The sequence below is a fragment of the Paenibacillus sp. FSL R5-0887 genome, from assembly GCF_038002305.1.
Taxonomy (GTDB): domain Bacteria; phylum Bacillota; class Bacilli; order Paenibacillales; family Paenibacillaceae; genus Paenibacillus_AQ; species Paenibacillus_AQ odorifer.
This window is the reverse complement of the sequence record NZ_JBBOCE010000001.1, coordinates 2882098-3112783: the sequence shown is the minus strand read 5'-3', so window position 1 is coordinate 3112783 and position 230686 is coordinate 2882098. Positions and strand designations below refer to the sequence as shown.

Below are 230686 nucleotides of genomic sequence, written 5' to 3'. Positions count from 1 at the left end.
GAGTAGACTAAACCTTTACTAACCAAGGTATTCCATACGTAAACGTGATAGACTACGTTAGATGAAAAACTAAGGTTGTCATTATCGATATTAATGAGCACGTTGGATGCTGGGGTAGTCCCTGTGTTCGTAATGATGCCTGTTGTTGTTGCCATGAGCTTCACCTCTTTATTAGTTTGCTATATATATATGAATTGAGATTCATTGTGTTTGGACAAGGGAATCAGAAAAATCGCGGAAATGAATACTGAGAGGTCTAATTAGGTGGGGAAATACAAATAAATTTTCAGAAATCTGAAGATAACCTGATTATAAGTTGAACAGCAATTGACGATTTTTACGACTTCTCTGCCACTGCTGATCTTGTAAGGCGCATGCAGGTAACTATTCGCTATCAGGAGGAGAATTTTAAGAATTTTAAATAGAAGGTCTGACATTCATTTTAAATAAATGTTATAATTATAATATCAGTGTGTAGAGATATTGGTCTTTTTTATTGGGCCAAAAATATATGTCTCATGATACGTCTGCCATCTGAAATATTATTCACGGAGATGACAAACATGCATGGAGACACAAGACTGCCCAGAAACGGAAAAGAAGGTATACTATTTTTACTCATTATTTCAATCATTTCAGTTAACACTATTGCCCCTATTATTGTGGGTTTGGAACGCGGCTTCAGTAAGGAAGTGTATATAGATACACTAAAGGTTATTCCGTTTATGTGGATGATCGTAGTTTTATCCGTAAGATTAGTTGCAGGACCGATTGTTGGAAAAGTGATGCCGAAATTCATGGGACAAACCGATGGATTTAATGCAAGGATTCTGTTGAATACTTTATTGAATGTCACAGTGTTATCTATTTTACTATCAATTATCGGCACATGGGTTGGGACGAAACAAATAAGCCTGGATCCACTTAAAAACTTCCTTCACATCTGGCCGAGAAACTTTGGAATAGCATTTTGGATTGAACTGTTGGTTGCGCAGCCGATCGCAAGATTTGCAATGAAAACATTACACGCAAGACAGGATCGTAAAACGGAAAGTGTAAATGCGTAACTAGCTAGAATTTTGTAGACGAATAAGAAAAAAAGGAGCGTCCATGTTGGGCGTTCCTTTTTTGTAGCAATCGGAAGTGGAGAGAGACCCTGTGTTCTTTTGAAATTTGATTCGATAACAATTACGTGAACGATGCTTCTCCTGTCGGACACAGCTGACCCTTAAAGCGGTTTTTTCCACATTTGCAATTCTAACGGACTCCATAGTCGCTATGGGCATAAAAAGTACCGCATGTGAGCCTCTTTCTAGGCATTAGCGTCCATGGAGTCCGAAACCATGCTCTTAAGGCTGAAAATCAGCAAATAGCGACATCTGGGTCCGATAGCTCGAGGTGGAGGAGGTTAGTTCGTTAATTCGTTAGCTCGTTAGTGCCGTGCTCCTCACAGATTTAGTTGCAGAAATTACAATGAGAAGCAGCTTTTAAAGGAACAATCAGTAGTCTCACCTCTACAACCAGCATATCTAGTATGCGAGTTCATAAACCATTCAGTAAAGCACAAAACGGCACTGCTCCAAACCATGAAATGGTTTTGAAGCAGCGCCGTTTTTGTTAGCAGCCAGCTAAATTGTCCAATGGAGAGCAGGGTGACCGAAACGTTGTCCTTAATTGCTTCCGATCGCAGTCCCGATCGCAGTCCAACCGCAGTCTCGATCACAGTCCCGATCACAGTCCCGATCACAGTCCCGATCGCAGTCCCGATCACAGTCCCGATCGCAGTCCCGATCGCAGTCCCGATCGCAGTCCCGATCGCAGTTCCGATCGCAGTCCCGATCGCAGTCCCGATCGCAGTCCCGATCGCAGTTCTGATTACAGTCCCGATCGCAGTTCTGATTACAGTCCCGATCGCAGTCCCAACCGCTATCCCTGGGTTTCCACCAGCATTCCTAAAGTTTCATGCTGTTCCACAGCTGCTGGAATGCCCCGGATTCGACCTCGAAGAATACCGGTGCTTGACCGTAGCGAACAAGTCCTTGACCGAACAGCGTCAGCTCTACTCGGGCGTTGTCTTCCAGCTGTAAATAGATGATCTTACGGTCTTCGCTGTCGTAGATGCCTTGCTCGATCAGCGGCTCTGCTGCCAGTGGTTTAGCCGCTTGGAGGGCTGTCAGGAAGCTATCAAGCGCCTCGCCATTGGCGAGTGGCGCCTGCTGCTGGAGGCCGTTGTTCCAACTGTTGAAGCTTTCCCATTGAGCTGAAGTAACTCGGCCTTCAAGATTCAGCTTGCCGAACAGGTCGGCGCCGCTGTTTATGGTGATGCCGTTGGTGTGCTCATACAGTTCGGCGAATACCTCGCCGTTGATTACCGAATAGGACATAATCAGAAAGCTGGGGTCATAGCCCTTCACGGAATAGAGATCCGTTTCGCCGATGTTCGAGGCTAACTCAATATATTCGTCGTTACCGCTCCATTCGTTGATGCCGCCTGTAGTGCGTCCCAACTTATCACCGCGTAGAGCAGCAGCATCGGCAGCGTCAATGCGAGTCGCTGACTGTGTATAAATATTATTTTTATACACGACCAAGGCGATCATATCTGCCTTCACGCCAGACTCCTTATCTGGCAGTTTCAGCTTGGGAATGACAATGCTGCCGGATGTAGCTGTGCCTGAATTGGCAGCATTACTTGCTTCCGGAGTTACCTGGGCAACCTGCCCTGGGGAGCTCTGACTGTTCAACTGCTGCCATATACTTGGCCCAGCCAGACCTATTCCTGCGGCGAGCACGACACTTGCCGCGATATAAACGGTTTTGCGCGGACGCTTCCGCTCCTGCCGCTGCTCTATTTTATCGAAAAGTTCTCTTTTCATCTCTTCACCTGGTTTCATCGAATCCACCGCTTTCTTATATGATGTTCGAAACTGATCTTCCTTCACTGTGGTTCCGCTCCTTCCAGCTCCAGTTTTAACAGTTGCCGTCCCCGCTGAAGTCTCATCTTCACGGCAGACTGACTAATCTGCAGAATCTTGCTGATCTCCTGGATGGGATAGTCCTCGTAATAATAAAGATGGATTACGGTTTTATACTTCATGGGCATCGCCATAACTAACTGCAGCAGAGCCCAATCCTCGGGGCTGTCTGCCGCAATTGGCTCAGCGCTCTCCAGCTTAACCTCGCGCTTGCGCCAGCCTCTGCCCAGTAGTGTTTTACAATGGTTGGTGATTACCCGGATCAGCCATGCCTTCTGATGTTCGGCATCTTTGAACTCCGGCGCTTTTTCTATTAGCTTGATGAAGGTATCCTGAGTGGCTTCTTCGGCATCTTGCCGGCTGCCTAGATGGACCAAAGCGATCCGGAACAGCATATCTGCGTAGATTTCGTAACTCTTCATCACATGATTTCCCGGCCGGGTCATGGATCGCTGCATGATACTGTGCCCCCCTTTACCTATAACACCATTTAGGACGGCATTAGGTCACATTTTGTTCCTGAGAAAATTCCTTTGTGTTTGAGCGTAAAGAATACCTATTCATAAATTATCTCCAGAGGCTTACGGACTCAGAAGTCGTTATTTGCATATTTATAGGCTTTTGAGCAGGTTCGCGGACTCCAGTGACGCTATTCCTTAAAAAGGAGGTCTTATATGGTGTTTTTCATGCCAATAAAGGCTATGGGGTCCGCTACACTTTGAAATGGAGTGTTATACCGCGCATAAGATCAACTGTGTCCGATAGCTGCTAAGAACCACGCCAATGTTATCTGTAGTCAGTGGACCTAATGTATAAAAAGGGGCTTCGTTACAAGTTTCAAGTTGCTTATCCATACTCTCTTTAGTCAAGTGCATCGGCACATGTTCTGGACCCTCTACCATCACCTGTCTACGCAAACGATGTTTACCTATTTAGAGCAGGGAAGATCAAAAAAACGCGTTTGCCCAAGCAGCAAAGTGCTGACTGCTGGACAAACGCGTCTTTTTTATAGGGCAACTCCTTCACGGGAGATTCTCCTCGATATGTTTATATGTATAGCTAGGATCATTACCTTTAACAGGAGCCCTGCTGTATTGAAAGATCCTTCCATTTTCTTTTCGATAAAAGTATCTTGCGTAGGGTTCGTCTGCAAAAATCACCGTGGTACTTACGAGGGGAGCTTTGGCAATCTGGGTGTATACTTTATCAAAATCTTCTTTCTTATAATTTCTCGTCTCTACTAGATAATGAATGACTTCTCTGTTCATATGATTTTGGAAGGAGTGGAGGGCTAAGGATGTTATTCCATCGATTAAAAGGATTAGAACGATGAAGATTAGTTTTGTTTTTTTCTTCATTAATTCCCTCCATATAAATAATTTGTATATAGTATAAGATAATATACTGAGACTGGTATGTCATTCATAGATATATGACGCAGGAGGAAGAGAAAATACTGGAGCTGGAGCAGCAAATTAAGATGCTGGAGGACCAGGCAAGTCCGAGGCTGCCGGGGGTGAAAATCTTATAGTTTTAAAATATGGGGTTTTGTCGGTGTATTTGTTATTCTAATTCTTATTGGTGTGATACAGTTTGTATTTGCATAACAGATTATACAAAAAGGCAGCAAATACTGATAGTAATCCAGGCGTAAGCGAAAGAAGAATTGCCGGGACATACTATATTTGCTGCCTTTTAACTTATGAAGAATAATGATTCTCTTTTAGTCCTCTTTGGGTTCTTGCAATAAAATGGAGAAGGTCCCCGTTTCGTGATCCACCTCAATCGTCTCAATGCCCACGAAATCCGGGATTTCGGGGTGTACTGCATCTACATTATAATCCGGATGAGTCAGTAATAATTCAATTACTTTAATGGCTTCCATGTCGTTCCCCCTCACGAGAAATTCCACCATAAATGAATATGCAGAGCACTATTGCAACTAAGCTTATTATCTCCGTGATCCGTTGCGAATATGTGTCAGTCGTTCTTCGTTTCTTCCCATCACGGCCAATAATTGCCCTTGGAACACACGTCTTTGGATCTGATCAATCCGCTGTAAGGCCAGCTCGGCAGGAACTTGAAATTCTGCTGCGAGATAGGAGATGGCATCCTCCCGTTGCTCAGGCAATGTCATGCGGGAGATCATGGAGTAAGGCATCGCCGCATACAAGATAAAACGCTCGGATTCATCCTCCTGTGCCCGCGTGAAATGCTCTGGCATCAAGGTCTGATTATCACTGCCATGGCGAAGGAGGTGACACAGTTCATGAAGAAACTCTAGCCGTTGAAGATTGGCTGGAAGGCGGTTGTCGATAAACAGGCTGTACATCCCTGCAGACGCTTCAATGCTCTTGCTTCTCACATCCAAATAATGAACCCAGATATTAAGCCGCTCTGCAATATACGATATTGAAATTTGTGAAGGCTGATGAAGATTTAATCGCTTGTATAAATCCTCCGTCCATTTCTCAAGCACAGTCATTTGATAATATGATTTCATGTTCTCCAACTTATTCACCTCGTTTAAAATCACTAATAAATCACTAATGGGACCGTATGTTCGCATAAATGCGCAAAAGAAAAGCCCGAAGGGCTATGTAGAGTAAAAAAATGCTAAGGATACACAGGAACATTCGTTCTCATGTTCCTTAGCATAAAGCAATTACACACTAATATCAAGTGTTTTTCCCAAATTAGGAGCAACGCTTTTGCCCAGCATTTCCACCATGGTTTGGCTCTGGGTTTCAGCCTGATTCTTGGCAATATTCATGACCTGTATCCCAACATTTTGAGCTAAGGATGCTTGGCTCATTGCCATTGATAATGCAGCTATATCCATATTGCACCTCCTTTGTGTATATCCTGTTTATCGACTGTCCACCTTCAATTCATTAGGTGATTGGCATTTGTTTGCCAATTCGCCCAAACGGCTTATCTCCTTTTTACATATCTTGTGCTGTAGTCATTAATCATTAGGAGGAATTGAAAATGGGAATGGAACATGGTTGTGGTTGTAACGTAGGTCCGGTAGTAAGTCCAGCATCAGTAGGTCCGGTGTGTAGTCCTTGGACTTCAACAGGAGCAATTCTGGTACTTTTCATCTTGCTGGTTATCATCACTAAAGCTTGCTTATTCTAAGTTAGCTGATGTGCAGTGTAGCCCCATCTGGCGAATGCCAGGTGGGGCTATTCTGTTGCCTGGGGATGGTCAGACAGACCGTTATTTAAACATAAATTCTACCCGGGTTCCGTCTGCATAATCCTCCAGCTGATTGCCAACCCAGCTTCCTGCCCCGCGGTTATCGCTTGGCGTTATGTATTCAATGTCGGCACCAACGCCGCCTTCCTTACACATAGCCATTGGCCATTCATCCCGGTCATACCCCTTTTTAGTGGGGATCCCTTTTAAGGACTCTTTACGGTTCTCTTCAGCCTGCTCTCGGTTAATCGTACATGTGGCGGATTCACCTTTCGCAATGGCATCCTGAATATGCTTGGCGGTCTCAGGATAGCGGTCTGATGGGAAGGTTAGCTGAACAACACTCGAATCGGATGGAGACGAGGGGTCTGTAGGCTCTCCGTTTTGTTCAAACCAGTAACTAGCCAAAGCAAGTAATGCAACAATGATGAGACTGGAGATCCATTTTTTCACTTTCAATTCTGCTCCTCCTTTTTTGGCACTTAAAATAGTATATCTTATATCATAATTCAGTGCGATTTAATATAATTAGGTAAAATAAAGGAGGACGTAACTGGATATGGAGTACATAATTACCATTGAGGATCAGACGCTTATTACGGCTGCCGAAGATATAATTACCAGACGTTATGAATGGGGGCGTCATCATGTGGGTGCAGCGCTTCGTACTAAAACAGGAGAGATTTTTACAGCGGTATATGTGGAAGCCAGTATGGGGAGGATTACAGTCTGTGCAGAAGCGATGGTGATTGGCAAAGCGATATCCGAAGGTTATAAGGAATTTGATACGATTGTTGCGGTAAGGCATTCTGATCCAGACAGCGAGGAAAAAGAGATTAAAGTAGTCTCTCCCTGCGGCATGTGCCGAGAGTTAATTGCGGATTATGGAATAGACTGCAAGATAATTGTATCGGAGGATGACCGATTAGCTAAATATGAAATCGCTGAGCTATTGCCTTTAAGGTACACGAGATAAGAAAAAAAGTAATGAGGAGCCGCGGAGCTCCTTTTTTTTGTTGAGCCGTGAATTTATTCAGCAGTTCCTTATATCGTCCCAACTTATTTTACAACTTCATGTCCATTCGCTGAGTTCATGTCATTATTGTCCCCATACTATAACTTAAAAAGATTTAAAAGGATGGTGAGAATAGATGGAGCAGCGGATTATTCGTCAGATGGTTGATTCAGCATCAAGGTTCGTGGGCGATGTGCAGTGGCAGATGGCTTTTCGCAGATTACAAATGGCTCCGGCGGATTCGGGGCTGTCGTCCTCGGCTCAGCTATTGCTGAATACCCTCTATTACTTGCAGGGAAAGGGTGTGATAAGCGGCCAACATGATTATTTGGAAAGTGCAGATGAGCTCATGGAGAAGCTTAAAAATAGCAGCGGGCAATATGCTGCGCTGCATGGCTACGAGCTGGGCGCAATCAATAATCAGTCACAGGCTCTAATTGACAATCAACGGAATTGGGTCGTCAGCAGTGCGATACGCTGGTCTAGGGCCGGCGGGATCGTAACGATGTGTTATCACGCTGCATTACCGGGGACAGCGCCAACTTGGGGGAATGTAAATACGAGCCTAAGCAATGCTGATTTTGATAAATATATAACCCCAGGTACCACCCAGTATAATGCTCTGTTAGCTGATCTGGATAAGATAGCCCTGTCGCTGAAAAAGCTTAATGACGCAGGGGTTCCTGTACTTTGGCGGCCGTATCATGAAATGAATGGTGGATGGTTTTGGTGGGGGCAAAAGAGCAATTACGCTGCATTGTGGAACCTTATGTTCGATCGTTTTACCAATTATCATAAGCTGCATAATTTATTGTGGGTTTGGAGTCCAAATGCAAAAAATCAGTGGTGTGATGAGCCGGCAGAATACTATCCGGGCAGTGATAAGGTAGATGTGCTGGCGCTCGACATTTATGACGCGGATTTCAAGATTAGTCATTATGATAATTTATGGGATCTGGGTCGTGGCAAGCTGATTGCGATTGGTGAGAATGGAGAGCTTCCGTCTGCTGAACTGTTGTCCAAAACACAGCCCAAATGGTCTTATCAGCTGACCTGGGGGAAACTCCTCTATGAGAAGAATACCGATGCTGTGATAAAAGCTTTTATGAACGATAAAATGGTATTCACACGAGAGGAGTATGCTGCTGAGGCCGCCGCTTTCGCTGCTATCGGGGATAGTGTGCTGGAGAGTGGACTCTGTGGGCAATATTACAATAACATGACGCTTAGCGGCACGCCTGCACTGTTGCGTACGGATGCCAATATTAACTTTTCATGGAGACAAGGTTCGCCTGATCCTGCCATTCGTGTAGATGCGTTCTCTGTGCGGTGGAGTGGGAAGCTGACGGCTGCTTTTAGCGAGGTGTATACCATTTATTCCTACTCTGATGATGGGATACGGGTATGGATTGATGGCGGGCTAGTCATTGATAGTTGGGTGAATCAGAGCGGCCAGGAACGAAAAGGGAGCATAAACCTGATTGCAGGTAAGCCGTATGAAATAAAGGTGGAGTATTATGAGAATGCGGGCGACGCCAGGGTTGTTTTGCAGTGGGAGAGTCCGAGCCAGATCAAGGGGGTTATCCCAGCGGGGGCATTTTATCTTCCTTAAAAAAGAGTACTTCAAGTGTGCAAGCGCAAGCAAAAAGCCCCGGTTTTCCGGGGCCTTTTTACGTATGAACGTCTTAAATTTGCTCGCGGTAGCTAATGTTGTTGGCGATCTTCTCGTCACGAACGGCTTTGCGCAGAACATCTTTGACGGTTTGGGCATCATGGATTTTTCGAAAAAGAAGCTGAGGCGCTGAGGCATCATCAGAAAATACAGTTAATGATCCAATGCCAAGCATCCGGTCCATGATAGACTGTTTTACGGATAAATCGCGTACGCGCAGCAATTCGATTTCTTCAACATTTTTACCGATAAGTCCGGTCTTTACCATAATACGCTGACTTGTAATGGTATATGAAGTTGTGTTAAGTCCTACGATTCCTTTGAGTCGATCCGAGATGCCGGCAGGTTTGCCTTTCCAGAGCACGACTTCTTGAATGACATGATTATTATCTACTGTGGGTCGATGAGCGGTTACTGGAGCGGTACCGTCAAGGCTGGTTCCACATTCTCCACAAAATTTAGCGCCCTGCTTGTATTCCGCTCCACAGGTGGTGCAATAAGGCATAAATACTCTCCTTTCCTGATCACAATTAAAATAATTATAACATAACAGTCATTTTACATATATTTCATTTGCGCTTTACACAAACCGACATTATCCTGTTAAGTGGAGGGATAAATAATGAAAAAAGCTTTACTAATAGGAATGCTGATGATGACTGTCATCCTTAGCGCCTGCAGCAATAATTCAACTTCATCGGCACCTGCCACGGAGGAAGAAGTGCAGGAGACCGTGCAAAACTTCTACAATGAAATGTCTAAACTTGAAGAGTCAGGAAAAACTTCTTTAGCGGAGTTCAACGAAGCCATTGCTGGTTATTCAGCAGGAGAACTCACGGACAAGCAGTTGGAGAAGAAAATTAAGCAATTCCAGAGTACCGCAACTGATTTATCGAATCAAGCCGAGAAAGTAAAAATTTCCTCCAGCTTGCCGGAAGACATTCGTAAGTTGCTCGAAGAGTCTAAAGTTGCCTTTGAAAGTGCTTATTCTTTAAAAGAAGAGGCCTCTCAAGGTGCTGATTCCGCAAACGTTACGGCTGAGCAATTTAATGAATTGAATCAGAACGCTGATGTAGCGATGTTATTCGGTATTTCCAAGCTTAACGAGGCAAGAGAAGCAACAGGACTTATAGATTCCGAAGGTCAGGCTACCTCAGAGTCTGGGGACGTTGTTCAAGAATAAATCAAATCAGGCGCTGCGCAGTTTATCTGTCAGCGTCTTTTTGCTGCGAATTTTATCTTGAATAGATATACATTAATATACATCTTTTGAATAAAGAGTGACCCTTAAAAAGGTATCTTTTTCCTGATTATTGATTAATATGCGAAGATGCGGATATAATACAAACATACGTTCGTGTTCAGAGGAATAGATATATAATTAAGGAGGGGTTACCATGGGCAAAAAGCTGGAGAAAAACGGGCTGTGGGAAAGCAGCCGCATGATGCTGCCGGAGCATAAGATACGAATTATAAGAGATGAACGGGAAACGCTGCGCCGCATCAAGCCTATTCTGGATGAGCAGAAGCTGGAGGAGATTGAATGTACACTGGCTTTGTCGTTGCGGAGTCATGTACGAGTGACAGTTGTTCTTTTTGACCCTTTTGAAAATACGATGTTAAGTGGTTTTGTGACTTCCATTCACACCCACTCGCGTGAGTTTAAGCTGCAGTGGGCGGAGGAATGGAAGTGGATCGATGTGGATGATATTGTCGAGGTCTACATCGTTTAATGCTGAGAACCGTTGCCTTCGCTTTTTTCATAAGCGATTAAGGTAACGGTAGGATTACCGGTCAGATGTGCAATGGAAGCTTCAGCATTCCGAATAATTTCCAGTGCTTCTTCCTGTTCACTAAGGGCTGCAACTTTATAGCTATCGCTATGAATATCCATATGTCTCCCACCTTTCGTTAAATATTTTGTCCTTTTTTGTGGAAATCATCCTAAAGGGGACAGGGGTACAGGCAAATAGGGCAGCGGCATCATTGAATATACCAAAGGGGTGATTCTATGCTGACTTTGGAGCAATTGAGGGAAAAATCCGCGGCGCGTCTGGTCGGGCTTCATCCTGTCTTGGCGGCAGGTGCGAATGTTTTGATTCAGCAAAGCCATGCGAGAGGAGTCCCTATCGTTATTACTCAGGGTCTACGGACCATTGCTGAGCAAAATGCTTTGTATGCGCAGGGTAGAAGCAAACCAGGACCGATAGTTACCAACGCTAAAGGCGGTACCAGCTATCATAATTATGGTCTTGCGTTTGATTTTGCGCTTTTGCTGCCGAATGGCACTAGCCTTTCTTGGGATATCAATCGTGATGGTGATAAGGATAAGACAGCAGATTGGCAAGAGGTTGTACAGGAGGCTAAGCGGCTTGGTTTAGAATGGGGCGGGGACTGGACCTCTTTTAAAGATTATTCACATCTGCAAATGACTTTCGGTTTAACTATAGATCAACTTCGGGCAGGTAAACGTCCAACGACGGACCAAGCCAAAGAGGCTTTAAAAAAGATTACCGGAGGGGATGATCAGGTGAACAAAGACGTTACAGTGACCATTAACCTAAACGGCCGCAAGCTTACCGATGGCGTTCTCGATACCGGAACAACTTATGTACCCATACGTGCGCTGGCTGAGGCGCTTGGAGCAAAGGTTACTTATGATGCTGTGACAAAGACAGTTAATGTAGTAAAAGAGTAAAACCACCATGCATAGACAGTGCCGTCCAAGGGGAAATTATCAGTGATAACTAACCTTAAAGGGAGGCATAACACTGTGAACAAGCTGATAACAAGCCTTGCATGCGGTACTGTATTATCAATGAGTCTAATGGGAGCTAGCTATGCATCAAATGCCGTGGGATCAGCAGCATTGGGCGGTATCCCAGCCGCGAATACCGGGATGGATGGGACTGCGGAACACACTCGGATGATGAACACGGAAGGCAATCTAATGAACGGCACCACGGGAACGCTGAATCAGCATGAGAGCATTATGAAAGATAAGATCCGCATCGATGATAATTACAGACCTAACAACTACAACACCAATAACTACAATGACACCCGAAATAACTACAGAACCAACAGCACTGTCAACCCGGCAACCAACACCACACAGACCGGCAAATACCGTGCAACTAGTACAACAACGAATGCTGCAACTAACAAAGGATCTAACTGGGGCTGGCTCGGTCTGCTTGGACTTTTGGGTCTTGCCGGAATGAGAAGCAGAAGTGACGAGCGTAGATAATCCACGTCTATAATAACCCGTGTCGGTTCTGGCTGAACGGGTTATTTTTATTGTGAATAAATTTTTTTCGAAAAAGGATTGCGCGTTATCGATATTCATGATATTATATTTCTTGTCGCGTTATATGTGAACAACGTATGAAGCTTCAACACATAATATGCCGGGGTGGCGGAACAGGCAGACGCACAGGACTTAAAATCCTGCGGTACGTGAGTACCGTACGGGTTCGACCCCCGTCCTCGGCATCATAGTGAAAACCTTGAGAAATCAAGGTTTTTTAACTTATTGTCATCAAGTAATGTTTCTGTTGAAAGCCAAAGGTTCTGTGTGTCTAGAAATTGATATCCAACACACAGAACCCTGACGATAATACTCCTTTTCAGTGCTTGTCTAATCACAAGTTCTGGAGAGGGGTTTTTATTATGGTTAGAGTTACAAAAATTAAAAAGAATAAGGCAGTGGATTGGAAAGAAGCATTAAAGCAGTTTCTATTTTGGAAGAAAGCACAGGGAGTTAGCGAACAGACGCAAAAGGACTATGAGCAACATGTGAAGCTCTTCTTTAAGAGGTACAGCAACTCATTAGAGACTGTAGAATATCTAAAAAATAATCTGTTTGAATATCTTGGACAAGAAGGTATTAAACCATGTACTTACAACAATCGTCTAGTCTATTTACGGACTTTTCTGAATTGGTGTGTTGAACAGGAGTTGATTGACACTAATCCTGTGAAATCGCTCAAGAAGCGTAAAGACGAAGGACGAGTTGTGAATATAGATCAGGAGGTACTGATAAAGCTGTTGTCCCTTCCTAACAGGGATACTTTTGTGGGATTACGAGACTATGCGTTGATTCTTTTAACCCTAGACACAGGTATCAGACCTAAAGAAGCTTTGTCACTGATTATTCCAGACTTTAACGCTCATTCTCAAGAAATCTATATTACATCTGAGAAAGCAAAAACGAGAGTCTCCAGAACATTGCCAATCTCAATGCCAACCATCCGCTCCAATCTTCTGCACACTTGAGGGCAAAGCGCTGAACCGTCACACATGGGAGACAGAATGGAACGCTATAGCAAAGAATTGGGAGTGCATATACGTCCATACGATCTGAGGCACACGTTCGCTTTGGAGTATATTCGAAATGGTGTTAATGCTCTGATTTTGTAAAAAAAACATTGGGACATATTGATCTGACCATGACAAAACGTTATGTGGCGTTGACCAATAATGATTAAAAAAAAGAGCATAGCGTAGCTAGTCCGCTTCATAAATTGATGCTAGAAACAAAGAGGTTTAAGAAACTATAGATATATCTCACAAAATGACTCGGACAAATATGTGTCAGTACAAAGAGCACTGTCATCTACTGTCTGGAATGTTTACTGCAAGCTGAATCAGCACATTTAATAATGGTATAACAGACTATTTTTTTACTATATCAGCCATGAGACTCTGGTTCTAGTTTGAAATTATACATTAATCAATCTGAGATTTCTGCTGGAACATTTCAAGACTGATTATTTTGTACCGCACACCCAAATTTATCGGACGAGCTACTGCCTGTGGTCAGACTATATGAGACTTATATTATTAGAGCCATTCCTATACTGGGATGGCTTTTTGCTTTGTGTGAGATGTGTATTAGTCAAGTAAAAGCTATTTGTCCTTCACTGATGATTTTATGTAGTACTTGTAAATGTAGTGAGAGCATTTAGTCTAGTGCTATTAGACGTATATGTAATGAGTATGAAAATAGAAATGGAGTTGAAAATGGTATGGAGTATGCAATTGAAAAGACCTATAAAACAGCAGATGGTATGATCTTTTACACTGCAAAAGACAAGGTTCACCTTATGTCACCGTATGAATTTTTCTTCTTTACCTGTCATCACGAATGTAGGAGAACAAAAACTTAAGCAAATGATCAACTGGAACGTACACTTAAAATCTGAGTTCGGTATCGTTATTATGTCTGATAACACAAGAGTGAGGCTCTTTAAACTTAGTTATTGGAATTAGTTTAGAACATCCGTTTAACAACCTATGAATACAAGTTTTAATAGAATGGAAGTACCAAACAGCTAATCTCAGCCTGTGTGAGATCACTCTTAATCGATAAAACTTGTACAAAGATCTATTTTTTCATTACCATTTATTAGGGGGAGTGGTATATTTGTATCAAGCCTTATAGATCAACCAAGATCGATCCTATGCAGATAGAACGTTTTAGACAAAAGCCTACATAATCAAATATGAGTAACAGAAGGTATGATAAGAGTGGGCAACACTGTAAATCTTAAAACTTTAAAAACTCGATGAAGTAGTAAACCTCAATGAAAATGAACCAAGATTAGAGTAAAGGATAAGGTTAAATATTCACAAGATTATAAATGTTTGAAGTAAAGTTTTTTGTTTTAACTTGATGAAGTCTCTACAGCATGCAATATCGTATTCCGTTGTATCACTTTCGCTCTTGAGTTTCTCAGGGCTAGATCGAGGGGAGTGAATCAGTTAAACAATTCTTAAATACTAAAATCTATTAATAATGAGGGATATACATGCTAGCAAGAGAAAAAAAAGTAGTATATATTACACCCAATAAACCTAGTGAACTGTTGCCCCTATTAGGGGAAGCATTACTCCTTTATGATCAAGTTGCCCTAGATCTATCAACAAGAAGTAGCTTTAATGTTCTAGCAGCTAACATTGGTCCTAGGACATTAGAAACGTTACTTGACGAAAACATTATTATTCCTGTTTACGATTTATTTGCACCCGTTGTTGCAAAACAAACGAAGAAGACATTGAATAGTATTATGCTACTTGAGTACAAAAAGAATGGCATACCTCCAATTGACTTTGAATATATGAATGAAGTTTTTAAACCGGTATTTCCCAAGAGTATCATTGATTCAATTCAAGAAAAATCAATTGCTTGTAATGTTGATCATGAATTACTTCTTGAAAACATACAATTAGATTTTAAAAACGTAGATTTCATTACTAGTATCTTTGATTATGTGAAAGAGGAATTTAACTTACCGGAGTATAAGTTAGAAATAGAAGACGGTGGATGTTATATAATTCCTAATACTAAAAATAAAGAAGTAGCAAAACGAGTACTTAATGAGGCGACATATGGACTCCATTTATTAGCCGATATTAATTATAAATCAGCATTGCTCTCTCAATTTGATGAAATAATATGTGAAAGTGAGCTTGAAAATTTTTTCGTTAAAAAATTAAGACAGTCTTTTAGAACAGGACATTATAAACAGCAAAGTGAAAATCTACTTGAACTTTGCGAAATATATGACTTTCCAGATATAAAAGAGTTAGTAGCTTCAGGAATGCTCACATTAAAGGATATTTTGACGTTGAGGAAAAAAGAGGGGCAATTTTTAAGAGCTTGGTTAGATAGTGCTACAAGGGACTGTATAAAATCTAAGCAACCATTCTCTAGGGAATTTACCAAATTATTAATTAACTCAAACAAAGGAATGTCCCTTCCAACAAGAACGGTTATATTTGGTTTTTTACAAGTTATGTCCTTTATAAAACCAGTTGAAGCAGTCTTAATGTCTGCTGCAAATGAGTACTTGATGCCTCATGTTGTTAAGAAGTGGCAACCTAAATATTTTTTTGATAAGGCAAGAAAACTGCAAGTAAGCAATAAATTAATTAGAAATTAGAATTTAAAATTTAGGTTTCAGTATTTCGTCTAGCAATGCATTCACATACCGGGGTAGCTCCTTTTTTTCGGTAGATATTTATAGAAAGTAATTACTAAGACATAACTCCATCGAGTAATGAAAGACGATATATACCATATTTCTAAATTGCCCAGGAGATATTGGATGTACAAGCGGGAAAATCAAAAGTCATGGGATATTATAGATATCTCGATCAAGAGAAACACAGCTTATAACACCCCGTTCACCTGGGGACTTAACGGTCCTGGTCTGCCCGATATCACATGGGATAAATTGCGAACCTCCCACAGCTATTCGTATACATAATCTCTTCTGGTTCGTGAATGCAGGGATGGTATAATCAATGCTCATGAAAATAAGGAGATATAAAATGAAGAAAAGAAAAAATATTTCTGTAAACACTACAATTATTATCGTTTTCTTGATTACAACAATTATTATCCCAATCATTATCAATCGTGTGTTGTTCTTACCTTATCCAACAACTGCTAATGACTTGGGAAATAAAGATTGGCTTGCGTTCTGGGGGAGTTTCTTGGGTGGAAGTTTAGGCGGCGTTGCAACTCTATTTGCGGTGTATTACACTCTTAAACAAAATATCGAGCAAAATCAAAATAATCTTAATATTCAATATGAAAAGTCAAGGAAGGACATTATTCCGTATATTGATGTGAGATTATTTCTGGATAATTCTATGGGTAACCCAGCTTACTTTATGTTCAAGGGGTTGTTTGAGGAAGAAGATAAATCAAAAGAAGGACAAGGATCAGAAGAAAAGACAGTACAATTTCCATCAGGTTATATTTTATTTAAAAATGAGAATATAACTTATTCTAACAAGCTAGATAAGAAGTATAAAGCTATTCTTGAGCAAGGTGGGATTGAACAAAGACAAGAGGGTAATGTGATTTCTTTCTATGATTCAAAAATTCAAATGGCAGGAATAACATTGTGTAATATAGGTATGTCTTCTGCGATTGATGTTACTCTTGAATTAAACAGTAACTCTTTTAGTGATTATGCAATCATGCCTTCATTCAATTTGAGAGTAAGTGAATTGAATGTGCTGAGATTCGTATTTGATAGGGATTTTCCAGAGGGAGACCATATATTTATTATTAAGATAAATGATCTTCACGGAAATAGATATGTTCAAACATTTAAAGTGAAATTAAAAAGTGAAGGGAATTATTTAGAAAGAGTTACTCCCCCAAAATTAATTAGCACCGATAGTATATTTGATGAACAAAATTGATAAAAAAACCGTTTAGGAAGCTTTAATTTCCAACGAATAATATCAGTTACAATGGGGAAAACCTCATTAGGACAGTCTGTTTTTTCTCATAAATACCAATATCTCTATTACCTGTAGTAATTTCAGGAAGATAATCATCAAGACCTTCTAAAGAATAATTTATTTTTTCCTCATTGATAGCTGGTATATTCTCCACATTGGGTTATCATGGCTAAAATCAATATCAGTAATTCCATCCGATACCTTATCGACAGATCCATTAATGACCTCTTTCTTTGGCATAATAAAATCCTCTTCATTCCATTACCATAATTATACATTATTTCACTGTATCCTCCTTAAATGCCTTGGAGTTAACGGTGGTCATCAAATCCGCAGTGATTACGAATATTTCTAGTGATAAGCTCAATTTATAAGAAATCCTTTCCAATATTTTGGGGGCTTTTACTTTTGTCTGGAAGGAGGAACAGGGCTGATATTTATAAAAAACTTGAATTAGCACTTCTTCTGACGAGACAAGTTGAAGCGATTATAACAGTATAAGAATTTTACCCCGGGCCACAACTTGAGATATTGCAGCAAGTTGATCTTAGAGTCGGTGAAATATTAGCTGCGTTGCAACCAAAAGAAGATTCAAATTTAGAAGTGCTAGTTAATTCGGAAAAACAATAGAAAGGGGCGAATTATAATGACTAAATCACAAATCGCTACGTCAACAGTAGGTGCAGTTCTTATTCCGACATATGATTATTAATATGGGGAGGCGGACGAAGTCGTAACCATCATGGTCGCGCTTTTATTATCATGGATTGGTTATCAGGTATTAGAGCAGGCAAGAAAGACAACACCCATGCTAGTAAATACGGAATTGATGGAGTCTCCCGAACATTTTTTATGTTACTGCTTCCGGCTGATGGACATCTTTTGAACATGGTGTTTGGACTGCCTGAGGTTTGGAGCACTGTCCATCAGTAACCTATTTCATGTTTTACAAAGCATGAGTCCTAACTTAATTCGGACAGTGTGGGGAGATTCACTTCCATTACCTGTCTTGGATGTAGTGCTCAAGTGGGGAGGTAGTGAGTTGGATAAGAATGTTAAACGCGCTACCAGCAGAAAGGGAGGCGATGATTAATGTCTCTGACACTGGATCGAGTAAAGAGTAAATCATCTACGAGATTTATTGGTTTCCATCCCGTTATTTTAGCTATCACAGTTTTAATTGAACGCTGTTACACTCGGAATGCCTATCCGTTTCACTCAACTATTTCGAACTATTGCTGAGCAAGTCGCTCTAAATGCACTAGGAAGCATTAAACTCAGCTTTAGTGTTATCAATGCAAAGGGTGGAACTAGTTATTATAACTTTGGACTAGCTATCGACCTTGCAGTGTTACTACCCGATGGGAAACAAGTATCTTGGGATATAAAACGTGACGGTGACGGTGGTAAAGTGGCTGATTGGACGGAGGTAGTTCAAGAGGCAAAATCTTTTGGCTTCAACTGAGGCGATGTTTTTTTCCTTAATAAGGATGCACAGCATTTTCAAATGACTTCTGGACTGACAACCTCACAATTACGTGCGGGTACTAAGCCGACTGAAACGGAAATGGCTAAAGATTTGACTAATATAGAGAAGTACAAGGAAGCGGCGAGTTTCTTATGACAGTATTGGTTTAATTTATGGTATCTTAATGGTACCAAGATGGATTACGACGGAATCGTAGAGGGATATACACCAGACTCAATTAAGATTGCTCGTGCCCATTTCGTGCGAGTGCGATTTGAATTTTGAGCAGTGATAAGAACACCCCGCCAACCTTTATTGGTCGGCGAGGTGTTTTTATTTATTCAATTGTGTATTCACTAACTTCAAATGTAAGTATCTTATCGTGTACAACATATTCTGTACGTTTGCTGAAAGGGCCTTTGTTGTTCTCGTGCTTATCTATTCCATAACGTGCAGATTCCGAAGCACTGTCGTACCAATTTAGGAATGTAGTAACTTCTGACATTGGTAGATCAAATTCTTTTTCTAACCCAGTGGTTAGAGTCACTGTCAAAATTGCTCTGTTACCTGTTGGAACTTCCGGAGTAGCAGATGGAGTTGGTACTGGCGTGAAAGTTGGTTCTGGTGTTGGTGTGGTAGTTGGTTCTGGAGCAGGAGTGTAGTTCATTTTTATTTCGCCAATAGTAACAAAATAAGAGTATCCATTATTTTCTGATATATTTAATCTGTATTTTTTATACTCTTTTTCATTATTAAACGCGAATACTTTATCCGCTGATGTAGTCCAACCAGTAATGTTGTTTTGAGTGTCAAGAACAACCCAGTTTTCCCCATCCCATCCTTCGAAAGTCCAATTTTTAGGTGATTCTTTTGCTACATTCTCGTTTTTGCCACGACCTGTTAGAGAGTAAGAGTTAACAATTTGTGGACTTTCAAATTCATAAGCTATCCATCCATATGGCACACCTTCTTTAGAAGCCCACCCATAGTCGTTGTTGTTATTGTTAAATGCGTTGAATGCTTGATGGTCAATACCCCATTCGCTACTTGCACTTACCACTCCAGAAGGAGAAGTATTAGATGTCATTACCGGAATTAAACTTGATACTGTTGTGGTATTTGCTTTAGTAATAGAAACAAAACTAAATAGCAGAAGTAAGGAAAAAATGATAGGTACGTAAATTTTCTTTTTCATATGTATCTCCTTTAGTATGTTTATAGGAATCAAAGATACATAATGCAACAAAAACAGTCCAAACAAAATTTCTTAAATATGTAATAAAAAGTGTGTTATATTTATTAATTCATAATAATTACATTTAGTGATTGGATTTCCGTTGATTTCCGAACGCGAGTTTGGTTGTTATGCAAACGAAAGTTCTTATTTTGGGGAGGCTATCAACATGCAAATGTAGATTGGTCAAACCATTGAAATTGTTTACTTAGATAAGTTGGCAAAATCACTAAGCAAATTGAAGTGAAGGGCATAAAAGATGAAAAGAATCTTGCAACTTGTCTAAACACTGGAGCGCCAAGGCTGTTTCAAGCGATAAACATATTAACTTGGCAGCCAAGTGATAAATGAGCATTGTATAAAGCCATTAACTGATAAAGAAAAGAAGTACTCAGATCATTAATTAGGATGATCGAAATCAATCCCTACCCACTAACGTGAACTTGCCAAGGAGGTAGGGTTATCTTCTGTAGCGGTAATACATACGCACATGGAGCGCCTAGAGATTAAGAGGTACATACCCAGAGAGGTAAGAACATACCTCGTAAGGGAGTCGACGGATGGGCTTCTCTGCTTTTCTCGGTGGTACTGTCATGTCTACTTTTATTGTACAGGCAAAAGATCTATATTTTGAAGAGGAAAAGTATAGTCATTTTGATGAGAATTTTTACAGCGGTTTTGGAATAATTAAATATTTTTGTTGATTTACTGGAGTAACTGTGTGGTGATTTTTACTGAGGTTATAGTATCGAGACTGAGACAACTAATTTCTAGCTGACATTACGATACTATAATTCGCAATGAGTGAATTGGATTCAATTCCAGAGCGTTATATACATAAAAGCTGCTTTACTGTTCGAAGTGGGAGTAGTTCATGAGAATAGTTAGGAATTTATAATTAAAAGAATGAATAAATGATTTGTGATTCTGAAAACCTTGCTCTACTCAATGCCACCAACAATTTATAGTTTCTTTATATGGATGTTATTTTCTATATCTACTCAAAAACTAGACATTATTATGATGATTATATAAGAGAAAGTTTTGTGAAATGAAATAATATATAATTACTTAATTTGTAATTTGATGTAATATATCTCATGGGAGTTCTCATTTACAGGGGGTATTAACATGAGGTTAAAGAAATTTAGTGTGACGAATTACAAGGTCTTTTGTGAGAAGTTTTGTATTCAATTTTCTGAGAAAGATATTGTTATACTAACTGGGAAAAATAATACTGGGAAATCAACTTTTCTTGAAGCAATCAACCAATTTTATCTTCCGACAGTCGCCAAAACTAAAATACCGATAGAATGTTATTCAGCTCAAGACGAGAATAAAATTATTGAATTAGAAGCTGTGTTTGTAATAGATGGAGAAGAATTGACGATTATAAAGAAGTATGCAAATGACAATGGTAAATACTATGATACTGAAGGCAAAGAAATAAAGAGGGGACATGCAATAAAAACAATTCTAGATCAAATTCTGGAAAACTCTCCGTATTACATAACTCCTTATATGACAACCGATGAAGTGGACAAGCAAGTGAACGATATTTATTCTCAGATATTAACATCCGAATTAACAAGACTTGAGAATGATAATTCAGATGAATCGAAATCTAAACAAGAATATTTAGAAGTTAAAAAAGCTATTCCCAAATTACTTTCACAATTGAAAAGTAATACAGATCAAGCTCTAAGAGCAGTAAGTGAAAAAGTTTCTAAAAATCTACAAGGTTTATTTTCAAACAAAGATTTACAGCTTGCAGTAGCAGGTGGCGAAAGCAACGGCTTCTCGATAGCAGATATGGTCAAATCAACAAATTCTAGTGTCACTATTGATAATAAGTTGTATAGGGGAATGCCTTTGTCTACACAGGGTACAGGGATACAAAGGATGAGCCTGATCTATATATTTCAAAATATGATTGAACAAGGGTTACTAGGGACTAATAAAGATAAGATGTTATTGATTGACGAACCAGAAGCATTTTTGCATCCTGAAGCGGTTAGGGCATTAAGCCGTTCGTTATATGCGATTGGAAATGAAATGCCATTAATTATTTCAACTCATTCACCAGTTTTGATTGACTTATCAGAAAATCATACTTCAATTCAAGTTTTTCGTATTGGCACCAATAAGGCAATTGAGTTATTTCAATCCTCAAATTCAGTTTTTGACAATAACGATATTACTAACATGAAGATACTCAATTATGTGGATTCTTATGTGAATGAATTTTTCTTTGCCAAGAATATAGTTGTTGTGGAAGGAGACACGGAATACGTAGCCCTAAATCATTACATTAAAGATCGTGAACTTCCTATTCACGTTATCAGAGCAAGAGGAAAAGGAACAATTTGTTCTCTAATGAAAATACTCAATCAATTCAAAACACCTTATATCATCATGCATGATATGGATAATAATAAAAAATATGAACAGAAAACATTAAAAGCACAATTAACAAATTGTAAAAATATATTCAAATTAAAGACTGATGCAACCCAAATCTATTCATCTGTAGCGAATTTTGAACAGGCAATTGGAATTGGAGATGTAGCAGATAGAAAAAAGACAGCAACAATATTTCGAATCATGAATGAGGCAGATGGTTTGCCTATTAAAAATCGAATTTATACCTTTTTCGATACGATATTTAACATTGAAAAGTCTGATAAGATTGGTATAGATATAATTGAAATTACTCACGAGAGTATTTATGAGGAGTTCTTTTTACCACTTATTGATAATGACGAAGTGGCAGCAGAGATAGAGGATTATTTAGACTGATTGTTCTGTGATATAGGCTTTTTATGTGATACTTAAAATCCTGCTGTACGTGAGTACCGTACGGGTTCGACCCCCGTCCTCGGCATCACAGTGAAAACCTTGAGAAATCAAGGTTTTTTTTGTTTTTCTTGAGTAAAGCTTCCATCAAAAGCTAAGGTTCTGTATATCTGGGAATCACATTCAAACACACAGGACTCAGGGTAATAACACTCCTTTTCAGTGCTTGTCTAATCACAAGCTCTGGAGGGAGTTTTTTAATATGTAAGATTTCATGAACCGCCGTATATCAAACGGTACGCACAGTGGTATGAGAGATCCGAGCCCATTGATTACTGTCGAATAACATCTTAATTTGTTGTATTATTGATTAATCTAGTTTTCAAGAACCAAGGAGGGTTAAAGTTTGCTTACACTGAGAAGAGCCGACCCGGGTCAAAGTAAAAAGCTCAGTCTTACATCGCTGCTTACGGGCTTGGTTACGCTGGTGGTTCTACTAACCTCAAGCATCCTTCTGATTGGCTCTTACGAGTCCAAAAAACAGTCCTTGATGGAGACTACACTCCATCTGAATTACTACAACGCTGACCGAATGACCAAAACAATGGATTCCTTATTTCAGTCCATGCGCAGCAGTTTGGAATACAGTGCTGACACACTCTCCGATGACGAAACCTCAACGCCGAAGCAAGTGGATGATAATTTGGAACTGATGCGCAATAGTAGCAATTACTTCAATTCTATCGCCGTGCTCGATGCCGACGGGCTGATCCGCAATGTAGTACCGGCTAGTTTGGGGTCAGTAGGAAACCATATTACTTCTAAGGTCGGTTTGGAAGCTCTGGCGTTAAAAAAACCTTACATATCCTCCCCCTACATGACCCAAACCACCAATAGACTAATCGTTTTTATGAGTCAGCCGATTTTTAGCAAGAATGGTACATATCGCGGTATTTTGAGCGGCACATTTTATCTGCAGGAGAACAATATTTTGTCTATGATTTTTGGCGACAATAACGTGGACGATTCTGGCTCCTATTATTATATTGTGGATTCCAGCGGGCATCTGTTGTACCACCCGGATAAGCAGCTCATTGGGGAGGATGTCAGCAATAACAAGGTTGTGCAGAAACTCATGAATGGGGAGAGTGGGGAACAGCAAGTGCGTAACACCCGTGACGTTGAAATGCTTGCCGGATACTCCAGCGTTCCAGCCAACGGATGGGGAATTGTGGTCGTTTCGCCGATTAGTGTCATCCATCATCAACTGATGGGGCACCTTCGGACCATTCTCTGGTATTCGTTGTTTCCGTTCATTATCCTCCTGATGGGCGTCATTCTCGTAGCACGCAAGCTGGCCCGGCCTTTTGTGTACCTGGCAAATCTGGTGAGCAGGATGGGCAAGGAAAGGATTGAATTGCCAGAAGCGAAGCCGCAATGGAGCCGAGAGGCAGATCTGCTGACCAAGGCTGTGTTGCTTGCCGTGACGGATATTCAGAAGCAGACGGATCAACTGACCCAAGAGGCTACGACGGATGCTCTGACCGGTTTAATGAACCGGAGATCGTTAGAGTATACGATGAGTCAGTGGATTGACTCAGGACAACCGTTTTCGCTCATTGTACTGGATGTAGACAAATTCAAACTCGTGAACGACACTTACGGTCATCTCATCGGCGACGAAGTGCTGAAACTTGTAGCCAAAGTTATAGTTACCTCGGTTCGTCCAGACGATGTTTGCTACCGCTACGGCGGTGAAGAGTTCATCATCTTGCTAGCCCACACAAGACCTGAGGAAGCTTTCATCATAGCTGAAAGAGTCCGGCGGGCAATGGAACAAAGCAGGGGGCCAATCGAGACACAGGTTACAATCTCTCTAGGAATCGCCCATTATCCTTTTCATACATTGGAGCGGGAGGGGCTGCTGGAGAAGGCGGATCAGGCGTTATACTTGGCCAAGAGCAGGGGAAGAAACCAGACGATGGTCGCTGATGTTTGAAACAATGGCTACGCAGACCTGCCATATGTGGGCTGACCGAATGCTGCATATCAGCACGGGTGGCACGAAGTCAGCGGGCAGCAAAGGACGAAAGTGTAACCTTCTAAGCTGAACAAGGAAAATGTTATTCGCTATTATGAATGTTCGGAGCGGAAACAGTATTTCATCTTTGATGAAATACTGTTTTTTGTGCGGATGTTAATTATGTTCAACACGTTGCAATAATTCCTTTAAAGCCTTCATCTGCCGGCCTTGAAGTTCTCCCTCTACAATCGAATTCCGTATAGATTCTACATCCTGAGCCTTCACTTTACCCCCATGATGGAAACGATTGAATGCTTGATAATCTAGCGGCAGCATATCTTGTTCCATTTTGAGATGTATTTTTGCTGTCATGCGTGGCCCCATCACAAAACTCATAATCTTACCGATTAGACCATGCTTGGGCAGGGATGCTATTTCACCCTGAGCACGGCAAGCGAGCTGCCAAAGATCTTTATTTGCAATAACGGCTGAGAATTTAGGCCAACCTACGATATCACAAGCAGCGTATACAGGAAAACCTATACTAGAGTAAATATTGAACATCGCCGGACTTACTTGACCACAGCGTGAGACCCCAGAGTTATTGTAAAGTGCGCTAAATTGTTTGGCAGCTGATTTATTATTGTTCTCGACCTGGAAACCGACCTTGTTCGCCGGATGTTTGTAACAGACAATGGCTTGGTTAATGAGTTTGGGGTCTGTTGGTGCATGCACAGGCAAATCAGCCTTGGATTGATGACTTAACGTACCCAGTATTCCTCTTAACAGCTGGTCTTCCGGAAGTCTCATGTACTGAATGTAATGTTCACGAATCCCGCTTCCAAACGCACTCATAATCACCGTAGTTTTAGAATTACGAACGACATCTCCCAATTTGGATAACGTAGCTACGCCTTCTGGTGAACGGCTCACATTTCCGTCCAATGTAATAATAATAAATTGATACTGCTGAGGTTCTATTTCTTCTATATCTTCTATGACATTAAAGTTGCTAAAATCTTTCAATGTAGCATCGTCATAGCAATATAGTTTCTGAGGAGGAGCGAAGTCTGCTTTTCGTCCTTTTCGTACAAGAAAGGTAACATCGGTGCCTGATAAGTGTAGATGGTAACCTACAGAGAAACCTACTGCTCCTGCACCTACTATAAGAATGTTTGTTTTATCTGAAGTGATTGTCATTGTTAGTTCATCTCCTTGTATTATATAAAAATAGATTTTGGCTTATTAATTCCTCATTAAGTGGACATGTGTTGATTTAATGTCGTGTTGTCAGTATAATCTATACGTCTGAACAATCACAATAATCAATACCTTTGTAAATGTTATGAAGTAAACAGATTACATCTATTATGTTGAAAGGATAGAACAGGAGGAGCATATGGTTGGAACCAAGAATAACAGAAGAACTAAATATACGATTAATCTCATTAAAGAGAGCTTCCTGGTTTTATTAGAAACTAAAAAGTTACCTCAAATAACGGTCACTGAAATATGTAACTACGCTGATATCAACCGTGGCACCTTTTATTTGCACTACAAAGATCCTTTTGAATTATTTGAAGTGATGCAGAATGAATTTAATAAAGAATTGGTGGAAGCATTACAAGAAGGAGGCAGTCCTTGCACATCTGAAGAATCCATGGTCAAACTGTTAAACATTATTCAAGATAAGAAAACCATGTATCAGCTTCTAATTTCAGAGAGTGGAAAAAGTGAATTTTTAACACGAGTTTTACTTGAACAAAATTGGAACGAACCCTTTCTAAGGGACTATTCTTTCACTTACAAGGTTTATGGATCTATTGGTGTCATTAATCAGTGGCTCGAGTCAAACGGGGGAGAAAGTCCGCAAACCATTGCCAATATAATTTATTCTTTGGGTCATCAGAACAAATAGTTTGAAAAATACACACTAAGAGTGGCATTTTAGGAAGCTATATAATAATTACTGCAATAATGTACTATTTATCAACAACTTTAAGCTGTAATATTATCGTTACATTATCGGACCAGCATAAATCCTGTACAAAAAATGAGTATACGTAGAGGGGAATTATGTGATCTATAGGAGCGTGTTACTATTTCAAAATTCGTCGAAATTGGTTACCCAATTTATGAAGGAATGCCTATTTTTCCAGGATTACCAGAAGTGAAATTAGATCCTAGAGAGCGCTTGATTAAAGGAGATGAATGGAACGGAAGTGTGTTAAGCATTTATCTTCATGCTGGTACCCATGTCGATGCACCATGGCATCATTTGAATAACGGTAAGGGGATAGATGCTGTTCCTATAGAAGACTTCATCTACAGAAGCCCACTATTAATTGACTGCCCGCTTGGCCCAAACGGCTTTATCACAATCGACATGCTTGAGGAATATGAAGAACTTAATGAAGCGGATATTCTAATCTTCAACACGAGCTATTGGAAACACAGAGATACGGATTTCGAAAAATACGCCAATAATTTTCCTGCTGTCTCTTCGGAAGCTGCCGAATACATCCGGACGAAGCTCCCAAACTGCAAAGCAGTAGCTATTGATACCTTGAGCATTGAAAATTTGGCAGAAGCAAAAAGAAACGGCTATTTTGTCCATCATGCCTTTTTAGATCATGAGAAATATAAAGAGCCGACAATGCTCATTTATGAAGATATTAACCCAGCTCCATTAGTTGGCAAAAAACTCATTTCTGCCTTCGCAGCACCACTTCGTATTAAAGACCATGATGCTTCTATCATTAATGTAATCGTTGAAATAGAAGATTAAAGGCTATTCAGTAATAATTGTTTCGCCTGTGATTATATCTGCAACATCATCTCGGACTGTTCCTATACCGTAGGGGTTCTATCCCCGTCTTATCATCCTTGACCAGAAGATCGCATGACTCTCATGAAATATTGAGGTCATGCGATTTTTTTATTTTAAAAATCAGAGCATTACAGATCGTCGCTGCCGAAGATATTTTGGAGTTGAATTCTGAATAAATTAATAGTTGACAAGGAACCTATCATACCGTTCCTAAAATCAGTGAGCAAGGGGATTTGAGACAAGGATTTGCCCAAATTGCCAGTGCGCCGTTGGAGGGAATCATCAATGCTGCTGATGTCGTCGCCTTCGTCCTGATTGTAGGGGGAGCTTTTAGAATTATTCTGCAGACGGGGGCGATTGACCGGGCACTGATGGCTTTAGCCGGAAGACTCAAAAGTGATTCCGATAGCCATGGTGATTTTCAGCGGTATTCCAAAATGATATTCTAAACCGCCAACACTTCATCAACGAGAACGATGGGATAGAAGTAAGTTTCTCGAATCGGGATAAATTAATTATTGGCGGCTTCATCTTTACCTTGGGGCTTATTGTCTGGGGAATACTGAGCAAAGGCTGGTATATGACTGAGATCGGAGCGCTTTTCTTTGCACTTGGTATTTTTTCAGGGATTGTCACCCGGATGAGTCAAAAGGAAATTGCCGAGAATTTTGTTAAAGGTTGCGGAGAATTTATCTACGTGTGAGTTGTAATTCATCTTGTCAGCGTTTGTAACGATTTTTGGCACAAGTATCTTAGTCCTGATGGTCAAGAAACCCTTGATTTATCAGGGCTTTTTTAATGGTTTTCCTTGAGTATTATTAAAGATACTCTAAATGGCTAAAACTGATTTTAGGTTCAAAAGCTCGTGGATCAATTGTTGGCACAAATCGTAGTGTGGAGGCGGTTAAATGAACACTATTGGGGCAAATATTAAACAACTACGAAAAATACATAATCTTAATCAAACGGATTTTGCTAATAAAATCGGTGTTTCTCAAGGCAGCCTTAGTGATTTGGAATCTGGAAAAGGTAAGCCGGCAATAGAGACGGTTTTCTCAATTTGCTCTGAGTTCGGTTGTTCTTATGAATGGCTTTTAACCGGGAAGGAGCATTCAACTATTGGTGAATTAAGTGGAGTTATTGCAGACTGTTAAGGGGCTTAACCCTAGAGAACAACTAGAACTGTGACAGATCGCAAAAATTAAGCGTGATTTACTGTAAAGATGATCAAGCGGAAATAAAAACGTAAAATTGAAATTTTGACGTAGTTTTACATCTTCACATCCAGATGTCGAAGCAGCAAATGGAAGCAGTATATTGTTACCAGACCTATACATGGAATACCACATGAAGCAGACCAGATTGCCCGCCGCCATAATAAGTGAACACTGCGTTGCCGCCAGTATTCAGTTGGGGCAGGACTTCGCTCAACGTTCCCCCCATCTCTGTTTCATGCTTCATAGAATCGCCCTTGAAACCGTCAGTTTGGCTAATTGTATTATTTTTTACGTATGAGGCAACAAAATCAGTGAGCTCTGCTACTGTTGGATCGTTCAACATTTGCCGCAGAAAGGCATCAAACGGAATGGACTGACCGTCACAAGCATAATTACTCAATCGCGCAGCTTCCCGTCAACTTGAGCCATGATTAGTGAATCCGCACCATGTTATGCGGAGGGCCCCCTGCCTATTGATAATAAGGGACGGAATCCGCTAAATAATCATGCCCTGTCTTGACACCGGACTGGAGCAGCCATATGGTACAAGTGACAAGAACATACAAACATAGGGAGATACATGCTCAAGAAGGGGGAACTATGAATATATTCACAGCCTATGGCCGTAAGATCCGGCAGCAGATCGCCGGCAGGTATTACCGGATATCCATCAAACAGAGGATTCTGTTCTCGTTCATCGTGCTGATTACGCTGTCCATCGGTGCAATGGGCAGCTTCTCGTATTGGATTGCCGCGCAGGAGATCGAGGATAATGCCTACGCCGGCAGCCGGGAGACCGTAAGCAAGACGGCACAGCTGCTGGATTCCCGCCTGAATGATGTGGCGCTGTCTGTGCAGTCCCTGATGCTGAGCGATGCGTACCGCAAGATGATGCTCGATGTGTTCAGCCATGATGTGTCGAATTACTATGTCCATCTGTCGGATCTGCAATATGTGCTCTCCCAGGTAACGTTCAATCAGCCGATCATCGAAAACGTGCTGATCGTTACCCCGATTGGCGATTTCTATTCCACTACGCAGATCCGGGCGCAGGACAACTCGTTCTACGGCTCGGAATTATATGATCTGAGCAAGGAGCGGCCGGGCGGCTACTGGGCCAAAGGACATTATGACCGGTTGTTCACGGGCAGCCAGCGGGTGGTCTCCTTCGTAGTCCGGGGGATTTATGAATACCCTTACACGCCGATCAGCAATGTATTTATTGTGGTCAATATCAGGGAGAGCCGGATAGATGAGCTGCTGAATACAGGCGGAGAACAAGCAGGGAGAAATTATTATCTGGTGAGCGGGGAAGGAGAGGCGGTGGTGGAGTCCCGCTGGCCGTTCCGGGGCAGGTTCCCCTGGAAGCCGGTGCTTGCCGAAGCCGGGAAAGCGGCCGATCCGCAGGACCACTACTACAGCTATGGCGGCAAGGAGTATCTGGTTAATTATACAAGCTCAGCGGTATCACCCGACTGGATCATCTCCGGCATGCAGTCGCGGGACCAGCTGCTGGGCAAGCTGCAGCGGGTGCAGCGCATTACCCTCTATGTCATTGTTGTTTTCCTGCTGGCCACCTGGCTGATCTCCAACCAGCTGACATCTGTGCTGCTGAAGCCCCTGTTCAAGCTGCGGCGGCTGATGCGCAGAGTCGAAGAGAACCAGCTCAGCGTGGTGTATGAGAGCCGTTATGAGGACGAGGTTGCCCAGGTGGGCTTTCAGTTCAACCGGATGATGTCAGAGATTAAGACGCTGATCGCAGATGTGAAGACCAAGGAGGAGGACAAGCGGCATGCAGAGATCCGCGCGCTTACGGCCCAGATGGAGCCGCACTTTCTGTACAATACACTCAATACCATTTATTGCAAATCGGTCATGGGGGAGAATGACGATGTAAATGAGATGATCCTGTCGTTGTCGCAGATGTTCCAGATCGGGCTCAGCGGCGGCAAGGATCTGATTACCCTTGCGGATGAGCTGTCCCACGTGCGGCAGTATTTCGCTATTCAGCAGAAATGCTATGAAGGTCTGTTCGAATACACGGTGACGGTAGAGGATGAGGCACTGCTTAGCTGTCTGATGCCCAAGATTATCCTGCAGCCGGTAGTGGAGAACAGCATCCAGCATGGATTCAGCGACCGGACTATAGGAGGCAGGATAGACATCACGGTCAGCCGGGAGCAGGGGCTGCTGCATATTTGCATTACCGACAATGGACGGGGACTTGATGCTGTACGGGTCAAGCAGGGGATGGTCAGGGCTCCGCAGTCAAGGAAAGGTTATGCCCTGTTCAACATCAGGCACCGGCTGGCGCTGTATTACGGGGACGAAGCCCGTATGGATGTGGGCGGCGAACCAAGTAAGGGATCACGGACGGATCTGTGGATTCCCTCAGAAGAGGAGAGATGAAGGATGGACCGGAAGCTGGAGCTGGAAAAGTTCAAATTATGTGTAATCGACGATATTAAAAGTGTGGTGGAGATGGTCTCGAGCAAGCCGCCATGGCAGGAGCACGGTATTGAGGTAGTCGGTACAGCGCTGGACGGTGAAGCGGGGCTGCAGATTATCCGCGAGACCCGGCCGGACATTGTGCTGACTGATATCCGGATGCCAAGAATGGACGGTCTGCAGATGACCCGGGCGATTCTGGAGGAACTGCCGGACTGCAAGATTATTATCCTCAGCGCCTACTCGGAGTTTTCTTATGCCCAGGAAGCCATCCGACTAGGGGCGCTTGATTTCGTCAAGAAGCCCTTTTCCCTGGACGAGATTGTGCAGGCTGTGCTGAAGGCCAGGGAGTTGTGCCGGGAGGAGCGTCAGGAGACCACCAGACTTTCTGTGATGGAGGCCAAAATTAGAGAAAGTCTACCTATTCTCCGCCAGGAATATCTTATCTTCCTGCTGCACCACCAGACGACAGAATCGGATGCACGTTCTCGTTGGGCCTATCTCGATATCCCTCTGGACCAGCATGATTTCTTCGTATTTGTCGCCGAAATCGATCATTTCACGGAGAAGCTGAGCGGCCAGCCTGTGCAGGAGGTCGAGCTGCTGCGGTTCAGCCTGCATAATATTCTCGAAGAGACGATTTCCGCCTGGACCCGCGGCGTCATTATCCGGGAGGCGACAGACCGGTACGTCTGCATCATGAACGGCTCGGACCCGGATACGGCGGCGCTGGTTACGGAGACCTGCTGCACGAATGTAAGCCGATTCTCCAGGCATACGCTTTCCATTGGCGTGGGGCTGGGCGTAGCGGCGATCCAGGAGCTGGGTGTAGCGTACAGGCAGGCGATTAGCGCGCTGGGTTATCATTTCTACACCGGAGGAAACGGGGTCTACATTTACAGCAATATTGAGAATAAACCGCTCGCACTTCACAGCTACTCCGCCGCCGTTGAGCAGGAGTTACTGTTCGCCCTGCGTTCCGGCAATTCTGCCAAAAGCCTGCAGATGCTCGATCAACTATTCGCGGAGCTGCTGGACAGCGGGCTTTTGCCTGAGCCGCGTTATGTGGAAAGCGTCGGCTATGAGCTGGGCTACAGGATCTGCCGGGTCCTGCTGGAGCAGTTCCCCTACGGGCAGGTGGAGCCGCTGGAGCACAGGATTGCCGTCTTGAAGAACCGGGTGCATCCTTCCCTGCAGGATATCCGGGACCTGCTGTCCGGGCTGTGCCGGGAGGCCTGTGCGCTGGTTACGGAGGCCCGTTCCCTGGAGTCCACGCGGATTATCCGCCAGGCCGCCGCTTATATCGATAGCCATCTGGATACGGGGCTGTCGCTGGAGCAGGTGGCGAAGCAGATTAACCTCAGCCAGGGGTATTTCTCCAACCTGTTCAAGAAGGTGCAGGGGATTTCGTTTCAGCAGTATGTGATGCACGAGAAGATGGAGAAGGCTAAGGCGATGCTGATCAGCGGCCGGCAGGTTCAGGAGATCGCCCAGGATCTCGGGTATGAGCACAGGCGCTATTTCAGCGAGGTGTTCAAGAAATATACCGGAATGACCCCGTCCGAGTTCAAACTGCATTATCTTGGAAAAGAATAAAAATGCGCAGGGGAGGCATGTCCGCAGGGCGGAGGTGGCCTCCCTTCACTGTATAAAGCTCCTGCAGAAATCTGCCCTTAAAGTGGGCTTACCCGCCTTATCCGGATGCGCCAATCCGTCTATAATCAGGTTGTAAGCGAATACAACAGGGATATATAAGGGGGAACTACCAATGATGAAGCGTATGCTAATAACATCTCTGAGCCTGGTCCTGGCACTTGGCCTGACAGCCTGCGGCAACGGTAACGGTGGCAATGCTGCAGAAGGTAAGGGAGACGGGAAGACAGGCGGCTCGGGGGACAAGACCAAAATCAGCTACTGGACCGGCGACCGTCACGATGCGGATTTCGTGAAGGACAAGGTAGCCGAGTTCAACGCAACCAATACTGACGGGATTGAGGTGGAGCTGGTCGTCAAGGGCGACGACTTCGATACCGCACTCGATCTGTCCTTCCAGACCTCCGATGCGCCGGATGTAATCCGGGTGAAGGAGAATACCATCCAGACCTTCTACAAAAAAGGCTTTCTCGCTCCCATTGACGAGTTCCTCACCGATGAGCTGAAGACGAAATTCCCGGTCATGCCGGATCTGAATGAATTTGACGGCAAGCGTTACAGTCTGCCGAATTATGGAACAACCATGCGTCTAGTATACAACAAGGATCTGTTCGCCAAAGCAGGCGTTGAGCATCCGCCAGCTACCCTGCAGGAGCTGGTGGATACCGCCAAAAAATTGACGGAAGCCGGTAAAGCGGACGGCGCTTACGGCTTCGCCCAGAACTTCAAAAGCCCCGGAAGCGCGTTTGCGCGTTCGGCGCGGGTGATTGCGGAGATGAGCGGCTACGGCGGTTTCGGGTATGATTTCAAGACGGCCCGCTACGATTTCAGCGGCTTCGAGTCGATCATCAATGCTTTTAAGCAGATCCGGGACAACGGCAGCATGCTGCCGGGTGTGGAATCGCTGGATATTGATCCGCTGCGGGCGCAGTTTGCAGAGGGCAAAATCGGAATGTATATGTCCTACTCCTCGGAGCCGGGCGTCTACAAGAATCAGTTCCCGGCCAAGATTGACTGGGCAGCCGCTCCGGTTCCGACCATCGACGGCACCGTGAAGGGGGCTTCGGGCTTCCTCGGGGGCCAGTGGCTGGCGCTGAGCTCGAAGTCGGAGCACAAAGGAGCAGCCTGGAAGTTCATGGAGTTCATGTACGGCGATCAGGTGCTGACGGATTATCAGGAAAAAGGCTTTGGCATCTCCATGGTTCCATCCGTCAGCGCAGTAGCCAAGACACCGGATGTGAACGGCATTGAAGGCTTCCTGCCGAACAAGCACGATGGAGTGTGGCCGGTCTATCCGTCTGTAGCACCGGAAGGGATGAAATCGGATGACGCCTTCTTCAAGTATATGCTGAACGGCGGCGATCTGAAGGCAATTATCGCCGATCTGAACAAACGCTATAACACTGCACTGGACAGCGTGATTGCGAATGATGGCGTGAAGGCCGAGCCGGATGCCGGCTTTGACCCCGCCGCATTGGGCGGCAAGTTCGCCAAGTAGATGGAAGGTCAGGGATAGAGATATAGGCCAAAGCAGAGGGATGAGGAAGCAGCTTTCCCATCCCTCTGCTCTGGCCGCAAGGGAGAGGAGCCGGAAGAAACCAGATGAACAAAACAAAACAAGCCTTATTTTCATACAGCTTTATCTTTCCAAGTGCCTTGCTCACGTTGGTCCTCGGGATTTATCCGATTGCCTGGGCGTTCCGCTATATGTTCTATGATTACAAAGGGTTCGGAACGGCCCGGTTTACCGGGCTGGCCAATTTCAGCCGCATCCTGAAGGATACCCAGTTCTGGGATTCGGTGGTGAACACGTTTGTCTATGCAGGCGGCAAGCTGCTGATCACTATTCCGCTGGCTCTGCTGCTGGCCTCCATATTGAATCGGGGGCTGCGGGGCAGACAGCTGCTGCGGGGGATTTTCTTCATGCCGACCGTCATCAGTACCGCCGTAATGGCCGTAGTCTTCTTCACGATCTTTAACTCGTATAACGGGATTCTCAACCAGTTCCTGATCCGTTCGGGCCTTTCCGATTCCGGTGTGGACTGGCTGGGGCCGAAATATGCCATGCTCACCGTCATTTTGGTTGCGGCTTGGGGGGCGGTCGGCAATTACATGCTGCTCTTCCTCGCCGGTCTGCAGAATATCCCGGAGGATGTTTATGAAGCCTCTTCCCTGGACGGAGCAGGCAGACTCCAGCAGTTCCGCTATGTCACCCTGCCGATGCTCGGGCCTGTCATGCAGATGGTCATTATGCTGGCGATCATTACAGCTTTGAAGGGATACGAGAGCATTATGGTGCTGACCGAAGGCGGTCCTGTAGGCAAGACAGAGGTGATGTTCCTGTATTTGTACAAATTATTTTTCCCTGTCGGCGGAGGCAGCGCGGCGGTCCAGGTCCAAGAGTTCGGATACGGCAGTGCGGTCGCCTTCGTGTCTGCGGTCATCGTCGGGATCATATCGCTCATTTATTTCTACGCATCCAGACGTATGAATCAGACCGATTGAGGAGAGAGGCTATTATGAGAATAAGAACCATACTGGGCAATATCATCCTGTGGATTTTTTTGCTGGCATTTGCTTTTATCACCCTGATTCCGGTTGTTATCACCATTCTCGGCTCCTTCAAGACAAATGCCGAACTGACTGCGGGAGCCACCTTCCTGCCGGATAGCTGGCATTTCTCGAACTATGCCGAAGCCTGGGCACAGGCGAATTTCTCCAGATATACGCTGAACAGCCTGATTGTCTCTCTAGCGGCGGTGGTTGGCACGCTGCTGGTATCATCCATGGCGGCTTATGTGGTGGACCGGATGGATTTTGCAGGCAAGAAACTGTATATCGGCCTGCAATCCTTCACTATGTTCGTGGCAGTAGGGGCGGTCGTGCTGCGTCCGCAGTTTGATCTGATGGTCAAGCTTCATCTGCACAGCAGCCTGTGGGGGGTCATATTGATTCTGATCTCCGCCCATGCTTCGATCTTCTTCATTCTGTCCAGCTTCATGAAGGGGATTCCCCGTGAGCTGGATGAGGCGGCGCTGATGGACGGCAGCTCCCCCGGCCGCACCTTCTGGCGGATTATTCTGCCGCTGCTCGGACCCGGACTCGGCGTAGGTGCGCTGTTCACCTTCCGCGGCGCGTGGAATGAATATCTGCTGCCACTCGTGTTCACGATGACGAAGCCGGAGCTGCAGACGCTGACTGTCGGGCTGGCGAACCTGAAATACGGGATTTCGGCCGCTTCCCAGACCCACTATATGATGGCAGGCGCCTGCTTGTCCATTCTGCCGATTCTCGTAGCCTATCTGTTCGCCAACAAATCCTTCATGCAGATGACAGCCGGTTCCCTCAAAGGGTAGCGGTCCGGCCCTGCGCAACCCATATTCCATATTTGACATTCAAGGAGGTACACCCCATGACTCAACACGCTCCGGCAATTCTGCAATCTGCCCCGTTCATCCGGCGGTATCCGGGCAATCCTGTGCTGGATGCAACGAAGGTTCCTTACCCCACCGCACTGGTATTCAATGCCGGTGTAACGAAATTTAACGGCAAGTATGTGATGATCTTCCGTAATGATTACGGCTCACTGGTAGATCAGACGCTTGAGCCGCACCACACCACGGATCTCGGCATTGCTTACAGTGACGACGGGCTGAGCTGGACCGCCGGCCCGAAGCCAGTGTTCAAAATTCATGACGAGGAAATTATCCGCGCCTACGACCCGCGCCTGACCGTGATCGGCGGCCGTTGTTATATGTGTTTTGCCGTGGATACGCACCATGGCATCCGCGGCGGAATTGCCGTTACCGATGATCTGGAGCACTTCGAGGTGCTCAGCCTGTCTACACCGGACCTGCGCAATATGGTACTGTTTCCCGAGTTGATCGGCGGCAAGTATGTCCGGCTGGAGCGTCCCTTCACGGTATACAGCCGCGGCGGCCGGGACCGCTTCGATGCCTGGATCTCCGAGTCGCCGGACCTGAAGCATTGGGGCAACTCCAGCCTACTGCTCGCCGTCGAGCAGGTGCCGTTTGCCAATGACAAGGTTGGCCCGGCCGCACCTCCGGTCCGGACGGATAAGGGATGGCTGACCACCTTCCATGCGGTGGATGTGGACCCGGCCAGAGGCAAGCAAGGTTGGGAGGACACCTGGAAGAAGCGCTATACCGCCGGAATTATGCTGCTGGATCTGGAGGACCCCCGCAAGGTGATCGGCATGAGCAGGCAGCCGCTGCTGGCACCGGAGACAGACTATGAGATTGGCGGGGGCTTCCGCAATCATGTGATTTTTCCGGGAGGGATGATTGTGGAGGATGACGGCGAGGTCAAGATCTATTACGGCTCTGCGGATACGGTGGAATGTCTGGCAACGGCCCATGTGGACGATCTGCTCCGGCTCTGTCTGGAGCCGGAGCATAGATAAGATTGGAAGCAGGCTGAGGGCGGAAATGCGGAGTAACAGTAGGGCCATGTGCCATGATTGGAGCGGCTTACGCGGAGATTGTGCATGAAGTGCAACAATGCTAAATCAATAGCAGTGACCGTGGGGAGATTGTGCATAAAATGCAACAATACAGCTCAGTAGTAGCGACCAACGCAGAAATCCTGCACAAGGTGAACAAAACCGGGGCCGTATTTTAAAAGGAAACTTTGCTGATGCAGAAAAGGTTAGTATTACTCTGCCACTTCCGAAGCTGAACAGGAATATGACGACTTTATGAAAAGAGTAATAGAGCATCACTGGTGAAATCATTATTCACTGATGACAGAGTATTTTCTGAAGATATGAAAGAGGTGTTTATTTATGCTAAAAAGGTTAAAACTATTAAGTTTAATTGTTTGTATGCTCGCCAGTCTTTTAGCTGTCGTTCCTTTGACAGCAAGAGCGGCGGGCACAATTGTAAGCTATCCATTACCGTCGATCTATACCACGACCAGTCAATACACGGTAACAGCAGACTCTACAAATATACCGGTAATCGACACTTCGGCGGTATTTGTAAACTATAATTATTGTAATTTCTCTTTTTCAGGAACTACTACAATCACAATAACAGCAAGCGAGTCAATCAATACCTATAATATTTCTCCCAAAGCTTTGGGAATCACTGCAACAAAGAGCGGAAATACACTTACATTTACACTTTCATCACCAACATATCTTATAGTTAAAATCAACAACCTGAAAGATCTGGTTATTGCGGCAGATGCTCTTGAAACCAATGTTCCGGCTTCATCCGGTACAGGTATATACAATGTTAAAACTCAATACGGTGCCGACAGTACCGGTGCCGCTATGGCTACAACTGCAATACAAAACGCCATAAATGCGGCTAACGCAGCAGGTGGCGGTATAGTATACGTTCCAGCCGGTGTTTATAAGTGCGGAAACCTTGTTTTAAAAAGCAATGTTTCGGTTTATCTGGAGGGTGGTTCTGTTATAAGGGGTTCAGGAAATCCAAGCGATTACACTACCCATTTTCATAAGAATTCTCTGGGTAAGGATGGAACATGGTTTATTTATACTGAAACAAATGCAAACAATATTAAGATATACGGCAGGGGGACTATTGACGGCAATGGCCATTATATGAGAAATACAAACAATTATTTGAACAATATTCTAGTACCCTTGCAGTGCAGCAACTTCACGGTTGACGGCATAACAATAAGAGACAGCGGTGGCTGGGCTACAATAGTTACAAGATCTAATAACGTAACATTCCAGAATACAAAGCACTTCAACAACAATGAACTTGATTATGAAAATGATGCAATCGACATTCAAGAGAGCCAGAATGTACTCATAAAGCACACTGTAGCAGTATCGGAGGATGACACATACTCATTTAAGACATGGGATGTAGAAACTACGGATATAGCTGCAAACTGGCCTGGAAGTCCTGAAAGCCAGTCAAATGTAGTTGTGGATGATGCTTTGGCTTGGAGCAGATGTGGAGCATTTAAGGTTGGAGATGGAGTGAAACAGCTTCAGGATGGCATAGTTGTTAAAAACTCTTATGTATACCGGTGCTGGCGTGCTTTAGCAGTAGGTCATCTTTATGGAACTCCAGCAGCACAAAACATCATATTTGACAATATAGATGTAGAAGGCTTCTGGCCAAGATCCGGTGTTCACTCCAGATGGTTTGATCTTTCTGCGAAAACCGGTCCGATAAAAAATGTGGTCTATAATAATATAAATTTACGCGCTTTAGGTGAAGTTTCAATAATGAAGGGTTGGAGTGACACATCTACTGTCTCCGGAGTTACATTAAACAATGTTCGCGTCGGTGGAGTTGCGGCAACTACATTGGCAGAATTGAAAATAACAGATACTAACAGCTATGCTGCAGCTCCAAAATTCAACACATTGAAATTTGAAGCGGAAGGCTATAACCTTAGTTCAGGTGTTATTTCCTATGAGGCAAGCACTGATGGTGGGCTGGATGTTGGTGGAGGGAGTAATGGCGACTATATAGCATTTAAAAATGTAGATTTTGGTAGTACAGCTAAAACAAGTATTGATTTGAAGGTTGCATCCGCTAATTCCGGCGGAAGAATAGAATTCCACTTGGACAGTCCTACGGGCACTATGCTGGGTTATTGGACAGCAGAAAGCACAGGCGGATGGCAGACATGGTCAGTCAAGAATATCCCGCTTAATGCCGGGACTGCTGTAGGGACCCATACCGTATATGTAACTTTTGTTAAGTCAGATTCAACCACAGTTGCAAATTTAACCTGGTTCCAGTTCAAATAGAATGGAAACGGTTTGATTTAATTGCAATAAGATGGATAAAGGGGGATATCAAATGATATACCTCTTCATTCAGCTAAAGTTTTTTTCTACGACTGACCAACTAACACAAAAAAACAGCAAGTCTCCTAAGTGAAGTGAAATAGGGACTTGCTGTTTGAGGTTTTAATTAATTCATAAAGCTATGAATTGGAGCAGGGATTCGTCCGCCACGATTAACGGAGTTCGCGCAGTTGAAGCCGTTTACTGCTATAACTGGTGCATATCCGAGCAGGCCGCCAAATTTGGCCAAAGGTCATAGCTTCCAGCTTCTCTAGTGTAAGGGTACCCCGCTGAACCGCTTGAATCATGCCGTGATCTTCATTGACCGGAATAAGGCTCTACTATTAAGCCCACCTACAGAGGAGGCCATTACGCCACTTTTTTTAACATTGTCATTTAGGGCGTGTCTGAAAACTATCATTGAGTCAATTTAAAAATGGAAGCTATGTATAAAAACGCGAGGAATGACTTAGCCAACTTATCGTAACGAGTGGCCACAAGGCGAAAGTGTTTGATTTTATTGAAAAAGCATTCAACCAAGTGGCGTTCTTTGTACCGATACCAATCGACCTTCCATGGATGTTGACTATTCGTTTTAGGCGGAATGGTGTAAGTGGCCTGTTTAGTCGTAATCCAGTTCCGAATCGTTTCTGAGCCATAGGCTTTGTCGCCAAGAATGTGGCTTCCCGTAATATCCAACTCCTGAAGCAATTCGATCGCTGGAACAGAATCATAAACTTGACTACCCGTCAGTAGAAAAGCTAGAAGGTTGTCTAATCCATTGACTACGGCATGAGGTTTGGTCGTCTTGCCGCCAAGACTGACGCCGATGTGTTGGTTTACTTCGTGTCCATCTGCGTTTTTTTTTTGCACCGGCACTGTGTTGGTGGGTTTTGACCGATGTAGAATCGATGCTCAAGTTTTTAAAATCGGGTTCGATGTGAAGGGCTTGGAAGATGGCGATAAGGAGTCCGGTGTCTCTCCATTTGCAGAAACGACTGTAGGCCGTTTTCCATGAATTATAACGTTCCTATTAGTGGAACTGATTTCTTTATCTGATAAAGGTAAGATCTCTGAAGTGTTTGATTTTGTTAATAAAAATCTAATACTGGAGTATTCCAACAAGTTAAAGGATGCATTTAATAACGAATCTATAAAAGACTCATTTTATGAAGATCTTATGGAACTAGAATATATACAATTTAGATTCTTACATAAGACGGTCAAAGATACCTCTCCATTTTCCACAAACCATGGAACTAAAGGGGCAGAGTTTAACAATGTAGTATGTTTTATAGATGACAATGATTGGAATTCATATAGTCTAAATAAGTACTTAGAGGGACGTCCGGATATAGGAGCTATTAATACCAACAATTTTGATATACAGACAAGAACAAGAAACTTGTTTTATGTTATACGCTCTCGAGCAAAGCATAATCTAGCTATTGTTGTGGCAGAATCGCCGAATTGAGGCCTTTTTAATGCCAAGATGAAATATAACTCACACTACGCTGCTGTGATCATCGGTTTGGCCCGGGGGATCCTCGTCGTTGCAGAGAACGGGATGATTATCGATACCATTTTGAATGGCCTGGCTACTATGCTTAAGGGTTTGCCGAATTACTTGTTCACCACCATCATGCTGGTCGTGCATAATATTATTACGTTCTTGGTTCCTTCTTCATCAGGAGAGGCGGCCTTGACGATGCCTGTGCTTGCACCATTAGGCGATCTTGTGGGTGTTAACCGCGAAGCGGTAGTAACCGCATACCAATTTGGAAATGGATTAACGAATCTCATTTCGCCAACAGGCGGTGTGCTGCTGGCAGGTTTGGCCATCGCCCGGATCAATTTTGGACAATGGTTAAAGGTAATACTCAAGCTGTTTCCGATTCTTTGGCTGGTGGCGGCAATCTTTGCCGCAGTTTCCTCTGCTGTGGGCATGTAGTGGATAACATATTGCAAAGCCATGCGGGATTTCCCGCAGAAGATAATCAAAATCCCAAGGTCATACTGACCTTGGGATTTTTGACTCTACATATTGATCCTATTCCCCTCACATCACATCTGTAGAAGATGAATCAATCATTCTCCTAATCTATTATTGTTTATTTTAATAATTAATCGCAGTCTCCTCTTTGTTGTATATTTCCTCCTGATTTGTGGCCACAAATAATGTATGCTAAGAATTTAATCCGTTATTTACCTATCCGTCAGTTTCTGCCGTTCCAAACAGCAGAATACAAACTGTTCAGAAGATAACGCTTCCACGTATGATGTATTCATAACCAGCTGAGTGCTTCATCCGATACTAGTATCACAAATGAGGGAATTTAAGGTGAGAGAATATACGATTGTTAATATTTTATATACCCGCAAGAGTCCTGTGCGCATGAGTGAGCTGATTGCCGAAGTGGGGTTGTCCGAACGGACTCTCCGTGACGTGATCCGTGCACTCGACAAAACAGGAGAGGCGAATGGTTTCGGTATCCGTATGATCCGCGGCCAGGGTTATCTACTGGAGATTGGCGATGAAGCCAAATTCAGTAGCTACCAGGAAAAAGGAATGCTGCAGCTGGATCAGGTGGATCTCGATAATAAGCAATCACGCCAGCAGTATTTACTATTCTATCTCTTGCAGAACGATAACTATCAGTCTATGGATAACATGGCGGAAGAAATCGGCGTTAGCCGTTCTACTATTATTTCCGATCTGAAGGAAGTAGAGCAGCGACTTGCCGCTTTCCGGCTTAGCTTGAAACGTCGGGCTCATTATGGCATGAAAATCGAGGGGGAAGAGCAAGACTTCCGTAAAGCCTTTTCTTACTTTATCTTGCAATCGGGTCATACGCTGCAGCATACGGAGGATTTTCATGCTTTTAGTCAGGACTTTGATGCTGAGCAGCTTAAGGGATTTCTACTGCAAATCCTCAAGGAAAAAGAACTGAAGATCTCGGATGTGTTTCTGGATAATATCTTGACCCATCTGTTCATTCTTCTTTACCGGGTTTCCAAGCACAATTTCATTGTGGCTGGACAAGCCTTGCAGGGAACACCTGAGCCGCTGTATCAGGATATTGCCGGGAGTATTGCAGATTTCATCTCCTCTCAATACCAGATTAAGCTTCCGGCGGATGAGATTGATTATTTGGCGCTGCACATTTCTGGCAAGACCATTATGGAGCGGATGTCGGAAGAGACCAAATCGCATCTGCGGGAGGGAATCACGGCTATTCTGGAGCGCTTGGACCGCGAGTTCCTTACTGGATTCACTCAAGATCAAGAGCTGCGCGAAGCGCTTCTATTGCATATGTTCCCGCTGCTGAACCGGTTGTATTACAATCTTCAGCTCGGCAACCCATTGGTGGAGGATGTTTACAGCCAGTATGCCAATGTGTTCGTCATTTCCTTCCGCTTCGCTGAGATTGTAGAGGAGCAGTACGGGTTTCGGATGTCGCGGGATGAGGCAGGGTATGTCGCGTTGCATTTTGCCACTCATCTGGAACGGATGCAGCAGCGCAATCTGGAGAAGTTCAAGCGGATTGCCGTGATCTGCTCGACAGGAGGGGGCAGTGCCCAGTTAATCCGGCTGAAGCTGGAAGCGGTATTCCCCAAAGCGTCGGTGATCACAGCCTCCATCACGGAGGTGGGGGAGATCAGCAGCAAGCCTGTGGATCTGATTCTCTCTACTGTACCGCTGGCAACAGAGATTAAGGAAAAACCGGTGATCCATATCAAACAGCTGCTGGATGATCAAGAGATTCAGCGGATCAAAGAGATATTGTCTTTGCAGATTAATCGCACAGAACCATCCTACAAGCTGATGGATTTCAAGGATTTGTTCCGCAGGGAGCTGTTTCATCTGTCTGGTTCGGACGAAGATTACATGGAGCTGTTAAAGCAGCGCTGCCGGGAGATCGTGGGCAATCATTATGCAGCTGACGATTTTCCCGAACAAGTGCTGCTCAGAGAGCAGAAATTCACCACCATTTATAAAAATGGGGTGGCCGGCCCGCATCCGATGCGGATGAGCGCGATCCGCGACTGTATCAGTGTAACCGTGTTGAAGAAACCGCTGGTCTATGAGGGTAAGCCGGTCCAGTTGATTTTTCTGATCAATCTGGGTCCGGGGCAGTTGTTCCTGCACAAAGAGATCAGCAAGCTGCTACTGGTTCTAATGGAGAAGGAAGACAGCCGTAACCGGCTGCTAAACACGAATAGTTATGAGCAATTTATGAATGAGATAGAGAACCTACTATAAAAAAATGACGATACGGAGTGGAGAACCCATGGATTATGAACAAACGATTATGCAGATTATTGCCAGCAGCGGAGAGGCAAGAAGCCTTAGCCTAAAAGCGGTAAGAACCGCGCGCGCCGGAAACCTGGAAGAAGCGGGCGAGATGATTAAGAACGCCAAGACCAGCCTGACCAAAGCACATAAAGTGCAAACGGGGCTGATCCAGGCTGAAGGCCGGGGTGAAAAGACAGAAATTACGCTGCTGATGATTCACGCGCAGGATCATTTGATGAATGCCCTGACGGTTAGAGAACTGGCTGTGGAACTGATCGAAGAAATCAAAGAACGCAAAGCGCTCGAACTAGAATTGAAAGGATCGGTGAACTAAGATGAAAAAAATATTGCTCGCCTGTGCAGGCGGATTCTCGACAAGTATGCTGGTGGAACGGATGAAAGAATCGGCACGGACACAAGGGGTTGAAGTGGTTATTGATGCGGTGGCGGAGAGTGACATCGCCGATCAAAAGCCTTTTGACATCATTATGCTTGGACCACAAATGGGACACGCCGAAGGCGATCTGGCCGCAGAATATCCGAACATTCCAGTAACTACGATCGATATGATGGACTATGGCATGATGGATGGGGACAAGGTGCTGGCTACAGCACTTGAACTGATGGAGAAGGGGGCTTAAGTCATGGCAGGCGGCGCAGAATGGAGAGCCAAGATCCAGAAAGTCAGCACGAAAATCCAAAAAAACACCTATATCAGCGCTATTTCCAACGGTCTGATGGCCTTGATGCCAATTTTGATTCTGGGCGCTATTTTTTCCCTGATTAATGCACTCAAGCTTGATCCTTATCAGAATTTCCTGGAAAGCACTGGACTCAAAACTTATACTTCGATTCCGGCAACCGTAACCACTGATTTGATCGCACTCTACGCGGTGTTCTCCATCGCTTACAATTTCGCTACCCAACATAAGCAGCAAGGTTTTTCGGCAGGGATTTTGGCACTGATGAGTTTCTTGCTAGTTACACCAAAAGGACTGCTGGATGACGGTGTGACCAAAGCATTTGGTTACTCCTGGTTGGGCGCCAAAGGATTGTTCGTGGCAATCATCCTGGCACTGCTGGTAGGTAAGATCTATACCTTTGTATTGGAAAAGAAATTCTATATCAAAATGCCGAAGGGTGTTCCGCCCACGGTTGAGAAATCTTTTGCCGCGCTTACGCCTGGTTTTATCGTAGCGGTTCTGATGCTAGTGCTGACGGCGATTTTCGCCGCAACGAAATATGGCAATATGCACGAGTTTGTCTTCTCGATCATCCAGCTGCCACTGACTAGTCTGGGTGGTACCTGGTGGGCGATGCTGATCTGCATCTTCGTAATTCACCTGCTGTGGTTCTTTGGAGTTCACGGCACCTTGGTAGTCTATTCCGTTGTCGGCCCGATTTGGGTGGCTTTGGGACTTGAGAATCTGGACGCTTACCAAAGAGGTGTGGAAGGTACGCATATCATTGGTTCACCGTTCTTCCCGGTTTATGTACTGATCGGTGGTGCAGGGGCAACGTTAGGTCTCATTATTGCGATGCTGTTTGCCAAATCTACACGTTATAAGACACTTGGTAAACTGGCAATTATCCCAAGTCTGATCGGTGTCAATGAGCCGGTGATTTTCGGGATGCCATTGGTGCTGAATGTTCGGTTTATGATTCCGTTTATCCTGACTCCGCTGGTGAGTAGTGGTCTGGCGATTCTTCTGACGACGCTGGGTATCCTTCCTGTGCTGCATGGGATTCAGGTGCCGCTGGGCATTCCGGTGCTGGTCAATGGCTGGATGAACGGGGGCTGGCGCGTAAGTACGTTCCAGCTGGTTATGATTGGCGCAAGCTTCATGATCTACTATCCATTCTTCAAAAAAGCCGATGCCGAAGCGCTGGAGCAAGAGCAGCAGGCTGAAGCTAAAGCGGCAGCAACCGCTGCCACCCATTAATAAAAGGAGGCTCAACCGATGACTTATCCATTTCCGGAAAACTTCCTGTGGGGCGGTGCGGTAGCCGCCAATCAGGTCGAAGGCGCGTATAATGAGGGCGGCAAGGGTTTGTCCACTGCTGATGTAGTCAAATATTGTCCTCCTAAGGAACGGCAGAGCCTGGAACAGCTATTGTCTATGTCCGGTCCACAGCTAGAAGAGGCCATACAGGATGATAATCAGGGGAATTACCCCAAACGCAGAGGGATTGATTTCTACCACCGCTACAAAGAAGATATCGCCTTGTTCGCTGAGATGGGTTTTAAGGTATTCCGTATGTCCATCTCCTGGCCTCGTATTTATCCGAATGGCGATGAGCAGGTACCTAACGAGGCAGGACTGCGTTTCTACGACGATGTTTTTGATGAGTTGCGCAAATATAATATCGAGCCGCTGGTCACCATTTCCCATTATGAAATGCCGGTGCACCTAGTCACCAAATACAACGGCTGGGAATCCAGAGAACTGGTTGAACTGTTCGTCCGTTATGCGGAGACTGTGTTCACCCGTTACCGGGATAAGGTGAAGTATTGGCTGACTTTCAACGAAATCAACTGTACGCTCAAAGCGCCGTTTCTGGGCGCAGGGATTATTCTGGATGGCAAGTCAAATGAGAAGCAGATTGCTTTTCAGGCTTTGCATCACCAGTTCGTAGCCAGTGCGCTTGCGATTAAGCGGGGCCGGGAGATCAATCCGCAGTTCCAGATCGGCTGCATGCTGGCCCGCAAGCTGCTCTACCCATATTCCTGTCATCCCGGTGATGTACTGAAAGCACAAGCTGAGAACCAAATGGCAATGTTCTGCTCCGATGTTCAGGTTAGAGGCTATTATCCTTCTTATATCCGCCGGCATTTGGAGCAGCATGGAGTGACAATAACCATGTTGCCGGGGGACGAAGCTTTGCTGCGGGATAATCTTGTAGATTTTCTTTCCTTTAGTTATTACATGTCCTCAGTAGTCAGTGTAGATGAGAGTATCACGGTCACCACGGAAGGTAACCTGTCCTCAGGGCTGAAGAATCCCTTCCTGAAAACTTCCGACTGGGGCTGGCAGATCGATCCAAAGGGGCTGCGGTTTGTGCTCAAGGAGATGCATGACCGCTACCAGCTTCCTTTGTTCGTAGTAGAGAATGGTCTGGGTGCTGCAGATGTGCTCGAACTGGATGGCACGATCCGTGATCCATACCGGATAGAGTATCTGGCACAGCATATTAAGCAGATGGCGGAAGCCATTGCCGATGGCGTGGAGCTGATGGGCTACACCAGCTGGGGCTGTATTGATCTGATCTCGGCTTCCACCTCAGAGATGCGCAAGCGGTACGGCTTCATTTATGTTGATCAGGATGATGCAGGCAATGGAACGCTGCTGCGTCTGCGTAAGGACAGCTTTTACTGGTACAAAAAGGTCATAACCTCTAACGGTGCAGATTTAAGCTATTAGTGCGGGGTTATAGTTCTTGTTCGTTTTTTACGAAAACCTTGAGAAATCAAGGTTTTTTTGTTTTTTTAATAGGGAATAGAGATCGTGTGTGCTTCTTCTTATAACGAAGTTTTATCCGGGAAGGCACTTAACTTATGGGCAAGCTGCCTTTTAGCTGACTATTTCTTTAAATATTCCGAGAAATTCTCCTGAAAATCCAGTGAATGAATATCTTCCCGGAGATGGTGGTGGATTAGCGGGCCGATTTTGGCGGTTTCTTTTTGCACCATAAGCTCAAGAATGGATTGGTGTTCGTTCCAGATTTCTTCCAGCTTGTCGGTCTTAAGCATGTGCAGTCTGCGGTACCTGAGATAATGTACATTCGACTGCTGGATCAGAGTCCACAGATACTCACGTCCAGCAAGCCTGTACAAGGCCCGGTGAAACTCGTCATCTAAATTAAGGAAAGAATCTACAGCATTCTCCTGCCCGATGACCTCTTTCTGTTTCTTAAGAATTTCTTTAAGCTCGTGCACTCCTGGTAGTAAAAGCTGTGCAGAAAGATCCTTGAGGATCTCCTTTTCCAGTGTGCAACGCAAGTATGTGATTTGTTCAACAGATTCAAGATCAATAAAGGAGACAATATTACCTTTTTTCGGATAGATATCGGTATAAGATTCCAGTGCAAGCTGTTTGAGAACATCACGCAACGGCGTACGTGAAATCTGAAACCGCTCAGACAAGGCTGTTTCACTCAGAATGGTGCCTGGCTTTAACGCCAGCGTGAGGATTTCTTGCTTCAGTGTGTTTAGAATTTCAGCTTTAATTGACATTTCTGTTCCTGCTTTCAATTGTTAATGACAGATACAGTACTAGTATACATGATAAGTTCGTTCATTAAAATCATTGGGATGAAAATAGGGTGGATATTCCTTGATTTCAGGATAAAATTCCTGATCAAATTGTGATTGACAAAGAATTGTTCTTATTCTATGATCAAGTAAATCTTGTATACAAGATAGTTGAAAACGAATTCACAGGAGGGTTTATCAATGAACATGACGTGGAGATGGTATGGCGAGGGCAATGACAATATCACGCTGGATCATATTCGGCAGATTCCGGGTGTTATGGGGATTGTCTGGTCTTTGCATGAGAAAGTAGCCGGAGAAGTGTGGGAAATGGAACGGATCCAAGAAGTGGCGGATCAAATCACCAGCAAGGGTTTCAGCACGGCTGTAGTAGAAAGCGTCAACGTTCATGATGATATCAAAATCGGCTTGCCGACCCGTGATAAATATATCGATATTTATATCGACACCATTCGTAAACTCGCCAAGGTTGGCGTTAAGGTGATCTGCTATAATTTTATGCCTGTTTTCGATTGGACCCGCACAGAGCTGTATAAAGAGTTGCCTGATGGCTCGAATGCTCTCTTTTATGAAAAGGCTGCCATTACCGATAATCCGCGTGAGATGGTGGACCGGATTCTGAAGGGAGCTGGAAAGTTCACGATGCCGGGCTGGGAGCCGGAGCGGCTGGAAAAGCTGGATGAGCTGTTTGCGGCTTATGCGGATGTGACGGAAGATAAACTGTTCGACAACCTCCAGTATTTCCTGGAACGCATTATTCCAGTATGCGAGGAAGTGGACATCAAGATGGCTATCCATCCCGATGATCCGGCTTGGCCGATCTTTGGACTGCCGCGTATTATCCGCAATCGGGATATGATCCGCCGCTTTCTGGATTTGGTGGACAGCCCGTACAACGGTTTGACGTTCTGCACAGGGTCACTCGGCACGAATCCGGATAACGATCTGCCAGCGATGATCCGCGAGTTCCATGATCGTATTCATTTTGCCCATATCCGCAATGTGAAGGTATTTGAGAACGGTGATTTCATTGAGGTGTCGCACCGTGGGCGTGACGGAAGCGTTGATGTGGCCGAGGTGGTCAAAGCCTATCATGAGAACGGATACATTGGTTATGTACGTCCGGATCACGGGCGGCATCTGTGGGGGGAAGAGAAGAACTGCCGACCGGGTTATGGCTTGTATGATAGAGCTATGGGCATCATGTATTTGCTTGGTGTTTGGGATAGCTTGGATAATGTCAAGGAGGCAAAATAAATGCTGCATCTGACCAGAAGCAGTATCCAAGGGGAAAAAGCAGCTTGGAAAGCTGCTGGTGTGGAGCTTCCACAGTTCGACTATGAGCAGGTAGCAAACAATACACAGCTTAAACCGGAATGGATTCATTTCGGTGCAGGTAATATTTTCAGGGGATTCGTGGCAAATGCTCATCAGAAGCTGCTGGATAGCAGAAAGTCGGATACAGGTATTATTGCGGTGGAAACCTTTGATTTCGAAATGATTGATAAAGTCTACAAGCCCTACGACAATCTGACCCTTTTAGTGCTGATGAATGCTCGTGGTGATTTCCAGAAAAGAGTAGTCAGTAGTATTGTGGAGGGAATCGCAGCGGACAAAAACCGAGAAGCGGAGTACCGTCGATTGATCGAGGTGTTCGAGAATCCCAGCCTGCAAATGGCCAGCTTCACCATCACGGAGAAGGGTTACTCGTTGACGGATCCGTACGATAAATATTTTGGCATTGTGGAAAAGGATATTGAGAGCGGACCGGAGCATCCTGTTCATGTCATGAGCATTGTAGCTTCGCTTGCTTATCGAAGATATCTGAAAGGCCAATATCCGATGACCTTTGTCAGCATGGACAACTGCTCACACAATGGCGACAAGCTGAAGAACGGTGTTGTGTCCATCGCTAAGGAATGGGCCCAAAGAGGACTTGTTATAGAAGACTTTGTGCGCTATCTGGAAGATGAACGAGTAATAACCTTTCCATTGTCCATGATCGATAAAATCACACCACGTCCTTCGGAGAGTGTACAGGCAGCGCTTCTGGAACAGGGAATTGGTGATATGGATGTGATCATTACCTCCAAAAACACATATACCGCTCCTTTCGTAAATGCTGAGATCAGCGAATATCTTGTAGTGGAGGATAACTTTACGAACGGACGTCCACCACTAGAGGAAGCCGGAATTATTTTTACGGACCGGGAGACAGTCAACAAGGTGGAGACGATGAAAGTAACGACCTGCCTTAATCCGCTGCATACGGCGCTTGCTGTTTCCGGTTGTCTGCTTGGCTACACCTTGATCGCGGATGAGATGAAGGACGATACTTTGCGGAGGTTTGTGGAGATAATCGGTTACAAAGAAGGTCTGCCCGTCGTAGTGGACCCGGGGATTCTCAGTCCAAAGCAGTTCCTGGACGAAGTCCTTACGGAGCGTTTTGCCAATCCATTTATCCCCGATACTCCGCAGCGGATTGCTACAGATACTTCGCAGAAGGTGGGTATACGGTTTGGTGAAACTATTAAATCCTATATTCGACGGGAGGAGCTCGATCCAGCGCAGCTAACGGCGATTCCACTGGCTATCGCTGTGTGGTGTCGTTACTTACTTGGAGTGAATGATGCTGGAGAGGTCTTCACATTGAGTTCAGATCCGTTACTAGAAACACTGCAAGGTTACCTGCAAGGAGTTTCACTTGGAGACCAAACCGCTAGTGTGCGCCCCATTCTTGAAGATGAGCGACTTTTTGGGGTTCCGTTGTACGAGATTGGTCTAGGTGATAAGATTGAGATTATGTTCCAAGAAATGATGGCAGGCCCAGGAGCGGTACGGAGAACATTAGAGCACTATTTAAAGTGAAAGCTAGGCAGTTAAGTAGATTTGAATTAATATAGAAGAAAATAAAGCGAAAAAAGTCCCGAGGCAATCAATCGGGGCTTTTTTTTGTATGATTTTAAAAAATCCAAACAAAGTGTGAAAAGAATCTTATGTAAAATGAGAAGGACGAAAGTTAAACTAAACACATGACGAATAACCGGTGTTCGTCAACTGAGCGACGAATTTTGAGGGGGTTCAACACCATGTTCAAAAGAAAAAAAAGCTGGGCACTTGTCATGGCTTCGGTCATGTTGGCTGGAGGCGTGTTAAGTGGTTGCGGAAGCAGTAACAATAACAACAACTCGTCGAATGCCAGTCCCCAGCCAAGCAGCTCGACTAGCGACAGTGGTACTGAAACGAAAGATTCCGGCAAGAAGACAACGCTTACGTTCTGGGCTGCGGCTACTACACCGGACCGTGATGTATTCTGGCAAAAAGTTACGAAGGAGTTCATGGCTGAGCATCCGAATATTAAAATCGAATACTTGGGCGTGCCTGGAGATTTGAACGGTTATATACAAAAGCTGAATGTCGCTATTGCTGCTGGACAAGGGCCGGACCTGATCAATAACTTTACGTCCGACTTTATTGCACGCGATGTGCTTGAGCCAATCGATTCTTATTTCGATAGCTGGGAAGGAAAGGACAAGATCACAACGGGTTCGGTTACCTCAATGAGAGCAGCGGATCCGGTTGACAAGAAGTTATATGGATTGCCTTATGGCGTTCTGCCTTGGATGGAATGGATTCGTTCGGATTGGCTGAAGGAATCAAATCTACCGAATCCGGACACATGGGATCAATTCTTTGACAACGCACAGAAGTTGACTGACAAGTCCAAGGATCGTTACGGATACTCTATACGGGGTGGAGCCGGAAGTGCAACCTCGCTGGAATATCTTATGTATTCATACTCGGGAATTACGAACTATTTCACGCCAGAAGGCAAAGCCACGATCAACGATCCACTGAATGTAGAGTTTCTGGAGAAATACTTGAGCGGTTATAATGTCAATACACCTGAAGATGACTTGAACAAAGGTTGGACGGAATTGGCTGCTTCGTTCCAGTCCGGCAAGGTAGGTATGATTTTCCATAACCTTGGTTCCGCAAGCGCTCACAGTAAAGCATTCAATGACGATTTAACCAAGTTTACAGCTGTTCCATTCCCTATGGGTGCCAAAGGCTATCGCGTTCACCCCGGCGTTACACCATCGGTGATGATGATGACAAAGAACTCCGAGAATAAGGAAGCAGCATGGGAATTCATGACGTATTTCGTAACGCACAATGATAGTGAGTACGGAGAGCTCTATGGCGAAATTCCGACTTATCTTGATGCTTTGGATGCTGATTGGATTGTAAACGTGCCTTACGTGAAGACGGGCGCAGACCTGATGAGCTCACCGGACACGAAGTTTACCGATAATCCCGTTTATCTGCCGGGCTATAACAAGGTTCAGACGAATATGGAGCCTATGATCCAGAAGGTAATGGCCAAAAAGATGAGTGCCAAAGAACTATTGGATGAATGGGCAAAGCAGCTTGAAAAAGAAAAAGCAAGTTTTGACTCTTCGAAATAAAACAGTTAATATCCCCGAACAATAAATAATCTCAGCAGGCGGGCTCTTGACGATACTTGGGCCGCCTGTCTTTTGAATGACAACTCCCTAATGATTAATGCCACTAATTGACAGCGTTTTCATCACCTGCAAATGAACAGGAGGTAAGTTATGAAAAGAATTAAGAGTGTCCTTATTGCATTATGCGCTTTATTGCTCATCCCGATCGTACCTGAAATCGCCTTTGCCGGAGAGACCAACACGGCTTATGCCGCTGCGAACATTAATGATTCCTTATCGGCTAATATTTACTCCCCGACGGATTTACGAATGGCACCTGCCTCTAATACGGATACAACCGTAGTGTTAGCATGGGAGAAACCGCTATTTTATTCCAACATTACTAAGTACAATATTTATGACAGTGATGGAACCCGGGTTGGTTCGACGGACAAAACTTACTATAAGTTTTTAGGATTAACTCCAGAGAGGACATATACCTACACGGTACGAGCCCAGGATACATCTGGCAACGAATCTTTAGATAGCAATACGGTCCAAATCACAACTAAAAAGACGGGCATCAGGTTTAATGTTAAGGATTATGGAGCATCCGGAGATGGCAACACATTGGATACCGTGGCAATTCAAACCGCGATTGACGCGGTTACTCCAGGAGACACTTTATACTTTCCACCCGGGAAGTATGTGACTGGCGGATTGTTCCTGCACAGCAATATGACTGTATTTGTAGATGCAGGGGCTCAAGTGATGCCTAGTTCACACAAGGCTGACTTCTTGCCGTTCGTAACGGCCAGACACAGTATTGAGGAACCCGAGGCTTATCAAAGTTTATTTAACGCCGGAGTTATGGATCATGACAAGTACGATGATTATAGTGTAACTGATATTACATTCCTTGGACCCGGAACAATTGGTGACGAGGAGAGCGGCTTGAAGCTGCGTGAGGAATACGATAACGACAAGGTTGAAGTTGGAACAACCTACGGTGGTGGACATCTGCTATCTTTTAATAACGCACACAATGTCTATATCGATGGATTGAAAATCCGCAATGGAATGATGTGGACCGTAGTACCTGTATACAGCAAAGACATCACCGCCTATAACCTCGATATTAACACCACGCAACATAATGGAGACGGCTTTAATCCGAATTCTTCCGAGAGCGTTTACATTTTGAATTCTACCTTTCAAACCGGGGACGACGGCAGTGCAATTAAATCCGGGATCAATCAAGAAGGCCGGGATATCGGCAGACCCTCCAGATTTATTTATTATCGCGGAGATACCTTTAGTGGTGGACACGGCGGGGTCGTTATCGGAAGCGAGATGTCTGGCGGAATAAGCGACATCTACGTGGAAGACTGCAATCTGATTCCCCTCGACGTCAAGTCGAACACTGTGGCACCGGGCTTTAAGATCAAAACAAGCACATCCCGGGGCGGCTACATTCGGAACATTCAAGTGAGGGATTCGCTTATCAACAAGATTGATCTGAATTCCAACTATGACAAGCTTCCTGTTCCTGATATTTACCCACCGGACATGAGTAATTTCCGGTTTACCAACCTGCGGAACAACGATATCTCTGGAACGGATAACATTATTTCGTTGACAGGGGCAGCCTCCACTTCAACAGCTGATAACGCTTTGAAGAATTTGCAGTTCATTAATTGTGCTTTTGCTAAAGCTCAATTAGCCTACACGGAGAATATCTTTTTCACCAATAGCAGCTTGCCCAAAGGAATTAGCGCTACGAACAGTGCGAATATCGTTCAGGATGGTGTGGTTGTAACTGATAAAGCCTTCCCGGTTCACGAGGATTTCACTGAATACAAAGCCGGGGATACGCCGGGCGGATATTGGAGTGCTTCGAGCTATGCCCCGGGTCTGATCACTATTGCGGCGGACGGAGATTTGAATCCGAACAGTATTTTCCTTAATGACCAGGATAGCGGTTATGTAAGTGTATCCCGTGGTTTTGGTTCGCAGACGGGAACCTTATCGGCAGAAGTGCATCTGAAGTTCCCGGCCCCTCCCAACTTAACGAACGGTGTGCCGAACGGTACTTATGCGAACAAACCTACCTCGAATAATCGGGTATTTCAGCTGCTCGGATCGAATGGTAAAGTAGCCGTCTGGTTAAACACTGAGAATTCGGGAGCATTAAGTTATGTCATCAACGGAAAAACATCTCCTATCATCATTCCTGCGATCCCGCTTGATAAGTGGTTTACAGTCAAGACTGTGGTAGATTTTCCAAACAAGCTTGTGGATGTTTATTACAACGGAACGAAGGTGTTAAGCAAACAGCCATTCTATGATTCAACCCTGGCGATGGCGGATATTAGCACCTTCAAATCCATAGGGCCTAATAATAATACGACAGTGGCATCTCAAGTTTACTTGGATAATCTGTACATTAGTGCTTCTGAGGAAGCTACCAGCGGTTATGGAATCCAGCTAACACACTCAGGTTCGACGAATTCAATCTCCGATAAAGGAGGGCGTTTAACCTTTAGTGCCACCAAAACTACGGGAGAAACTTCGCAGGTTACATGGGCTGTCTATAATAGTGATCTGACCCCTACAGATGTGGCTACAATCGACGATAATGGAGTACTGACCGCTAATAGCAATGGTAAAGTCATCGTCGCAGCGACGATGAATGACGGAACAGCGATTATCGGATTGATGCCAATCACCATAACAGGACAAGAAACAGTTGTTGGCTATAAGTCCTTACAGGTAACGACCGCATTAGGCACGAAGCCTAATCTGCCGAATCAGATGCCGATTTTGAGAGAGGATGGAGCGGTAAGTTATGCTCCGGTAATCTGGGATTTAGTTCCGGCGTCTGAATATCAGCAGATAGGAGCATTCACTTTACAGGGTACAGTAACGGGATATTCAGCAAGAGCTGAAATTCAAGTGGAAGTGGTTTCGGCTGGCATGACCGGTTATCGGCCTGTCATCGCGACAACTGCGAAGGGCATCGCACCGAGTTTGCCAGATCACGTAACGGCAATCTTCAATGATCAAATGACCAAATCTCTGCCAGTGTCCTGGGAACCCATCTCTCCAGACTTGTATGCGGATACAAATATTGACGGGTTCAAGGTTATGGGTACGGTACAAGGGTCGGACCTACCGGTTACTGCTCATGTATATGTTCTGTCTGATATCGCTCCAGACGCGAAGGTTATCGTCGTTGCCGCAGATGGAAGCGGAGATTATAAAAGTATCCAAGCTGCTGTCGATGCAGTCCCGGACCAGAACCGCAATCGCATCATTATTTTTGTGAAAAACGGCTTGTATTATGAGAAAGTTCTTATTCCAGATACCAAGCCTTACATCTCTTTAATGGGTGAGAGCAAGGATGGAACGATTCTCACCTACGATGATAATCCGAAAAAAACGGCCCCGGATGATACCTCGTTAGGTTTGGGCACTTATACGGATTATACGCTCATGATTAAAGGCCATGATTTCTATGCCAAGGATCTAACGGTCATTAATTCCTCGGGCTCCGGAGCAGGTCAATCCGTTGCCGTCGACGTATATGCGGATAAAGCTTTTTTCGAAAATTGCAACATCATCGGTTATCAGGATACACTGTTAACCCGCAATCTGACCGATAACGCGGATCCTAACAACTATGCCAATAATGCAACCATTCAATCCTATCGTTCCTACTTCAAGGATTGTTTCATCTCGGGTTCGGTAGACTTTATCTTTGGTCCGGGTATTGCTGTTTTTGATAACAGCGAGATTCATTCCAGATTGGCTGGGCATGTGACGGCAGCTTCCACTCCTGAGGGACAGGAGTATGGCTATGTATTCCTGAACAGCAAAGTGACCGGCGAAGCGTTGCTTTCGTCTATATCCGCTGTTGATTTGGGAAGACCATGGCGTTCATATGCGAAGACTGTATATCTGAACAGCTATATGGGAGATCACATTGCTCCAAGTGGCTGGAACAACTTCGGCAATTCAAAAAACGAAGCAACCGCATATTACGGTGAATATCAAAGCTTTGGTCCGGGAGCAAATCCGCAGGCTAGAATGAACTGGACCCATCAATTAACGGACATGGAAGCCGAAGCGTATACATTGCACAGTATTTTCAGCGCAACGAGTGCGATCAACGGGAAAGAGGATTGGGATCCTACCCAGCTCGCTTCCGACAATCCAATCGAATCGCTTCTGCCAGTTCATGTTGAGACACCAGTAGGTGTGGCTCCTATTTTGCCAACAGTTGTAGGCGCTGTTTATGCAGATGAAACAGTGAAGCAAGTGCCTGTCGTTTGGGAAGCTATCAACCCTGAGTTATATGCGGTAGAAGGGCGATTTACAGTTACGGGCGCTGTCTATGGCACGGAGTTAAAGGCCGAAGCCAAAGTTACTGTTCGATCGGGAAGTTTTTTAATCGGACCGGGCTCTGTGGAGAAGGGGCAGTCCTTTGAAGTCGTATATGGCATGTCTCGTGTTACAAGTGATGTATATGGCTTGGATTTGACGCTGAACTACGATCCTGAGCAAATTCAGTTCTTGGCAGCGGAATCCTTGCTGGATGGAATTCGTGTCATCGATTCCTTTGATAATGAGGGACAAACAAGGATTCTCATGGCAAGCACAACCCCAGGGGTTGGCATGAGCGGCGATTTGCCGAGAATTCTTCAACTTCACTTCACTGCAAAAGATGTAACGGAAGCGACGTTTGCTTCATTAGAAGCGACCCGCATTATTATGAGCGATGGCGAAGGTAATGAATCTTTTGTGGAAGGCACTGCTTATCAGGTTAACATTACTGTGACTGATACAGGTTCGGGAGATGTCATTAGAACAGCACTCCAGTCTATCCTTCACGAAGCCGCCAGCACTTTGGCGTCGGCATCGATGGGTACACTTTGGGGGCAATATTCGCAGTCAGCTATTGCTATCTTTAAGGATGCCATTGCGAACGCAACCGTTGTCTTAAACGACAGCGATGCTACACAAGAGGAAGTGAATCTAGCGGCTCAAGATTTGTCTACTGCACTTCAAAAGCTCGCTACAGCGATGAATCTCGAGGCCGGCATGGATGATCTTCTTCTTCTGAGCTCCAAATATGGCATCACTTCAAGTGATAACGGTTGGAGTGAGGTAAGTAGGTATGATCTGAATAAAGACCAGCAGATCGACATCGTCGATCTGGCTGGAATGGCCCGTAAAATCACTTCAAATTAAGTTTGCTAAATCTGGAGGGCGCTGACTCAACGGCAGCGGCGCTCTCTCCTATCTTGCTATTGAAAGGGTGGATGAATCGAAATGGCTAAACTCAGAATCGCGATGCTTATGCTCCTTGTCTTTTTTCTAGCGAGACCTGTGGTAACGCAGGCTAGTAGTGAACCCAACTTCCAAACTGTGTTATCAAAAGAAAGTCCTACCCTCAACAGTACCTTTACTGTTGAGATTGCAGCGAACCTAATGACGGATTTGTACGCGTACGAGTTGAATCTGACCTATGATCGCTCAAAGCTGGAGTTCGTGAGTTACACAGCAGGCGAGGGCGGCTTCAACATTGACGCCCTATTGACGAATAACGGCGTGCGGCTAGCGCATACAGAGCTTGAGAAGAAATCTGGCAAGAACGGAGATCTGAAACTGGCCACAGTTACTTTCAAAGCGCTTGAGAGTGGCGATGTCAAAATCGTTCTATCCCGTGTGAAGTTAGTAGATTCGCAGCTGGCTGCGGTTAACTATACCCCTGATGCATCGGCGATCGCGCATATTGTTAGTATCGATGACAACAACGGAAACAACGGCAATAACGGTAACAATGGAAACAACAGCAACAATAGTAATAACGGAGCGGAAGGAAACGGCAGTTCGATCCAGCCTACAACTCCGAGTAATGTCAACGGTTCTACGATCAAACCGGTGATTCGTTATGACGCAGCTGCACAATCGGTACAATCAACCGTGGATCTAGAATCACTGCAGAAAGCTCTTAACCAAACTACCGCCAACGACAAAGGAGTAAAAAAAGTAATCATTGAAGTCGAGTCGAAGCCCGGGGCAAAAGAGTACGTTCAGACGATTCCAACTTCGGCTATATCCAATGATGTCAAAAAGGCGGGAATTGAAATTGTAACACCACTGGCTAACCTCACTCTCCCTGATAATATGCTGCAAGCTGGGGTTACCTCCAATGAACAAATAAGTCTTCATATCACAAGTGTTGATCCTAAATCCTTGCAGCCGTCCGTGCAAAACCAAATCGGCAACCATCCCGTCATTCAATTAACTTTAACGTCGGGTGGCAAGATCATAACCTGGGATAATCGCCAAGCTCCGGTCACAGTCAGCATCCCCTACGTTCCTACTGCACAAGAGCTGCTTAATCCAGAGCATATCGTTGTGTGGTATGTAGACAGTCAAGGGAAACTTACTTCGGTTCCTAGTGGTAGATATGATGCGAAGTCCGGTCGCGTCAGCTTTAAGACTACACATTTCAGCATGTATGCAATTGGTTATACGAATAAATCCTTTAAGGATCTTGAGTCTGTGGCTTGGGCTAAAAATCCGATCGAGGTTATGGCTTCCAAGGGAATTATTAGTGGTGTGTCCGATACAGAATTCCGCCCATCTCAAGCTGTTACTAGAGCCGACTTTTTGGTATTGCTCGTTAGGACGCTAGAACTGAGCGGAAAAGCTGGAGATACCTTCGCGGACGTCCCATCCCAAGCTTATTATTACGAGGCCGTTGGCATTGCTCGGGCACTTGGCATTGCGGAAGGCTCAGGAGACAACTTGTTCAAACCGCTTGAGCCAATCACCCGTGAGGACATGATGGTCCTAACCGCCAGAGCCTTGAAGGCGTCAGGTCAACAGGTTACAGGTGGAGATACATCCGTGCTTCAACCGTTCAGCGATGTTGCGAAGATTTCTGCCTATGCGTCTGAATCTGTCGCAAGTCTAGTGAAAGCGGGTTTGATTCACGGGAATGGCCGCCAAATCGAGCCTAAGTCTACGACGACACGAGCGGAAGCAGCTGTGTTAATGTACAACATATATAACCTCTGATAGTATTCGTGCACTTCTATTCTAAGGAGGAAGAAGATATGAACAGGACCGCACCCTGGGGGCAAGAAGACACCATAAGCCGAAAAGTAACGGCTATAGCCATAATCGTGGCGATGATAATGAGTCTTTTATATGGTTATTCTCCGCGAACCGCTGCGGCCGCTGCTGCCAGCTGGCAGGCGAATACCACTTATACGATCAACGATTGGGTCATCTATAATGATCTGGAATATCAGTGTATACAAGCACACACCTCGGAGGAAGGGCTGAAACCTTCAATTGCGGTGGCGTATTGGGCGAAGAATGGCAAGCCGATTCCGGGCAAGCTTGAAGCCGAGAACTGGGACAGCATGCAAGGGGTTCAGAACGAGGCAACCACGGATACTGGAGCCGGTTTAGATGTGGGCAATATTGAAGCCGGAGATTGGCTGGAATACAAGGTAAATGTGGCTTCCGCAGGAATCTACACCGTAGATTTTCGTCTTGCTACGAAGTATTCAGATAAGGAGCTTCAATTGCAAGATAGCAGAGGAACTGTTCTGGCAGCGGTTTATGTGCCAAATACGACCGGTTGGCAAAAATGGACGACCGTAAGTGTGTCGGCAAATCTGAGTGCGGGTCCGCAAACCCTGCGCATCACGACGAATACCGGCAACTTCAATATTAACTGGATGATGTTCACTGATGTATTATCAGCCTCGACCCCGACAGGAGTAACCGGCAAGGCTGGTGATACACAAGCGATGCTTAATTGGCCGGCGGTTACCGGAGCGATTTCGTATAATGTGAAGCGTAGTGAAACAACTGGCGGGCCCTACGAGCTGATTAAGAACATGGATTCCAACCGGTATGTAGATAGCAAATTGATGAACGATAAAACCTATTATTATGTCGTCAGTGCAGTAACCGATTCCGGCGAAAGCCCAAATTCCATGGAAGTAGGCATCACGCCAATTCTGCTACCCGACATACCAGCTGCTCCGACAGGGTTGACGGGAATAGCAAGGGACAGCCAAGTGACCCTGAAATGGGAGTCTGTCGAAGGTGCGGAGCAATACCATTTGCTCAGAAGGGATGACGGAGGGGCTAAGTATTCGGTCATCGCGTCGGATTTGACGGCAACCCAATATAACGACGCCGGATTGACTGACGGAATGGTATATGAATACACCGTTCAAGCTCAAAATGCGGGTGGCTTAAGCGAAAATTCGGTCTCCGCTAAGATTTCTCCAGTTACCCCTTTAGCGAAACCAGCTGGATTGATTGCTGTTCCTGGTGATGCCCGCGTGGATATAACATGGAACCCTGTGCCGGGAGCCTCCTCGTACTCAGTGAAGCGAAGTGTAATATCGGGGAGAACGTATTCGGTCGTGGCTAGCAACCTGACCGCTCCGGAATTTACTGATAGCACCGTACACAACGGAACGAATTATTATTATGTTGTATCTGCCTTAAGTGCTCAGACGGAAAGTATGAATTCCGATCAAGCACGCGTATCTCCGGTTCATTTCCAGCAGGGGGTACCTTCTTCGCCGAATGAAGTAACAGCACAAGCGGGAGTTAGCAAGGTTAACTTGCAGTGGACCGAGGTTGCTGAGGCTGATTCATACCTCGTTAAACGGGCGGCTTCGTTGGCGGGACCCTTTACAACGATCGCTAGCGTAACCCAAACAAACTATCTGGACAACAGCATAACAAACGGTCTGACCTATTATTATGTTGTATCTGCTGTTAATGCGAGGGGCTCGGGAGCAGATAGCCTGATCCAAATCGCCACTCCAGCTAAAGTAATTGTAGTTGCGAAGGATGGAACGGGAGATTATACGACCGTTACGGATGCTCTGAATTCGATTCCAACTGGGAATTCGACCCGGCGGGTGATCTATATCCAAGACGGTATCTATCATGAAAAGGTAGCCGTGCCGAATTCTAAGCCATTAGTTAGTTTAGTTGGTGAAAGCAGAGACGGAACGATTTTGACCTATGACGATTATGCTAATTCCGGAATAGGTACTGGAAACAGCCACACGTTGTTAGTTTCTGCCAGCGACTTTACGGCAGAAAATATGACGATTCGCAATACTTCGTTTGAGAGAGGAAATGTAGGTCCCGCAGTCGCACTTAACGTAACGGGCGACAGAGCAATTTTTACGAACGTTTATCTGGCAGGGTTCCAAGATACCTTGTACGCAAACGGCGGGCGACAGTACTTTAACCGATGCATAATTGAAGGGGACGTCGACTGGATCTTTGGGAATGCTGCGGCTTATTTCTACGATTCGGAGATTAAGTTCGTTGGTGGCTTTGGCGGTCATATGACGGCAGCCTCTACGGATGAGAAAGCTGAGTTTGGCTATGTTTTCATGAACTCGCGATTGACCCGCGGTACTTCTTCTTTGAAGGAATCGGTGACTCATGATCCTTGGAGACCGGAATGGGATATCGACACTAAGCTGGCTGCTACTAACGGTTTGCTAGATCTGGGTAGACCTTGGAGAGCTAACGCCAACGTGAAGTACATTAATACCTGGATGGATGCGCATATCAAAGCAGTAGGTTGGGATAATTGGGGAAATCCTTCTAACGAATCGACGGCGCGGTATGGTGAATACAACTCTTCGGGACCAGGTGCCAATGCGAAGGGCCGCTATCGCTGGTCGAGCCAATTGACATCTGACGAAGCCAATCAATACACCGTTCAGAATGTGCTGAAAGGAGCGGATGGGTGGGATCCTACGCTGTTCGGCACGCTTCCTGGGCATGAACAGAATGAACAGCAACCTGCTTCTCCAACCGGACTGAGTGTGACTTTCCCGAGCGGTGTTGATGCGACATTAGGCGATTCTCCCGTAGCTCTGTCGTGGAACACGGTTGAAGGAGCAAGTTCTTATCGTGTCTATCGCGGAAGCGAAGCGGGTGGTCCTTACTTGCCGATTGTATCCGATCTGATTCCGTCATCCACTTCCCCGCTGGCAACGATCCAAGGTGAGGATTGGACAGCGATGTACGGTGTCAAAACTCAGAATACGAGTGATGAAGGCGGAGGTCTAAATGTCAGTTATATCGATCCGGGAGATTGGATGGATTACGCGATACAGGTTCCTGCGGGTGGATTCTACACCTTGGATCTGCGCGTCTCTGCTCCGGACAGCGGTAAACAGCTTCAATTAAAGAGTGGGAATGGCAGCGTGCTGAGCACCGTAGATATTCCGCAAACCGGTGATTGGCAGAGCTGGACAACGGTCAGTGTGAATGTCAATCTTCCCGCTGGGAATCAAACTTTACGCCTTTATTCCGTAACGGGGAGCTACAACTTGAACTGGCTCCGCTTGACGGAGGGAGTGAAAGATAAGGTTCAATATTCGGATATGGTTGTGAACACAGGAGCTCCTTTTTATTATGTAGTAACTGCTGTGAATGCCAATGGAGAGAGCGTCTATTCAACTGAAGTATCTTTGTCTTCAGCTCCGGTGAAATTTGATCGTAATCATGAGAATCAAGCGGATCTGACTGTATCTGTTAAACGCTCGGGAGACACAATGACGGGAATTATGCTCGGAACCCATGCACTGAATAAGGGGACCGATTACACTGCCAATGGAAGTATTTATACTCTTCGTGATGTCTTCTTGTCTCAGTTGCCGATTGGAAAAAATACACTAACTTTCACTTTCGCTTCCGGTACTAAAATTCTGTTAGCCATAGAAGTTGTGAATTCCACCATGCTGCCGGGACAGACCCTATCGAACATACCGACACTGGAGCTTTATAGCCTTGAGGGGGTAGCTCCATTTTTGCCAAGCATCGTTCCCGTTCAATTTACGGATGGATCGGAGAAAGCATTGGCTGTCGTGTGGAGTTCAATCGATCCAGCTAAGTATGCATCTGTGGGGAACTTTACTGTGCAGGGAACTGTAACGGGCACCGATGTAAAGGCGACTGCGAAGGTTAGCGTCAAATCCGCGGATTCCGTGGGGGTTGTAACGGGCGGGGATGACTTGCAAACGTATCAAAAAGATCTGCCATTCGATATGCCAGCGATTACGCTTCCAACATTTCCAAACGTAGATTTTAATATTGAAGATTATGGCGCTGTTGGAGATGGTATAACCAAAAATACGGCGGCATTCGCAAAGGCAATTGAGGCGGCTACACTGGCAGGTGGAGGGCGTGTCGTCGTACCTGCTGGTGTATGGCTGACAGGAAGTATCCAAATGGCAAGTAATATTGATCTGCATGTAGAGGCTGGTGCACTCATTCAATTTAGTCCCGACTATGATGACTACAATTTGGTGAATGCAAAATATCAACCGATGCTGGCGGCATCGGGGCTCAGCAACATCGCGATCACAGGAAAAGGTGTTATCGATGGCAATGGGCAATATTGGCGTTATGTGAAGAAGGGCAAGGTCACAACCACGCAGTGGAATTATCTGTTGTCCTTGGGCGGAGTGTTGACCGATAACGGCAGTGTTTGGTATCCGTCTCAACAAGCTGTTGGGGTATATCGTCCTATCATGGTCGACATCTATAATAGCAGCAATGTGTTAGTTGATGGACCTACCTTTATGAATTCACCACAATTTGCGACTAGCTTTACGAAGATTCGGAATCTGGTGATCCGTAATTCAACGGTCAATAACGACGCTTGGTACCAGAACGGAGACGGTCTTGATGTCACTTCTTCGCAGAATGTTGTTTTATATCACAACACGGTGAATGCCGGAGATGATGGAATCGGGATGAAGGCCAGCTATGACCCGAGTCCGACAAACGCTTTGTCCGAAGTCGTAATTGCCGACAACATTGTTTTTCGTGGCCATGGCGGATTGTCTATCGGAAGTAACACATCCGGAGGCATTCATAACCTTGCGGTTCGCAACAATCAATATATCGGAACGGATAATGGGATCAATATTAAAAGTTTTGTTGGTGGTGGTGGTCCTATCGAGAATATCTATATCGATGGTCTCCATATGCAGAATATTGGTTATACGGCATTATCCATTAATGATTTCTATACGGGGCACAGCGAAGCAGTGGATAATGCGCAGCTGGGAGTCGATAACCGGGTTCCAGAGGTTAAAAATATCCACATTCGTAACGTTACGGTGGACGGAGCTTCGGAAGCAGTGTCCATCGATGCACTGGCCAATGTGCCTTTGCGTAATGTGGAGTTGACCAATGTAAAAATGTCGACTCAAACTGGATTCGTGTCCAGTAATACGACTGATATTCATTTCAATCATGTTCAGATCGTTCCGGCGAACGGAACCCTCTATACCATGAACAATGCAGCCGATATTTTATTGAATGACGTTCTTTGTCCGCCTGGCACAAGCACCTTTATCCATTTGAAGGGATTCGCGAGTAATATCCTATTGCAGGATACGGATTTTTCGCAGGCGGGGATACCGTTTCACTTGGATTCAGGCATAAGTCCTTCAGTTATTACGGTCTCTAATCCGGGTTCCATTCAGATTCCTAAAGCACCCGCAAACGTAAGTGCAACTACGGGCAGGGCCGAAATCTTGCTACGCTGGGATGAGGTTGCCGGAGCTGATTATTATGCAGTGAAGCGAAGCGTAAATAGCTCAGAGGGGTATGTAACCATTGCCTCCAATGTCACGGACAGCACTTATTTGGACAATGCCGATCTTACTGCTGGTAATTATTATTATGTGATTACGGCAGTTAATGTTGGAGGTGAGAGCGATAACTCTAACGAGGTCAGCGCGATTGTAAATGCTCCGTCCTTGAGTCTTCCCTATGCTACGGTTATGGGAGAAGGAACAACGTTTGCCGGCCAACAATTTGGTTTGGTTTATGGCTTAAATAATGATTACGTTACAGAAAGTGTCAGCACTGTTGTTTATGGTCAAGAGTTGACGTTTGAATATGACCCGGACCTAATTCTTTACGATTCGGTAGAATGCTTAGCGGATGAATGGGGAGTGGAATCCGTCGATAAGGATGAGGTGAATGGAAAAATCACAATCAAGCTCGCAAGCACTGGAGCGGGTATCCTTCCAAGCGGAGACATGCTCAAAATGCTCTGGCATTCATCAAACCTGAACTATGCCGGCGATAAGACGGCCTATCTTCATTTGCACCCCGTTTTGATTGCCGATGGTAGCCAAACGGTATCAAAGCTATCTAATACGATCTATGGCATGAAGATCATGATAGACAAAACGGTCCTGGCCAGCAGGGTTGATGTAGCGAAGAGCCTTACGGCAGATCAATACAATCCATCCACTTGGTTAATCTTGCAAACCTATCTAACCTCTGCGAAAGTGATTCTTGCTGGATCGCAAGCTACACAGAATCAGGTGAATGCAGCTGCCTCGAACTTGCAGTTGGCTATGGATGGGTTAGACGGCGCCTCGGACAAATCGGCTCTGGCATTAAAGATTGCTATAGCACAAGCAACATCCGATTACGCCACTATTGGCAGTAAATGGGGGCAATATACGAAGACGGTAGTGAATGAGCTTAATAATGCAATCGGTAAAGCTATGCAGGTCGTGAATAATCCGAACGCAACTAAGGTTTCTGTGGAGCAGGCAATCATTGATCTGGATGCGGCGCTGGCAACTTTCTTGAGCTCGGCCAATCCAGCAAGTATCGGTGATTTGGCTATTCTGTCCGCTCATTACGGTATAAGCTCCGCACATACGGATTGGATCCGATATCAGATTTATGATCTGAATAAAGATGGTCTTTTGGATATTGTGGATCTTGCGGCGTTAGCCCAGCTTATTCTACATCCATAAAGTAGCCAAAGACGAGTCCCAATCAGGGGCTCGTCTTTTTTTTGAGAAATTGAATAAAAACAAACAAGGTTTGATAAAAAACAAACCCATCTCTTCGAGCTAGGAGTTATTATAAGAGGAGAATCCGAAACGACTTCATTTGGGGGAAATACATGTTCTCGTATCTTTCTAGAAGCCCAATCAAAATTAAGCTGCTTATCTATTTTTTGCCTATTCTTGTGTCATCCGTTGCGCTTACCGGTTTTTTTTCCTATTTCACTGCCGTTAAGCAGCTCGAACAAAACGCTTATTATTTGCTAAGCGATACGACCGAGCAAACGGGCTTTTTTCTTAACGACAAGCTTTATACGATCTTCGAACAGCTGGTGTCAATCGAGAACAATTCGGCTTTTCAATATATTTTATTAGATAATGGACAAGACGAAGGAGAACATCGCTACGATGATATCATCGATCTTCATAAACAGTTCGAGGAAGCCTACCGGAATCATTTGCAAGTCATCGACTCAATTTTTGTCACGTTTAATAATGGCCGGACCTTCAACATACAGAAGGACTTTATTCCCCGGCATGTCGGTGTGAATCTTAATGAATGGCTGGCCCGATACAACCAAAAGGATGCAGAAAGCAGTTATTACTGGTTGAATACGCATGAGGATCAAGTGTTTACTACTGTCACGAAACGTAATGTTGTAAGCGTATTTAAAATTATCGGAAATCTTGATTCCGAGGTCAGTGGCATGGCTCTCATTAATATGAAGGAATCCTATCTGCTCGACATTTTACAGAATGTCAATATTAGTCCCAATGGCTCGCTGGCTCTGATCAGTCCAGATGGGGTGATGTATTCCAAGCCGTTATCCAAAGAGTACGCTATCGGCGATGAGATCGTGAACGATATCCGTAATAACGCTAATCACCAGGGAGATTTAAGGGCGGCCAGCAAGTCGAACCAACGTATGATGATTCACTTTACAACGTTATCGCTGAACGGGTGGAAGCTCGCCGCCATCGTTCCTGAAAGCGATATCTTAGCCAAGGCAAGCCAGATTAAATCGATAACGCTTACAATCGTAGCTGTTATTCTCGTAGTTTTTATTATCATGGCAACCTATTTTGCCAGCAGCCTGACGAATCCCATCCGTTATTTGTCCAAACAAGTGAAGAGTTTTAGACAAGGGAACCTAAATGTTAACTTTCAGCTGAAAGAGCAAAATGAAATTGGTGTATTAGCCAGTGGGTTGGAGAATTTGGTCGATTCGGTTCGCCAATTGCTGGAGCAAGTTAAGGATGAACAGGAACAGAAGCGGCAAATGGAGTTATTAGCATTGCAGTCGCAAATTCAACCACATTTTCTATACAACACTCTCGGATCTATCAAACATATGATTGATTTGGGTGAGAAGGAAAAGGCATCGACTATGGTTAGTGCGCTGGCCCACTTTTTTCGGATCGGCATTAGCAGAGGGCGGGAGGTCATAACGCTTAGAGAAGAGATCGAGCATGTTCAAAGCTACTTGCAAATTCAAAATATCCGTTACCAGAAAGATTTTGAATTTGAGATTCAAGTTGAAGAGAGCATTATGCATCTTCCTATCATGAAACTGACCTTGCAGCCAATTGTCGAGAACGCCATCTATCATGGCATCAAAAACAAGAAGGGAAAAGGGATCATCAGAATAACAGGAAGGCCAAGCGGGGATGCAGCGATAATTGAAGTCTTCGACGATGGTGCAGGGATGGATGTAGAGAAGGTACAGGAGATGAATACTTCTATTCAAGCGCAGAATGTTCAAGAGGCTCCAGTGACATTCGGGCTGCGTAATGTTCACCGACGGCTGGCGCTGCAATTCGGCTACGGGTTCGGGATTCGGCTGGATAGTGAAGAAGGGGTTTATACCATAGTGACTGTAAGGATTCCATATACGAAAAATGAGGTGACGAATCGTGCATAAGCTGGTCATTGCAGACGATGATGAATGGATTAGGGAAGGGCTTCGCAGGAATATTCATTGGGATCAGGGAAACATTCAGGTGGCAGGAGTTGCAGTGGACGGGAAGGAAGCTTGGGAACTTATCCAAAGGGAGAAGCCGGATCTACTGCTCTCGGATATTCGCATGCCTTTTATGGATGGACTGAAGCTTGCCGCCCAAGTGAAGGAGAATGGCTTAGATTTGAAGATTGTCTTCTTAACGGGGTATGATGATTTTTCTTATGCTAAGGAGGCGCTACAGCTTCAAGCGTTTGATTACATATTAAAGTATGAAGATAACGATAAAATCCTGCGGACAATCATGAATGCGTCTGAGGCACTGGAGGAAGAGCGGAGAAAACGTGAGAAGGATATAAAAAGCCATGGTCTTATCGTGAACCAATTTTTTAGCGAGTTGATCTCTGGGTCGGGGAATGAGGAAGCGATTGATAGGGAGGCGAAGCTGCTCGATTTAACGTTTTGCGGCTCGGTGTTCGTGATGGCTGTTCTGAGCTTGGATGGTGTCGGAAGGTTTCTTAAACCCAATAAACCCGTCGATCTGGAGCTATTATTGTTCACTCTCAAAAACCTCTGCAATGAGGTGCTAGAATCTGCAAATTGCGACGGGGTTCAGGTGTATGCGATTCAATATAACCACCGGATCAATCTGTTGTTCAACTACCGAAACGAGGATGCGGAGAAGCTGAAGCAGGATACCGAGCTTATTGCCCGCCGCTTAACAGTGATGATTGAGCAATATCTCAAAATTCACGCCAAGATCGGTATAGGCAGCATTGGTGAAGGGTTTAAACATATTGGCGTCTCCTATGAGGAAGCATTGATTGCGACACAGATGAAGGATGTCCGGATGGATCAATCGATTATTTTCTATGATCAGGTCAAATATTCAAGCAATTCGCATCAAGCTATTCTTCGCACAATTATGGATTATATCGCAAATCATTATCAGAATGAGAATCTGGACTTAAAAGAAGTAGCGGAGACGGTCCACATTACACCATCGTACGTCAGTACTTTGTTTAAAAAGTATACGGATGTTAATTTTTGTGAGTATATTGTCCAAGTGCGAATAGATAAAGCTACTGAACTGCTTGTGCATACCGATTTAAAGGTATATGAGGTTGCTGAGAAAATTGGGTATGTGAATACCCAGTATTTTAGTGTTTTGTTCAAGCGGCATACAGGGTTTACCCCGATGGAGTATAGACAGCAGCATAGCTCGTAATAGTTGGAAAGCGTTCACAAACAACCTTATTCCAGTCAGTGATTGGAATAAGGTTGTTTTTTTGCTGCTATTTTTTATTTTCAAAAAAACAAACAAACTTTGCAAGATATATTATTTAGCTAGCTTCATGCATAGCCTATTATTCTTATTGAGGTGATTATTTCATGAAGGTGAAACAACAATTAGCAACAGGACAAGTGACGGGAACGTCCAAGAGAAAAAACAAGATGATCGGCAGCGACAGGATATTTCCTTACGTTCTGATTATCCCGACTGTCGTTCTCATGGCGGTCATTATGTTCTACCCTATTTTACAAGTCTTCCAACTAAGCTTTCAGAACTATGACTTGACTCGGCCGATGGATGACGGTTTTGCCGGGTGGAGTAACTTTAAGCAGATTTTATTCCATGACGATCTGTTCCCAAGCTCGCTATGGATAACCATCAAGTGGGTGGTTATTGAAGTCGTTCTTCAGCTCGTGTTCGGCTTAGGTGTGGCCCTGCTGCTTAATCAGGCCTTCCGGTTTAGAGGCGTTATACGTTCGCTCGTGCTGATTCCTTGGGCGGTATCAGGCGTTCTTACGACAATGCTGTGGTCGCTCATGTACAACCAGCATATCGGAGTCATTAACGATCTTTTGAAGAGGTTAGGGATTATTCACGAGAATATCGCTTGGCTGTCGAACACCCATACCGTATTCGGTTCGGTTGTACTGGCCGAGTTGTGGAGAGGGATCCCGTTCTTTGCAGTCGCACTGCTTGCTTCCTTGCAGTCTATTCCGAAAGAAGTCTACGAGTCCTGCGAAGTCGACGGTTGCGGAAAGGCAAGAAAGTTATTTTCCATTACCCTGCCTTATCTTAAGGAAAGTATTATTTTCACTACGATGCTAAGAGCCATCTGGGAGTTCAATTCTATCGATATGATCTTCACGATGACAAACGGCGGTCCAATGAATATGACAACCACTCTCCCGATTTATATGTTCCAGACGGCAATTTTGAACGGGAATTATGGCTATAGTTCGGCTATGGGGGTCCTTTCCTTCGCTGTTCTAATGATTTTCGTGGTCGTCTATATGAAATTAAGCAGAGGTGGCCAAAATGAGTAAGCTTAAACGTTTTTTAACCACTTTGTGTTTGTTCTATATTCCTATGACTGTTACGTTGTTGTTTGTCCTGCTGCCTTTTCTTTGGGACATCTCAACTTCCCTTAAACATGAGAATGATATTATCAGCTCCACGATTCGTTACCTTCCGCATCCAATTACGTTTGATAATTTCATAAAGGTGTGGAGTGTCAACAATTTTTCGAGATTTTTTGTAAACAGTCTTTTCATCTGTACGGTGTCGGTGATTTTTATTACATTGCTGTCGATTTTCAACGGCTATGCTTTGAGCAGATTTAAATTTGTTGGAAAAAATGCTTTTATGCTTATGATGCTGGGCACTCAGATGCTTCCGGTTATCTTATTCGTCATCCCGTTGTTCCTGATTTTTAAGAGCATGGGGATTATGAATACGCCTTTTGCGATCATATTGTTCTATATCGTTTCACAGGTTGCGTTCAACTCGCTGTTGATGCAAGGATTTGTATCTGGTATTCCGAAGGAAATTGACGAAGCGGCTATGGTCGACGGAGCAGGAAGATTCCGGGTCTTGTTCACGATCATTACGCCAGTGATTCTACCGGGGATCGTAGCGACTGCTCTGTTCGCCTTTATCGGCTGCTGGAATGAGTTCTTGGTTGCTTTCTCATTCCTGACAGATGCGTCCAAATTTACGATCCCAATCGGACTGAAGTATTTAATCGGCCAGTACAGTGTAGAGTATGGATCGCTCGCAGCAGGCAGCATTATTGGATTGATACCGCCTATTGTGCTCTTTATGTTTATTCAGCGTTATCTGATTCAAGGTCTGACAGGCGGTTCGGTCAAAGGATAAAAAGGAAAAGGACGTGGGGAGGATTACTACATGAATCTTGGAGAATACGCAGAGCCTTGGGTTTCAGATCAGGGAGACGGAACTTATATCAATCCAATCCTGCATGCGGACTATTCGGACCCGGACGTAATTCGCGTCGGTGATGACTTTTATATGACCGCTTCTAGCTTCGGGCACATTCCCGGATTGCCGATCCTGCATTCGAAGGACTTAGTCAATTGGGCAATCATCAATCATGCTGTGCTGGAGATGAACTTGGAGGGGTATGACCGTCCGCAGCATGGCAATGGCATTTGGGCACCTAGCCTAAGATTCCATGGCGGGAAGTTCTGGATCTTCTATGGCGATCCAGATGTCGGCATCATGATGACTTCGGCGGTGGACCCTGCCGGAGAATGGACGCCATTGCATCTGGTTCAGGCAGGCAAAGGCTTAATTGATGCTTGTCCCTTCTGGGATGAGGACGGACAGGCGTATTTGATTCATGCCTATGCGAAGAGCCGCAGCGGCATTAAGCACAAGCTGCGGCTGTGCCGAATGTCCGCTGACGGTAAAGGGCTGCTGGACGAAGGCCGGATTATCTATGATGGAACCGAAAATCATCCGACTCTGGAAGGACCAAAGTTATACCAGCGCAACGGATATTATTATATCCTTGCTCCGGCAGGGGGCGTGGCAACCGGATGGCAGACAGTGTTCCGTTCCCGAAACATCTGGGGCCCTTACGAGGACCGAATCGTTCTGCAACAAGGGCAGACCTCAGTAAACGGCCCGCATCAAGGCGGACTAGTGGAGCTGGATTCGGGCGAATCGTGGTTTATCCATTTCCAGGATAAAGGACCTTATGGCCGGGTCGTTCATTTGCAGCCGGTCAGCTGGGTAGATGACTGGCCTTTGATGGGAGAGCTTCAAGCAAGCGATGGAGCTGGAGTGCCAGTGATACGTTACCGAAAGCCTGAGGTCGGGAAGGCATACGCAGTGTCAGTGCCTGCAACTTCTGACGATTTCGAGTCTTCAACGCTTGGATTGCAGTGGCAGTGGCAGTCTAACCCCAAATCGTCTTGGTATAGTCTCGAGGCAAGAGAGAGCTATCTTCGGTTAAATGCTGAACATAAACCCGTAGACAACAAAGGGCTATACCATAGTCCGCAGCTCTTGCTGCAGAAATTCCCAGCACTTTCGTTTACAGCAGCCTGCAAGGTTGACCCTTCGGGCCTGGGAATAGGGGAGTCCGGAGGTTTGATGATTTTTGGTTATCGTTATTGTTGCTTGGTGGTACGAAGATTAGAGGATCAAGAACTGAAGGGGATGCTAGCCCTATCGCTTATGCAAGGAGATGATACGGGAGAGACAGAAATGTGGTCATATCCTTTGATAGACACGGATAATCTCTTCCTGCGGGTCGAGGTATTAGAGGATGCGACTTGCCATTTCGGCTACAGCTTGGAGGGTACAGACTTCACTTCCGTACCTGTAGAGTCATTTCAAGCTATAGAAGGACATTGGGTGGGAGCTAAGACAGGTCTATTTGCCGTAGGTTCCGGCAATGGAGGATATCTTGATATCGATTGGTTCCGAATCACCAAGTAAGTGAATAACCAAGTAACCGAATAACCCCAAAACAAAGGAGAAGCTTATGCTGAATGTTTCGAAGCGGAAAGAGCCTCTGGTAAAACATATTTACACTGCTGATCCGTCGGCTCATGTTTTTGAGGATAAACTATATATTTATGTGTCTCACGATCTTGAAATCAGCGTTCCCAACAACTTAGATGGAGATCATTATGCTATGGAGGATTACCATGTTCTAACTATGGATGATAGGTCAGCAGAATTCGTAGACGATGGTGAAATACTCCATATGAAGGATGTCCCGTGGGTATCCAAGCAAATGTGGGCTCCAGACGCTGGCTTCCGAAACGGCAAATATTATCTTTATTTTCCGGCGCGGGATCTCAGCGGGGTGTTTCGGATTGGTGTGGCGACAGCGGATTCACCGGCGGGACCTTTTACGCCGGAGGCGGATTACATGGAGGGAAGCTTCAGCATTGATCCGGCCGTATTCAACGACGATGACGACGAGGTTTATCTGATCTTAGGAGGGCTTCGCGGGGGGCAGCTGGAGAAGTGGAGTACGGATACCTACATGCCTGATGGCACAGGGCCGGCTCCACACGAACCTGCATTGGGACCTCGCGTGGCAAAGCTAAGCAAGGATATGTTGTCCTTTCAGGACAAATTAATGGAAATCTCCATCATTGATACTGAAGGACGTCCTATTCTGGCAGGCGATGAAGAACGAAGATTTTTTGAAGGTCCTTGGATGCATAAATACGAGGGGAAATACTACCTCAGTTATTCTACAGGGAGCACACATAAAATCGTCTACGCCATTGGAGACAATCCGCTGGGACCCTTTACGTTTCAAGGCACACTTCTGACCCCGGTGATCGGATGGACAACGCATCATTCCATCGTGAACTTTCGGGACAAATGGTACCTATTTTATCATGATAGTTCTTTGTCGGACGGTGTGAGCCATAAGCGCTGTGTGAAGGTTACTGAATTAAAGTATAATGCGGACGGAACGCTGCGAATGATCGATCCAAATTTAGTATAGATAGACTTGTATGGCAACAAGGAATGGTTTTGTAGGATTCCCCTCAGGTAGGCAGTGGAAACAGACCTCATGGTAGATGAGTCTAATCACAGTCAATCGGAGGGGATCTTTTTATATCATAATTGGATGCGCTTTCATTAAAGGGGGTGATCATTCAGGTAAGGTCGTTTCACTAAAATAAGTAGGAGGGATCGGATCAAATGATTAAAAAAGTGCTACGTAGTTTAATGCTGGGAAGTTTATTGGTGACTTTAACTTGTTCTAATCTAGCAGGCAAAGCAGAGGCGGCAGCGGTAAATACAATTCCTAACGCGTCTAAGGTTGAGCAGGGTTATGACAGCAGTTTTTTATCAGTTCCTGGTTTTGCATCATTAGGTGTAAAAGATAGAAGCAGTTATGCAGGTACCTCATATTATCGAACGGTCAGCAGTGGCCGAGAGTTTTTACAAGCAATCTTGGATGCAGGCAGTGGTGCTGTAAAAGTTATTGAAGTTACAGATAATCTAAACTTAGGGTGGACTGAATTAGCACTAAATTCTACTGAAATTTCAAAATATAGCTTTGTTACAAAATATCCTGATCCATCAAACGGATTCACGAACCCACTCTTAATAACCTCCGGTGTATCCAAATTAAGCATAGCCAATATTGATGGATTAACGGTTTTTTCAGCTTCAGGTAAAACTATTAAACACGCAGAATTAAAATTGCAGAGCTCAGTGAATGATATTGTCATTAGAAATCTCAATTTTGATGAAATGTGGCAATGGGATGATACAGGTGAGCACAAAGAGGTAGGCTGGACTTTTATCAAGGTAAATGGCGCAAACAATGTATGGATAGACCACTGTAAGTTTTCGATAGCCGCGGATGGAATGATTGATATGGAAAATGGTTCAACGAATGTAACTTATTCTTGGAACGAATTTGGTCTAGCGGCAGCTCAAAATCCAGCGACTAGTAGCTCTATTTATAAGTCAATTGAATATATGGAGCAAAAATATGCAACAGGATCACTGAACTCCTCCACCAGCCTTTATTATAAAATGCGTAACGAAGGGGCTACCAAAAATCAAATTATGGCTTATGCCGCCTATCACTCCAAAGTTCATTTGGTAGGATCGGGTGACAAGGATTATACGAATTATGTGGGTTCTAACGGTGTGGAAATTAAAGATGGAAATCAAAGACTTCGCTTAACTTTAGCATACAATCGTTATACAAATGTTGGGTCGCGTCTGCCAATGATTCGTCAAGGAGTCGGGCATCTATTTAATAATTCTTTTGATAATTCTACACATCAGAATGTACTCGACAGCGTTACTGCAATCTCCAAATATGGCCATGATAAATTATCGCGTGGAATGAACGCCAGAAATGGAGCTTCTATAGCGGGGGACACCAATGTCTATAATGCTTTTAATGAACCGCTGATTGGTGCGGAGCTTCAAGGGGATGATACTGCTAATATGAATGCACCTTTTGACGTATTGTTTAAGGATGCGATGAACCATAGTTTAATTGTAAATTCTACAGTAACAACTAGTAGCGGAACAACCTATACAGGCAGCAGCTGGGATAATAATGGCGTTAATGCCTTTACTAACGGAATGAATTGGAATAACAAAGCAACCATTGGCCAGTGGGCTTGGTCATCATCAATAGTCGGAATTGAAAATATGAGTAAATCAAACCCGCCATCTACACCTTTTACATTCACTTATGGGTATAACGAGCAATTGCCTTATGCTTATAAAACAGTTCCTCTATCTGGCGTTGTCTCCACAGTAAATCAATATGCCGGGGTCTCAAAAGTTTCTTGGAACACTGCGGAGTGGTTAAAAACAAATTATTATGATGCCTATTCGACGATCGAAGCAGAACGTTATACCAGCATGTCTGGTGTGAAAAATGAAGCGAGTTCCGAAGGCGGTCAGAATGTCGGCTATATAGAGAATGGCGATTATATCGCGTTTAATAATGTTAACTTTGGAAGCGTCGGACCCACAAGTTTCGAAGCAAGAGTAGCGAGCGGTACATCGGGAGGAACTATCGAAATTAGACTGGACAGCTCAACTGGAACTCTGGTTGGAACTTGTCCGGTAGCGGGAACAGGCGGCTGGCAGACCTGGGTGACTAAAACATGTGCAATCAGCGGCGCCACCGGCACGCATAATGTATATCTAAAATTTACCGGTTCTAGCGGATATTTATTGAATCTTAATGGGTTCAAGTTTATTAAGTGATTTTATTAAGCGAGGTTCTGAGGGGGAGTGAAAAACCTTTATGCTGGGGCGGGCAGATAGACCTCGGCTGGAGTGGAAGCGGCGAAAAGGGAGCGGGAGTTGTACCGTAGAATGTGGCGGATGGAGCGGAAGTGGCGAAAAGAGAGGCAAAAATGTCTTAGAATGAGGTGGATGGAGGGGATGTAGCGGAAAGAGAGGCAAAAATGCCTTAGAATGAGGCGGATCGAGCGGAAGTGGTGAAAAGAGAGGCATAAATGCCTTAGAATGTGGCGGATGGAGTGGATGTGGTGAAAAGAGAGGCAAAATTGCCCTAGAATGAGGTGGATGGAGCGGAAGTGGTGAAAAGAGAGGCATAAATGCCTTAGATTGTGGCGGATGGAGTGGAAGTGGTGAAAAAAGAGGCAAAAATGCCTTAGAATGTGGCGGATGGAGTGGAAGTGGTGAAAAGAGAGGCATAAATGCCTTAGATTGTGGCGGATGGAGTGGATGTGGCGAAAAGAGAGGCATAAATGCCTTAGAATGTGGCGGATGGAGTGGAACTGGTGAAAAGAGAGGCATAAATGCCTTAGAATGTTGCGGATGGAGTGAATGCGGCGAAAAGAGAGGCATAAATGCCTTAGAATGTTGCGGATCGAGCGGAAGTGGTGAAAAGAGAGGCATAAATGCCTTAGATTGTGGCGGATGGAGCGGATGTGGCAAAAAGAGAGGCAAAAATGCCTTAGAATGTGGCGGATGGAGTGGATGTTACCGGATCGAGCAAAACGCGGAGAAATGAACGGTATAAATCCCGCAGAATGCAGCTGATCGAGCGAATGTGGCGAAAAGAACGGTATAAATCCCGCAGAATGCAGCTGATCGAGCGGATGTGGCGAAATGAACGGTATAAATCCCGCAGAATGCAGCTGATCGGGCGAATACGGAGAAATCTACGGTATAAATCCCGCAGAATGCGGCTGATCGGGCAAATGTGGTGAAATGAACGGTATAAATCCCGCAGAATGTACCGGATCGAGGGGATGTGGCGAAAAGAGAGGCATTAATGACCTAGAAAGTGACGGATGGAGTGGATGGATGTTACCGGATGGAGCGAATGCGGTAAAATGAGTGGTATAAACCCGCAGAATGCAGCTGATCGAGCGAATGTGGCGAAAAAAGAGGCATAAATGCCTTAGAACGCAGCTGATCGAGCGAATGTCACCAGATCGAGCATATAACGAGAAATCTACGGTATAAATCCCGCAGAATGCACCGTATGGACCGGGACCAATACACCCTAAAGGAGTGATTCCCCCCATCAACCGGAGAACCACTCCTTTTTTATAACCAACTTTATAATCCAATCAACGATGACCTCCGTGATGCTTAACTGTGTATTTTGCTGAACTCGATTCGCGAGCTGAAGGACCTAGTAAACTCTTTTTCGATTATTGTTTTCATGATATTGTGATGCACTTTGAGTTGTGATTGATCGGCGTGGTCTCTAAGGAGTTCAAAGAGCGCTGCTGATTTTTTGAAGCCTGTATCATCGTCTAGCTTGATGCTTAATAACAAGATTTCTAGAATAGTGTTGATTGTATCGTACATATTCTCTTGTTTATAGTAATACATCGCCAGCAAATAAATGTAATCCTCATGGTATTTGATATTCACAATAGTCTCATGTTCTCCTATGTCATCAACATTGATTTTGAATTCCTTCAGAATCCAATCAACGGAATAATCATGCATTATCGAAGATTCTAAGATTGTAATGAGTCCCGGCAATAATTCTTCATCATCACTTTTTCTAATAAACTCAACGTATTTATGTAGCACTCCCATTTTGCCTTCCAGCAGATCGATAACGTATGAATTGGCTTTTGCTATATTGCGGTAATATTCGACTTCATAAATGGCCTCTTCATCTAAACCTCCTATCCAGCCAAGGTCAGCATACTTCTGAATACATAGTTTTGCCTCGTCAAACTTACCGGACTTTTGTAGTGCTATACCTTTTGCGCATGAGCTATATCCAAAATAATAGGGGATACTCCGCTTCAGTTTAGGACCTCTTATGAGGTTACTATTGTTTTCATATATGATGGAAATTTGTTCATGTAGCTTGTCTGCAATTTCAATCATGGCATCCCAATTCTCAAATGAAAATGATGCCTTAAGCATCTGAATCAAGGAATCCACATTCAACTCTTCCAAATCCAACTTCAATCCTATCTCCCTTTCTAGAGCATATCATGCATCGATTAAGATAATTGTATTTCATTTCTAAATTATTCATTTATTTTACATTAAATCATGTGATTTCCATCACGTTACATAAGGTCAAAAGGGTCTTTATTAATAATTTTCAAAATACATCCAGCTCACATTATCTTCCTTAAGTTTCTAGTGTTGGAGGAATAATGTTTGTTCCGTTGTTCATTTGTCCCCTTGTTTTTGGGTTATTTGTACGTAAAATGCGGAAATGTACCTATCGTGGAACTCGTTCTTCCTTTATGATCATCCCGTAAAGAAAGCGCTATCAAAGAAATTTTAACCACATTTCATGAGGGGGTAAGGATAATTTGAAGCGAATGGGAAAAAAGCTGGGAATGAGCCTGTTGGTATTTATAATTGCAGCAGCGCAGTTCGGTTTCACAGGAACGCAGGGCAATGTGGCACTAGCAGCTGAGAAAAGTATGGCGCAAAAGCCGTATATGGGCTGGAGCAGTTACAGCATGCAGGTGTACGACGGTGCAGGTAAATGGACCTCGGCCGAAAGCATTAAGAAACAATCGGATGTTATGCATGAGAAGTTGCAAGCCCATGGATATGAATACATCAATATTGATGCGGGCTGGAATGGCGACATGGATGAATACGGCAGACCGATTCCAAGTGAGACCTTATATCCTAACGGATTTCAAGAGGTCATCGACTATGTTCATAATAATGGACAGAAAATTGGAATCTATATGATTCCGGGGGTATCCATCGATGCCTATAATCGGAATCTTGAGATTTACGGGACTGGTGGCCAATGCCGCATACAGGACATTACAGCCAAGCCGCTTACCATTATGGATTATTGGAATTCCTACACTTATAAAATTGATTTCACGAATCCATGTGCCCAGAAGTATGTGGATTCTATTGCCGATATGATTGGCGAGTGGGGCATTGATTTCGTCAAATTTGACAGCGTGACTCCTGGCTCGGGGATTGATAACTTGAGCCGTGATGCGCGCGGCGATGTTGAGGCATGGTCTAAGGCTTTTGACAGAAATAACATCTGGTTTGAGCTGTCCTGGGCGCTCGATCACAATTACGTGGATTTCTGGAAAAAGTATGCCAACGGTTGGCGAATTGACTGGGATGTGGAAGCTTACGATGGCAGTGGGCTGACAGCCTGGCCGAGTATTTCCCGCTTGTTCCCCAAAGCAGCACTTTGGTGGAGGGATGCAGGTCCTGGGGGTTGGAATGATTTTGATTCCCTGAACGTTGGTAACGGATCTATGGATGGTCTGACCAAAGACGAGCGGAAATCCGCGATGACATTCTGGTCAATCTCTTCCGTACCACTGTATACAGGTAATGACATGACTAGGCTGGACAGCTATGGTCTAGAATTGCTTACCAATGATGAGGTGATTGCCGTAAATCAGGCAGGACGTCCAGGCCATCCGGTATCTATGGATACCCAGCAGCAGGTTTGGTATGCCAATAATGGAGATGGCACTTACAGCGTAGCTCTGTTCAATCTGGGCAGTCGGAGTGCGGAGGTGAAAGTCAAATGGAGTGATCTCGGCCTTGAAGGTCCGGCTTCCGTTCGCGATTTATGGAGTTACACTGAGCTGGGAGACTTTGAGAAGGAATTTAGCGGAGGCATACTTGAACCTCATGCGTCACGGATGCTTAAAGTTACAGCATTAGGTGGCACCTCTACAGTCAATGATGATGATACAGGTATGCGCTACAGCGGGGATTGGAAGCGTAATGGCGGCAAAGAGCTGCTAGAAGGAAAGCAGGATTTGAGCATTACGATCAAGGATTCCTCGTCTGCTCCGTCGATGGCTTCACAATCGGATATTACGAACTATGGGACTGACCCGTCTGAGAATTCGTCTGCTGCGAACAAGGCAACGGTCACTAATGTAGTTTACATTAATGATAATGACAGCGGCATTAAATATAATGGCGCATGGCAGGTAAGCTCATCTCGAGGATTGGGTGATTATAAAGACGATGTGCATTATTCCGAGAAGAACGGGGATTCCTTTGAGTACACCTTTACGGGCACTGGCATTGACCTGCTGACCGAAAAGCATGAATCTCAGGGAGATGTGATTATTACGCTGGACAATGAGGCTGCACAGACCGTTAGTGCTTATAAAACAGGATCAAGAGAGGTACAGCAAAATCTGTACAGTGTCTCAGGACTGGCTAACGGCTCTCACACGCTTAAAGTGGTCAAAAGCTCAGGTGATTTTATGCTGCTTGACGCATTTAAGGTGACTACAGAAACTCCAGCAGGAGAACAGAATAGTACCATTACTCCGACATCTGCTCGATTCGACCAAGCAATAGAACAACAAGAGGATGTTACTGTCACTCTGAATTTGAATGGTAATACACTGAGCGGTATTGAAAATAATGGCGAGGCACTTTCGGAAGACGATTTTACGGTGACGAATGATAAATTGACCATTCATAAGCAATACCTTGCGCAGCAGCCGGCAGGCACAACCGACTTGATTTTCATTTTTAACACTGGTGATCCACAGACCCTGTCGATACAAATTAGTGATTCTACAGGCATTCGTTATGTGATGATTAATAACGATGATTCGACAGTTAAGTACAATGGCACTTGGAACCGCAGCAGTGGCAGAGGATTGGGTGACTATAAAGACGATGTGCAATATACGGAGCAGAATGGTGATTCTTTTGAATATACCTTCAGAGGAACGGGGATTCAGCTGTTCACAGAGGTAGATGAGTCACAGGGTGATATGGATATATATGTTGACGATCAATTTAAGGAAACCGTCAGTGCCTATCATCATGGACAAATGTCACTTCAGAACCTTTACAGCATTTCTGGCTTACCGGATGGAATGCACACGCTCAAGGTTGTGAAGAAATCAGGCAGATTTATGCTCCTTGATATGCTTAAGGTAGAAATTCCGAATATGATTAATCCGATCGCTGCCAGCTTTGATAAAGCTGCTTCCGCTCAGGAAGATATTGAGGTGACATTGCTGCAGCAAGCGGAAAGCTTTGCCGGTATTACTAACGGATTATATGATCTGGTTCTCGGGACTGATTATTCAGTAGCAGGTAACCGTGTTACACTGAATAAATCTTATCTTGCTGCACAGCCAGTGGGGACGCTGAACCTTAAGTTTACTGTGAAGGGAGATTATCTTAACGATGTTCACTCCACATCAGTGGACGGTGATTTCTTTGAATATACCTTCAAGGGTACCGGAATCAGCCTGATCACACCTATGGGTCCAGAGCAAGGTGATATGGATATTTATGTGGATGGACAACGGGTCCAAACCGTGAATGCGTATAGTCAGAGCCGCCTGACCCGTCAGGAAATTTATAGTATTTCGGGATTGGAGGGCGGGATACACACGCTTAAAGCTGTGAAGAAATCTGGTGATTTCATGCTGACGGATCAATTGAAATTCACAGTTTCAACGAGTCCTGCTGTATCTCCGACACCAACGCCAAGTCCAACACCAACGCCAAGTCCAACACCAACACCAACACCAACACCGACACCAACACCAACACCAACATCAACGGATTCGGGTGGCTCATACATTCCAGCTCAGCCATCTTCTAAACCTGCCCTGACTCCGACGCCAACTCCGGCAACTGGAAATGAGGATGGATCTGCAGGAAATGGCGAGTCTAATACGATCCGTCATACCACATATATCAAAGGTTATCCGGGTGGGTTCTTCCAGCCGGAGCACGAAATTACGCGTGCTGAGATGGCAACGATTCTTGCCAATGTTGCTGAGAAGGGAGCTACTGGAGCAGGGGTTGTGTTCAGTGATGTGCCTTCTGGTTACTGGGGTGCTGATGCCATAACTAAAGCAGCGAAGATGGGACTAATGAAGGGTTACAGCGATGGCACCTTTAAACCTAATCAACCATTGACGCGTGCAGAAATGGCCAGTCTGGTGACCCTGCTTAGAACGGATTCGACGCAGAAGGGCTCCGGTTTCTCTGACATCAATGGACATTGGGCACAGGCGGCGATTTTGCAAGCCCAAGGTACGGGCATTTTGACTGGTTATAATGACGGGACTTTCCGTCCTAATGCCAAGCTTACTCGTGCCGAAGCTGTTGTGGTTATAAATAGGGCTTTGGGCAGAGGTCCTCTAACCAATGTAACAAATCCACAGTGGGCAGATGTTCCGGCAACGCATTGGGCCTTCGGCGATATTGAAGAAGCTTCGACGGATCATGTCTTTACATCTGGATCAGAGGCCAGAGATCAGAAGAAGAACTGATTGTCTAGCCAAAGCATTGAAGAAGGGGGGCCGTTACTGGCCCCTTTTTTCTAAATGACAGGAGGGCCACGCACTATAGATAAAATATCGGAATTGCCGATAAAAGGCAGTGATAACGGCGTGGATCGCTGTTTTTTTTCCATTTCTGAAGAGGTGCAGGAGGGTGAAGTGAGTTCAAACCCTTGACTATGAAGCAAAATGTTTTAATCTATGGTAATGATAGCGCTATCGAAATGTCATATTGAGGGAGGCTAACTACGCTGAAATATTCCAATATCTTTCGTAAATTTCTAATCTCTTATGTGGTCATTTTGGTCATACCCAGCATTGGCGGGTACATGTCCTATCTAACCTCGATCTCCGTGACACAGTCCATCTCGATTGAGAATGGAGTCACTCAGCTTCAGAAAAGTCAGGAGATATTGGAGCGCCGTATGGCGGAGGTTGAAGGCTTTACCAGGCAATTGGCGGTCAACCAGGAGCTAAATGTTCTTATGAATGAAAGTGAAAATGAGACGAATGTGTATGGGATTTGGAAAACGATGCGGAATGTTTTGACCTTCGGCCAGACTAATGATTTTTTGCAAAACTATTATATTTACCTCGCCAACTATAATCTTATCCTAACCCCAGGTTCGACCTATCGTCCGGAGCATTACTATTCTAATTTCAACTATAAGGATCTTTCGTTACAGGATTGGAGAAAAGAAGTGCTTGAGACAACCCACCGCAGCGAGATCAAGCCACTTAGTGATTTTGTCAGCAGGGGGATGCAAACCTCGGTTATTACCTATATGCAGTCACTCCCCTTGGATAGCTTTAATGATTCCTCGCCGGCTGTCGCAGTAGTGATTATTGATGAAAAAAATATTTCCAGCCTGCTTTCAGGCCTGACCGAGCGATATGGGGGTTGGGTGCATATTAGTGATGCTAAAGGGAATACGATTGTTCTGCAAGGAAGTGATGAGCAGAAAATGGTCAAAATGCTCGACGATCCAGCTTTTGATAAGAACAAGGTCAGTCAGTTTTATAAGGATGATCTGGTGATTACTACCCGTTCCGATTCCAATGGCTGGGTGTATCAGACCGGGATTCCTCAAGATATTTTGATGGAGAATGCTAACAAAATCAAGAGAATCTCCATACAAATTACGGGAGGCACTCTAATTATCGGTTTGATTGCCGGACTGATATTAGCTTACCGTAACAGCGCGCCAATCAACCGTATGCTCAGTGTCATGAAGGAGCAATTCGGCAAAGAAGAAGCCTCGGAGAGAAATGAATTTGACTTTTTGAGCGGCAATATAGCCGATATGATTACCAAAAATAAGCTGCTCGAGTCCGAGCTTAACCGCCAGCTTCCTCTGGTCCGAGATGCCTTCCTGAAACGGCTGATTGCCGGCGAATTCAAAACGCGGGATGAAATTATCTCTGCCGCCAAACAGGCGGATATCAGCATGAATCAGAGTACTGGCTACGTAGGAATTGTTCAGATTAACGGTTATGCGGGTATGGACAGTGTTGAAATTCTGAACGAGCTGAGTGCTTCCCGGCTGCTGCTGAAACAGACCTTGGCTGATCTTGGCGTGGATGTCTTGATGACGGATATGGGCTCTGATAAAGTTGTAACGCTGTTCTTTTCTAGGGAAGACGGAGCTGACAAGGAACAGGAAGCAGCGAATATCACCCAGACGATGGAGGAGCTCGCTACAAATGTCTTTAATGAGTACCGCATTACCATTCTGGCGGGCTTCGGGGATCTATTCACAGAGGTAACAGAGGTTAGCCTTTCGTATGATCAAGCGAAGCAGGCACTGGAATATGCTGTTTATATGAATAAAAAAGGGATTATCTGGAGCAGTGAAGCTCAAATTGAGAATACAACTTATTATTATCCGCTGGATTCGGAGCAACGGTTAATCAGCACGATTCGAGCCGGAGAGCTTGAGGAAGCCAAACGGATTGTGCGTGCGATTATTGCTCAGAATATGGAGCAGCGAGAATTATCCATCGAAATGAAGCACCAGCTTGTCGGGGAAATGAAGGGGACTTTTCTCAAGCTATTGGATCAAAAGGCATTTACCGAATATTCAGATATCGAGAGTGTCAAACGGCGGGTCATAGACATTGGCTCATCAGAGTCGCTTGAGACGATCCAGAACGAATTTTTTGACATTATGGAAGAGCTGTGCGGACTCATTGCGAATAAAAAGAAAGATATTCATATTCAAATCATCAAGCAGATTAAGGACTACACAGCAAAAAACTATTCGGATACGGAACTAACCCTTTACCGGGTGGCGGAACAGGTGGAGCGGCCGGAAAAATACATTTCCCAGCTGTTTAAAGAGGTCACGGGTGTTAATTTCTCCGACCATTTGATAAAAGTCAGAATGGATCAGGCCATCATCCTGCTCAAAGAGAGCGGATTAACGGTGGATGAGATTGCCGTGCGGGTGGGCTACAACAGTTCACATTCCTTCAGACGCGCATTCAAAAGGTTGATGGGTGTCTCCCCGAGTGCCTATAGACAATCTGTGGATGAATAAAAAAATAGGCCATAACATAAGGCTGCACTGTCCACTTTGGATGATGCAGTCTTTTTCTGATTTCAACCCTGCAATTCGGAAAAATGGCCGTTCTACTGCTATTTTGTGCTCCTCAGATAGGGCGATTTGTACGCTGAAGCACCCAAGTGTACCTTTCTTTTGGAGATAAAAGTCATCTATGATCAATCCGTAGAAAGCGCTATCACAAATCACAGACATCTGCTTAGGGGGAATTGTTCTGGAGAAAGAATTAGTACTACATCGCAAGTCGTTGCCGAAAAGCAAAGGCCCCGTATTCTTACAAAATGCTCGCAAAAGCATAAAAAAGCACTGGCAGTTACATCTGCTTGTGATTCCGCCTTTGCTGTTTTTTATCATCTTCAAGTATTATCCGATGCTGAACACTGTCCTAGCCTTTAAGGACTATAACGTCATAAAAGGGATATGGGGAAGTCCATGGGTCGGATTTAAAAACTTTCAGCTCTTCTTTGAGAATCCGCAGTTTTGGACACTGCTCAAGAATACTATTATGCTTAGTGGCTATCAGCTGCTGGCGGGTTTTCCAATCCCGATTATTCTTGCGCTCATGATTAATGAGGTACGGGGAGGAAGGTTTAAGAAATTCGTTCAGCTTGTATCGTTTGCCCCTTATTTCATCTCGACGGTTGTCATGGTGTCAATCGTTATGCTCTTTCTGGCCCCTCGGCTCGGTTTTGCCAACATTGCACTCAACTTCTTCGGACTGGATTCTATTAACTTCCTAGGTGAACCCGGCATGTTCCGTTCGATTTATGTGTGGTCTGATATTTGGCAGACAGCGGGCTACAGTGCAGTCGTATATTTGGCAGCGCTTGCAGGGATAGACCCAACACTTTATGAAGCTGCCAAAGTTGATGGAGCCTCGCGGTTTCAAAAAATCCGCCACGTCGATTTGCCAGGGATTGTGCCAACCATCGTTATCATTTTGATTCTGAATGTAGGGAATGTAATGGCGATTGGCTTTGAAAAAGTCTACCTGCTACAGAACCCGCTTAACCTCGTTAATTCTGAGATCATTGCCACCTATGTCTACCGGGTCGGCCTGTTGAATGCCAATTACAGCTTTGCAACTGCGGTGGGCCTGTTCAACTCCATCATCAACTTGGTTCTCTTATTTACAGTAAACGGTCTGGCGAAAAGAATCACTAAGAACAGCATCTGGTAGGAAAGGAGCTCATCTATGGCAGCAGCAGTTCAAAAAAAGATTAAAGAATCCGTCGGCGACAAAGCGTTCCTGATCACAATCTATATCGTGCTTACTCTTGTGGTAATCGCTGTACTTTATCCGCTTATTTTTATCATCAGCAGCTCAATCAGTAGTCCGGCAGCCGTGACCTCTGGTCGTGTCTGGCTCTGGCCTGTAGATATATCCTTCAAAGGTTTCAAAGTATTGCTGAATACGCCTGAGATTATCACTGGTTATGGAAACTCAATTTTCTACACCGCAGCGGGAACGCTGATTAGTATAACTTTAACGGTCATGATCGCTTACCCGCTGTCTCGAAAAGGTTTTTTCGGACGAAATACACTGATGATGATCATTACCTTCACCATGATCTTCAGTGGGGGGCTAATTCCCACCTATTTGGTAGTGAAGGAGATGCATCTGATCGACACTCGCTGGGCGCTGCTGATTCCGAACGCCATTTGGGTCTGGCAGGTCATTATTGCCCGCTCCTTCTTTCAATCCTCGATTCCGGAGGAGCTTTTGGAAGCTAGTGAAATCGACGGCTGTAGTGATATGAGATTCATCTGGAGCGTGGTACTCCCGTTATCCAAACCGATTCTCGCAGTGTTGGTGCTTATGTACGCGGTAGGTCAATGGAATGCCTATTTCGATGCGCTGATATATCTGAAATCAGCAGATTTGTTCCCCTTACAGCTTGTCCTGCGAAGCATCATCATTCAGAACAACAGCGCTGGTGGGGCCATGGACGTGGGGAAACTGGTCGAGAAACAACAGCTTTCCGAGCTGCTGAAGTATTCCTTAATTGTGATTGCCACCTTGCCGGTACTTGTTATCTATCCTTTCGTACAGCGTTATTTTGTACAGGGGATGCTTGTTGGTTCCGTCAAGGGTTGATCTTAGGAGTCTCTTTTTTGGAAAGGAGGTATGCCCGGAGTACACACTTAAGGTATCATCGTATCACCTGCTAAATTACAAAAGGGAGTGATAATATTTGAAGAAGCAAAGCTTGATTACTTTACTAATTCTGGTCATGGCATTTACGGTTGTAATTAGCGGATGTGCAAATAAAAATACAGATAACGCATCCAGCACGCAGCAGGGTTCTGGTTCGGGTTCGTCTGGCAAGCCGGTTGAGATCAGCGTGTTCTCAGTTCAGGAATCCGGCATCGACCTTCCGACCAATAAATTCACAAAACATGTAGAAGAGAAATTTAATTTCAAATTCAACTGGCAGATCAACCCATCGGATGGTGCTCAGGAAAAACGCCAGATCTCACTGGCGAGTGGTGACTATCCGGATGCTTACCTGCTTACTCACTATATTGATCAATTCTCACAGGCCGATCTACTGAAATACGGCAAGCAAGGTGTACTCATTCCTCTAAATGATCTGATTGATAAATATGCTCCAAATATTAAAGCAGCCATGGAAAAGAACTCTGACCTAAGAACGCTTAATACTGCACCTGATGGCAACATTTACGGACTTGTAGCTTATACAGAATGTTTCCACTGTTCCTATCCTAGCAAAATGTGGCTGAATTCTGAGTGGATGAAAAAGCTTAACTTGGAGATGCCGAAGACCACTGAGGATTTCAAAAATGTACTGAAAGCCTTTAAAACGCAAGACCCGAACGGCAATGGCAAAGCCGATGAAGTGCCGCTAAGCGGTTCCATCGAGGAGTTCGGCGTACGGATCGTACCTTTCTTGATGAACGCATTTGTTTATGATGATGATCGTAATTACCTGAACATGAAGGATGGAAAGGTGCAATCTGCTGCCATTACTCCGGAGTGGAAAGAAGGATTGACCTATATTAAATCCCTGTTTGACGAAGGGTTGATTGATCCGGGTGCCTTTACACAAAACGCGGAAGCTTTTAAGAAAATCGGTGAAAATGCTGATGCAGAAATTCTAGGCGCAGGTGCAGGTATGCACCCAGCGATCTTCGTAAACATCGACCCGGGGAATACCCGTTCAGCACATTACAACCCGCTGCCTCCGATTTCGGGACCTCAAGGAATTTCCTATGCGACTCATGATGGAGGCGGCGTAGTCCCGGGTGCAAAATTCGTGATCACAAACAAAGCAAGTGAAGAAGCACAAATTACACTGATCAAGATGGTGGATTATATGTTTACACCAGAAGGCCAAACGAATGGCGCAGCTGGCCTGAAGGGAACCGATTGGACAGATCCGGTTGAAGGCGATGTGGCGTTGGGGAAAGATGTTAAACCGATGATCAAACTAATTCCAGGTGAAGAAGGCGCAGCACCACGTAATGCAGGCTGGAGTGGTATGGCTCACTTCTATGAGCCTAAAGAATACCGTGATACTTACGTTCAAGGTACCGACATCTTTGCTTCTGATGGTTATGAACGTAGACTGTATGATGCGACTCTGCTATACGAAGGTCATGAGCCTAAAGAGTTATTCCCCATCTGGTCGATCTGGATTGATCCAAGTGAGATTGATGAAGCCAGCTTGCTGCAGACAAATTTGAAAAATTACATCGAACAAAATGAGCTGCAATTCATCACAGGCAACAAGGATCTGAACAAGGACTGGGACGCTTATGTAAAGGGATTGCAGAACTTGAAGCTTGACCGTTATCTCGAAATTTTACAAAAGGCTTATGATACTTCAAAAAAATAAATATTGAAATCAGAATCAGGTGCTGTATGATAGACCCCGCACCTGATTTCTTGATTTCAGGGGAAAATATGGGTTTTTGTGGATGGAGGTTGAGTTATGACAGACGAGAATCATTGCAATCATTCATTTGTAGTTCCGCGCCGTGGACTACCTCAAATTAACGGCAGGCTTACGGAAAAAGGGACTGTAACCGTTGCCTTTTTAGGCGGCTCAATTACGGAGGGGGCAGGTGCTTCCGAAGCAGACACATATAGCTGGAGAGCACTCACCGGTAAGTATCTTCAGGAGCGGTTTGCGGATCAGGAGTTCCGCTTCATCAACGCGGGAGTGGGGGGGACGAACTCAACTTTAGGTGCTCATCGATTACAGGAGCATGTCCTGCAGCAGGGCACAATTGATTTGTTATTCGTTGAATTTAGCGTCAATGACGGCAATGACCGGGAAGAATCCATTAGAGGGATGGAGGGCATTGTCCGCCAATGCAGGCGGTTGTCACCGGGCACTGATATTTGCTTTTTGTATACAGCAGCAGAGAAGAATCTCTCCGGGAGCAATCCCTTTAATATTGCTGTCCATGAAGAAGTAGCTGAACATTATAAGCTTCCCTCTGTTAATTTTGCAGCTAGAGTCTATGCGCAGCTAGAGGCGGAACAAATGGAGTGGACTAAGCTGGCACCGGATGGATATCATCCCAATGATGAAGGTCATGCGCTGTATGCCTCTTTTTTGCGAGAGTATCTGGAGACAGCGCTTGTTCCTAACAAGACGAATTTGAGTAGCGAAAGCTCTTTAGATATTCCACCTTTGGCGGAGCAAAATTATGAATACGGCAGCCTGCTTGATTTCCGTGCGGCTGATCTTGTGAACGGTTACGAACTTCGCGAACTGGCTGCAGGAGATCCGCTGATGAACTGGCGTTTTGGAACAGAGCATCTGTATACCCATAGCAAGGAGGCTGTTTTTTCTTTTACAGTGACCGGGCAAAGCGCAGGCTTGATGCTGCTCTACGGACCGGATAGCGGGATTTTTGAATATTCGCTAAATGGCAGTTCTTATAAAGCTGTGAACTTATTCGATGAATGGTGTCCGCTTGCCTTTCGGCCTATTATCGCCATGTTTCCGATCCAGGAACAACGTCAAGAATTGCATGTTTCAGTACGCATTACGGGGCTGAAGGATGAACAGAGTAAAGGCACCAGTCTGCGTATTCTGAAACTGCTGCACAATTGATTATTTTAAGCGGAGAGATTATACTGCCAAATATTAAGCGTTTACAAAAAAAGAAAGGCGGTGCCGATGATTACTTCTGCTGAGAATAACGCCTTAACTACTCCTGCTGTAATCCGCCTAACGGATTATGGAGTGCTGCCGGATTCTGGTTTAGACGCGCAGCCAGCCATGGTTCGGGCTATACAGGCTGTCGCTGAAATTCCCGGTCCAGTACTACTGGATTGCCCGAAGGGCTGCTATCATTTCTATCCGGACGAGGCTATCCGCAAACCTTATTTTATCTCAAATACTGCCAGTGAAGAAGAGAACAGGGATGTCACTAAGACCATCGGTATTTTGCTGAAGGGACAATATAATTTAACGCTGGAAGGGAATGGTTCATTATTTATTTTTCACGGCAAGCAAACGATGCTCCTGCTGGATGGCTGCAAGAATGTGGAGATCCGTAATTTACATACCGACTATGCCCGGCCAACTGTGACGGAGATGACGATTACCGAAAGCGGTGACCATTCGTTCGATGTCCAAGTACATCCCGATTCACGTTATGAGATTAGGGAGGATAAGTTGGTCTGGAACGGTGAGGGCTGGAGCTTTTCTGAAGGCCCAATGCAGACTTATGATCCGCAGCGCAATACGACTTGGCGGATGGATAACTGGCTGGAGCAGGCAGACACTGTCGAGGAACTGGAGCCGATGAAGCTCCGTCTGCATTTTAATTTTCAGCCTGAGGTTATTCCGGGGCATGTTCTACAAAGCCGTGACGGCATCCGTGATCAGGTGGGCGTATTCATTACGGAAAGCTCGAACATCACCTTGAGCGATATTGGGCTACATTTTCTGCATGGACTTGGCATCGTTGGCCAGTTCAGCGAGAATCTCAGCTTCCGCCGTATGGATCTCTCACCGCGTCCGGAAACGGGACGAACGGTCACAGGCTTTGCGGACTTTATTCACATGTCTAGCTGCCGGGGAAAGGTGATCATTGCCGATAGTAATTTTTCCGGTTCACATGACGATCCCGTTAATGTCCATGGTACTTATCTGCGGATCGTAGAGCAGCCATCGGCGAATGTAGTAAAGGTCCGGTTCATGCATCATCAGACCTACGGATTTATGGCTTTCTATCCGGGGGACGAAATTGAATTTGTTCGCTCCGGTTCATTGACCACTTATGCGGCTAATGAAGTGGTCGAAGTGAAGCGGCTAAATCCACGCGAGCTTTTGTTGACGTTGGCTCATCCGGCTCCTGATGATATAGGCAGCCATGATGTTATAGAGAATGTTACCTGGACTCCAGAGGTTGAAGTCACTAATAATCACTTCGCGAGAGTACCCACCCGCGGTATTCTTGTGACAACCCGGCGCAAAGTGGAAATTAAGGGTAACATTTTTGAACGGATGCATATGAATGCCATTCTGATTGCAGTGGATGCTGAGTCCTGGTATGAATCCGGCAAGGTGGAGGATGTGATCATCAGCGGCAATCATTTTCTGGAATGTGGAAGTCAAAAGCATCCGGTTATCTTTATTTCGCCGGAGAATGTGGAGATAGATAAACGTGCTCCCGTTCACCAGAGAATTGTCATCACGAATAACAAGTTTGAAAGTATTGATGTGTTGGCCCTTAGTGCCAAGAGCACCTGCGGACTGGTCTTTAAGTGCAATGGAATTCTGGCAGGCAGTGGTGAGGCGAGTCTTTCGAATCTTGATGATGCGATTGAATTAAATGCCTGCAGTGAGGTTGAAATTACTGATAATTTATTAAATGACAGATGGTGAGGAGAGCGCGTATGAAACTTCAATATGACAAGCCAGCAAATGTATGGACGGAAGGACTTCCAATTGGGAATGGACGTCTGGGCGGTATGATCTTCGGTGGTGTGGAACAGGAGAAAATTAGTCTAAACGAGGATACGCTTTGGTCAGGATACCCAAAAGAGGGGAACAATCCCGGTGCTAAGAACGTTCTGCCAAAGGTGCGACAGCTGATTCAAGAAGGCCGTTATGTTGAGGCGGACACGCTGACCAGAGAAATGATGGGGCCGTATACTCAATCTTATTTACCTTTTGGTGATCTATTGCTTCGTTTTGAGCATGGCAACGTCTATCATTCTTATCAGCGTACATTGGATGTGGAAAATGCGCTGCATCGCATTGAATATCAGATTGGCAATGTTACTTATACCCGTGAGATGTTCGCTTCTCATCCTGATCAGTTGCTTGTACTTCGTTTGACCGCAAGTGTGCCAGGCGCATTGAATGTGCATGCCACGCTGGAAAGTCCACTCCGGCACAACCTTTATCCGCAAGGTGACAGCTTTGTTCTATCGGGAACGGCACCGGAGCATGTAGATCCAAGCTATTTCGGGAGCGACAATCCCATCCAATACGGTGAATTAGGCAGCAGCAAGGGAATGGCTTTCGAAGGACAACTCTCCGTGACGGCGGATGACGGCCAAGTAACGGTTGATGGCAATGGGATTCATTTGCTGGGTGCGACAGCGGCAACCTTTTATTTCAGTGCGGCTACAGGTTTTAACGGGTATGACCTAATCCCGGGAATTGAAGGAAAAGATGCCTCCACCATTGCAGCTTCCTTCTTGGCAAGTGCTCAAGGCAAGTCTTACACCAGCCTGCTTCAAGCGCATATCACTGATTACCGGGCACTTTTCGATCGGGTGAAGCTTCGGCTGGGCAAGCCGCTGGCACCGGAAGGAATGTCAACCGAGCAGCGGATTACGACTTACTCCGCGCAAGATCCGGGTCTAGTTGAGCTGCTGTTTCATTTCGGACGTTATTTGCTGATCGCAAGCTCGCGTCCCGGAACGCAGGCCGCCAATCTTCAGGGAATATGGAATGCCTCTACTCGTCCGCCTTGGAGCAGTAACTATACACTGAATATCAATACAGAAATGAACTATTGGCCCGCTGAGATTTGCAATCTGGCAGAATGTCATGAGCCACTTTTGGATTTCGTCGGCAATCTGGCGAAGAGAGGGGCGGATACCGCTCGGACCAACTATGGCACCCGGGGCTGGGTAGCTCATCATAACTCGGATCTTTGGGCACACACTGCACCGGTAGGTGATTATGGTGATGGAGATCCAAGCTGGGCCTATTGGCCAATGGGCGGCATCTGGCTGACCCAGCATCTTTGGGAACATTTTGCTTTTGGCGGAGATACTGAATACTTGCGGACTTCGGCTTATCCTGTCATGAAGGAGGCGGCTCTGTTCGCATTGGATTGGCTGATTGACGACGGCAAGGGTAATCTTGTGACCTCCCCGTCCACTTCACCAGAGCATAAATTCCGGACAGCGGAGGGTGTGGCTGCGGTCAGCCCGGGTGCCACAATGGATATATCACTGATCTGGGAGTTGTTCACGAACTGTATCGAGGCATCAGTGATTCTTGGAACGGATGAAGCTTTGCGTGAAGAGCTGAAAAGTACCCGTGAGCGTCTATTGCCACTGCAGGTTGGCAAGTACGGGCAACTGCAGGAATGGTTCTCTGATTTTGAGGATGAGGACATGTACCACAGACATACCTCGCATCTGGTTGGAATTTATCCGGGCCGCCAGTTGTCAGAAGAAGAGACCCCTGAGCTATTTGCTGCGGCAAGAACCTCGCTGGAGCGGCGCGGGGATGAAAGCACAGGCTGGAGTCTGGGCTGGAGAGTCGCTTTATGGAGCCGCTTCCGGGATGGAAACCGTTCCTTGCGTCTGCTCTCCAACATGTTGCGGCTGGTGAAGGACGGGGAGTCGGAGCAATATAATCACGGCGGAGTTTATGCCAATCTGCTCGGTGCACATCCGCCGTTCCAGATTGATGGCAACTTTGCAGCCTCCGCCGGGATTGCCGAAATGCTGCTACAATCTCACCGCGGCTATCTCGAACTACTGCCTGCATTGCCGAATGAATGGCAGGAGGGAAGCGTTGCAGGTGTACGTGCCCGCGGTGGCTTTGAAGTCAGCATTCAGTGGGACAACGGCAAGCTAGTGGAAGCGCAGATCACTTCCCTGCTGGGCACAGAATGTGTGATCCGCATGGATACCCCACTTAAGGTAACCTGTGGCAGTCAGGATATACAGTGTGAACGTTCCGCCGAAGGAAGGGTAAGTTTCGCTACAACCGCGGGACAATCCTACAAGCTTATCATTGGTGATCAGCAATAATCCGTTTTATAAGCGTATGAACAGCAGTAGGACCTGAACGTTTGGTCCTGCTGCTGTTTTTTGCATTTTCAGCATGAAGCTTCAGGGCCAGCAGAGTTTAGGTAGGATGTGTTAGATCGCGGTATGGATCGGAAGATTGTTGTATAGAAAACGCTTTATCCGCTCTTTATAATGAGGTCATACTTGGGGGATACAGCTACTGAGACTGCGGCCTTCAAGGTCCAAAATGCAGCAACAAGGAGGCAAATTATGCTAACTGACAGTAATACAACCGTAAACGTGAATACAGACACAACGTCTCTTATCCGTGTAACCAATGGCCTGGTGAATCTGGAGATTGATCTCGGAACGGGTGAGTCATCCGTTGTCGGCGGGACTTCTGCACATGTAAAGGGGATTCGCAGCGCCTTTCGCTGGCAGGGCCGGGAATATAATACTGAACACTATCAGAGCCACGTGCTGAAGTTGCAGGAAGAGGTTGTTCGTGAAGGTTTTGGTAAAGGTGTTCATCTAGTGATTGTGCATGAAACATCCCTGCTGCCTCAGCTGGAGCAGCATTTTTATATTTATGAGTCCTCCTCATATGTGTTGATGCAAAGTGTGATCGCAAGCGATGAGGATATCAAAGCGAACCGCATGGCGGTCATTCAGAGCAAATCGGTATCCCTCGGCGGCGAGTCAGGTCAACCGGATGAACCAAGCATCCTGCGTGTGCCTTACGACAACGATAAATGGGTCAGATATACAGTGGTGAAGCCACCTATGGATACAGAGAGCTACGAGGTAACGGCAGTGTTCGCACCGGATAGCCGGCGAGGAATTATCATGGGTTCCATAACTCACAAGGTGTGGAAAACGGGTATTCGTATCAAAAGCGAGCGATGCGGCCAGATCGAGGAGCTGGATCTTTACGGTGGGGCTGTGAGTGAATTAACCCGTGACTTTCAGCCGCACGGTTATGTAAAAGGCAAAAGAGTGGAGTCACCGCTCGTATTCGTAGGTTTTTATGATGATTACAGAGAAGGTCTTGAAGCTTACGGCCGGGCCAATACATGGATTGAAGCTCCACTGGCTTGGGAGGGTGGCGTTCCTGTTGGCTGGAATAGCTGGTCTGCTGCAATGGCTGATCTGGATTATGATTTGTATACGTCGACCAGTGAGTTTTTGAAAAAAGAAGTGCAGCCGTTAGGATTCCAGAATGAGGATACGCTGTACATCAACTTTGACGCTTTTTGGGATAATTTCACAGCAGAAGAAATGAAAAATGCACTTGAGCTAGTGCGGAAGAATGGTCATAGACCGGGAACTTACTGGACCCCTTTCGCTTTCTGGGGAAGTCCTACTCAGTTTGGAGATGTCGTGGAAGGTACGAACGGTAAATACACCTATGGCGATATCCTGCTTCGGGACAGCGAAGGAGAGATTCTGCCGGATGTTGATGGAGGGCTAGCTATTGACCCCACACATCCGGGGAACCTGCAAAGAATAGATTGGTATACAAATAAATTCATCTCGGAAGGATTCGAGTATATCAAGCTGGATTTCCTGGCACATGGCGCACTGGAAGGGCAGCATCACAATCCGGAGATTACGACGGGCATTGCGGCGTATCACTATGGTATGTCCTACTTGCAGAACAAGCTGTCTCCAGAGGTAATTGGTCGACCGTTCTTTATTAATCTGTCCATCGCACCGTTGTTCCCTTATGCATTTGCACATAGCCGGCGTGTCTCTTGTGATGTTTTTGGCACGCTGCAGGATACAGAATATATGCTCAACTCTTTGACCCATGGCTGGTGGATGAGCGATTCATTGTACCGTTACAATGATCCCGACCATTCCGTACTGTACAAAAGCCATAACCAGGAAGCCACGGGCTGGCATGAAGGTCGCAGCCGGCTAACTGCTTCGGTGATCGCGGGAACGGTGCTGCTGCTAGGGGATGACTTCCGAAAAGAGGAAGCCGCCGCCCGGGCTAAAGCTTGGCTGAGCAATAAGGAAATTATGGATGTTGCTCGTCTTGGCAAAACCTTCAGACCGATAGAAGGGGACCTCGGCAAGCAATCCTGTGATACTTTTGTGCTCGAATCTTCAGAAGAAAATGCCTTTTATATAGCTGTCTTCAATTACGATGTCACGAAATCTGCTCCTAAATCCCTCTCATTAGAACGGGCAGGGCTGAATGCTCAAGCTGCTTACCAGCTGCTGGACCTATGGGAAGGTGTAGAAGGGGAAACCTCAGGAAAGCTGGAAGTTACGCTTGAACCCGCAGAATCTAAAATCTTCAAATTGACGGCAAAATAACAAAAGAATACGCGCCCTCTGCTTCTTGCGGATAGCGCGTATTCTTTTTTACAACCTATATTTGTTTTCGGCTTTGCGGATTAAGGCGGTATTGTGTGGGATTTATGCCGTAGCAGGCACTGAAATGTCTGGAAAAGGGATGGATCGAAGGATAGCCTAATTTCTCAGCAATGGCAGTAACACTTAGCTCGCTCTCCAGAAGCAGACCTGCCGCCCGCCGCATAACGAGATTATGATGATAAGCGCGCGGCGTCATTCCGGTTTCTCGCAGAAACAGCTCATGAAAATAGGTTCGCTTGAGTCCGCAGAGCTGTGCCCAGTCTTCGATAGATTTACCACGTTCGGGATGAGTGTTCAAATACTCCAACAGGCGCACAATCCGATAATCGCTTGGCTGATGCTGATGGAGGGCATTATACCAGCTTAATATCCAACCGTATAACAAGCTATGAACCGCTTCATTCCGGTAGAATATCGCTTCATTGTATATTTTGGCAATCATCACAAGACTATCGTATAGCTGTGGATATTTAGCTAGCGGGAAAACGCAGGGCAATTCTTTCAGCTCGGCACAGGGGACTTCGGTGGCCTTTTTCTCAAGCCTAAAGGGTTCAGGCGCATGGATAAAAGAAAGATTAGTAGACATAGGCGACTGCTTGTCCCACAAATCAAAATAGACATTGTAGGACGAGAGTGGATGAGAAGGGGAAATATGAAAGGCATGTGGCTGGCCGGGGCGCAGAAACACCAGTGTTCTACGCTCAATCGGATAACGAACTCCGTCGATTTCCATCTCACCGGGGCCATCGGTAAACAGATGAAAGGCGTAGGCATTGCCGACGCGCAGATGCTCATTGCTGCTTCCGTCGTACAGATAAGGCATGATTGCTCCAACATACGGTGTGATTTCAGATAGTTTGTTCATACTATACCCCTTTGCTAGCAGCATTTCTTAATTTTGGCCTGTAGTTAAATGTTTGGGATTACGGATAAATTGTCAAATGAATGAACGAGTCAACAAAGACTAGTAGTACTGATGATGTTACGATAAATGCGATAAATATACAATGTTAATAACAGAGAAAGCGGATTAATTAACAACAACTTTTGAAGGTCTATTACAGACAGGAGACGATCAAATGAGCGATTTTAAATTGTGGTATTCAACCCCTGCAACAAGCTGGTCGCAAGGGTTGCCGTTGGGTAACGGAAGAATAGGTGCTGTTGTAATGGCGGCGCCGCATCGTGAGGTGTGGAGCATGAGCGAGGTGACCTATTGGTCTGGGCAAACGGATCCCGACCCTGCTCCTGCCGGAGGTAGAACTGCGCTGGAAGAGATGCGAAGTCACTTTTTTGCCGGCGATTATGACAGCGGTGATCGTTTAGCCAAACAGTATTTACAGCCTAAAAAACAAAATTTCGGTACGAACCTGGGATTATGCGAGGTGGTTATTGATTTTGCCCAGGATGCGGATGTTAAATCAGGCGGTGTGTTTCGGCGGGAGCTGGAATTGACAAGTGCAGTGTCTGGGGCGGTCTATGAGAGCGGCGAAACAACAATCCGTCGAGAGGTCTTCGCTTCACATGCCGATGATCTGGTAGTTTCAAGAATTTGGAGCGATAGGCCTGGAGGTGTATCCTTTACGATTGCCATCGAAGGTGGGACAGAATCGTTTACGACTGAGGTTGTGGATGGCGACACTATTGAATTCAAGGGGCAAGCTACAGAAAAGGTGCACAGTAATGGTAAATGCGGGGTATGGGCAAAAGGGCAGCTCAAAATAAGTCTATCCGGCGGTACGATCTACAGGGGGGATGGCCGATTAAGAGTTTCCGGAGCTAATGAGGCCCGGATTTATTTTGGGGTCAGTACCGATTATCGCCGGAGCAATCAGGATTGGGAGACGGAGAGCTACAGCAACCTAAGGCAGGCATTAACCAAAGGTTATGCACAGTTAAAAGAAGATCATATTCAAGATTACCGTCAGGATTATGCAAAGGTGGATATTCAATTGGGTAGCTCCGGGAAAGAAGGTCTGCCTACCGATCAGCGGATTAGGTTACTGGCACAGGATCAGGCTGAGGACCCTCAGTTGTTCGCATTGTTCCTCCAGTATGGCCGCTACCTAACCATTGCCGGATCACGAGAAGATTCACCTCTTCCACTGCACTTGCAGGGAATCTGGAATGACGGTGAGGCTTGCCGTATGGGCTGGAGCTGCGACTATCATCTCGATATTAATACACAGATGAATTATTATCCGACAGAAGTCGTGAACCTTGCAGACAGCCACCTTCCATTGATGCGATATATTGAAGATTTATCTCAGGCGGGAAAATCAACTGCACGCGATTTATATGGCAGCAAAGGATGGGTAGCGCATGTATTCTCTAACGTCTGGGGGTTTACAGCTCCGGGCTGGGAAACCTCATGGGGGCTCAATGTCACAGGCGGATTATGGATTGCAACCCATCTGATGGAGCATTATGAATATAGTCAGGATCGTGTATTTCTAGAGCGCCAGGCATATCCTGTGCTAAAAGAAGCCGCAGAATTCTTCCTCGACTATATGACGATTCATCCGAAATATGGCTGGCTGGTGACGGGTCCTTCTAACTCGCCAGAGAACAGCTTCTATCCCGCAGATAGCAGCGAGGGTGCACAGCAGCTGTCTATGGGCTCGACCATGGATCAAGTGCTCGTGCAAGATCTTTTCGAGTTCTGCCTGAAGTCTGCGGTGTTGCTCGATACAGATTTGGAGCTTCAGCTGAAGCTAAAGGAAGCTATGGCTAAGTTACCCCCGCTACAGATTGGTAAAAGAGGTCAGCTGCAGGAGTGGCTTGAAGATTATGAAGAAGCGCAACCTGAGCATCGACACTTGGCTCATTTGTTCGCTTTGTATCCAAGCAACCAGATTACACCGGACAGAACACCGGAGTTAAGCGCGGCAGCAAGGGTAACGCTGGAGAACCGGATGGCTCAGGAAGAACTGGAGGATGTAGAGTTCACCGCCGCCTTATTCGGTCTTAGTTTTGCCAGACTATATGACGGGGAGAAGGCGTATAAGCATATCTCTCATTTAATTAGCGGACTGTGCTTCGATAATCTGTTCAGTTTCTCCAAATCAGGGATTGGTGGGGCAGAGTGCAATATCTTTGTCGTGGATGGCAACTTTGGCGGGACGGCTACCATTGCAGAGATGCTGCTGCAAAGCCACGCGGATGAAATTCATCTGTTGCCAGCGCTTCCGCAAGCCTGGAATACAGGATCGGTGTCTGGATTACGAGCCAAAGGAAAGGTAGAGGTAGACGTAGTTTGGGAGAAGGGGCAGTTGACGGAAGCTACGCTTCGCACCTACGCACCGGGAACGGTGACCCTTCGATGGGGAGATCAGAGAACTACCTTCCAAGCAGAAACAGGAGGAAGCTACTATTTCAACAGCCAATTGGAGCTGTTATAATGATTCGGCGGGGGCGATGAGCCTCCGTTTTCATTATGCGTCCGAATAATGATGAGTAGGTATCGAAGGGCTATCTGGTCTGCTTAAGACCCGATAGCCTTTTTACGAGCACGTTGGGATTAGATCTTACAAAGTAACGATTCATGCCTGAAAATGACTTACATTTATTTGGTCGATGATCGACTAAGGGGAAAAGAATATAATAGGAGCAAATACAGACAACAAGAAGGAGGGAACCTCAGGTGTATAGTATTTTTTTGGTAGATGATGAAGAAATGGGTCTTGAGATGATGAGAGATTATATCCGCTGGGAAGAGATGGGCATCTATGTAGTCGGAACAGCGAGCAATGGTAGAGAAGCTTTGGAGAAAATAGAGGCTTTTCAACCGGATATTATTCTTACAGATGTTCAGATGCCGATAATGAATGGAATTGAGTTGGCTAAAAAAATACATGAATGTTATGACCAGATGCAAATTATGTTCCTCACCGGACATGATGAATTCCACTATGTTAAATCGGCCCTTAATGTAGGAGCTGTTGGATATTTACTGAAGCCGCTAGATTTGACTGAAATTGAAAGCGTTATCGAAAAGGTTAAAGCACGCTGCGAAGAGGTTCAGATGAAACAACGTTCTATGGAGGCTGCTAAAACTAAGATTCTTAAGGAGCTTTCTTTTGAAAAAAATGCGGAGCAAGCCGCAGAGCTGGCAAATAACTTCAATAGGCTGACACGTCTCCCAGAGAGTAATCATTATACCATGGCACTGTTCAGCATCGATCCCAAAGAGGCGGAGGGTGAGCAGCAGAGTCTGGAAGAGTGTATGAGCCGGTTGATTTCTTATCTGGATCACTTTTTTAAGGCGAAAAATATAGAGGTTGTTTTTGTTCCTTACAAGGATGGCGAGACAGGTGTATTCATGGAAGCGACTCAACAGCCTGGCTATTATGCTTGGGAGGATTTAGCTGTGGCTATTCGTAGTGCGCTGGATTTTACGGTGACGGCAGCAGTCGGAGCGCAGGCCGCAGAATTAGCGCTGGTCCATAATCTGTATAAGCAGACGCGTGTGATTTTAAATGAACGTTTTTATAAAGGCACGGGCTTAATTATTCATGCCGCGGCTATTTCGAATCAGTTCGACAGTGAACATATGCCACCTTTTGAGAGAAAAGAGTGGTTTGAAGCTATCCATCAGCTGGACTTCGAGCAGGCCGCACAAAAGCTGCATCAATATTTCGTGGGATTGGCCACACTGAGAATCAAGAAAAAAATCATCTGTGATTGGGCGATTGATCTTGTTGATGAACTGCTAGAGCAGCTGCATCAGTCTGTTCCCGAGGGCTTTAAGCGGGCGGAGCTCTATCATTCCATCTATAATGCGCTGACTTTACATGAGATCGAGGATTTAATCCTGGGCACTGCGGGTGATGCCGTGAGCATGCTAGGTGAGCGACTTATGGATAAAAATACAAAGCTCGTCCACAAGGTTCGCACCGTGATTGAACAAAATTACGATCAGCCGATTACGATTAATAGTCTGTCTGATCAGGTTTATCTGTCACCGAACTACTTAAGATCTATTTTTAAGGATAAAACAGGCATCACGATCCACGATTATTTAACCCGTATTCGGCTTGATAAGGCCAAGGAGCTGCTCACAGACGGGTCACTGAAGATTCAAGATATTGCCCAGAGAGTGGGGTACGAAAGCACGTCTTATTTTATTTCTCTATTTCTGAAGAACCTTGGGGTCACACCTAACGAGTACAGGAAAAATATTTAACCTTCCGCACTTCTGCTTACTGAATAGAAAGAAAAGTCGCTTTCCTTTATGAATTGTAAACTTGCGATATGGAAAGATGCCCCTTTGCTTTTTACAATAAGCATGTATTACAACTCAGCACATGTGAGGGGCTTGATTCATTATTGCGATTAAAGGAAGCTTTTTTACACATCTAATTGCGATAGCGCTTTCAAGAAATCCAGACGGCAATAGTTGGATACAGCATTCTTGAGAGAGTAATCGGTACGGGCCGTACATTCCTTACATGACGTTACTTACAACAAGGAGAGGAGTTCTGAAGACGTTATTTGGAAAGAGGAACAACTGATGAATTGCAACCGGAAGGCTTTTCTTATATCAGAAAGTTAAATGGAGGGATTAAATGTTTGGACGTGTAATGAAAAGAGGGTTCTTGTTCTTTCTTATGATCAGCTTAGTGTTAGGCAGCGGTGGTCAGTTTGCCGGCAAGGTCTACGCCGAGGATATAAATAGCTATGAAGCTGAAGCGGATGGGAATATTCTGACGGGTAATGCGTCAATTTCTGACCACCCAGCGGCTTCCGGAGGGAAAAAAGTTGGCGGCATGTATCAAGGCAGCTCCTTGTTGTTCAATAATGTGACCGTAAGCGAGCCGGGGAATTATAAAATTACAGTGTATTATATTTCTGGCGATTCACGCCCGTTTAATATCAGTGCCAATGGCGGTGACAAGCAATTTGAAGAACCGTCCAAGACTGTGGACTGGGATACGGTAGGCACTTATGATGTGACGCTTCCGCTGAACGCGGGTGCTAATACCATCTTGATCGATGACAACAACTGGTATTCTCCGGACATCGATAAGATCGTAATCCGTGGATTGGACGACAGCGATCCAGGTGAAGGACCCGGAGGTGACTGGAAGGAGAAGCTGCATGGGGTGATCCTGGAAGCCGAGGCTACTGAGAATATGCTTACAGGCAACGCCAAAGTGGCGGGCAGCAGTGTGGGCTCTGGCGGTAAAATCGTAACGGATCTGAACAAAAACAGTTCCTTACAGTTCACAAATGTTGCAGTACCAGCAGCGGGAACGTATTTAATCCGCATCTCCTATATTTCCGGCGATCAACGTCCTGTCTATATGCAGGTTAACGATGGACTGGATGAAATGATTGACCTGCCAAAGACGGCAAGCTGGAGCACCGTGGGAACCTATGATGTGGAGGCCTCTTTGGTAGAGGGTTTGAATACTATCACCTTCTCAGATCATGATTGGTATTCTCCAGATTTCGACCGGATAGAAATTATTCCTTATACCCTCAGCTATGAAGCAGAATCTCCACTCAATGATTTGACAGGCGAGGCCCAAGTTTCCGCTAGCCCGAATGCTTCGGGTGGTCAGAAGGTAGGGTACTTGAATAACGGCAGTTCCATAACCTTCAACAAGATTACAGCCCCTATGACTGGTGATTACCGAATCACAGTCGCCTATATTTCAGGTGACCCACGCAGCTTCTACGTTAGTGCGAATGGTGGAGCAGAGCAGTATTATGAGCTGCCCAAGACACCGGACTGGGATACGGTTGGAATGTATGAACTTACACTGCCACTGAACGAAGGCGAGAATACAATCAAATTTACAGATGGCAACGGGTATGCGCCAGATCTGGACCGGATTATAGTTGAGCCAGCTATGGGTGTGGATCCTAATCCCCCAGTGGAGGAAGACGGTGATTTAGGAACACCGGGCGCTTCTAAGATCTACGGAGCTATCACAGTTACCGAATATACTTACGGACTGCTTGTATCAAATGGCCAATATGAAGTGTCCTATAATACCAAGTCCGGATATGTAAGCTATAACTGGGCTGACGGACAGAAGCTGCATGGGATCTATAGCAGTATCAAAATCGGCGATACGCTCGTTGAGACTACAAGCTATGAGAGTCATACAAGTGTTGGTGCTCCGGTAGACATTCAGGATGGTTTCGGCAAAGGCGTGGAGCTAACTTTTGTCCACACTTCCACAGGAAAACCGACGTTAAAGCAGGTCTACAAGTTTTATGACGATCAAAAGTATTTTCTGACCCGTTTGGATGTCGCCAGCGATACAGCAGTCAAGACCAACTATATGTCACCTATTACCGTAAAACGTACAGGTGGTGTGGATATCGGAGCTAGTGCGGATAATCGTGTGCTTACGGTTCCTTTTGACAACGATGCTTGGATTCGTTATAAATCTCAATCTATGAATCGTGCAGATACCAGCTATGAGATGACGACTGTGTTTAACAACTCGACACGCAGCGGCCTTGTGCTTGGCTCTGTAACTCATGATACCTGGAAGACAGGCATCGACTGGAAAGGTTCCTCCAATCGGCTGAATGAGCTGGTCGTATATGGGGGTGCAGCTAGTGATGTTACCCGGGATACCCAGCCTCATGGCAGCTTAAGTGGAACAAACTTGTCCTCACCTATGATCATGGTAGGGGCCTTCAGTGATTACCGTACAGGGCTTGAGGAGTATGGCAAAGCTAATGCGATCATTACACCTGCACTTGCGCTAAACCCCGAGCTGCCACATGGCGTACCGGTTGGTTTTAATAGCTGGGGAGCTTACGAGGGTACGCTTTCATATCAGGATGTAGTGGATGTCTCCAATTACTATAAAGAGAATCTGCAAAATTTCAATAATAACGGCAATGTATTTATTAACATGGATTCTTATTGGGATAATCTGAATGATAAGCAGCTGACTGACGCCGTATCGGTTATTAAAGGGAATGGCCAGCATGCGGGTATTTATTGGGCACCGTTTGTATACTGGGGCAACAATATGGACCAGATTGTAGAGGGAACTGACAATAAATATACTTACGGCGATATTGTCCTTAAGGATGCCGCGGGTCAACCGCTGCCGACTCTGGACGGGGCTTTTCCTTTGGATGTAACACATCCTGGTGCCCAATTACGCATGAACTATTTTTTGGACAAATTTAAAGCGCTGGGCTTCACCTTCATCAAATTGGATTTCTTAACGCATGGTTCGCTTGAGGGGCAACATTTCGATTCAACTATAACGACAGGAATCCAAGCTTATAATGAAGGAATGCGTTATGTGAAAGAACGTCTGGATGGAAAAATGTTCATTAGCGCATCAATTGCGCCAATTTTCCCGAGTCAATATGCGCATAGCCGGCGAATTTCCTGCGACACCTACGGCAAGATCAATGAAACCGAATATATGCTGAATTCATTAACCTATGGCTTTTGGCAAAATGGCACGATCTATACCTACACCGATCCTGATCATTTGGCATTGGCCCGTGCTACCAGCTTGACTGAAGCGCGTAGCCGTATGAACTCTGGCGTTATCGCTGGAACAGTACTGCTTGGCTCTGACAATGTTAACGATCCAAAAGCACAGGAGTACATGACCGCTTTGTTCAACAACAAAGATGTTCTCGATTTAGCTTTAAAAGGAAAAGTGTTCAAACCACTTGAAGGAAATACAAACGCCAATGCCGCCGATACTTTTGTTATGAAGGATGGCAATGATTATTATCTGGCTGTATTCAATTACAGTGCATCTGCTTCGGCAGATAAGCAAGTTGATCTTGGCCGCGCTGGACTGGATGCTGCAGAGATTTATACTACGCAAGATCTCTGGACAGGAGAAGTTTCCTCTGCCACAGGAACTATGAAATTGTCCTTGCAGCCGACAGAGTCGAAACTGGTAAAATTGACGGCTGCACCTAAGACAGTAACCGGTATAACACTGGATAAGACAGAGCTTTCGTTGACCGCTGGTGAAACCGGCAAGTTGACGGCTACAGTATCGCCGGATGATGCGACGGATAAAGCAGTACTTTGGACTTCGAGCGATACCTCTGTAGCTACCGTAGTGTACGGAACAGTAACCGCTGTAGAAGCTGGAAAGGCCACCATTACTGTGGAAACGGTAGACGGTGGCTTCAAAACATCGGCAGAAATCACAGTCAAAGAGGCCTCTACAGGAGAGCCGGGAAATCCAGGAGAACCGAGCGATCCGGGAAATCCGGGAGAGCCTAGTAATCCGGGAGAGCCGGGAAATCCGGGAGAGCCTAGTAATCCTGGGAATCCAGGAAATTCGGGAGAACCGAGTAATCCTGGGAATCCAGGAAACAATGGCGGTACCTCTGGCAGCACTTCGGGCTTGGAGAATGCTGCTGGAACCTTGATTCTCATGCCAGATATGCTGAAAGTGGACAGTGCTTCTGGTCAGGTAGTGGTTGAGATTAAAGGGGATATTCAGCAAGTTCAGTTATCCTCTGCTGTAGTCCGACAGTTGGCGAACCACACCCTAGTTTTGAATGCGGGTAAGCTCTCCTTGCAGGTACCAGCGGAGCTAATTCACCAGTTGCAAAACAAGCTGCCAGAGGGACAGCGGGAAGATAGCAAGATTGCCCTGAAGATGGTGAACCTCAGCAGCAAGGCCGAAGAGTTGGTTGCTACAGTGGCTAGTTCTACTAATGCGGCTGCTGTTCTCAAGGGAGACATCTATGAATTTAGTCTTTCTATTACCACTAAGTCAGGCACTACAGACACACTCGCTACATTTGATAAGCCAATAACACTCATCATGCCAGTGGCAGAAGGCTTCAATGCTAAACGAGGCGGTGTTTATTATATCGCGGACAATGGCAGGCTGGAATATATTCAAGCTGATTATGCTAACGGTGTATTAAAAGCTGAGGTCAGCCACTTCAGCAAATATGCTGTGCTGGAGTTGAACCGCATCTTTGTCGATGTTCCGGCCAATCACTGGGCTAACCCAGTAATCCAAGAGCTGGCGTCCAAGCTATATGTGCAGGGCACAAGCAAAGTAAAGTTTGAACCAAGCCGGGCAGTTACACGTGCTGAGTTCACTTCGATGCTTGTTCATGCCCTTGGACTGACCGCGACAGGAAAAGAAAGCTTTGCTGATGTTGCTCCATCCGCCTGGTATGCGGAGCCTATCTCAATCGCTTACAAGGCGGGAATCGTGAGTGGCAGAAGTGCGTCCAAGTTTGAGCCGGGCGCACAAATCACCCGTGAAGAAATCACGGTGATGCTAATGAAGGCTTACGAGCTGAACAACGGCGTAACAGCCAATGGTGCAACAACCAACGGCGTAACAACCATTGGTGCAACAACTAACGGCGCAACAATCAACGGTGCAACTGCCGCAGCGTTCACCGACATGAATCAGGTGTCTGCTTGGGCCGCTGCTTCTGTAAATGAAGCGGCCAGTCTAGGACTGATTCAAGGTCAAAGTCATGAACGGTTTGCACCAAAAGGAATCGCTTCGCGCGCAGAAGCGGCTCAAGTGATCTATAATTTGATTTTGAAGTAAGCTGAAATGACTACAAAAGAGCGACTCTCCATTAACCGGAGAGTCGCTCTTTTTGATAGATCAGTTAATGAAATTAGCTACTTTATCGAACTTTACTAATAGATACTACATTACTATTAGGTACATTGCTATTAGGTACATTACTGTTTGGCAGTTACTAATACCACACTTTACTATCTATCGGAACTTACTCCAGTAAAGTAGAATCTCGTGCAAAAGTCGAGCACACCCCAGCAAAGTAGAATCCCGTGTAAAAGTAGAACACACTCCAGCAAAGTAGAATCCCGTGTAAAAGTAGAACACACTCCAGCAAAGTAGAATCCCGTGCAAAAGTCGAACACACCCCGGCAATGTAGAATCCCGCGCAAAAGTCGATCACACCTCAGCAAAGTAGAGCACATCCCGACAAAGTAGATCATAGTTAGAACACATCGGACCGTATCGCAGCTATTTCGGAAATTTGAGTCATTTTACTAAGATTTCGGACTGTATAGCTCTTATTGCTATAAAAATGTCCAGAATTACTGTGCAAAAGAGACAATAGCTGCATCTGAGTCCGATAGTCGAGCAAAGTACCCTGATTCATCGAAATAGGGTCCCCTCGGTCCGATGCGTATGAGGAAGGAGTATAAGTTGAACACACCTCAGCAAAGTAGAATCCCGCACAAAAGTAGAACATACCCAGCAAAGTAGAATCCCGCGCAAAAGTAGAGCATACCCAGCAAAGTAGAATCCCGCGCAAAAGTCGAACACACCCCGACAAAGTAGATCGTAGTTAGAACACATCGGACCGTATCGCAGCTATTTTGGATATTTGAGCTATTCTACAAAGGTATCGGACTGTATAGCTCTTATTGCTATAAAATTGTCCAGAATTACTGTGCAAAAGAGACAATAGCTGCATCTGAGTCCGATAGCCGAGCAAAATGCCCTGATTCATCGAAATAGGGTCCCCTCGGTCCGATGCGTATGAGGAAGGAGTATAAGTTGAACACACCTCAGCAAAGTAGAATCCCGCACAAAAGTAGAACATACCCAGCAAAGTAGAATCCTGCACAAAAGTAGATCACACCCCGGCAATGTAGAATCCCGCACAAAAGTCGAACACACTACGGCAAAGTAGATCATAGTTAGAACACATCGGACCGTATCGCAGCTATTTTGGATATTTGTGTCATTTTACAAAGATTTCGGACTGTATAGCTCTTATTGCTATAAAAATGTCCAGAATTACTGTGCAAATGAGTCAATAGCTGCATCTGAGTCCGATAGCCGAGCAAAATGCCCTGATTCATCGAAATAGGGTCCCCTCGGTCCGATGCGTATGAGGAAGGAGTATAAGTAGAGCACACCTCAGAAAAGTAGAATCCCGCGCAAAAGTAGAGCATACCCAGCAAAGTAGAATCCCGCGCAAAAGTCGAACACACCCCGACAAAGTAGATCGTAGTTAGAACACATCGGACCGTATCGCAGCTATTTCGGATATTTGAGCTATTCTACAAAGGCATCGGACTGTATAGCTCTTATTGCTATAAAAATGTCCAGAATTACTGTGCAAATGAGTCAATAGCTGCATCTGAGTCCGATAGTCGAGCAAAGTACCCTGATTCATCGAAATAGGGTCCCCTCGGTCCGATGCGTATGAGGAAGGAGTATAAGTTGAACACACCTCAGCAAAGTAGAATCCCGCGCAAAGTCGAACACATCGGACCGTATTGCAGCTATTTTGGATATTTAAGTCATTTTACAAAGATTTCGGACTGTATAGCTCTTATTGCTATAAAAATGTCCAGAATTACTGTGCAAATGAGTCAATAGCTGCATCTGAGTCCGATAGTCGAGCAAAATGCCCCGAATCATCGAAATAAGGTCCCCTCGGTCCGATACGAATGAGCAGGGAGCAATACTACCGAGCGATCTAAACGATCCCATCGATCCCATCATATCCAAGGAGAAGCAAGCCAAACGATCCCCGCAATGGAGAATCCCCTCGTCACCGCTCCTACACCTCTTTTTGGGGTAAACGAATCTGCACAGTGGTGCCTATTCCTAGTCTGCTAAACACTTTAACGCCGTAGTGCTCACCAAATTTCAGTTTGATGCGGCGATCAACGTTAGTGATTCCGTACCCTCGTCCAGGCTTATCCTCAAGCAAAGAGCTGAAGGTCTCGCGGCTCATCCCCATGCCATCATCGATTACTGACAAAATAATATCGTTCGCTTCCATGACACCTTTGATATGAATATTTAGCGGACTTTCTTGGCTCCACACGGCATGAAGCACTGCATTCTCCACAAAAGGCTGTAAGGCAAGTTTGACTGTAGAGTAGGGCAGAATCGCTTCATCTACTGTGTAGGTAATGTTCAGTTGTCCTTTAAAGCGGATTAGCTGAATGGCGTTGTAGCTCTGGGTCAGCTTTAATTCCTCGTGGATGGTCAATATACTTTTCCCTTTATTCAGGGAGATTCGATAAAACTTGGCTAGATGAAGCACCAAATCTTGTATACGCGTATCTTGATGTTTTAGGGCAAGCGACGAGATGGAGCCCAGTGTGTTATACAGAAAATGAGGGTTGATCTGCGCTTGCAGCAGGTCAAGCTCGGCTTCCTTGCTCTGCAGCTCCTTCTGATACACCTCGGTAATGAGACTTTTGAGCCGGGTGGTCATTTGCTTGAAGGCAAAATGCAGCTGGCCAATCTCATCATTTCCCAAATGTTCTTCTGTACTATGATTGAAATCCCCCCGTTCCAGGCGGCGGATCATCCGGATTAAAGTACGGATACGCTTGCTGAATAGCGACGCCGTAATGTAAATCAGCAGGAGGGCCACGCCAATAAAGCCCAGGGAGATTTTGATAATCAGATCTGAGAGTGATTTAGCATCCTGAATAATGCTGTCATAAGGGAAGATGGACACGGTTTTCCATCCATTTTTGAGCGTGTTATAGACGGCGAAAGCCTTTACCCCTTTGTAAGTTGTGTCAAATCTGCCCGATGGCGATTCATCGAATTTCTGATCAAGCAATTCCGGTAGGCTCGTATTTAATAAGTGCTTGTCTGCTGCTGAGAGAATAAGTCCTTTGTCATTAATAATAAAAATATCTTTCCCGCCCGCTTCTTCCTCCATTAAAGAATAGATTACCGATTCGGAGATTCTGAAGACTAGAATACCGTAGGGATATTGATTGCGGTTATTGTTCAAAAATCTTGCTAAGGTAAACATGGCCGGACTATCTTCGGTTTGCGGTGAGGACAGATGAATGATATTCCCGTGTGACTGCTGAAGCTGCTTGAACAGCTCGGTCTCTTTAACCTCAGCTGTTACCGGCTTGATATAGTAATCATCTTTGGGAAGTGATTCATTGTCCGAATAAATGAAAACGCTATCAAAATCAGGATAGGCAGTCATTATCGTGTCCATGCGGTTGCCTATATATTGATAGACATCCAGATAAGAAGGATCATCCTGGTATTCACTCGTGAGGTAGCTGGCAAGTCTGTTATCCAGGTAGATGGAAGCTGAAATATGTTCATAGCTGTCCAGCTTGTTTTCCAAATTTTTATTAATCTGAGCTGTTGAATTCATCATATTGCTGTAAATCTGATCCGTTAATTTTGATTTTGTTAATTCGTAGGAAAGGTAGGCGAAAAGCATCATCGGAATAATGGTCACTAGCACAAATACGCTGAACAGCTTGGAACGAAAGCTCAAATCAATAAAAGGCATATAAATATATTTCCTATATATATGGCGCATAGAAGAAGTCCCTTCTTTACTGTAAATTCGCTGTTTGCCATGTTCATCATAGCAGACTGAATATCGAAATCCAATGCTCGAATCTGCCGAAACTCCTTTAAAAAGCGCTATCATTCGGAGGATTGAAGTATAGAAAGCCACCTGTTGCGGACTTAAGATGAATAGGAGAGAAGTTGAATCGAGATGTGGCTCGACATGCTGCACTAAATAAAAAGGGAGGGTATTTGATGCATAAAGCAAGCGCTATCAAAACAGTCAGAGGCAATAATCTGTGGTACAGATTAAAAGAGCAGAAATGGTTATTTTTGCTGATGCTGCCTGCCTTAATTGCGACATTGCTATTTTCTTATGGTCCTATGTTTGGGATGTATATGGCGTTTACGAATTATCAGCCGGGCGGAGGAACGTTTTTTCAACAATTTTTCCATGCAGAGTTTGTAGGCTTCAAGTGGTTTGAGTATTTCTTTACTACCGGAGATTTCTACCGTGTAATGCGTAATACGCTCGCTACAAGCTTGCTGACCTTGTTATTCGGATTTCCAGCGCCGATCATCCTCGCACTTGTACTGAATGAAGCTAGGCAGGGATTTTTCAAAAGATTTGTACAGACGGTTTCTTATCTGCCGCATTTTATCTCATGGGTTATCGCTGCAAACATCGTGATTACGCTGCTGGCTTCCGATGGGATGTTTAACAATTTACTGGTGACGTTGGGCATTGTTCAGGAACCGGTTGCTTTTCTACAAAATGGACCACTATTCTGGTGGATTATCGCTTTGTCTAACATGTGGAAGGAAATGGGCTTCAGCGCCATTATGTATCTTGCTGCAATTTCCGCTATTAATCCAGAGCTCTACGAAGCAGCAAGAGTGGATGGAGCCAGTCGCTTCCGGCAAATGTGGCATATTACGTTGCCAGCCTTGCGTCCAACCATTGTTATTTTAGGGATTCTAGCCGTCGGAGGCATTTTGAATGCGGGCTTTGAACAACAATACCTGCTGCAAAACAATACCGTGCTTGAGTATTCAGAGGTTATCGATATTTATGCATATAAATACGGGCTACAAAACAGCATGTTCTCCTACGGGGCGGCCGTTGGGGTATTTAAATCCGTGATTGCCTTCATACTTGTTGTAATTGTGAATCGTATTTCTAGAAAAGTGAACGACCAAGCGTTGTTCTAAACCCGAAAAAGAGAGGAGCGCTTGTGATGATTTCGAATAGATACGGGGATCATATTTTTAAATTTATAGTTTATTTCATTCTTATACTTGTGTTGCTAGTTACCTTTCTGCCTTTTTGGAATATTCTCGTTCTTTCATTAAATGCTGCTGAGGATACCGTACGTGGTGGCGTCTATTTATGGCCCAGAGTCCTCACCTTTGATAGCTACAGTCAAATCTTAAAAGATAGCGAGATTTTGAATGGCTTATGGGTTACTGTCAAACGTACCGTAATTGGAGCGCCGCTATCTGTCCTTGTCATTACGATGCTTGCTTATCCGCTAAGCCGCCGGAATTTGATGGGACGTAAAGGATGGAATCTATATTTTGTCTTCACGATGTATTTTGGAGGCGGACTGATTCCTTATTACATGGTGCTTAAAGCGCTGAATATGATTGACACGTTTTCCGTATTTATTTTGCCAGGGCTGATGAATGTCTTCTATATGATTATTGTCCGTACCTTTATGGAGGGGCTGCCTGGTGAGATCGAGGAGTCGGCGAAGGTAGACGGGGCGAATGACCTGACGATTTTCTTCCGGATTGTTCTACCTTTGACCACACCCGTGCTTGCGACTGTAGGACTTTTTCAGGCAATCTCACATTGGAATTCGTGGTTTGACTCCTATGCGTTTACCTATAGTTCTGACTTAAAGACCTTGCAAGCCGTACTCGTGAAAATATTAAGTCAATTCCAAACCGGAGGCATGGTATCGCAATCGCAAATGCTAGCTAACTCGGCTAAGCGGAATGCGGTTTCAAGTGATACTATCCGGATGGCAGCGACGATGGTGGCAACATTGCCTATCGTACTGGTATACCCATTCCTGCAAAAGTACTTTGTTAAGGGTATGACTTTGGGAGCGGTTAAGAGTTAATATGATTAAATAAACCGAACGTCAGCTGGAGAAATCTTGTCCGGCTGGCGGCCCTGAAGGGGGGTGAGCGGACAGACTTGCTTGGTTGCTTGATAGACTTATGAAGTAACTTACTTAATGGGAGGAATTAGGGTGTCTATGATAAAGAAAAACAAATGGTTGAACGTGAGTATTACTGCCGCATTAGCCGTTGGTGTATTAGCGGGTTGTGCTTCAAATGATGGAAAAAACAATACAAACCAAACGGCCGGAGACGATAAAAAACAAGAGCCGATTACATTGACCTGGTTTGATTCAAATACCAAGGGTGAGCCTTTCACTGATGCTATTGCGCAAGAAATCACCAAAAAAACGGGCATTTCGATCTCAATACAGCAGCCAACGGGTAATCCTACGGAAAAGCTGAGCTTGATGCTAGCCAGCGGTGACTATCCAGATGTAGTTGTAATGAGCCGGGGTGATGCTTCTCTCGATAAATACATTACAAGTGGCGCATTTATAGCGCTCGATGAGTTAATTGAGAAAAGTGGACCAGACATTAAAGAAATGTACGGCGACACATTGATCAAAACACGTTATAAAGATGGAAAAAACTATTACCTAGCTAACTGGTATGGCCTGGATAGTGATCCTGTCTTCGGTATGCTGATGAGAAAAAATCTGGTTGCTGACCTGGCTCCAGATAAGGCAGATGGCTCCACCCCACTCACAACGGATGAGTTTGAAGCACTTTTAAAGAATTTTAAAGAGAAAAACAAGACAATTGATGGAAAAGAAACTGTTCCAATGACGATGAACGGTGAAAATATGGGCGCCAACCTGGGTACATTTAAAGGGATGTGGGGTCTGAGAACCTACTACGATAATAATGGAACATTACAATATGATGTTAAGGATCCAAAGTATCGCGAGATGCTGCTCTATGTGAACAGTCTGTATAGAGAAGGTCTAATCGAAAAAGAATTTGCCATCAGCAAAACACAAACCTGGATTCAAAAGCTGGCTACCGGCGCAGTGTTCTCCACACCAGGCGCATACTGGGACCCAGGTAACGCAAATGGTACTCTGAAGAAGGATGGTGGAGATGATAATCAGTTCTTCCCGTACAAGGTTGTAGCACCAGGCACAGAAACCTCCCAAACAACATTCGGACCAAGAAGCTCACTTGGATGGGATGCTATTGCCATTACGAAAAATAACAAACACCCTGAAGAAACTATCAAGCTGTTCAACTACCTAGCGAGTGACGAAGGACAACATTTGCTGCTATGGGGTAAGGAAGGCGAGCAGTACACCATGGTGGATGGAAAGAGACAACCAGACCCTGCATTCCTGCAAAGCTTCAAGGATAACTGGGACGATGCTGTGAAGAAGAGTGGTGTTCGTAAATGGTTGTGGTTTGTTAAAAATGGTCTGGATGCCAATGAACAGCCATACGATATGGCCGTTAAATACCAACGTAGTGAAATTGACGAAATGGCCATTAAGAGCCTTGGAGATTCCGTATGGGATACAGCAGAATTTGATAACTTAGGCCCTGACGGCGGAACGCCTGAAGCGCTGACCGCGCAAAAAGTAAAAGATATTATGGACCAAAGCATTACGAGAGTAATCATCGCTCCTTCTGAAGCCGAAGCCAATTCTACATTCGACAAGATGCTTGCGGATATGAAAAAAGCTGGGGATGAAAAAGTAGAAGAAATCTTCAATCAGAAGTATAGCGAACGTATGGAATTGTGGAACTCAAAATAATATATTTATCTATGTAAAAGCTTCCTCTCTGCATTTCAGCAGAGGGAAGCTTTTTGTTGTATAAAAAAGCTAAACCAGCCGATTAACATGTGCATTCCTGCGGAAATCAAGCGGGGCTTGATGATAGAATTTTTTGAATTGATGATAGAAATGACTGACATTCTCGAAGCCGGATTCCAAAGCGATATCGACCACACGCAGCTCGGTAGTGAGCAGTAGGTTGCGGGCTACATTGAGCTTTAGCTGGTTGATATATTCCGTAGGTGTCTGGTTCAAGTATTGCCGGAAGGCGCGGTTCACATGACCGGCGCTTCTCCCTGACAGCTCGTACAAGGCATGAAGTCCACGGTGCAAATTATCCTTTAAATGCATTTTGGTTATGGCATGCTCTAGCCAGAGCGGGAATTCTGGTTGAGCGACTGTCTCTGCGGAGAAAAAATGCTGGGTGAGTGTATCGACGAGCAGGCCTTTTAGAAAAATCCGGGACTTAACCTTGTCTAGGGTTGATAGGATGCGAATGCGTTCCATAGAACGGATGAAACTAGCCATTTCCAGCTGAGATAACATGGCGATTCGGGGGAGAGGCGTGTTGAGCAATCCGTGCAAAAACTCCTCTTCATTCAGATAAGTTAAAGCATCTTCAATGAGGCTTTTGCGGCAGGGAATGTTCAGGAAACGGCAATCGCTATCACCATCTGCTTCATATCTGTGGGTATCACTGGGCCGAATAAAGACAAGGCAGCCCGTCTGAAGCAGCTGCGCTGTCCCGTTAACAATATGCTGACATCTGCCTTCTGTGAGAATGAAAAATTCATAGAAATCATGCGTATGCTCTGGAGATACCTGACTTAAGGACTCCACCCAGAAAGGGTCTGCTAGTAGTTCAGGATTCATATGGCTTGCCTCGGTGTATTTGAGCATGTTCGTCCTCCAGGGTATTAGTGATGTTAAAATAGCACATGATTATCGAGAACACAACACAAGAAATATAAAGATATTATTGATAGACTTGATCTATAAGAAGGCAAAATAGCACATTTTGGAGGCGGAGAAAATGCATCTTGTAGATCTAAATGGAAAATGGAAAATGAGACGTCTGCATGAGCCGAGTTGGCTGGAGGCTAGTGTGCCAGGTTCTGTCTATCACGATTTATTGAATGCCGGAGAAATGCCGGATCCGTTCTATCGTGAGCAGGAATATGAGGTTCTGGAATTATCTAATGACGATTACGAATATCAGCGTTGCTTTCAAGTGGAAGCTGAAGTGTTACAGCATGACTGCGTATTTCTGCTGTGTGAGGGGCTGGATACGTTATGCGAGCTTTTTGTGAATGGAACTAACATTCTGAACAGTGATAATATGCACCGGACGTATGAAGTGGACATTAAGTCAGTGTTGAAGCAAGGCGATAACACCATTCACGCGATTTTTCGTTCCCCAGTGGAATTTGCTCTGCGGAAGCAAGCGGAGCTGCCGCTTAGCAGTTGTGCTGATGCAGTGGAGGGAATATCCCATCTGCGCAAAGCACATTCCATGTTCGGCTGGGACTGGGGTCCGAAGCTGCCCGATCTTGGAATCTGGAGAAGTCTCTCCATTCAGGGGTATGACAGTGCCCGTGTTGACGATGTTTATATTACACAATTTCACGAGCCGGATAAGGTTACTCTGGATGTTCGGGTAAGAACAGAGAGCTGGCAGGAGGTTGAACGGGAAATCGTAGTCAGCGTTCACACTCCAGCAGGTGTGGCCGTTGAACGTCGTGTGTTCGAAACTGCCGGAGAAGATCATCATATTACACTGGAAATTATCGAGCCAGAGCTGTGGTGGCCGAATAATCTGGGTGCACAACCCCTGTATAACGTCGAGGTTGTGCTGTTACAGAAGGGACAGGAGCTGGATCGTCGAGAACTGCGGATTGGATTAAGAACGATTTCTGTGAAGCAGGAAGAAGACCAGTGGGGACAATCATTCGCTTTTGAAGTCAACGGCGTGCTTATCTTTTCTACAGGTGCTGATTATATTCTGGAAGATAATCTTCTGCCTCGCGTGACTATGGAACGCACGGATCGCCTGCTCCAAAGCTGCGTGGCTGCTAACTTTAATACTATTCGCGTATGGGGTGGCGGTTATTATCCTGACGATTATTTTTATGATCTATGCGATGAATATGGGCTTATTGTCTGGCAGGATCATCTGTATGCCTGTGGAATCTATGCTCTGACAGAATCTTTTGAGGACAATATCACACATGAGACGATCGACAACATGAAGCGCCTGCGCCATCACGCATCGTTAGGCTTGTGGTGTGGCAACAACGAACAGGAGATGGCTTGGGTCGATTGGGATTGGGAGAATCATTATTCGCTCCAGCTAAAGGCCGACTATATCAAGCAATATGAAGTGCTTCTGCCGGCTATCGCTAAGGAAGTTGATCCCAATACCTTTTACTGGCGTGCCTCTCCTTCCTCTAAAGGAAGCTTTGATAAGCCGAATGACGAGAACTATGGAGACATGCATTACTGGGGAGTTTGGCATGGCAAGGAGCCTTTTACCGATTACCGGAAGCTCTATCCGCGTTATATGTCTGAGTTTGGCCTGCAATCCTTCCCAAGCTTGAAGACGATTGAATCCTTTACGCTGCCGGAGGATCGCAATATTTTCTCCTATGTCATGGAGTCCCACCAAAAGAACAATACCGGAAATGAGAAAATTCTCTATTATATCGGCGAGACCTACAAATATCCGAAGGATTTTGAATCTATTCTCTATGCGTCCCAGCTTATCCAAGCCGAAGGCATGCGCTGTGGCGTAGAGCATTGGCGTAGACATAGAGGGCGCTGCATGGGCGCATTGTATTGGCAGTTGAACGATTGTTGGCCGGTTGCCTCTTGGTGTAGCATCGATTATTATGGCCGGTGGAAAGCAATGCATTATACGGCTAGACGTTTTTTTGCTCCAGTTCTTGCTTCTGCACATGACGAAGGAACCGTAGTTTGTCTGCATGTCTCTAATGAGAGCCGAGAGAAAGTGAGCGGTGAATTAAGATGGAGACTGCTTACTCCGACATCAGAGGTTCTAATGGAAGGTGCGAAGTCGGTGAAGATTGAGGCTTTAAGCAGTGCCGAGTTCGATCGGCTTGATTTTGGTCATGTCTTGGATACAAAAGAGAAGAAACGTGAAGCCTATCTGGAATATGTATTTGAGGTAGAGGGGGAGACGATAAGCGGGGGAACCGTCTTGTTCGTTAAGCCGAAACACTTCAGCTTTGTTGATCCTGAGCTTGAAGCCGTAGTCACAGAGGAAGCAGAACAATTCGTTATTACTGTGAAGTCAAAAGCATATGCCCGTTTCGTTGGACTTGATTTCAAGGAAAGAGATGCGATCTTCAGTGATAGCTATTTCGACCTGTCAGCTGGCATTTCAAGAATCGTTACGGTTGCCAAAAAAGATCTCGACAAACCAGCTACGGCTGAGGAACTGCGTGCTCAGCTTACTGTACGTTCCGTCTTTGATATTTAAGCAAAAGGTTATTTTCCTACTATATCTTAGGCTACCAATCTCCAAATGACAGTTTGATGATATATATTCTAGTGGTTTAGATCCTGTGTATAGATAGATCAATATTTTACTATAATAGGTATAGATATTAAGATTGTATACCCTTCCATTTCACTCTAAAATAGACTTCGAAGAAGCATTAACTACAAACAATAAACGTTCTATTGAGCTACCTTAAGGAGAGTGCAAACATATTATGGGTATTTATTATGACGACAACCGCAAGGTGTTTCATTTACAGTCAGAGAAATCCAGCTATATTATTGAAATGATCAAAGGTGTTATTCCAGCGCATGTCTACTGGGGCCCACAATTGGCAGGGAGAGAATTTCAACACCCGTTGAATTTGGTGGAACGTTGCTCTTTTAGTCCAACTTATTTGCAGGAGGATAAAAATATCTCCCTCGACACCTTGCCAAGCGAATTCCCTTCCTATGGAAACGGGGATTTCCGCGAACCGGCACTGGAGGTTCACCTAGTAGATGGCACGACCGTAACGGATTTCCGTTATAAGAGCTACACCATTAATAAAGGAAAACCTGCACTCAAAGGTCTGCCTGCTACTTATGTTGAAAGTGATGAAGAAGCAGAGACCTTGGAAATTATACTGCAAGATGATAAAACAGGATTGATCGCTGCCTTGAGCTATACCGTATTTAACGATCAGGATGTTATAACACGTTCCGTGCGGATTGAGAATCTGGGTAAGGACAATCTGGTTTTGAAAAGAGTATTAAGCGCGAATGTTGACTTCCATGATTCTGACTATGACATGCTGCAATTATCCGGTACTTGGACTAGAGAACGCCATATTCACAAAAGACCCCTCGTTCCTGGCATCCAACGGATTGACAGCAAACGCGGCTCCAGTAGCCATCAGCAGAATCCTTTTATGGCCTTGCTTGCAAAAGATGCGACAGAGGACCATGGCGAAGTTTATGGATTCAGCCTTGTGTATAGCGGGAGTTTCCTCGCCCAAGCAGAAGTGGATCAATACGGAATTTCCAGAGTAGGGATCGGTATTCAACCTTTTAACTTTCAGTGGTTGCTTGAACCGGGCGAATCCTTTCAGGCACCGGAAGCAGTATTAGTAAGATCCAGTGAAGGGCTTGGCGGATTATCGAGAACCTATCACCGTCTGTATCGGACCCGGTTATGCAGAGGTGAATTCCGCGATAGCAAGCGTCCTATTCTGATTAACAACTGGGAAGCGACTTATTTTAATTTTAACGCGGATAAAATCAAAGAAATTGCTAAAGCAGGCAAAGAGCTAGGCCTAGAGCTGTTCGTGCTGGATGACGGCTGGTTCGGCAAACGTGATAACGACGACAGCTCCCTGGGAGATTGGGTAGAGGATCGTCGCAAGCTGCCTGAAGGTCTTGGAAAGCTAGGCGAAGATATCACGGCAATGGGCATGGAATTCGGATTATGGTTCGAGCCAGAAATGGTATCGCCTGAAAGTGATCTTTACCGTGAACATCCAGACTGGTGTCTCCATGTACCTGGGCATAAAAGTTCATTAGCCCGCCAGCAGCTAGTGCTGGATTTATCCCGTAAGGATGTATGTGATTATATCGTCGAGTCAGTTAGCTCGGTATTATCATCCGCTCCGATTACTTATGTGAAATGGGATATGAACCGGAATATGACGGAGATTGGATCAGCGCTTCTTCCAGCCGAACGTCAACGTGAAACGGCACACCGTTATATCCTTGGACTTTATGATGTGCTGGAACGTATCGTTTCCCGTTTCCCTCATATTTTGTTCGAAAGCTGCTCCGGCGGTGGCGGACGATTTGACCCGGGAATGCTGTATTATATGCCACAGACCTGGACTAGCGATGATACGGATGCAGTGGAAAGATTGAAGATCCAATATGGAACAAGTATGGTGTATCCTGCGAGTTCAATGGGCGCCCATGTGTCGGCTGTTCCTAACCATCAGGTACATCGTATTACACCTTTGGAGACACGTGGTCATGTCGCGATGTCGGGTAATTTCGGCTACGAGCTGGATTTGACCAAGCTTACTGAAGCTGAGCGCGAGGATATCCGCAAGCAGGTTTCAGAGTACAAGGAACTGAGAATGCTGATTCAGTACGGTGATTTCTATCGACTGCTTAGTCCTTTTGAAGGAAACGAGACGGCATGGATGTTTGTTTCCGCTGATAAAAAAGAAGCCTTCGCCACCTACTTCCAAGTTTTGGCCGGGCCTAATCCACCGTTGCGCAGATTGCGTCTGAAAGGACTCGACCCTGCGAAATCGTATAAGCTTGAGTTTAACGGCGGAGTATACAGAGGGGATGAGCTGATGCACTTCGGACTCACGCTTCCACAGCTCGAGGGCGATTTCAGAAGCCTACTTTTCGTGCTTAGAGAAGTTTAATCAAAAAAGGAGGGTGCCCCAAAAGCCATTGGCTGCTGAGCACCTTCCTTTTTTTTCTCCTTTTTTGAGTTCTTTTGTGACTAGCTGCGCGCCCGAAGCTGTTATTGGATGGGGTGTTTAGTAGAATGTTTACCTAGCCTTAGCCGGGGATAGCGGGCTCGAATAAGGGTGTTTAGCAAGATGCTTTGCTAGCCAGGTGCTGCCGTACGCGAATTAGTGTGCCTTGCAAGTTACTTGACGCCACTGGAATTGAGTGTTTATAACTCGAAGTCGGCGGGCTCAAATTGGTGCACCATGTAAGTTGCTTCCCCAGCCAACACGGTGCTATCGGACTCAAATGCCGCTAATCGCAGTCTTTTCACACATTTGGAGTTTTATCGGACCGCATAGTCGCTATTGGCTCGAAAAGTACCTAATATGCACCTTTTTCGAAGGAATAGCTGCACTGGAGTCCGAAACAGTACTCAAAAGACGAAAAATTAGCAAATAGCGTCATTGGGGTCCGAAAGCGGCGGTAGAGGGGTGACACGGTGCTTTCGTATGCGAATTAAGGTGTTTAGAAGGATGTTTACCTAGGCGGGGGCTGCTGGACGCGAATTAGTACGACATGCAAGTTGCTTACCCAACCAACACGGTGCTATCGGACTCAAATGCCGCTAATCGCAGTCTTTTCACACATTTAGAGTTTTATCGGACCGCATAGTCGCTATTGGCTCGAAAAGTACCTAATATGCACCTCTTTCGGAGGAATAGTTGCACTGGAGTCCGAAATTGTGCTCAAAAGGCGAAAAATTGGCAAATAGCGTCATTGGGGTCCGAAAGCGGCGGTAGAGGGGGTGACTCGGTGCTTTCGTACGCGATTTTGGGTGTTTAGCAGGATGTTTACCTAGGCGGGGGCTGCCGCACGCGAATTAGTGCGCCTTGCAAGTTGCTCACCCATCCAACACAGTGCTATCGGACTCAAATGCCGCTAATCGCAGTCTTTTCACACATTTGGAATTTTATCGGACCGCATAGTCGCTATTGGCTCGAAAAGTACCTAATATGCACCTCTTTCGAAGGAATAGCTGCACTGGAGTCCGAAACTGTGCTCAAAAGACGAAAAATTGGCAAATAGCGTCATTGGGGTCCGAAAGCGGCGGAGGGGGGGTGTGAGTTGGCACCACCAGATCTGAATGGTTACTACTTGCATCCACCGGCCCCGAATTAGCACCCCACGCACGCCACGCCTGCCACGCCTGCCACGCCTGCCACGCCTGCCACTCAGCTCTATCGAAGCCGAATAGATATGCCTAGCAACATCAATTTTCAAAAAACACATGTTTGGACAGGAACTCTAGGTCCTGCTCGCGGTAAGTGGAGGGGCTAACTCCAAAGTAGGAACGAAAAACTTTGCCGAAATAGCTGGCATTGTCAAACCCGGTGTCCACAGCGATCTGGTAGATCGTCTGATCTGTTGTTTTCAGCATAGATGCTGCCAGCTCGATCCGTCTCCTTCTTAAATACTCAAAAGGCGAGAGATTGATGTTTTTTTGAAATAGCCTGCAAAGATGATGTTTAGAAATTCCAACATGTGCGGCGACATCGTCTAAGCTAAGGTTATTATTGTGCAGATCATTTTTCATGAATTGTATAGCGGCATGGAGTTTGTCATTTTTTATATAGGTGGTTAACAAACTTGGTTTCTTGAGGTATTTCTCCATGGACAATATCCACTGAAAGGCTTTCCCCGTTAGAAAATGCAAATCTCTTTCTTCATCAACCTGGATGTCCTTGAACATACTCCACAATAAATCCATCGGAACCGATTCCTGAGGGAGTTCTATAATAGGACCGCCATGTGCGATCAGCTGGTTCCAGAGTGAAATAGCTAGAGGTCCTCGTACATTCAGCCAAATGAATTCCCAGGGCTCTGTACCTTCCTCCGGATAATAATATCTGTGTATACTGGGGACAGTCACTAGGAAAGCTTTGCCCTTCGTTAATGGGTGAACAACCCCGTCTATTTCAATTCTACCCTCTCCAGATAAGGTGTACTGAAAAATAACACAACTTCTCTCCGTCCGATTCTGGCCGTTGAATGAATATGCCGGAGTTTCGGCTTGTTCCCAGCCAATAGAATCAAACAGAAGCATAGAAGCTTGTTCTTCCGAGCGAATGGTGTAGGAGGAGCGCAACATTAGCAGGTTTCCTTTCCGTGGTTCGTTACTTCATTCAAAGTGTAAACTTTTTTGTTGATCTGTTCAATTTTTGTTTCATTTAATCTGCTGTCTTCGATATTGATAAGGCGTAATGCCATACTGATCTTTGAACAGCTTAATGAAATATTGTGGCTTTTTGTAGCCGACTAGATGTGAAATATCGAGCACATGTAAGTTGGAATCGATTAATAACTTGGAGGCCTTTTCCAAGCGTTTAGAAGAAATGTAGCTCGATAAATTTTCGCCCGTCTCCTGCTTATAAAATTTGGACAGGTAAACAGGATGTAGGTGAACAATTTTCCCTAAGTCCTCCAGGCTCAAGCAATCACTAATATGATTGGAGATATAGGCTTGAATGGTATGAACAATGTTTTGATTGGAAAATTTAGCGCTTCTATCTAATTGGGTGAGGCTCTGCAAGATGGATTGAAGAGCCGTATCTGGCTCTGATAATTGATTGAAAATCCAGTCTGCGACCTCAGCTGATTGGATTTTATCGGTTGTGGAATACAGCAAATTAATGAATTCGAGCAGGTAGAGGAGCTTTTGTTTTTTGACAGTGAGCTTGGCAAAGTTTTTTAAAATGTTTTTTCTGGTTTGTTCCCATTCTCCAAGCTCTAATTTAGGGAGAGCACTAGAGGCACTCAGCATAGTAAAGTCTCTGGCCCCAATATTTTCATTAAAAAAGAAATGATAAAAAATATCCCGAACAGCATGCTTTTGAGAAAATTCAAACGGCTCGGAAAAAGAAATGGAATCGACGCTGCTTGCCACAGTTTCGGTATTGGATTCTGGAATAATTCCAGTAATGGCTGATGGAGTGATCCAAATAAAGTCCCGTCCACCATTATGATCTTTTAACATCATTTCATCTTTCCCTCTAGCCCCTGAGGCGTGAAAAAAGCAAAAGTGCTCATTCCGTAAAGCAGTGTCGAGTGCGCTGTGATCATAACGTAGTGGGGAAGGTCCGCTAATAACAGAAAGCAAGTAACCTAGCCCATCTATCTTTTTCTCTGCCACTGGGGTTTTTGGGGGGGTCTCAGCGATACTCTTAATAACTTGAGTCATGGCTTTTTCCATATCCTCTTTATCTACCGGCTTGAGTAAATAATCGAGTGCACCCAGACGAATGGCTTGTTGTGCATAATCAAATTGAGAATAACCGGAAAGGAAAATTACTTTGGTATTGAGCTTTTTCTCATGAACATGATGCAGCAAATCAATGCCGGATACCTCGGGCATACGAATATCTGTAATAAGGATATCTATATGATTCTGATTCAATAGCTCCTTGGCTTCAATCGAATTTGTTGTCGTCTCAATATGCTCAATTCCAAATTTGCTCCAATCCAGCAGGTGTTTTAAATATTCAACGATGTAATGTCCGTCATCAACTATCAATAATCGCATATTGTCCTCCTTCATCCAGCGAGAAATCTATGAATGCCAGCACGGATAAACCACCCCAGTCATTGATGAAGAACCGCAGTCCGCTTAATTCACCATACGCATTTTTGAGGCGATGATGAATGTTCCAAAGACCAATTCCTCTTGATCCTTCAGGAGGGGATTCATTCTCAAGTCTGGCCATTAGCTGGTGTATTTCCTCATTAGATAGCCCCTTACCGTCATCGGCTACAATAATTAACGCTCCAGTATCAAGTTCTTTTACATCTATAGTAACGCGATAAGCCCCTTGCTGTTCTTCAATCCCATGCTGGATTGCGTTCTCGACCATAGGCTGGATAATCAGTGGCATAATCAGATGCTCTCCCAGTTCAGGGGGCAGGTTGATTTCATAATTTATTTTTTTGGAAAGTGACATGATGGATAAAAAATGATCGGCAAGCTGCAATTCAGAAGCCAACGTAACATTATCTGAATTCATTTTTGTTAAATAACGATAGTACTCTGCTAAATGCTTGCTCATCTGCATTACGGCTTCCGGTGAAGTTTTTGCCACAGCCATAATGAAAAACAGATTATTGTAAAGAAAATGTGGATTGATCTGAGCCTGTAGCTGTTTCACTTCGGCGTTTCTGCGCAGCTCGGTTTCTATTTTTAATGAAGCGAATAAAGCCTGTATTTTGGCGACCATGTGGTTAAAGCTTTTAAATAGACTATAAAATTGATTGTCCGGGTTCTCACTAATTCTGGTGCTGTAATTCCCTTGTTCCACTTGGTAGAATTTCTTGTCGAGCAGATATACATTGCGATAATAGTTTCGATAGAACATAAAAATCACGATAAGACCAATGATCAAGATTATTAAGATGCTGACAAAAAACACCTGTTTATTCCGGTTAAGCGGATTCAAAAAATCACTCATTCGCGTATAGGTAACAAGATACGTATCAATCGGCTCAATATACTTCGATAAAACATAATAATCGTCATCGTTGATATGATAGTCAAACTTTAGAATTTCATGTGCATTGGGTGTTATCGTCTCCTTGGCTTTTTCCTCGATTCGAATATCCACCGCTTTATTGCTAATCATTAAACTCTTGTTCACAAGCAAAAAGGCATTGGAGCTCTCGCCGCCACTCACTGCTTTTTCTAAAAGACTTGTTAAATACTCCTTTTTCAGCTTAACGCCCACGATGTACTGAATATTGGCAGGATTCTTAGGTTCATGAATATAAGGATAGATTGAAAAATAATACAAATTGTTATTAACAATCTGCCAGCCTCGCTGCGTGACCTTCTGAAAGGGCTGTTTGGCAAGCGAATCATGACCCGTAAAAATAAAAGTGCCGTCCGATTTCCAGTAGATACCGATAGATTCAATCGCCTGACTGGAGAGAAGTGGTGCTGATATGCGGTCATAGATATCGTTTTTTTTCATCTGGGCATCGTAATTGTTCATCTCTTGTATTTTGCTTTGATAGAAACGTACGGAGGTGTCGGCTGTATATTGGATGCCATACAAACTTGCCTCAGAGATGATGCCATCCAGAATGCTTTCCGTATAGGCTAGCTGATTTTTGGAGGAGTTAACCAAGCTCTCTTGAATGGTTTTGGAACCTAGGGAGTTCATTACGAAAAACAAACTTAAGGTAAGTAAAAGGAAAAAAACGAAAAAATATATGAATCGTTTCATATTTACTTTTTTAATCATAAGCATTACTCCTGTCGCTAGGACTCGTGTGAATTCATCATAAGCTATATATTCCAAAAGAAAAAGAGAAGAGCTCTCGCAAAATGAAAGCGTTTATAAAGATGTTTAGCGAGTGGTTATGATATTTAATTTGAGACATTTTCGAATGAAAGCGCTTTTGTTAACATTAAACCAGAAAGAAATTAGCAGCCAAGAATGTAAAAGGGGGTAAGCACAATAGCACAGATAATGAATACCCAGCTCAAATGGAGTGAGAAAGCCAACGTTAAAAAAAGCAGAAAGAATCCTTGGAAAAAGGAAATCAAAAAAAATTGGCCATTGTATGTTTTATGTATCCCAGCTTTGGTATTCGTTCTAATTTTTGCCTACGGTCCTATGGTCGGATTAGTGATGGCCTTTCAGGATTACAAGCCCTGGCTTGGAATTACAGGTTCAACTTGGATTGGTTGGGATAACTTCGCAAGAATCTTCCAATATAAAGAGGCAACACAATCCATTATCAACACCCTCATTATTGCTGTAATCAAAATTATAGTCGGAATTATTGTTCCTATCTTTATGGCGATTCTGCTAAGCGAGATTAGAAACATGGGGATTAAAAAGAGTATTCAAACCTTGGTCTATTTACCGCATTTCCTCTCTTGGGTAACCGTTGCCGGAATCATGATTGATATCTTAGGTCTGGATGGGGGCATAAATCATTTTCTTACGAATTTCCTCGGACTGAAACCGATTTTCTTTTTGGGCGATCCTACGCTGTTCAGACCGACGATCATCATCAGTGATTTATGGAAAAACTTCGGATTTGGCATGATTGTCTACTTAGCGGTGATTACAGGGATCGATCCTTCTTATTATGAGGCAGCTGAGATCGACGGCGCGTCACGCCGCCAACAAATAAGACATGTTACCTTACCGAGTATGATGCCAATGATCATCGTAATTGCAACGTTAAGCCTTGGGAATATCCTGGATGCAGGATTTGACCAAATCTTTAACTTATACAATCCACTCGTATATAGTACGGGAGATATCATCGATACTTATGTTTACCGGTCATCGTTATTGAATGGCCAATACGGTTTTGGTACCGCTGTTGGATTGTTTAAATCCGGCATCAGCTTCATATTAATCGTAATTTCCTATCGAATTGCTTACAAGGTAGCTAACTATAAAATATTTTAAGTCGAAGTTGTTAAGCTTACAAAACTGTTAGGAGGAATGGGAGTGTATTATAAATCCAAGGGATATAGGATATTTTCGATTTTCAATCATATCCTCCTGATTCTAGTAGCCTTATCGTGTTTATTGCCTATGCTTCATTTGCTAGCACAATCATTTAGTAGTAAGACAGCGGTAAATGGGAATTTGGTATCCTTTTGGCCGGTGGACTTTAATATCGAAGCCTATGTGAAAACTTTTAAAAACACGAATTTTACAGGCTCCATGAGAATCTCAGTGGTCCGGACGGTACTGGGGACGTTAATCAGCATGTTCATTATTACAACGGCGGGGTATGCCTTGTCCAAAGATTTCCGTGGGCGTAATGCTTTAATGTGGATTTTTATATTCACGATGTTGTTTTCCGGTGGATTGATTCCTTCTTATATATTGGTTACGAAACTTGGGCTCAAGGACACGATCTGGTCGCTCGTGCTTCCCGGTGCCTTCGGAGCTTATAATTTGATTCTGATTATGAATTTCTTTAAAACAATCCCTAAGGCGCTTGAAGAGGCGGCATTTATCGATGGGGCTTCGTTCTTCGTCATTTTCCGGAAAATCTATCTTCCGCTTTCCCTTCCCGGTCTGGCAACCGTTGGATTGTTTATCATGGTGGGGAGCTGGAACGCATGGTTTGATGGGATTTTGTATATGTCGAATACAACGGACTATCCGTTAGCTTCATTCTTACAGACTGTAGTGGTGCAAGGTTCAGCGCAGAGTATGGCACTTAGTCAATCAGAAGCAGCCGCGTTGTCAGAACAGAGTATCAAAGCTGCGCAAATTTTTATTAGCACACTGCCCATTATCCTTGTGTACCCTTTTCTACAGAAGTATTTTGTCAAAGGCATCGTTCTGGGTGCTGTAAAAGAATAACGTGACCAACATATAAAACTTTAATTCAAAGGAGCTTATTGATGAAAAAAACAGGGGCCTTAATAACGACTACTGTATTGATGGCAGGATTGCTAGCGGGCTGCGGCTCAAACGGTAAAGAATCTACTACGGCAGAAGCGGTTCTCAAAGACGGCAAATACGATCCTCCTATTACTATCAACATCGCCAAGCAACAAGATGAGAATGCCGGTAAATATATCAACGGGGAGAGCTTAAATGATAATGTGTTGACCCGCTGGGGTGTCGAGAATCTAGGGATTAACATCCAAACTACTCTTTTGGGCGGTGATGCCTCCCAATATAATACGAAACTTCGTTTAGCGCTCACTGGTTCCGAGAAGCTTCCGGATGTTTTGCCAGTGTATGATACCTCATTAGAAAATGATCTGATTCAATCTGGACTTGTAAAAGATATTGCGGAGGACATTAACAAATATATGCCTGAGCGTCTGAAAGAAATATATAAACAATATCCAACAACGTTCAACCCGGTTATCCAGGACGGCAAGGTTTATGGGATGGCGATCTCGCCCAATCTCACTGAAGGTGAGGTCATGCTTATCCGTCAAGATTGGTTAGATAAATTAAATTTAAAAGCGCCAACAAATATAGATGAATTTGAACAGGTAATCGCTGCTTTTACGAATGATGATCCGGACGGTAACGGAAAAAATGATACTTATGGATTTGATTTCTCGGGAAAAGATTCTTACAACACGGGCTGGGTAAGCGACTCTGTAATGATTTTTAGTGCTTATACAGGGAAGAGTCTCCCCGGCCAATGGTATAACGACAATGGAAAACTCACTTACGGTTCCGTCGCTGATGGGACAAAGGATGCGTTAGCTAAACTTCGCGATTGGTACTCCAAAGGGTATTTAAATAAGGAGTTAGCTACACAGGGTGCATGGGATGCACTGGCGGATTTCACTGAAGGTAAAGCAGGGATTATTATTGGCCGTCCTTGGCTGTACGGCAGTGTTAAAGATGTGGAAACTAACGTAAATGGGGCTAAAATCAAAGCTTACCCAACAATTAACGGTGTAAGTGGGGATCGAACTTACCAATCCGGTCAACAGAACGATGGTGTCTTTATGTTTAATAAAGACTTTAACAATATGGAAGCTTTCTTCTTGTATTATGACAAGCTTTACGATGCAGCATTTGGTACCGGAGATTTCAAATATGGTTATGCTCAGGGATATGATTATGACATCGTTGGCGATGAAGTGGTATTCGATTCCAAGAAATTCAATACGCCTTTGGATGCCGCTCAAGGTGTAGGAAAAATGGCTTTTACCAAAAATACACCAAGTGTGGATGGCCCAGGTAAATCTTTTTATGATCTTTCCAAAGGTGCAAAAGCAGAGAATGGGGTCTTGATCAGATCGGCATCAAATGATGAAACAGCCAAAGAGGGATATGTGATTTCCTATGAGAATAGAGAGTCGCTGCTTCCAAATGCATTTAACGGCCCTCCTACCAAGACCATGCAGACAACCTGGGAGCAACTGAATACGATGGAAAAGGAAACCTTCACCAAAATTATTTACAGTAAAGAGCCGCTAACTGCGTACGATGACTTCGTGAAGCAATGGCATGACAAAGGCGGTACGAAAATTTCCGAAGAAATCAACGAATGGTATAACAATGCTAGCAAGGTGGATGTGATGTCTCAGATGGGATTGAAATAAGTTCGCAAGAACAGCAGGTTCAGTTAAGGTCATCCTTGGCCGAACCTGCTTTTTTGTCTAAAAATCTGATCCTCTGGAGGATAATCATGGACGAAAACGCGAATACAGTCACCCTACTAAATAGCGCTCCACTACTGGATATGAGCGGAAATCCTGTACATGCACATGGTGGACATATGCTCTATACGGATGGATATTATTACTGGTTTGGTGAGAACCGGATGGATCGGCGGAGAGTAAGCTGCTACCGATCTGTGGATCTAGTGAATTGGGAATGGCGCAATGATGTGCTCACACTCGATTCACCGGTACAGCCGATTTATCATCGCACCACATTAGAGCTTGAACCCTTGGACAGGGAGGGTCGCCCAACGGGTGCGGTAATTGAGCGCCCAAAAGTACTCTACAACAAACTTACAGGGAGATTTGTTATGTGGATGCATTGGGAAAATGGACGCGACTACTCTGATGCGCGCTGCGCGATCGCTGATTGCGGGACGGTAGATGGGGATTATGTTTACCGGGGCAGCTTTAATCCGATAGGTAACATGTCTCGGGACTGCACCTTGTTCCAGGATGACGATGGGACGGCATATTTTATCTCCGCGGCAAGGGAAAATGCTGATCTTATTATGTATCGTCTGTCACCTGATTACCTCAGCATAGAAGAACAGGTCAAGACCTTGTGGCCCGGACAAGCGCGTGAAGCACCTGCATTAATGAAACGTCAGGGTGTATACTTCCTCATCTCGTCCGCCTGTACGGGCTGGTTGCCTAACCAAGGAACCTATGCCTGGTCCGAGGAATTATTTGGTCGTTGGTCACCCTTGCTGCCTTTGGGCGACATCACTACATACGACAGCCAGCCTGCTTTTATAGTTCCTATTGAAGGAACAGACAATGACCAGTGCTCTTACCTGTATGTTGGGGATCGCTGGGACCCTGCGGATTATTATGCCTCTTCCTATGTATTTCTGCCGCTCAGCTTTCCATCTGACCGGGAAATGAAGCTTGACTGGGCAGAGCGAACGGTGATTGACCTAAGGAAGGGAATCGTAGCTGTGGAATGCAGCTCTGGTTATGGTCTGTTCAGATTGAAAAGCTTAGGAATGGGGCTTTATCTGGCGGCGGGAACTCAATCCATTGAACATGAGGAGACCTTGAACGTCGAAGTCCGGACGCTTTCGTATGAAGATCAGCAGCAGAGATGGACGGTTGAATACGGGGAGAAGGGTAGGGCGAGAATTCGAAACAGTGAAAAGGCCTTATCTATTGGCCCGTTGAATTCCTTGCTGCTGGAGCCTATTCGTGACAACGAAGATCAGTTTATATGGTTGCTTACAGAGACAGAAGCAGGTTCACTGACTATTGGGAGCAATGACGGAAGAGTTCTTACCGTAGCAGGAGAACAGCGTGGGGGCTGGGGTTGTGTGTTTCTTGAATCCACACGCTGCCATGATCCCCGTCTAGGTGCAGACCCGCAGCTTTTTCAACTGATTTCAGTAAGGTAAACAGTTTAGAGAAAAGAGGTATACCGATGAGTTTATCTGTCTCCTTCCCTATGGAATGGTTTAAAAGTGACCCCCATACACAACTTACTGCGACTTCCTCTGAGACGTTTCAGTTCATCACTACACCAGAAGGTGGTGGATTTGAGCTTCAGTCAGGGCATCTGGAATCCGCCGCTTGGTGCGATTATGGTTTCGTTAATGCTGAGGTTTACCATGAAAGCCATGACGTTCTGGTGCTGTTATTCAGTTTTTATGATCGGGATCATCGCGTCATTACTTATCATGTAGGAATTTTACCTGGTGTGCGCACGGAAATTTGTTTACCCTTGATTCATTTAAATGGTGAGAAGCTGTTCCTTCCCCGTTATCCGGGTGTGATGCAGACAGTACTGAGGGGAGATGCAGGCATCGATCGCAAGCATATCACCCGATTCTCTATCGCTACTCTCCCTTCAACAACAAGTAGAGCTGTGCAAATTAGTGACTTGGCTCTAAGTCTAACTGAGCCCGTCTTTGAGTATGAACAGCAACCATATATAGATGATCTGGGCCAATTAAAGGGAAGGGATTGGTCAGGGAAAACGGTTGATGCAGAAGCGTTGACGGATCGGCTGCGCGCAGAGCGGCAACTTGCGGCACATGCTGATCACAATGGAGGTGACCTCAGCAGGTACGGAGGTTGGAAGGCGCTGAGATTCGCGGCAACTGGATATTTCCGCACGGAGTTTGACGGCAGCCGCTGGTGGTTCGTTGATCCAGAGGGTTATGCCCTGTTCAGTACGGGGATGGACTGTGTGGGTCCAGCTTGTTCTATGCATGTAACTGGCATGGAACACTTGATACCCTCATTGCCGGAGCGGGAAGGAATCTATCAAGAAGCTTGGTCACAGGATGGCGAGGAATTCAGCTTCGAGATTGCTAATCTGATCACTGCTTTTGGGGCGGAGTGGCGCTCTAACTGGGTGGCTATGACGGATTTTCGCTTACAACAATGGGGATTCAACACCATCGGTAACTGGTCTAATGATAGATTTATCAACGAATCCCAGCTTCCGTATGTTTATCCTCTAGTGGACTTTCCTATGACGGAGCAGACTATTTTCCGGGATTTCCCCGATGTGTTTAGCCCGGAGTATGAGCGGAATGCCGGGAGCTTTGCGGAGCAGCTTCTTCCATTAAGGGAAGACCAGAGAATGGTCGGTTATTTCATGCGTAATGAGCCGCATTGGGCATTCGTGGATGGGTTGAATTTGACCGGGCAGATGCTGAAATCTCCGGTCCGTTATGCCAGTAAGAAGGAATTCATTCGCTGGCTTGCAGAAAAGTACAAAACAGTGGAACGATTAAACATGGCGTGGGATAGCGTTTTTGAAGAATTCGAGGATTTATACGATGTATCGAATGTGAATGTAACCGGGGATAATCTCACTTCTGCCCGAGAAGTGGATTATAACCAGTTTAACCGGATCATGATTCGACGGTATGTAGAAGTGCCAGCCCGTCTTTGCAAGCAGACGGATCCGAATCATCTGAATTTGGGAATGCGTTATGCCTGGGTTGGCAGTGATGAGGTGCTGGAGGGCTGCGAATGGTTTGATGTATTCTCTATGAACTGCTATCAGTTCAGTCCTGACAAGGAACAGATCGCCCAGATCAGTGGACGACTGAACAAACCAGTCATGATTGGGGAATATCATTTTGGTGCGGCTGAAGGCGGCATGTTGGCTTATGGGATCCGTGCGGTGGCAACCCAGAAGGAGCGCGGTGAGGCTTACCGTTATTATGTGGAGCAGGGGGCAGCTATCCCGCAGCTCATCGGAGTTCATTATTTTCAATGGAATGATCAGCCTGTGCTCGGACGTTATGACGGAGAAAACTATCAAATCGGTGTAGTGGATGTCTGCAACCGTCCATATGAACCTTTCGTGCAAGCAGCGAGAAAGGCCCATGACCAGATGTATCAGGTGCGGACGGGTATGACAGCGCCCTATAATATTGTGCCAATGGAGATTCCGAAAACGGGATTCTGATTGCAAATCTTTACAACAAAAAGGCCCCCAGCCAATGGTGGGGCCTTTTTTGTCCTCTCCTCTGCAATGTAGCCTCTTTACAAGCCAAGGCCGGAGGAGGGGAGTGAATCATCACGGGAATAGCGCTTGCGGTATTCGCCCGAAGTTATTCCGGCACAACGTTTGAACATACGGATGAAGGAATTTACGTTCTGATAACCGACCTGAAGCGCGATATCCTGAATCCGCAGTTCCAGATTCATTAGCAGCTCTTTGGCCCGCTCAATCCGCAGATTGTTCAGATATTCACTGAAGTTGATGTTTGTTTTCTCTTTAAAAATGCTGGACAGGTAACCTGGAGTTAAATTTAACTTGTCTGCTACTAGGTTGAGGTTGATGTCCTCGCCGTAATGTTTGTCTAAGTAATCCAGCACAAAGCTGATAATGGGGTCGCGCGACTCCGAGCGGCTACTGATGACCACGAGCACAGGACGAACCAGATCACGCAGCCATTCCTTGTATTGATCCATTGAGTGGAAAGCGTTAAATGGCTCTAGTGGGGGTGGTAAGAGACGCTCCGCTTGGGGCAGATTCAGCCTCGTCACCGTTTTGCTCGTCTGTTCCGCTGCTCCCAAGGCAAATGCCCGAAAATCCGCCGCCGCCGCGTCCTTGTGCTGCAGCTGGTCCAGCTGACGATCCAACCAAGCGAATACAGCCTCCTCATTGGCAGACTGCAGCAGATTGTGCAGCTCCTCTCCGTGTGTCACCTTTAAATGAAAGGATTTGGCGGATGAGGCTCTAGGTTCTACGATAATTTGTATTTCCCCGTTCAATCTACGCTCATTTAACAACATCGATAGATTATTGTAGGCATCGGTAAATGAGGTTTCGCCTGAATATACCGGACTTACAGCAATAGTCAGATATAAGGATGTCTCCGAATCCAGCAGCTCCTTAAGGGTATCAAGAGCCTGCAGAAAACTGCTCTGCGGTCCGGGATTGAACAGGAGCAACATGAGCTGATCATGTTCCGGCTGGAGTGCGACGCTTTCGCTTTCACCACCAGTGATCAAGTTTTGAACCAGCTTCCATAACATCAGTGTGTGTTTCTCCAATTCGTCCGGTAAGGTTTTGAAGCTGACCTTGAACAGAATGGAGGCATAGGGCTGTTCGGATTGCCTTACATCTTCAAGCTCTGCGAGGCTTTTACTCAGCGGGATATTTTTCACTTTATGAGTATAGGCATATTGGCGCACCAGTGAGTTCTTATGATCAAGATCGGTCTGGATGAAGCGGTTACTCTCCAAAATGGAGCTCAGGCGGTCGCCGATAATGGCGAATTCCTTCACACTGCTCAATTTTTCAGGCCGGCTGCCTGCCTTACGGTCCAAGGCGGCAATCAGGCGCTGGAGCGGTTGGTTAAGCCGGTGGCTGAAGATTAGGGATGAGAGAACACTGATCAGTACTGCGGCAGAGAGTAATACAGCCAGCAATAGCTGCATCCCCCGCATTTCCGTAGCAATAGCCGCCACCTGGGTCACTCGGATATAGGTGAATCCAGTCTGTTTACCTTTTTCATAGAAGTAATATTGGTCTCCGACCCGCTCATGGGCATTGCCACTTTCCGGAAGCTGGCTTGTTTGCAGTTTACCCTCTGATGTAGAGAACAATAGATTCTTCTGCGCATCCAGGATATAGAACGGGGTATTGCCGGCATCTCCGTAGGCGGCCTGCATCAGCTGCGGATTCAGCATGACAATGCCGTACACTTCCTCATAAGGAATCGCTTTGACCAGCACTGGCATTAACCTTCCGAGCGTACGGGTGGAATGTATGGTTTTCTCGGTAAAGGTTACGGCGGGCATGACTTTTAAAAATTGATTGTCCATCGTTTGCCGGCTCCAGTACTCCGGAGGGTATTCTGCACTGAAGTAGTATTTACCGAACATATCTGCGGCGCTGCTTAGGCCCTCCCTCTCCAGTACATAATTTTCCTTTTTAAAATAAAGAATGAAATTTTCGATATGCAGAAAAGGATTAGCATACAGCGTTGAGAGATCCGATATCACTTCTGCCGGGATATCATATCGTCGGTTCTCTTTGAGGTGGCTTAGAATGCCCAGATTGGCAGTCCATGAATCGGATTGGGTGAGGGCAAGAATCATGTTCTGGGTCAACCGGAAATGATTTTCGTAGCCTTCGACCGTTTGTGCGAGGCCAAGCTCATTTTGCCGGATCATCTCCTTATAGATTTTGCCGCTTAAATACAGATGGGAGAACAGATTAAATGATGCCAAAATCAAGATGACACTGAGGAAGCTTAGCATCAGCTTAACGAACAGGGCATTCAGCGCAAATTTGCCTGTAACGGATCCCTTCATATGTATCCCCCTTTGGATGCACCCGTAAATGAATTGGATTAATTCTATCATAGCGGCAAAAAGCTAACACCAACAATATGCAATTTTGCTGATTTGTACGCTATTCTATGGAAATCCGCAGTTAAGGCGAAATGTTATATAACATGTAGATAGCGCTTTCCAAAGAAATGCAGCTATAATTCGGAGACAAATCCCAGGAAAAAGGGGGAAGTAATCTGACATCTATATGATTTATGATCATTTTAACAAGAGGAGACATGCATATGGCTCAAGCTAGCGTAGTGCAGGACAAAATGCGAAAGAAAGTGCACCGGCGACCCCAACGACCTCAACGCCACAAAGCGGGAATCCATCGAACTTGGAATAAAAACAAGGCGCTCTGGCTGCTGTTCCTGCCGTGCCTGTTGTATTATTTGATCTTCCGCTATGCACCGATGTTTGGATTAGTTATCACTTTCAAGGATTACAATCTTTTTAAAGGGATTTGGGCCAGTGATTGGGTGGGACTCAAATATTACAGGATGTTTATAGAGAATCCCGATTTTTGGCCGCTGATGAAAAACACTTTTCTGCTTGGTTTATATAAGCTGTTTTTTGGCTTCCCGGCACCCATTCTACTGGCGATTCTGCTTAATGAGGTGCGCAAGGCTGCTTTCAAACGAGTTGTGCAGACCGTCAGCTATCTTCCACATTTTATCTCAAATGTCATTGTAGCCAGTATGGTGATCATGTTTTTATCCCCAACCGGAGGGCTGATTAATAATCTGCTTGGTGCCATAGGGATTGGACCGATCAATTTTATGAATGAACCTGGATTGTTCCGCGGTATTTATGTCCTGTCGGAGATCTGGCAGCATATCGGCTGGGAGACTATTATCTACTTGGCCGCGTTGACCGCTATCGACCCGCAGCTGTATGAAGCTGCTGATATGGACGGAGCCAGCCGCATGCGTAAAATATGGCATGTCACCTTGCCCGGCATTTCACCCGCCATCGTGATCACCTTGATTCTTAATATCGGTAAAGTGCTCGAGATTGGCTTCGAGAAGGTGTTCCTGATGCAGAACCCGGCGATCTACGACACAGCGGATATTATCAGTACTTATGTCTATAGGGTGGGTATGGTGCAGGGGAACTTCAGCTATGGCGCTTCTATTGATCTTTTTATGGGCGTGATTAGCTTGATCTTCATCTATACAGCAAATTACATCAGCCGCCGTGTAAGCGAGACAAGTTTATGGTAGAAAAGAGGTGTGGTGATGAGATCACCCCGTTTATCCTGGTTTAATGTCGTGAGCACTTTTATCCTTCTCGTGGTTGTGGTGGTCACGCTTTATCCGTTCCTGCATATGCTCGCTGTCTCTCTCAGTAGTGATGTGCATGTCATGAAGAATACCGTTTCTTTTTGGCCTAAGGGATTTAACCTGAATATGTATAAGCTTGTACTCGGAGATTCGCAAATCTGGGTGGCTTACAAAAATACACTCATTTACACCGTGCTTGGCACCCTTATCTCGCTGGTGGTCACCTCCACGGGTGCCTATGCACTCTCACGCAGTGATATGGCGCTGCGCAAGAGCTTCACCCTGTTGATTGTGGTGACGATGTTTTTCAGCGGAGGAATGATTCCCACGTTCCTCGTGGTTCGCTCCCTGGATATGGTCGATACCGTATGGGGCATGGTGCTGCCGGGTGCGGTTAGCACTTGGAATCTGATTCTGATGCGGACCTTTTTCTCCGGCATTCCTAAAGAGCTGGAGGAGTCAGGCCGCATCGACGGACTGAATGATATCGGCATATTTATTCGTATTATTGTTCCGCTTTCCAAAGCTTCCTTCGCCACCATAGCGCTCTTTTACGCGGTTGGCATGTGGAATAACTTTATTTACCCGCTGCTCTACCTGCGCTCACCGGATTTGTTCCCGCTGCAAGTACTGCTGCGCAATCTGGTGCTGGCTGGCAGTGCTAGCTCAGGGGATGTTACTAGCATTGGAGGTGACAACATGGTGATAGAAGAATCGCTGAAGTACGCGACGATTATGGTCTCGACGCTTCCGATTCTGATTGTGTATCCATTTGTGCAGAAGTACTTCGTTAAGGGGGCCATGATTGGCGCGGTTAAAGGCTGAGGCGGGTGGAACCGTCACAAATTCAGAATAAGGGAGAGATCGTAATGAATAAATGGAAATCTGTACTGCTGCCACTGATGATTGCAGCAACCGTAGTAACTGGCTGCAGCGGAGGGGGCAATGACACCTCGCCGCAGAGTAATACTCAGGGCAGCAGTACCGCTTCACCTGCTGATTCGTCCAAAACGGAAAAAACCTTCACTGCGCTCTTAGACAACAATGCTACGTTCCCTTATTCGAAAAGCTGGCCTATTTGGAGCTGGCTGAAGGAGAAAACCGGTGTCACACTCGAGGTACAGACCCCTTCCGGAAAGCTTGAAGAGAGCTTGAACCTGGCGATTGCCTCGAAGGCAATGCCGGATCTGATGTATATGCCTAACCGCAAAGAATCGAATAAATTCGGGCAACAGGGTGCGTTGGTGGATTTGATGGAGTATATGGACAAAATGCCGAATCTGACCGCCTGGGTAAAGCAGTATCCACAGGAAGCGAAGGCTGCACTGTCTGCTGATGGCAAAATGTATATGTTCCCGAATCAGGGCTTTGGCGAGACGAACCGCATGATCTGGTTATACCGTAAAGACATTTTTGACAAAGAAGGAATCCAGGCACCAGCCACATATGAGGAGCTGCATACAGCTCTAAAAACCTTGAAGGCGAAATATCCGGACAGCTATCCGCTTTCGATCCGCTACGGACAAATTCCCGATGAAATGAATGCCAATATGACAGTGAATTACGGGACGGGTGAAGGGGCTTATTATGATTTTGATAAAAAAGAGTGGCTTTTTGGACCCACGGAAGATAGTTACAAGGAAATGGTTGGTATGTGGAAAATATTTTATGACGAAGGGCTGATTCCGCCCGACTTTCTATCTCTGCAAACTAAGCAATGGCAGGACATGGTGTCCACGGGCAAATCGTTTGTGACCATTGATTACATCAGCCGGATCGATTTTTTTAACAATGCGATGCAGCAGGAAAATCCGGAGTTCAACATGCAGTTCATGGCTCCTCCAGCGGGCATTGCCGGCGGCAAGCAACTGAACCCGTATTTTCATTATATGGAAGGTGGCCTAACCGTGGCTTCAACCTCGAAGAACATCGATGATGTGATGAGTTATATGGACTTTTTCTATTCCGAAGAGGGACGTACGCTCAGCAGCTGGGGCGTGGAGGGTGAGACATATGTGAAGGAAGGCGACACGATCAAGTTCAAACCAGAGTACAACGATGTGATCGAAATGCGGAAACAGACAGGACTTCAGACTAGCGGAACGTACACCTGGATCGACTTTGGTGCACATCTGTCGTTGTTCTCAGACAATTTGAAGTATGCCTTTGAAGAAGCGACGAAATATGATCCGTCCATGATGCAGCCACGGCCTGCATTTACGGAGAAAGAGAATGAAATTATTGCGATTACCGGCCAGGCGATCCAAAAACACCGCGATGAAAGCTTTGCCAAGTTTGTTACCGGCTCCCGAAAGCTGGCCGACTGGGACAAATATGTGGAGGAGATGAACAATCTCGGCGTGGATAAGCTGCTGGCTACTTATAGGGAAGCTTACGACCGTGTTCAGAACATTCAGTTAAACGGGAATTAATCTGTCTGGTGCCAAGGACAATAGTTGCCCGGAAAGGATGAGCGGGATGAATGACATCATTAAGCCTTTAGAGACACACAGAGTAGAGCAGATGTCCGTTCAGGTTTACGAAGATCGTAACCTGATGGGCGCTGCGGCGGCATCGCAGGTTGCGCAGAAAATTAGAGCTTTGCTTCAAGATTCTGCGCGTCAGGTCCGAATTGTGTTTGCTGCCGCACCTTCGCAAAATGAACTGTACGAGGGGCTGGTGCGGGAGCAGGGGATGGATTGGTCCCGGGTCAATGCTTTTCATATGGATGAATACATCGGCCTTGCGGCTTCGGCTCCCCAGCGGTTCGGCCGTTTTTTGACAGATCGGCTATACAGTCGGGTTAACCCTGGCCGGGTAGAACTGCTGGATGGTCTCGCCGCTGATGTGGTGCAGGAATGCCAGAGATATTCGGCTTTGTTGAGCGAGGCGCCTATTGATATCGTTTGCCTCGGGATCGGGGAAAACGGGCATATCGCGTTTAATGATCCGCCAGTCGCTAATTTTACCGACCCGCAGCTGGTCAAAGCGGTCGAACTGGAGGAAGCCTGCCGCCGCCAGCAGGTGAATGACGGTTGTTTTACCTCGCTGGACGAGGTGCCAACCCATGCGCTGACGCTTACGGTACCAGCCTTGCTGGCTGGCCGTCACCTGTACGGAATTGTACCGGGAGTGTCCAAACGCAAGGCTTTACAGGCGGCACTTCATGATTCGATCAGCACGGCTTGTCCAGCTACTATTCTGCGCACCCATCCGGAGATCACGATGTTCACGGATCGGGCTGCCTTCGGCCTATGAACGCGCCAATTAAGGGAAAGCACTATAAAACTGGGCTGCCGGTTGAGGTAAGTGTTGAGCAGGGGCGAATCACTTCGGTCACCGAACTTGCGGAGAGTCCAGCCAGGGCCGATTTGCCCTGGCTGGCACCCGGGTTGGTGGATCTGCAAGTGAACGGAGGCTGGGGACTGGATCTCAACACGCTGCCTTTACAGCCTGCCACGGTATTGGAACTGTCCCGACTTTTGCTAGGAAACGGGGTAACCAGCTATTGTCCAACTCTGATTACTAATGGCAAAGAAGCGCTGGCTCAAGCGGTCTCCGCCATTGCGGAAGCCGCTTCGCTGTATCCGGAAGATGCTGGGGGGATTGTAGGAATTCATTTGGAAGGCCCCTTTCTGTCACCAGAAGAGGGTCCGCGCGGCGCCCATCCAAGGGAACATATTGGCCCGCCGGATTGGGATAGGTTATGCCGCTGGCAAGAAGCGGCTGAAGGGCTTATCCGTATCCTCACCGTCTCCCCGGAATGGCCAAACGCCGCTGCATTTATCGCCCGGTGCAGTGAATCAGGTATCCTTGTTTCCATAGGGCATACAGCAGCTTCCCCCGAGCAGATTAGGGAGGCGGTTGCCGCAGGAGCGGTGATGTCTACGCATCTCGGCAATGGCACACATCTGACGCTGCCCCGTCATCCCAACTATTTGTGGGAGCAGCTGGCGGCGGATGAACTATACGGCTGTATGATTGCAGATGGCCAACATTTACCACCCGCTCTGTTGAAAGTAATCCTACGGATGAAGCGCAGCCGCACCATCTTGGTCAGCGATGCTGTATCACTGAGCGGAATGCCGCCGGGAACTTATCACCTGCACATTGGTGGGGAAGTTGTATTAACAGCAGAAGGGCGGCTGCATCTGGCTGGCAATCAGCAGCTGCTTGCAGGTTCCGCCATGATGCTTCCAGATCAGGTGGCCTATCTTGCGGAGGCTGGATTAGCCCGGCTGGATGAAGCCTGGGATTGTGCTTCTGCTCATCCGGCTACTTTGCTGGGGCTGGAGCAGGCGGCAGGGCTTAGGGCTGGAGCACCTGCCGATCTCGTGAGCTTCTGCTATGACGACAGGACACTTACCGTGCTGGAATGCTGGAAAAAGGGTCATAGCAGGGCTTGCAGTAATTAATTACAGCAAAGATTAGGAGGAGAACGATGCAGAGCTTGATACCGCAACCGAAGCAGATCCAAGTGAAAGAGGGCGAAGCTTTTCAATTCAGCGAGGATGTAAGCCTGAGCCTCTACATGGAGCAGCATGATCCGAGACTGGTGGTTCATTGCCGCCGCTCGTTTCCGGAGCTGGAATGTACACAGGTTATCTCGGGAAAAGGATATTCACTTATTCTTCAGAGTCTCTCGCAGCCAGAAACGAAAGGAGCACAGCCAGATGAAGTGGATCTGAAATTGCTTAACGGCCGGGCGGAAGGGTACAGGCTGGAGGTGTCGGAGCGCCGGGTGGTAATCCGTGCACTGGATGCGCCGGGCCTGTTTTACGGGCTACAAACGTTACTACAACTGCGTAAGTCAGTAGGGGAAGTTCCTGCTGTGTCTATCACGGACTGGCCTGACACTACCTTGCGGGCGATGAACTTTGATCTTCGCCAGACATTTTCCAAGCCAGAGCTGCTGCTATCGTATTTGGCGGATTTTGCCCGGTATAAAACGAATGCGGTTCTGATTGAATACGAAGATAAATTCCCGTTCCAGAAGTACCCGGAATTCGTGCATCCTCAGCATTCGTTAAGCCTCACACAGCTAGAGGTGCTGAAACGCACAGCCCAAGAATATTTTATTCAGATCATTCCGCTGCAGCAGAGTTTTGGACATCTGGAGTATGTACTTCGCCACGACACCTGGCGGCACTTGCGCGAAACGGAGTTATCCCTCGGGGAGATCTGCCCGTCGCATCCCCAATCCTTCGAGCTGATTACCGATCTGTTACAGGAGATGATGGATGCCCATCCGGATTCCCGTTATATTCACCTCGGCTGCGACGAGGTGTACAGCTTATGTGAATGCGAACGCTGTAAAACGTTGTTCGGAGGGGTACGGGAGCGGGCGTTTATCGCTTTTTTGAACACTTTGATTGAATTTACAGCCAGCCGTGGTAAAAAAGTGATTTTCTGGCATGACATGCTGGACAAATGCCCGCCGGAGGAACTGGCAAAGCTGGATAAGCGGAGTGCAGCGATGATCTGGATATACAACGGACGTAATATTGAAGCTGAGGTTTCTTCTCTTGCGGATAAATTCAGGTCACTAGGCATCGAGGTTATGGGAGCCCCGGCGGTTCGCAGCTTTGACTGGGCTGAACATCAGAATTATCCGGTACTATTGAACCGGACGGATAATCTGCTCCAATGGGCGGAGACAGCGGATAAGCTGGACCTCGGGTGCATCGTCGCCACGAACTGGACAGGGCCGTTCAGCCTTGGTGTTCCTTATGGGATCTTTGAGACGACGTGGTATCCGATGCTGCTGCACGCCGATTTGGCCTGGAACCGCAAAGCGGACTCAGCAACATTTATCGATCGATTCATGGAGCAGTTCCATGGCATCGGTCCTAGAACAGGTCACGCACAGCTCGGGAATTATCAGCTGGAAGATTATTATGATGTTATCTGGAAGCTGTTGGACAAGGTGAAGGATCATAAGGATGAAGCAGAGCTGATTGCCATTATGCATGATTTTGAAGCGGCGACGGACCGTTCGCGGGCGATCCACAAATATGTCTACCGCTGGGAGCTCTATCCGGGAGACGAAGCGGAAAGGCACTCGCTGCTGAACAATTACATGCGAAATCGCCGCGGACGTGAGAACGTTTTGCCTCGCATGAAAGCGGCTTTGGAGCGTTACCAGCCATCCGATATGGCGGAGCATTTTGTGAAATCCCGCTTCTATCTTCACGATTATCTGGAGCGGACATTATACCGTGAGCTGGGGTTTGCTCAGGTAGAATAAGAGTTTTGAAAAGATCGTAGGGCTATCGTGTAAGCGGGTAGCAGTGCGGTCTTTTTTTAATTCATAGCTGGATGAAGCTACATATTACAACATATTCAGGAACTAAATCCCAGTTTGCTGCGTCTAACTTATATAGTTCTAGCAAACTACATTGGAGGAGAATGAATATGAGAGCTACACCCATAAACCGGACTATAAGGAAGGTTACACTTACCGCATTATGTATTTTGCTTGTATTGCTGAGTGGCAGGGTAATGGCGGAGCCGTCTCCGGCACAAAAGACAACCGCGGTATTCACAGCGGAGATGCAGAGTGCCTTGGAAGGGGCACAGAATGTGCTGCTGACGATACAGCCATTCCCGGACGAAGCAGCCGTAGGTTTCTTCAAGAATGGGCGCAATCTGCCCAAGGGATATCTGGAACAGACTGCCGATAAGATTCTGGAACAGCGGGGCAAGTTCACCAAGGTGGCAGAGCTAACTCGAACGGCGCTGGCTTACAGTGCTGCGGGGGGCAACATCAACAACATCGCTGGTATTGATCTTTATCCATTCCTGATGAATCATGCCGGAATTGATTCGGAAGGGGCAGCAGCGGTAGCAGCCGCCTATATTACCTCGAAGAATTCCATTTCAAATTCATTGGAGCGGACAAACCGTTACCCCGATTTGCTGTTTTATCAGTTGCTTGATATGCAGCTAGCGGATGGTAGTTGGCCGCTGGCCGGGCAGAAGCAAGGAGATCTGGTAGCTACTGCCTGGGTACTAACCGCACTTGCTTCGGAAGTGAGTTCAGAACAAACAGCGCAGCCGATCGAGAAGGCTTTGCAGTGGCTTAAGAGCAAGCAGCAGCTAGACGGAGGGTTCGATGGTAAAACTGCGACGACAGCGCAGGTGATTGTTGCTTTATCCTCGCAGGGGGTCGATGCAGCAGATTTCACCAAGGAAGGCGGAGCCTCGCTGCTGGACCATTTGCTGGCGCGGAAGCTTCCGGGTGGCGGCTTTACACAGACAGCAGGCGGAGGGAACGATAGTCCCGCAACTGTGCAAGCCTATCTTGCCCTGACTTCCTATAAGCTGCTGTCCAAGCAGGCTGGCATGCTGTATAGCGGACTGCATCATGCTGGACTTGACCGGGCAACGATTCAGGTCGAAGGACCCGGTGGCACCGTTGCCGGGGGGCATATTGTTGGCGGAGATGCTGTGAAGGCAGCGGCAGCTTTTTTACAGGCGAAGGGTCTGGCGTATAAGCTGAATGCGGATGCAGCTAAACCGGCCTTCACAGCTATCGAGGGGATTCAGAACGGGCGATACAATGGACGCGGAGAATGGAAGATTGCTGTATTCAGCGGGGGCAGTGCATGGATGTATCCTGAGAATAGCCCGTACAGACTGATGATAGGCAATGGGGATCAGCTGCTTGTTTACTACGCGGACGATACAGAACTGCTTGACCGGATGGAAGTGAAATGGAAAGATAAAAACGGCCAGGAAATGGGTGGATACGCAAGCGCCAATATGCCGTTTTCCCTCCATATCACCAAGTCAAACGGTCAGCTGGGCGGTCTTCCGGCTTTCGGCGCTACTGTGACACTTCAAGGAAAAAGCGTAGTGGCTGACAGCATGGGAAAGGTGTCATTTGCCGGCATGAAGCCCGGTGTCTATCCTGTGCAAGTCACCAAATACCGTAAAGATGCCGCTCCAGCACTTTCCAAACGGACGTTTGCGCTGCATGTCTCTTCCCCGGAATTGGCCAGCTTTACGGATGCCAATAAAGTCGCAGCTTGGGCACGTTTGGATATCGCAACAGCGCTCAGCAGCGGATATATTCAGGGCGTAAGTGCCAGCGGAAATGTGCTGGCTCCTAAGCAGAAGCTGACCCGGGCTGAATTTCTGACCCTGCTGCTGCGGCTATTGCATGAGTTCCCCGCTGCCAAGGCCACTTCTAGCTTTAAGGATGTTCCGGCGGACAAATGGTACAGCCGTACCATCGCCAAGGCTGAGGAGCTGGGCATTATCAGCTCTCCAACCGGTAAGTTCGAGCCGGACCGCGGTATTACACGGGAAGAAGCGGCGGTTATGGTAACCAAAGCTGCCCGGTTGTCTACGTACGGCAGCCCGGACCGTGTGAAGTTTGCCGATACTTCCAGTTTGTCAGAGGCGAGCCGCCAGGCGATTCAGGCCGTGAATGAACATGAAGTAATGACCGGCAGCGGGGGCCGTTTCGATCCTAAGCAGATTCTGGTGCGTGAGCAGGCAGCGGCAATTTTAGTCAGACTGCAGAAATTAATCCCGGAAGCCTTCTATTAATGGAATAAACGTCCAGGGATATGATAAGCTTCAGATAGAGTTATCACATCCAGTGCAGAGGAGGCAAATCTATGAGCCGCTTGATCACAGGCAATATATATTATGGATTTCAGGTCGTTAATGAGGAATTTATCCGGGAGATCGATTCCGCCGTATTCACGATGGAACATCTGAAGAGCGGCGCCAGGCTGCTTTTCGTGCAGAATCAGGATGACAACAAGGTATTCAGCGTAAGCTTCAGGACCCCGCCTGAAGATAGTACAGGGGTCTTTCATATTTTGGAGCATTCTGTATTATGTGGTTCGGAGAAATATCCGGTGAAGGAACCTTTTGTAGAATTGCTAAAGGGTTCGATGCAGACATTCCTGAATGCATTTACGTTTGGGGATAAGACGATGTATCCGGTGGCAAGCCGTAATGAGCAGGATTTCTCCAATCTGATGGAGGTCTACCTGGATAGTGTTTTTCAGCCGAATATTTATAAGCAAAAGGAGATTTTTGAGCAAGAGGGCTGGCATTACGAGCTTCAGCAAACAGAAGCTGAGCTGATCTATAAAGGCGTGGTTTACAACGAGATGAAGGGTTCCTATTCCTCGCCGTTTACGGTACTGATGGACAGGATCAAAAAGTCGTTGTATCCAGACACGATTTACCGTCATTCTTCAGGTGGAGATCCGCAGGAGATTCCTGCGCTTACGTATGAGCAATTCCTTGAGGCGCACAGCAATTATTATCATCCGTCCAACAGTTATTTTTATCTGTACGGAGACGTCTCTATTGAAGAGAAGCTGCAATTTATAGACCAGGAATACCTTAGCCGTTATGAAAAAAACAGCTTTGATACCTCCATTCCGCTACAACAGCCTACCGGTATGACGGAGCTGGTAGCGGATTATCCGATTCTGGAAGCAGAAACGGCCGACGACAAAACTTATTTGAGTCTGAACTATGTAATTGGAACCTCTACGGATCGGGAACTGAATCTGGCTTTTGATATTTTGAAAAGCATGCTGATGGACAGCAATGCAGCTCCGCTTAAGCAAGCCCTGCTGGAAAGCGGTCTGGGCAAAGATGCCTTTGCTTTTTATTCCGACAGTATGGTTCAGCCGCTGCTTGGCATTACTCTGACACATTCGAACGCTTCCGCCAAAGATGCCTTCGTGGAGCTGGTGAAGACCACATTAAGCAGCTTGGTTAAGAACGGGCTGGATGAGAAGCTGGTGCTGGCGGCGGTCAACAGCAAAGAATTTGAGCTGCGGGAAGCGGACTTTAGCCGATACCCAAAGGGACTTACTTACAATATCGAAGTGATGAAGTCCTGGCTCTATGACGGTCAGCCGTCTACTCATATGCTTTATGAAGAGGTATTCACTACCATTCGGGAAAAGATAACGGATCATTATTTTGAGAAGCTGATTGAGGTCTACTTACTGAACAGTGATCATTGCAGTCTGGTGGTGCTGAACCCGTCCAAGACGATTGCAGCCGACAAGGAAGCGAGCACCCAGCGTCAATTAAGTGAATACAAATCATCACAGCAACCAGACCAGCTGGAGCAGCTTGTGCAGAGTACACAGCATCTTCTGGCGCGGCAAGGTCGTGCAGATGCAGCCGAGGATTTGCAGAAGCTGCCGAGTTTATCTCTACAGGACATTAACCGCAGTGCTGAACCTCAGGTGCCATCCCATGAATATAACCTTGAGGGTCTAAAGCTGATCCACCATGACGTATCTACTCAAAAGATTGCGTACTGCAAGTTTTATTGGGATACGAGTGTTGTGGCTCCTGAGCAAATTCCTTATCTTGTGCTGCTGGCAGAGGTATTGGGCCAAATGGAGACAGCTTCTTACAGCATTGAAGAGCTCACTAGTGAAATTGGGATCAAAACCGGAGGCATTCATTTCAAAAATGAGATCTTTGGCGCTGCAAAAGATACTGGGGCCAGTTATCAGCCTAAATTCACTGCGCAGGTTAAGGTGATGGCGGGGCATATTGGCGAATCGCTGGATCTGCTGCGTGAGATGCTCTATACCAGCGCGCTCGATAACTTGACGAAGCTACAGGAAATCGTCCGGCGGGAAGCCTCACAGATGGAATCCGTCCTGAATCAAAAAGGTAATGAAATCGCGGCCAGCCGCCTGATGTCTTATTTTTCGGACATGGGAGCGTATCAGGAACAACAGGGTGGCGTGGCCTATTACCGCTTTATCCGTGAGCTTGCCGAGAAGATCGATCAGCAGGGAGCTGAGGTGGCAGACACGCTGAAGGATATCTGTACGGTTTTATTCAATAAACAGAATTTAATCATCAGCGTGACGGGTACCCCTGATTTGTATGAAGAATTCGCCGCTAATGTAGCGAAGCTGGATATTCAGGATCGGCCAGTGGTGAATAAACCTAAGATTACGGCGCAGGGGCATGCGGATAATGAAGGTTTTATGTCTTCCAGCCAGGTGCAATATGTGGTTAAAGGCTACGACTTCAACAAGCTAGGATTTACGTATTCCGGCAAAATGCAGGTGCTCAAAAAAATCATGAGCCTCACCTATCTGTGGAATGCCGTGCGCGTGAAGGGCGGAGCTTATGGCGGCAGCCTGATGCTGCGCAGAGATGGGATATTGATGTTCACTTCCTACCGTGATCCCAATTTGCAGGAGACGCTGGAGGTTTATGATCAGGCGTACCGATTCACCGAAGGATATGAAGCGGATGCCGACGAGATGACCAAAGCAATTATCGGCACCCTGTCCATGTTGGACCAGCCGCTGAGCCCAAGCGCTCAGGGACGGCGGGCGGACCGGCATTATTTTGAACAGGTGACTGGGGCCGAGCTGCAGCAGGAACGGGATGAAATCTTGTCGACCACACCGGAAGACATCAGACAGTATGCCGATTTGCTTAAGGCTGTGACGGAACAAAATTATTTCACAGTTGTCGGCAATGAATCCAAGCTGAAATCAACAAAAGTCTTATTTGGAAACCTAGAAGAACTTGTGATGTAATTCTCTCTATAAACTCCTCTTCAGTACCTGTCTACTCGACAAGTGCTGGAGAGGAGTTTTTTGTATTTAGTTAGAACCTTGACAGTTAGAGTTCTATCTATTATGATAATGATGTTACTTAGAGTTCTAACTAATCCGCAAGAGGAGGAAATAACAATGAACAAACCCGTGGTAGACACACCATTTTCTAATTTAATACGAGAGATTGGGATAAAAATAAAAGGTACAGCTGACACCAGGTTAAATGAGTTAGGTCTGAACTCACAACAAGGCCGCATGATCGGCTATATTTTTGAGAATCAAGCAGAAGGGGTTATTCAGAAGGATTTAGCGGAGGTCTTTAACAGGAAGGGGGCGAGCATTACCAGTATGCTTCAGGGGTTGGAGAAGAAAGGGTATATCCAGCGTGTCACTCCTGAAAATGATGAACGTCAAAAGAGTATTTTTGTATTGGAAAAAGGTGCTCTTTTAGTGGAAGAGTTCAATGAGATTTTCTCTGAGGTAGAAGCAAGCATTACTAAGGCGCTTAGTCCGGAAGAAACTGCAACCCTAAAGTCTTTACTTCAAAAAGTTAGTTCAAGTTTATAAACGTTCGGAGGTTCACTTATGACAAATGAGTTCTCAAATCAATATTATTTAGAGTCGGCGCCCATGAAAAAAGCGATCGCTCATTTATCGATTCCCATGATGATTGGGATGTCTGTGGGTACTATTTATAATGTAATCAATGCTTACTTCATCGGCTTATTACACAATACCAGTATGCTGACCGCAATCACGCTGGGCCTGCCTATTTTTACCGTTTTAATGGCTTTTGGAAATGTGCTGGGGGTAGGCGGAGGAACATTTATAACTCGCTTGGCGGGGCAAAAAGAGACGGAAAAAGGGAAAAAGGTTGCCGGATATACTTTTTACGGGAGTATTGTAGTGGGGCTTCTTATCGCGCTCATCGCTTGGTTAGCTATAAATCCAATCACGCGAATGCTTGGTGCAGATGCTGCTACCTTAGACTTTACGAAGTCTTATGTGCTCACTCTTTTTGCAGGCGGATTTGCTGTTGTGCTTAATTTTGCTTTGGAACAACTGGTCCGTTCGGAAGGTGCCTCGAAGGAATCGATGTATGGTATTTTTATCAGTACGGCTTTAAGTTTGATTTTTGATCCTTTATTTATTCTCGTGCTGAATTGGCATGTTGCCGGAGCTGCTTTGGCTATGGTTTTAGCAAATTTGGGCTCTGCCATTTATTATATTTACTTTTTGGAAACGAAAAGTGAGCATTTAAGAGGATTTTTGAAGCATTTCAAGATATCTGTACGAGATCAGCTTGAGGTTTATAAAATAGGTACAGCCGAGCTATTGCAAGCCAGTTTTTTAATTGTCAGCACGCTTTTGTTAAATAACTATTCCATTCAATATGGGGAGAGTGTGGTCGCCGGATTTGGTGTGGCTTTAAGAATTGTGCAGATTCCAGAATTTTTATCGATGGGTTTATTTTTGGGATTGATTCCGTTATTTGCTTTTAACTTTGCTAGTAAAAATACGGAGAGACTTAAATCCAGCATCAAATACGCTTTTGCATATATAGGCAGCATTGCAGTTGTTTTTGTAAGTCTAGTATATGTGTTTAGAGGAACGATTCTTCATTGGTTCTCAGGCGATCCTTCTGTGTTAAGCATGGGAACTTATATTTTGGCAGCTATGCTGATCTCCGCTTTATTTAATGGATTTACCGGATTATTTATGAGCATTTTTCAAGCAACAGGGCAAGGCACACCCACTACTATTATGGCGATAAGCCAAGGTGTATTATTTATACCGATGATTATCGTATTGCATTCTATTTTTGGCCTGCATGGTGTGATTTGGTCGATGACTGTGACTGAGGTAATAACGAGTGTGATGGGTGTGGTTTTGTTTATGATTTTTCGGAAAAAGCTGAATAGTGCGGGCGTTGATGGAAAAGGTGCTGTAGAGGTTACGCCGGTATAACGCGATTGCTTTATGTAAAACTCAATATGGATTTTGTTTACTGCGGGAGCTTGGCTCGCGCTTTTTTTGCGTTGTGCAAAAGAATTCATAATTAAAGGATCGGTAAAATTCGTTCCAAAATGAACAATTCTAGTTCTTATGAAGACTGCTTACTTTTTCTACAATTATGGATAAGTAAAGGAGGAGAACTATGATACGCAAAAAAAGGTTTCATCTTAACATGGACACACGCGAAGCGATGGCGGGATATCTATTCGTTGCTCCGCTTATGCTTGGGCTGATCATCTTGACGTTGATCCCGGTGCTGGGCTCACTGCTGTTAAGCTTCACGGACTGGAACTTTGTGGCTGGGTTAGGGGGGATTAAGTTCGCGGGCGTAGATAATTTCATCAGGCTGTTTCATGATGATGCTTTTATGAAAAGCTTGCTGAACAATTTGCTCTTTATTATCACAGTACCAGTTACGATCATCGTTGCCCTGCTGCTGGCTATCCTGATTGATAAACAGGTTTTTCTGAAGGATTTGTTTAAAGTGATTTATTTCCTTCCGTACATTTCCAGTGTAGTTGCCATCGCTATGGTTTGGCAGGTTATGTTTCACCCTTCACTGGGACCCGTCAATCAATTCCTGATGTCACTGGGGTGGAACAACCCACCCAAATGGTTAGCGGATATCCATTATGCTCTGCCGTCGCTGATGTTGATTCAAGTCTGGATTCAGCTCGGTTACAACATTATTATTTTTATTGCAGGTTTACAGAGTATTCCTAAGGATCTTTATGAAGCGGCTGATATTGATGGTGCCAACGTCTGGCGCAAATTCCGCAACATCACGGTTCCCTGCATTTCGCCAACTACCTTTTTCCTGCTGGTAACAGGGGTTATCGGCTCATTTAAAATCTTTGATCTGATACAAGTATTGACCCAGGGTGGACCGGCTAACTCCACGACCGTTATCGTCTACGAGTTATATGATACAGCCTTCAATCAGCTGAAGACGGGTTACGCCTCTAGCATGGCACTCGTTCTGTTCCTTATTTGCCTGATCATTACAGCCTTGCAGATGTTGGCGCAAAAAAAATGGGTCAACTATTAAAGGCGGAAAGGAGAAATTACAGTGAAAAAAGAGCTTTTATCCAGAACCTTCTGGACCATCGCCATGGGACTGCTAGGTATCGCATTTCTTTTACCGTTCCTATGGATGTTATCCACTTCCTTTAAGCTGGAGAAAGATGTATTTAACTTTCCAATTCAATGGTTGCCACAGCAGTGGAACCTCATTGAAAATTATAAACAGGTGTGGTCGGGTGACTTTGCTCGCTATTATGGAAATTCCATTTATATTACGCTGGCTACGACTATAATTAATGTGCTGATATGCGCACTTGCTGCTTATGGGTTCTCCAAGCTGCGTTTTCCGGGCAGGGATGCGATGTTTATAGTTGTATTGGCACTTTATATGGTTCCTCCGCAGGCATCGTTGGTTCCACAGTTTCTACTGTTTAACTGGCTGAATTTGATTGACACACATTTGGGATTAATCCTGATTAACAGCTTTAGTATTATTGGAGCGTTTATGCTCAAGCAATTTTTTATGGGGGTAAACAACGAGTATCTTGAATCGGCGCGGATGGATGGAGCAGGGCATTTTCGCTCTTTTCTACAGATTGCCTTTCCGCTGATCCGTCCCGCTGTAGCTACTTATGCTATTTTGCGCTTTATTTGGACCTGGAACGACTATCAATATCCACTCATTTTTTTGAAATCCAAGGAGCTGTTTACGATTCAGCTGGGGATCCGGTTGTTCGGGGACCAATACGGGGATGTCTATTCACTCATGATGGCTGGTGCGGTATCTGCAATTCTGCCGTTGCTGATCATTTTTGCACTCGGACAGAAGCAGGTTATTGAGGGAATTGCCCTCGGAGGTGTGAAAGGATAATAAAAGTCAAAATAGTTTCTCTTCGGTAGAATATGAGAACTTTCCTCGTCAATCCTGCATGTTAGGATGTTCTTGTAAGCAGTTACATAGTCACTGGTTGTTAAGCAAGTGATGCCCAACACATTTATAGGAGGGTCTATATGAAAAAGAAATTATTATCTGCATTCATCATCACATCGATGGCGTTATCATTGGTCGCTTGCGGCGGAAATGCGAAAACCAATAATGCAGGAGCGACTAATGCACCCGATGCTGGTGGAAATTCAAAGCCTGCAGCAGAGAAGGTTACCCTGAAGCTGAGCACCTGGCAGACAGAAGCCAAAGCGAAATGGAGCACGATTATCGCGGAGTTTGAGAAGACGCATCCCGATATTCATGTGGAAGTAGATTTGCTGAACGAAAAAGGTGATTCGGTTGCCTCTATGCAGAAGCTGGATTTGATGGCGGCTGCGAGCGATCCGCTGGATATTGTCGAACTGCCTTATACCAACTATTCACAGCGTGCAGATATCGGTTTGTTGGAACCGATGGATGACTATATTCAGAAGGAAGGTTATAAACTCGCAGATGAATATCTGGTGGACACTACGGTCAATGGCAAAATCTATGCATTACCGTCTTCCATGCAGCGCTGGTTCGTGCTCCTTAACAAAGAAATGTTAGATGAGGCGGGCCTTCCGGTTCCGACCGACTGGACATGGGCGGATTTCGAAGAGTATGCCAAGAAATTGACCAAGGGTGAGGGCGCAACGAAACGTTTTGGTGCGTATTTGCATAATTGGCCGGATTATTTCCAGCTCCAGCTGATGAGCAAGTCTACGGATAATACTTTTCTAAAAGCTGATGGAACCTCCAATGCACTTGACCCGCAATTTAAGGCTAACCTGCAGATGATGAAGAAAATGATGTACGAAGATAAGAGTGCCACTCCTTATGAGGATATTATTTCGCAAAAACTAGCCTACCGGAATCAGTATTTTAACGGTTTAGCAGCGATGCTTCCGATGGGCGACTGGATGGTTGCGGAATCGGGTGGAACGGATGCCATTCCGGCAACCTTTGTTACCGCGTTTGCGCCGATCCCCCGTCTTGACAGTGAGAGCAAACATTACTCACCCGTACAGCCGACCTACATGGGAATAGCCGCTAAATCCAAGCATAAGGAGGCTGCCTATACCTTTGTGCGCTGGTATACCTCAGAAGGACTGGAAATCGGTGGACGCGTTTTCTCTGGCTGGGCCAAATCGGATACGAATAAATTAGTGGATACAATTGTGAGTGGTTCTAAGGATTCCTCTAAGATTGATGTAGATTCTCTGAAATATACTATGGAGAACTCGACACCTGGTGCAACGCAGGTTCCGGCTAAATATGCGGATGAAGCTAAGAACAACGTTATTCCAGAAGCGGAGATGTATCTCCTTGGCCAACAGGATCTGGATGTCACAGTTGCCAATATCGATAAAAAAATAACGGAAGTTGTTCAGAACAATAGCGGAAAGTAAGCGGAGGCTGATTGTACGCTTTTCAAAGGGGGCTTATAATGTGGGGGCAGGAAAGCATTTCTGCCTCCTGCTCCAAATTCAAACAGATGTGGGGCCTGTAATCCGTGTTTAGAAAGCATCAATCCCTCCGTAAGAAACTTGTCTGGTCATCGCTGATCTGCGTGCTGATCCCGCTTGTCTGCATTTACATGGTTACTGATTATTTGACCCGGGATCTCATTCTGGAGAAAGCGGTTGGTAGCGCAAGAGAATCTTTAAATGCAGCCAGCGCCAATATGAATGCCATATTTGAACAGACACTGGAACAGTCCAACTTTGTGCTCCAGAACAGCGAGATCAGGCAGATGATGTCTGCCGATTCAGAGTCGCTCCGTGCACCAAAGCAGATCATTCAGTATAACCGTATGTCGCGGATGCTGGATGATATGTTTGTTTTAACAGAATATTTGAAGGTGACGTTAATCGGAAAAAATGGTTTGATTTATACCAGCTATCCTTACAGTGACTTTAACCCGAAAAATTTCTACAACAAAAATTGGACATCGTTGCTGAAACAAATTCAACCCATTTCGACTTATTGGAGAGCGGAGCACGATACGTACTACAATTATTCTGATAAAGGCTCAGCTGATTGGGTAACCATTGCGAGGCCGATTCAATCGACCTCCAGCAGTACCATCGGATATTTAATTATTAATATCAATGAGCGTAAGCTCCGTCCTTATCTAAATAACGATAATGATAAAGAGATGATGCTTTTGGATGACAAGGGAACTGTAGTTTCCCATGCTGACAAGACCCGAATCGGAGAGACGATGACGTGGTTGAAAATGGATGGCGAGCTTGACACTGTGGAAATCGACGGAGAGAAGTTTTTATATGTTGATCAGGAGCTGAGCAGTAACAAATGGCGGATGGTCAGCATTATCCCGCTGAAGGCAGCCTTGTCGAAAAATAAGCAGATTTTATTTATCAGCCTGGCGGTGCAGATTCTTTTCTTTACCTTGTTTTCCGTTCTCTTAACCGTTCTAATCTCAAAGCTGACTCAGCCAATCGTAAAATTAAGCGCTTTTGTAAAGCGAATAGGTCGTGGTCAGTTGGATGAACGTTCGTTCATTCGAGGGAATAATGAGGCAGCACAGCTCGCCCGCACCATTGACCAGATGCTGGATCGGATCGAGTCTATGATTGAACAAATCACTTATGAACAGACGGGAAAAAGAAAAGCCGAACTAGAGATGCTGCAAGCGCAGATCAATCCACATTTTATGTTTAATCTGCTGAATTCGATTCGCTTAAATATCCTGATGCAAGGCGATCGGGAGAATGCTGAGTTGATTGGTTCGCTGTCGTCTTTGCTCCGGATGACCTTTAACAGGGACAATGAGTTTATCCCGCTTCGTGAGGAGACAGATACGATATCGCATTATGTCACTTTAATGAATTTCCGCCATGCCAATCAGGTCAGGCTGGAAATGAATTTAGCGGATGGTAGCGCTGAAGCACTGGTGCCTCGATTTATGATTCAACCCATGATCGAGAATGCCATCATCCATGGCTTCGAGCAGTTTGGTGGCGAGATTTTTATTGAAGCTCGTATTGTTGCAACTACGGGAAGCTTGGTTATCATCATTAAGGATAATGGGATCGGGATGTCGCCGGAAACTTTAACAAGACTTCGTGAAACCGCATACAGCAGCGAACAAATTACAGAGGAGGACAGAAAAGGGTTCTCCGGCATAGGTTTACGCAATGTGGCCCAACGCCTCAGTATGATTTATGGCGCTTCTTTTAAGCTGAATATTCAAAGTGAACCTGATGTGGGCACAGAGATTTGTCTGGAGTTTCCTCTGGATTACGGAAAGGTGGGTGTGGAAAATGCTGACGGCAATATTGGTGGATGATGACTATCCGGTTATCCGTTATTTGTCGCAGGCCGTACCTTGGAGTGAGCTCGGTATTGAACTCATCGGATGTTATTATAGCGGTCTCGAGGCTTGGGAAAAAGCACAGCAGAGTCCACCAGATCTTATTATTACCGATATTGGCATGCCCAAGATGAACGGGCTGGAGATGCTGGAGCTATTCAGAGCTGTGCAGCCCGGAATCCGTGCGATTATTCTCTCCTGCCACAACGAATTCAAATACGCCCAGCAAGCGCTGAAATTAAACGTAGGAGAATATATTTTAAAAGAATCACTGGATATTGAGCAGTTACAGCAAGCGATTAGCACTCTTGTGGCGGAAGTGGGACTGAATAGGCAGCAGCATACAGAGATGCTGGTTTATAAGCAAAAGCAGTCTCAAAATCGCGCCGCGCTGAAGGAAAAGTTTCTAAAAGATACCTTGTATCAATCCTGGGATAAGGGGGCTTGGATCGAGCAGGCCCGATCAAACGGAATTATGATCCATGCCAAAAACTATATCCCGCTGGTTATTGTAATTGATCGTCCAGAGGAAGCTTCAAGGGTGCGCCGGATGAGTGAATATACGATTTCTTTTGCGGTTGAGAATATTATGCAGGAAGTGCTTGAGGCTGATCACAGTCTGTTTATTTCGAGATACAGCCATAAGGAGATTGTCATTCTCTTTTGCAGCGACCAGCCTTCCAAAGATCACCAGGCTATCTATCACTCCATTCAAAATGCAGCCTCTGCGGTTCAAAAATATCTTAAACTCTCTGTCTCTTGCTTATTTGGCGCTGAGGCGCGCAGTCCTGAGGAAATTCGCGGAACATTGCAGCGGATGCTGAGGGAGAAAATACAGCGCTTTTATCTCCCTGCGGCGGGAATCCACCGTTTTGAAGAAGTCTGCTTTTCCGGAGAAGATATTTATGCTGAATATGGAACCTTGTACGCTGTTATCAATGATGATATTGCCTTGAACAGGAACACGGAGCTTCGCGTTCATGTAAAGGAATGGAGGGAATGGGTGGCCTCGCAAAAATTCCATCCGAATGAAGTCAAGGAATGTGTGCTTCGCTTGCTGATGGACTTGCAGATGAAGACGAAACAGCTTCTGCAATCTCCATTGCCTATAACCGAAGAAAAGCTTTTTAGCGTGGTTGGTGACATTGAAACTCTGGAGCATTTGGAACAATGGCTGGTGCAGTACTTGGAGGAATTAGCGCGGAAAATAAGTATGTTCTCCATCAAGTCTAAACGGAGTGAGGTCATCAAAGCCCAGCAGTTCGTGATTAGTCATGTGACGGAGAAAATAACGCTGGAGGACATGGCAGGCCGCCTTAACTTAAATGCCAGTTATTTCAGCCGCTTATTCAAACGGGAAACAAACCAGAACTTCATCGAATATGTAAATATGCTAAAGCTTCAGAAGGCAAAGGAGCTGCTTAACCAATCTGAAAAGACAGTGGAAGAGATCTCCGAGTATCTAGGATATGCCAACAAAAGTTATTTCATCAAGCTGTTTAAACGGGAAATGGGCATGAGGCCTAGTGAATATGCCACTTGGCATTGAGTGTGGACAGGAGGAAACATTGCTGTGGGAATAAAGGGCACTAAAAATGAATTACAGATGTTCCTAAATGAACTATATACTCCACTGGAGCGCAGATTTACCTCTGGTTGTGCAGGAATTAATATGGGCGCTACAGGATCGATTTACAATGAAGCTACAGCGCTTATGGAAGCTTTCGCCCGTCCTCTATGGGGCCTTGTTCCCCATGCCAGCGGTGGAGGGGAAAGTGCACTCTGGCCGATGTTTCTGGAAGGGATCATCAACGGAACAGACCCGGAGCATGAAGAATATTGGGGGCAATTTACTACCAAAGATCAGCGTATGGTAGAGCAGGCCGTGTTGGGACTGGGGCTTGCTCTTGCACCACATAAAATGTGGGAGCCGCTGAGCGACACGCAGAAAATGAATGTATATAACTGGCTAAATCAGATTAATCATGTGGATCGTTCCAATCCGAATAACTGGCTGATGTTCACGGTTCTTGTGAATGTGGGCTTCAAGAAAGTCGGATTACCTTATGATCAGAGCATAATGGATGATTATCTAGCGCAGATCGATAATTACTATCTTGGTGACGGTTGGTATTCCGATGGATTGACCGATCAGAGGGACTATTATATTGCTTTTGCTATGCATTATTATACGCTGATATACGCTAAGCTGATGGCGGATGATGATCCTCAGAGAGCTGCTGTTTATCGGGAAAGATCCGCACGATTTGCCGAGGATTTCATTTATTGGTTCGCTGAGGACGGAAGCGCACTTCCTTTTGGTCGTAGCCTGACCTATCGTTTTGCACAGGTTTCATTCTGGAGTGCGCTGGTGTATGCAGATATGGTTCCTTTTTCATATGGCGTTCTTAAAGGAATCATTATGCGCCATTTTCGTTGGTGGTTTGAACAACCTATTATGGGATTAGACGGACTGCTTAGCATCGGATATGCTTATCCGAATCTAGTCATGACAGAGAACTACAACGCCCCCGGATCTCCGTATTGGGCCTTTAAAGCTATGCTTATTCTTGCCTTGCCAGATGATCATCCTTTTTGGCAGGCGGAGGAAGAGCCGTTGCCTATTTTGAAAGAGGTACGGGCTCTCCAAGAGGCGCGAATGCTTGTGAGTCGTCCGGAAGGAAACAGGCAGGTTATTGCCTATACCTCTGGACAGATGGCTAACTTTGATATGGCCCATAGTGCAGCCAAATATTCTAAATTTGCATATTCCACTCTGTTTGGCTTTAGTGTCCCGAAAGCGGGTTACGGGTTGGTTCAAGGCGCTTACGATTCTACACTCGCACTATGCGAATGTGATGAACACTATCGGGTACGCAGATTCTGCGAGACCTGGGAAATCGGGGACAGCTATGTATATTCCCGCTGGCATCCATGGAGTGATGTACATGTGGAGACATGGATTATTCCGGCAGGTCTATGGCATGTTCGTGTTCACAGCATTCATACTGCCCGGCGGCTGGATGTAGCGGAGGGTGGATTTGCCATTGGCCAGTCAGCTGGCTTCTCGCACAGTGAACGGGAAATCATTAAGGTATCAAACACTGCTATTTCGGTACAGCTGCCCTGGGGAATCAGTGCCATACATAGGCTATGCGGCTTTGATCGGGGAGAGTGCGTATATCCCGAGCCGAATACCAATCTGCTGAAGCCGCGGACACTTCTTCCGAGCTTGTGCTCCAGACTGGAACCGGGAGAGCAAGTATTGATATCTGCTGTCTTCGGAGCGACGAATACTCCAGAGAACCAGGCAAGTCTTGCTTCACCGCCGCTTATTCAATGGCACTCGGACGGAAGGGTTGCTGTATACGAACCTAGTAACGATACACTTTTGCATACTGTTGATTTAAGGGGAGGGAGAAACAAAGATGTGGAATAAGGCTATTGAGGATGCGATTCACAAAGTTGGGAGCAATATGGCTAACCATCCGGGCAAACTGCCTCATATCGCTGAGGGGCAACAGTACGAATGGGGAGACAACGACGACTGGATAGAGGGTTTCTATGTTGGGATGATGTGGCTTGCTTATGAATATAGTAAGGATTCATGCTATAAGGAGGCGGCAGCCTCTTGGTTAGGGGACTTCAAGCATCGTCTGGATCAGCACATCGCCCTGGACCATCATGACATTGGTTTCTTGTATACACTGACCGCAGTAGCGGAGTGGAAAATAACGGGCAGCGAAGCGGCGCGAGCTGTCGGTCTGCAAGCTGCGGACACGCTGTGCAAGCGCTGGCGTGAACCAGCAGGGATTCTTCAGGCCTGGGGACTGGAGAGTGACCCGGAGAATGCGGGACGTATCATTATTGACTGCTTGATGAATTTACCTCTATTATTCTGGGCAGCTGAGGAAACAGGAGATAAGCGCTATTATGAAATAGCGCTCGAACATGCGTTTAAGAGCCGGAAATTTCTTGTGCGTGGGGATGCCTCCTCTTACCATACTTTTTATTTTGATCCGGCTACCGGAAATGCAATTCGTGGAGGAACACATCAAGGTTATGAGGACGGATCGACCTGGACACGTGGTCAAGCTTGGGGAATATACGGTTTTGCTCTGGCATATCGCTATACGCAGAATGAGGATTTTCTTAAGACTTCTAAGAGCCTAGCGGATTATTTTATCAGCCATCTACCGGAGGATAGTGTGGCTTATTGGGATTTCGATGTGCCAGTGGGAGCGGATACCCCTCGCGACAGCTCGGCTTCGGCGATTGCGGCAGCCGGTCTTTTGGAACTGCTCGATCACCTAGGCGTAGACGATCCGGACCGGGCCATTTATGAAGTTGCTTTACACCGTAGTATGAAATCCCTAGTGGAAGATTATGCGACATCTGGAAATCGGGAAGCAGAGGGACTTCTAAAGCATGGTTCTTATCATGTGAGAGGTGGACGTGTGCCTGATGGTCATATGATTTGGGGAGATTATTATTATTTGGAAGCGTTGATCCGCTTGCAGACCGGCATCCGAGGCTATTGGTAGTGGGATGTTAGGGTGGGGCAAGGTTTATCCTATAGGACAAAGAAACTGCTAAGACTAATCTCTTAGCGGTTTTTTTTTGTGGACTACTATACAAGAGTTTTAAAACGTAGTTATTTACTTGGAATAGTATGAATAAAATCATATCACCACGCGTAAGGTTTAATGTAAGATTTTGATAATTATTAGAAATTAAGAAAAGGGGATCGGGTTACTCAGATATGAATTTAGACTGGGAGTTTATCTACGAGAGTTTGCCGCTTTATGGTGAGGCGATGTGGCTGACAGTGAAGCTAGCGTTGTTAGCTATTGTATTCTCACTCCTTATTGGATTACTGTTCAGTATCGTCTTGTACTATAAGGTCAAAATCGTCAGTGATGTTATTAAGATCTACATTGAGCTTTCACGGAACACCCCTTTACTTGTGCAGCTCTTTTTTCTTTACTATGGCTTACCTAAGATCGGAATTCACTTTAGTGAAATGACCTGTGCGATTGTAGGCATGACATTTTTGGGCGGGAGCTATATGACGGAGGCTTTTCGAAGTGGGTTCGAGGCAGTTAGCCAATCGCAGATTGAATCAGGTCAGAGCATTGGACTGTCTAAGCTGCAGCTGGTCAGATATGTTATTTTTCCCCAAGCCTTTGCGATAAGTATTCCTTCTTTAGGGGCAAATGCGATCTTTCTGCTGAAGGAGACCTCTATTGTAGGTGCCATTGCTTTAATGGATTTGATGAATGTGGCAAAAGACTTGATCGGCATGCATTACAAAACAGCGGAGTCTCTGCTCCTTCTGGTACTCGCCTATTTGGTGTTAGTCCTGCCCTTATCGCTTTTATTGACTTGGGTGGAAAGGAAGGTGAGATATGCAGAATTCGGGGATTGAGGTGCTTTTTGAAGGTTCTAATTTCGAACGATTATTAGGGGGCTTACTTGTAACGATTGAAATTTCATTTCTCTCTATTGGAATCGGTACGTTATTAGGGATCGTTATGGGATTGCTCCGGACGCTGGGATCGAGGCCATTAAGGTTTATATTACGTCTTTATTTGGAGACCTTTAGAATTATTCCGATTCTAGTGTGGCTGTATGTAGTACATTTCAGTTTCTCTCCATTACTTCATATCGATATCAGCGGGGAGGCTACCTCTATATTGGTGTTCAGCTTATGGGGAGCTGCGGAAATTGGCGATCTTGTTCGTGGAGCTTTGCAATCTATGCCAAAACATCAGGTGGAATCTGCCAGGGCGCTAGGTCTGAGCAGCAGTCAACTTTATCGGCATATTTTGATCCCGCAGGCTGTACGCAGAATGCTGCCGGGAATGATTAATCTTGCCACACGAATGATCAAGACAACATCACTGGTGGTGCTGATTGGAGTGATTGAGGTGGTAAAGATTGGGCAGCAGATCATTGAACTCGGCGTGATAAAAGCGCCCACCGCTTCATTCTGGGTATACGGCTTTATCTTTATATTATATTTTTCTGTATGTTTTCCGTTATCCAGACTTTCGAAAAAAGTTGAAAGCAGATGGCAAAATTAAGGCTTAGGAAGGAACGGTTGTAATGGCAGATTCCGGAGAACTCCTGCTGGAGGTTACACAATTACACAAATATTTTGGAGAGCGAAAGGTTCTGGACGGCATTGAATTGCAGGTCGAAAAAGGAGAAGTAATCGTTATTCTCGGTCCCTCTGGCTGTGGAAAAAGTACGTTCCTGCGTTGTCTTAACGGTTTGGAACCGGTTCAGGAAGGGGCGATACAATATCGTGGGCAGAACCTCGCGGGGGCTGCTGTAGATTGGCGTGAAGTTAGGCAGCATATCGGAATGGTCTTTCAAAATTATGAGTTATTCCCGCATATGACGGTTATGGATAACATTCTTCTAGGCCCTCTGAAAGTACAAAAGAGAGAGCTTAAAGAAGCAACGCAGCAAGCGGAACAGCTCTTAGAGCGGGTTGGGCTGCTTGAGCGTAAACTGGACTATCCACGCCAGCTTTCCGGTGGACAAAAGCAGAGAATAGCTATAGTAAGAGCTTTATGTATGAATCCGGAGATTATGTTATTTGATGAAGTGACAGCATCCTTGGATCCGGAAATGGTTCGGGAAGTGCTTGATGTGATCTTAGGGCTTGCTCAGCAAGGAATGACGATGATCATCGTGACTCATGAAATGGGGTTTGCCAAATCGGTTGGGGATCGGATCGTGTTTATGGATCAAGGCAAGATATGTGAGATCGCTGCCCCGCAACAATTTTTTACCCACCCTGCGACAGAACGTGCCCAGCATTTTCTGGATATATTTCAGTACGAAAAATTATAGAAATAGGAGAGGAAGAGAAATGAAGAAAAGTTTGAAATGGCTAACGATGCTGGTAGGTGTAAGTATATTATTGATGGGATTGGCTGCTTGCGGAAATAGTTCGGATAACAACGGAAACTCAGCATCTTCTAAATTCACTTCTATTGAACAGCTAAAGAAGAAAGGGAAGATTAAGATCGGCGTATTTGCAGACAAACCACCTTTTGGTTATGTGGACGCTGAGGGTAAAAACCAAGGATTTGATGTGTATATTGCCAAACGCTTTGCCAAGGATCTGCTAGGGGATGACTCGAAGGTTGAATTTGTGTTAGTTGATGCTGCCAGCCGCGTGGCTTATCTTGAATCCGGTAAGGTTGATATCATTATGGCTAACTTTACGGTCACCGAGGAAAGAAAAGAAAAAGTGGATTTTGCTAATCCGTACATGAAATTATCCTTTGGGATCGTATCCCCAGACAGTGCTCCAATCACTTCCATTGATCAATTAAAAGGGAACAAGCAAAAGCTCATTGTAGCTAAAGGTACGACAGCGGAAACCTATTTTACCAAAGAATATCCGGATATTGAATTGCTCAAATTCGATCAGTACACCGAGATTTTTGCAGCGCTTAAAGATGGTCGGGGGGCGGCAATCGCTAACGATAATACAGAACTCATTGCTTGGGCTAAATCAAATCCTGGATTTACGGTCAGCATTCCTGCTTTCGGGGGTCAGGATACAATAGCTCCAGCAGTGGCAAAGGGGAATAAGGAATTGCTGGACTGGATTAATACAGAACTTGATACCCTTGGTAAAGAACAATTTATCCATCAAGCCTACAAAGAAACCTTAAATGAAATTTACGGTGAAGGATATACTGATGAGCTTGTCGTTGAAGGCGGGAAAATCCAGTAACGGATTGGGAATAACATTGCGGGGGCATCTGAGAAGATGCCTTTTCTACAGATAGACTATTGCAATTTCTATAATGCCGAGTATAATACTGGGTATACACAGAATAAGGAGTCGGTGAAAATGTCTGTCGATGATTATCTGGATCTTCTAAACTACGCCAAAGCAATTAACGATGGACAGTGGCAAGCTGACATCATAGATCGTTTGAATAAGCTGAGTAAGGCTTCTCATGCTGAGACAACAGAACAAAGTGTGAAAGAGCTGTGGATTCAATTCGACGATATAAATGCAATATTAATGGATTTATTTAATAAGCTGAGGGAAAGTGCGGATCCAGTAGAGCAGTATCGGTGGAAAGAGAAAATCTGGGAGTTAAAGCAGGAACGGATTAATCTATCGAAGAAGATTCAGAGTAGATATATCAGGATATAATTTAAGCTCACATTGTAATAATAAATAGAAAATAAAAAAAGGCATGCAGTTAGTCTGCTCTGCCAAACTTACGATGGTCTATAGGCTACTTAGACATTTGCATTCCTTCGCGCATCATTGTCATACACATAGTCATCATTTCATCGCAGTCCTGCATTTTTTTCATCATCATATCCATGTTCATATCCATCATGCCCATTTCAGACATTTTTTCCATGCCCATCTTCATACAGTTCATCTTAGACATCATATCATCCATACACATGTTCATCATCATTTCCATACACATCTTGTCCATTTTTAATTCCTCCCTTCTTTTAAATTACCTTTCTTCCATAAAATACTATACAATTTAGGAACAATCTACGCTAGATTTGATATTTTACTAACTTATTTTTCTTATTTGTCGTAATTATGTATATCCTTACCATGCGGATGTTATTAATCAGAATACTTATTTGCGGATCGGTGACTATAGGCTAGATTGCCTCAGGTCAGCGTTTTTTTGCGTTCTACAGAGTGAGGAATTAATGTGCCGGATCATTACTCTGGGATAAACGAGAAGACACTGCCATAGGTCCCCGTAAATACGGGCTGACCGAATTTTTGTGTCCATTCCTTGAGTAGTTTATATGAGACCTTTTTGCTCGTAATTACATAATCGGGCTGATCGTATTTAACGATCTCGGGAAGGTATTCAGAGAATCCGTGCATCGAGCGTTCAAAAGCAGTCCAACCCAATACGCCAAGAGAATCTTTTGTCACGAAGGGATCTTGTCTGCCATCACATAACACATCTCCCCCTCGAAACATGACATAGCCGGATGAACCGTAGTGGGCGAGAACTTTGGGACGTGTACCTTCAGATGTATGCTGTAGAATATAGTCCATTTCATCGACAGGATATTTTTTGGCGTCAATAACTGGTGGTACAAGGAATAGATAAGCAATGTTTAGCAGCAGGCCAACTGCCAGTAACCCTCGTAATGTACTTTGTCGGACTAGAATACCTGTTTTGGTGAATTCAGGAAGCGCATCAAAAAATACAGCCGCAAAATAGGGGATGAACAGCCACATAAACAGGTTTTGCTTGAAGTTTGATACACCGAGGTATAGAATCCCAAGCATAAGAAAAAAACGGAACGGTTTACGCTGGAGTGCAAAAGGAAGTGTGCAGGCAAAGAACAAAAGCAATAGTAAGATGGGCAAATTCTCTAAGCTATTGAACCGAATCGGCTGCCATTCATTGATCAGCAGGTTAAAGTTTTTCTTCGTAACTGTCAAAATAAACAAGAGACTTTTTACGCCGCCTGGATTTAGAATGCCAACGAACCAGACGAGACTGAAAACTATGATTTTACACCCATTCAGCGTTTTTTGGATCAAGGATTCAAGCAGAGCCATCCCTGTAAATACAGCAATTACAAGCCATACTCCTGCATGGAAATTGGCAATGGCAATAGAAAGAGCAATCATCGCAGCGGCATATTTCTTTTGAGAACTCATTTGATATTCACGTAAATATACGAAAAACCAGACAATCATAAACGAAGAGATCATCTGTGGACGGCCTTTGAAATAATTATAATAAATCCAGCAAGAAATTAGCAGCACAAAAGGGAGCAGGAGAACATGGTCTTCTTGAAGTCCCAGTTCTTTGCGTGAAACCTTACCCAGCCGAAGCAATCCGAGCACTAAAAAGAACAAGCATACAGCGGTCAAAATATACACACCCGGCCATCCAAAAGCTGCATAAAGCGGGGCAACGAGCAGCTAGAATCCGAATTCATGAGGGACGTAGGGCAGCTTATCTCCGTAAAAAGTATGTATGGCATGACGTAGAACTTGTCCGTGCCCGATCATATATTGTCCTAGCTCTATATGCCAGAAGGTATCGGGATCATTGTAAGAAAATTTAGGGAACATGAGCAAGATAGCGGCTATAACGAATATGCCATACAAAAATTTGTGTATATTGAATTTCATCATTATTTTGTTTTCCCCCCGTTTTTTGTTCAATTATAACGAGACTTTCTTAAGGAATAGTAAAATTTATGAAGCGGAGTGAACACTCATGCATCAACTATTTACGTGGATATCTGAATCCGCGCTTCACCTTGTTAATTCTATGGGTATTTGGGGCATCTGGTTAGGGATGATTCTAGAGAGTGCCTGTATTCCCATTCCCAGTGAAGTGATTATGCTCAGCGGTGGCTGGCTGATTGCGCAAGGCTCGCTTACTTTTATGGAAGTTGCTGTCGCTGGGATATTCGGAAACCTACTGGGTTCCATCATTGCCTACTATATTGGTAAGGCTGGTGGACGCCGGTTATTAGAAAAATACGGAAAATATATTCTCTTGAATGAGCATCATTTGGAGCAATCGGAGCGTTGGTTCGAGCGTTATGGCGAGAGTACCGTATTTTTTACTCGTATGTTGCCCTTTATTCGTACTTTTATCTCACTGCCCGCAGGGGTTGCTGGAATGAAAGCTTGGAGATTCATAACATTTACAGCACTCGGCTGTATCCCGTGGAACTTAGCTTTGATCTATCTGGGATACCGCTTAGGTGACAACTGGGGTATCGTGGAGCAATTTATTCGCCCAATCAGTTATACCATTTGCGGAATCGTGGTGCTTCTTGTGTTGAGGTGGTTAGTACGGAGATTTCGTAACCAGACTTAATGCCAGCTCTTCGGGTGTTTTCTGGTGTTTTCTGCTCGGTGAGCCTCCGCAGCTTAATATGGATAAATAAAGGTCAGGAACGTCGAGGCTAGAATTAACTGTTATATGTTGAATGCATTCTATATTCAAGGATAATCTACTTCTGTCTGGGAGGTTTGAAATGAAGGTCAAACGAATCGTCGCCAATATAAACACGAAGGATATCGCGGCAGCTAAATGCTTCTACGAGGATGTGCTCGGTCTTGATTTAATGATGGATCATGGTTGGATTAGAACTTATGGTTTAGACGAGGAGATGAGCATTCAGATTAGTTTTGCCTCACAGGGTGGCTCAGAAACGCCTACGCCTGATCTATCAATTGAAGTCGATGATGTCGATGCTACATTTGAAAGCATGAAGAAAGCTGGATTTCCGATAGAATATGGGCTTGTTGATGAGCCTTGGGGTGTTCGGCGATTCTATGTCCGCGACCCGTTTGGCAAACTTATCAACATCCTTGAGCATAGACATTAGAAGAGTGGTCACAGCGTGCAGAAATCTTGATTGTTAAACTATCGAATAGCGATAGCTAAATGATGACATAAGGCAGCCGGTCAGTGGATCGGCTGCCTTTATTCAACTAACGGGCAGTTTTGCGTAAATACTAATTTTTCATTAATATATAAATATACCAATTTAGTGTTATATCTACCAAAACTCCGGAAGGGGAGTTCAAATGATGGAAAGTCGATGGATAATGCTAGCTGTGCTATGTCTGCTTCTGCTGTTAACCTCCTGCGACGACAACAAAGCGACAGAGACGCAGAACATAGCAATAGGACTGAATACGACTGAGGTGATCGAGTCAAGTGCTGCTCCGATAACCGTGTCAACGATTGAAGTGGACTCGCCTTCTTACGAAGCTGGACTCACCTACGAATTAACCATGAAAGCTGCAAATGAGAAAGCCGATCTCCTTACGAAAGGTTACGATACTAACAGTGTACAGTACGCCCTTATTGATCATGGCAACATTGTTGTATCTGGCCAATCCGGCAGAAATGATGAGCAGGGACAGAAGACGCTCACGAAAGACACGATGTATGGGATCGCCTCGACGAGTAAAATGTTTACCACGGTTGCCGTTATGCAGTTGGTCGATCAAGGGAAAATCGATCTTGATACGCCGGTTGTCCATTATATCCCCGAGTTTACGATGAAGGATGCACGCTATAAGCAGATTACAGCGCGCATGCTGCTGAATCATTCTTCCGGTCTGAACGGATCATCGGTGATGAACGCCGATTTATTCGAAGATAACGACACCTATGCCCACGACACACTGCTGAAGCAACTGTCCGAGCAGACCTTGAAAGCAGACCCGGGCGCTTATTCGGTTTACTGCAATGACGGATTTACGCTGGCCGAGATTTTGGTCGAGCAGGTCAGCGGCATGGACTTTACCTCTTATATCCATCGATATATTACAGAACCTCTGGGTATGGCTAATACGGTGACGCCGCTCGATTCTCCGGATACGGCGAAGATGGCGGGACTCTATTATCATAACTATATAGGACAACTTCCCAACCAGACGATTAACATGATAGGGACTGGAGGTATCTATTCCACGGCAGAGGATTTGGCTCGATTTTCAACGATTTTCACGGGGGAAGCGGAAGAAGTCTTATCTGGTAGATCGGTTGCGGCCATGGCGCAAAACGAGTACAAGATGCCTTTGTGGCCTGACGATGCGGACAACTCAATCGAATACGGTCTAGGCTGGGACAGCGTCAATCTGTATCCGTTCAGCGAATACGGAATAAAGGCATTGACCAAAGGCGGGGACGTCACTCTCTATCACGCGTCACTCGTTGTGCTTCCAGAGCAGGAGATGGCGGTAGCTGTTGTCTCTTCCGGTGGGAGCGGCACGTACGACCAGCTTTTGGCGAACGAAATCCTACTTCAGGCGCTGAAGGAGAAAGGTATAATTGCTGAAATCAAGCCTGAGAAGTCTTACGGCGTGCCGGTAAAGGCAGATATGCCAGAATCCATGCTGCAGTATTCGGGAATCTATGGTACGTATATAGGAACGTTTAACATCGATATTAACGAAGGCGGCGTCATGTCCATTACTTCGGAGCAGCCATCTGATAACCCGGTACAGATCTACGAGTATTCTGCGGACGGCACGTTTAAGAGTGCGGATGGGAAAGTGATGATCAGCTTTGTGACGAATAAGAATGGCCGCACTTACTTATGGATTCGTCAATACGTTTCGGTGCCAGCTCTTGGGCAGACGGCTCTGTCAGAGTACAACGCGGAAAAGCTCCAGCCTCAAGATCTTTCGACAAAGACAAAAAAAGCATGGATGCAGCGCGACGGCAAGAAGTATTATCTGCTGAATGGGAAGTATACGTCGATTTCTTATTTGACATCGGTAACCATCAACTTGAATGTGTCGAAACAGTTGCCTGGATACGTGTTTGATAAGCGAATAACCGGCCCGAATACGGCCATCTCCGAATTGCAAATACCGGGAATGAGCGGGCGAGATCTTTTAGGTCTTACGTTCTTTACACAAGACGGCGTTGAGTACCTAAAGATGGGTGAAATCCTCTTAGTGAACGAGGATGCCGTGAAGCCTTTTAACTTCACTAAGATGTCAACCGTTACAATTCTGCCTGACGGATACGCCCAATGGTATGCGATAAGCGAAAAGGACAGGGGGAAGATCGTTAAGGTGAGCATGTCCCCGAACACTTCCTTCGCTGTTTATAATGCCAGGGGAAAATGCATCTACTTCAGTGTCATCGGTGGCAAGGATCAGGTCGAACTGCCCGCGGGAGGATCTATTGTTTTCGCCGGAGATGCTGGTACGAAGTTCGAGATTACCACTCAGTAACTTCGCAGTAGGCATTTCATAACGAGTCAAGATATAGTCCTGCCTATATGAAAGTAGATTCCCTAAGAAAAGTTGGATAAACTAAAAAGATACATAAAAAGTGCCTTGATTCATTCTAATAGGAAACAATAGCTTAATCTAAAACGAAGGTAGCTGGTCTATATGAACGGCTACCTTCGTTGCGCTAAAGGACACATTTTCCCTTAATCTATATAGAATTGAAGATGAGATAGCAGGAAATCTTGCATCAGCTAGGGAATACCAAATTATGGATTTATAAATGTACATGAAAGGTTGATCCTAGTTTATGAATGACCATAATCTCATCTTCGTAGCCAAAGCGAAAATGATGCTTGTATACCCTTTGCTGCTTGCCCTGATCGTTATACTTGTGGTCAGTAGCCTTACTGCCTGCGATAATTCCACCGCAGGCAAGACAGCAAGTAAATCTGCGCAGCCGACTATAGTGACACCTGTGGTAGCGCAAGCATCAGGCAGCATTTATCTGTACGGTGAAGCACACGGCGTAGCCAAGATATTGGACAAGGAATATAAATTGTGGTCTCAATACTACCATAACGAGGGCATGAGACACTTATTCGTCGAGCTGCCCTATTTTACCGCCGAATACTTGAATCTATGGATGCAGTCGGACAATGATGATATTTTAGAGGAGATTTATGATGATTGGGAACGGACACGTAGTCACAACCCTGATGTCAAAGAGTTCTACAAAAAAATAAAGAGCGAGTGTCCGGAGACGATTTTCCACGGCACAGACATCGGGCATCAATATGAAACTACCGGGAGCCGCTATTTATCTTATCTTGTGGCAAACGATCTGGGAGAATCGGAGAAGTATACTTTAACAATGGAAGCGATCAGGCAAGGCCGTGTTTTTTACAGCAAAGAAGACGGCGTATATCGGGAAGACACGATGACGGAAAACTTTATTCGCGAATTTGAGAAGTTGGGCAATGAGAGCGTTATGGGCATTTACGGCTCAGCGCATACCGGGCTTGATGAAATGGACTATAAGACCCAATCCATCCCTTGTATGGGCAATCAATTACAGGAGCATTATGGCGATAACATTTATTCTGAGAACCTAAGTTGGATTGCTAAAGATATTGAGCCATCCAGAGTAGATTACATCTCCTTACAGGGCAAGGAATATGCAGCATCTTATTTTGGTAAGCAGGATTTGAACGGGTTCAAGGATTACGCCTATCGAGAATTTTGGCGATTGGAGGACGCCTATGAAGATATCAAAGACCTTCCACTGGTGGACAATTATCTTCCTTACGATAACTATCTGATGCCGATAGAAGTAGGCCAGGTCTTTGTGGTCAAAAGCACCAAAACAGACGGTTCAGTGCAAAGAGATTACTATCTGTCTAGCGGCCAAGTTGTGGAGGGTGTGAACTCAACACAACAATTCACAGCAGAGTGACGATCAGTAATATGATGATTATCTCAAGTACAACACGCTCGCTCATGCATCGGGCGTTCATAAAAGCTAATTGGGAAAATTGTCACGTGCCGAAAATGAGTGCTCGGTTGATATAAGAGTGGCTCCAAAATTCACCGCTTCAACCAAAGTGGTGAACCGTAGGTATGGGTAAGTTTTTTACTGATTGCATTACGCTAACGGGACACGTTAGTTCAATAAACATGATAAGGCAGCCCGTCAGTCAATGCGATCAGCTGCCTTCATTCAACTAACGGGCAGTTTTGTACAAGAAAAAATGATGAACTGGAATAAACACGTGCAGTACTGATGGATGAAAAAGGTGAATATATGGATTCAAATGAACTAAAACCTTTAATGAACAACACAAAATGGGAAGAAATAAGACAAGCAATGCTCAACTATGCCTTTCCAACCAAATGGAGGATTAAAGACATTGATACTGGCTATATCAGCCTTTGGGATGGAGATTGGTATTACCATTTTTCAGATGGTGGTTATAAATTTATTGAGTGGTTAGAAATTCATGCTGAAGATGACTCGATAAATGCTGATTTAATTCAAATCTTGAAAAAAATACATGTTCCAGGTGAAGTAACTACCGACTCCATCATAATTTATGGATATAACAAAACTAATGAATTCATTGATTATATATAATACGCTTCACCTCAATGCTTCCAAACACAAAGTACAGTTTGACCATTAAATGTATATCTGTATATAAAAGAAAAAACACTCCTGACAATGGAGTGTTTTATTATTATTCAAATTTATTTGAAGTCCATGTAGCAATTCCATTCATTGGACATGCAACAACTAGCCAGTTATCAGATTCTACTCCCACCTGCCAACATTCATACTTCTCATGAAAACCAATAACAAATAGTATGCTACCTGATTCAAAGCTTTTAATTAAATGTGGAGTGCTATCTCCCAATTGTATATCTATAATCTTTTCACGTCTCACCTTTATGATCTGATTGTATTTTTCTTCCTCAGAAACATCTGCAATTTGGCTTTCATTACTAGGGTATTGAGAGGGAACTAAATCAAATATAGTCCACTTTGATTCAATGTTCAGGTACAGTTGACCAGCTAAATCATCGAACTCGTTCAGCGAAGTCCCTAATTTCTTTATTCATTCCGTTCCCCAGCTCTTTTCATCAACGTATAAGCCCGAATCATTACACCATATCTTGGATTTGTTGGTGTTGGCTTTTCGCTTCAAATTTCGCGTTTTGGCATTTTGCTCTCATCCATGTACAGCAGATTCCAGCGGTGACCGTCCAGGTCGGCAAATCCTGCGCCGTACATCCAGCCGTCAGTTTCACTTGGCTTGCCAAAGATGTTTCCTCCGGCAGACTCTGCTTTTTGGATAAAAGCATCTACTTCTTCTCTGCTTTCAGCACCAATGGAGAAGATTACTTCAGCGCTATGGGAAGTATCTGCGGTTTTTGAACCAGTAAATTTCTCAAACGCCGCATCCGGGAACAGCAGAATTGTTGTTTGACCTATTACAAGCTTAGCTCTCTCGTTCCCAACACTCACCGCTTGGAATCCAATCTCATTGAAAAAGACAGTTGACCTCTCAACATCTTTGACTGGCAGGTTAATCCAAATCTCCTGTGACATGGCTGTAGCCTCCTAATATATTTTCATTCCTACTATACTCTACTTCTGGCAGCAGAAGCGATCTCTTTCGCATCTCACCTTTAGTTGAAATACTCGATAGTTTTCTCAATAAATGCCTTGGCCGATTTTGTCAGAAAACGGTCGGACCGATGAATGATCTCAAAGTGACGATATGGCGGATCGTCTGTAATTCGGATGCAGCGTAATGTTGGTTCATTCATTGCTTGGATCAAACGGTAAGGCAGCAATGTTCCTCCGACATTGGCTTTCACCAAGCTAATAATGGAAGTTGCCGAACTGGTCTCCATGATCGTATCTAAGCTGAATCCATATTTACGACAATAGCCATCAACTAATTCTCTGCCTGTAAATCCTTCGGGGAACATCACAGTTTGGATATTACGCAGTTCCTGGATTCCAATCGTGCTTCGTTCAGCCCAATCATGATTCTCAGAAACGACAAGTACATATTCTTCACTGCACAAGGGAATGCGTACAAGCCGATCATCTGGAGCAGAGGTGATCTCGATCCCGATGTCTACTTCATTATCTAGTACTTGATTCAAGACGTAGATCGAAGAGATAAGCTTCAGCTGCACCTTGGGGAATCGCGTATGAAAATTCACGAGCAATGGGGTGAGCCGATAGTCCAGATCGGAAGGGAGAACACCAATTACCAACCGACCTCGTTGATCATTGCGTAATTCAGCTAACGCATCCTGGGTATTCTGTAAATGCCGAATCATCTGTACACAGTGCTCCAAAAACAGATTTCCTGCTTGAGTCATCACAATCTTTTTGCCGACTCGGTCAAATAAGGGAACTCCGAGTTCATCCTCAAGCGCGCGTATTTGTTGACTCAACGTAGGCTGAGATATGCCAAGCTTCTCAGCTGCTCGTGTAAAATGAAGCTCCTCACACACAGCAATGAAGTTTTCCATCTGACGAATCTCCATATGAATGACCTCTAATCATTGGTTTTAGTAATCATTTTAATAGAAACAATAGTATTGTTCAATCATTCTAATGATTCTATACTTAATCGTGCACCGCCCAAAGATCTGTTATTAACAAAGGGTCATGGGAGAATGCAGCGATACTACTACCATGAGGTGATTCATAATGAAACTTTTTTATATCGTCTTGGCGCTTATCCTGGCTTCACTGAATTTACGGCCACCCATTACATCCATTTCTCCTCTAATGAGCATCATTCAGAATGATCTGGGTATAAGCGGGATTACCGCCAGTTTGTTAACCACACTTCCGGTATTATGCATGGGCATATTTGCTCCGTTCTCCGTACGATTAAGCAGAAGGTGGGGAAATGAGGGCGCAATTGTTCTGGCTTTAATCCTCATTGGGTTAGGTACGGGATTACGATGGTTTGTTGGTACAACTCCTTTGATGATGTTCACTTCTTTTCTTTCCGGTGTAGGAATTGCATTGGCAGGGCCGCTGTTGTCCAGTTTCATTAAGCAGTACTTCCCTGACCGAGTGGCATCCATGGTGGGTATTTACTCTACAGCGATGGTGATGGGGGCCAGCATTAGTGTGGGACTATCGGTTCCGCTACAGTATACATTGGGTGGTTCGTGGAGAGGCTCGTTGGCTGTATGGGCATTACTGGCAGTCATTGCATTGCCGATTTGGTTGAGATTAGCCTGGTCTGCGCGCACAGATCGACAATCCGGTAAAATCTCGAGTGTACTTAATGCACCACTTCCGGTGAACAATAGACGTGCCTGGGTGCTGACATTATTCTTCGGGCTGATGGCAGCGATCTTCTATTCGTTGACCGCTTGGCTTGCGCCAGCAATCCAAAGCCAGGGGTATAGCCAAGAGACTGCCGGCAAAATCCAAACTTTATTTACCTTGATATCGCTGCCCTCTACTTTGTTCATTCCGATGCTTGTACATCGTTACCAAAGACGTGTATTCTGGCTTGTCGGGTGTGCAATATTAGAGTTGACGGGTGTCTTGATGCTGAACCTATCCGTTAGCCCCTGGCTCGCGGCGATTCCACTCGGTATTGGAGCGGGTGGGCTGTTCCCGATTGCACTGATGTTGCCCATTGATGAAACAAGTAATGCTCAAGAAGCTAGTAGCTGGTCCGCAATGACCCAATCTGGTGGCTACATTCTCGGAGCGCTTGGGCCGCTAGCGATTGGCTGGCTCCACGATGCAACAGGCAGCTTCGTTCAAGCATTCTATGGTTTGGCTGTAATCATCGTGCTTCAGATTATCGTTCAAATGGCTATAGGAAATAAAAAAAGTTCTCCATCCATTTCTCGTCTCCATTAAAGGTTTCGTGTGATACTTCATGTTGATCAATTAGTGAAGTTGTGCTTGCATGGACCTATGAACGTACGTGGTGTAATTCAACTAGCAGGCAGGATAATGGAAATGAACTGTAGAAAAAAACCTATAAATGAAAGTGACAAAAGTGGAGAATTCTACCGACAGTTGAATAAAGCGCCTATGAAAATTCAACCACCGCTTGATAGGATTGCGTTTGAGGAAATGCTATGCTGTTTTCGACAGTGCGCACTGTACATTTTGTTTTATTGGAGGTATACAATGCTCGACTTGCGTAAAATTGGAGCTTATATTTCGAAGCTTCGCAAAGACCAGGATTTGACCCAATTGGAACTTGCCGATCAACTGAATGTAAGTCATCAAGCGGTATCGAAATGGGAACGGGGCGACTCGCTACCGGATATCGGAACGCTTCCGCAGTTTGCGAGGTTATTCGGCAAAACGGTAGACGACATTTTAAATGCAGGAGACAACTCAGAAAATCGGGAGCACCAGCACCTAGGAACGATCGTTGAGGAGATCGCAGAGAACAGGCCGGACCAAGTTGCAGAGATGGTCAATACCGGTGAGATGAAGGTGGAAGAGCTTGTAGAAGTAGCACCGTTTGTAAAAGCAAGCGCTCTGCATAAGGTTACAGAACGATTAGACAGCAGCGTCCTTAAGTTAGACGTGATCATGCGGCTGGCTCCGTTCCTTGGAACAGATACATTGGATGAACTGGTTCGTCAGGCAGAAGAGGGCGAAATTATGTGGAATGCCATTACTGGACTCGCTCCGTTCGTCAGCAGCGACACATTAAGCCGACTGGTAGATAAATCGATTGACGGTTCCTTAGAAGTGCACAATCTTGTTGGAATTGCCCCGTTTCTTGAAAGAGAACATGTAGATCGGTTGGTTCAACAAGCAGAAGAGGGTAGCTTGAGCTGGCATTTCGTTCAAGGGCTGGCACCCTTTATTAGCAGAGAAACGTTAAGCCGCTTGGTAGACCGGGTTGCAGATGGCACTATTGATGCTAACCGGATCATAAGCCTCGCACCTTTTCTGGACAGGGAAAATCTCGAGAAGTTAATTAGTGGAGTCGAAGCTGAACATCTTAGCCCAGATCTGCTGGCAAGCCTTGCTCCCTTCGTCGATCAAGGGACATTGAGTAGAATGGTGACAAACTTATTAAATAAAGTAAAGTAGACACGTATATCGGAGATTGGTGATGCATAGGCAATGGCGTTAAGCTAACGGGAAACGCTAGTTCCATAAACACGATAAAGGCAGCCCGTCAGTAAATGTGATCTGCTGCCTTTATTCAACTAACGGGCAAGTTACCTTAATAAACTAGGGGTGGATAAAATATAAATATAAGAGTTCTCTCCCGAACTATTAGAAAAAGTCATGTTACGATGTCCTTATTCGGTTGTTTCAGGGGGAGTGAGGAGAACATGTTAAATACTCATGATGTTGCAATAGAAGCATTAACTTGTTATTCGATTACTTATCAATCAATAGCTCATATTGGCCAAAATGCAAACACCATCTATAAAGTGACAGATAAGGAAAGTAACTACTATAGTTTGCGGATACATCTATCAAAAAATGATTCGATGGAAAGTATTTGGTCTGAGGAAAAAGTCATTCATTCAGAAATGATTTGGCTGGAATCATTAATAAATGATACTGATCTGGTGTTACCGTCACCTATAAAAAATAACATTGGTGAATATGTTACTAAGATAGCTGACATGAACTGTACATTGGTAAAATGGGTAGAGGGTGAACAAAAACAATTTGTTCCAACAGTCAATGATGCCGAGTGCGTAGGTGAATTGATCGGAAAGCTTCATAAACAATCATCTATTTGGAAGGTTCCGCAATCATTTACTAGACCATCCTTTGATAATACTAGAATTTCACAATCATTAGAAAAGCTCAAACAGCTTGCTGACGGTGGTGAGCTCAATAAAAATGATGTGGAAATTCTGCAATTGGCCGGTGAGCGTGCAATTTTAATGATGAACGATATAGAAAGAACACCTGGCAACTGGGGGATAATTCACGCAGACTTGATTCCAAGTAATTATGTGTTTCATAAACAAGAAGCTAGAGCCATTGATTTTGGAGCTTGCGGGTTCGGATATTATTTATTCGATTTAGGTTGGGCACTTTCTTATATCCACCCAGCGTTCAGAAGCCAGTTGCTAGAATCATACGCCAAACAATTCGACCTGCCTCATAACTATGTTCAACAGTTAGAAGGCTTCTTTGTAGCTGCCCAACTCGAAACAATGAATTTTTGGCTTGGGTTGCCTGAATCTAATGAGTGGTTACCCAGTCACATTAGTAGATTAGCAAGTCGGGAATTTAAGTTATATGTAAATAAAAAAGAATTTCTTTTTAGTGGGACTCCTTACTGGGAGTAATTTGTTCTACTAACGGGAAACGTTGTCTCAAATCACGATCAGCCAGCTGCGCGATCACCTGCCCTTTGCGCGATCTTGATCGTATCGGACCGTATTGCAGCTATTCCAGCATATGGGTTCATATTGCGAAGGTTTCGGACTGTATAGCTCTTATTGCCCTTGATTTGCGTAGAAAAGAAGTACATTTGAGCGAATAGCTGCAACTGAGTCCGATAGTGTGGCAAAACGAGATGAATTATGGAAATAAGAGCAATTGAGTCCGAACAGTTGGTGAAAAGAACGCCGCCTGCCAAATTTGCTCCTAAACGTGCTACCCAGTGTTTAAACTAGCCGTCTATAGCTCAAGCTATCTACACCGTGCGCGGAATTTGTTACCTGTTGCTCAAACTAGCCGCCTATGTCTCGAAACTAGCTGCCCTTTGCGCGATCTTGATCGTATCGGACTGTATTGCAGCTATTTCAGCATATGGGTTCATATTACGAAGATTTCGGACTGTATAGCTCTTATTACCCTTGATTTGCGTAGAAAAGAAGTACATTTGAGCGAATAGCTGCAACTGAGTCCGATAGTGTGGCAAAACGAGCTGAATTATGGAAATAAGAGCAACTGAGTCCGAACAGTTGGTGAAAAGAACGCCGCCTGCCAAATTTGCTCCTAAACGTGCTACCCAGTGTTTAAACTAGCCGTCTATAGCTCAAGCTATCTACACCGTGCGTGGAATTAGCTACCTATAGCCCAACCTAGATACACCGTGCGATAATTGAAGGATGGGCAAAGGTGAAAACGTTTATTGGCTTATAACGCACCAATTAAACCTTGGAAAGAAGCTTAATATAAACAATAAGGCAGCCGATCAACACGATCAGCTGCTTTTGTTCATCTAAGAGTAATTTCTCAAATAAATAAAAGCATCCTTGACTTTCCCCTGCACGGGAAACTGTATACTCACTTTATGTTATAGATTGGAGATGATATTTTGTTCAAAATTAGTGCATTTTCTAGGCTAAGCAAGGTATCCTTAAAAACACTGCGTTATTACGACCAGATTGGCATACTAAGGCCGAAAAAAGTGGATCAGGATACGTGCTACCGTTACTATTCCGCAGATCAGCTCCTTGAGCTCAACCGAATTTTAATCTATAAGGAATTGGGTTTTACATTGCCTCAAATTAAACAGCTGCTTCAGGAAAATATTTCATTAGAAAATATTCAAGGCATGTTTAAGCTGAAAAGAAGCGAAATCCAGCATATCATCGATACGGAACAAGCTAAACTCGTCAGGATTGAGGAACGTATGCAGCTTATAGAAAAAGAGGGGCAATTCGAAACGGGTCAAGAAATCAGAGTCAAAGCAGAGGGTGCTCAATTGTTTCTTTATCAGAAAGCATGCGGGAAAGAAGAGGACATTCCGGATTTGCTTCGTCAATTTGATCAGTTTATAACGACGGAAAATCGTCAATTCATTCAAGGCCCTCAGGTTGTTTTGTGGAAAGAAGTCGAAGGAAAAGAGGATGAGTTTGAGTTTGAAGTCGGGTATTTTTTAACCTGTGAGCTGCGATCATTTCCAGAACCGTTTCAGCTACGGACTCTTCCTCCTGAACCGATGATGGCCACAATGGCTTTTCATTCAAATACTAGTTTTGATTGTGCGGCCTGTGTTCATTTAGCTAAATGGATTGAGAAAAACAACTATCAGATCAAGGAGAACGAACCGGGCAGGGAGTTATATTTACCGTTATCTCCAGAACGAGATGCACAATTCATAGAAATACAAATTCCCATTATAAATAGATAACAGAAGAAGTGGAGTGGGGGAAATTGAAAAATAAACGGATCATTTATATTCTGGCACTGGCTGTTTTTCTGATTGGAACCATTGAATATATTATTACAGGAGTTATTGAGATGATTGCTGTGGACTTGGGAGTATCTACTTCTGAAGTTGGATTATTGGTGACTGTGTTTGCCCTCTCTGCAGCCTTTGTCGCTCCGGTTTTGATTGCATTAACGATCAATGCAGATCGCAAGAAACTACTAATGATCACCCTAGGTGTGTTTATTGCCAGCAACGGACTTATGTTTGTAGATCTTGCTTATGAAACAGTACTATGGATACGTATTATCCAAGGGGCTAGCGGAGGAGTCGCTACCGTTGTAGCCATGGCAATAGCGACCCGACTCGTTGAAAAAGAAAAAAGGGGCAATGCCATCGGTATCATTTTGATGGGGCTTAGCAGTTCACTAGTGCTTGGTGTTCCTGTGGGCACATTTTTTAGTGAGATGTTTGGATGGAGAGTGCTATTTGTTTTAATCGGATTATTAAGTATTCTTCCATTACTTATCATCTATAAAAAGGTTCCGGCAATCAAAGAAGAGGAAAAGGTTACCCTCAGAATGCAGCTCTCTATTTTAAAAAATCCAACCATTCTGATGGCCTTGGTTATTACGTTATTTTATGTCGGCGGCTATTCTACACTATTTACTTATATTACGCCTTTCTTGCAAGCCACGTCCTCTCTTTCCATGACCGAAATTAGCGGTGTTCTGTTCCTGGCGGGCATTTGCAGCTTTGTCGGATCAAAGCTGGGCGGACAACTGGCAGATGCAAAGGGATCGAAATTCACCATTTGTCTCGGGCTCCTGTTACAAGGGACGACACTGCTTTTATTCGCTCTAGCCGGAGTCAATCTGTTGGTTTTAATCTTGGTTTTAATGATTTTTATGTTAGCAACGTGGAGTATTTCCCCGGCCCAGCAACTATATCTGGTTACTCTGGCGCCTCGAAATCCGGACATTGCTCTTAGTGTAAATACTTCGTTCATCCAATTTGGCTTTGCACTGGGATCTGGATTAGGCGGGTTAGTCATCAGTCGTACCTCTGTCCTATATTTGAATTGGCTGGGTTTTGCCGCTGTATGCATAGCTTTACTTCTTGCTAGCTTACTATTTAAAAAAATGAGCAGTAGGACTAAAACTACTATGGTTTAAATAAGAAATGGATTGGAGAACGACAAAGAGAACTTTATCGCCGAATTTTTCCAGAGCCATCTGGGACTGAGTATCAGCATTCCAATTTAATGGACAGAGCTGATGTTGAGTGTTTATTTGATTACTGTCAGATATTAGAAGCGATGACCTCGAAGAATTTATTTTTGAAGTCGAATCATATGTCGATTCATTACCTTAACTTTAAGCTAGAGTGAAACGATATCTTAATAAAAACAAGAAGGCAGCCGATCAACACGATCGGCTGCTTTTGTTCATCTAAGAGTAATTTCTCGAATGAATAAAAGCATCATTGACGTTTCTCAGCACGGGAAACTGTATACTCACATTATGTTGTAGATAGGAGATGACACTGCGTTATTACGACCAGATTGGCATACTTAGGACGAGAAAAGTGGATCACGATTCGTGCTATCGTTACTATTGGATAGTTCATGGCGAGAAGTTTGTCGGCCAAAAGTATTTTGGTGTTCTTGTCCGCGAGGGGTTCAAGGGTGCCCAGAGCGGCTAGCTTGTAGTAAAAGTACCGGATTCTATATCGTGGAGTCAGGCTGCTGTCAGCTGCCAGCTAAGCTAAGTGTAACTCCATTTACGTTACCGATCCCTAGGAAAGTCCAGCGAGAGAAAGTCACTGCCGCCAACCCCCACCAATGTTGGTCCTGCCTTTATTTGCGGGGCGCTCCTGAAGACCGGCTATGATGACCCGGATGTAATTCTGATTAAGGTCCATGCCGATGCAGTCCAATACTGGAAAAACAGGAACCTGGCTGAGAAGGTGATGCAAATGTTCAAGCGGATCACCAACCGGGATTCATCTGTAGGTCTCATTTGCTGTGCAGCCGGAAGAAATAAATGTCACGCCTGAGGCTACTCAAGTGTTATATCTATAGAAACAGAAGAAATAGAAGAAAGGAGACCAACGTGGATTCTATGGAAGAGAAGATTAGGAGAATACAGGCCGGAGATGCCCGCCTGTTCTCAGATGTAATCAAGCTGTACCAGCAGCGGATATACCTCTACTGCTTCCGGATGCTGAACAGCAGGGAAGAGGCGGAGGATGCGGTGCAGGATGTCCTGATTAAGGCCTATCAGAATATCGGGCAATACAAGCCGCAGGCGGATTTCGTATCATGGCTCTACAAGATCGCGTACCACCATTGTCTGAATCAGTTGCGGCGGCAGAAATTTCAGTTTCAATTGCGCAAGCTGCTCTGGCAGGAGGTTGCGGTGAACAGTGCCGAACAAATGGTCGAGGACCGTCTGTTCAGCGAGCCAGTCTCGACCGCCCTGGGGAAGCTGAATGTGGAAGACCGGAATTTGTTGATTCTGCGTATTTATGAAGATAAATCGTTTGCGGAAATCGGCGAAATTCTGGGTGTCAGTACGGCTACCGTACGCAAAAGATATGAACGGACCAAAGGCAAGCTTAAAAAGGTGTTGGAGAGAAAGGAGAAACAACTATGGACAAGAGTGAATTAACCTCGGAGGAGCGGTTTCTGAAGCACGGAGACCGGTCCGCCAATTTCATCCCCGTTGATGTTCATGAACAGGTAATGACAGCGCTCGGGCTTGGCGGGATCTTACCTGCTGCAGAAGAGCAGACCCCTCTGCAGACACTTCCGCCAAACGAAGGGGCTCCTAACGTTATGCGCAGGCTAAAGACAGAAGCCGGAACGGGGCGGAGCCGGAGGAGAATCCTGCGGATTCCGGTGCAGGGCTGGGTGGCGGCACTACTTGTAATGGTCTTGTTGGGCGGCGGTTATACCCAGTATTCCGGTGAACTCCGGCAGGGGGCCCAAATTCAGTACAAGGTGCTGCCCTATAAGCCACTTCTGGCAACGAAATCAGGTGGAATGATAGAGAAGCCGAATGAACCCTTGATTCCCTGGCCGGCCAAAGCGCAGCTGAGCAAAGAGGATGAACTCTACAAGATGAAATATGCAAAGGGCTACAATGCCATTGAGAAGTTGCTGCTTCCTGGAGAGTATGCCACCTATGTTATCAAACGTGAAGACGGGAAAGAAGAATCTCATCTTGGGTTATACTGCCCGCCGATCATAGTCAAGGACTATTCCACTTATAAGACCAGTGTTGAGAAGCACCACGCTCCCGAAGTGAAGCAACCGGGATATATGCCGGACGGGTATACCTTGGACGAGGCGTTTATCAAGCCTTCTTTTATAAAGGTCGAAGATGACAAGCAGTTTAAAGGTGAAAGCGAGATAGACCTAGGAGACAACTTCCGGATGACTTGGAAACGGGAGAAGGCGGAGAATATTGCCTATGATTCTTCTACACTTGTGTACAAGAAGGGGAAGATTCAGGTGAGAATCAGTGCCTCACGTGTTGATGAAAAAGCTACACCGGTAGAAAGCCTGATGTGGACCAAAACGACAAAGGTGGAGAATATTGATATTGGCGGCAAGCAGCTCATTTATCTCGAACCTTCCAGCAACGAAAAGATTGACCTGGGGTATAAGTATAGACTAGTCTGGTCTGACCCGGAAGCGCAGATCATCTATAATGTGTCGGTTCGCCAGGAGAAATCTGAGTTGACCAAGGATGAGGTCATCCGTATTGCTGCCAGTATGATGAATTAAACGAACACAGATATTACGCTCAGGACTGTTTCGCTATCTATGATAGCGGGACAGCCCTCGAGCGTTTTTTGCATATGCGAAGCACTGCATATTCGTGAGATTTTATAAGAATTCTTGCATTGCTCTCATATGAACTTCCGATTCATATTATTAATGTAGCAATGTAGCAAGATATTGCAGATTATAGCCTCTCGGAATAAGGAGCAGCATGGAGGGGCTAAACCAGAGAAAGTGCATAATTAGAGCTGGAAAAGATGGATTATGAAAACCAGTTTCAAAAAAAGGGCAAACCTCAAGTGGGTACAGTGTGCTATACTGCTGCGCAATGTAACACTCGAAGTCTGCCCTCTATACATAAAGACCGTCTTCAGTGGTTCAAGTTTGTCCTCTATGTATAACGACAATCCCGCTGTTCTGTTTTCCAGTACAAGTGTAACACGACTGAAAATCAACGAGGAGGCTGAATAACGATGCGAGCCTGTATCAGCAAACGAAAGAATGGAACCTATGCGTACACGATTGAACTCGGGAAACATCCTGTTACACAAAGGAGACGGTAGCGCCTCAAAGCCGGTTTTGCTACATGGAAAGATACTGAACAAGCCCTAGTGCAGGCATTAGCTCATTTTGGACGGGGAAGTTACATAGCGTTCCACTGCCCCAGCAGCAAAATTCAAGTGCTTTATGAAATCAATGAAAAAAGTGGTTGGTTTGACTGCGATAAGCTCGAAGAATTTATTTTTGAAGTCGAATCACATGTCGATTCATTACCTTAACTTTACGTTAACGTGAAACGATAACTCAATAACGACACACAGGCAGTCGGTCAATGGATCGGCTGCCTATGTTCAACTAACGGGCAGGATACTTCCAATATGTGGTATTCTAAGGTATGGGATTTGAACAGGGGGGAGCCATGTTGACGGAAATAAAATATCCAGTTAAGAATCCATCCAGAATTGGAACTATTATAGGCATGATTGCTCTTATATCGAGTCAATCTATTCTTGGATTGAGATTATGGAATCAGAGAGGGGTATTCTACACTTCGTTAACTGTGGTTCTTTTGTGTTTAGTTTTATTGTTACTCGCATTGTACAGAACATTTTTTAAGAAACCAACGGAGTTATGCCTATCCAATGAGCAAATTATATTAAATGGAAATATTATTAATTCAAAGGATATTAAAGTGATAATGACCAGGGGGTACTTTAAACCTGTTATTGGGATATTACCTTACAGGAGGAAGATCGTCCCATTAGATATGGCATTTAGGTATTCAAAGGATGAAGATAAAGGTATCTCGGATTTAAAGAGTTGGGCAAAAATGAACAATGTTAAGATGGTCAATAAATCGTTTCAAACGTGGATATAAGTGTATTCAAAAGCACTATTCGGCAGTTAAATGCGGTATTATATAGTACGATTATCCATAAGAGATGAGGTGCCTTTATCAAGAAGAAATATGCTTTTCTAATCGTTTCCATATTATTATTTGTGATGGCTTATACAAAACCAAGTAGTCAATATTATGATAATTACCTCCATAAGGTTCACGGTCTTAAATGTGACAGTTCCGAAAGCTCAAATTGCTTTCATACTATTAATGACTTGAAATCATCAAGTCTCACACATCAGATTATTTTTATGACAGCAGAAACAAAAATTTTTGGAGAGGCAGATAACAAAATACGAGTAGTAGGTATTTTCAATCATTTTTTTGTGATAGAAAATCGTCTTCATCCTAAATCAGATAATAACAATAATATCGAAGTTCCGTTAAGCTAACGGGCAGGATTGTTTAGAAAGTCCCTGATTGTATTTACCTATGCTTACTGTTAATCTAAACGATAGAGATGCTAACAAAGGAGCATAAACCTTATCATGTGGAATACTCTGTAAAGATTAACAATTTGAAAGAATGCCTGAAATAGTGATTACACTATTTTATTAGGTGTGCTTTTCTTTAATCTTACAAGGTGTGCAGGGAAAGGTGTATCATATACCCATCCTGCGGATACCTGATGGTATCCGCTTTTATTTGTGGGAAACAGCATCTCTATTGATTCCTACCTGTTTATCCTTCTACTAGCGAGTGGAGGAAATTTATTATGCGATCGAAATTAGTCTTGATTGAGGGAATGCCAGGATCTGGTAAAACAACAACTGCTCAGCTCGTTCATGAAATTCTTACGGAAGTGAACATTACATCCCAGCTATTTTTAGAAGGTAATTTGGAACATCCTGCTGATTATGATGGAGTCGCTTTCTTTAAGAAAACTGAATGGGATGAATTATTGAATACCCATAAAAAGTTTAAAGATTTGTTGAGTAATCTAATGATTCAACAAGATAACGATTACTTCCTAGAATATCGGAAAATAAAAAGTGAAGTCTGGTCAAGTTTTCCAGATGAATTGCATCGCGCAGTTTTTAAACATGATATTTATGAATTGCCGCTAGATCAAAATAGGAAACTGATAACAGAACGATGGACGAAGTTTGCGGATCGTGTTTTGTATGGCGCAGACACCTTTGTTTTTGATTGTTGTTTTATACAAAACCCTGTAACTATAGGCATGATTAAACATGGTGCGGAGAAGGAAGACGTTATAAGTTATGTTATTGAACTGGCAACAATTGTAGAGCGGCTGAATCCATTGTTGATATACGTACAGCAGAATGATTTTGATCATTCTTTCAGAAAGGCTGTAAAGGAAAGACCTCAGGAATGGTCAGAGGGATTTATTGAATATTACACGAACCAGGGGTATGGAAAAACACAAAATTATAAAGGGTTAGATGGAACACTGCAGGTTCTTAAAGCAAGAAGGGAACTAGAAAAAGAGATTTTTACCAGATTAAACATTACCAAGATAAAAGTTGATAACTCTTCTTATAATAAAAACGATTATAAGCAAGTTTTAGAGAGCATTTTATCAGAATATTAACAAACTAACGAGAGATTGGATTCTAATGATTGCAGGTTGAGAAAGAGGGCAATCTATTAAGCTTACGGGAAACGATAGCTGAGGAGCATTGCCATGGCAATGCTCCTTTTTTATTTGTTGAAGTAACGGGCAGGATTGCTTCATCAATTGTCGAATCCTTTGCTTGAATATTTCTATAAGGGGGCGATGGAAATTAAGATACGAGAAGTTGTAGCAAATGATTACACTGAAGTGGTTTTTTTATGGAATGATGTACTTGGTGTTCGCAATGTTAATATTGAAAATTTTCGAGTTACTATGGAAAACATGAATAAGGCTGGAAATTATAAAACATTCGTTGCATTATTTGAAAATGAAGTGGTTGGTTTTGTCACTATAGTTCAGGCGTTATCCGTAGGGTCTTCGAATGGTTATCTACATATTCAAGGGCTTGCCGTTAAAAAGGAATTACAGCATAGTGGGATAGGTACAGAACTACTAAGACACACTGAGAATTATGCTAAAGAAATGGGAATATCAAGTATTATTTTATGTAGCGGATTTAAGCGAACCGACGCCCATGCTTTCTATGTGCATAATGGCTATGACAAAGATTCATACTGCTTTGATAAGATTATTAAACTTGACTAATTTTGAATTAATTTACCGGGAAACGATAACTCAATAATGACACACAGGCAGGTCAGCGTGGGATTTATGTTGTTTATTCAGGAGGATTTTTGATTGTGGGTTATGAACAGGATTTTAAAAAAAGGGTACATGAAGTTATTAAACAGAAACAACTATGTTCAGTTATGAATGACACTAAGTGGGGAAACTTACAAAGTGATGTACTAAATAAACTACCTTTTACCCCTCCATATCAAGCTAAGTATGTCTTAGACGATATACTTTATCCAGAGAACTTCGAAAACGACGTCTGGTATTTAGGGGATTGGATAGAAGGACTTTCACCTTTTTTTTCTGTAGAATGGATACGGGTTAGACCAAGGTATCAGAAGCACAAGGGGAATCTGCTTCCTCCTGAATTAATTGACATAAGTAAAGAATTTCTTTCGATTTTACATGAATTAAGAATTCCGTATAGAGAAGAAAATAATACATTTTTTATTTATGGATATATATCAAATACAGACTCACTTTTCAAAGGTAATCAATTAAGCTAACAGGAAACGTTAATTTAATAAAAACATGTAAGCAGCCGCTCAAACAACCGGCTGCTTTTTCATTTAAACTTGGTTTGATTTCGGATAAATAAAAGTTGCAAAAAGGAAAAAGATTGCTATACTAAATTTAAACGTTATTTTAAATGTCATTTAAATCAAAGGAAATATACTTGGAGGTTGCGTATGGAGACAGACAAAAAGTTGGAAACAAAAGAGAAGATTATGCGTGCCACACTGGAGTTGACCAAACAAGAAGGCTTTGAAAGGATCACTATAAAAAAAATTGCAGAAGCCTCAAGCACGAATGTCGCTCTAGTTAACTATTACTTTGGGTCCAAAGAAAACTTGTTTAGCGAGTCCATCAAATTGATATTGAACAGCTTTCAGCATACCTTTGCCATACTTGACGATTTCTCTATATCCTCACGAGATAGATTGAGGCAATTTTTACTGGATTATTTGCAAGTGATCCTTCAATATCCCGAATTGCTCTCCAGAATCATCCTGATGGGCAAGACCGTTTTCTCCTCCCAGCATGAATATGGATCATTTTTGAATCTATTGGGGTTTCCTAAGATACAAAATACTTTAAGAGAGTTAACCGATGAGCAGCAGCCAGAGCACCTGATGACCATGACGATGCAGATTTTTGGAGCGCTTTTTCTACCGGCACTTATGAGTCCTATTCTAGAAACAGGAGCTTCCGTGAAGATTGCACCTATAGAGGAACAGATTGACCTGCTCTTTGCAAGATACTTTCATTAATAAACTCAGATTGAGGTGATTAAATGAATTTTTTAAGAAAATATTGGCAGGATATAGGACTATTCATTGGCATTGTTATATGCATGTATCTTCTAATGAATTGGCAAACAATACCGCGGATCAACAGCATATTATGGTTAAGCTTTGTGGCGATCCTTCTTCATCAATTTGAGGAATACCGCTGGCCAGGGTACTTTCCAGGCATATTCAATATAGCCCTTTTTAAAAGTGATTCCCCTGACAACTATCCATTAAATAAACAGTCGGCAATGATTATTAATGTGGTCATCGCCTATGTGTTCTACTTGCTCCCTGTATTCTTCCCGTCAGTAGTATGGCTGGGGATGGCACCTGTTTTAATGGGCTTTTTCCAAATCATTTTCCATGGAGTCGTCATTAATATAAGAGCAAAAAGCATGTATAATCCAGGATTAGTCTCCGCAATTTTTGTGCATTTGCCGGTGGGGATCTGGTACATCAACTACTTATATGAGCATCATTTAATAACCCTCTCAGACTGGATTTGGAGCGCAATTTATTTTGCCATAGCTGTTTATATTTTAATAGTGAAAGGAAATACATGGATGAAAAACAAAAACTCCATTCACAAATTTTCGCAAAAGCAATTATGGTCTTTTCATAAGTAGCTCCTCATAACCCACCAGAAGGTTCAGTTGGCCTTTAACTAAACACAGAACATTAATCCTATCGTTACTGGAGGTTGATGCACTGTGTTTTTTTCTGCGGATTTCTTCGTTTGCTTCGCGCTATGAAAATGTTGAAGTTAATATTCTGTTGAGGATCTCATCACTATCTGTTTACGATTCAGAGTTAGAGTTAGAGAAGGCCAAGCGAAAAAGGAGCTTTCTCATGAACACAGATCCTAAAGTGCTTATTGTAACTTCGGCATTTGGAGACGGGCATCTCAAAGTAGCAGAAGCGATTGATCATTCTTTTAGACGTAGAGGGATCAGCCGGATTGTCACCTTGGATCTTTTCGCTGCAGTCTACCCTACTCTGAATGAGCTGTCCCGCAGATTCTACCTGAACAGCACAGGTTATACTCAAGAATTTTATGGATTAGTGTACAAGTTGACGAGCAAGATGAACCCAGACCAGTTCATGGGCAGATGGATTCATTCTATGGGCAAGCGGAAAGTGCAAAGGATCATCGACGAGATCGGACCGGATATTATCATTCATACCTTTCCTTATTTGGCCGCTGCAGAGCTTGCATCAACAAAGGGGAGACGGATCCCCCTTTTCACTGTCATGACGGATTATGTGGTTCATGGCAGATGGCTTCATCCACAAACCACAAAGTATTTTATCGCTACGGAAAGCATGAAAGCAGAACTGATGTCATTAGGTATTGCTGAAGAAAAGCTTGTGGTTAGCGGGATTCCGATTCGTGAAGCTTTTGAACAGAGTCAGGAACGTGAAGCCCTTTTACGTAAGCATGGACTAGATGGAAATCGGCATTATCTATTACTTGCGGCAGGGGCTTACGGCGTGTTGAGTGATATTAACCATTTAATAATAAGGGCGCTGCAGCTATCAAACTTCGATGTAATGGTATTGTGCGGGAATAATCATAAGCTCATGATGGCTACGGAAGAGCTTTTTCAAGGGAATCCTCGGGTACATATACGGGGTTATACAGAAGAAATGCAGGAGCTAATGTGCATATCCTCCTGTCTGTTGACCAAAGCAGGGGGGATTACCTTGACTGAGGCGATGGCTCTAGCACTTCCTGTAATTGTCTATCGTCCGCTCCCCGGGCAGGAGGCAGGCAATGCAGAATGGTTGTCTGAGCACAATTTAATAGAGATTGCCCGAAACGGGGAGCAGTTAGTAGAGCAGCTTCAGAGATTGGAGCATCCGGGGTACAGGGATGAAAAGGTACACTGCATGAAGAGTTTTTCCCGGAAATCAGCCGCGGATGCTATCGTTACTGAGGCTTTAGAGGTTATCAAGCTGCGGCAGCCGTCTGTTACAGCCGTAAAATCTATGGTTGTTGAAGGGCAGGCGAAGACGATTCATGGATATTATTAGCAAGGTAGAAAGACCACGCGTTGTGGGTCCTCTAATAGGAGGCTGGCTCGGAAGCTCGGGGAATGAATTGCTGCCTTTTCAAGTAAGCACTGTTTATTTGATTATAATTATTTATTACCAGATAAAGGGTCGATAAGATGTTATTATTTGTATGGGTGAATTTATTGAAAATGGTGCTTTATTGTCATTGGGGAGGTCAAAATGTACACGAATCAGAAGATAGAGGATATTTTGCATGAAATGCTAATCAAGCTTGTGGAAAATGAAAAGTTTCCGGGATTAGCGGCCGGAATCGTAAAGGACAACCAAGTTCTGTTTACTGGTGAATATGGGACGGCAAATTTATCGACGGGTGATCCTGTAGTTCGTGGCACTTTGTTTCACCAAGCCTCTGTCTCCAAAACCTTCGTAGCAACCGCCATTATGCAATTAGTTGAGCGTGGTAAGGTAGAATTGGATGCTCCCATCACTAAATACCTGTCATATTTTAAGTTAGAGGATGAGCGGTATCAAAATATAACAATAAGACAGCTTATGAATCATACCTCCGGTATGCCTGATGAGGAAGATTACGCGTGGGACCGCCCTGAATACGACGAGCAAAGTCTTGAACGATATGTAAAAGGGATAGGTCACCACAAGCTGTTAAGCCAACCGGGAGAGAAATTTGCCTATAGTAATACAGGATATGAGATCTTGGGAGATATGATAGCAAAAGTCAGCGATATGAGCTTCGAGCAGTATATGGAAAAAAATATTCTGAAACCGACAGGAATGCAGTCCAGTTCTTTTCTTAAACAGGAGGTTGAAGCTTATATTGCTGCACCTCATGTGCTTGGAGCTACCCATGAATGTGATGGCTGCGTTAGTAGTGTTTTTCCATATAACAGGGCTCATGCACCTAGCTCCACTTTATATACCCATGCCGAAGATATGTGCCAATATCTGCTGATGCATCTAAACGGTGGAACAGCCGGGAACGGCAATGAAGTCCTCCAGCCAGGTAGCTATAATGAAATGTGGAAACCTCATGCACAAACGGGCTATGATCCGGAAAATGCACAGATAGGATTGGGCTGGTTTCTAGGAGAATATAAGGGTTCTCGTATTCTCTCACATTCCGGCTGGGATACTGGATTCTTAAGCAATCTGTTCCTGCTTCCTGATAAAAAAATCGCTATTTCTGTTATGAGTAATTGTGACTATGTCAACATGGGCAGTGTATGCTTCCCAATCCTTGATCTGTTGCTTGGCTCCAATATTTAAAACGAGTCTGTAAATGATTTTACAACTTCATAACAAGGGGCTTCGTACTTTATAACATTCGTATCTTAAAGTACATGTAAGTCAAGCCCACTTACACTATGGAGGTTATGAGAAATGAAGAGTAAAGATGTGAAATCAGCCCTCGGGGTGATCGCGATATCCAGTGGTCTGCTAGCCCTCACTGCTTTGGCAGTGCCCACAATCGTCGCTTATACTACAGTGAACCAGAATGTGTCTCAAGCGAACGTTTCCTACACGCAAGAACTCAACCAGAAGCCAGCTGTTCAACTGGCGAGTAGCCAGATCCCGGTACTTAAGGTTGCAACCAAAACACCGGTCTCGACGATCAAGTCGTATTTTGAGCGCACAGTCACTGCTGAAGAAATTAAGCAGATTAATGAGTATGCAGAGAAGGCCAGGCTCACTGGCAAGGATGAACAGCTTACGCGGCAATTTACGGACCAGGAGAATAAGCGGCGGATGTTATTGGATGATCAATACAAGTACGATGGCTTACGGCCCAAGCAGAAGCTACCTTTGAAATCAGGGAGTTCCGAATTTTATCTGGATCAAAGCAAATTTACCTATGTAATTCCTAAGCGCGAACTGACTGATGAAGAAATGCTGCAATTGATCGACTGGAATTATCGCTTTAATTATGTGGTAAGCCTCAATCTTGTCGTGGCACAGCCAGATAAGAAGGACATCAGTCAGGATGAAGCCCTACGCAGAGCAGAAGAGAGCGTAAGCCATCTATTCGGTGTCGATCTCTCAAAGTTGCAGGCTCAGACCTCATATTATAAACCTTTTCCTGATTCGAAAGGGCAATGGTTCGTTAATTTTCTACCTTACCGGGCAGAGACACTGCGGGCTCAGGATAAGTCTTATTTCATGTATAATACGTTCGTGGATGCAAAGAGCGGGACCGTACTTGATACCACGATAGTGGACCTGTCCTATAAGAGAACTCCGATTACAGCCGCTATGAATAAACAGATTAGCCAGGATTCCAGCTGGCTTCAAGCCGCTAAATCCATTGTGGTGGACAAGCAGGGTGAGACCCGTGCGATAACCAGCTCCTCTATCATTAAAGACAGTGCATATGACAAAAGCGGAGTAGTAGCGGTCTTGGTCAAACTGAAAGACGGTAGCTCCTACACGGTAGAGCTGCGCTATCCGGAGAAGACTCTGCGCTGCCTGATCTATACACCGGTTTCCAAGTAATGAAGTGAACCAGCGTTATAAACTACTTTAGTATTTACAACCTACAGCAAGCCCCACTCGGGGCTTGCTGCTCTGCATTTTAAGAGCTGGTGGATGACTATTGTGAGAGCAGGCATGGGTATAGGAATTTCTTTTTACAAGAAGGGATGGTTAGATGCTAGATATTAAATCCTTACAAGAATGTCCTCTTCGTCAAAATGAGCTTATTGAGTATGTCAAAAAACGGTGGCCAAAAGTACAACAAGCTGTGCTACCCTATATACAAGAAAGTTTAATCTCAAAAGATGAGGAGTTCCCTTTTACATTTTTGCTGTTGAAACATGATGTAATCATCGGGTTTTATCAATTAATTGAGCAGGAATTTATAACTCGAAAAGATTTATCACCTTGGATTGCGCCATTGTTTATTGACGAAAGTGAGAGGGGCAAAGCACTGGGAGCCGTTTTGTTGGAGCATGCCAGAAAAATAGCTGGGCAACTAGGTTATGCAAAAGTCTACTTGGCGACGGATCATATTCTTTATTATGAGAAATATGGATTTAAGGAAATAGGTCTGGATAACTTCGAGTGGGGACGGCCCACCAAAATATATGAACATGACACTATTTACGTTTGACCAGAGTGGTCCCATGATAAACTCTATTATGGAAATGAATCCAGATGCGATTTATAGTGCCGAGGCATTAGATCAGGAAAGGAAATTAAGCGGAGTACGAAGTCTTCTACATGGTGTGCCTGTATTATTGGAAGGAAATATTGAAACGAATGATAAAATGCATACAACTGCGGGTGCATTAGCTTTGGAAAACCATGCTAGCTCAAACGATGCCTTTCTTGTCCAAAAACTAAGGGATGCTGGGGCCATTATACTTGCAAAAACAAATATAACGGAATGGGCAAATGGGATGTCATCATCCATGTGGGCTGGGTATAGCTCAATAGGAGGACAAACCAAAAATCCATCCGGTGATCATTTTCCGGGGGGGTCCAGTACGGCTTTTGCCGCTTTCGTTGAAAATTACTTATATAACCTTCCGGCTCAACTTCCTGTCCATAACCTAAATGAATGGATGGAATGGAACGAGCGGAATTCGGAAAAGGCTTTGAAATATGGACAAGATATGCTGAACTATCGATCACATCTAGATAAACCGTTGAATCATTCGGAATATATAGTAAAGTCTATCTCTGGCTTATATTATTCGCAAAATATGGGGATCGATCATGCTTTAGAAAAGTATGGATTGGATGCAATCCTGTTTCCTGCTTATGTCGGAGATGATTTAAATGCTAGAGCAGGTTGTCCAACTATAGCAGTGCCCGCAGGCTTTCAAGAGAATGGAAGAGCCTTACTTATTAATAGAAAAAGGTACATTTACAAACGAACGTATGTTTGCTAAAATGTTGATGTGGATAAAAATACCAAAGTGAAGAAAAAAGCGTTTGAGATTAGCAATCCATAAGAAACAACCCAAGTTGAATTCTGCTAAAATGTAGTTAATGTCTAATGTAGATATCCCTCATGAACAAAGGAGAACTGAAAATGAGAAAACTCGTTCTATTTCTTCACGCATCGCTTGACGGTTTTGTAGAAGGGCCGAATGGTGAAATGGACATTGGCTGGGTTTCCTACGATGCTGATTTGGAGAACCATGCGAAAGAAATTCTGAGTACTGCCGACACTGTCATTTGGGGACGTGGGACTTATCAGATGATGCACAGTTACTGGCCATCTGTCCCTTCGAACCCATCAGCTTCGCAGCATGAACGGAATCACGCCGAGTGGATCGAAAAGACAGCCAAAATTGTTTTTTCCACGACGCTGGAGAAAGTCGAATGGAATAATTCCAGACTCGTGAAAGAAGCTGTCGAGAAAGAGATCAATATCCTCAAACAGCAGCCCGGCAAGGATATGGTCATCCTCGGCAGTCCTAGATTCGCACACCACCTTATGCAGCTTGATTTAATTGATGAGTATAAAATTACGGTTTCTCCCGTCCTGATCGGTAAGGGATTGCCATTATTCCAAGGTCTCAAGGAGAAGAGAAATCTTAAGCTAATCGAAAACAAGACCTTTGATTCTGGAGCCATAGGTCTCATTTACCAGACGGTAAGATAACCTTGTCACTTAAGGTGATTGCTCACGGGGAACGTTATTGGAACGACAACAGCGGCAGTCTAAGACTTTATTTATCAAGTCTTGGTCCGCCGCTGCTTCTTTTAATGGATCCAGTCTAATACTTTATTTTTACCAAACACTAATCAGATGTTGGTTCTTTCATAAACCATGAAATATGGGTGCATCGCTTACAAATAAGGATGGCAGCGTTTTTGTTCGCCCAGTCAAAGCCTAAAAATGATGCGCCGCTTGTGTTAAGCAGTTTATAATCCAGATCAAAAGTATCGTTTTGACAGCAAGGACAGATTATTGGTGCGCCTGCGGCACTGTATCTCATTTTAAAAACCTCCTGTGGATTTGTATAATACTTTAACGTATTTGAGGTTATTCAGGTTTCGTGCACTTGAACTTACTAGTTAATTTGGGGTGAAGTTATGTTTAGCTGGAAAAAAGCTTTGTCAAAGGTATGTGAACTTTATTTTTCATCCAAAATGAATTCGAATTTAGAATGGATCTTGGTTGGCTCGGTCGGTTCGGTTCTTCAGGGCTGTGAAATGACCTCAGGAGACGTTGATATTTATACAAGGAATAAGGAAGGGCTTGACCAATTTGCAGAACTTCTTAAAGAATTTTCCCTTTTGGATAAATGTGAATTTCCTCATGGGGATAACTGGTTATCTTCTTTAGAAGAACCTACATTCACTCAAACCTTTTCTTCGGGATTTTCTTGGACAAAAGGGAGTTGGATAATCGATGGATTTAAGGTGGAGGTTGTTCATATTTCCAATTCAGCTGGAATTCCTGATTCTATGGATGGTGGGGGGATATGGGAAGGTGGACAATTCATTTGGAGCCATTTCAAAAACGTGGAGATCGGACCGTATACTATTCCTACGGTTCCGTTAGAAATACAGTTGGAATCTAATTTAAGACGAAAAAGATCAGATAGGACACAAGCGATTATCGCTGCATTACAAAAAAATGGCTATGATAAAGAACTAATCGATAAAGCCTTATCAAAGGAACACTTATCTTATTTTTATTCCCAAATTGGTTAGGCTGAGAAGGCGAGGGACTGATTTTGACCCATAATATTATTGAATACTGTTTAAAAAAGAACGGAGCAACAAAGGACTATCCTTTCGGATTCGATCCATTGGTGATTAAGATTGCCGGTAAAATGTTCGCGCTTATTTTTGAGAATAAGGGGAATTCTGCTTACATAAATCTAAAATGTGATCCGGTGATTGCAGGGAACTTGCGAGAGCAGCATGAGAGCGTTCGGCCAGGATACCACATGAACAAAAAACACTGGAATACGATTGTTTTGGATGGCTCCTTACCAGAGTCGGATATCTATTTAATGATTGATCATTCTTACGATAGGGTTGTCCAAAATCTTCCCAAGAGCCTCCGACAAACGATCTACTGAATATGGCATTAATTTGTCGTTTAAATGGTAATGAACTGGTATAATATGGTTTATAATCATGGAAAGGAGTTGTTTTTATGTCTGACTTTTTTAATTCAGGACCTAATCCCAATATGACGGACCCTGGAGGCCATAAAGCAAACCATGATGTAAATGCGCAAAAATATCATACTGAAGGCGTTCCTGGATTTTGGAGCGAGGTAACCAATCTGTTGATCGTTGTGGCTATAATTGTCGTCATTTTTTTAGTTATAAGGTTTGTTTTATGATTACCCTGGTTTAGAGTGAAGATATTGACTTTTAGGAGGCGGTTCCATTGGTAACTATCATTAGGTGGACAGAATTTAGAAGGATAACGCCTACTCGTCCATAAACTGCGTATTTCCTTCTTAATGAGGGTACTAGATGCAAGAATATAACATTAGTATAATGAAAGACTTTTCAAAGCATTACATTGACCAAATCCGGATATTAGAACAACTTTGCAAGACGTCCGACAGGTCAAGTTTGAGGGTGGGTATAGAAAGCCTTAAGGAGATAGACGGAGATGAGGCATTCTTGTGCCGCAGCAGATATGCAAATGCAAGGCATACAAACTTGCCGTTTTAGGATACCTTCTAATTCTGAATCAGGGATGGATTATATCCGGCATTTAGGGGCAAGTGCTGCACCGTCTGAATTCCTCATGGTTTTTAATCGGGCACAAATCGCTGGATCAAGCCACTCCGGTTTAGTTGTGCGATTGGAAGAAGATCAGGATTTAGAGTTCATGGTTAAATGTTCATCACAAGCCTTTGGTGATTCAGAGTCCTGGACTAGGAATTATTTAACTCGTACCAGAGAACCGGCACGGATTACTTACATTGCTGTGGACAACATGATTCCGGTTGGGATGATTAGAGTCAATGATTTAGATACAAATACTGCGGTTATACATGATTTTTGTGTGCTTCCTTCGTGTCAAGGTAGAGGATACGGTCGTGAAATTCTTTCAGAGGTAGTTAAAATCTTGCGAGATCAGAAGAATTCCCAGATTCGTCTTAGCGTGGTCACTCAAAATAGAAATGCATTATCCCTCTATCAGTCGGTTGGGTTCGAGGTGACTGCGGAGTTTAATTACTATGTAATTTCCGTCGATATGATTTGTTAAAGAAGAGGCGCTACTCATGCGCCTCTTTCTTTTTTGGCATGCCCTTCTAATTATCACACTGAATCTAGCTATAGTTAATACTTATAACCTGCCATAGCGCATTGGTAGATCGGTATAGTCAGTCGGTTATGCTATATTAATTCTAATAATTTGTATACGAGGAGATTAATATATGAGCATTCAGACCAAACCCCAAAAACGAACCGTTACTCCATTTCGATATGATATCGTGGGCAGCTTCCTGCGCCCCCAAGCGTTGAAAGAGGCTAGATTAAAATTCAAGAACGGTGAAATTACTGCCGAGCAGTTGAAGGAAGTAGAGAACGACGAGATCGTTAAGCTCGTGCAGAAACAAAAAGAGGTGGGGCTTCAAGCGGTGACTGATGGTGAATTCCGCCGCTCTTGGTGGCACCTCGACTTCTTCTGGGGACTTGACGGTGTAGAACGGACAATTATTGATCAAGGTTACCAATTTAACGGTGCGGAGTCCAGACCAGAAACAGCCCGACTGACCGGGAAAATAAGCTACAGCAGCCATCCTTTTGTTTCGCATTATGAATTTTTAAAAGATGCTGCTGGTGAGGACGTTGTTGCGCGTCAATCGATTCCTGCGGCTGCACAATTCCTGTTCGAGCTAGATCGGGCAGAAAACAAGGAGAGCACAAATGAATTATACCCGAATCGTGAAGAGCTTATCTCGGATATTGCCAAAGCATACAAAGCATCGATTCTTGCCTTCTATGCAGCGGGCTGCCGCAGCATTCAAATCGACGATTGTACGTGGGGAGCACTTTGCGACGAACAGTTTATAGCGTTTATGAATCAGATTGGCGTGAACGTAGCTGAATATGCAAGCGAACTGGCAAAATTGAACGAGGAAGTTGTAACGGGTCTGCCGGAAGATCTTGTTGTAACGACCCATGTATGCCGGGGCAATTATGTTTCGACTTATGCTGGAGTAGGTGGAGGCTACGAGCCTATCGCACAAACGCTTCTTAATATCAATAACTACTCGGGTTATTATCTGGAGTTTGATACCGAACGTGCAGGCGATTTCAAACCATTGCGCTTCTTGAAAGACAATCAGCAGGTTGTGTTAGGTCTGTTCTCATCCAAATTTGGTGAGCTTGAAAGCAAGGAGGATATTCTGAAGCGTATTGAGGAAGCGAAGCAATACGTTGATCTAAACCGGATTTGCCTTAGCCCGCAATGTGGCTTTGCTTCCACGGAAGAAGGCAACCACCTGACTGAAGAGCAGCAATGGCGTAAGCTTGCTTATATTAAAGAAATTGCTGAAGAGATCTGGAACTAACTTTAATTAAAAATAGACAGAGATAAAGATAATGCACCTTTAGCCATTCGGATGTTTATCCGTACAGTTAAAGGTGTATTTTGTTCTACAGCGATTTTACCGATATACTTGGCTAGTTCTATCTATACCGTGACGGAGGATTAGGGAAAACCTCCCTAATAAAAGTCGATAATTGCTCTAAATGAATGAAATTAAGGAATAACTCCCTAAAAACAGAGCAATATCAAGATTTACAGCCAAATCACTTAAATTTCAGGGAAGAATTCCCTGATTATTAGTCTGATGACCAGAATCCTCAGAATATTAGGGAGGTTTTCCCTAATTATCTCCAGGGCGAGCATATGATTGAGCTTTACGGAGTTTTTGTGCCACGCTCAGTATAAAAGAAATCACCCCCGTTTAATAAACGGGGGTGATTTAGCCTAAGAAGTAAGAGTGGCAGCTTTTAATTGTCATTAGAGTGTCTTTCGCCAACCTGGAATTCATCGGCATGTTCAAACATATATTTCACGGTCAAAGGGTCTTGACCAGTAAGTTGTTTGAAGTCGTCCGTATAAACATCCATTTTTCCTTCACGAATAGCTTGTCCGAAAGTAACCATACCTTCTGAAGAAAAGGGGGCTTCGGAACCTTCTTTAAATGCACCATCGGTGGTTCTAGGCACGCCCATTGCTTCGAATACGGCATAATTTTCTTCGTCCGTGTTTTCTTTGTAGGTGATATGATTGCCCGTTACTTCATTACCAATCTTAATGAAGTCGGTAATTGTCATCAATTCAAGCCCGTTGATATTTAGAATCGCTTCCTGATAGTTATTGGAGGCTAGGGCATACGCAACGGCTTTTGCGCAATCCTTCCGCGAGATATAAGCCATTTTACCGTCACCTTGATTGTTTGTTAATACCCCGTCACCCTTCACATACGTAAAGTAATTGGTTATCATGGCTTCCGCATATTGGGAATTCCGAAGGAAGATATAATCTAGCCCAACGCTTTGAATATAACGTTCGGTATACACATGGTCAATTTTTTCTACGCTTGGATTGCTTTCATCGGCTGCGTTGACCAAAGAAGTATAAATGATCTGTTTGACTCCAGCTTCTTTGGCAGCATCGACCACATTTTTTTGTGCATTTTGACGTTTCTCTCCAACAAAAGGCATGGAGATTAGAGCGAGTTTATCGGCATGAGCAAAAGCTTCGGCAAGGCCTTCCTTGTTATTAAAGTTGGTCACATGTGTTTCAATCCCTTGTTCCGCATATTCTTTCAAACATGCCGGATCGTAAGCGCAAAAAATGATTTGGTCTTTATCTACCAGCTCCAACAAGTATTCCGCAGCTTGCTTCCCTAGATTTCCATCGACACCAGTCAACAATAATTTACCCATGATCGTTGTCACTCCTTGTGGATATGATTTATACCCTTATAGTATGTGAAAAAAAGAACATAGTCTAACACATAAAACTTATGGTCGATTGCTAAATCCAATTTGGATTTGTTGCAGGAAGGAGGGCAAGGCCGGGTTTGTATTATTTTTGAGATAACCTGCTTCGATTGCAAAGGTATGGTGTGAATCATCTAAAGGAATTAGCCGGACTTCATCTTGAAGATAAGCGAGCTGATAGTTATCCGGGAAAAAGCCAATCAAATTCTCTGTGATGATATAAAACAATTCTGTCTCCACATCGTCTGCGGTTCGAAGAATGTTCGGCTGATAGCCGTCTTCAATTGCATGCTGGATCATTAGATGATAAGAGTTTCCAATAGCTGTTGGATTCAGCATGACTAGCGGATGTTCATATAACTCCTCTTTGGCGATCGATTTATGATGAAAGAGAGGATGGTGATGACTCACAGCTGCACAATAACGTCCCTTATATAAGGGATAGGTTACAATGTCCTCTTTTCCCTGAAACTCGGAATCAAAGGCAATAGCCATGTCGTAAATCCCTTTTAGCAAGTATTCTGCAATATCTTTTAGCAATACTTTATTCAGTTCCAGCTTAATATTCGGATGATGATCCTGAAACGAGGGAATCAATTTCAACAAACTTTGGATATCCGTCATCGCCGCATATTCGATACTCAGGGATTGCGTATTATACTTTTGAAAGTTTTCCATGCTCAGCTTCATATGATTATATTGCTTCCAGAGGATGAGGGCTTCGCCATAGAAAAGCCATCCGGCTTTGGTTGGCTCAATAGGGATCTGCTTTCTGTCAATCAATTGAATGTTGAATTCCTCTTCAAGCGCGGCGATTTGTTGACTAATGGTGGTCTGCGAAACATAGTTCTTTTTAGCTGTTTCCGTAAAATTTCTGCATTCCACGAGATCGATAAAATATTTAATCCTTCTTATGTTCATAGTATCCTCCGCCTGCCGCTGTTTGCTTTTATTATAACCCAGAAAGTAAAAAAGAGAGCCTCGTTTAGAGACTCCCTTTGTTGTACTACTCTTATTTTGTATAGTTATCGAAATAACCTTGGATATAAATCATTGGTGTTCCTTTATCGCCACTACCAGAAGTCAAATCAGATAATGATCCAATCAGGTCAGTTAATCTACGAGGTGTAGTCCCTTGGGCTTCCATCGCACCAACTAGATCATCATTTTTATTCTGGATGTATTTAGAAATGGCTTGTTTTAACTCTTCACCACGAAGATGAGAGAAGTTGTTATCGGCCAAGTATTTCAATTTTACTTCATTTGGTGTTCCATCAAGTCCGGCAGTGTAAGCAGGGGAGACAACTGGATCTGCGAGCTCCCAGATTTTTCCGACTGGATCTTTGAATGCTCCATCGCCATAAACCATAACTTCTACAGTTTTACCTGTAATTTCTTTGATTTTTGCTTGGATACCATCCACGATAGGCTGGCAGTTGTTTGGAAATAGCTTTACACTTTCTTCTGTAGCTTTGTTTGATCCTAGCAGACCATAAGCTTCGTTAAAGCCGCTGCCATCGATTGATTGTGTAAGAATATCATCCAAACCAAATACTTTTTCAGCACCGTTGTTTGTGAGAATGCGTTTGGTTCTGAAGCGAGTGTGAATATCGCAAGTTAATACATTTTTTGTATAGTTTAAAATGGTTTTTGGGTTGTTGGAGAAGATGACTTCACAAGCCACACCTTCAGCTTCAATTAAACCTTTATAATATTCAATATAGTCAACCCCTGTGAATGGGTGCTTAATATAGCCGAAAAACTCACGGAACTGAGCTTCTGTTAATACATCCGTCCATGGATTGATACCTTTAGCATCTAGTTCGTCGATGTCTACAAGGTGGTTGCCTACTTCATCAGCTGGATAGCTTAACATTAGGACTACTTTTTGTGCCCCTTTGGCAATACCGCGTAAGCAGTTAGCAAACCGGTTACGGCTAAGGATTGGAAAAATGACCCCTACAGTTTCTTCGCCGAATTTCCCCTTTATATCAGCAGCAATATTGTCAATCGTTGCATAGTTTCCTTGTGCCCGAGCAACAATGGATTCAGTTACGGTCACAATGTCACGATCTTCGATCGAAAAACCCTCGACTGTTGCTGCATTCAATACCGTCTGAACTACGATTTCTTCAATGTTATCCCCATTGTTAATGATAGGTCCGCGAAGTCCACGTACAACTGTTCCAACTACTCTTTCCAATATGATCTCTCCTCTAATAAGGGTATACTCTATATTATTAAAATGGTTTTAAAGCCTATATTACTATACCCTTTTAGAGCGATATAAGTAAAATTAATGTTTATAATATCTAATATAAAAATGATTTATAGTTAAGGAGGATTACAATTGGCTCGTGTGTTATTTATTAATGGTGGATCAGAGGGACATATTAATCCCACGATTGGCGTTGTGGAAGAGCTTATTTCTCGTGGCGAAGAGGTAGTGTATTTTTGTATAGAAGCTTATAGAGAACGTATGGAGATGACGGGGGCTACAGTACGAACATTTGACGATCAGAAATTTATACAAGCTTTTATCTCAGGTGGAAGAAATTATGTACTCGAAAGAATCAACGGTCTTTTACTTACGGCAGATATAGTTATTCCAAGCGTTCTTGAACAGATCAAAGGGGAGTATTTTGATTACATCATCCATGATTCTATGTTTGGTTGTGGACGTTTGTTAGCTCAAATTCTTAGGCTTCCGGCCATTAGCTCCTGTTCTTCTTTTGCGCAGACAAAAGCAGCATTCGATGAAATGTTAGAACAATTTTATACTACAGTTCCTGCAGAAGTAACTAATCCTATAAAGGATAAATTCCAAAGCTTGACGCAAATGGTGAAGGGCAAATATGATGTGGACATCGAATCCCCTTATGAAGTGTTTTGTAATCCTGCCCCACTTACTATCGTTTATACAACTAGGGAGTTTCAACCTGAGGGAGAAGCTTTCGACCCGTCTTATATCTTTGTAGGACCCTCCATCTCTTCACGATTAGCTCCAGAAAACTTCAACCTCAGGGCAATTAAGGGGAAAAGTCCAATTTACATTTCACTCGGCACAGTTTTTAACCAAGCCATTAAATTCTATAAACTTTGTATTGAAGCATTGGGGAACACGGAGCACACTATTGTGATGTCAATTGGAGATAAAGTCCAAATCACGGATTTAGGGGGAATTCCGCAAAACTTTTTCGTGAAAAATTATGTTCCACAAACGGATATACTGCAATACACAAAGTTATTTATTACACATGGTGGAATGAACAGTATCAATGAAGGGCTTTATTACGGGGTTCCGCTTATTGTAATTCCACAAAGTGCGGATCAGCCAATAATTGCGGAGCAAGTCGTCCATGTCGGAGCAGGTATTAAGTTACAAATGCAAAGTTTAACTGCAACTCAACTACGAGAAGCCGTAGATCATATATTAAGCGATTTTTCTTATAAAAAAGCTGTCTCCAATATCAGTGAATCGTTTCGGAACTCGGGTGGGTATCGACGAGCAGTTGATGAGATTGTTCGGGGAGGGGGAGTCGTATGAACAAAATGGACCGGTTGTTAGCTATAGTGCTTGAACTGCAGCGTAACAAAATGTTGCGGGCGGAGGATTTGGCTGCTACGTTTGAAACGAGCGTAAGAACGATCTATCGGGATATTCAGGCACTGAGTGAAGCGGGCGTTTCCATTATAGGAGCGCCAGGGCAGGGTTACTCCTTAATCGAGGGGTATTTCCTGCCACCCGTTAGTTTCACGCTGGACGAAGCAGTGACATTGCTTATCGGAACTGATTTTATCGAGCAGCGGTTTGATGCACACTATGGTAATAAGGCTAGAAGTTCTAAAGCAAAGATAGAAGCCATCCTGCCGGAAGCTATCCGCAGTGAAGCATCACAGATTCGCAAAAGTTTTCGTTTATTTGCATCCGCAGAAGATATAGCACCCATACAAGAGAAGGCATGTTTGGAAGCCATTCGTGGAGCGATATTGGAGGGAAGGAAAATAAGATTTCGTTATTCCAAAAGAATCGCCGAAGCCGATGGGAACCGTCAAAGTATTCGTACGGTTGCTCCTTATGGACTTGTGCTTCATCACGGGTCATGGGTACTCATCGCCTGGTGTGAATTGCGTCAAGAAATCCGTCATTTCCGGTTATCCCGAATGAGGGAGCTTATTAATCTGGAAGATGAATTTATACTGCCAGCAGATTTTCATCTGGAGGTATACCAACCTCCTGATGATCGCAACGTTCATGTGCTTATCTTAGTCCAAGCTGACATAGCCGATAAGGTAAGGGAATCAAATAATTTCTATATGGAAACTATTGAGGAGCATGCGGAGGGGGTACTTGTTACTTTTCGCGTTCGCGAGCCAGGGGAATTGCTGCAATGGGTGCTTGGCTGGGGAGGCGGTATGGTTGTGCTGGAGCCCGAATCTTTCCGTGATCAGGTTAGAAATGAAATAGAAATAATGTTAAAACGCTACTGACATAACGCTGTCAGTAGCGTTTTTGTATACTTGGACCATCAATGACTACAGGAGCTGATATATGATGATTACAACAAAAGAAGTCTTACAACGATTTGAAGAAACTGCGACATACTATATTCAAGAATTGGAGCGATTCAATCTGGAGCAGTTGAAGCAAAAGCCGAGTGAAAACGCCTGGTCCATCGGACAGATGTTTCAGCATCTCATTAACTCGGCGCTGTATATGCAGCTTCGTAATATTGATCAATGCCTTGTGCTAGACCAAGATCCCTTAGTAGCTCATGTGGGGAAAACTGAGGATGGTGCGGCTATATTTGCGCAAGGAAGCTTTCCGCCCATTCGTATTCAGGTTCCGCCTTCCGCCCAATATACGCCGGAGCAGCCGGAGAGCAAAGAACAATTAATTCAAGGGTTACGTACAGTCATTCAAAGAATGAGAGAGATCGAACCCTCTCTTGAAAAAGCGTCCAAACAAAATACCGTATCTCACCCGCGATTCGGTGGACTATGCGCGGAGGAATGGTTCCTACTTATTGAAATGCACTATCGTCATCATCTTCTGCAGCTGGAGCGGTTAAACAAAGAGTTGTTGTTTAATTCCATATTTGCACCTAAAGAAGGGTTCATCAATAACATTCAGGTTGTGAAAGGATCATAAAAAGAGTTTGAATGGTCTTAATTTTCTGAACCAAGCGTGGTCTGAACGTGATTCTTATACTCACTAGGATTAACACCAAAGTGTTTTTTGAATAACCGGGTGAAATAAAATTGATCGTGTATACCGATTTGCGTGGAAATTTCTTTAATGTATGGATTCCCTTTAAGTATTAATTCTGCAGCCTTTTCCATTTTCACAGTATTAATGTAGTGAATGATGCTTTGTCCCACTTCTTCTTTGAAGATTCTGGACAGATAGTTCTCACTTAAGTTGACATGCTTGGCAATCAGAGATAAGGTGAGCTTCTTCTGATAATGTGTGTTGATATAGTCAATCGCTTGTTTAACATCTCTATTGTGTGTAGTTACGATCTGTTGCTTTTGATGGGAGAATAGTTGGAACACAAGCTCCATTATAGATAGAACGTCAGTGGTACGTTTACTGCTGGCGATATTTTCTATATAGGTCTTCAAAAGCTTCGGATCCTCGACAATGAGATGAGCATCGCATAAGGGAAGATAATGCAGACAATTTACGATGAACTTTTTGGTTTCAGCAGGATTAATTTGCTTGGATTTACAGGTGTCGAGAAATTGCTGAGTTGCTTGATTAACGGCTTCAACCCCTGAAAGCTTCCAGTTCTGAATTAATTGCGTCGAGAAATCATGTACATCCTCGAAGTCCAGCGTATCCTTTAAATGGACATCCGTTGGATCTATAATCGTTATTTCGTTGTAAAATTGGATTTGCAAGGATTCTTTACATTGCTCTAGGGTTCGTTTTGCTTCAGCATATCCCCGTACAGGATCAGAAAAAACAATAGTAGGGGTGATAGAAATATACATTTTGATTAACCGAATGACCCTCTGGATAAAGTCTGTGCGGATAATTTGATGATCGTCTAAGGTATCACAGGAGATTAGAAGTAGCAGCCCATTAGATTCTAGCTGAATAATTTCTAACTGATCTACGGTCTCCAAGATATCCAAGATGATGTTTTCAATAAAGGATACGGAGATGTGATTTTGTCTTTCGTTTTGGGTCGCGTTATTCTGCTCAAAAGTAATGTAGAATAAATAACAGCTGCTTTCGCTGAAAGCGAAACTTATAGCATCATGCTGATCAAGCTGCTGCACATCGTAATAAGGATCGGTGAAATAATCTTTTAGCAGCGCATTTTTCACGCTTTTTAAATTGTGCTGCAATAACTGTGTTTGGGTCTCCTGCTGCTGCCTAGATTGAAGCTGCTCTTGAATTAGCTTCGTAGATTTCTCCAGCAAATGGATCAAATCCCCCGTTTTCATACTAATCTTCAGCATATAGTCTATAGCCCCAAGCACTAAGGCTTCACGAACTAACTCATACTCCCCGTGGTTGCTCGCCACCAGGATTTTTCCTGCAAACCCTCTGTTATTAAGTTCTTTTATCAGCTGCAGACCATCCATATTAGGCATTTTGAGATCTGTAATGATGATATGGGGATTAAACTTGTCTACAAGTGTTAAGGCTTCAACTCCGTCAGAGGCAGTAGCACAGATCATGTATCCAAGCTCTTCCCATGGAATCATGGTTCTGAGCGCGACTTTAACAATAGGTTCGTCATCCACTAGCATTACATTATACATAGGATACATAGTATCACCCCTTAAGTTCGTATGTTTGTTTAGGGATAATTAGGCGGCAGCAGGTTCCATGACCCATTGAGCTTGTGATGAACAGCCCGTAACTCTCACCGTATTGAAGTTTAATGCGATCGGCCACATTTGAAATTCCGATACCCGACAGATTGTCAGCTTTTTCAGATTTGGTGGTGTCAAACCCTTTTCCGTTATCGATGATCTCAATAATAAGGGTGTATTCATTTTTTGCGTATACCTTAATTTGGATTAGAACTTTTCCTCCTATATCTGTAACTCCATGAAGAATCGCGTTCTCTGCGATCGGCTGCAGGATGAGCTTGGGGATCATGCTCTGTAATAAAGACTCATCCAAGTCATATTCAATGTCAAACCTGTCGGCATAACGTATTTTTTGAATGGCAAAATAATGATCCAGATTGTTTAGCTCCTGCTTGATGGTGATTTGCTCATCTTGATCGATAATGGTACTACGCAGCAATTCAGCTAGTGAGGAGATGCCGTCGCTAAGGACGGGAACCTGGTTAATCATCGCCAGCCATCGTAAGGAGTTAAGTGTATTAAAAAGAAAGTGAGGATTAATCTGCGATTGCAGCATTTGCAATTCGAGCGAACGTCTTCTTTTCAGATCTTTCTTTTGATCCTTCATCAGCTGTTCCATTCTACTGACCATGCTGTTAATTCTATTGGCCAACACGCCCATTTCATCGTTGCTGTGATCTTCGATCCGGCTTGATAGATCACCATAAAAAATTTGATTGCAGAAGACGATGATTTGTTTGATTGGTTTCAGAATGCTTTTATACAATACGATAATAATTAGAATACACACGACTACAATGATGCTGACAACAATAAGTAGTCCAGTGGTGATTTTACTTGTCTCTGAATTGATATAAGAGAAGGGCACGGTAGAAATCATGTACCAGCCTAATTGATTATTGTTAATATAGGAGATTTGCTGCATTTTGCCATTGACCATGCCTTGGAAGGAATGGTTTTTCTTTGCCTCTTGTGTCTTGATTTGCTTAAAAAGCTCATCTTTATAATAGGGTTCTCCTAGCGGAGTATCCTTTTGATTCGAGGACATTACTTTTCCCTCCCTATTCATAATAAGGAGACTGGAACCTGTACCTAAATCCACACTGGAAAGAATGACTTTTGAAAATAACTCCCCACCAATAAAAACAAACACATGACCTAAGGGAACGCCAATGTCATCTTGATCAAAAATTTTCCGGCCCAGGACAATGGTATTGTAAGCGCGATAGCTTTTTGCGTAGTTAAGACTGTCATAAGGGGCATTGAGCTCTACTTGTTTCATAATTTCTTCATACTTAGGATTGGGGATGCCATCGTAGCCTAATTCATAAATAGGTTGGTTCTTGGCGTCGATGACCCGAACGTTCTGGACATATCCGGGGTAGATGGTTCTATATAAATTGTCCATGGCATGATTAATGGCAGCATTGCTAGGAGCGGGTTCATTTGGTGCTGCCGATAAACGCTCCTGAATAATACTATTGGTAGAAACAGAGCCTGCAAGATATTGATAGTTGTTAAGTTCACTTAACATCGTTCGATTAAGCAGCGTTAAAGCCTGAAATGTGGATTTACTTAATTTATTGTTAATAGATTTGGAGTAAATGGTGTAGGAGTAGAAACCTATAAAGATGATTGGGATCACGGATACGATTAAGAAAATGACGGTTAAGCGATTTTGAATTTTAACCTTGCGCATGATTTGCGGAGGATTAGGAAAATGCAGCTTCCCTTTGCGTCGACTCAGGTGGATGACCTCCCATTCACTATCTTTTACTTACAAGTTAACATAAAAAGAACTATGGAATATATATGCAGCGGCGAAAAGTGAGAATAATCTATGGAATGGATAATATTATCCATTCCGTTAACGGCTAAGTTTACAGGTTATGTGACCCTGATGAATAAGCTTGTACGAGCTCGCATTGGAAGATGGATAAGATAATACATAGGTAGGTTTGTATTGTAAATGTAAATATAGCGTAAATCCTTCTATACTTAGATTATTAAAAAAGCGTTTACAAGAATATCTTAAGGAGGGCGTTTATGAAAAAGACTATGAGTACATTATTAGCAGTAATGCTGCTAGGTGTGGGGTTGCTCGGCTGTGGGAACAGCAATAATAAACCTGCTGCCTCGAATGAATCTGATTCAACGAAAGCTACGAGCACCGCGCAAGCTACAAGTACAACGAACACCGAGAAGACTAAAGAAGAACCTGCTAAAGATTTTGATAACAAGGAACTTAGCATTGCTGTATTCCAAGGGGGATATGGTGCGGATTATTGGAATGAAATTGTCAGCAAATTCGAAAGTGCTTATCCAGGTGTGAAAGTGAACATGACGATTAATCCTAAAGTTGGTGAAGTAATCCGGCCGCAGATTGTTGCGGGTAATCCTCCCGACTTCCTATCCGTTACAGATACAGAGCAAAGTGGCATCGTGCTTTCACTGATTAAAGAAAAAGGACTGCTAGATATCAGCGATGTATTTGAAAGCAAAGCGCTTGATAAAGAGGAGACGCTTAAGGATATGATTCTACCGGGGATGCTGGACAGTACAAGATTTCAGCCCTATCAAGATGGAAAGACGTATCTTGCACCTTTTAATGCTGGACCGATGGGATTGATTTACAATAAAACACTGTTCACAGAAAAAGGCTGGAGTGTTCCTGAGACTTGGGAGGAGTTCTTTGCTTTAGGGGATGAGCTGAACAAAGAGGAGAACTATCTGGTTAATGCAGATGGAACCAAAACGAAGCGGGCTTTATTCACTTACCAAGGCATCTATCCGGATTATTTGGAGGAAATTCTCTACCCGGCCATTGCGAGTGCGGGGGGAAAAGAAACGCTGGATAAAGTCTTTGCTTATGAGGAAGGTTCATTTAAGAACGACACGATCAAAAAAGTACTGGATATTTTCTATAAAATCTCTAAAGACGGTTATCTGATGGACGGCACGGTTGCCTTGAACCATACACAGTCGCAGACCGATATGATGATGGGTAAAGCTTTGTTTATCGTAAACGGGAACTGGATGGAAAATGAAATGAAGGATTCACCTAGAGAAAATGGGTTTGAATTTGGGATGACAACAGTACCTGTGTTCAATAAAGGCGATCAGAAGTATGTGCTTTCCAGCTACGAGCAATTCTCCATCCCTGCTAAGGCCAAAAATCCTGAGCTCGCTAAGGAATTCTTAAAGTTCCTGTATACCGATGAATCTGTAAAACTATTTGCGGAAAAAGCGAATGGGGCGTATGCGCTTAACGATGCGAAGGAGCTGTCTAAGCCATTTTTGACTAAAGGTGTCTATGACATGTTTGAGGCTTATAATGGTTCCATTTCTATTTTACAGGGCTGGCAATCGTTACCGAAGGGTTCCAAGGTTAGTGTAGTCACTGAAATGTTCAAGAATACGGTCACACCAGTGATGACAGGCCAAATGACCACAGATCAATGGATGGATAATGTGGAAAAAGCTTTTGCACAGATTCGTAAAGAGAAAGCGGCTAGTAAATAATCTATAGTATCTCATGCAAATGCATCCTGTTAGGAATGGATAAGGTTATCTATGAACGGGATGCATTTTGTATGAAGGGGAGTGAGAAAGATGTCTGAAATGCAGCTGGCAGAAGTAGCTCCTAGACAGAGGAAATCAAAGATTAGGACAGCGAAAACCAGAAATCCTAAGCTATTCATAGCGGTATGCACGATTCCAACGCTCCTGTTGACCCTCGTATTTATGATTATTCCAACCTTTCGGGCATTTTTTATGTCTTTTACGGATGCTACCGGGATGAGTGATGAGAACAAGTTTATCTTTTTGGATAACTATAAATATATGTTTCAAGATGAGATGTTCCTCAAAGCTCTGAGCAATACATTTAAACTGATGCTGGTCGTGCCAGTGATTACGTTGATTTTTGGGCTGGTGCTTGCTTTTCTATTAACGCAGACGAAGCTGAAGGAAAGAGGATTTTACCGAACCGTATTTTTCTTTCCTAGTATCATCTCTTTGACGGTAGTCGGAATTATCTGGTCCTTTGTGTTTCATCCCAACATGGGCATTTTGAATAATATTCTGGGGAGCATCGGATTAGATCAACTGAGCAGACCCTGGCTTGGAGATAGCCGAACAGCATTGTGGTGTGTAGCCGTTACACTGATCTGGCAAGCGGTTGGTTACTATATGGTCATGTATATCGCTGCGATTGATGGGATTTCTGCGGATGTGTTTGAATCGGCGACTATTGATGGTGCGGGATATTTCCGGAAGCTTACCAGTATTACGATCCCTCTGCTAAAAGATATTATTGGCATTACGTTTGTGTTGTCTCTGGCTGGTACGATCAATTTAAGTTTTATAGTTGTAACTGTAATGACTGGTGGTGGTCCGGCAGGTGGAACTACTGTTTTACTCCACTACATGTACACGCAGGCCTTCCAGAATGCGAACTTTGGTTATGCCATGGCTATAGCTATATTTACGCTGGTGTTCGCCTTTGTGCTTTCTTTTCTGTCCAGACTACTTACAAATCGAGCAGAAGGGTAGGGGAGAAGGATGACAAGCAATCAACAGAGTCTTCTAAAAATGAATATTGCTAACTGGATCACGCGGCTGTTTCTGATTGTAGCCACCATTGTTTTGTTATATCCGTTTATATGGAATCTCTTAGCCTCATTTAAAAGCAATACAGAATTTCTGACCGACCCCTTCTCCTTTCCACAAGCCCTACACTTCGATAACTATGTACGTGCTTTTCAGAAATCCAAGATGGGGAGTTATTTCCTGAACTCTATCTTTCTTGTGGTGTTATCCACGGCGATTTTAGTTATTTTTGTGGTTCCTATGGCTTATGTCTTAACGAGATTTAAGTTTTGGGGCTCCAAACTAATCCTTAACCTTTATATGGCCTGTATTTTTCTGCAAGCCTCCTATATTATGGTTCCTTTATTTCTGCAGGTGAATTCGTTCGGGATGTTAGACAATCGCAGGATGCTCAGTTTAATCTATGCTGTTCTGCAGTTTCCCTTTGCCATCTTTGTATTAAGTGGATTTCTGAAGTCCGTCCCTAGAGATTATGAAGAGGCCGCTAAGATTGACGGTTGTGGCAACACAGGAGTGCTCGTCAGAATTGTTGCGCCGCTTGCTAAACCGGGCATTGTGACGGTCTGTATGCTGGCAGCGATGGGCTTTTGGAATGAGTATCCGCTGGCATTGGTCTTAATTCAAAGTGATAGCAAAAAAACATTGCCAGTAGGTTTAGCCAATCTTTTTGAGGTACAACGTTATGCTACTGATTGGAGTGCACTTTTTGCCGCGCTGATCCTAGTGTTGATTCCAACGATTCTTTTATATGTGATAGGACAAAAGCAATTGCTCCAAGGAATAAGCGCAGGCGGAATTAAGGGCTGAACAACAAAGATATGGAGGGAAGTTACGTGGACAAAGGAAGATTTACACTGCCTGGTGAAACAGGGATGGAAGAGGTCATAGCCGATCTCGTCGAAAGATGGGGTGTAGATGCCGTACGTGACAGTGATGGCACGAATCTATCGCAGGACATTCTCGATATGGGTCTGCAAATTTATTCAACGCTTTGTCTTGTCCGTGAGGACAATGAGTGGGCGAAGCAGCATCCGCAATATAGACAGCAGATTTATCTGATGTCTGCTCCAGTAATAGTAACTTCAAAGGTGAAGACCATCGATATTATGGCTGATTATTTTGCCGAGCAATTTATTCCTAACACAGATGTGGATATAAAAAAATATTGGCAGGTTGTAAACCGGACTACAGGAGAAGTATTACCTTCTGAATGTTGGAGTTACGCAGAGGGAATTGTCACACTTGAACAGGCGGTCCAATTTCACAAGTATACGGTCAGTTTCTTGGCCTACCAGAAATGGGAGCCGGTCTCCATGTACAACCACATCACGAATGATTGGGATGAGGAGCATCGTTTACCGTTGGATATTCGTTATCCCGAGGCTCAAGAGCATGTTTTGAAGGTGCTGGAGGATTGGCTGAAGAAACATCCCAAGACTGATATCGTACGTTTTACGACCTTCTTTTATAATTTTGATTTGATTTTTAACAAGGAAGGTAAGGAGAAACAGGTGAATTGGTTTGGCTATCTGAGTTGTGTAAGTCCACTTGCGTTAGAGCAATTCGAACAAGCTTATGGGTACCGATTGACTGCAGAAGATTTTGTGGATGAGGGGCGATATAACACACCATTTAAGAACCCGACCCAAAGATATATGGACTGGATGGACTTCAATCAGAAATTCATCGCAGGTTATGCTAAACAATGTGTAGATATGGTGCATGATTTCGGGAAGAAAGCGATTATGTTTTTTGGGGATCACTGGGCTGGTACAGAGCCTTATGGAAAATATTTTCCGGAGATCGGGCTCGACGCAGTGGTAGGGGCAGCAGGAGATGGCGTTACAACCCGTATGATTGCGGATATACCTATTAAGGATACCGAGGCACGTTTCTATCCTTATTTCTTTCCTGATGTCTTTTTTGAAGGGGGGGACCCTGTCGGAGAGTCCATGCCGATCTGGATCAAATGCCGGCGTGCGCTCATGCGTAAACCAGTTGGCAGGATGGGGTATGGCGGATATTTAAGTCTAGCGCATCAATTTCCGGATTTTATAGATCATGTGACAGAGATTGCGACGCAGTTCAAAGGGATTCATGCCAATGCAGAAGGGACACAGCCTTTTAAAGCTCCTTTTAAAGTGGCGGTTCTGAATACTTGGGGCTCCCTTCGAAGCTGGCAGACACATCAAGTGGCTCATTCATTATGGAATCAAAGATGTTACTCCTACATAGGGGCATTAGAGTCATTGGCGGGCTTGCCGTTCGACATTGAGTTTATAAGCTTTGATGACATCAGGTTAAGTGGGATTGATCCTAGTATCGGTGTGATTATTAACGCGGGTGATGTACACACCTCTTGGAGCGGTGGAGATCAATGGAGCGATCCGCAAGTTGTGGCAACACTTCGTGAGTGGGTGGAGCAAGGGGGCGGTTTTATTGGGATTGGTGATCCATCAGCTTATGAACATCAAGGGGTTCTTTTTCAACTAGCGGATATTCTAGGTGTTCAGAAGGAAATTGGATTTACAGCAAGCATCAATAAGCCCAAGGTAACGCCTGTGCAGGGTCATTTCATAACGGAAGATCTGGAAGGTGAGATTAATTATGGTGAAGGGATGACCATGATTTATCAAGCGGAGGCCGGAGCAGAAATATTGGACGTGCATCAAGGCAGCTGCAATCTTGCCGTGAACTCATTTGGTCAGGGGCGGGGCGTTTATATCGCGGGGCTTCCCTATAGTATTCAGAATACCAGACTACTCAGCCGAGCGATCTTTTGGGCCGCACATCAAGAGGAGCAATTGTATTCATGGTTCTCAGTGAATCCGAATGTTGAATGTCACGCGTATCCTGAGACGGGTCGATATTGTGCCGTAAATAACACTTCCGAGATCCAAAAGACGACGATCCTGATGGATAACGCCGTGATCCAAGAAATAGAGTTGGGTGGGATGGAAAGTGTGTGGTTTCAATTTGAGATCATACATTAAGAGTCAGCCGTAACTACGGCGAATAATTAGACTTCCGGCTGCTGTTATCTCCAACTTTCCTGAATTGTACTGCTTCGATAGAGTGATTGGGGAATTTCTCCCTGAAATTCCGGGATATTTGGTCATCAGACTAATAATCAGGGAAAACCTCCCCAAAGTTTAGCTGATTCGTTAGCAATTATAGTTATTCCTCTTATTATTAGGGAGGAATTCCCTGATTTCGTTCATTTAGAGCGAATATTGGCTGTTTTCAGGGAGTTTTTCCCTAATTAGTTTTAGAGCCGTCCCCGCATACTGCATTAACGCAGAAAACACGAACGTTCGCCGCCTCCTTCTTCGATTTTTCAGGGAAGGGGGCTTTTGCCTTTTTGAATCATAAGGAAGAATCCATCACCCTCAATGTTTTTGGCAAGTTTTTCTTACTTGGATTGAGATATCTTGAGTTTTCCGTATCTAGAGTATCCGGGACATTTTGCGATAAGCCCGCGGAGAAATCCCCTCATTTGCGGTAAATACCCTGCTGAAATAATGGATATCAGGATAACCAACCTTATCCCCGACCTGTTCAATCGGCCAATCCGTTTCACGCAGCAGCTTGCGTGCTTCTCGATGCCGGATGGAACGGAGATATTCACCAGGAGGCATGCCAGCTACCTCACGAAATAACTTGGAGAAATGGTCTTCATGCATATTCATGGCACCAGCCATGGATTTATTGCTCCAGCGGTCTGCTAGCTTTGAATCCATCTCATCGATTAAAGCTCTGATCCGCCCGGTATGAACGGAAGATTTAGCTGCATTCCGGGAGCTTTGTGTTCGGAGCAGCGAGGTTAGAACGCCGAGCAGTAACCCCCGACAGACCCATTCATAACCGGCAGGCCGCATCGTAAATTCATGCACGAGCTGTTCCATCGCATGGATACATTCGGGTGGCGGGGTATAAATGGGCTCCTGTGACAATGGCATAAAAGGAGCGGTCACAGCTTCCAAGGCAAACTTCTCGTCCATAACCTCCTCCTCATTGACCAGCATGTCTTCATCGCTTGTAATAATCGATTCCCCAAAAAAATCAAAATGGATCCCAATGAGTTTGGTTTCCGAATCTGAGACAATCGCATTTTGATGATATACCCCGGAAGAAAGAAATATCAGTTGTCCTGAATTCAGGATATATTCCTCCGTATCCATCTTTGTTGATAATTTCCCCTGGCGAACGTATAGCAGCTCGAAATCATACAATCTTCTTCTTGGAAAGAGGCAAGGTGAGAGAGTTTGGAATTGTGCGTAGTGAATGCCAGGTGACCACTCCCGGGAAGGGACCTGTTTTCTCAGGGGATAACGGGGTTCTTTTTCAGCCACGAATAAACCTCCCATACAGTATAAAATGATTTATTAAATAGACCGGAATCGTTCAACAAATCTCTTGTTCACCTAAATAAATCTAACTTACAATCTATTATAATATAAATAAATCAAGGATATAAGCGCATTTAGGGAAGAATCTTAAAAAACGGAAAATAACAAATTTGAGGAGGATTCAGATGAAAAAGGGAATAAACATTTGGTCGTTTCGCGAAGGTACGGAGATCGAAGAATGTGCACGTCTGGCTAAAGCGGCAGGTTTCGACGGAATTGAGTTATCTTTGAATGAATCGGGTGAACTTGGCCTGCAAACCACTGAGAAAGAAGCTATTAAGATCAAAAATTCCATTCAGGAGATGGGATTAGAAATTGCAGGACTGGCGACAGGACTATATTGGTCATATGCCATGACAAGTGAATCCGCGGCGAACCGGACGAAGGCTATCGATGTATGTAAAAAACAATTGGAGCTGGCAGCAACACTTGGCGTAGATACGATTCTTGTCATTCCTGGTGCGGTTGGTGTGGATTTTATTGAGGGCTGTGAAATAGTCGATTATGAAAAAGCTTATGATCGAGCCTTGAAGGCGATCAGTGATCTAGCTCAAGATGCAAAAATGGCGGGTGTTTCTATTGGGATTGAAAATGTGTGGAATAAATTCCTGCTGTCTCCGCTCGAATTACGTTCTTTTATAGATGCTGTAGGCTCCAATTACGTAGGTTCCTATCTGGATGTAGGGAATATCGTTCATTCTGGTTATCCAGAGCAGTGGATACGGATTCTAGGCCATAGAATCAAGAAGGTGCATTTCAAAGATTACCGCCGGGCAGCCGGAGGACTTCATGGATTTGTTGATCTACTTGCTGGGGATGTGGATTATCCTGCTGTTATGGAAGCACTGCAAGAGATCGGCTACAGCAATTATGTTACTGGAGAAATGATACCGCCATATACGCATTATTCGGAGCAAATCATTTTTAATACTTCTGCAGCGATGGATGCTATTTTAGGACGCACTAGTTACTAAGTTTAAGAGAGGTGAAGGCTGTGCTCAGAGTGGGGCTGGTGGGTTTTGGATTTATGGGCCGAATGAACTTTGATCAGTATGTTCAATTGCAGGAAGACGGCCATCCGATTTCTCTGGTTGCCATTTGTGACCCGCAGATTAAAGTCCTTAAACATACTAAATCCGCGGGGAATATGAACACAGCCCACGAGGTATATGATTTATCCCCTTACAGCCTTTATGATAATTTGGAGCATATGCTCGAAAAAGAAGAACTAGATGCTATTAGCCTTGCAGTACCTACGTACTTGCATGCTGAAATGACTTGTTCGCTGCTGGAACGAGGGTATCATGTGTTCTGTGAAAAGCCGATGGCGAGACATTCCGCAGAAGCTTGGAAGATGGTAGCGGCGGCGCAAAGCAGCGGAAAAAAATTGCTGATTGGTCATTGTCTTCGCTTCTGGCCGGGATATGAATATTTGAAGGGAGTTATAGCTAGCGGTGAGTTCGGTGAAGTGACAGAGGCTTATTTTTACCGGGGTTCCGGTGCTCCTAAAGGGTGGTTGGTCAATGATGAGCTAAGTGGCGGCTGTATGCTGGATATGCATGTACACGATACGGACATCATCCATCACTTGTTTGGGAAACCGGATAAAGTATCAACGCTTGGGCGGAAGGTTTTACCGGGAAGTGGCTATGATATCGTCTCCACTCATTATTTTTATCAGGATGGAAAAGTGGTCAATGCCCAAGCGGACTGGACACTGGAAGGCGACTTTGGTTTTTACATGGGCTATCGGATTAATTTTGAACGGGGAAATGTAGTCTTCGATGGCGCGAAAGTTAAGGTGAATCCTAATCGTCAACCGGGGTTCATTGCGAAGCTTTCTTCGCATACCGGATATTACAGAGAGTTGGTATATTTCTTGAAAATCATCCAGAACGATGAGCCAGTGACCCTATGTATGCCCGAAAGTGCTGCCCAGTCCATAGAAATCATTGAGGCTGAAATCCAATCGGCTGATCAGGAAGGGGCCTGGATACGGATACGTTAAGTACCATACTTTTAGTAAAGGAGACTTCACGATGTTGAAAATAGGCTTGATCGGCTTTGGATTTATGGGCCGGATGCATTTTGATAATTATGTGCGCTTAACGAAAGAGGGGCAGCCCATTGCCCTTAAAGCCATCTGTGATTTGCGAATTGAGGAATTAAAGGATGGAAAAGCAGCCGGGAATATGAGCACTGCCCAGGAAGTCTATGATTTGTCAGCTTACAATCTATACGATGATCTGGAGAAAATGATAGCCAGTGAGGAACTGGATATGATCGACATTGCGGTTCCTACTTATCTGCATGCGGAAATGACTTGTTCGTTGCTGGAGCGTGGATATCATGTTTTTTGTGAGAAACCGATGGCCAGAACTTCCGTACAAGCGCTGGAAATGGTGGAAACGGCAGCCCGCTGTGGGAAAAAACTGATGATCGGACATTGTCTCCGTTTTTGGCCGGGGTATGAATATTTAAAAGAAGTGATAGAGAGCGGGCAGTTCGGTCAGGTCACGGAAGGGTATTTTTACAGGGGATCTGGTGCTCCTAAGGATTGGTTTCTTGATGAGACACTAAGCGGTGGAGGCATTATGGATATGCATATTCACGATACGGATATGATTAACTATCTGTTCGGCAGACCGGATAAAGTATCATCCTTAGGACGTAATGTCCTTCCGGGAAGCGGATATGATATCGCATCGACTCACTATTTTTATAAGGATGCAAAAGTAATTAATGCTCAGGTGGATTGGACGCTGGAAGGTGATTTTGGTTTTTACATGGGGTACCGGGTTAATTTTGAACGTGGAAATATAGTGTTTGATGGCAGCGAGGTCAAGCTCAATCCGAATGACGGGGCAGGCTATTTAGCGGAACTTTCACCGGATGTTGGCTACTATAGAGAGCTTGTATATTTTCTGGATGTTATTATCCAGGATAAGCCTATCATTATTTGTACGCCAGAGAGTACAGCGGAGTCTTTAAGAATCGTGGAAGCAGAAATGAAGTCAGCGGATGCTGAAGGCGAATGGATTGTGCTAGATTAGTTGTGTGTAGAGTGAATAAGGACGTGAGCTGGAAGAGGATCATTCACAATGACCTTTTTCCAGTTCACGTCCTTTTGTCATCGCTGAAATTTGGTGTTGTCTCTTGCATAATGGGATACTGATCCGTCATATCTTCTCAGCCGTACTTGTTCGTCAGAGAACAATTCAACAATTCCTGAAGCAACCTCTGAATACATTCCATCAGGATCAAGCTGTAGCGCAGAAATATAGGTTTGGGATAAGGCAGCTATAAAAAAATCAATATTTTTCACTAATGTTTGTGGCATGTTATTCCCTCCGGTGACATCTTGTACATGATGATATATTAAACCATAGGAGTTATTTTACCATGATTTATCGTTGAGTTTTAGGAAGAATTCTTTGGTAAAAGTCGAAAATATGAGAAATTTGGTTGAAATTGTATTTAAGATCGTCTTTAATGAAACGAAGAGGGTAATTTTACCACTCTAAATAAATTAAGGGGATTACATAATGAAAGACTATGAAGTGCTGGAAATTAACAAAAAGAGTTTTTTTAAAACAACTATCTATTTTATGATCATTCCTACACTGCTATTGTTTATAGTAGGTTTAGGGATGGTGGTGGTCGGGCTTATCATTAAAGAGACGTTTATCGTTGTTATGGGTATCCCTTATTTGATTATGCCGGTTATTTTGATACTCATTTATGGATTGGTGGGTATGCTGGTAGCGCTGGTATATAACAAGCTGGCGAAGAGATTCGGAGGACTAGAACTGAAAATAGTGGAGAAAACCCCTCCGGTTGAAGCAAACTATTTACCATAACCCAAAGTTATTAAAGGGCAGGTATTGCGATGATTTCGCTACCTGTCCTTTTTTATTTTTAATTTGAAAAGAAACCGGGGAATGGATATGATTTGGATAATGAAAGGATGATTGCCAGATGACAGAACCGACACAAAGAGCCAAGGAGCTGTACATTCAGTTTTTGGGTCATTTTTTAAATATGCATAAAGCAGGAGTACTTAAGGAGTACAAGAGTTTTGAAATTCCAAGAGAAGTGGAGCTGGAATGGCTGCAGGAATGGGCTACGGAGCACGTCAAGCAGTTGTCGATACGGGACTGGGATGCGATTACGATACTGGAATCCATCTCGCGGAATTATCAGGATAGCTGGATTGTGGAAAAAGTGGCTTCTTTTGCTTCGCGGAATATTATGAGCGCTGATAGTTTGGTTAGACTGATTTATGCGGAAAAAATGCTTGAAATCATTCGTTCTCATAACCAAGTGATCACAAAAGAACTGTTATTTCAAGGCTGTAAGGTTGCTGTGCAAATTCTCGAGGATGTAATCTCACAGCCGCTGGTCATTGATCCTGGACACGAACTTAAAGAACATAACCTTAAAGATAAGCGCGCGTTAAACAGTCGAGCCCAACAAGGGATTGAAGAGGTAAAGGTACTTATTAATTCTTAGCTGCCAAAGTTGACATACTGTTGTCAAATTGGGTGTGCTACGATTTCATGACAGAATCAAGTCTGCTGATCTAAAGAAGAAAATGAGGGATTATCGAATGGCTGAACCTTTAAAAGCAATGTACAATGAACAATTTCTGCGTGAGTTCGGCGAAAAGATTCGTGGCGTACATAATGTCTTCGAGACTGAGGCATTTGTAAGCTCAGCCATGACTGAACCGTGGGAAACGCTTGAGCTGAAGGCAAGAATGCGGCGGATCACCGAGACGTTGGGCAGCCACTTAAAGCTTCCTTATGAGGAAGCGCTGGCTATCCTATTCGCCATTGCTGACGATTGCGTGGGATTTCCTTATTTGATTTTTCCGGATTTTGTTGAGGTATATGGTCAGGGAGACGATCATTGGGAATTGTCTATGCAGGCGCTGGAAAGATTCACAGCGAAATCATCGGCTGAATTTGCAGTTAGGCCGTTTCTCTTACGGGAACCAGAGCGGATGATGGCTCAAATGCTGGTATGGGCGGAGCACCCTGATGAGCATGTACGTAGGCTGGCTAGTGAGGGCTGTCGGCCTCGTCTGCCTTGGGGACAGGCGCTTCCCATGTTCAAGCTTGACCCAGCTCCGGTATTACCTGTACTTGAGCAGCTTAAGGCGGATACATCCCTGTATGTACGTAAAAGTGTCGCTAATCATTTGAATGATATTGCAAAGGATCATCCGGAAGTGGTGCTCGATACCGCTCGGCGCTGGAAGGGAACACATCCCGATACAGACTGGATTGTGCGGCACGGCTGCCGTTCTTTGATTCGTAAAGCTGAGCCAGAGATTATGGCTTTATTCGGATACGCAGAGCAGACAGACGAAGCTGCTCCACTTATAACGAGTGCCTTCATTCTATTGGAACCTTCAATCCTGACCATTGGCGAAAGCTCCGAATTACAGTATAAGCTTCAAGTTCGTGAGGGAGCTCCAGCACGGATTCGGATTGAATACGGAATCTATTTCGTGAAAGCGGCAGGTCGAACCTCCCGTAAATCTTTTTTGTTATCGGATAAGACCGTACCTGGAGGTACAATTCTGTCAGGTAAACGGACACATCGTTGGGCTGATTTAACAACTCGGCGTCATTATCCAGGAGAGCACCGGATTGTGCTGCTGGTAAATGGGCGAGAAGTGGCGGAAGTGGCGTTAGAACTTAAAGGGAGTGCTAATATATGAAAAAAGAAGTTTTGATGTTTCTATCCAATGGCTACGCTGATTGGGAAAGCGGATATATTAGTGCCGAACTAAATAAGCAGGAAAGTGAATATAAAGTAAGAACAGTTGCTCTAACTAGCGACAATGTCAAATCTATGGGTGGATTTACTGTTGTACCTGACTATACTTTAGACAGTTTACCTGCTCAGTATGAAATGTTGATTTTAATCGGGGGCACAGGCTGGAAAGATAATTCAGCTATTACTCCAGTGATTGAAAAATGTCTGCAGGAGAGTGTACCTATAGCCGCTATATGTGATGCTACAACTTTTTTGGCTGAACATGGCTATTTAGACAACATACCGCATACCGGAAATTCATTGGATTATTTAAAACAAAATGCTCCTAATTATAAAGGAGAAGCAAATTATATAGAAAAACAGGCAGTTTCGAGTGAATATATTATTACAGCTAATGGCACAGCTTCTTTAGAATTTGCAAGGGAAGTTATGAAGAAGTTAGAGGGTTTCCCAATCGAAACCGTCGAGGGATGGTACAACTTTTTCAAAGATGGTTTTTATCAAGAATAAGGGTGTATATAAAAAAGGTGGTCTCAAGTCTTAACGACTTGAGATCACCTTTTTGGGGTTGAAGCTTATTTTTTCACTTCTGTAACACCAGTTACTTTTCCTTGATCGGATGAATTAAAGGTGGATTTATATTGATCGTTTGCGAAGTAGACATTGCCTTCAACGGTTGCGTTCACCAGGGTAAATCCATCCGCTTCTACGTATACATCTCCAATAAAAGTGCCGCCTTGGATGCGGGCGTTTTTACTCTTGATGGTCAATTTTGGAGCAGTCAGTTTAAAGGAGTTGGTGATGTTGTGATCCGCATCTTGTGTGTATAGAGCAATTTTTCTGGCGGGTTCCTCTTTATTCATGAATTCTCCATCCACCACGAGATCTTCGGTGAAGGTTAAGTCTTTAAGTGTAGCAGCAATCCAGGTTCCTTCTGGACTGATGGCGCGTTTGAAGGCTTCTTCATTATCTACTACGGAAGCTGAGGTTACAGCATCTGTGGTGTTATTTTGATTATTAGCCGTGCCTGTATTATTAGTGGTTCCCGCATTATTCGTGTTCTCAGGAGTGCTTGTTGCAGTAGCATTATTGGCATTGTTTGTTGCATTTCCACATCCGACCATTAACACAAAAGCAAATACCGCAGCAACACTTGCTATCTTTCTCATCTGTATAACCTCCCTAAGTAATTGTACTGATATCCTTCGAGCTTACTATAGAGTGATTAGTTAGTAATTTACCAATCAATCTACAAATGGTAATATAGGTCTGGACATCTCTGGCGTATAGTATGACCTGAAAAATGTGATTTATCCGATGAATTCACGAGCAATATGGATTACAATAAGTACAGGCAGTAGAAAAGGAGCATTATCCATGGCCAAACAGAAATATTATGTAGTCTGGGAAGGTAAACAACCGGGAGTCTATAGCACTTGGGCAGAATGCCAGGCACAGACAGATCATTATACCGGTGCAAAATATAAATCCTATGAATCTAAAGCAGCAGCTGATGCGGCATATAAAGCGGGCTGGAAGGGGAATTGGGGAACAGGGGCAGCTGGAGCAGCAAAGTCTAAGGGGACAAGTTCTTTTAAACGCAGTGCTACAGTAGAGACCTCTGAGGAGATTGATTACAACAGTATTTCAGTAGATGTGGGGACTCGTGGTAATCCGGGGCCTGTTGAATATAAGGGTGTAGATACACAAACGGGAGATATCATTTTCTCCTGTGGTCCGATCAAAAAGGGCACTAATAATTTAGGCGAATTTTTAGCGATTGTTCATGCCTTGGCGTTGTTGAAGAAAGAGGGAAGCGATAAAACGGTCTACAGTGATTCAGTAAATGCAATGAAGTGGGTGAAGCAGAAGAAGGTGGCAACAACCTTGCCGCGCGATTCTTCAACAGAGGAAATTTGGGTGCTTATTGATCGGGCAGAGCGTTGGTTGCAAACCAATACATATGACAATAAGGTGCTCAAGTGGCAGACCAAAGAGTGGGGCGAGATCAAAGCGGATTATGGTCGGAAATAAAAAAGCTATATCGCTATGGTTTCGGTTAAAGGAGGAGTTTGGGGATGTTTGGCAACGATTGGGATGAGGTATTGCAGGATGAAATGCAAAAGCCCTATTTTCTAAAATTAATGGACGCACTAACACAAGAATATAAGGAACATACCGTTTATCCGCCAAAAGAATTATTGTTCACAGCATTGAAATTAACGCCTTATAAGGAGACCCGTGTAGTTATTTTAGGTCAAGATCCTTATCATGGTCCCGGACAAGCGCACGGACTAAGCTTCTCTGTCAATCCGGGGGTACGTATCCCTCCGTCACTGCGCAATATTTATGCAGAGCTGAAAGAGGACGTCGGTGTGCCTGTTCCGAACCACGGCTCTTTACTGCACTTAGCAGAGCAGGGAGTGTTGTTGCTGAACACCGTGCTGACGGTACGTGAGGGTGAGGCTGGTTCGCATAAAGGTCTGGGCTGGGAGACATTCACAGACACTATTATGCAAAAGCTAAATGAAAGATCTACGCCCATGGTGTTTATATTATGGGGAAGTCATGCGCAGAAAAAAGGCGCCTTCATCGACCAAAGCCGGCATAAGGTGCTGCAATCGCCTCATCCAAGCCCACTTTCATCGCATCGTGGATTTTTTGGCAGTCGTCCGTTCTCAAAGACCAATCAATTTTTAGAGTCGCAGGGAATGGCAGGAATAGATTGGTTCATTCCGGACTTATAATTTATGGAGTGATGCGAAGGGGAGGTAGCTATGAAGCATTGGGTAGGTAAACCCGTTATAATGTACTGCGGAGAGAAACCTTATACCATTATGAAGGGAATCCTGCGCAAATGGGACCTTTCCGCATCGGTGGCGGTGATTGGCCATCAGGAAATTGCTGTGCCGTTTCGGGATATTGTTGTTATTAAGGCTCTGGCTCCAAAAGAAAGAGCGCTGCCTCCAGTTCTCCATTCCGTGGGTTATGTGATGAGGGATCGGCAGCAATTTGACAATGCAGTGTATTTTAAATCGGCGGTTAGCGTCTGGAAAGAAGATCAGCTTATTGCCTTTAATACGATTATTACCTCACATACGAAAGGTTCAGTTACTCTTCAGAACGGCCAAAACCTGATGAAGGGCAATCACATCTTTGTAGTTCGTTCTTTACGAGGGTGATTTCAGGCACCTGTAAAGAATAAAAAAGGGTACGACTCCGAGTGATTGGGGACGTACCCTTTTTTATTTTATAGATAAGCTCCGCCCGTTCACGAAGTAGATTACAACCGTTATAGCTCCTCTTTTTTGATAGGCTCAGTTTCATCTATCCGGTCTGCAATAATAATCTCATACACGCGCAGGAAAACAATTTTTATAATCATATAAACAGGGAGCGCAATAAGAACTCCGATAATACCGTAGAAGTCTCCACCTATAAGGACAAGGATGACCGTAGTCAGTGGATGAACATCCAATGATTTTCCGTAAATAATCGGTGAGAGTACATTATCCTGGATCTGCTGGGCAATGAAGATTACAACCAGGGACCATATGGCCATCGTCGGTGATTCAATGAAACCCACTATAATTACCGGAATCGCTGCTAAGAATGATCCCACATATGGAATGAAGTTAAGGGGCACTGAAATTACGGCGAGCAACAGGGAGTAAGGCAGTCCGATGATAAGGAACCCTATATATAACATAATACCGAGTACGACATTTAGCACCACGCGTGTGACGATGAAGCTGCTTAAGGCGCTGTCGATATCTCCAAACATCTCTTGGCCTTCCTTACGATATTTTCTCGGAATTAAGCCTTGAAGCTTAGGCGATAGCTTATAGTCATCTTTTAGCATGTAGTACAGAATGATGGGCAAAGTTGCGATTAACACTACAATGCTGGATACAACGCCGATCAAATTGGACATGGAATTGGTAACCCAGGTAATAGTATCGCTAAGAAATTCTGATAAACGGGCCGCGACGTCAGAGTCCCCTTTGAAAAAACGCGAAAGTGTCGGATTCTCCCTCAATGCATTGAACTGATCCTGCAAACCTTGCACGAGGTAAGGAGTGTTATCAATAAAGTTCTGAATTTGTTCTTGAAGTGTCGGCCAGACTAGAATCCAGAAGAGAACGAACAAGCCGGCAATCAGAAAATAAATGAGCAGGATGGAGAACGCCCGGTTTAATTTTCTTTTCTCAAGGATTCTTACTAACGGACGCAGCAGGTAGTACATGAACCCTGATAACATCATGGGAACAAGTAATAATTTGAAAATGGCACCCAGTGGGGCGAAGAGAAACATTACTTTGGAGCCTAAGTACAAAATCAGTAAAAAGGCGATAATAGCAAGGCTTGTCCGAAAATACTTCTGTTGTGGCAATAAAAACATCCCCCAAAATTCAAATTTATGTCTATGTAGTTTAATAACCCTAATTTACAAGTATTGATTCAAAAGCGGGCAATTCCTTTTAGGTAGTTCTTGGCATACCCATATAGAGGTTCTAGTTACAAAGGTTACGCCAAGTAAAAAGTTCGCAATTTAACAAGGGGATATAACTATTTCTCTGCTTTTTCACAGATTATCTTGACTTTCGTCTATGAGATTTTCTAGTGGATAAAGTGAAGATTTCAGGAACTACATCTTCGCCTCCGGTTTCTTTGGTAACTTGTCTTGCTTTAACAAGAGATAAAAAGGAAAAAATCTCACCTAAGGCTACAAGTCCAGCTGCGATGATCTCATAATCCTCAGCGCTAAGTTCTGCGGATTCCACTGGATTATTGTTATTGGTGGTCCCATTCTTATTAGCATTGCTGTTGCCTTTATTTCTCCCGCTGTTTCTTCCATTGGCCATTTCTGATCACCCGCTTTTCCCGGTATGTATTATTAATATGTTATAAATGCCGCATATGAGATAGGCAATTCGGATGTAATTTTGCACTGTCTCTTTTTAGCACTTTACACAGGATGAAAACGCTGTTAAAATCATAAACGAGCACAAACGATCAATAACGGTCATATATAATCGATTAACGGTCAATAAAATTCATAGATGAGCGCAAGGAATTGCACAGGTCGCGCTGTCACATAAAGGAGCGAGCCACGATGATGTTTGAGGAAGAGAGAAAACAAAAAATCGTGCTTTTTGTGGAAAAGAACTCCAGAGCTTCTGTACAGGAGCTAAGTCAGGAAATGGGCGTATCTGAGTCTACTGTGCGCCGTGATCTGAAGGAGCTGGAAGAAGCCAAGCTATTAAAGCGTACTCATGGCGGAGCGGTTTCCCTGCAGAGCGTCAATTTTGAAGCGGCTTATCCTGATAAGGAAGACCATTTATTGGATGAGAAGCAACGGATTTCCCGTAAGGCCGTGGAGATGATTCAGGAGGGGGACGCAATACTGCTTGATGCAGGAACAACAACACTGCAGATTGCCAGAGAGCTGAAGAACTTTTCGAATATCAAAGTCATTACGAACTCGATTATGGCGCTGAATGAGCTGCGGGATTGCCGCAATATCGAAGTCTCAATTACAGGCGGTATGCTTCGCCCGGATACGATGGCTTTTGTTGGACCGATGACAGAACGTTCCTTAGATATGGTGAGAGTAGATAAAACTTTTCTTGCCACTAATGGACTGGATTTGCGGGAAGGCATCACAACTCCGAACATGTTAGAGGCAGCTACAAAACGCAAAATGATCGCAGTCGCCAAGCAAGTTATTCTACTGGCAGATCACAGTAAGCTGGGGCAGATATCCTTTAGCAAGGTTGCAGAGGTGACGGAAATGGATCATTGCATTATAGATTCAGGAGCGTCTGACAAATTCATCCGTGAGATCACGCAATTGGGTGTGGATTTCACGCTGGTATAAATTTTATATAGGATAAGCAATTATGAATTACCGTGTGATCGTTTGGAGAAATTACAGATGCCGTACTTGTGATCGGTAATCTATGGCTTAGAAAACCAACATAATTGAGGGATAATCATGATCTATACTGTAACGCTTAATCCTTCCATTGATTATATCGTGGAAGTGGAGGATTTGAGACTGGGTGACTTGAACCGGATGAAACGTGATTTGAAGCTTCCGGGAGGGAAGGGAATTAACGTATCCCGAGTGCTTAATCAGCTTGGGGTTCAGAATAAGGCTATGGGATTCCTTGGAGGCTTCACCGGCCGATATATTGAGGATTGGTTACACGAAGAGTCAATTTCAAGCGATTTCGTGTTTGTTTCTGATGATACGCGGATTAATATCAAGCTCAAGCATGGAGAGGAAACGGAGATTAACGGTGTTGGACCCGTCATTCATGATCCTGAAGCCAATGCGCTATTGCAAAAGCTGGCTGCCCTGAACGCGGAGGATGTAGTGATTTTGTCGGGAAGCGTTCCCCCATCACTGGGTGCAGATTTCTATGACAAGCTTATAGCTGTGTGCAAACAGAGCGGAGCGGAATTCGTCATTGACACTACTGGTGCTGCACTTCAAAAAGCACTGGCGTATCAGCCATTGCTGGTTAAACCGAACCATCATGAGCTCGCAGAGCTGTTCGGCGTAACCATAGATACGAGGGAAGAGATTATTACTTATGGACGCAAGCTGCTGGATGCAGGAGCGAAAAATGTACTGGTTTCCATGGCGGGTGAAGGGGCTTTGTTCATTACGGAGCAAGGGGTATACCACGCCAACGCACCATCAGGTAAAGTGAAAAATTCTGTAGGTGCAGGAGATTCCATGATCGCTGGTTTTGTAGGGACACTGTCTTTGACAGGAGACTTGTTGGAGGCGTTCCGTGCAGGCGTTGCCTCGGGCAGTGCAACCGCATTCTCTGATGACTTAGCGGACAGAGAATTCATTGAACAGCTGAGACCGCTGATCCAAATCTCAGAAGTGTAAGCCGACAGCATTCAAAGTACTTAAGGGAGTTGAGCATGATGAGAATAACGGATTTAATGATAAAAGAAACGATGATCATGGATCTAAAAGCTACAACTAAGGAAGCTGCAATTGATGAATTGATTGCGAGTCTTGCTGCAAGTGGCCGAATTAATGATCCGATCCTTTTTAAAGAGATGATTCTGAAGCGCGAAGAGCAGTCCAGCACTGGGATTGGCGGCGGCATTGCAATGCCGCACGCTAAGACTAAAGCGGTAAATGAAGCGACGGTTGTATTTGCTAAGAGCGCAAAGGGAGTGGAGTTTGAATCCCTTGATGATGAGCCAGCACGTATCTTCTTTATGATTGCCGCTCCAGAAGGAGCAGGCAATATGCATCTTCGTACACTGGCCTCTTTGTCCAGACTACTGATCGATAGCGAGTTCATTGAACAGCTTATGAATACTCAGACTCCTGACGAGGTATCAGCTTTGTTTGATGCCAAGCAGGCGGAAGGTGAAGCTAAGGAGAAAGAGAACGAAGCTGCTGAAACTGCCGCGAAGTCAGAGCCTGAACGTGTAATCGTGGGCAACCCGGATTCCCAAGCTTTTGTCGTAGCTGTAACTGCTTGTCCTACAGGCATTGCACACACTTTTATGGCTGAAGATGCCCTTAAGAAAAAAGCTCTGGAAATGGGAGTTAATATCCGTGTAGAGACGAATGGTTCAGAAGGGGCCAAAAACGTACTTACCCCTGATGAGATTCGGCGTGCAAGCGGTGTAATTGTTGCAGCTGATAAAAAGGTGGAAATGGCCCGTTTTGACGGTAAGCCTGTACTGCAAAGACCTGTAAGTGATGGCATCCGTAAGCCGGAAGAGCTTATTCGTAAAGCTATGAATGGGGAAGCGCCGATTTATCACAATGAAGGTCGCGGTGGCAATGACGAAGGGTCTAAAGAGAAATCTGGCAGTATCGGCAGTAAAATATATAAGGACTTAATGAATGGGATCTCCCACATGCTCCCGTTTGTAGTCGGTGGCGGTATTCTGCTAGCAATCTCCTTCCTGATTGAACAAGTAGGTGGAGCAGATCATCCGCTGTTCCAGTTACTGCAGACAATTGGTGGTGGAGATGGAGCCTTCCATTTCCTAATTCCAGTCCTTGCTGGATTTATAGCGCTTAGCATTGGTGATCGTCCGGCTCTGATGCCAGGTATGGTTGGGGGTTACATGGCCTTGAATTCCAACGCTGGGTTCCTCGGCGGGCTGGCTGCTGGTTTCTTGGCGGGTTATGTAATTATCGGATTACGTAAAGTATTTGCAGGACTGCCTAAAACACTTGACGGACTGAAGCCGATCCTGTTATATCCGGTATTCGGGCTTCTAATTACCGGTGGATTGATGTATTACCTGTTCGATCCGGTCTTTAGCTGGATCAATGTAGGACTGATTGATTGGCTTAATGATCTTGGAACTGTTAATGCTGTTATTC

Annotated in this window: 181 protein-coding genes, 1 tRNA gene and 3 pseudogenes (2 of these 185 running past the window's edge); 143 read left to right on the top strand and 42 right to left on the bottom strand. The window is 44.6% G+C overall.

The window, feature by feature from the left end:
* On the bottom strand, positions 1–155 hold the start of the coding sequence (locus MKY14_RS13930; protein ID WP_339244497.1) for a hypothetical protein. It extends 211 nt beyond the left edge of the window; only the first 155 of its 366 coding nucleotides appear in the window; the start codon lies at positions 153–155; the stop codon falls past the left edge of the window.
* A 408-nt stretch (positions 156–563) separates the two neighbouring features.
* Here MKY14_RS13930 and MKY14_RS13925 point away from each other — a divergent pair, with 408 nt between their 5' ends.
* Entirely contained in the window at positions 564–1067 is a 504-nt protein-coding gene (locus tag MKY14_RS13925) for a hypothetical protein (RefSeq protein ID WP_076128844.1), read from the top strand.
* An 885-nt stretch (positions 1068–1952) separates the two neighbouring features.
* Here the strand turns inward: MKY14_RS13925 and MKY14_RS13920 are convergent.
* The 7 genes and pseudogenes from MKY14_RS13920 to MKY14_RS13890 form a co-directional block, all read right to left on the bottom strand.
* A complete protein-coding gene (locus MKY14_RS13920; protein ID WP_340976673.1) occupies positions 1953–2942 on the bottom strand; it encodes a hypothetical protein in 990 nt (329 codons plus the stop codon).
* The gene (locus tag MKY14_RS13915; protein WP_076220021.1) at positions 2939–3433 is read right to left on the bottom strand and encodes an RNA polymerase sigma factor; all 495 of its coding nucleotides are present in this window, start codon (positions 3431–3433) and stop codon (positions 2939–2941) included. Before MKY14_RS13915 ends, MKY14_RS13920 begins: the two co-directional genes overlap by 4 nt.
* Before the next feature lie 330 nt (positions 3434–3763).
* Positions 3764–3883: pseudogene (locus MKY14_RS13910) on the bottom strand (phosphomethylpyrimidine synthase ThiC); the annotation flags it as partial.
* A gap of 114 nt (positions 3884–3997) precedes the next feature.
* Entirely contained in the window at positions 3998–4333 is a 336-nt protein-coding gene (locus MKY14_RS13905; RefSeq protein WP_076306399.1) for a hypothetical protein, read from the bottom strand.
* A gap of 365 nt (positions 4334–4698) precedes the next feature.
* Positions 4699–4860, bottom strand: a complete 162-nt coding sequence (locus tag MKY14_RS13900) for a hypothetical protein (RefSeq protein ID WP_155288176.1) — start codon at positions 4858–4860, stop codon at positions 4699–4701.
* A gap of 66 nt (positions 4861–4926) precedes the next feature.
* Positions 4927–5478, bottom strand: a complete 552-nt coding sequence (locus tag MKY14_RS13895; protein WP_036683410.1) for an ImmA/IrrE family metallo-endopeptidase — start codon at positions 5476–5478, stop codon at positions 4927–4929.
* 162 nt (positions 5479–5640) lie between these two features.
* A complete protein-coding gene (locus MKY14_RS13890; protein ID WP_076098563.1) occupies positions 5641–5817 on the bottom strand; it encodes a YjfB family protein in 177 nt (58 codons plus the stop codon).
* Positions 5818–5966: 149 nt separating this feature from the next.
* Here MKY14_RS13890 and MKY14_RS13885 point away from each other — a divergent pair, with 149 nt between their 5' ends.
* A complete protein-coding gene (locus tag MKY14_RS13885) occupies positions 5967–6116 on the top strand; it encodes a hypothetical protein (protein WP_155288175.1) in 150 nt (49 codons plus the stop codon).
* An 81-nt stretch (positions 6117–6197) separates the two neighbouring features.
* Here the strand turns inward: MKY14_RS13885 and MKY14_RS13880 are convergent, their stop codons facing one another.
* Positions 6198–6629: a NucA/NucB deoxyribonuclease domain-containing protein gene (locus MKY14_RS13880; protein ID WP_076192139.1), complete on the bottom strand. Its 432-nt coding sequence runs from the start codon at positions 6627–6629 to the stop codon at positions 6198–6200.
* Between the two features lie 106 nt (positions 6630–6735).
* On the opposite strand from MKY14_RS13880, the gene MKY14_RS13875 reads away from it, so the two are divergent.
* Positions 6736–7152, top strand: a complete 417-nt coding sequence (locus MKY14_RS13875) for a cytidine deaminase (RefSeq protein ID WP_340976672.1) — start codon at positions 6736–6738, stop codon at positions 7150–7152.
* Between the two features lie 175 nt (positions 7153–7327).
* On the top strand, positions 7328–8803 hold the full coding sequence (locus tag MKY14_RS13870; RefSeq protein WP_340397092.1) for a glycosyl hydrolase: 1476 nt from the start codon (positions 7328–7330) through the stop codon (positions 8801–8803).
* A 73-nt stretch (positions 8804–8876) separates the two neighbouring features.
* On the opposite strand, the gene MKY14_RS13865 is transcribed toward MKY14_RS13870, so the two are convergent.
* Positions 8877–9368 carry a PH domain-containing protein gene (locus tag MKY14_RS13865; protein ID WP_076213977.1) on the bottom strand — a complete coding sequence of 164 codons (492 nt, stop codon included), beginning with the start codon at positions 9366–9368 and terminating at the stop codon, positions 8877–8879.
* Positions 9369–9485: 117 nt separating this feature from the next.
* On the opposite strand from MKY14_RS13865, the gene MKY14_RS13860 reads away from it, so the two are divergent.
* Both MKY14_RS13860 and MKY14_RS13855 read left to right on the top strand, forming a co-directional pair.
* Positions 9486–10046: a hypothetical protein gene (locus MKY14_RS13860; protein WP_076128860.1), complete on the top strand. Its 561-nt coding sequence runs from the start codon at positions 9486–9488 to the stop codon at positions 10044–10046.
* Positions 10047–10260: 214 nt separating this feature from the next.
* Positions 10261–10596 (top strand): YolD-like family protein, encoded by a 336-nt coding sequence (locus tag MKY14_RS13855; protein ID WP_076128863.1) that lies wholly within the window; start codon positions 10261–10263, stop codon positions 10594–10596.
* On the opposite strand, the gene MKY14_RS13850 is transcribed toward MKY14_RS13855, so the two are convergent.
* Positions 10593–10757, bottom strand: coding sequence for a hypothetical protein (locus tag MKY14_RS13850; RefSeq protein WP_169744799.1), 165 nt, complete (start codon positions 10755–10757; stop codon positions 10593–10595). The two genes, MKY14_RS13855 and MKY14_RS13850, sit on opposite strands and share 4 nt — an antisense overlap.
* A gap of 117 nt (positions 10758–10874) precedes the next feature.
* Here MKY14_RS13850 and MKY14_RS13845 point away from each other — a divergent pair, with 117 nt between their 5' ends.
* The 7 genes from MKY14_RS13845 (at position 10875) to MKY14_RS13815 (ending at position 17086) form a co-directional block, all read left to right on the top strand.
* The gene (locus tag MKY14_RS13845; protein WP_076220018.1) at positions 10875–11561 is read left to right on the top strand and encodes a M15 family metallopeptidase; all 687 of its coding nucleotides are present in this window, start codon (positions 10875–10877) and stop codon (positions 11559–11561) included.
* 75 nt (positions 11562–11636) lie between these two features.
* Positions 11637–12113, top strand: coding sequence for a WGxxGxxG-CTERM domain-containing protein (locus MKY14_RS13840; RefSeq protein ID WP_076136668.1), 477 nt, complete (start codon positions 11637–11639; stop codon positions 12111–12113).
* 159 nt (positions 12114–12272) lie between these two features.
* Positions 12273–12358 (top strand) — tRNA-Leu (locus tag MKY14_RS13835).
* A 177-nt stretch (positions 12359–12535) separates the two neighbouring features.
* Positions 12536–13141, top strand: a complete 606-nt coding sequence (locus MKY14_RS13830; protein WP_340976670.1) for a site-specific integrase — start codon at positions 12536–12538, stop codon at positions 13139–13141.
* 1535 nt (positions 13142–14676) lie between these two features.
* On the top strand, positions 14677–15810 hold the full coding sequence (locus tag MKY14_RS13825) for a hypothetical protein (RefSeq protein ID WP_340976669.1): 1134 nt from the start codon (positions 14677–14679) through the stop codon (positions 15808–15810).
* Positions 15811–15975: 165 nt separating this feature from the next.
* Positions 15976–16137, top strand: a complete 162-nt coding sequence (locus MKY14_RS13820) for a hypothetical protein (protein ID WP_340976667.1) — start codon at positions 15976–15978, stop codon at positions 16135–16137.
* Positions 16138–16201: 64 nt separating this feature from the next.
* Positions 16202–17086 carry a hypothetical protein gene (locus tag MKY14_RS13815; protein ID WP_340976665.1) on the top strand — a complete coding sequence of 295 codons (885 nt, stop codon included), beginning with the start codon at positions 16202–16204 and terminating at the stop codon, positions 17084–17086.
* Positions 17087–17245: 159 nt separating this feature from the next.
* Here MKY14_RS13815 and MKY14_RS13810 read toward each other — a convergent pair whose 3' ends face one another.
* Positions 17246–17368 (bottom strand): hypothetical protein, encoded by a 123-nt coding sequence (locus MKY14_RS13810; RefSeq protein ID WP_340976663.1) that lies wholly within the window; start codon positions 17366–17368, stop codon positions 17246–17248.
* A gap of 961 nt (positions 17369–18329) precedes the next feature.
* On the opposite strand from MKY14_RS13810, the gene MKY14_RS13805 reads away from it, so the two are divergent.
* Complete coding sequence (locus tag MKY14_RS13805) at positions 18330–18593, top strand: M15 family metallopeptidase (RefSeq protein WP_340976660.1); 264 nt, start codon at positions 18330–18332, stop codon at positions 18591–18593.
* A gap of 340 nt (positions 18594–18933) precedes the next feature.
* Here MKY14_RS13805 and MKY14_RS13800 read toward each other — a convergent pair whose 3' ends face one another.
* Positions 18934–19791: a discoidin domain-containing protein gene (locus MKY14_RS13800; protein WP_340976658.1), complete on the bottom strand. Its 858-nt coding sequence runs from the start codon at positions 19789–19791 to the stop codon at positions 18934–18936.
* Between the two features lie 1170 nt (positions 19792–20961).
* On the opposite strand from MKY14_RS13800, the gene MKY14_RS13795 reads away from it, so the two are divergent.
* Together MKY14_RS13795 and MKY14_RS13790 are read left to right on the top strand one after the other, a co-directional pair.
* Entirely contained in the window at positions 20962–22629 is a 1668-nt protein-coding gene (locus MKY14_RS13795) for an ATP-dependent nuclease (protein ID WP_340976657.1), read from the top strand.
* Between the two features lie 403 nt (positions 22630–23032).
* A complete protein-coding gene (locus MKY14_RS13790) occupies positions 23033–24625 on the top strand; it encodes a sensor domain-containing diguanylate cyclase (RefSeq protein ID WP_340976656.1) in 1593 nt (530 codons plus the stop codon).
* Between the two features lie 198 nt (positions 24626–24823).
* Here MKY14_RS13790 and MKY14_RS13785 read toward each other — a convergent pair whose 3' ends face one another.
* Positions 24824–25849, bottom strand: a complete 1026-nt coding sequence (locus tag MKY14_RS13785) for a ketopantoate reductase family protein (RefSeq protein ID WP_076302547.1) — start codon at positions 25847–25849, stop codon at positions 24824–24826.
* 199 nt (positions 25850–26048) lie between these two features.
* Between MKY14_RS13785 and MKY14_RS13780 the strand changes: the two genes are divergently transcribed.
* The 5 genes from MKY14_RS13780 to MKY14_RS13760 all read left to right on the top strand — a co-directional run bounded on the left by MKY14_RS13780 (position 26049) and on the right by MKY14_RS13760 (position 28633).
* Positions 26049–26567 carry a TetR/AcrR family transcriptional regulator gene (locus tag MKY14_RS13780; protein WP_076128868.1) on the top strand — a complete coding sequence of 173 codons (519 nt, stop codon included), beginning with the start codon at positions 26049–26051 and terminating at the stop codon, positions 26565–26567.
* Between the two features lie 183 nt (positions 26568–26750).
* Positions 26751–27437 (top strand): cyclase family protein, encoded by a 687-nt coding sequence (locus tag MKY14_RS13775; RefSeq protein ID WP_076310155.1) that lies wholly within the window; start codon positions 26751–26753, stop codon positions 27435–27437.
* 275 nt (positions 27438–27712) lie between these two features.
* Positions 27713–27928: a hypothetical protein gene (locus tag MKY14_RS13770; RefSeq protein WP_076128872.1), complete on the top strand. Its 216-nt coding sequence runs from the start codon at positions 27713–27715 to the stop codon at positions 27926–27928.
* The gene (locus MKY14_RS13765; protein WP_340977048.1) at positions 27922–28182 is read left to right on the top strand and encodes a hypothetical protein; all 261 of its coding nucleotides are present in this window, start codon (positions 27922–27924) and stop codon (positions 28180–28182) included. Before MKY14_RS13770 ends, MKY14_RS13765 begins: the two co-directional genes overlap by 7 nt.
* A gap of 205 nt (positions 28183–28387) precedes the next feature.
* A complete protein-coding gene (locus MKY14_RS13760; protein ID WP_340976653.1) occupies positions 28388–28633 on the top strand; it encodes a helix-turn-helix domain-containing protein in 246 nt (81 codons plus the stop codon).
* A 175-nt stretch (positions 28634–28808) separates the two neighbouring features.
* Here MKY14_RS13760 and MKY14_RS13755 read toward each other — a convergent pair whose 3' ends face one another.
* Positions 28809–29096: a hypothetical protein gene (locus MKY14_RS13755; protein ID WP_036683320.1), complete on the bottom strand. Its 288-nt coding sequence runs from the start codon at positions 29094–29096 to the stop codon at positions 28809–28811.
* 200 nt (positions 29097–29296) lie between these two features.
* Here MKY14_RS13755 and MKY14_RS13750 point away from each other — a divergent pair, with 200 nt between their 5' ends.
* The 7 genes from MKY14_RS13750 to MKY14_RS13720 all read left to right on the top strand — a co-directional run bounded on the left by MKY14_RS13750 (position 29297) and on the right by MKY14_RS13720 (position 39560).
* On the top strand, positions 29297–31105 hold the full coding sequence (locus MKY14_RS13750) for a cache domain-containing sensor histidine kinase (protein WP_340976651.1): 1809 nt from the start codon (positions 29297–29299) through the stop codon (positions 31103–31105).
* A gap of 3 nt (positions 31106–31108) precedes the next feature.
* Positions 31109–32740: a response regulator gene (locus MKY14_RS13745; protein ID WP_340976650.1), complete on the top strand. Its 1632-nt coding sequence runs from the start codon at positions 31109–31111 to the stop codon at positions 32738–32740.
* A 172-nt stretch (positions 32741–32912) separates the two neighbouring features.
* The gene (locus tag MKY14_RS13740) at positions 32913–34295 is read left to right on the top strand and encodes an ABC transporter substrate-binding protein (protein WP_036683312.1); all 1383 of its coding nucleotides are present in this window, start codon (positions 32913–32915) and stop codon (positions 34293–34295) included.
* Positions 34296–34399: 104 nt separating this feature from the next.
* Positions 34400–35302 (top strand): carbohydrate ABC transporter permease, encoded by a 903-nt coding sequence (locus MKY14_RS13735; protein WP_036683309.1) that lies wholly within the window; start codon positions 34400–34402, stop codon positions 35300–35302.
* Between the two features lie 14 nt (positions 35303–35316).
* Positions 35317–36153, top strand: a complete 837-nt coding sequence (locus tag MKY14_RS13730) for a carbohydrate ABC transporter permease (protein ID WP_036683306.1) — start codon at positions 35317–35319, stop codon at positions 36151–36153.
* A 56-nt stretch (positions 36154–36209) separates the two neighbouring features.
* Positions 36210–37220 (top strand): glycoside hydrolase family 130 protein, encoded by a 1011-nt coding sequence (locus MKY14_RS13725; RefSeq protein WP_340976649.1) that lies wholly within the window; start codon positions 36210–36212, stop codon positions 37218–37220.
* A 381-nt stretch (positions 37221–37601) separates the two neighbouring features.
* Positions 37602–39560 carry a carbohydrate-binding protein gene (locus MKY14_RS13720; protein ID WP_340976648.1) on the top strand — a complete coding sequence of 653 codons (1959 nt, stop codon included), beginning with the start codon at positions 37602–37604 and terminating at the stop codon, positions 39558–39560.
* Positions 39561–39726: 166 nt separating this feature from the next.
* Here MKY14_RS13720 and MKY14_RS13715 read toward each other — a convergent pair.
* Both MKY14_RS13715 and MKY14_RS30835 read right to left on the bottom strand, forming a co-directional pair.
* Positions 39727–39999 (bottom strand): annotated as a pseudogene (locus MKY14_RS13715) (DUF711 family protein); the annotation flags it as partial.
* Positions 40000–40016: 17 nt separating this feature from the next.
* The gene (locus MKY14_RS30835) at positions 40017–40472 is read right to left on the bottom strand and encodes an IS5 family transposase (protein WP_445669872.1); all 456 of its coding nucleotides are present in this window, start codon (positions 40470–40472) and stop codon (positions 40017–40019) included.
* Here MKY14_RS30835 and MKY14_RS13710 point away from each other — a divergent pair.
* The 7 genes from MKY14_RS13710 (at position 40408) to MKY14_RS13680 (ending at position 47318) form a co-directional block, all read left to right on the top strand.
* Positions 40408–40617 (top strand): hypothetical protein, encoded by a 210-nt coding sequence (locus MKY14_RS13710; RefSeq protein ID WP_340976647.1) that lies wholly within the window; start codon positions 40408–40410, stop codon positions 40615–40617. The two genes, MKY14_RS30835 and MKY14_RS13710, sit on opposite strands and share 65 nt — an antisense overlap.
* Positions 40618–41091: 474 nt before the next feature.
* A complete protein-coding gene (locus MKY14_RS13705) occupies positions 41092–41550 on the top strand; it encodes a TIGR00366 family protein (protein ID WP_248549335.1) in 459 nt (152 codons plus the stop codon).
* Between the two features lie 390 nt (positions 41551–41940).
* Positions 41941–43863 carry a BglG family transcription antiterminator gene (locus MKY14_RS13700; RefSeq protein ID WP_340976646.1) on the top strand — a complete coding sequence of 641 codons (1923 nt, stop codon included), beginning with the start codon at positions 41941–41943 and terminating at the stop codon, positions 43861–43863.
* 28 nt (positions 43864–43891) lie between these two features.
* The gene (locus MKY14_RS13695; RefSeq protein WP_038572728.1) at positions 43892–44230 is read left to right on the top strand and encodes a PTS lactose/cellobiose transporter subunit IIA; all 339 of its coding nucleotides are present in this window, start codon (positions 43892–43894) and stop codon (positions 44228–44230) included.
* A gap of 1 nt (position 44231) precedes the next feature.
* The gene (locus tag MKY14_RS13690; protein WP_036683292.1) at positions 44232–44537 is read left to right on the top strand and encodes a PTS sugar transporter subunit IIB; all 306 of its coding nucleotides are present in this window, start codon (positions 44232–44234) and stop codon (positions 44535–44537) included.
* A gap of 3 nt (positions 44538–44540) precedes the next feature.
* Positions 44541–45839, top strand: coding sequence for a PTS sugar transporter subunit IIC (locus MKY14_RS13685; RefSeq protein WP_340976645.1), 1299 nt, complete (start codon positions 44541–44543; stop codon positions 45837–45839).
* 18 nt (positions 45840–45857) lie between these two features.
* Positions 45858–47318, top strand: a complete 1461-nt coding sequence (locus MKY14_RS13680) for a glycoside hydrolase family 1 protein (protein WP_076187398.1) — start codon at positions 45858–45860, stop codon at positions 47316–47318.
* Between the two features lie 158 nt (positions 47319–47476).
* Here the strand turns inward: MKY14_RS13680 and MKY14_RS13675 are convergent, their stop codons facing one another.
* On the bottom strand, positions 47477–48130 hold the full coding sequence (locus MKY14_RS13675) for a GntR family transcriptional regulator (RefSeq protein WP_076128891.1): 654 nt from the start codon (positions 48128–48130) through the stop codon (positions 47477–47479).
* Positions 48131–48349: 219 nt separating this feature from the next.
* On the opposite strand from MKY14_RS13675, the gene uxuA reads away from it, so the two are divergent.
* The 14 genes from uxuA (at position 48350) to MKY14_RS13605 (ending at position 77485) form a co-directional block, all read left to right on the top strand.
* Positions 48350–49426, top strand: a complete 1077-nt coding sequence (gene uxuA, locus MKY14_RS13670; RefSeq protein WP_076191830.1) for a mannonate dehydratase — start codon at positions 48350–48352, stop codon at positions 49424–49426.
* Positions 49427–51037: a mannitol dehydrogenase family protein gene (locus MKY14_RS13665; protein ID WP_340920087.1), complete on the top strand. Its 1611-nt coding sequence runs from the start codon at positions 49427–49429 to the stop codon at positions 51035–51037. It begins immediately after the preceding gene.
* A 221-nt stretch (positions 51038–51258) separates the two neighbouring features.
* Positions 51259–52638, top strand: coding sequence for an ABC transporter substrate-binding protein (locus MKY14_RS13660; RefSeq protein ID WP_076128897.1), 1380 nt, complete (start codon positions 51259–51261; stop codon positions 52636–52638).
* Between the two features lie 150 nt (positions 52639–52788).
* Positions 52789–57870, top strand: a complete 5082-nt coding sequence (locus MKY14_RS13655; RefSeq protein WP_340976644.1) for a pectinesterase family protein — start codon at positions 52789–52791, stop codon at positions 57868–57870.
* Between the two features lie 81 nt (positions 57871–57951).
* Positions 57952–59709 (top strand): S-layer homology domain-containing protein, encoded by a 1758-nt coding sequence (locus MKY14_RS13650; protein WP_340976642.1) that lies wholly within the window; start codon positions 57952–57954, stop codon positions 59707–59709.
* A gap of 38 nt (positions 59710–59747) precedes the next feature.
* Positions 59748–66485, top strand: coding sequence for a pectinesterase family protein (locus MKY14_RS13645; protein WP_340392562.1), 6738 nt, complete (start codon positions 59748–59750; stop codon positions 66483–66485).
* Between the two features lie 152 nt (positions 66486–66637).
* A complete protein-coding gene (locus MKY14_RS13640; protein WP_340392561.1) occupies positions 66638–68440 on the top strand; it encodes a cache domain-containing sensor histidine kinase in 1803 nt (600 codons plus the stop codon).
* Entirely contained in the window at positions 68433–69704 is a 1272-nt protein-coding gene (locus MKY14_RS13635) for a response regulator (RefSeq protein WP_340392559.1), read from the top strand. Before MKY14_RS13640 ends, MKY14_RS13635 begins: the two co-directional genes overlap by 8 nt.
* Positions 69705–69868: 164 nt before the next feature.
* Complete coding sequence (locus MKY14_RS13630) at positions 69869–70813, top strand: carbohydrate ABC transporter permease (protein ID WP_076128908.1); 945 nt, start codon at positions 69869–69871, stop codon at positions 70811–70813.
* A complete protein-coding gene (locus MKY14_RS13625) occupies positions 70806–71645 on the top strand; it encodes a carbohydrate ABC transporter permease (protein WP_076128910.1) in 840 nt (279 codons plus the stop codon). Before MKY14_RS13630 ends, MKY14_RS13625 begins: the two co-directional genes overlap by 8 nt.
* A gap of 30 nt (positions 71646–71675) precedes the next feature.
* A complete protein-coding gene (locus MKY14_RS13620) occupies positions 71676–73235 on the top strand; it encodes a glycoside hydrolase family 43 protein (RefSeq protein ID WP_076306414.1) in 1560 nt (519 codons plus the stop codon).
* Between the two features lie 46 nt (positions 73236–73281).
* On the top strand, positions 73282–74265 hold the full coding sequence (locus MKY14_RS13615; RefSeq protein WP_076306415.1) for a glycoside hydrolase family 43 protein: 984 nt from the start codon (positions 73282–73284) through the stop codon (positions 74263–74265).
* A 200-nt stretch (positions 74266–74465) separates the two neighbouring features.
* Complete coding sequence (locus MKY14_RS13610; protein WP_076306416.1) at positions 74466–76511, top strand: carbohydrate-binding protein; 2046 nt, start codon at positions 74466–74468, stop codon at positions 76509–76511.
* A 737-nt stretch (positions 76512–77248) separates the two neighbouring features.
* The gene (locus MKY14_RS13605) at positions 77249–77485 is read left to right on the top strand and encodes a hypothetical protein (protein ID WP_175618952.1); all 237 of its coding nucleotides are present in this window, start codon (positions 77249–77251) and stop codon (positions 77483–77485) included.
* 388 nt (positions 77486–77873) lie between these two features.
* Here the strand turns inward: MKY14_RS13605 and MKY14_RS13600 are convergent, their stop codons facing one another.
* Complete coding sequence (locus tag MKY14_RS13600; RefSeq protein WP_076308195.1) at positions 77874–78716, bottom strand: hypothetical protein; 843 nt, start codon at positions 78714–78716, stop codon at positions 77874–77876.
* A gap of 365 nt (positions 78717–79081) precedes the next feature.
* Between MKY14_RS13600 and MKY14_RS13595 the strand changes: the two genes are divergently transcribed.
* The 9 genes from MKY14_RS13595 to MKY14_RS13555 all read left to right on the top strand — a co-directional run bounded on the left by MKY14_RS13595 (position 79082) and on the right by MKY14_RS13555 (position 97165).
* On the top strand, positions 79082–83020 hold the full coding sequence (locus MKY14_RS13595; RefSeq protein ID WP_256716066.1) for a X2-like carbohydrate binding domain-containing protein: 3939 nt from the start codon (positions 79082–79084) through the stop codon (positions 83018–83020).
* Between the two features lie 338 nt (positions 83021–83358).
* Complete coding sequence (locus MKY14_RS13590) at positions 83359–85569, top strand: helix-turn-helix domain-containing protein (RefSeq protein ID WP_081388275.1); 2211 nt, start codon at positions 83359–83361, stop codon at positions 85567–85569.
* Positions 85570–85918: 349 nt separating this feature from the next.
* The gene (locus MKY14_RS13585) at positions 85919–86773 is read left to right on the top strand and encodes an ABC transporter permease (RefSeq protein ID WP_038574727.1); all 855 of its coding nucleotides are present in this window, start codon (positions 85919–85921) and stop codon (positions 86771–86773) included.
* 15 nt (positions 86774–86788) lie between these two features.
* The gene (locus tag MKY14_RS13580; RefSeq protein ID WP_036683268.1) at positions 86789–87691 is read left to right on the top strand and encodes a carbohydrate ABC transporter permease; all 903 of its coding nucleotides are present in this window, start codon (positions 86789–86791) and stop codon (positions 87689–87691) included.
* Between the two features lie 136 nt (positions 87692–87827).
* Positions 87828–89453: an extracellular solute-binding protein gene (locus MKY14_RS13575; protein WP_076308240.1), complete on the top strand. Its 1626-nt coding sequence runs from the start codon at positions 87828–87830 to the stop codon at positions 89451–89453.
* Between the two features lie 96 nt (positions 89454–89549).
* Positions 89550–90683: an SGNH/GDSL hydrolase family protein gene (locus tag MKY14_RS13570; protein ID WP_076191797.1), complete on the top strand. Its 1134-nt coding sequence runs from the start codon at positions 89550–89552 to the stop codon at positions 90681–90683.
* Between the two features lie 66 nt (positions 90684–90749).
* Positions 90750–92465: a right-handed parallel beta-helix repeat-containing protein gene (locus MKY14_RS13565; protein WP_143765002.1), complete on the top strand. Its 1716-nt coding sequence runs from the start codon at positions 90750–90752 to the stop codon at positions 92463–92465.
* Between the two features lie 11 nt (positions 92466–92476).
* Positions 92477–94861, top strand: a complete 2385-nt coding sequence (locus tag MKY14_RS13560; protein WP_076308192.1) for a glycoside hydrolase family 95 protein — start codon at positions 92477–92479, stop codon at positions 94859–94861.
* Positions 94862–95110: 249 nt separating this feature from the next.
* Positions 95111–97165: an alpha-galactosidase gene (locus MKY14_RS13555; RefSeq protein ID WP_076308191.1), complete on the top strand. Its 2055-nt coding sequence runs from the start codon at positions 95111–95113 to the stop codon at positions 97163–97165.
* 55 nt (positions 97166–97220) lie between these two features.
* On the opposite strand, the gene MKY14_RS13550 is transcribed toward MKY14_RS13555, so the two are convergent.
* Entirely contained in the window at positions 97221–98090 is an 870-nt protein-coding gene (locus tag MKY14_RS13550; RefSeq protein ID WP_076128933.1) for a helix-turn-helix domain-containing protein, read from the bottom strand.
* A 214-nt stretch (positions 98091–98304) separates the two neighbouring features.
* Here MKY14_RS13550 and MKY14_RS13545 point away from each other — a divergent pair, with 214 nt between their 5' ends.
* The 3 genes from MKY14_RS13545 (at position 98305) to MKY14_RS13535 (ending at position 107763) form a co-directional block, all read left to right on the top strand.
* Positions 98305–100626 carry a glycoside hydrolase family 95 protein gene (locus MKY14_RS13545; protein ID WP_076128935.1) on the top strand — a complete coding sequence of 774 codons (2322 nt, stop codon included), beginning with the start codon at positions 98305–98307 and terminating at the stop codon, positions 100624–100626.
* A gap of 242 nt (positions 100627–100868) precedes the next feature.
* Positions 100869–102410, top strand: a complete 1542-nt coding sequence (locus MKY14_RS13540) for a response regulator (protein ID WP_076128937.1) — start codon at positions 100869–100871, stop codon at positions 102408–102410.
* 382 nt (positions 102411–102792) lie between these two features.
* Entirely contained in the window at positions 102793–107763 is a 4971-nt protein-coding gene (locus MKY14_RS13535; protein WP_076128939.1) for an S-layer homology domain-containing protein, read from the top strand.
* Positions 107764–109765: 2002 nt separating this feature from the next.
* On the opposite strand, the gene MKY14_RS13530 is transcribed toward MKY14_RS13535, so the two are convergent.
* Positions 109766–111490, bottom strand: coding sequence for a cache domain-containing sensor histidine kinase (locus MKY14_RS13530; RefSeq protein ID WP_175623557.1), 1725 nt, complete (start codon positions 111488–111490; stop codon positions 109766–109768).
* 257 nt (positions 111491–111747) lie between these two features.
* On the opposite strand from MKY14_RS13530, the gene MKY14_RS13525 reads away from it, so the two are divergent.
* The 3 genes from MKY14_RS13525 to MKY14_RS13515 all read left to right on the top strand — a co-directional run bounded on the left by MKY14_RS13525 (position 111748) and on the right by MKY14_RS13515 (position 115373).
* Positions 111748–112704 carry an ABC transporter permease gene (locus MKY14_RS13525; protein ID WP_051491272.1) on the top strand — a complete coding sequence of 319 codons (957 nt, stop codon included), beginning with the start codon at positions 111748–111750 and terminating at the stop codon, positions 112702–112704.
* Between the two features lie 26 nt (positions 112705–112730).
* Entirely contained in the window at positions 112731–113621 is an 891-nt protein-coding gene (locus MKY14_RS13520) for a carbohydrate ABC transporter permease (RefSeq protein WP_036683186.1), read from the top strand.
* 138 nt (positions 113622–113759) lie between these two features.
* Entirely contained in the window at positions 113760–115373 is a 1614-nt protein-coding gene (locus MKY14_RS13515) for an extracellular solute-binding protein (protein WP_038574721.1), read from the top strand.
* A gap of 69 nt (positions 115374–115442) precedes the next feature.
* Here MKY14_RS13515 and MKY14_RS13510 read toward each other — a convergent pair whose 3' ends face one another.
* Positions 115443–116294: a helix-turn-helix domain-containing protein gene (locus MKY14_RS13510; protein ID WP_076128941.1), complete on the bottom strand. Its 852-nt coding sequence runs from the start codon at positions 116292–116294 to the stop codon at positions 115443–115445.
* A gap of 133 nt (positions 116295–116427) precedes the next feature.
* Here MKY14_RS13510 and MKY14_RS13505 point away from each other — a divergent pair, with 133 nt between their 5' ends.
* Both MKY14_RS13505 and MKY14_RS13500 read left to right on the top strand, forming a co-directional pair.
* Complete coding sequence (locus MKY14_RS13505; protein WP_340976635.1) at positions 116428–118893, top strand: beta-mannosidase; 2466 nt, start codon at positions 116428–116430, stop codon at positions 118891–118893.
* 235 nt (positions 118894–119128) lie between these two features.
* Positions 119129–121318: an alpha-galactosidase gene (locus tag MKY14_RS13500; RefSeq protein ID WP_076194794.1), complete on the top strand. Its 2190-nt coding sequence runs from the start codon at positions 119129–119131 to the stop codon at positions 121316–121318.
* 1301 nt (positions 121319–122619) lie between these two features.
* On the opposite strand, the gene MKY14_RS13495 is transcribed toward MKY14_RS13500, so the two are convergent.
* The 3 genes from MKY14_RS13495 to MKY14_RS13485 all read right to left on the bottom strand — a co-directional run bounded on the left by MKY14_RS13495 (position 122620) and on the right by MKY14_RS13485 (position 126640).
* Complete coding sequence (locus MKY14_RS13495) at positions 122620–123498, bottom strand: helix-turn-helix transcriptional regulator (protein ID WP_076130289.1); 879 nt, start codon at positions 123496–123498, stop codon at positions 122620–122622.
* A gap of 75 nt (positions 123499–123573) precedes the next feature.
* Positions 123574–124929 carry a response regulator transcription factor gene (locus tag MKY14_RS13490; protein WP_340976634.1) on the bottom strand — a complete coding sequence of 452 codons (1356 nt, stop codon included), beginning with the start codon at positions 124927–124929 and terminating at the stop codon, positions 123574–123576.
* On the bottom strand, positions 124910–126640 hold the full coding sequence (locus MKY14_RS13485; RefSeq protein WP_340976632.1) for a sensor histidine kinase: 1731 nt from the start codon (positions 126638–126640) through the stop codon (positions 124910–124912). The genes MKY14_RS13490 and MKY14_RS13485 overlap by 20 nt, the downstream gene beginning before the upstream one ends.
* Before the next feature lie 228 nt (positions 126641–126868).
* Here MKY14_RS13485 and MKY14_RS13480 point away from each other — a divergent pair, with 228 nt between their 5' ends.
* The 5 genes from MKY14_RS13480 to MKY14_RS13460 all read left to right on the top strand — a co-directional run bounded on the left by MKY14_RS13480 (position 126869) and on the right by MKY14_RS13460 (position 133993).
* Positions 126869–127825 (top strand): ABC transporter permease, encoded by a 957-nt coding sequence (locus MKY14_RS13480; protein WP_081382600.1) that lies wholly within the window; start codon positions 126869–126871, stop codon positions 127823–127825.
* Positions 127826–127867: 42 nt separating this feature from the next.
* Positions 127868–128737, top strand: a complete 870-nt coding sequence (locus MKY14_RS13475) for a carbohydrate ABC transporter permease (RefSeq protein WP_081383383.1) — start codon at positions 127868–127870, stop codon at positions 128735–128737.
* A 41-nt stretch (positions 128738–128778) separates the two neighbouring features.
* Positions 128779–130452 carry a hypothetical protein gene (locus tag MKY14_RS13470; protein ID WP_076279234.1) on the top strand — a complete coding sequence of 558 codons (1674 nt, stop codon included), beginning with the start codon at positions 128779–128781 and terminating at the stop codon, positions 130450–130452.
* 86 nt (positions 130453–130538) lie between these two features.
* Positions 130539–131963 (top strand): family 43 glycosylhydrolase, encoded by a 1425-nt coding sequence (locus MKY14_RS13465; RefSeq protein WP_340976631.1) that lies wholly within the window; start codon positions 130539–130541, stop codon positions 131961–131963.
* A gap of 26 nt (positions 131964–131989) precedes the next feature.
* Positions 131990–133993: a beta-galactosidase gene (locus MKY14_RS13460; RefSeq protein ID WP_076279232.1), complete on the top strand. Its 2004-nt coding sequence runs from the start codon at positions 131990–131992 to the stop codon at positions 133991–133993.
* Positions 133994–134070: 77 nt separating this feature from the next.
* On the opposite strand, the gene MKY14_RS13455 is transcribed toward MKY14_RS13460, so the two are convergent.
* Complete coding sequence (locus tag MKY14_RS13455; protein WP_340976629.1) at positions 134071–136353, bottom strand: helix-turn-helix transcriptional regulator; 2283 nt, start codon at positions 136351–136353, stop codon at positions 134071–134073.
* Positions 136354–136616: 263 nt separating this feature from the next.
* On the opposite strand from MKY14_RS13455, the gene MKY14_RS13450 reads away from it, so the two are divergent.
* The 22 genes from MKY14_RS13450 (at position 136617) to MKY14_RS13345 (ending at position 164770) form a co-directional block, all read left to right on the top strand.
* Positions 136617–137597, top strand: coding sequence for an ABC transporter permease (locus MKY14_RS13450; RefSeq protein ID WP_340976628.1), 981 nt, complete (start codon positions 136617–136619; stop codon positions 137595–137597).
* A gap of 15 nt (positions 137598–137612) precedes the next feature.
* Positions 137613–138482: a carbohydrate ABC transporter permease gene (locus MKY14_RS13445; protein ID WP_076147925.1), complete on the top strand. Its 870-nt coding sequence runs from the start codon at positions 137613–137615 to the stop codon at positions 138480–138482.
* 44 nt (positions 138483–138526) lie between these two features.
* Complete coding sequence (locus MKY14_RS13440) at positions 138527–140089, top strand: extracellular solute-binding protein (RefSeq protein WP_076279230.1); 1563 nt, start codon at positions 138527–138529, stop codon at positions 140087–140089.
* 37 nt (positions 140090–140126) lie between these two features.
* Complete coding sequence (locus MKY14_RS13435) at positions 140127–140915, top strand: glucosamine-6-phosphate deaminase (RefSeq protein WP_340394416.1); 789 nt, start codon at positions 140127–140129, stop codon at positions 140913–140915.
* Positions 140912–142072, top strand: a complete 1161-nt coding sequence (locus tag MKY14_RS13430; RefSeq protein WP_340976626.1) for an N-acetylglucosamine-6-phosphate deacetylase — start codon at positions 140912–140914, stop codon at positions 142070–142072. Before MKY14_RS13435 ends, MKY14_RS13430 begins: the two co-directional genes overlap by 4 nt.
* A 26-nt stretch (positions 142073–142098) precedes the next feature.
* Positions 142099–143904, top strand: a complete 1806-nt coding sequence (locus tag MKY14_RS13425; protein WP_340976624.1) for a DUF4838 domain-containing protein — start codon at positions 142099–142101, stop codon at positions 143902–143904.
* Between the two features lie 167 nt (positions 143905–144071).
* Complete coding sequence (locus MKY14_RS13420; protein ID WP_340976623.1) at positions 144072–146213, top strand: S-layer homology domain-containing protein; 2142 nt, start codon at positions 144072–144074, stop codon at positions 146211–146213.
* A gap of 71 nt (positions 146214–146284) precedes the next feature.
* Positions 146285–149215 carry an insulinase family protein gene (locus tag MKY14_RS13415; protein WP_339188050.1) on the top strand — a complete coding sequence of 977 codons (2931 nt, stop codon included), beginning with the start codon at positions 146285–146287 and terminating at the stop codon, positions 149213–149215.
* A 156-nt stretch (positions 149216–149371) separates the two neighbouring features.
* Positions 149372–149803: a MarR family winged helix-turn-helix transcriptional regulator gene (locus tag MKY14_RS13410; RefSeq protein ID WP_036683144.1), complete on the top strand. Its 432-nt coding sequence runs from the start codon at positions 149372–149374 to the stop codon at positions 149801–149803.
* A gap of 18 nt (positions 149804–149821) precedes the next feature.
* On the top strand, positions 149822–151204 hold the full coding sequence (locus tag MKY14_RS13405) for an MATE family efflux transporter (protein WP_076130275.1): 1383 nt from the start codon (positions 149822–149824) through the stop codon (positions 151202–151204).
* A gap of 190 nt (positions 151205–151394) precedes the next feature.
* Positions 151395–152300 carry a carbohydrate ABC transporter permease gene (locus tag MKY14_RS13400; RefSeq protein WP_036683142.1) on the top strand — a complete coding sequence of 302 codons (906 nt, stop codon included), beginning with the start codon at positions 151395–151397 and terminating at the stop codon, positions 152298–152300.
* 63 nt (positions 152301–152363) lie between these two features.
* Positions 152364–153146 carry a carbohydrate ABC transporter permease gene (locus tag MKY14_RS13395; protein WP_052097522.1) on the top strand — a complete coding sequence of 261 codons (783 nt, stop codon included), beginning with the start codon at positions 152364–152366 and terminating at the stop codon, positions 153144–153146.
* 140 nt (positions 153147–153286) lie between these two features.
* Positions 153287–154651 (top strand): ABC transporter substrate-binding protein, encoded by a 1365-nt coding sequence (locus MKY14_RS13390; protein ID WP_076194773.1) that lies wholly within the window; start codon positions 153287–153289, stop codon positions 154649–154651.
* A gap of 104 nt (positions 154652–154755) precedes the next feature.
* Positions 154756–156555 carry a cache domain-containing sensor histidine kinase gene (locus MKY14_RS13385; protein WP_340976622.1) on the top strand — a complete coding sequence of 600 codons (1800 nt, stop codon included), beginning with the start codon at positions 154756–154758 and terminating at the stop codon, positions 156553–156555.
* On the top strand, positions 156530–158128 hold the full coding sequence (locus MKY14_RS13380) for a response regulator transcription factor (protein ID WP_076130272.1): 1599 nt from the start codon (positions 156530–156532) through the stop codon (positions 158126–158128). Before MKY14_RS13385 ends, MKY14_RS13380 begins: the two co-directional genes overlap by 26 nt.
* A 24-nt stretch (positions 158129–158152) precedes the next feature.
* Positions 158153–160018, top strand: a complete 1866-nt coding sequence (locus tag MKY14_RS13375; protein ID WP_256719055.1) for a DUF2264 domain-containing protein — start codon at positions 158153–158155, stop codon at positions 160016–160018.
* Complete coding sequence (locus MKY14_RS13370; protein ID WP_076194769.1) at positions 160008–161123, top strand: glycoside hydrolase family 88 protein; 1116 nt, start codon at positions 160008–160010, stop codon at positions 161121–161123. The genes MKY14_RS13375 and MKY14_RS13370 overlap by 11 nt, the downstream gene beginning before the upstream one ends.
* A 218-nt stretch (positions 161124–161341) precedes the next feature.
* Entirely contained in the window at positions 161342–162007 is a 666-nt protein-coding gene (locus MKY14_RS13365) for an amino acid ABC transporter permease (RefSeq protein WP_076186917.1), read from the top strand.
* Positions 161988–162665: an amino acid ABC transporter permease gene (locus tag MKY14_RS13360; RefSeq protein ID WP_076130269.1), complete on the top strand. Its 678-nt coding sequence runs from the start codon at positions 161988–161990 to the stop codon at positions 162663–162665. The genes MKY14_RS13365 and MKY14_RS13360 overlap by 20 nt, the downstream gene beginning before the upstream one ends.
* Before the next feature lie 22 nt (positions 162666–162687).
* Positions 162688–163443 (top strand): amino acid ABC transporter ATP-binding protein, encoded by a 756-nt coding sequence (locus tag MKY14_RS13355; protein ID WP_076134604.1) that lies wholly within the window; start codon positions 162688–162690, stop codon positions 163441–163443.
* A 19-nt stretch (positions 163444–163462) separates the two neighbouring features.
* Entirely contained in the window at positions 163463–164338 is an 876-nt protein-coding gene (locus MKY14_RS13350) for a cysteine ABC transporter substrate-binding protein (protein WP_076130267.1), read from the top strand.
* A gap of 120 nt (positions 164339–164458) precedes the next feature.
* A complete protein-coding gene (locus MKY14_RS13345) occupies positions 164459–164770 on the top strand; it encodes a hypothetical protein (protein WP_076130292.1) in 312 nt (103 codons plus the stop codon).
* An 85-nt stretch (positions 164771–164855) separates the two neighbouring features.
* On the opposite strand, the gene MKY14_RS13340 is transcribed toward MKY14_RS13345, so the two are convergent.
* The 3 genes from MKY14_RS13340 to MKY14_RS13330 all read right to left on the bottom strand — a co-directional run bounded on the left by MKY14_RS13340 (position 164856) and on the right by MKY14_RS13330 (position 166759).
* A complete protein-coding gene (locus tag MKY14_RS13340) occupies positions 164856–165068 on the bottom strand; it encodes a hypothetical protein (RefSeq protein WP_038572647.1) in 213 nt (70 codons plus the stop codon).
* Between the two features lie 245 nt (positions 165069–165313).
* Complete coding sequence (locus tag MKY14_RS13335) at positions 165314–166501, bottom strand: hypothetical protein (RefSeq protein WP_076130266.1); 1188 nt, start codon at positions 166499–166501, stop codon at positions 165314–165316.
* Positions 166502–166543: 42 nt separating this feature from the next.
* Positions 166544–166759, bottom strand: coding sequence for a hypothetical protein (locus MKY14_RS13330; RefSeq protein WP_076130265.1), 216 nt, complete (start codon positions 166757–166759; stop codon positions 166544–166546).
* Positions 166760–166844: 85 nt separating this feature from the next.
* Here MKY14_RS13330 and MKY14_RS13325 point away from each other — a divergent pair, with 85 nt between their 5' ends.
* From MKY14_RS13325 to MKY14_RS13305, 5 genes are all read left to right on the top strand, one after another.
* Positions 166845–167456, top strand: a complete 612-nt coding sequence (locus MKY14_RS13325) for a DedA family protein (protein WP_076130264.1) — start codon at positions 166845–166847, stop codon at positions 167454–167456.
* A 160-nt stretch (positions 167457–167616) separates the two neighbouring features.
* Complete coding sequence (locus MKY14_RS13320) at positions 167617–167970, top strand: VOC family protein (RefSeq protein ID WP_076130263.1); 354 nt, start codon at positions 167617–167619, stop codon at positions 167968–167970.
* Positions 167971–168172: 202 nt separating this feature from the next.
* Positions 168173–170341, top strand: coding sequence for a serine hydrolase domain-containing protein (locus MKY14_RS13315; protein WP_081387971.1), 2169 nt, complete (start codon positions 168173–168175; stop codon positions 170339–170341).
* 307 nt (positions 170342–170648) lie between these two features.
* On the top strand, positions 170649–171794 hold the full coding sequence (locus tag MKY14_RS13310) for a hypothetical protein (protein WP_076304646.1): 1146 nt from the start codon (positions 170649–170651) through the stop codon (positions 171792–171794).
* 327 nt (positions 171795–172121) lie between these two features.
* Positions 172122–172472 (top strand): DUF6678 family protein, encoded by a 351-nt coding sequence (locus MKY14_RS13305; RefSeq protein WP_217696514.1) that lies wholly within the window; start codon positions 172122–172124, stop codon positions 172470–172472.
* Positions 172473–173039: 567 nt separating this feature from the next.
* Here the strand turns inward: MKY14_RS13305 and MKY14_RS13300 are convergent.
* Together MKY14_RS13300 and MKY14_RS13295 are read right to left on the bottom strand one after the other, a co-directional pair.
* A complete protein-coding gene (locus tag MKY14_RS13300; RefSeq protein WP_340976621.1) occupies positions 173040–173447 on the bottom strand; it encodes a VOC family protein in 408 nt (135 codons plus the stop codon).
* Positions 173448–173527: 80 nt separating this feature from the next.
* A complete protein-coding gene (locus MKY14_RS13295; protein WP_254847659.1) occupies positions 173528–174388 on the bottom strand; it encodes a LysR family transcriptional regulator in 861 nt (286 codons plus the stop codon).
* 181 nt (positions 174389–174569) lie between these two features.
* Between MKY14_RS13295 and MKY14_RS13290 the strand changes: the two genes are divergently transcribed.
* The 20 genes and pseudogenes from MKY14_RS13290 to MKY14_RS13200 all read left to right on the top strand — a co-directional run bounded on the left by MKY14_RS13290 (position 174570) and on the right by MKY14_RS13200 (position 195330).
* A complete protein-coding gene (locus MKY14_RS13290) occupies positions 174570–175751 on the top strand; it encodes an MFS transporter (RefSeq protein WP_076277410.1) in 1182 nt (393 codons plus the stop codon).
* 276 nt (positions 175752–176027) lie between these two features.
* Positions 176028–176951 (top strand): helix-turn-helix transcriptional regulator, encoded by a 924-nt coding sequence (locus MKY14_RS13285; protein ID WP_076130257.1) that lies wholly within the window; start codon positions 176028–176030, stop codon positions 176949–176951.
* A 248-nt stretch (positions 176952–177199) separates the two neighbouring features.
* Positions 177200–178177: a phosphotransferase enzyme family protein gene (locus MKY14_RS13280; protein WP_076277409.1), complete on the top strand. Its 978-nt coding sequence runs from the start codon at positions 177200–177202 to the stop codon at positions 178175–178177.
* Positions 178178–179154: 977 nt separating this feature from the next.
* Positions 179155–179973 carry a MerR family transcriptional regulator gene (locus MKY14_RS13275; protein ID WP_076194965.1) on the top strand — a complete coding sequence of 273 codons (819 nt, stop codon included), beginning with the start codon at positions 179155–179157 and terminating at the stop codon, positions 179971–179973.
* Between the two features lie 23 nt (positions 179974–179996).
* Positions 179997–181166, top strand: coding sequence for an MFS transporter (locus tag MKY14_RS13270; protein ID WP_340976619.1), 1170 nt, complete (start codon positions 179997–179999; stop codon positions 181164–181166).
* 649 nt (positions 181167–181815) lie between these two features.
* Positions 181816–182049 (top strand): pyridoxamine 5'-phosphate oxidase family protein, encoded by a 234-nt coding sequence (locus MKY14_RS30830; RefSeq protein WP_143759939.1) that lies wholly within the window; start codon positions 181816–181818, stop codon positions 182047–182049.
* 65 nt (positions 182050–182114) lie between these two features.
* Positions 182115–182663, top strand: coding sequence for an RNA polymerase sigma factor (locus MKY14_RS13265; protein ID WP_076279283.1), 549 nt, complete (start codon positions 182115–182117; stop codon positions 182661–182663).
* Positions 182645–183784, top strand: coding sequence for a DUF4367 domain-containing protein (locus MKY14_RS13260; RefSeq protein WP_081387989.1), 1140 nt, complete (start codon positions 182645–182647; stop codon positions 183782–183784). The genes MKY14_RS13265 and MKY14_RS13260 overlap by 19 nt, the downstream gene beginning before the upstream one ends.
* 916 nt (positions 183785–184700) lie before the next feature.
* A complete protein-coding gene (locus MKY14_RS13255; RefSeq protein ID WP_076130208.1) occupies positions 184701–185159 on the top strand; it encodes a hypothetical protein in 459 nt (152 codons plus the stop codon).
* Positions 185160–185895: 736 nt separating this feature from the next.
* Complete coding sequence (locus MKY14_RS13250; RefSeq protein WP_076307282.1) at positions 185896–186735, top strand: hypothetical protein; 840 nt, start codon at positions 185896–185898, stop codon at positions 186733–186735.
* 186 nt (positions 186736–186921) lie between these two features.
* Entirely contained in the window at positions 186922–187365 is a 444-nt protein-coding gene (locus tag MKY14_RS13245) for a GNAT family N-acetyltransferase (protein WP_076130210.1), read from the top strand.
* 95 nt (positions 187366–187460) lie between these two features.
* Entirely contained in the window at positions 187461–187901 is a 441-nt protein-coding gene (locus MKY14_RS13240; protein WP_081386470.1) for a DUF6678 family protein, read from the top strand.
* Positions 187902–188084: 183 nt separating this feature from the next.
* Positions 188085–188666, top strand: coding sequence for a TetR/AcrR family transcriptional regulator (locus MKY14_RS13235; RefSeq protein ID WP_076184227.1), 582 nt, complete (start codon positions 188085–188087; stop codon positions 188664–188666).
* Between the two features lie 23 nt (positions 188667–188689).
* Positions 188690–189313, top strand: a complete 624-nt coding sequence (locus tag MKY14_RS13230; protein ID WP_340976616.1) for an HXXEE domain-containing protein — start codon at positions 188690–188692, stop codon at positions 189311–189313.
* Between the two features lie 223 nt (positions 189314–189536).
* Positions 189537–190721 (top strand): MGDG synthase family glycosyltransferase, encoded by a 1185-nt coding sequence (locus MKY14_RS13225; RefSeq protein WP_340976614.1) that lies wholly within the window; start codon positions 189537–189539, stop codon positions 190719–190721.
* Positions 190722–190922: 201 nt separating this feature from the next.
* Complete coding sequence (locus MKY14_RS13220) at positions 190923–191987, top strand: serine hydrolase domain-containing protein (RefSeq protein WP_340976612.1); 1065 nt, start codon at positions 190923–190925, stop codon at positions 191985–191987.
* 114 nt (positions 191988–192101) lie between these two features.
* Complete coding sequence (locus MKY14_RS13215; protein WP_076307285.1) at positions 192102–193211, top strand: hypothetical protein; 1110 nt, start codon at positions 192102–192104, stop codon at positions 193209–193211.
* 154 nt (positions 193212–193365) lie between these two features.
* Positions 193366–193827, top strand: a complete 462-nt coding sequence (locus MKY14_RS13210) for a GNAT family N-acetyltransferase (RefSeq protein ID WP_340976611.1) — start codon at positions 193366–193368, stop codon at positions 193825–193827.
* Positions 193823–194557 (top strand): annotated as a pseudogene (locus MKY14_RS13205) (amidase family protein); the annotation flags it as partial. The gene MKY14_RS13210 and the pseudogene MKY14_RS13205, both read left to right, overlap by 5 nt.
* Before the next feature lie 197 nt (positions 194558–194754).
* The gene (locus MKY14_RS13200; RefSeq protein WP_340976610.1) at positions 194755–195330 is read left to right on the top strand and encodes a dihydrofolate reductase family protein; all 576 of its coding nucleotides are present in this window, start codon (positions 194755–194757) and stop codon (positions 195328–195330) included.
* A gap of 139 nt (positions 195331–195469) precedes the next feature.
* Here MKY14_RS13200 and MKY14_RS13195 read toward each other — a convergent pair whose 3' ends face one another.
* Positions 195470–195667 carry a hypothetical protein gene (locus tag MKY14_RS13195; RefSeq protein ID WP_076130220.1) on the bottom strand — a complete coding sequence of 66 codons (198 nt, stop codon included), beginning with the start codon at positions 195665–195667 and terminating at the stop codon, positions 195470–195472.
* A gap of 97 nt (positions 195668–195764) precedes the next feature.
* On the opposite strand from MKY14_RS13195, the gene MKY14_RS13190 reads away from it, so the two are divergent.
* The 5 genes from MKY14_RS13190 (at position 195765) to MKY14_RS13170 (ending at position 199224) form a co-directional block, all read left to right on the top strand.
* Positions 195765–196388 carry a hypothetical protein gene (locus MKY14_RS13190; RefSeq protein ID WP_340976608.1) on the top strand — a complete coding sequence of 208 codons (624 nt, stop codon included), beginning with the start codon at positions 195765–195767 and terminating at the stop codon, positions 196386–196388.
* 23 nt (positions 196389–196411) lie between these two features.
* Positions 196412–196762 carry an MmcQ/YjbR family DNA-binding protein gene (locus MKY14_RS13185; protein ID WP_076217962.1) on the top strand — a complete coding sequence of 117 codons (351 nt, stop codon included), beginning with the start codon at positions 196412–196414 and terminating at the stop codon, positions 196760–196762.
* Positions 196763–196839: 77 nt separating this feature from the next.
* Positions 196840–197031 carry a hypothetical protein gene (locus MKY14_RS13180; RefSeq protein WP_340976607.1) on the top strand — a complete coding sequence of 64 codons (192 nt, stop codon included), beginning with the start codon at positions 196840–196842 and terminating at the stop codon, positions 197029–197031.
* Between the two features lie 278 nt (positions 197032–197309).
* Positions 197310–197912: a GNAT family N-acetyltransferase gene (locus MKY14_RS13175; protein ID WP_340976606.1), complete on the top strand. Its 603-nt coding sequence runs from the start codon at positions 197310–197312 to the stop codon at positions 197910–197912.
* A 172-nt stretch (positions 197913–198084) separates the two neighbouring features.
* Positions 198085–199224: a 5-methyltetrahydropteroyltriglutamate--homocysteine S-methyltransferase gene (locus tag MKY14_RS13170; protein ID WP_076104344.1), complete on the top strand. Its 1140-nt coding sequence runs from the start codon at positions 198085–198087 to the stop codon at positions 199222–199224.
* Between the two features lie 445 nt (positions 199225–199669).
* Here MKY14_RS13170 and MKY14_RS13165 read toward each other — a convergent pair whose 3' ends face one another.
* From MKY14_RS13165 to MKY14_RS13155, 3 genes are all read right to left on the bottom strand, one after another.
* A complete protein-coding gene (locus MKY14_RS13165) occupies positions 199670–200611 on the bottom strand; it encodes an NAD(P)H-binding protein (RefSeq protein WP_340976604.1) in 942 nt (313 codons plus the stop codon).
* A gap of 78 nt (positions 200612–200689) precedes the next feature.
* Positions 200690–201589 carry a LysR family transcriptional regulator gene (locus MKY14_RS13160; protein WP_340976602.1) on the bottom strand — a complete coding sequence of 300 codons (900 nt, stop codon included), beginning with the start codon at positions 201587–201589 and terminating at the stop codon, positions 200690–200692.
* A gap of 91 nt (positions 201590–201680) precedes the next feature.
* Positions 201681–202871, bottom strand: a complete 1191-nt coding sequence (locus tag MKY14_RS13155; RefSeq protein ID WP_076130227.1) for a coenzyme F420-0:L-glutamate ligase — start codon at positions 202869–202871, stop codon at positions 201681–201683.
* Positions 202872–203018: 147 nt separating this feature from the next.
* On the opposite strand from MKY14_RS13155, the gene MKY14_RS13150 reads away from it, so the two are divergent.
* The 3 genes from MKY14_RS13150 (at position 203019) to MKY14_RS13140 (ending at position 205820) form a co-directional block, all read left to right on the top strand.
* A complete protein-coding gene (locus tag MKY14_RS13150) occupies positions 203019–204215 on the top strand; it encodes a macrolide family glycosyltransferase (RefSeq protein ID WP_340976601.1) in 1197 nt (398 codons plus the stop codon).
* Positions 204212–205159 (top strand): helix-turn-helix transcriptional regulator, encoded by a 948-nt coding sequence (locus tag MKY14_RS13145; protein ID WP_340976599.1) that lies wholly within the window; start codon positions 204212–204214, stop codon positions 205157–205159. Before MKY14_RS13150 ends, MKY14_RS13145 begins: the two co-directional genes overlap by 4 nt.
* 67 nt (positions 205160–205226) lie before the next feature.
* Positions 205227–205820 carry a DinB family protein gene (locus tag MKY14_RS13140; protein WP_076130254.1) on the top strand — a complete coding sequence of 198 codons (594 nt, stop codon included), beginning with the start codon at positions 205227–205229 and terminating at the stop codon, positions 205818–205820.
* 17 nt (positions 205821–205837) lie between these two features.
* On the opposite strand, the gene MKY14_RS13135 is transcribed toward MKY14_RS13140, so the two are convergent.
* Positions 205838–207454 carry a response regulator transcription factor gene (locus MKY14_RS13135; RefSeq protein ID WP_340976597.1) on the bottom strand — a complete coding sequence of 539 codons (1617 nt, stop codon included), beginning with the start codon at positions 207452–207454 and terminating at the stop codon, positions 205838–205840.
* Positions 207455–207458: 4 nt separating this feature from the next.
* The gene (locus tag MKY14_RS13130) at positions 207459–209198 is read right to left on the bottom strand and encodes a cache domain-containing sensor histidine kinase (RefSeq protein WP_076130231.1); all 1740 of its coding nucleotides are present in this window, start codon (positions 209196–209198) and stop codon (positions 207459–207461) included.
* A gap of 347 nt (positions 209199–209545) precedes the next feature.
* On the opposite strand from MKY14_RS13130, the gene MKY14_RS13125 reads away from it, so the two are divergent.
* The 4 genes from MKY14_RS13125 (at position 209546) to gnpA (ending at position 215103) form a co-directional block, all read left to right on the top strand.
* Complete coding sequence (locus MKY14_RS13125) at positions 209546–211021, top strand: carbohydrate ABC transporter substrate-binding protein (protein ID WP_340976595.1); 1476 nt, start codon at positions 209546–209548, stop codon at positions 211019–211021.
* Positions 211022–211111: 90 nt separating this feature from the next.
* On the top strand, positions 211112–212053 hold the full coding sequence (locus MKY14_RS13120) for a carbohydrate ABC transporter permease (protein WP_244886367.1): 942 nt from the start codon (positions 211112–211114) through the stop codon (positions 212051–212053).
* A gap of 9 nt (positions 212054–212062) precedes the next feature.
* A complete protein-coding gene (locus MKY14_RS13115) occupies positions 212063–212917 on the top strand; it encodes a carbohydrate ABC transporter permease (RefSeq protein WP_340976594.1) in 855 nt (284 codons plus the stop codon).
* A 26-nt stretch (positions 212918–212943) separates the two neighbouring features.
* Positions 212944–215103 (top strand): 1,3-beta-galactosyl-N-acetylhexosamine phosphorylase, encoded by a 2160-nt coding sequence (gnpA, locus tag MKY14_RS13110; protein WP_340976592.1) that lies wholly within the window; start codon positions 212944–212946, stop codon positions 215101–215103.
* 453 nt (positions 215104–215556) lie between these two features.
* Here gnpA and MKY14_RS13105 read toward each other — a convergent pair whose 3' ends face one another.
* Positions 215557–216462 (bottom strand): AraC family transcriptional regulator, encoded by a 906-nt coding sequence (locus tag MKY14_RS13105; protein ID WP_076281361.1) that lies wholly within the window; start codon positions 216460–216462, stop codon positions 215557–215559.
* A 182-nt stretch (positions 216463–216644) separates the two neighbouring features.
* Between MKY14_RS13105 and MKY14_RS13100 the strand changes: the two genes are divergently transcribed.
* The 3 genes from MKY14_RS13100 to MKY14_RS13090 are packed head-to-tail and all read left to right on the top strand — an operon-like array spanning position 216645 to position 219572.
* Positions 216645–217493, top strand: a complete 849-nt coding sequence (locus MKY14_RS13100) for a sugar phosphate isomerase/epimerase family protein (protein WP_076130236.1) — start codon at positions 216645–216647, stop codon at positions 217491–217493.
* Between the two features lie 20 nt (positions 217494–217513).
* Positions 217514–218527 carry a Gfo/Idh/MocA family protein gene (locus MKY14_RS13095; protein WP_340033393.1) on the top strand — a complete coding sequence of 338 codons (1014 nt, stop codon included), beginning with the start codon at positions 217514–217516 and terminating at the stop codon, positions 218525–218527.
* 31 nt (positions 218528–218558) lie between these two features.
* A complete protein-coding gene (locus MKY14_RS13090) occupies positions 218559–219572 on the top strand; it encodes a Gfo/Idh/MocA family protein (RefSeq protein ID WP_076281364.1) in 1014 nt (337 codons plus the stop codon).
* A 77-nt stretch (positions 219573–219649) separates the two neighbouring features.
* Here the strand turns inward: MKY14_RS13090 and MKY14_RS13085 are convergent, their stop codons facing one another.
* Positions 219650–219859, bottom strand: a complete 210-nt coding sequence (locus MKY14_RS13085; RefSeq protein ID WP_036683023.1) for a hypothetical protein — start codon at positions 219857–219859, stop codon at positions 219650–219652.
* A gap of 205 nt (positions 219860–220064) precedes the next feature.
* Here MKY14_RS13085 and MKY14_RS13080 point away from each other — a divergent pair, with 205 nt between their 5' ends.
* The 4 genes from MKY14_RS13080 (at position 220065) to MKY14_RS13065 (ending at position 222816) form a co-directional block, all read left to right on the top strand.
* Positions 220065–220379: a hypothetical protein gene (locus tag MKY14_RS13080; RefSeq protein ID WP_076130239.1), complete on the top strand. Its 315-nt coding sequence runs from the start codon at positions 220065–220067 to the stop codon at positions 220377–220379.
* 118 nt (positions 220380–220497) lie between these two features.
* A complete protein-coding gene (locus MKY14_RS13075; RefSeq protein WP_076281365.1) occupies positions 220498–221031 on the top strand; it encodes a hypothetical protein in 534 nt (177 codons plus the stop codon).
* 97 nt (positions 221032–221128) lie between these two features.
* The gene (locus MKY14_RS13070; protein WP_076130241.1) at positions 221129–222247 is read left to right on the top strand and encodes a hypothetical protein; all 1119 of its coding nucleotides are present in this window, start codon (positions 221129–221131) and stop codon (positions 222245–222247) included.
* Positions 222244–222816: a type 1 glutamine amidotransferase family protein gene (locus MKY14_RS13065; protein ID WP_076184206.1), complete on the top strand. Its 573-nt coding sequence runs from the start codon at positions 222244–222246 to the stop codon at positions 222814–222816. Before MKY14_RS13070 ends, MKY14_RS13065 begins: the two co-directional genes overlap by 4 nt.
* A 65-nt stretch (positions 222817–222881) precedes the next feature.
* On the opposite strand, the gene MKY14_RS13060 is transcribed toward MKY14_RS13065, so the two are convergent.
* Positions 222882–223475: a hypothetical protein gene (locus tag MKY14_RS13060; protein ID WP_076130242.1), complete on the bottom strand. Its 594-nt coding sequence runs from the start codon at positions 223473–223475 to the stop codon at positions 222882–222884.
* Positions 223476–223683: 208 nt separating this feature from the next.
* Between MKY14_RS13060 and rnhA the strand changes: the two genes are divergently transcribed.
* The 3 genes from rnhA to MKY14_RS13045 are packed head-to-tail and all read left to right on the top strand — an operon-like array spanning position 223684 to position 225488.
* Entirely contained in the window at positions 223684–224340 is a 657-nt protein-coding gene (rnhA, locus tag MKY14_RS13055) for a ribonuclease H (RefSeq protein WP_076184205.1), read from the top strand.
* 44 nt (positions 224341–224384) lie between these two features.
* A complete protein-coding gene (gene ung / locus MKY14_RS13050) occupies positions 224385–225053 on the top strand; it encodes a uracil-DNA glycosylase (RefSeq protein ID WP_076130244.1) in 669 nt (222 codons plus the stop codon).
* Positions 225054–225083: 30 nt separating this feature from the next.
* Positions 225084–225488 (top strand): hypothetical protein, encoded by a 405-nt coding sequence (locus MKY14_RS13045; RefSeq protein WP_036683006.1) that lies wholly within the window; start codon positions 225084–225086, stop codon positions 225486–225488.
* Positions 225489–225598: 110 nt separating this feature from the next.
* Here the strand turns inward: MKY14_RS13045 and MKY14_RS13040 are convergent, their stop codons facing one another.
* Together MKY14_RS13040 and MKY14_RS13035 are read right to left on the bottom strand one after the other, a co-directional pair.
* Positions 225599–226708, bottom strand: coding sequence for an AI-2E family transporter (locus MKY14_RS13040; RefSeq protein WP_076130245.1), 1110 nt, complete (start codon positions 226706–226708; stop codon positions 225599–225601).
* Positions 226709–226898: 190 nt separating this feature from the next.
* Positions 226899–227171: a hypothetical protein gene (locus MKY14_RS13035; RefSeq protein WP_076130246.1), complete on the bottom strand. Its 273-nt coding sequence runs from the start codon at positions 227169–227171 to the stop codon at positions 226899–226901.
* 251 nt (positions 227172–227422) lie between these two features.
* On the opposite strand from MKY14_RS13035, the gene MKY14_RS13030 reads away from it, so the two are divergent.
* The 3 genes from MKY14_RS13030 to MKY14_RS13020 all read left to right on the top strand — a co-directional run.
* The gene (locus MKY14_RS13030) at positions 227423–228187 is read left to right on the top strand and encodes a DeoR/GlpR family DNA-binding transcription regulator (RefSeq protein ID WP_340976589.1); all 765 of its coding nucleotides are present in this window, start codon (positions 227423–227425) and stop codon (positions 228185–228187) included.
* Positions 228188–228304: 117 nt separating this feature from the next.
* On the top strand, positions 228305–229216 hold the full coding sequence (gene pfkB, locus MKY14_RS13025; protein WP_076184203.1) for a 1-phosphofructokinase: 912 nt from the start codon (positions 228305–228307) through the stop codon (positions 229214–229216).
* 38 nt (positions 229217–229254) lie between these two features.
* A protein-coding gene (locus tag MKY14_RS13020; protein ID WP_076277387.1) for a PTS fructose transporter subunit IIABC crosses the window boundary here: on the top strand, positions 229255–230686 show its 5' portion. The gene runs 497 nt beyond the window's last position; only the first 1432 of its 1929 coding nucleotides appear in the window; it begins with the start codon at positions 229255–229257; its stop codon lies off the right edge, out of view.

Coding starts and splice junctions, on each gene's coding strand:
- MKY14_RS13535 (WP_076128939.1), top strand. CDS start 102,793: ATGTTTGGACGTGTAATGAAAAGAGGGTTCTTGTTCTTTCTTATGATC.
- MKY14_RS13085 (WP_036683023.1), bottom strand. CDS start 219,859: ATGCCACAAACATTAGTGAAAAATATTGATTTTTTTATAGCTGCCTTA.
- MKY14_RS13415 (WP_339188050.1), top strand. CDS start 146,285: ATGAGCCGCTTGATCACAGGCAATATATATTATGGATTTCAGGTCGTT.
- MKY14_RS13830 (WP_340976670.1), top strand. CDS start 12,536: ATGGTTAGAGTTACAAAAATTAAAAAGAATAAGGCAGTGGATTGGAAA.
- MKY14_RS13355 (WP_076134604.1), top strand. CDS start 162,688: ATGGCAGATTCCGGAGAACTCCTGCTGGAGGTTACACAATTACACAAA.
- MKY14_RS13650 (WP_340976642.1), top strand. CDS start 57,952: ATGGCTAAACTCAGAATCGCGATGCTTATGCTCCTTGTCTTTTTTCTA.
- MKY14_RS13250 (WP_076307282.1), top strand. CDS start 185,896: ATGCGATCGAAATTAGTCTTGATTGAGGGAATGCCAGGATCTGGTAAA.
- MKY14_RS13135 (WP_340976597.1), bottom strand. CDS start 207,454: ATGTATCCTATGTATAATGTAATGCTAGTGGATGACGAACCTATTGTT.
- MKY14_RS13895 (WP_036683410.1), bottom strand. CDS start 5,478: ATGAAATCATATTATCAAATGACTGTGCTTGAGAAATGGACGGAGGAT.
- MKY14_RS13875 (WP_340976672.1), top strand. CDS start 6,736: ATGGAGTACATAATTACCATTGAGGATCAGACGCTTATTACGGCTGCC.
- MKY14_RS13675 (WP_076128891.1), bottom strand. CDS start 48,130: ATGTCAATTAAAGCTGAAATTCTAAACACACTGAAGCAAGAAATCCTC.
- MKY14_RS13750 (WP_340976651.1), top strand. CDS start 29,297: ATGAATATATTCACAGCCTATGGCCGTAAGATCCGGCAGCAGATCGCC.
- MKY14_RS13305 (WP_217696514.1), top strand. CDS start 172,122: ATGGATGAAAAAGGTGAATATATGGATTCAAATGAACTAAAACCTTTA.
- MKY14_RS13045 (WP_036683006.1), top strand. CDS start 225,084: ATGAAGCATTGGGTAGGTAAACCCGTTATAATGTACTGCGGAGAGAAA.
- MKY14_RS13230 (WP_340976616.1), top strand. CDS start 188,690: ATGAATTTTTTAAGAAAATATTGGCAGGATATAGGACTATTCATTGGC.
- MKY14_RS13320 (WP_076130263.1), top strand. CDS start 167,617: ATGAAGGTCAAACGAATCGTCGCCAATATAAACACGAAGGATATCGCG.
- MKY14_RS13190 (WP_340976608.1), top strand. CDS start 195,765: ATGTTTAGCTGGAAAAAAGCTTTGTCAAAGGTATGTGAACTTTATTTT.
- MKY14_RS13705 (WP_248549335.1), top strand. CDS start 41,092: ATGAAATATAACTCACACTACGCTGCTGTGATCATCGGTTTGGCCCGG.
- MKY14_RS13855 (WP_076128863.1), top strand. CDS start 10,261: ATGGGCAAAAAGCTGGAGAAAAACGGGCTGTGGGAAAGCAGCCGCATG.
- MKY14_RS13645 (WP_340392562.1), top strand. CDS start 59,748: ATGAACAGGACCGCACCCTGGGGGCAAGAAGACACCATAAGCCGAAAA.
- MKY14_RS13905 (WP_076306399.1), bottom strand. CDS start 4,333: ATGAAGAAAAAAACAAAACTAATCTTCATCGTTCTAATCCTTTTAATC.
- MKY14_RS13780 (WP_076128868.1), top strand. CDS start 26,049: ATGGTTGGAACCAAGAATAACAGAAGAACTAAATATACGATTAATCTC.
- MKY14_RS13550 (WP_076128933.1), bottom strand. CDS start 98,090: ATGAACAAACTATCTGAAATCACACCGTATGTTGGAGCAATCATGCCT.
- MKY14_RS13255 (WP_076130208.1), top strand. CDS start 184,701: ATGTTGACGGAAATAAAATATCCAGTTAAGAATCCATCCAGAATTGGA.
- MKY14_RS13560 (WP_076308192.1), top strand. CDS start 92,477: ATGAAACTTCAATATGACAAGCCAGCAAATGTATGGACGGAAGGACTT.
- MKY14_RS13820 (WP_340976667.1), top strand. CDS start 15,976: ATGTACAAGCGGGAAAATCAAAAGTCATGGGATATTATAGATATCTCG.
- MKY14_RS13500 (WP_076194794.1), top strand. CDS start 119,129: ATGGGTATTTATTATGACGACAACCGCAAGGTGTTTCATTTACAGTCA.
- MKY14_RS13420 (WP_340976623.1), top strand. CDS start 144,072: ATGAGAGCTACACCCATAAACCGGACTATAAGGAAGGTTACACTTACC.
- MKY14_RS13195 (WP_076130220.1), bottom strand. CDS start 195,667: ATGAGATACAGTGCCGCAGGCGCACCAATAATCTGTCCTTGCTGTCAA.
- MKY14_RS13345 (WP_076130292.1), top strand. CDS start 164,459: ATGTCTGTCGATGATTATCTGGATCTTCTAAACTACGCCAAAGCAATT.
- rnhA (WP_076184205.1), top strand. CDS start 223,684: ATGGCCAAACAGAAATATTATGTAGTCTGGGAAGGTAAACAACCGGGA.
- MKY14_RS13615 (WP_076306415.1), top strand. CDS start 73,282: ATGCTGAATGTTTCGAAGCGGAAAGAGCCTCTGGTAAAACATATTTAC.
- MKY14_RS13925 (WP_076128844.1), top strand. CDS start 564: ATGCATGGAGACACAAGACTGCCCAGAAACGGAAAAGAAGGTATACTA.
- MKY14_RS13640 (WP_340392561.1), top strand. CDS start 66,638: ATGTTCTCGTATCTTTCTAGAAGCCCAATCAAAATTAAGCTGCTTATC.
- MKY14_RS13225 (WP_340976614.1), top strand. CDS start 189,537: ATGAACACAGATCCTAAAGTGCTTATTGTAACTTCGGCATTTGGAGAC.
- MKY14_RS13410 (WP_036683144.1), top strand. CDS start 149,372: ATGAACAAACCCGTGGTAGACACACCATTTTCTAATTTAATACGAGAG.
- MKY14_RS13390 (WP_076194773.1), top strand. CDS start 153,287: ATGAAAAAGAAATTATTATCTGCATTCATCATCACATCGATGGCGTTA.
- MKY14_RS13065 (WP_076184206.1), top strand. CDS start 222,244: ATGAAAAAAGAAGTTTTGATGTTTCTATCCAATGGCTACGCTGATTGG.
- MKY14_RS13695 (WP_038572728.1), top strand. CDS start 43,892: ATGGATTATGAACAAACGATTATGCAGATTATTGCCAGCAGCGGAGAG.
- MKY14_RS13545 (WP_076128935.1), top strand. CDS start 98,305: ATGAGCGATTTTAAATTGTGGTATTCAACCCCTGCAACAAGCTGGTCG.
- MKY14_RS13180 (WP_340976607.1), top strand. CDS start 196,840: ATGTCTGACTTTTTTAATTCAGGACCTAATCCCAATATGACGGACCCT.
- MKY14_RS13405 (WP_076130275.1), top strand. CDS start 149,822: ATGACAAATGAGTTCTCAAATCAATATTATTTAGAGTCGGCGCCCATG.
- MKY14_RS13745 (WP_340976650.1), top strand. CDS start 31,109: ATGGACCGGAAGCTGGAGCTGGAAAAGTTCAAATTATGTGTAATCGAC.
- MKY14_RS13220 (WP_340976612.1), top strand. CDS start 190,923: ATGTACACGAATCAGAAGATAGAGGATATTTTGCATGAAATGCTAATC.
- MKY14_RS13080 (WP_076130239.1), top strand. CDS start 220,065: ATGAAAGACTATGAAGTGCTGGAAATTAACAAAAAGAGTTTTTTTAAA.
- MKY14_RS13810 (WP_340976663.1), bottom strand. CDS start 17,368: ATGCCAAAGAAAGAGGTCATTAATGGATCTGTCGATAAGGTATCGGAT.
- MKY14_RS13215 (WP_076307285.1), top strand. CDS start 192,102: ATGAAGAGTAAAGATGTGAAATCAGCCCTCGGGGTGATCGCGATATCC.
- MKY14_RS13175 (WP_340976606.1), top strand. CDS start 197,310: ATGAGGCATTCTTGTGCCGCAGCAGATATGCAAATGCAAGGCATACAA.
- MKY14_RS13445 (WP_076147925.1), top strand. CDS start 137,613: ATGAGATCACCCCGTTTATCCTGGTTTAATGTCGTGAGCACTTTTATC.
- MKY14_RS13685 (WP_340976645.1), top strand. CDS start 44,541: ATGGCAGGCGGCGCAGAATGGAGAGCCAAGATCCAGAAAGTCAGCACG.
- MKY14_RS13730 (WP_036683306.1), top strand. CDS start 35,317: ATGAGAATAAGAACCATACTGGGCAATATCATCCTGTGGATTTTTTTG.
- MKY14_RS13915 (WP_076220021.1), bottom strand. CDS start 3,433: ATGCAGCGATCCATGACCCGGCCGGGAAATCATGTGATGAAGAGTTAC.
- MKY14_RS13170 (WP_076104344.1), top strand. CDS start 198,085: ATGAGCATTCAGACCAAACCCCAAAAACGAACCGTTACTCCATTTCGA.
- MKY14_RS13490 (WP_340976634.1), bottom strand. CDS start 124,929: ATGCGATTATTGATAGTTGATGACGGACATTACATCGTTGAATATTTA.
- MKY14_RS13590 (WP_081388275.1), top strand. CDS start 83,359: ATGTCCTATCTAACCTCGATCTCCGTGACACAGTCCATCTCGATTGAG.
- pfkB (WP_076184203.1), top strand. CDS start 228,305: ATGATCTATACTGTAACGCTTAATCCTTCCATTGATTATATCGTGGAA.
- MKY14_RS13455 (WP_340976629.1), bottom strand. CDS start 136,353: ATGAAGGGATCCGTTACAGGCAAATTTGCGCTGAATGCCCTGTTCGTT.
- MKY14_RS13325 (WP_076130264.1), top strand. CDS start 166,845: ATGCATCAACTATTTACGTGGATATCTGAATCCGCGCTTCACCTTGTT.
- MKY14_RS13480 (WP_081382600.1), top strand. CDS start 126,869: ATGAATACCCAGCTCAAATGGAGTGAGAAAGCCAACGTTAAAAAAAGC.
- MKY14_RS13570 (WP_076191797.1), top strand. CDS start 89,550: ATGACAGACGAGAATCATTGCAATCATTCATTTGTAGTTCCGCGCCGT.
- ung (WP_076130244.1), top strand. CDS start 224,385: ATGTTTGGCAACGATTGGGATGAGGTATTGCAGGATGAAATGCAAAAG.
- MKY14_RS13030 (WP_340976589.1), top strand. CDS start 227,423: ATGATGTTTGAGGAAGAGAGAAAACAAAAAATCGTGCTTTTTGTGGAA.
- MKY14_RS13145 (WP_340976599.1), top strand. CDS start 204,212: ATGAACAAAATGGACCGGTTGTTAGCTATAGTGCTTGAACTGCAGCGT.
- MKY14_RS13395 (WP_052097522.1), top strand. CDS start 152,364: ATGGGACTGCTAGGTATCGCATTTCTTTTACCGTTCCTATGGATGTTA.
- MKY14_RS13280 (WP_076277409.1), top strand. CDS start 177,200: ATGTTAAATACTCATGATGTTGCAATAGAAGCATTAACTTGTTATTCG.
- MKY14_RS13665 (WP_340920087.1), top strand. CDS start 49,427: ATGCTGCATCTGACCAGAAGCAGTATCCAAGGGGAAAAAGCAGCTTGG.
- MKY14_RS13450 (WP_340976628.1), top strand. CDS start 136,617: ATGGCTCAAGCTAGCGTAGTGCAGGACAAAATGCGAAAGAAAGTGCAC.
- MKY14_RS13845 (WP_076220018.1), top strand. CDS start 10,875: ATGCTGACTTTGGAGCAATTGAGGGAAAAATCCGCGGCGCGTCTGGTC.
- MKY14_RS13860 (WP_076128860.1), top strand. CDS start 9,486: ATGAAAAAAGCTTTACTAATAGGAATGCTGATGATGACTGTCATCCTT.
- MKY14_RS13200 (WP_340976610.1), top strand. CDS start 194,755: ATGAGAAAACTCGTTCTATTTCTTCACGCATCGCTTGACGGTTTTGTA.
- MKY14_RS13340 (WP_038572647.1), bottom strand. CDS start 165,068: ATGGACAAGATGTGTATGGAAATGATGATGAACATGTGTATGGATGAT.
- MKY14_RS13680 (WP_076187398.1), top strand. CDS start 45,858: ATGACTTATCCATTTCCGGAAAACTTCCTGTGGGGCGGTGCGGTAGCC.
- MKY14_RS13460 (WP_076279232.1), top strand. CDS start 131,990: ATGAGTTTATCTGTCTCCTTCCCTATGGAATGGTTTAAAAGTGACCCC.
- MKY14_RS13295 (WP_254847659.1), bottom strand. CDS start 174,388: ATGGAAAACTTCATTGCTGTGTGTGAGGAGCTTCATTTTACACGAGCA.
- MKY14_RS13440 (WP_076279230.1), top strand. CDS start 138,527: ATGAATAAATGGAAATCTGTACTGCTGCCACTGATGATTGCAGCAACC.
- MKY14_RS13660 (WP_076128897.1), top strand. CDS start 51,259: ATGTTCAAAAGAAAAAAAAGCTGGGCACTTGTCATGGCTTCGGTCATG.
- MKY14_RS13865 (WP_076213977.1), bottom strand. CDS start 9,368: ATGCCTTATTGCACCACCTGTGGAGCGGAATACAAGCAGGGCGCTAAA.
- MKY14_RS13310 (WP_076304646.1), top strand. CDS start 170,649: ATGAATGACCATAATCTCATCTTCGTAGCCAAAGCGAAAATGATGCTT.
- MKY14_RS13575 (WP_076308240.1), top strand. CDS start 87,828: ATGGCATTTACGGTTGTAATTAGCGGATGTGCAAATAAAAATACAGAT.
- MKY14_RS13555 (WP_076308191.1), top strand. CDS start 95,111: ATGCTAACTGACAGTAATACAACCGTAAACGTGAATACAGACACAACG.
- MKY14_RS13850 (WP_169744799.1), bottom strand. CDS start 10,757: ATGGATATTCATAGCGATAGCTATAAAGTTGCAGCCCTTAGTGAACAG.
- MKY14_RS13495 (WP_076130289.1), bottom strand. CDS start 123,498: ATGTTGCGCTCCTCCTACACCATTCGCTCGGAAGAACAAGCTTCTATG.
- MKY14_RS13090 (WP_076281364.1), top strand. CDS start 218,559: ATGTTGAAAATAGGCTTGATCGGCTTTGGATTTATGGGCCGGATGCAT.
- MKY14_RS13130 (WP_076130231.1), bottom strand. CDS start 209,198: ATGCGCAAGGTTAAAATTCAAAATCGCTTAACCGTCATTTTCTTAATC.
- MKY14_RS13290 (WP_076277410.1), top strand. CDS start 174,570: ATGAAACTTTTTTATATCGTCTTGGCGCTTATCCTGGCTTCACTGAAT.
- MKY14_RS13285 (WP_076130257.1), top strand. CDS start 176,028: ATGCTCGACTTGCGTAAAATTGGAGCTTATATTTCGAAGCTTCGCAAA.
- MKY14_RS13825 (WP_340976669.1), top strand. CDS start 14,677: ATGCTAGCAAGAGAAAAAAAAGTAGTATATATTACACCCAATAAACCT.
- MKY14_RS13235 (WP_076184227.1), top strand. CDS start 188,085: ATGGAGACAGACAAAAAGTTGGAAACAAAAGAGAAGATTATGCGTGCC.
- MKY14_RS13760 (WP_340976653.1), top strand. CDS start 28,388: ATGAACACTATTGGGGCAAATATTAAACAACTACGAAAAATACATAAT.
- MKY14_RS13580 (WP_036683268.1), top strand. CDS start 86,789: ATGGCAGCAGCAGTTCAAAAAAAGATTAAAGAATCCGTCGGCGACAAA.
- MKY14_RS13265 (WP_076279283.1), top strand. CDS start 182,115: ATGGAAGAGAAGATTAGGAGAATACAGGCCGGAGATGCCCGCCTGTTC.
- MKY14_RS13245 (WP_076130210.1), top strand. CDS start 186,922: ATGGAAATTAAGATACGAGAAGTTGTAGCAAATGATTACACTGAAGTG.
- MKY14_RS13630 (WP_076128908.1), top strand. CDS start 69,869: ATGAAGGTGAAACAACAATTAGCAACAGGACAAGTGACGGGAACGTCC.
- MKY14_RS13620 (WP_076306414.1), top strand. CDS start 71,676: ATGAATCTTGGAGAATACGCAGAGCCTTGGGTTTCAGATCAGGGAGAC.
- MKY14_RS13165 (WP_340976604.1), bottom strand. CDS start 200,611: ATGGGTAAATTATTGTTGACTGGTGTCGATGGAAATCTAGGGAAGCAA.
- MKY14_RS13060 (WP_076130242.1), bottom strand. CDS start 223,475: ATGAGAAAGATAGCAAGTGTTGCTGCGGTATTTGCTTTTGTGTTAATG.
- MKY14_RS13785 (WP_076302547.1), bottom strand. CDS start 25,849: ATGACAATCACTTCAGATAAAACAAACATTCTTATAGTAGGTGCAGGA.
- MKY14_RS13735 (WP_036683309.1), top strand. CDS start 34,400: ATGAACAAAACAAAACAAGCCTTATTTTCATACAGCTTTATCTTTCCA.
- MKY14_RS13625 (WP_076128910.1), top strand. CDS start 70,806: ATGAGTAAGCTTAAACGTTTTTTAACCACTTTGTGTTTGTTCTATATT.
- MKY14_RS13885 (WP_155288175.1), top strand. CDS start 5,967: ATGGGAATGGAACATGGTTGTGGTTGTAACGTAGGTCCGGTAGTAAGT.
- MKY14_RS13870 (WP_340397092.1), top strand. CDS start 7,328: ATGGAGCAGCGGATTATTCGTCAGATGGTTGATTCAGCATCAAGGTTC.
- MKY14_RS13400 (WP_036683142.1), top strand. CDS start 151,395: ATGATACGCAAAAAAAGGTTTCATCTTAACATGGACACACGCGAAGCG.
- MKY14_RS13075 (WP_076281365.1), top strand. CDS start 220,498: ATGACAGAACCGACACAAAGAGCCAAGGAGCTGTACATTCAGTTTTTG.
- MKY14_RS13330 (WP_076130265.1), bottom strand. CDS start 166,759: ATGATGAAATTCAATATACACAAATTTTTGTATGGCATATTCGTTATA.
- MKY14_RS13260 (WP_081387989.1), top strand. CDS start 182,645: ATGGACAAGAGTGAATTAACCTCGGAGGAGCGGTTTCTGAAGCACGGA.
- MKY14_RS13350 (WP_076130267.1), top strand. CDS start 163,463: ATGAAGAAAAGTTTGAAATGGCTAACGATGCTGGTAGGTGTAAGTATA.
- MKY14_RS13740 (WP_036683312.1), top strand. CDS start 32,913: ATGATGAAGCGTATGCTAATAACATCTCTGAGCCTGGTCCTGGCACTT.
- MKY14_RS13210 (WP_340976611.1), top strand. CDS start 193,366: ATGCTAGATATTAAATCCTTACAAGAATGTCCTCTTCGTCAAAATGAG.
- MKY14_RS13530 (WP_175623557.1), bottom strand. CDS start 111,490: ATGCCTTTTATTGATTTGAGCTTTCGTTCCAAGCTGTTCAGCGTATTT.
- MKY14_RS13430 (WP_340976626.1), top strand. CDS start 140,912: ATGAACGCGCCAATTAAGGGAAAGCACTATAAAACTGGGCTGCCGGTT.
- MKY14_RS13505 (WP_340976635.1), top strand. CDS start 116,428: ATGCATCTTGTAGATCTAAATGGAAAATGGAAAATGAGACGTCTGCAT.
- MKY14_RS13315 (WP_081387971.1), top strand. CDS start 168,173: ATGATGGAAAGTCGATGGATAATGCTAGCTGTGCTATGTCTGCTTCTG.
- MKY14_RS13565 (WP_143765002.1), top strand. CDS start 90,750: ATGATTACTTCTGCTGAGAATAACGCCTTAACTACTCCTGCTGTAATC.
- MKY14_RS13520 (WP_036683186.1), top strand. CDS start 112,731: ATGATTTCGAATAGATACGGGGATCATATTTTTAAATTTATAGTTTAT.
- MKY14_RS13800 (WP_340976658.1), bottom strand. CDS start 19,791: ATGAAAAAGAAAATTTACGTACCTATCATTTTTTCCTTACTTCTGCTA.
- MKY14_RS13365 (WP_076186917.1), top strand. CDS start 161,342: ATGAATTTAGACTGGGAGTTTATCTACGAGAGTTTGCCGCTTTATGGT.
- MKY14_RS13515 (WP_038574721.1), top strand. CDS start 113,760: ATGATAAAGAAAAACAAATGGTTGAACGTGAGTATTACTGCCGCATTA.
- MKY14_RS13100 (WP_076130236.1), top strand. CDS start 216,645: ATGAAAAAGGGAATAAACATTTGGTCGTTTCGCGAAGGTACGGAGATC.
- MKY14_RS13465 (WP_340976631.1), top strand. CDS start 130,539: ATGGACGAAAACGCGAATACAGTCACCCTACTAAATAGCGCTCCACTA.
- MKY14_RS13070 (WP_076130241.1), top strand. CDS start 221,129: ATGGCTGAACCTTTAAAAGCAATGTACAATGAACAATTTCTGCGTGAG.
- MKY14_RS13595 (WP_256716066.1), top strand. CDS start 79,082: ATGGGAAAAAAGCTGGGAATGAGCCTGTTGGTATTTATAATTGCAGCA.
- MKY14_RS13690 (WP_036683292.1), top strand. CDS start 44,232: ATGAAAAAAATATTGCTCGCCTGTGCAGGCGGATTCTCGACAAGTATG.
- MKY14_RS13470 (WP_076279234.1), top strand. CDS start 128,779: ATGAAAAAAACAGGGGCCTTAATAACGACTACTGTATTGATGGCAGGA.
- MKY14_RS13805 (WP_340976660.1), top strand. CDS start 18,330: ATGCCTATCCGTTTCACTCAACTATTTCGAACTATTGCTGAGCAAGTC.
- MKY14_RS13610 (WP_076306416.1), top strand. CDS start 74,466: ATGATTAAAAAAGTGCTACGTAGTTTAATGCTGGGAAGTTTATTGGTG.
- MKY14_RS13035 (WP_076130246.1), bottom strand. CDS start 227,171: ATGGCCAATGGAAGAAACAGCGGGAGAAATAAAGGCAACAGCAATGCT.
- MKY14_RS13360 (WP_076130269.1), top strand. CDS start 161,988: ATGCAGAATTCGGGGATTGAGGTGCTTTTTGAAGGTTCTAATTTCGAA.
- MKY14_RS13380 (WP_076130272.1), top strand. CDS start 156,530: ATGCTGACGGCAATATTGGTGGATGATGACTATCCGGTTATCCGTTAT.
- MKY14_RS13900 (WP_155288176.1), bottom strand. CDS start 4,860: ATGGAAGCCATTAAAGTAATTGAATTATTACTGACTCATCCGGATTAT.
- MKY14_RS13655 (WP_340976644.1), top strand. CDS start 52,789: ATGAAAAGAATTAAGAGTGTCCTTATTGCATTATGCGCTTTATTGCTC.
- MKY14_RS13425 (WP_340976624.1), top strand. CDS start 142,099: ATGCAGAGCTTGATACCGCAACCGAAGCAGATCCAAGTGAAAGAGGGC.
- MKY14_RS13120 (WP_244886367.1), top strand. CDS start 211,112: ATGTCTGAAATGCAGCTGGCAGAAGTAGCTCCTAGACAGAGGAAATCA.
- MKY14_RS13040 (WP_076130245.1), bottom strand. CDS start 226,708: ATGTTTTTATTGCCACAACAGAAGTATTTTCGGACAAGCCTTGCTATT.
- MKY14_RS13125 (WP_340976595.1), top strand. CDS start 209,546: ATGAAAAAGACTATGAGTACATTATTAGCAGTAATGCTGCTAGGTGTG.
- MKY14_RS13435 (WP_340394416.1), top strand. CDS start 140,127: ATGAGCGGGATGAATGACATCATTAAGCCTTTAGAGACACACAGAGTA.
- MKY14_RS13115 (WP_340976594.1), top strand. CDS start 212,063: ATGACAAGCAATCAACAGAGTCTTCTAAAAATGAATATTGCTAACTGG.
- MKY14_RS13795 (WP_340976657.1), top strand. CDS start 20,962: ATGAGGTTAAAGAAATTTAGTGTGACGAATTACAAGGTCTTTTGTGAG.
- MKY14_RS13300 (WP_340976621.1), bottom strand. CDS start 173,447: ATGTCACAGGAGATTTGGATTAACCTGCCAGTCAAAGATGTTGAGAGG.
- uxuA (WP_076191830.1), top strand. CDS start 48,350: ATGAACATGACGTGGAGATGGTATGGCGAGGGCAATGACAATATCACG.
- MKY14_RS13890 (WP_076098563.1), bottom strand. CDS start 5,817: ATGGATATAGCTGCATTATCAATGGCAATGAGCCAAGCATCCTTAGCT.
- MKY14_RS13525 (WP_051491272.1), top strand. CDS start 111,748: ATGCATAAAGCAAGCGCTATCAAAACAGTCAGAGGCAATAATCTGTGG.
- MKY14_RS13725 (WP_340976649.1), top strand. CDS start 36,210: ATGACTCAACACGCTCCGGCAATTCTGCAATCTGCCCCGTTCATCCGG.
- MKY14_RS13485 (WP_340976632.1), bottom strand. CDS start 126,640: ATGATTAAAAAAGTAAATATGAAACGATTCATATATTTTTTCGTTTTT.
- MKY14_RS13160 (WP_340976602.1), bottom strand. CDS start 201,589: ATGAACATAAGAAGGATTAAATATTTTATCGATCTCGTGGAATGCAGA.
- MKY14_RS13720 (WP_340976648.1), top strand. CDS start 37,602: ATGCTAAAAAGGTTAAAACTATTAAGTTTAATTGTTTGTATGCTCGCC.
- MKY14_RS13370 (WP_076194769.1), top strand. CDS start 160,008: ATGTGGAATAAGGCTATTGAGGATGCGATTCACAAAGTTGGGAGCAAT.
- MKY14_RS13510 (WP_076128941.1), bottom strand. CDS start 116,294: ATGCTCAAATACACCGAGGCAAGCCATATGAATCCTGAACTACTAGCA.
- MKY14_RS13815 (WP_340976665.1), top strand. CDS start 16,202: ATGAAGAAAAGAAAAAATATTTCTGTAAACACTACAATTATTATCGTT.